This window comes from Ramlibacter tataouinensis (assembly GCF_001580455.1).
Classification (GTDB): Bacteria; Pseudomonadota; Gammaproteobacteria; order Burkholderiales; family Burkholderiaceae_C; genus Ramlibacter; species Ramlibacter tataouinensis_B.
The window spans coordinates 3,135,677-3,364,887 of the sequence record NZ_CP010951.1 but is presented as its reverse complement, the minus strand read 5'-3'; the positions used below and the strand labels follow the sequence as shown (position 1 = coordinate 3,364,887).

200 protein-coding genes, 5 tRNA genes, 2 pseudogenes and 1 riboswitch are annotated in these 229,211 nt (G+C 65.8%); of the genes and pseudogenes, 93 read left to right on the top strand and 114 right to left on the bottom strand.

The genetic code is table 11. The features are described from left to right. The first annotated feature begins 156 nt into the window (after nt 1–156). The gene (locus UC35_RS15755) at nt 157–1,062 is read left to right on the top strand and encodes a MerR family transcriptional regulator (RefSeq protein ID WP_061501328.1); all 906 of its coding nucleotides are present in this window, start codon (nt 157–159) and stop codon (nt 1,060–1,062) included. A gap of 128 nt (nt 1,063–1,190) precedes the next feature. Here UC35_RS15755 and UC35_RS15750 read toward each other — a convergent pair whose 3' ends face one another. From UC35_RS15750 to folC, 10 genes are all read right to left on the bottom strand, one after another. Further along, a complete protein-coding gene (locus UC35_RS15750) occupies nt 1,191–2,033 on the bottom strand; it encodes an SDR family oxidoreductase (RefSeq protein WP_061503865.1) in 843 nt (280 codons plus the stop codon). Between the two features lie 587 nt (nt 2,034–2,620). Continuing rightward, nucleotides 2,621–2,697 (bottom strand) — tRNA-Asp (locus UC35_RS15745). A 46-nt stretch (nt 2,698–2,743) separates the two neighbouring features. Next, nucleotides 2,744–2,819: transfer RNA gene (locus UC35_RS15740), tRNA-Glu, on the bottom strand. A gap of 30 nt (nt 2,820–2,849) precedes the next feature. Beyond that, nucleotides 2,850–2,925: transfer RNA gene (locus UC35_RS15735), tRNA-Ala, on the bottom strand. 33 nt (nt 2,926–2,958) lie between these two features. After that, complete coding sequence (gene gltX, locus UC35_RS15730; RefSeq protein ID WP_061501323.1) at nt 2,959–4,341, bottom strand: glutamate--tRNA ligase; 1,383 nt, start codon at nt 4,339–4,341, stop codon at nt 2,959–2,961. Between the two features lie 44 nt (nt 4,342–4,385). Next, a complete protein-coding gene (locus tag UC35_RS15725) occupies nt 4,386–5,597 on the bottom strand; it encodes an O-succinylhomoserine sulfhydrylase (RefSeq protein WP_061501321.1) in 1,212 nt (403 codons plus the stop codon). Continuing rightward, on the bottom strand, nt 5,594–7,102 hold the full coding sequence (gene purF / locus UC35_RS15720) for an amidophosphoribosyltransferase (RefSeq protein ID WP_061501319.1): 1,509 nt from the start codon (nt 7,100–7,102) through the stop codon (nt 5,594–5,596). Before purF ends, UC35_RS15725 begins: the two co-directional genes overlap by 4 nt. A 12-nt stretch (nt 7,103–7,114) precedes the next feature. Next, complete coding sequence (locus UC35_RS15715; RefSeq protein WP_061503864.1) at nt 7,115–7,603, bottom strand: CvpA family protein; 489 nt, start codon at nt 7,601–7,603, stop codon at nt 7,115–7,117. A gap of 8 nt (nt 7,604–7,611) precedes the next feature. After that, nucleotides 7,612–8,355 (bottom strand): SPOR domain-containing protein, encoded by a 744-nt coding sequence (locus tag UC35_RS15710; protein WP_061501317.1) that lies wholly within the window; start codon nt 8,353–8,355, stop codon nt 7,612–7,614. A gap of 26 nt (nt 8,356–8,381) precedes the next feature. Continuing rightward, nucleotides 8,382–9,665, bottom strand: coding sequence for a bifunctional tetrahydrofolate synthase/dihydrofolate synthase (folC, locus tag UC35_RS15705; protein ID WP_061501314.1), 1,284 nt, complete (start codon nt 9,663–9,665; stop codon nt 8,382–8,384). Nucleotides 9,666–9,821: 156 nt separating this feature from the next. On the opposite strand from folC, the gene UC35_RS15700 reads away from it, so the two are divergent. After that, nucleotides 9,822–10,355, top strand: a complete 534-nt coding sequence (locus UC35_RS15700) for a hypothetical protein (RefSeq protein ID WP_082793589.1) — start codon at nt 9,822–9,824, stop codon at nt 10,353–10,355. A gap of 15 nt (nt 10,356–10,370) precedes the next feature. Here the strand turns inward: UC35_RS15700 and UC35_RS15695 are convergent, their stop codons facing one another. Then, nucleotides 10,371–12,086: a tannase/feruloyl esterase family alpha/beta hydrolase gene (locus UC35_RS15695; protein ID WP_061501310.1), complete on the bottom strand. Its 1,716-nt coding sequence runs from the start codon at nt 12,084–12,086 to the stop codon at nt 10,371–10,373. Between the two features lie 225 nt (nt 12,087–12,311). On the opposite strand from UC35_RS15695, the gene UC35_RS15690 reads away from it, so the two are divergent. The 3 genes from UC35_RS15690 to UC35_RS15680 all read left to right on the top strand — a co-directional run bounded on the left by UC35_RS15690 (nt 12,312) and on the right by UC35_RS15680 (nt 14,492). After that, on the top strand, nt 12,312–12,626 hold the full coding sequence (locus UC35_RS15690; protein ID WP_061501308.1) for a pyrimidine/purine nucleoside phosphorylase: 315 nt from the start codon (nt 12,312–12,314) through the stop codon (nt 12,624–12,626). A 4-nt stretch (nt 12,627–12,630) separates the two neighbouring features. Next, entirely contained in the window at nt 12,631–13,980 is a 1,350-nt protein-coding gene (argG, locus tag UC35_RS15685; protein WP_061501306.1) for an argininosuccinate synthase, read from the top strand. A gap of 146 nt (nt 13,981–14,126) precedes the next feature. Further along, complete coding sequence (locus UC35_RS15680) at nt 14,127–14,492, top strand: SPW repeat protein (protein WP_061501305.1); 366 nt, start codon at nt 14,127–14,129, stop codon at nt 14,490–14,492. 81 nt (nt 14,493–14,573) lie between these two features. Here the strand turns inward: UC35_RS15680 and UC35_RS15675 are convergent, their stop codons facing one another. The 3 genes from UC35_RS15675 to UC35_RS15665 all read right to left on the bottom strand — a co-directional run bounded on the left by UC35_RS15675 (nt 14,574) and on the right by UC35_RS15665 (nt 15,710). Then, nucleotides 14,574–15,044, bottom strand: coding sequence for a hypothetical protein (locus UC35_RS15675; RefSeq protein ID WP_061501304.1), 471 nt, complete (start codon nt 15,042–15,044; stop codon nt 14,574–14,576). Between the two features lie 152 nt (nt 15,045–15,196). After that, entirely contained in the window at nt 15,197–15,445 is a 249-nt protein-coding gene (locus tag UC35_RS15670; protein WP_061501302.1) for a DUF3297 family protein, read from the bottom strand. 46 nt (nt 15,446–15,491) lie between these two features. Beyond that, nucleotides 15,492–15,710 carry a hypothetical protein gene (locus UC35_RS15665; protein WP_061501300.1) on the bottom strand — a complete coding sequence of 73 codons (219 nt, stop codon included), beginning with the start codon at nt 15,708–15,710 and terminating at the stop codon, nt 15,492–15,494. A gap of 64 nt (nt 15,711–15,774) precedes the next feature. On the opposite strand from UC35_RS15665, the gene UC35_RS15660 reads away from it, so the two are divergent. From UC35_RS15660 to UC35_RS15635, 6 genes are all read left to right on the top strand, one after another. Continuing rightward, nucleotides 15,775–16,569 (top strand): alpha/beta hydrolase, encoded by a 795-nt coding sequence (locus UC35_RS15660; RefSeq protein WP_061501299.1) that lies wholly within the window; start codon nt 15,775–15,777, stop codon nt 16,567–16,569. 147 nt (nt 16,570–16,716) lie between these two features. Continuing rightward, nucleotides 16,717–16,992, top strand: coding sequence for a DUF2249 domain-containing protein (locus UC35_RS15655; RefSeq protein ID WP_061501297.1), 276 nt, complete (start codon nt 16,717–16,719; stop codon nt 16,990–16,992). Nucleotides 16,993–17,027: 35 nt separating this feature from the next. Beyond that, a complete protein-coding gene (locus UC35_RS15650) occupies nt 17,028–19,298 on the top strand; it encodes a nitric-oxide reductase large subunit (protein ID WP_061501295.1) in 2,271 nt (756 codons plus the stop codon). A gap of 153 nt (nt 19,299–19,451) precedes the next feature. Further along, nucleotides 19,452–19,931 (top strand): Rrf2 family transcriptional regulator, encoded by a 480-nt coding sequence (locus UC35_RS15645; RefSeq protein WP_061501293.1) that lies wholly within the window; start codon nt 19,452–19,454, stop codon nt 19,929–19,931. 8 nt (nt 19,932–19,939) lie between these two features. Then, nucleotides 19,940–20,272 carry a metal-sulfur cluster assembly factor gene (locus UC35_RS15640; RefSeq protein WP_082793287.1) on the top strand — a complete coding sequence of 111 codons (333 nt, stop codon included), beginning with the start codon at nt 19,940–19,942 and terminating at the stop codon, nt 20,270–20,272. Further along, nucleotides 20,266–21,369 carry a hypothetical protein gene (locus UC35_RS15635; RefSeq protein ID WP_061501289.1) on the top strand — a complete coding sequence of 368 codons (1,104 nt, stop codon included), beginning with the start codon at nt 20,266–20,268 and terminating at the stop codon, nt 21,367–21,369. Before UC35_RS15640 ends, UC35_RS15635 begins: the two co-directional genes overlap by 7 nt. Here the strand turns inward: UC35_RS15635 and UC35_RS15630 are convergent. The 3 genes from UC35_RS15630 to murB all read right to left on the bottom strand — a co-directional run bounded on the left by UC35_RS15630 (nt 21,348) and on the right by murB (nt 28,081). Continuing rightward, nucleotides 21,348–25,061, bottom strand: a complete 3,714-nt coding sequence (locus UC35_RS15630) for a translocation/assembly module TamB domain-containing protein (RefSeq protein WP_061501287.1) — start codon at nt 25,059–25,061, stop codon at nt 21,348–21,350. The genes UC35_RS15635 and UC35_RS15630 overlap by 22 nt on opposite strands. Nucleotides 25,062–25,076: 15 nt before the next feature. Further along, a complete protein-coding gene (locus UC35_RS15625) occupies nt 25,077–26,906 on the bottom strand; it encodes an autotransporter assembly complex protein TamA (protein WP_061501285.1) in 1,830 nt (609 codons plus the stop codon). A 110-nt stretch (nt 26,907–27,016) separates the two neighbouring features. Beyond that, nucleotides 27,017–28,081: a UDP-N-acetylmuramate dehydrogenase gene (gene murB, locus UC35_RS15620; protein WP_061501283.1), complete on the bottom strand. Its 1,065-nt coding sequence runs from the start codon at nt 28,079–28,081 to the stop codon at nt 27,017–27,019. 45 nt (nt 28,082–28,126) lie between these two features. Here murB and UC35_RS15615 point away from each other — a divergent pair, with 45 nt between their 5' ends. The 6 genes from UC35_RS15615 (at nt 28,127) to UC35_RS15590 (ending at nt 34,506) form a co-directional block, all read left to right on the top strand. Continuing rightward, nucleotides 28,127–28,612 carry a YajQ family cyclic di-GMP-binding protein gene (locus UC35_RS15615; RefSeq protein WP_061501281.1) on the top strand — a complete coding sequence of 162 codons (486 nt, stop codon included), beginning with the start codon at nt 28,127–28,129 and terminating at the stop codon, nt 28,610–28,612. Then, complete coding sequence (locus tag UC35_RS15610; RefSeq protein ID WP_061501279.1) at nt 28,612–29,268, top strand: TIGR02281 family clan AA aspartic protease; 657 nt, start codon at nt 28,612–28,614, stop codon at nt 29,266–29,268. Before UC35_RS15615 ends, UC35_RS15610 begins: the two co-directional genes overlap by 1 nt. A gap of 267 nt (nt 29,269–29,535) precedes the next feature. After that, a complete protein-coding gene (locus UC35_RS15605) occupies nt 29,536–31,143 on the top strand; it encodes an MFS transporter (protein WP_061501278.1) in 1,608 nt (535 codons plus the stop codon). A gap of 90 nt (nt 31,144–31,233) precedes the next feature. Continuing rightward, complete coding sequence (locus tag UC35_RS15600) at nt 31,234–32,166, top strand: aldose 1-epimerase (RefSeq protein ID WP_061501275.1); 933 nt, start codon at nt 31,234–31,236, stop codon at nt 32,164–32,166. A 45-nt stretch (nt 32,167–32,211) separates the two neighbouring features. Further along, on the top strand, nt 32,212–33,192 hold the full coding sequence (locus tag UC35_RS15595) for an alpha/beta fold hydrolase (RefSeq protein ID WP_061501273.1): 981 nt from the start codon (nt 32,212–32,214) through the stop codon (nt 33,190–33,192). Between the two features lie 90 nt (nt 33,193–33,282). Beyond that, a complete protein-coding gene (locus tag UC35_RS15590; protein WP_061501271.1) occupies nt 33,283–34,506 on the top strand; it encodes an RtcB family protein in 1,224 nt (407 codons plus the stop codon). Nucleotides 34,507–34,548: 42 nt separating this feature from the next. On the opposite strand, the gene UC35_RS15585 is transcribed toward UC35_RS15590, so the two are convergent. Together UC35_RS15585 and UC35_RS23210 are read right to left on the bottom strand one after the other, a co-directional pair. Beyond that, nucleotides 34,549–35,871, bottom strand: a complete 1,323-nt coding sequence (locus UC35_RS15585) for a hypothetical protein (protein ID WP_061501269.1) — start codon at nt 35,869–35,871, stop codon at nt 34,549–34,551. Nucleotides 35,872–35,879: 8 nt separating this feature from the next. Further along, entirely contained in the window at nt 35,880–38,540 is a 2,661-nt protein-coding gene (locus UC35_RS23210; protein WP_082793285.1) for a tannase/feruloyl esterase family alpha/beta hydrolase, read from the bottom strand. Between the two features lie 135 nt (nt 38,541–38,675). Here UC35_RS23210 and UC35_RS15575 point away from each other — a divergent pair, with 135 nt between their 5' ends. Together UC35_RS15575 and UC35_RS15570 are read left to right on the top strand one after the other, a co-directional pair. After that, nucleotides 38,676–39,587, top strand: a complete 912-nt coding sequence (locus tag UC35_RS15575) for a LysR family transcriptional regulator (RefSeq protein ID WP_061501267.1) — start codon at nt 38,676–38,678, stop codon at nt 39,585–39,587. After that, a complete protein-coding gene (locus tag UC35_RS15570) occupies nt 39,587–40,519 on the top strand; it encodes a tripartite tricarboxylate transporter substrate binding protein (RefSeq protein ID WP_061501265.1) in 933 nt (310 codons plus the stop codon). The genes UC35_RS15575 and UC35_RS15570 overlap by 1 nt, the downstream gene beginning before the upstream one ends. Nucleotides 40,520–40,558: 39 nt before the next feature. Here the strand turns inward: UC35_RS15570 and plsY are convergent, their stop codons facing one another. The 5 genes from plsY to UC35_RS15545 are packed head-to-tail and all read right to left on the bottom strand — an operon-like array spanning nt 40,559 to nt 46,070. Continuing rightward, nucleotides 40,559–41,191: a glycerol-3-phosphate 1-O-acyltransferase PlsY gene (gene plsY / locus UC35_RS15565; RefSeq protein WP_061501263.1), complete on the bottom strand. Its 633-nt coding sequence runs from the start codon at nt 41,189–41,191 to the stop codon at nt 40,559–40,561. Nucleotides 41,192–41,196: 5 nt separating this feature from the next. Further along, nucleotides 41,197–41,688, bottom strand: coding sequence for an aminoacyl-tRNA deacylase (locus UC35_RS15560; RefSeq protein WP_061501261.1), 492 nt, complete (start codon nt 41,686–41,688; stop codon nt 41,197–41,199). Further along, a complete protein-coding gene (locus tag UC35_RS15555; RefSeq protein WP_061501259.1) occupies nt 41,688–42,749 on the bottom strand; it encodes an aldo/keto reductase in 1,062 nt (353 codons plus the stop codon). The genes UC35_RS15560 and UC35_RS15555 overlap by 1 nt, the downstream gene beginning before the upstream one ends. A 58-nt stretch (nt 42,750–42,807) precedes the next feature. After that, entirely contained in the window at nt 42,808–44,271 is a 1,464-nt protein-coding gene (locus UC35_RS15550; RefSeq protein ID WP_061501257.1) for an RNB domain-containing ribonuclease, read from the bottom strand. Further along, nucleotides 44,268–46,070: an acyl-CoA synthetase gene (locus tag UC35_RS15545; protein ID WP_061501255.1), complete on the bottom strand. Its 1,803-nt coding sequence runs from the start codon at nt 46,068–46,070 to the stop codon at nt 44,268–44,270. The genes UC35_RS15550 and UC35_RS15545 overlap by 4 nt, the downstream gene beginning before the upstream one ends. Nucleotides 46,071–46,096: 26 nt before the next feature. Here UC35_RS15545 and UC35_RS15540 point away from each other — a divergent pair, with 26 nt between their 5' ends. From UC35_RS15540 to UC35_RS15510, 7 genes are all read left to right on the top strand, one after another. After that, entirely contained in the window at nt 46,097–46,999 is a 903-nt protein-coding gene (locus UC35_RS15540) for an alpha/beta fold hydrolase (protein WP_061501253.1), read from the top strand. A 171-nt stretch (nt 47,000–47,170) separates the two neighbouring features. After that, nucleotides 47,171–48,067 carry a DUF2927 domain-containing protein gene (locus UC35_RS15535; protein WP_061501251.1) on the top strand — a complete coding sequence of 299 codons (897 nt, stop codon included), beginning with the start codon at nt 47,171–47,173 and terminating at the stop codon, nt 48,065–48,067. Nucleotides 48,068–48,137: 70 nt separating this feature from the next. Further along, a protein-coding gene (gene prfB, locus UC35_RS23685) for a peptide chain release factor 2 (RefSeq protein ID WP_145979494.1) occupies nt 48,138–49,242 on the top strand; the annotation gives its coding sequence in 2 pieces (ribosomal slippage) (nt 48,138–48,218 and nt 48,220–49,242; 1,104 coding nt in all). A 36-nt stretch (nt 49,243–49,278) separates the two neighbouring features. Beyond that, nucleotides 49,279–51,927 carry an aminopeptidase N gene (pepN, locus tag UC35_RS15525; RefSeq protein WP_061501248.1) on the top strand — a complete coding sequence of 883 codons (2,649 nt, stop codon included), beginning with the start codon at nt 49,279–49,281 and terminating at the stop codon, nt 51,925–51,927. A 13-nt stretch (nt 51,928–51,940) separates the two neighbouring features. Beyond that, entirely contained in the window at nt 51,941–52,945 is a 1,005-nt protein-coding gene (locus UC35_RS15520; protein ID WP_061501246.1) for a class 1 fructose-bisphosphatase, read from the top strand. Between the two features lie 33 nt (nt 52,946–52,978). Next, nucleotides 52,979–54,241 carry a 6-phosphofructokinase gene (locus UC35_RS15515; RefSeq protein WP_061501244.1) on the top strand — a complete coding sequence of 421 codons (1,263 nt, stop codon included), beginning with the start codon at nt 52,979–52,981 and terminating at the stop codon, nt 54,239–54,241. Then, nucleotides 54,238–56,184, top strand: a complete 1,947-nt coding sequence (locus UC35_RS15510; protein ID WP_082793281.1) for an alpha/beta hydrolase family protein — start codon at nt 54,238–54,240, stop codon at nt 56,182–56,184. Before UC35_RS15515 ends, UC35_RS15510 begins: the two co-directional genes overlap by 4 nt. Here UC35_RS15510 and UC35_RS23980 read toward each other — a convergent pair. From UC35_RS23980 to UC35_RS15430, 16 genes are all read right to left on the bottom strand, one after another. Continuing rightward, a complete protein-coding gene (locus UC35_RS23980; RefSeq protein WP_061501241.1) occupies nt 56,159–56,623 on the bottom strand; it encodes a chemotaxis protein CheW in 465 nt (154 codons plus the stop codon). The two genes, UC35_RS15510 and UC35_RS23980, sit on opposite strands and share 26 nt — an antisense overlap. A gap of 32 nt (nt 56,624–56,655) precedes the next feature. Further along, complete coding sequence (locus UC35_RS23975) at nt 56,656–57,111, bottom strand: hypothetical protein (RefSeq protein WP_158513914.1); 456 nt, start codon at nt 57,109–57,111, stop codon at nt 56,656–56,658. Between the two features lie 14 nt (nt 57,112–57,125). Next, nucleotides 57,126–59,927: a response regulator gene (locus tag UC35_RS15495; RefSeq protein WP_061501236.1), complete on the bottom strand. Its 2,802-nt coding sequence runs from the start codon at nt 59,925–59,927 to the stop codon at nt 57,126–57,128. A 40-nt stretch (nt 59,928–59,967) separates the two neighbouring features. Further along, nucleotides 59,968–62,256 (bottom strand): methyl-accepting chemotaxis protein, encoded by a 2,289-nt coding sequence (locus UC35_RS15490; protein ID WP_145979493.1) that lies wholly within the window; start codon nt 62,254–62,256, stop codon nt 59,968–59,970. 84 nt (nt 62,257–62,340) lie between these two features. After that, entirely contained in the window at nt 62,341–62,931 is a 591-nt protein-coding gene (locus tag UC35_RS15485; RefSeq protein WP_061501232.1) for a chemotaxis protein CheW, read from the bottom strand. Nucleotides 62,932–62,935: 4 nt separating this feature from the next. Continuing rightward, nucleotides 62,936–63,292: a response regulator gene (locus tag UC35_RS15480; RefSeq protein ID WP_061501229.1), complete on the bottom strand. Its 357-nt coding sequence runs from the start codon at nt 63,290–63,292 to the stop codon at nt 62,936–62,938. Nucleotides 63,293–63,306: 14 nt separating this feature from the next. Further along, complete coding sequence (locus UC35_RS15475) at nt 63,307–63,666, bottom strand: response regulator (protein ID WP_061501227.1); 360 nt, start codon at nt 63,664–63,666, stop codon at nt 63,307–63,309. A gap of 44 nt (nt 63,667–63,710) precedes the next feature. Continuing rightward, nucleotides 63,711–64,523: a response regulator gene (locus UC35_RS15470; protein ID WP_061501225.1), complete on the bottom strand. Its 813-nt coding sequence runs from the start codon at nt 64,521–64,523 to the stop codon at nt 63,711–63,713. A gap of 31 nt (nt 64,524–64,554) precedes the next feature. Beyond that, nucleotides 64,555–65,511: a BLUF domain-containing protein gene (locus UC35_RS15465; protein WP_158513913.1), complete on the bottom strand. Its 957-nt coding sequence runs from the start codon at nt 65,509–65,511 to the stop codon at nt 64,555–64,557. Between the two features lie 164 nt (nt 65,512–65,675). Beyond that, nucleotides 65,676–66,305: a response regulator gene (locus UC35_RS15460; protein WP_061501221.1), complete on the bottom strand. Its 630-nt coding sequence runs from the start codon at nt 66,303–66,305 to the stop codon at nt 65,676–65,678. Then, a complete protein-coding gene (locus tag UC35_RS15455; protein ID WP_061501218.1) occupies nt 66,302–67,567 on the bottom strand; it encodes a PAS domain-containing sensor histidine kinase in 1,266 nt (421 codons plus the stop codon). Before UC35_RS15455 ends, UC35_RS15460 begins: the two co-directional genes overlap by 4 nt. A gap of 180 nt (nt 67,568–67,747) precedes the next feature. Continuing rightward, nucleotides 67,748–70,417: a zinc-dependent metalloprotease gene (locus tag UC35_RS15450; protein ID WP_061501216.1), complete on the bottom strand. Its 2,670-nt coding sequence runs from the start codon at nt 70,415–70,417 to the stop codon at nt 67,748–67,750. A 116-nt stretch (nt 70,418–70,533) separates the two neighbouring features. Continuing rightward, a complete protein-coding gene (locus UC35_RS15445; RefSeq protein ID WP_061501214.1) occupies nt 70,534–70,845 on the bottom strand; it encodes a chorismate mutase in 312 nt (103 codons plus the stop codon). An 85-nt stretch (nt 70,846–70,930) separates the two neighbouring features. Then, on the bottom strand, nt 70,931–72,613 hold the full coding sequence (locus UC35_RS15440; protein WP_061501213.1) for an ABC transporter ATP-binding protein: 1,683 nt from the start codon (nt 72,611–72,613) through the stop codon (nt 70,931–70,933). A gap of 11 nt (nt 72,614–72,624) precedes the next feature. After that, nucleotides 72,625–73,728 carry an ABC transporter permease gene (locus UC35_RS15435; protein ID WP_082793275.1) on the bottom strand — a complete coding sequence of 368 codons (1,104 nt, stop codon included), beginning with the start codon at nt 73,726–73,728 and terminating at the stop codon, nt 72,625–72,627. Then, on the bottom strand, nt 73,725–74,663 hold the full coding sequence (locus UC35_RS15430) for an ABC transporter permease (protein ID WP_061501209.1): 939 nt from the start codon (nt 74,661–74,663) through the stop codon (nt 73,725–73,727). The genes UC35_RS15435 and UC35_RS15430 overlap by 4 nt, the downstream gene beginning before the upstream one ends. Nucleotides 74,664–74,784: 121 nt before the next feature. Between UC35_RS15430 and UC35_RS15425 the strand changes: the two genes are divergently transcribed. From UC35_RS15425 to UC35_RS15385, 9 genes are all read left to right on the top strand, one after another. After that, nucleotides 74,785–76,602 carry an ABC transporter substrate-binding protein gene (locus UC35_RS15425; RefSeq protein ID WP_061501207.1) on the top strand — a complete coding sequence of 606 codons (1,818 nt, stop codon included), beginning with the start codon at nt 74,785–74,787 and terminating at the stop codon, nt 76,600–76,602. A gap of 17 nt (nt 76,603–76,619) precedes the next feature. Further along, on the top strand, nt 76,620–78,434 hold the full coding sequence (locus UC35_RS15420) for an ABC transporter substrate-binding protein (protein WP_061501204.1): 1,815 nt from the start codon (nt 76,620–76,622) through the stop codon (nt 78,432–78,434). 33 nt (nt 78,435–78,467) lie between these two features. After that, nucleotides 78,468–80,081: a peptide ABC transporter substrate-binding protein gene (locus tag UC35_RS15415; protein WP_061501202.1), complete on the top strand. Its 1,614-nt coding sequence runs from the start codon at nt 78,468–78,470 to the stop codon at nt 80,079–80,081. 240 nt (nt 80,082–80,321) lie between these two features. After that, the gene (gene oppB, locus UC35_RS15410; RefSeq protein WP_061501200.1) at nt 80,322–81,245 is read left to right on the top strand and encodes an oligopeptide ABC transporter permease OppB; all 924 of its coding nucleotides are present in this window, start codon (nt 80,322–80,324) and stop codon (nt 81,243–81,245) included. A 9-nt stretch (nt 81,246–81,254) separates the two neighbouring features. Continuing rightward, on the top strand, nt 81,255–82,166 hold the full coding sequence (locus UC35_RS15405; RefSeq protein WP_082793273.1) for an ABC transporter permease subunit: 912 nt from the start codon (nt 81,255–81,257) through the stop codon (nt 82,164–82,166). After that, nucleotides 82,163–83,170, top strand: a complete 1,008-nt coding sequence (locus UC35_RS15400) for an oligopeptide/dipeptide ABC transporter ATP-binding protein (protein ID WP_061501197.1) — start codon at nt 82,163–82,165, stop codon at nt 83,168–83,170. Before UC35_RS15405 ends, UC35_RS15400 begins: the two co-directional genes overlap by 4 nt. An 8-nt stretch (nt 83,171–83,178) precedes the next feature. Continuing rightward, on the top strand, nt 83,179–84,204 hold the full coding sequence (locus UC35_RS15395; protein ID WP_061503861.1) for an oligopeptide/dipeptide ABC transporter ATP-binding protein: 1,026 nt from the start codon (nt 83,179–83,181) through the stop codon (nt 84,202–84,204). Further along, nucleotides 84,201–85,517, top strand: coding sequence for an MFS transporter (locus UC35_RS15390; protein WP_061501194.1), 1,317 nt, complete (start codon nt 84,201–84,203; stop codon nt 85,515–85,517). Before UC35_RS15395 ends, UC35_RS15390 begins: the two co-directional genes overlap by 4 nt. A gap of 153 nt (nt 85,518–85,670) precedes the next feature. Continuing rightward, nucleotides 85,671–87,731 carry an ATP-binding protein gene (locus tag UC35_RS15385; protein ID WP_061501193.1) on the top strand — a complete coding sequence of 687 codons (2,061 nt, stop codon included), beginning with the start codon at nt 85,671–85,673 and terminating at the stop codon, nt 87,729–87,731. A 97-nt stretch (nt 87,732–87,828) separates the two neighbouring features. On the opposite strand, the gene UC35_RS15380 is transcribed toward UC35_RS15385, so the two are convergent. From UC35_RS15380 to UC35_RS23200, 5 genes are all read right to left on the bottom strand, one after another. Further along, nucleotides 87,829–90,768: a TonB-dependent receptor gene (locus UC35_RS15380; RefSeq protein WP_082793271.1), complete on the bottom strand. Its 2,940-nt coding sequence runs from the start codon at nt 90,766–90,768 to the stop codon at nt 87,829–87,831. Between the two features lie 319 nt (nt 90,769–91,087). Further along, nucleotides 91,088–91,747: an energy transducer TonB gene (locus tag UC35_RS15375; RefSeq protein ID WP_145979491.1), complete on the bottom strand. Its 660-nt coding sequence runs from the start codon at nt 91,745–91,747 to the stop codon at nt 91,088–91,090. After that, the gene (locus tag UC35_RS15370) at nt 91,744–92,181 is read right to left on the bottom strand and encodes an ExbD/TolR family protein (RefSeq protein WP_061501188.1); all 438 of its coding nucleotides are present in this window, start codon (nt 92,179–92,181) and stop codon (nt 91,744–91,746) included. Before UC35_RS15370 ends, UC35_RS15375 begins: the two co-directional genes overlap by 4 nt. A gap of 11 nt (nt 92,182–92,192) precedes the next feature. Next, nucleotides 92,193–92,618 (bottom strand): ExbD/TolR family protein, encoded by a 426-nt coding sequence (locus tag UC35_RS15365; protein ID WP_061501186.1) that lies wholly within the window; start codon nt 92,616–92,618, stop codon nt 92,193–92,195. Nucleotides 92,619–92,650: 32 nt separating this feature from the next. Continuing rightward, a complete protein-coding gene (locus UC35_RS23200) occupies nt 92,651–93,472 on the bottom strand; it encodes a MotA/TolQ/ExbB proton channel family protein (RefSeq protein WP_415752708.1) in 822 nt (273 codons plus the stop codon). A gap of 386 nt (nt 93,473–93,858) precedes the next feature. Here UC35_RS23200 and UC35_RS15355 point away from each other — a divergent pair. Both UC35_RS15355 and UC35_RS15350 read left to right on the top strand, forming a co-directional pair. After that, nucleotides 93,859–93,934, top strand: a tRNA-Thr gene (locus UC35_RS15355). 243 nt (nt 93,935–94,177) lie between these two features. Then, nucleotides 94,178–94,774, top strand: a complete 597-nt coding sequence (locus tag UC35_RS15350) for a hypothetical protein (RefSeq protein WP_061501184.1) — start codon at nt 94,178–94,180, stop codon at nt 94,772–94,774. Nucleotides 94,775–95,824: 1,050 nt separating this feature from the next. Here the strand turns inward: UC35_RS15350 and UC35_RS15335 are convergent. The 3 genes from UC35_RS15335 to UC35_RS15325 all read right to left on the bottom strand — a co-directional run bounded on the left by UC35_RS15335 (nt 95,825) and on the right by UC35_RS15325 (nt 99,707). Continuing rightward, entirely contained in the window at nt 95,825–96,190 is a 366-nt protein-coding gene (locus UC35_RS15335; protein WP_145979490.1) for a hypothetical protein, read from the bottom strand. Between the two features lie 144 nt (nt 96,191–96,334). Next, the gene (locus tag UC35_RS15330) at nt 96,335–96,997 is read right to left on the bottom strand and encodes a hypothetical protein (RefSeq protein WP_061501178.1); all 663 of its coding nucleotides are present in this window, start codon (nt 96,995–96,997) and stop codon (nt 96,335–96,337) included. Nucleotides 96,998–97,118: 121 nt separating this feature from the next. After that, nucleotides 97,119–99,707, bottom strand: coding sequence for a DUF4214 domain-containing protein (locus UC35_RS15325; RefSeq protein WP_082793266.1), 2,589 nt, complete (start codon nt 99,705–99,707; stop codon nt 97,119–97,121). 1,203 nt (nt 99,708–100,910) lie between these two features. Between UC35_RS15325 and UC35_RS15315 the strand changes: the two genes are divergently transcribed. Continuing rightward, nucleotides 100,911–102,314, top strand: a complete 1,404-nt coding sequence (locus tag UC35_RS15315; protein WP_193788633.1) for an alpha/beta hydrolase — start codon at nt 100,911–100,913, stop codon at nt 102,312–102,314. A gap of 389 nt (nt 102,315–102,703) precedes the next feature. Then, nucleotides 102,704–103,732 carry a DUF2279 domain-containing protein gene (locus tag UC35_RS15310; protein ID WP_145979489.1) on the top strand — a complete coding sequence of 343 codons (1,029 nt, stop codon included), beginning with the start codon at nt 102,704–102,706 and terminating at the stop codon, nt 103,730–103,732. Nucleotides 103,733–103,765: 33 nt separating this feature from the next. Here the strand turns inward: UC35_RS15310 and paaE are convergent, their stop codons facing one another. The 6 genes from paaE to UC35_RS15280 form a co-directional block, all read right to left on the bottom strand. Beyond that, nucleotides 103,766–104,860, bottom strand: a complete 1,095-nt coding sequence (gene paaE, locus UC35_RS15305) for a 1,2-phenylacetyl-CoA epoxidase subunit PaaE (RefSeq protein WP_061501167.1) — start codon at nt 104,858–104,860, stop codon at nt 103,766–103,768. A gap of 90 nt (nt 104,861–104,950) precedes the next feature. Continuing rightward, on the bottom strand, nt 104,951–105,451 hold the full coding sequence (paaD, locus tag UC35_RS15300; protein ID WP_061501165.1) for a 1,2-phenylacetyl-CoA epoxidase subunit PaaD: 501 nt from the start codon (nt 105,449–105,451) through the stop codon (nt 104,951–104,953). Next, nucleotides 105,445–106,221 carry a 1,2-phenylacetyl-CoA epoxidase subunit PaaC gene (paaC, locus tag UC35_RS15295; RefSeq protein ID WP_061503859.1) on the bottom strand — a complete coding sequence of 259 codons (777 nt, stop codon included), beginning with the start codon at nt 106,219–106,221 and terminating at the stop codon, nt 105,445–105,447. The genes paaD and paaC overlap by 7 nt, the downstream gene beginning before the upstream one ends. 11 nt (nt 106,222–106,232) lie before the next feature. Further along, a complete protein-coding gene (gene paaB, locus UC35_RS15290; protein ID WP_061501163.1) occupies nt 106,233–106,526 on the bottom strand; it encodes a 1,2-phenylacetyl-CoA epoxidase subunit PaaB in 294 nt (97 codons plus the stop codon). A gap of 131 nt (nt 106,527–106,657) precedes the next feature. Beyond that, nucleotides 106,658–107,665: a 1,2-phenylacetyl-CoA epoxidase subunit PaaA gene (paaA, locus tag UC35_RS15285; RefSeq protein WP_061501161.1), complete on the bottom strand. Its 1,008-nt coding sequence runs from the start codon at nt 107,663–107,665 to the stop codon at nt 106,658–106,660. Nucleotides 107,666–107,718: 53 nt separating this feature from the next. After that, entirely contained in the window at nt 107,719–108,219 is a 501-nt protein-coding gene (locus UC35_RS15280) for an Lrp/AsnC family transcriptional regulator (RefSeq protein ID WP_061501159.1), read from the bottom strand. A 122-nt stretch (nt 108,220–108,341) separates the two neighbouring features. Here UC35_RS15280 and UC35_RS15275 point away from each other — a divergent pair, with 122 nt between their 5' ends. Then, the gene (locus tag UC35_RS15275; RefSeq protein ID WP_061501157.1) at nt 108,342–111,932 is read left to right on the top strand and encodes an indolepyruvate ferredoxin oxidoreductase family protein; all 3,591 of its coding nucleotides are present in this window, start codon (nt 108,342–108,344) and stop codon (nt 111,930–111,932) included. Nucleotides 111,933–112,136: 204 nt separating this feature from the next. On the opposite strand, the gene UC35_RS15270 is transcribed toward UC35_RS15275, so the two are convergent. The 3 genes from UC35_RS15270 to UC35_RS15260 all read right to left on the bottom strand — a co-directional run bounded on the left by UC35_RS15270 (nt 112,137) and on the right by UC35_RS15260 (nt 115,378). Continuing rightward, entirely contained in the window at nt 112,137–112,487 is a 351-nt protein-coding gene (locus tag UC35_RS15270) for a hypothetical protein (protein ID WP_061501155.1), read from the bottom strand. A gap of 108 nt (nt 112,488–112,595) precedes the next feature. Further along, on the bottom strand, nt 112,596–113,735 hold the full coding sequence (locus tag UC35_RS15265; RefSeq protein ID WP_061501153.1) for an FAD-dependent monooxygenase: 1,140 nt from the start codon (nt 113,733–113,735) through the stop codon (nt 112,596–112,598). Next, nucleotides 113,732–115,378 (bottom strand): (2,3-dihydroxybenzoyl)adenylate synthase, encoded by a 1,647-nt coding sequence (locus tag UC35_RS15260; protein WP_061501151.1) that lies wholly within the window; start codon nt 115,376–115,378, stop codon nt 113,732–113,734. Before UC35_RS15260 ends, UC35_RS15265 begins: the two co-directional genes overlap by 4 nt. 89 nt (nt 115,379–115,467) lie before the next feature. On the opposite strand from UC35_RS15260, the gene crcB reads away from it, so the two are divergent. Next, a complete protein-coding gene (crcB, locus tag UC35_RS15255) occupies nt 115,468–115,854 on the top strand; it encodes a fluoride efflux transporter CrcB (protein WP_061501149.1) in 387 nt (128 codons plus the stop codon). 4 nt (nt 115,855–115,858) lie between these two features. Here crcB and UC35_RS15250 read toward each other — a convergent pair whose 3' ends face one another. After that, nucleotides 115,859–116,590 carry a SapC family protein gene (locus UC35_RS15250; RefSeq protein ID WP_061501147.1) on the bottom strand — a complete coding sequence of 244 codons (732 nt, stop codon included), beginning with the start codon at nt 116,588–116,590 and terminating at the stop codon, nt 115,859–115,861. A gap of 20 nt (nt 116,591–116,610) precedes the next feature. Then, nucleotides 116,611–117,933: a hemolysin family protein gene (locus tag UC35_RS15245; protein ID WP_061501145.1), complete on the bottom strand. Its 1,323-nt coding sequence runs from the start codon at nt 117,931–117,933 to the stop codon at nt 116,611–116,613. A 67-nt stretch (nt 117,934–118,000) separates the two neighbouring features. On the opposite strand from UC35_RS15245, the gene UC35_RS15240 reads away from it, so the two are divergent. Continuing rightward, complete coding sequence (locus UC35_RS15240; RefSeq protein ID WP_061501143.1) at nt 118,001–118,831, top strand: symmetrical bis(5'-nucleosyl)-tetraphosphatase; 831 nt, start codon at nt 118,001–118,003, stop codon at nt 118,829–118,831. Nucleotides 118,832–118,842: 11 nt separating this feature from the next. Beyond that, nucleotides 118,843–119,163 (top strand): copper-binding protein, encoded by a 321-nt coding sequence (locus tag UC35_RS15235; RefSeq protein ID WP_082793586.1) that lies wholly within the window; start codon nt 118,843–118,845, stop codon nt 119,161–119,163. Nucleotides 119,164–119,197: 34 nt separating this feature from the next. Here UC35_RS15235 and UC35_RS15230 read toward each other — a convergent pair whose 3' ends face one another. Continuing rightward, entirely contained in the window at nt 119,198–119,389 is a 192-nt protein-coding gene (locus UC35_RS15230; RefSeq protein ID WP_145979488.1) for a heavy-metal-associated domain-containing protein, read from the bottom strand. A 138-nt stretch (nt 119,390–119,527) separates the two neighbouring features. Between UC35_RS15230 and UC35_RS15225 the strand changes: the two genes are divergently transcribed. Continuing rightward, the gene (locus UC35_RS15225) at nt 119,528–121,762 is read left to right on the top strand and encodes a heavy metal translocating P-type ATPase (RefSeq protein WP_061501136.1); all 2,235 of its coding nucleotides are present in this window, start codon (nt 119,528–119,530) and stop codon (nt 121,760–121,762) included. Next, nucleotides 121,759–122,148, top strand: a complete 390-nt coding sequence (gene cueR, locus UC35_RS15220) for a Cu(I)-responsive transcriptional regulator (protein ID WP_061501134.1) — start codon at nt 121,759–121,761, stop codon at nt 122,146–122,148. Before UC35_RS15225 ends, cueR begins: the two co-directional genes overlap by 4 nt. A 20-nt stretch (nt 122,149–122,168) precedes the next feature. Here cueR and UC35_RS15215 read toward each other — a convergent pair whose 3' ends face one another. The 3 genes from UC35_RS15215 to UC35_RS15205 are packed head-to-tail and all read right to left on the bottom strand — an operon-like array spanning nt 122,169 to nt 123,406. Further along, on the bottom strand, nt 122,169–122,417 hold the full coding sequence (locus tag UC35_RS15215; RefSeq protein WP_061501131.1) for a DUF1272 domain-containing protein: 249 nt from the start codon (nt 122,415–122,417) through the stop codon (nt 122,169–122,171). Nucleotides 122,418–122,433: 16 nt separating this feature from the next. After that, on the bottom strand, nt 122,434–122,982 hold the full coding sequence (locus UC35_RS15210) for a cysteine hydrolase family protein (protein WP_061501129.1): 549 nt from the start codon (nt 122,980–122,982) through the stop codon (nt 122,434–122,436). Nucleotides 122,983–122,998: 16 nt separating this feature from the next. Then, a complete protein-coding gene (locus UC35_RS15205; protein WP_061503858.1) occupies nt 122,999–123,406 on the bottom strand; it encodes a GFA family protein in 408 nt (135 codons plus the stop codon). 104 nt (nt 123,407–123,510) lie between these two features. Here UC35_RS15205 and UC35_RS24500 point away from each other — a divergent pair, with 104 nt between their 5' ends. Together UC35_RS24500 and UC35_RS24280 are read left to right on the top strand one after the other, a co-directional pair. After that, complete coding sequence (locus tag UC35_RS24500) at nt 123,511–123,729, top strand: VOC family protein (protein ID WP_227820340.1); 219 nt, start codon at nt 123,511–123,513, stop codon at nt 123,727–123,729. Continuing rightward, the gene (locus UC35_RS24280) at nt 123,705–123,959 is read left to right on the top strand and encodes a VOC family protein (protein ID WP_227820339.1); all 255 of its coding nucleotides are present in this window, start codon (nt 123,705–123,707) and stop codon (nt 123,957–123,959) included. The genes UC35_RS24500 and UC35_RS24280 overlap by 25 nt, the downstream gene beginning before the upstream one ends. A gap of 195 nt (nt 123,960–124,154) precedes the next feature. Here the strand turns inward: UC35_RS24280 and UC35_RS15195 are convergent, their stop codons facing one another. Next, nucleotides 124,155–125,582, bottom strand: coding sequence for a DEAD/DEAH box helicase (locus UC35_RS15195; RefSeq protein ID WP_061501127.1), 1,428 nt, complete (start codon nt 125,580–125,582; stop codon nt 124,155–124,157). Nucleotides 125,583–125,703: 121 nt separating this feature from the next. Here UC35_RS15195 and UC35_RS15190 point away from each other — a divergent pair, with 121 nt between their 5' ends. The 3 genes from UC35_RS15190 to UC35_RS15180 are packed head-to-tail and all read left to right on the top strand — an operon-like array spanning nt 125,704 to nt 127,753. Beyond that, nucleotides 125,704–126,846, top strand: a complete 1,143-nt coding sequence (locus UC35_RS15190; protein WP_061501121.1) for a SpoIIE family protein phosphatase — start codon at nt 125,704–125,706, stop codon at nt 126,844–126,846. 60 nt (nt 126,847–126,906) lie between these two features. Continuing rightward, on the top strand, nt 126,907–127,254 hold the full coding sequence (locus UC35_RS15185; RefSeq protein WP_145979487.1) for an STAS domain-containing protein: 348 nt from the start codon (nt 126,907–126,909) through the stop codon (nt 127,252–127,254). 1 nt (nt 127,255) lies between these two features. Further along, nucleotides 127,256–127,753: an ATP-binding protein gene (locus UC35_RS15180; protein WP_061501115.1), complete on the top strand. Its 498-nt coding sequence runs from the start codon at nt 127,256–127,258 to the stop codon at nt 127,751–127,753. A 7-nt stretch (nt 127,754–127,760) separates the two neighbouring features. On the opposite strand, the gene UC35_RS15175 is transcribed toward UC35_RS15180, so the two are convergent. Further along, entirely contained in the window at nt 127,761–128,639 is an 879-nt protein-coding gene (locus tag UC35_RS15175; protein WP_061501113.1) for a neutral zinc metallopeptidase, read from the bottom strand. Nucleotides 128,640–128,684: 45 nt separating this feature from the next. Between UC35_RS15175 and pcp the strand changes: the two genes are divergently transcribed. The 7 genes from pcp to UC35_RS15140 all read left to right on the top strand — a co-directional run bounded on the left by pcp (nt 128,685) and on the right by UC35_RS15140 (nt 134,532). After that, nucleotides 128,685–129,356 (top strand): pyroglutamyl-peptidase I, encoded by a 672-nt coding sequence (gene pcp / locus UC35_RS15170; protein ID WP_061501112.1) that lies wholly within the window; start codon nt 128,685–128,687, stop codon nt 129,354–129,356. Between the two features lie 18 nt (nt 129,357–129,374). Continuing rightward, complete coding sequence (locus tag UC35_RS15165) at nt 129,375–130,274, top strand: 3',5'-nucleoside bisphosphate phosphatase (RefSeq protein WP_061501109.1); 900 nt, start codon at nt 129,375–129,377, stop codon at nt 130,272–130,274. Further along, nucleotides 130,271–131,167, top strand: a complete 897-nt coding sequence (locus UC35_RS15160) for a DMT family transporter (RefSeq protein ID WP_227820338.1) — start codon at nt 130,271–130,273, stop codon at nt 131,165–131,167. The genes UC35_RS15165 and UC35_RS15160 overlap by 4 nt, the downstream gene beginning before the upstream one ends. A gap of 12 nt (nt 131,168–131,179) precedes the next feature. After that, nucleotides 131,180–131,815, top strand: a complete 636-nt coding sequence (locus UC35_RS15155) for an L-threonylcarbamoyladenylate synthase (protein ID WP_061501104.1) — start codon at nt 131,180–131,182, stop codon at nt 131,813–131,815. 41 nt (nt 131,816–131,856) lie between these two features. Beyond that, entirely contained in the window at nt 131,857–132,528 is a 672-nt protein-coding gene (locus UC35_RS15150) for a site-2 protease family protein (RefSeq protein ID WP_061501102.1), read from the top strand. Beyond that, on the top strand, nt 132,525–133,814 hold the full coding sequence (locus tag UC35_RS15145; RefSeq protein WP_061501100.1) for a tryptophan--tRNA ligase: 1,290 nt from the start codon (nt 132,525–132,527) through the stop codon (nt 133,812–133,814). Before UC35_RS15150 ends, UC35_RS15145 begins: the two co-directional genes overlap by 4 nt. 124 nt (nt 133,815–133,938) lie before the next feature. Continuing rightward, on the top strand, nt 133,939–134,532 hold the full coding sequence (locus tag UC35_RS15140) for a LuxR C-terminal-related transcriptional regulator (protein ID WP_061501098.1): 594 nt from the start codon (nt 133,939–133,941) through the stop codon (nt 134,530–134,532). On the opposite strand, the gene UC35_RS15135 is transcribed toward UC35_RS15140, so the two are convergent. Then, nucleotides 134,511–135,935 (bottom strand): sensor histidine kinase, encoded by a 1,425-nt coding sequence (locus tag UC35_RS15135; RefSeq protein ID WP_061501096.1) that lies wholly within the window; start codon nt 135,933–135,935, stop codon nt 134,511–134,513. The two genes, UC35_RS15140 and UC35_RS15135, sit on opposite strands and share 22 nt — an antisense overlap. 50 nt (nt 135,936–135,985) lie before the next feature. Further along, a complete protein-coding gene (gene rpoN, locus UC35_RS15130; RefSeq protein WP_061501094.1) occupies nt 135,986–137,365 on the bottom strand; it encodes an RNA polymerase factor sigma-54 in 1,380 nt (459 codons plus the stop codon). A 153-nt stretch (nt 137,366–137,518) separates the two neighbouring features. On the opposite strand from rpoN, the gene UC35_RS15125 reads away from it, so the two are divergent. The 8 genes from UC35_RS15125 to UC35_RS15090 all read left to right on the top strand — a co-directional run bounded on the left by UC35_RS15125 (nt 137,519) and on the right by UC35_RS15090 (nt 147,528). After that, a complete protein-coding gene (locus UC35_RS15125) occupies nt 137,519–140,113 on the top strand; it encodes an ATP-binding protein (RefSeq protein WP_061501092.1) in 2,595 nt (864 codons plus the stop codon). A gap of 108 nt (nt 140,114–140,221) precedes the next feature. Next, nucleotides 140,222–141,571 carry a sigma-54-dependent transcriptional regulator gene (locus UC35_RS15120; protein WP_061501090.1) on the top strand — a complete coding sequence of 450 codons (1,350 nt, stop codon included), beginning with the start codon at nt 140,222–140,224 and terminating at the stop codon, nt 141,569–141,571. Nucleotides 141,572–141,731: 160 nt separating this feature from the next. Continuing rightward, complete coding sequence (locus UC35_RS15115; RefSeq protein ID WP_082793584.1) at nt 141,732–141,956, top strand: KGG domain-containing protein; 225 nt, start codon at nt 141,732–141,734, stop codon at nt 141,954–141,956. Nucleotides 141,957–142,067: 111 nt separating this feature from the next. Continuing rightward, on the top strand, nt 142,068–142,382 hold the full coding sequence (locus UC35_RS15110; protein WP_061501088.1) for a hypothetical protein: 315 nt from the start codon (nt 142,068–142,070) through the stop codon (nt 142,380–142,382). Between the two features lie 121 nt (nt 142,383–142,503). Continuing rightward, on the top strand, nt 142,504–142,944 hold the full coding sequence (locus UC35_RS15105) for a CBS domain-containing protein (protein ID WP_061501086.1): 441 nt from the start codon (nt 142,504–142,506) through the stop codon (nt 142,942–142,944). Between the two features lie 328 nt (nt 142,945–143,272). Continuing rightward, nucleotides 143,273–144,304, top strand: coding sequence for a PAS domain-containing sensor histidine kinase (locus UC35_RS15100; RefSeq protein WP_158513912.1), 1,032 nt, complete (start codon nt 143,273–143,275; stop codon nt 144,302–144,304). Further along, nucleotides 144,301–144,930 carry a response regulator transcription factor gene (locus tag UC35_RS15095; RefSeq protein ID WP_061501082.1) on the top strand — a complete coding sequence of 210 codons (630 nt, stop codon included), beginning with the start codon at nt 144,301–144,303 and terminating at the stop codon, nt 144,928–144,930. Before UC35_RS15100 ends, UC35_RS15095 begins: the two co-directional genes overlap by 4 nt. Before the next feature lie 213 nt (nt 144,931–145,143). Beyond that, nucleotides 145,144–147,528 (top strand): DUF6351 family protein, encoded by a 2,385-nt coding sequence (locus UC35_RS15090; protein WP_145979485.1) that lies wholly within the window; start codon nt 145,144–145,146, stop codon nt 147,526–147,528. Between the two features lie 54 nt (nt 147,529–147,582). On the opposite strand, the gene UC35_RS15085 is transcribed toward UC35_RS15090, so the two are convergent. Continuing rightward, on the bottom strand, nt 147,583–149,811 hold the full coding sequence (locus UC35_RS15085) for a xanthine dehydrogenase family protein molybdopterin-binding subunit (RefSeq protein ID WP_061501080.1): 2,229 nt from the start codon (nt 149,809–149,811) through the stop codon (nt 147,583–147,585). 2 nt (nt 149,812–149,813) lie between these two features. Then, nucleotides 149,814–150,272, bottom strand: a complete 459-nt coding sequence (locus tag UC35_RS15080) for a (2Fe-2S)-binding protein (protein ID WP_061501079.1) — start codon at nt 150,270–150,272, stop codon at nt 149,814–149,816. A 128-nt stretch (nt 150,273–150,400) separates the two neighbouring features. On the opposite strand from UC35_RS15080, the gene UC35_RS15075 reads away from it, so the two are divergent. From UC35_RS15075 to UC35_RS23190, 3 genes are read left to right on the top strand one after another with little or no spacing between them, the layout of a single operon-like run. Then, complete coding sequence (locus tag UC35_RS15075; RefSeq protein ID WP_227820337.1) at nt 150,401–151,852, top strand: cytochrome ubiquinol oxidase subunit I; 1,452 nt, start codon at nt 150,401–150,403, stop codon at nt 151,850–151,852. Continuing rightward, nucleotides 151,842–152,852, top strand: a complete 1,011-nt coding sequence (cydB, locus tag UC35_RS15070; RefSeq protein WP_061501077.1) for a cytochrome d ubiquinol oxidase subunit II — start codon at nt 151,842–151,844, stop codon at nt 152,850–152,852. Before UC35_RS15075 ends, cydB begins: the two co-directional genes overlap by 11 nt. Beyond that, nucleotides 152,852–152,989 (top strand): DUF2474 family protein, encoded by a 138-nt coding sequence (locus UC35_RS23190; protein WP_082793260.1) that lies wholly within the window; start codon nt 152,852–152,854, stop codon nt 152,987–152,989. The genes cydB and UC35_RS23190 overlap by 1 nt, the downstream gene beginning before the upstream one ends. A 15-nt stretch (nt 152,990–153,004) precedes the next feature. Here the strand turns inward: UC35_RS23190 and UC35_RS15065 are convergent, their stop codons facing one another. After that, nucleotides 153,005–154,114 carry a TAXI family TRAP transporter solute-binding subunit gene (locus tag UC35_RS15065; protein ID WP_158513911.1) on the bottom strand — a complete coding sequence of 370 codons (1,110 nt, stop codon included), beginning with the start codon at nt 154,112–154,114 and terminating at the stop codon, nt 153,005–153,007. 36 nt (nt 154,115–154,150) lie between these two features. Between UC35_RS15065 and UC35_RS23680 the strand changes: the two genes are divergently transcribed. After that, on the top strand, nt 154,151–154,732 hold the full coding sequence (locus UC35_RS23680) for a hypothetical protein (RefSeq protein WP_145979484.1): 582 nt from the start codon (nt 154,151–154,153) through the stop codon (nt 154,730–154,732). 107 nt (nt 154,733–154,839) lie between these two features. On the opposite strand, the gene UC35_RS15055 is transcribed toward UC35_RS23680, so the two are convergent. Next, nucleotides 154,840–156,234 (bottom strand): hypothetical protein, encoded by a 1,395-nt coding sequence (locus tag UC35_RS15055; RefSeq protein WP_061501071.1) that lies wholly within the window; start codon nt 156,232–156,234, stop codon nt 154,840–154,842. A gap of 377 nt (nt 156,235–156,611) precedes the next feature. On the opposite strand from UC35_RS15055, the gene UC35_RS15050 reads away from it, so the two are divergent. Further along, entirely contained in the window at nt 156,612–157,529 is a 918-nt protein-coding gene (locus UC35_RS15050) for a recombination-associated protein RdgC (RefSeq protein WP_061501068.1), read from the top strand. 82 nt (nt 157,530–157,611) lie between these two features. On the opposite strand, the gene UC35_RS15045 is transcribed toward UC35_RS15050, so the two are convergent. Continuing rightward, complete coding sequence (locus tag UC35_RS15045; protein ID WP_061501066.1) at nt 157,612–158,427, bottom strand: metallophosphoesterase family protein; 816 nt, start codon at nt 158,425–158,427, stop codon at nt 157,612–157,614. A 230-nt stretch (nt 158,428–158,657) separates the two neighbouring features. Between UC35_RS15045 and nirK the strand changes: the two genes are divergently transcribed. The 9 genes from nirK to UC35_RS15000 all read left to right on the top strand — a co-directional run bounded on the left by nirK (nt 158,658) and on the right by UC35_RS15000 (nt 166,831). Continuing rightward, a complete protein-coding gene (gene nirK, locus UC35_RS15040; protein ID WP_061501064.1) occupies nt 158,658–160,151 on the top strand; it encodes a copper-containing nitrite reductase in 1,494 nt (497 codons plus the stop codon). Nucleotides 160,152–160,166: 15 nt separating this feature from the next. Then, nucleotides 160,167–160,949, top strand: a complete 783-nt coding sequence (locus UC35_RS15035) for a formylglycine-generating enzyme family protein (RefSeq protein WP_061501063.1) — start codon at nt 160,167–160,169, stop codon at nt 160,947–160,949. Next, nucleotides 160,946–161,563, top strand: coding sequence for an SCO family protein (locus UC35_RS15030; protein ID WP_061501061.1), 618 nt, complete (start codon nt 160,946–160,948; stop codon nt 161,561–161,563). The genes UC35_RS15035 and UC35_RS15030 overlap by 4 nt, the downstream gene beginning before the upstream one ends. 155 nt (nt 161,564–161,718) lie before the next feature. Then, complete coding sequence (locus UC35_RS15025; protein WP_061501059.1) at nt 161,719–162,489, top strand: ABC transporter ATP-binding protein; 771 nt, start codon at nt 161,719–161,721, stop codon at nt 162,487–162,489. After that, complete coding sequence (locus UC35_RS15020) at nt 162,486–163,202, top strand: ABC transporter ATP-binding protein (protein WP_061501057.1); 717 nt, start codon at nt 162,486–162,488, stop codon at nt 163,200–163,202. The genes UC35_RS15025 and UC35_RS15020 overlap by 4 nt, the downstream gene beginning before the upstream one ends. Before the next feature lie 10 nt (nt 163,203–163,212). Then, nucleotides 163,213–164,082 carry a branched-chain amino acid ABC transporter permease gene (locus UC35_RS15015; protein WP_061501055.1) on the top strand — a complete coding sequence of 290 codons (870 nt, stop codon included), beginning with the start codon at nt 163,213–163,215 and terminating at the stop codon, nt 164,080–164,082. A 10-nt stretch (nt 164,083–164,092) separates the two neighbouring features. Continuing rightward, nucleotides 164,093–165,136 (top strand): branched-chain amino acid ABC transporter permease, encoded by a 1,044-nt coding sequence (locus UC35_RS15010; protein WP_082793257.1) that lies wholly within the window; start codon nt 164,093–164,095, stop codon nt 165,134–165,136. Beyond that, complete coding sequence (locus UC35_RS15005) at nt 165,133–166,341, top strand: ABC transporter substrate-binding protein (protein WP_061501053.1); 1,209 nt, start codon at nt 165,133–165,135, stop codon at nt 166,339–166,341. The genes UC35_RS15010 and UC35_RS15005 overlap by 4 nt, the downstream gene beginning before the upstream one ends. Before the next feature lie 106 nt (nt 166,342–166,447). Continuing rightward, nucleotides 166,448–166,831: a nuclear transport factor 2 family protein gene (locus UC35_RS15000; RefSeq protein ID WP_061501051.1), complete on the top strand. Its 384-nt coding sequence runs from the start codon at nt 166,448–166,450 to the stop codon at nt 166,829–166,831. A 69-nt stretch (nt 166,832–166,900) separates the two neighbouring features. Here UC35_RS15000 and UC35_RS14995 read toward each other — a convergent pair whose 3' ends face one another. Next, nucleotides 166,901–168,064 (bottom strand): diguanylate cyclase domain-containing protein, encoded by a 1,164-nt coding sequence (locus tag UC35_RS14995; protein ID WP_061501049.1) that lies wholly within the window; start codon nt 168,062–168,064, stop codon nt 166,901–166,903. A gap of 301 nt (nt 168,065–168,365) precedes the next feature. Here UC35_RS14995 and UC35_RS14990 point away from each other — a divergent pair, with 301 nt between their 5' ends. The 7 genes from UC35_RS14990 to UC35_RS14970 all read left to right on the top strand — a co-directional run bounded on the left by UC35_RS14990 (nt 168,366) and on the right by UC35_RS14970 (nt 177,840). Beyond that, entirely contained in the window at nt 168,366–169,091 is a 726-nt protein-coding gene (locus UC35_RS14990) for a Crp/Fnr family transcriptional regulator (protein ID WP_061501047.1), read from the top strand. Between the two features lie 143 nt (nt 169,092–169,234). Beyond that, nucleotides 169,235–170,944, top strand: coding sequence for a hypothetical protein (locus tag UC35_RS14985; RefSeq protein ID WP_145979483.1), 1,710 nt, complete (start codon nt 169,235–169,237; stop codon nt 170,942–170,944). A gap of 27 nt (nt 170,945–170,971) precedes the next feature. Further along, the gene (locus UC35_RS14980) at nt 170,972–174,256 is read left to right on the top strand and encodes an AAA family ATPase (protein ID WP_082793255.1); all 3,285 of its coding nucleotides are present in this window, start codon (nt 170,972–170,974) and stop codon (nt 174,254–174,256) included. A gap of 612 nt (nt 174,257–174,868) precedes the next feature. Then, the gene (locus UC35_RS23675) at nt 174,869–175,822 is read left to right on the top strand and encodes a hypothetical protein (RefSeq protein WP_158513910.1); all 954 of its coding nucleotides are present in this window, start codon (nt 174,869–174,871) and stop codon (nt 175,820–175,822) included. Between the two features lie 91 nt (nt 175,823–175,913). Further along, nucleotides 175,914–176,759 carry an SHOCT domain-containing protein gene (locus UC35_RS14975; RefSeq protein WP_061501041.1) on the top strand — a complete coding sequence of 282 codons (846 nt, stop codon included), beginning with the start codon at nt 175,914–175,916 and terminating at the stop codon, nt 176,757–176,759. Nucleotides 176,760–176,936: 177 nt separating this feature from the next. Beyond that, nucleotides 176,937–177,038, top strand: a riboswitch (SAM-I-IV-variant riboswitch). Nucleotides 177,039–177,202: 164 nt separating this feature from the next. Then, on the top strand, nt 177,203–177,550 hold the full coding sequence (locus tag UC35_RS23670) for a hypothetical protein (RefSeq protein ID WP_145979481.1): 348 nt from the start codon (nt 177,203–177,205) through the stop codon (nt 177,548–177,550). Beyond that, complete coding sequence (locus UC35_RS14970; RefSeq protein ID WP_061501039.1) at nt 177,547–177,840, top strand: hypothetical protein; 294 nt, start codon at nt 177,547–177,549, stop codon at nt 177,838–177,840. Before UC35_RS23670 ends, UC35_RS14970 begins: the two co-directional genes overlap by 4 nt. Nucleotides 177,841–178,030: 190 nt before the next feature. On the opposite strand, the pseudogene UC35_RS24495 reads toward UC35_RS14970, so the two are convergent. Together UC35_RS24495 and UC35_RS24270 are read right to left on the bottom strand one after the other, a co-directional pair. Further along, a pseudogene (locus tag UC35_RS24495) lies at nt 178,031–178,084 on the bottom strand (hypothetical protein); the annotation flags it as partial. Nucleotides 178,085–178,134: 50 nt separating this feature from the next. Continuing rightward, a complete protein-coding gene (locus UC35_RS24270; protein ID WP_227820336.1) occupies nt 178,135–178,395 on the bottom strand; it encodes a thermonuclease family protein in 261 nt (86 codons plus the stop codon). A 76-nt stretch (nt 178,396–178,471) separates the two neighbouring features. On the opposite strand from UC35_RS24270, the gene UC35_RS14960 reads away from it, so the two are divergent. Both UC35_RS14960 and UC35_RS23665 read left to right on the top strand, forming a co-directional pair. Further along, complete coding sequence (locus tag UC35_RS14960) at nt 178,472–178,804, top strand: hypothetical protein (protein WP_061501037.1); 333 nt, start codon at nt 178,472–178,474, stop codon at nt 178,802–178,804. Between the two features lie 181 nt (nt 178,805–178,985). Then, complete coding sequence (locus UC35_RS23665) at nt 178,986–179,336, top strand: hypothetical protein (protein WP_145979480.1); 351 nt, start codon at nt 178,986–178,988, stop codon at nt 179,334–179,336. 430 nt (nt 179,337–179,766) lie between these two features. On the opposite strand, the gene UC35_RS14955 is transcribed toward UC35_RS23665, so the two are convergent. From UC35_RS14955 to UC35_RS23660, 4 genes and pseudogenes are all read right to left on the bottom strand, one after another. Continuing rightward, on the bottom strand, nt 179,767–180,495 hold the full coding sequence (locus tag UC35_RS14955; RefSeq protein WP_145979479.1) for a hypothetical protein: 729 nt from the start codon (nt 180,493–180,495) through the stop codon (nt 179,767–179,769). A 545-nt stretch (nt 180,496–181,040) separates the two neighbouring features. Continuing rightward, nucleotides 181,041–181,802 (bottom strand): annotated as a pseudogene (locus UC35_RS24490) (DUF6994 family protein). 58 nt (nt 181,803–181,860) lie between these two features. Continuing rightward, complete coding sequence (locus UC35_RS14945; protein WP_145979478.1) at nt 181,861–182,475, bottom strand: WYL domain-containing protein; 615 nt, start codon at nt 182,473–182,475, stop codon at nt 181,861–181,863. A 269-nt stretch (nt 182,476–182,744) separates the two neighbouring features. Next, a complete protein-coding gene (locus tag UC35_RS23660; RefSeq protein ID WP_145979477.1) occupies nt 182,745–183,365 on the bottom strand; it encodes a hypothetical protein in 621 nt (206 codons plus the stop codon). Nucleotides 183,366–183,724: 359 nt separating this feature from the next. On the opposite strand from UC35_RS23660, the gene UC35_RS23185 reads away from it, so the two are divergent. Further along, complete coding sequence (locus UC35_RS23185) at nt 183,725–184,123, top strand: HNH endonuclease (RefSeq protein ID WP_145979476.1); 399 nt, start codon at nt 183,725–183,727, stop codon at nt 184,121–184,123. A gap of 1,490 nt (nt 184,124–185,613) precedes the next feature. Here the strand turns inward: UC35_RS23185 and cdd are convergent. From cdd to UC35_RS23165, 11 genes are all read right to left on the bottom strand, one after another. Continuing rightward, nucleotides 185,614–186,036 (bottom strand): cytidine deaminase, encoded by a 423-nt coding sequence (cdd, locus tag UC35_RS23180; RefSeq protein WP_265331332.1) that lies wholly within the window; start codon nt 186,034–186,036, stop codon nt 185,614–185,616. Nucleotides 186,037–186,254: 218 nt separating this feature from the next. Beyond that, complete coding sequence (locus tag UC35_RS23655; RefSeq protein ID WP_145979475.1) at nt 186,255–187,382, bottom strand: hypothetical protein; 1,128 nt, start codon at nt 187,380–187,382, stop codon at nt 186,255–186,257. A gap of 24 nt (nt 187,383–187,406) precedes the next feature. After that, nucleotides 187,407–188,123, bottom strand: a complete 717-nt coding sequence (locus UC35_RS14925) for an HAD family hydrolase (RefSeq protein WP_061501026.1) — start codon at nt 188,121–188,123, stop codon at nt 187,407–187,409. Between the two features lie 145 nt (nt 188,124–188,268). Beyond that, a complete protein-coding gene (locus UC35_RS23175) occupies nt 188,269–188,643 on the bottom strand; it encodes a very short patch repair endonuclease (protein WP_415752676.1) in 375 nt (124 codons plus the stop codon). A gap of 67 nt (nt 188,644–188,710) precedes the next feature. Continuing rightward, entirely contained in the window at nt 188,711–190,342 is a 1,632-nt protein-coding gene (locus UC35_RS23650; RefSeq protein WP_145979473.1) for a hypothetical protein, read from the bottom strand. Next, nucleotides 190,339–191,793 (bottom strand): DUF5710 domain-containing protein, encoded by a 1,455-nt coding sequence (locus UC35_RS14915; protein WP_415752707.1) that lies wholly within the window; start codon nt 191,791–191,793, stop codon nt 190,339–190,341. Before UC35_RS14915 ends, UC35_RS23650 begins: the two co-directional genes overlap by 4 nt. 167 nt (nt 191,794–191,960) lie before the next feature. Further along, complete coding sequence (drmB, locus tag UC35_RS14910; protein ID WP_145979472.1) at nt 191,961–193,748, bottom strand: DUF1998 domain-containing protein; 1,788 nt, start codon at nt 193,746–193,748, stop codon at nt 191,961–191,963. 1 nt (nt 193,749) lies between these two features. Next, nucleotides 193,750–196,935: a helicase-related protein gene (locus tag UC35_RS14900; RefSeq protein WP_061501017.1), complete on the bottom strand. Its 3,186-nt coding sequence runs from the start codon at nt 196,933–196,935 to the stop codon at nt 193,750–193,752. Beyond that, the gene (locus tag UC35_RS14895) at nt 196,932–198,503 is read right to left on the bottom strand and encodes a nuclease-related domain-containing DEAD/DEAH box helicase (protein ID WP_061501015.1); all 1,572 of its coding nucleotides are present in this window, start codon (nt 198,501–198,503) and stop codon (nt 196,932–196,934) included. Before UC35_RS14895 ends, UC35_RS14900 begins: the two co-directional genes overlap by 4 nt. A 113-nt stretch (nt 198,504–198,616) precedes the next feature. After that, the gene (locus UC35_RS23170) at nt 198,617–198,892 is read right to left on the bottom strand and encodes a hypothetical protein (protein ID WP_082793245.1); all 276 of its coding nucleotides are present in this window, start codon (nt 198,890–198,892) and stop codon (nt 198,617–198,619) included. Nucleotides 198,893–199,207: 315 nt separating this feature from the next. Beyond that, nucleotides 199,208–203,950 (bottom strand): DEAD/DEAH box helicase, encoded by a 4,743-nt coding sequence (locus UC35_RS23165; RefSeq protein ID WP_145979471.1) that lies wholly within the window; start codon nt 203,948–203,950, stop codon nt 199,208–199,210. Between the two features lie 512 nt (nt 203,951–204,462). Here UC35_RS23165 and UC35_RS23645 point away from each other — a divergent pair. After that, a complete protein-coding gene (locus UC35_RS23645) occupies nt 204,463–204,816 on the top strand; it encodes a hypothetical protein (protein WP_145979470.1) in 354 nt (117 codons plus the stop codon). A 640-nt stretch (nt 204,817–205,456) separates the two neighbouring features. Next, nucleotides 205,457–206,338, top strand: a complete 882-nt coding sequence (locus UC35_RS14880) for a hypothetical protein (protein WP_145979469.1) — start codon at nt 205,457–205,459, stop codon at nt 206,336–206,338. A 574-nt stretch (nt 206,339–206,912) separates the two neighbouring features. Here the strand turns inward: UC35_RS14880 and UC35_RS23640 are convergent. Beyond that, nucleotides 206,913–208,382, bottom strand: coding sequence for an MvaI/BcnI family restriction endonuclease (locus UC35_RS23640; protein ID WP_145979468.1), 1,470 nt, complete (start codon nt 208,380–208,382; stop codon nt 206,913–206,915). A 248-nt stretch (nt 208,383–208,630) separates the two neighbouring features. Between UC35_RS23640 and UC35_RS23635 the strand changes: the two genes are divergently transcribed. Further along, nucleotides 208,631–209,464 (top strand): DUF2971 domain-containing protein, encoded by an 834-nt coding sequence (locus UC35_RS23635; protein ID WP_145979467.1) that lies wholly within the window; start codon nt 208,631–208,633, stop codon nt 209,462–209,464. Nucleotides 209,465–209,555: 91 nt separating this feature from the next. On the opposite strand, the gene UC35_RS23160 is transcribed toward UC35_RS23635, so the two are convergent. The 12 genes from UC35_RS23160 to serS all read right to left on the bottom strand — a co-directional run bounded on the left by UC35_RS23160 (nt 209,556) and on the right by serS (nt 223,409). Then, nucleotides 209,556–209,906, bottom strand: a complete 351-nt coding sequence (locus UC35_RS23160; protein ID WP_082793583.1) for an H-NS family nucleoid-associated regulatory protein — start codon at nt 209,904–209,906, stop codon at nt 209,556–209,558. A gap of 682 nt (nt 209,907–210,588) precedes the next feature. Beyond that, a complete protein-coding gene (locus UC35_RS23155) occupies nt 210,589–211,152 on the bottom strand; it encodes an NUDIX hydrolase (RefSeq protein WP_082793582.1) in 564 nt (187 codons plus the stop codon). Between the two features lie 162 nt (nt 211,153–211,314). After that, nucleotides 211,315–212,619 (bottom strand): McrC family protein, encoded by a 1,305-nt coding sequence (locus UC35_RS14860; protein WP_061501002.1) that lies wholly within the window; start codon nt 212,617–212,619, stop codon nt 211,315–211,317. Between the two features lie 2 nt (nt 212,620–212,621). Then, entirely contained in the window at nt 212,622–214,985 is a 2,364-nt protein-coding gene (locus UC35_RS14855) for an McrB family protein (RefSeq protein ID WP_061501000.1), read from the bottom strand. A gap of 36 nt (nt 214,986–215,021) precedes the next feature. Beyond that, on the bottom strand, nt 215,022–215,522 hold the full coding sequence (locus tag UC35_RS14850) for a hypothetical protein (RefSeq protein ID WP_061500998.1): 501 nt from the start codon (nt 215,520–215,522) through the stop codon (nt 215,022–215,024). 6 nt (nt 215,523–215,528) lie between these two features. Further along, a complete protein-coding gene (locus UC35_RS23150) occupies nt 215,529–215,981 on the bottom strand; it encodes a very short patch repair endonuclease (RefSeq protein ID WP_082793239.1) in 453 nt (150 codons plus the stop codon). Beyond that, the gene (gene dcm, locus UC35_RS14845) at nt 215,981–217,249 is read right to left on the bottom strand and encodes a DNA (cytosine-5-)-methyltransferase (RefSeq protein WP_061500996.1); all 1,269 of its coding nucleotides are present in this window, start codon (nt 217,247–217,249) and stop codon (nt 215,981–215,983) included. Before dcm ends, UC35_RS23150 begins: the two co-directional genes overlap by 1 nt. A 137-nt stretch (nt 217,250–217,386) precedes the next feature. After that, nucleotides 217,387–218,631 carry a restriction endonuclease gene (locus UC35_RS23145; RefSeq protein WP_082793237.1) on the bottom strand — a complete coding sequence of 415 codons (1,245 nt, stop codon included), beginning with the start codon at nt 218,629–218,631 and terminating at the stop codon, nt 217,387–217,389. A 984-nt stretch (nt 218,632–219,615) separates the two neighbouring features. Then, nucleotides 219,616–219,948: an AlpA family phage regulatory protein gene (locus UC35_RS24485; RefSeq protein ID WP_145979466.1), complete on the bottom strand. Its 333-nt coding sequence runs from the start codon at nt 219,946–219,948 to the stop codon at nt 219,616–219,618. 540 nt (nt 219,949–220,488) lie between these two features. Then, on the bottom strand, nt 220,489–221,796 hold the full coding sequence (locus UC35_RS14825; RefSeq protein WP_082793233.1) for a tyrosine-type recombinase/integrase: 1,308 nt from the start codon (nt 221,794–221,796) through the stop codon (nt 220,489–220,491). A 169-nt stretch (nt 221,797–221,965) separates the two neighbouring features. Then, a tRNA-Ser gene (locus tag UC35_RS14820) sits at nt 221,966–222,056 on the bottom strand. A 42-nt stretch (nt 222,057–222,098) separates the two neighbouring features. Next, nucleotides 222,099–223,409, bottom strand: a complete 1,311-nt coding sequence (gene serS, locus UC35_RS14815) for a serine--tRNA ligase (protein WP_061500987.1) — start codon at nt 223,407–223,409, stop codon at nt 222,099–222,101. A gap of 61 nt (nt 223,410–223,470) precedes the next feature. Between serS and UC35_RS14810 the strand changes: the two genes are divergently transcribed. Beyond that, nucleotides 223,471–223,884 carry a VOC family protein gene (locus UC35_RS14810; protein WP_061500985.1) on the top strand — a complete coding sequence of 138 codons (414 nt, stop codon included), beginning with the start codon at nt 223,471–223,473 and terminating at the stop codon, nt 223,882–223,884. 18 nt (nt 223,885–223,902) lie between these two features. Here the strand turns inward: UC35_RS14810 and UC35_RS14805 are convergent, their stop codons facing one another. The 11 genes from UC35_RS14805 to UC35_RS23625 all read right to left on the bottom strand — a co-directional run bounded on the left by UC35_RS14805 (nt 223,903) and on the right by UC35_RS23625 (nt 229,195). Then, nucleotides 223,903–224,316 carry a PaaI family thioesterase gene (locus UC35_RS14805; protein WP_061500983.1) on the bottom strand — a complete coding sequence of 138 codons (414 nt, stop codon included), beginning with the start codon at nt 224,314–224,316 and terminating at the stop codon, nt 223,903–223,905. Between the two features lie 15 nt (nt 224,317–224,331). Continuing rightward, the gene (gene sodC, locus UC35_RS14800; protein WP_061500981.1) at nt 224,332–224,853 is read right to left on the bottom strand and encodes a superoxide dismutase family protein; all 522 of its coding nucleotides are present in this window, start codon (nt 224,851–224,853) and stop codon (nt 224,332–224,334) included. Nucleotides 224,854–224,922: 69 nt separating this feature from the next. After that, the gene (locus tag UC35_RS14795) at nt 224,923–225,336 is read right to left on the bottom strand and encodes a DUF2784 domain-containing protein (RefSeq protein ID WP_061500979.1); all 414 of its coding nucleotides are present in this window, start codon (nt 225,334–225,336) and stop codon (nt 224,923–224,925) included. 20 nt (nt 225,337–225,356) lie between these two features. Continuing rightward, on the bottom strand, nt 225,357–225,602 hold the full coding sequence (locus UC35_RS14790; protein ID WP_061500977.1) for a DUF6868 family protein: 246 nt from the start codon (nt 225,600–225,602) through the stop codon (nt 225,357–225,359). After that, nucleotides 225,599–226,087: an AAC(3)-I family aminoglycoside N-acetyltransferase gene (locus UC35_RS14785; protein ID WP_265331343.1), complete on the bottom strand. Its 489-nt coding sequence runs from the start codon at nt 226,085–226,087 to the stop codon at nt 225,599–225,601. The genes UC35_RS14790 and UC35_RS14785 overlap by 4 nt, the downstream gene beginning before the upstream one ends. A gap of 68 nt (nt 226,088–226,155) precedes the next feature. Beyond that, nucleotides 226,156–226,605 carry a CopD family protein gene (locus tag UC35_RS14780; RefSeq protein WP_061500974.1) on the bottom strand — a complete coding sequence of 150 codons (450 nt, stop codon included), beginning with the start codon at nt 226,603–226,605 and terminating at the stop codon, nt 226,156–226,158. Between the two features lie 153 nt (nt 226,606–226,758). Next, the gene (locus UC35_RS14775; RefSeq protein WP_061500972.1) at nt 226,759–227,202 is read right to left on the bottom strand and encodes an SRPBCC family protein; all 444 of its coding nucleotides are present in this window, start codon (nt 227,200–227,202) and stop codon (nt 226,759–226,761) included. Between the two features lie 58 nt (nt 227,203–227,260). Then, nucleotides 227,261–227,749 (bottom strand): GNAT family N-acetyltransferase, encoded by a 489-nt coding sequence (locus tag UC35_RS14770; RefSeq protein WP_061500970.1) that lies wholly within the window; start codon nt 227,747–227,749, stop codon nt 227,261–227,263. A gap of 11 nt (nt 227,750–227,760) precedes the next feature. Beyond that, on the bottom strand, nt 227,761–228,276 hold the full coding sequence (locus UC35_RS14765; RefSeq protein ID WP_061500968.1) for a DUF1697 domain-containing protein: 516 nt from the start codon (nt 228,274–228,276) through the stop codon (nt 227,761–227,763). Nucleotides 228,277–228,327: 51 nt separating this feature from the next. Next, on the bottom strand, nt 228,328–228,840 hold the full coding sequence (locus tag UC35_RS14760) for a DUF1801 domain-containing protein (RefSeq protein WP_082793229.1): 513 nt from the start codon (nt 228,838–228,840) through the stop codon (nt 228,328–228,330). Further along, complete coding sequence (locus UC35_RS23625) at nt 228,815–229,195, bottom strand: hypothetical protein (RefSeq protein ID WP_145979465.1); 381 nt, start codon at nt 229,193–229,195, stop codon at nt 228,815–228,817. Before UC35_RS23625 ends, UC35_RS14760 begins: the two co-directional genes overlap by 26 nt. Between the last annotated feature and the right edge of the window lie 16 nt (nt 229,196–229,211).

Genomic DNA, 229,211 nt, shown 5'->3' with positions numbered 1-229,211 from the left:
GATGATCTAGTCGATGCGTGGCTGCCGGATGCTTGAGCCAGCGAAACATGAGAAAGACTCGTTTCTGCGCTAGAGCTAGAGTTGTCTTGGACAATGCATGCTTGCGGCCAAGGTAGTCATCGGAGCCGCATCTGTCAAATCTTTACTCAGACAAACATGAGTCAAGTTCGCCTCAGCATCGCGGCCGTCGAGCGCGACGTCGGACTGTCGAAGGACGTCCTACGGGTGTGGGAGCGTCGTTACGGCTTCCCTGTCCCGGGGCGAGATTTGCACGGCGTAAGGATCTACACAGAGGAGCAGGTGGAGCACCTGCGGCTCATCAAACGACTGATGTACTCGGGCTACCGCCCGGGGCGTCTGATAGCGATGCCGGACGAGGAATTCGCCCTGTTGTCGACCCGTGGTGGCGGGCCTTCGCTTGAGACGCCGCTCGCAGAAACGCCCGAGTCCCTGGCTCGGCTGTTCTCACTAATTCATCTGCACCAAGTGGACGCCTATACCCAGTCCATGCAACAGATCCTGGCGCGAGAGGGTTTGTCACGTTTTGTCCAGCACACAATGGCGCCGCTGACCGAGTTGATCGGACTGGGCTGGCAACAAGGTCGGCTGCAGGTGTTCGAGGAGCACCTCTTTGCAGAACTCACGGAACGGGTCATGCGACAAGCCATGGCAGTGGTGCCGCGCGGCCTCGAGCCGCGAGTTCTGCTCACCACACTGCCGAACGAACAGCACGCAATGGGTCTGCTGATGGTGGAGGCGTTGCTAGCGCTGGAAGGCGCGCAGTGCATTTCGCTTGGCACGCAGTTGCCGCTGCTGGAAGTGGCGCACGCCGCCGAGGCGCACCATGCCGACGTCGTGGGCCTGTCGTTCTCGGCAGCATTTCCGGCGCGGCAGATCCCTTCGCTGCTGCTGCAACTCCGGGCCCTACTGCCCGCCACCATCCAGCTGTGGGCCGGCGGCAGTGGGGTGCGCCGTGTCGCCGGACCCGAGGGCGTGCTCATCGCGGCCACGCTGCACGACGCCGTCGCCGCGGTGGCGAGTTGGCGCAGCGCGCGCGAGTGATGCCGACTGACAGCCTTAGATTCGCGAGTCATAGGCCCAGTGCGGCAGCGTCTGCCGCTGCCGCACTCGGCACATCAGGTCGCCGGGGCGGCAGTTCTGCTTTAGCTGCGATGTGGGCCGGGCCGGTTTCAGGACGCGGCTTCGCCGCCGGCTTGCGCCTGCAGTGCCTGCGCCGCCCCGAGATTGAAAAGCGCCGACCCGGCGAGATTCTGGCCACCATCGCACACCACGACACAGCCGGTGACGTAGGAGGCCAATGGCGAGGCCAAGAAGGTGGCGAGCTGGCCAATATCGTCCGCCGTGCCGCAACGCCGCAGCGGCACGCTGGCAATGAGTTGCTCGCGCGCTCCTGACCCGGAGAGCCGCTCCAAGCCTTCGGTGCCCTCGATCGGCCCGGGGACGATGGAGTTGCTGCGTATGCCGTGCGGGCCCCATTCGATGGCCAGGTTCTTCATCAGCATGTCGATGCCGGCCTTCGCGGCGCCGACGTGCGCCTGGAAAGCATGCGGCATGTAGGCCATGCCGGCCGAGATGAAGATCACGCTGCCGCGTGTCTGCCTGAGCTGCGCGAATGCCGCGCGGGCGGCGTTGAATGAGCCGAGCAGGTCTATGTCGACCACACTCTTGAAGCCGTTCGGCGACAGCTTTTCTGCCGGGACCAGGAAGTTGCCCGCGGCGCCGCAGACTAGCACGTCGACCGGGCCCAGCGCTTCCGCGCTGCGCGCCAGCGCGTTCTCCAGCGCCGCGCTGTCGCGCACGTCTGCTACCACCGCGCAGACTTGCGCGCCGAGCGCTCGCAGTTCTTCGGCAGCCGCATCCAGCTTCCCTTGGGTGCGCCCGCAAATCGCGACCTTGGCACCGAGCGCGGCGAAGTTTCGCGCCACGCCGAGGTTGATGCCGCTGCCACCGCCGGTGACGAACACGGTCTTGCCGCTGAAGAGGTCGCGCGGAAGCAGGCGTTGGACGAGCATGTTGTGAGTCGAGGCCATGGGCATTCCTGAAACGAATGCTCCATTGTTCTCGGCCCGGGCTGTTCCGGCAAATGCGCACCGATCCTCACGATCTCATCACTGGGCTTCTCGATATCGCCGGGCTTCCAGCTCTTGTTGATGGCCGCCTCGGGGCCGTGGCCTGGGCACCCGGGTAGGTCTTGGAGAATCTTCGGGTCTTGATAGAAGGAGCGCAGGAGCACAAAGACGATGCTGGTCGCCGAGCGGAACGCGAAGTAGCCCTTGGGGAATCGGCTTGTTGTAGCCAGGCGGCAGGATCAGGATTCAGCGCAACCCTGGCCGCAACGATGTACCTGTTCGGCACATGCACGGCCAGCGCTACGCCAAGGGGGCTGGAAGAAGAACCTGCAGTTGGAGAGGTGCGCCGACGTCGCGTGGGCGCCATGCTGCGCACGAGCGCGATGGTTCGCTGCGAGGGTACTGCGACCCTGGGACAGGGCAAGGCACCAAGCCGATCTGCTGATCCGGATACTCCGAAAATGCCGACGTATTCCAGAACGGACAAACGGGCTGCGATCTTGCGATCGCAGCCCGCTGACTCTTGTTATTGGCGGAGTGGACGGGACTCGAACCCGCGACCCCCGGCGTGACAGGCCGGTATTCTAACCGACTGAACTACCACTCCGCGTCGGTTGCTGCGTTCGCCCTTGCGGGCCAAGTGCAGCAAAACTTGGCGACCCTACGGGGATTCGAACCCCGGTACTCACCGTGAAAGGGTGATGTCCTAGGCCTCTAGACGATAGGGTCAAAACCTTGGACGTTTCCGTCTCGACGCCTTGGTGGAGGTAAGCGGGATCGAACCGCTGACCTCTTGCATGCCATGCAAGCGCTCTCCCAGCTGAGCTATACCCCCGTTGGTGTCGAGCCTCGAATTATAGCCTGATTTTCAGGCCCTTCCCAAACGCTCGATCACTTTATCGCGTTCGAACAGCGCGAGCACCGCATCCAGCGAGGGCGTCTGCGCCGTTCCCATGACGAGAACGCGCACCGGCATGGCCAACTGGGGCATCTTCAGGCCATTGGCGCGCAGCACCTCCTTGATGGCCTCGGTGATCGCCTCGCGCGTCCACGGGCAATCGCGCAGCATGCGCGAGAGCATGTCGATCGCCGGCTTGACCGCATCGGTGAGGTGCTTGGCGTGCTCCTCGGGATCGGGCTGCACCGGCTCATAGAACCTGCGCGCCCAGTCGGCCAGGGCCACGGTGGTGTCGCAGCGGTCCTTGAACAGGCCGCAGATGCCGGCAAGGCTGGCGTCGGGCTTGATGCCGTCCTTCTTCAGCCGCGCCTCGATGTGCACCGCCAGCTGCGCATCGGCGGTCATCTTCATGTGCTGGGCATTCACCCAGCGCAGCTTGGCCTCGTCGAACTGCGCGGCGCTGCGGCCCAGGTGATCCAGGTCGAACCACTGGACAAACTGCTCGCGGGTGAAGATCTCGTCGTCGCCGTGCGACCAGCCCAGGCGCGCCAGGTAGTTCATCACGCCGTCGGCCAGGAAGCCCTGGTCGCGGTACCAGGTGACCGGCTTCGCGCCGTGGCGCTTGCTCATCTTCTCGCCCTGCTCGTTCAGCACCGTGGGCAGGTGCGCGAACACCGGCGGCTCCTTGCCGAGGGCGCGGAAGATGTTGATCTGGCGCGGCGTGTTGTTCACGTGGTCATCGCCGCGGATCACGTGCGTGATCTCCATGTCGATGTCGTCGACCACCACGCAGAAGTTGTAGGTGGGCGTGCCGTCCGGCCTCGCGATCACCAGGTCGTCCAGTTCGTCGTTGCTGAATTCAACACGGCCCTTGACCTTGTCGTCCCAGGCCACGGTGCCGCCGACGGGATTGCGGAAGCGCAGCACCGGCTGCACGCCTTCGGGTACCGGCGGCAAGGTCTTGCCGGGCTCGGGTCGCCAGGTACCGTCGTAGCGCGGCTTTTCCTTGGCGGCCATCTGCCGCTCGCGCAGCGCGTCGAGCTCGGCCACGCTCATGTAGCACGGGTACACCAGCCCCTTCTCGCGCATCTGGGCCAGCACCTCCTTGTAGCGGTCCATGCGCTGCATCTGGTAGAAGGGCCCTTCGTCATGGTCCAGCCCGAGCCAGGCCATGCTCTCCAGGATCACGTCGACCGCCTCCTGCGTCGAGCGCTCCACATCGGTGTCCTCGATGCGCATGACGAACTGCCCGCCGGACGAGCGGGCAAAAGCCCAGGGATACAGGGCGGAGCGGATGTTGCCGAGGTGAATGAAGCCGGTCGGCGACGGCGCGAAGCGGGTGCGCGTGGTCATCGCGCGTATTCTCGCAGGGCTTGCAGGGCGGTCGCCCTGCTCAGTCAGAGCCTGTCCAGCCCGCGCGCCAGGTCGGCCTTGACGTCGCCCAGGTGCTCCAGGCCGACCGCCACCCGGATCAGCCCCTGCCCGATGCCTGCGGCCTGGCGCTGCTCTTCGGTCAGCCGTCCGTGCGAGGTGGTTGCCGGATGGGTGACGATGGTCTTCACGTCGCCGAGGTTGGTGGCGATGCTCAGCACCTCGGTGCTGTCGATCACCTGGAAGGCATTGCGGCGCCGCTCTTCGGGATTGGCGCCCTTGACGTCGAAGGACACCACCGCGGCGCCGCTGCCCGACTGCTGCCGCATCGCCAGCTCATGCTGCGCGTGCGAGGCCAGGCCGGGGTAGTACACGCGCGCGACCGAGGGATGCGCCTCCAGCCACTGCGCCAGCGCCAGCGCGTTCGCGCTTTGCGCCTGCATGCGGATGCCCAACGTCTCCAGGCCCTTGAGCACCACCCAGGCGTTGAACGGCGACAGCGTCATGCCGGCGGTGCGCACGATGGAGGCGAACACGTCCACGATGTACTTCGACGGCCCGCAGATCGCGCCGGCCATCACGCGGCCCTGGCCGTCCAGGTGCTTGGTGCCGGAGTGGATGATCAGGTCGGCGCCGAGCTCGGCGGGCCGCTGCAGCGCCGGCGAGCAGAAGCAGTTGTCCACCGTGAGCAGCGCGCCCGCGTTGTGCGCCAGGTCGGCCAGCGCCTGGATGTCGCACACGTCGGTGAGCGGATTGGTCGGCGTCTCGGCGAACAGCAGTTTGGTGTTGGGCCGGATCGCGCGCTTCCACTCGGACACGTCGGTCTGCGACACGAAGCTGGTTTCGACGCCGAACTTGGCGAACTCCTTGCCGAACAGGTTCAGCGTGGAGCCGAACACCGAGCGCGAGCAGATCACGTGGTCGCCGCTCTTGAGCAGGCCCAGGCACAGCATCAGGATCGCGCCCATGCCGGTCGAGGCGCCGATCGCGGCCTCGGTGCCTTCCATCGCCGCCAGGCGCTGCTCGAAGCTGGTGACGGTGGGGTTGGACGTGCGGCCGTAGGTGTAGCCTTCCTGCGGATTGGCGAAGCGGTGCGCCATGGTTTCCGAGTCGGGCTGCACGAAGCCGCTGGTGAGGAACAGTGCCTCGGAGTTCTCGCCGTATTGGCTCGGCTCCAGCGCGGCGCGCACCGCGAGGGTGTCGCGGTGCAGGCCGGGCGGCAGCTTCTTTTGCTTCATGCTTCCTCGGCGTTGGGCAGCGCCAGGCGCGAGGTGTCTTCGCCCAGCGGGTCTTCCTGGCCGATGCGCGCCTCGTTGATCTTCTCGATGTCCTCGGGATTGATGTCGCCGGTGACGTACACGCCGTCGAAGCAGGACGCATCGAAGCCGTCGAGCGTGGAATTGAGGCTGCCGATGGCGCGTTTCATGCCGTCGACGTCCTGGTAGATCAGGGCGTCGCAGCCGATGATCTCGCGCACTTCGTCCACCGTGCGGCCATGCGCCACCAGTTCGCTGCTGGTCGGCATGTCGATGCCGTACACATTGGGATAGCGCACCGGCGGTGCGGCGCTGGCCAGGTAGACCTTCTTGGCGCCGGCGTCACGCGCCATCTGCACGATCTCGCGGCTGGTGGTGCCGCGCACGATGGAGTCGTCCACCAGCAGCACGTTGCGGCCCTTGAACTCGCTGGCGATCACGTTGAGCTTCTGGCGCACCGATTTCTTGCGCACGCCCTGCCCCGGCATGATGAAGGTGCGGCCCACGTAGCGGTTCTTCACGAAGCCTTCGCGGTACGGCAGGCCCAGCAGGTGCGCCAGCTGCGTGGCGCTGGGTCGGCTCGACTCCGGGATCGGGATCACCACGTCGATCTCGTTGGGCGGCACGGTGGAGACCACGCGCTTGGCCAGCGAGGCCCCCAGGTTCAGGCGCGCCTGGTACACCGAGATGCCGTCGAGCATGGAGTCGGGCCGCGCCAAATACACGTACTCGAAGATGCAGGGATAAAGCTTGGGCGCATCGGCGCACTGCTTCGCATGGACCTTGCCGTCGAGGTCGATGAAGACCGCTTCGCCCGGCTGCACGTGGCGTTCCAGTGTGTGGCCCGTGCCTTCCAGCGTCACCGATTCGCTGGCGACCATGACCGTGCCGTCCTTGCTGCGGCCCAGCGACAGCGGACGGATGCCGAAAGGATCGCGGAAGGCCAGCACGCCGTGGCCGGCGATCAAGGCAATCACCGCGTACGAGCCGCGCACGCGCTTGTGGACGTTCGCGACGGCTCGGAACACGTCGTCCGGCTGCAGCGGCACACCGCGGGTGGCGCGCTCCAGCTCGTGCGCGAACACGTTGAGCAGCACTTCCGAATCGCTCTCGGTGTTGATGTGGCGGTGGTCGCTGGTGAAGAGTTCGGCCTTGAGCGCCTGCGCATTGGTCAGGTTGCCGTTGTGGACCAGCACGATGCCGAAGGGCGCGTTCACATAGAAGGGCTGCGCCTCTTCCTCGCTGTAGGCGTTGCCGGCTGTCGGGTAGCGCACCTGCCCCAGGCCCACGTTGCCCGGCAGCGCGCGCATGTTGCGCGTGCGGAACACGTCGCGCACCATGCCCTTGGCCTTGTGCATGTGAAACTTGCGCCCGAGCTGCGTGACGATGCCCGCGGCGTCCTGCCCGCGATGCTGCAGCAGCAGCAGCGCGTCATAAATCAACTGGTTCACTGGGGCGCCGCTGACGACGCCGACGATTCCGCACATCTTGCTATCTGCCTAACTTGGCAAGTACTGACCGAACCGCTCGGGCAGCACCGGCTTGAGCTGTTTGAGCGCCGCCGTCGAGACGGCGGCGCCCTTCGATTCCGTCCACCACTCCGCGCTGCGAAGAGGCGTCATGTTCATCACCACCGCCACGGCCACCAGCAGCACCGCGCCGCGCAGCAGCCCGAAAACGGCACCCAGCGTCCGGTCCACCGGCCGCAGGCCCACCGCCTCGACCATCTTCTTCACCAGCCAGGCCACCAGCGCCCCGGCGAAGACCACGGCGATGAAGACCAGCACGAAAGCCACCGCGTAGCGCGCCGGTTCGGGCGCATCGCCCATGGGCAGCAGCTTGACCGCGTCCGGCGCGAACCACTGCGCCAGGATGAAAGCCGCGATCCAGCTGAACACCGACAACACCTCGTACACCAATCCGCGCCAGGCGCCCAGAACGAGCGATGCGGCCATGATGCCCAGAAACACCCAGTCGAGCGGCGATATCCCCACCATCAGAGCGCCAGGATGGCGGCCTTCATGTCCAGCGCCTTGACCTTGTCGGCGGCTTTTTCCGCCTCGGCCTTGGTGCCGAACGGTCCCAGCCGCACACGAACCAGCTTGCCTTCCTTGCCCTCCGCGACATGCGTGTAGGTCTTCAGGCCGGCCTTTTCCACCTTGAGCCGCGCCTCGCGCGCCTTCACGGGGTCGGCAAAGGCCCCCACCTGGACAACGAAGCGGCCTTCGGACGCCGCCGGCGTGCTGGCCACCGGCTTGCCCTCGAGCGGGGCCAGCGCCTTGGCGCCGTCGGCGCGCGCCGGCTCGGAGCTGGCGTCGGCCCTGGCGGGCGGCTTGGTTTCCTGCCTGACCGCCGCCGGTTTGGGCTCGGCCTTGGGCTCAGGCTTGGCTTCGACCTTGGCCTCGGGCGCCACGGGCGCCTGCGTCTTCTCGGCGGATGCCGCGGTCACCGCGCCCGAGGCCGCGGAGGACTGGGCGGCCGGCGACTTGGCGGGCACGGGTGCCGGAGCCGGCAGTGGCTTGGCCTTGCTGCGGTCGGGAATCTCGATCGGGATGTCGACGGCGATCGGGCGCGGCTGCGTATCGAACAGCAGCGGGAAGCCGATGACGCCCAGGAGCACCAGCACGCCCGCGCCGATGAGGCGATGCTTCGCGCGCTTGCGCATGGCCTCGATGCTTTCGGGCTGGCGGGGGGTGGCTGCGGTCTCGTCGCCACCCTTGCGCGATTTGAATAAGGCCATGAAGCGTGCGTGTGGGCTGAGGCTCCCTACACGTGCCGGGCTTGCAGGCGGGGCACCCCGTCCTTCACAACGCCCCCTACCGTGTAGAACGATCCGAACACGACGATTCTATCAGCGGGGTCCGCAGCGGCCACCGCGGCGTGGAAGGCTTGCAACGGGTCGGCGTGGGTGCTGGCGGTCACCCCCGGCCGCGGCTGCAGGGTCTGCCATTTCTCGAGCAGCCGCTGCGCCGACTCGGCGCGTGGCGTCGGCAGGTCGCTGAAGTACCAGCGGTCGACCAGCGGCGCGATCTTGTGCAGCATCGGCGCCAGGTCCTTGTCGGCCATGGCGCCGAACACCGCGTGCGTGACCGGATAGAAGCCCATGGCGTCGAGATTGGCCGCCAGCGCCGCCACCGAGTGCGGGTTGTGCGCCACGTCCAGCACCAGCGCCGGCTGCCCCGGCACGATCTGGAATCGCCCGGGCAGTTCGACCATGGCCAGCCCGGTGCGCACCGCCTGCGCCGTCACCGGCAGGCGCTCGCGCAGCGCTTCGAAGGCGGCCAGCGCGCCGGAGGCGTTGAACAGCTGGTTGGCGCCGCGCAGCCCCGGATAGGCCAGGCCGGCGTAGCGGCGCCCACGGCCGGCCCAGGCCCACTGCAGCTTGTCGCCGGAGAAGTTGAAGTCGCGGTTGAACAGCCAGAGGTCGGCGCCGATCTCGCGCGCATGGTCGATCAGGCTTTGCGGCGGCATGGGATCGCTCACGACCACCGGGCGGCCGGTGCGCATGATGCCGGCCTTCTCGCGGCCGATGCTTTCGCGGTCGTTGCCGAGGAACTCCATGTGGTCGAGGTCGATGCTGGTGATCACCGCGCAGTCGGCATCGATGATGTTCACCGCGTCCAGCCGCCCGCCCAGCCCCACCTCGAGGATCGCCAGGTCCAGCCGCGATGCCGCCATCAGGCTCAGGATGGCCAGGGTCGTGAACTCAAAGTAGGTGAGCGTCACGCCCTCGCGGCTCGCCTCGACCCGCTCGAAGTGCGGCACCAGCTCGTCGGGCCGGACGATTTCGCCATGGATGCGACAGCGTTCCTCGAAATGCACCAGGTGGGGCGAGGTGTAGACCCCCGTGCGCCAGCCCGCCTGCAGCGCGATGGCTTCCAGCATGGCGCAGGTCGACCCCTTGCCGTTGGTGCCGGCCACGGTGATCACCGGGCATTCCAGGCCCAGGCCCATGCGCCGCGCCACGGCCTTTACACGGTCGAGCCCGAGCTCGATGGTCTTGGGATGCAGGCTTTCGCAGTAGGCCAGCCACTCTTGCAGACTTTTCATGCCCGCATTGTCCCCGGCTCGCCGGGGTCCGGCGGCGGCGGGTCGCCCGAACTGATCCGCAGCCGCGCGCCTTTACGGCCGGTTTACCCAACAGCCGCTGCGCACGGCGCAAGCATTGCCTAGAATTTGTGCATGCACCAGTGCAAGGAGTCGTCGATGAACAAAGCTGTCCTGGTTTCAGCGATGGGCCTGGCCCTGGCGGCCACGATGACCGCCGCCGGCGCCCAGGAAATGGGCCGCGTGCTGTCGAGCACGCCTGTCACCCAGGACGGGCGCGCCATCGGCTATGACGTGCAATACGAGTACGGCGGCAAGCAGTTCTCGGCGCGCCTGCCCTACGATCCCGGCCCGACGATCCAGCTGCAGGTCGCGCCGGTGGCGAACGGACCCGCGCCGGGCGGCCAGGTGCCCCCGGGCGCCGCGCCCGCCGGTCCGCCGCAGGAGCCGCAAGCCAGGATCCTGCGCGAAGTGCCACCGACGGCCAACTACCCGGCCGCCCCGGCCTACGGCTACCCTGCGTACGGCTACCCCGCGTACGGCTATCCGGCCTACGGCTACCCGGCGTACGGCTACGCCTATCCGTACTACTACCCCTATGCGGCCTACCCGCGCTACTACTGGCCGCCGGTCAGCCTGTCGCTGGGCTTCGGCTATGTCAGCGGTGGCCACGGCGGCCACCGGCACCGCTGAGCCTTCAGCGCGTCTTCAACCCGGCGCGACGCAGCTGAAGCTCGCCGCCTCTTCCAGGCTGCCGCTTCCCTTGTAGCGCGCGACCTGCGGATACGGGCACAGCGGCCGGGTCCGGTTGGCGGCCCAGGGTGCAGGCACGTCGGCGTTGACGCCGCCCGCATTGCCGGCGCCGCGCGCGCTCGCCACCACGCTGCCGGGCGCCTGCCCCCTCTCGACCCAGTTCACCAGCGGCGTCAGCATGTCGAACTGGTCGGTCGCCGGCCCCGCCGAGCAGTGGTTCATGCCGGGCACGAGGAACAGGCGGGCGAAATTCGAAGAGCCGCTGTTGCCGGTGAGACCCTGGAACCAGTTCGTCGTGTCGTCGCTCGAGAAGATCGGGTCGCTGGTGCCGTGGTAGGCCATCATCTTGGCGCCGCGGTTGCGCAGCGCCGACAGGTTGTTCGGGTTCGGCGGCGTCATGAAGGACAGCGAGTTCTCGGTGTAGGTGGCGTTGGTCGCGTTCACCTTCGTCACCATGCTGTCGATGCTGCCGGTCAGCGCGAACTGCTGGGGGTTGAAGCTGGCCGGGTCTTCCGGCGGCACCTGCCAGATGAAGCCGACCGCGCCCGGGTCCAACTGCAGCGAGAAGGTGAACTTCCACACCGCCCAGCCCGCGGTGCCCAGTCCTGCGTCGTACGGGAAGCTTGAATAGATGCGCGCGCCGGTGCTGGTGGTCGCGCCGGTGAACAGCTGCCCGATCGACAGCTTCTGCTGCGCCGTGAGGCAGCTTCCATCCCTGGCACCGGTGCAGGTGGGCACGTCGCGCGCCAGGTCGAAGGCCAGCTGGCAGGCCTGGGTGTCCTGCACCAGGCCATCGGTCGCGCCGTCGAGCGCATCGCAGCGGACCAGCACGCGGTTGGACACCAGCTGGCGCTCGGCCTGGGTGAAGCCGGTGGAAATTTCGGCCGGGTTGGTGGCGAGCTTCTGGTAGGCCTGCGCGCCGGCCATGTTGGCAATCGCGGCCAGGGGCAGCCGGAAGCCCGGGTCGCCGACCAGGTAGCCGTCGTACTGGTCGGCATAGCGCGCGGCGGCCACCATGGTGTGCCGGCCGCCGTTGGAACAGCCGCCGATGTAGGAGCGGTCGGGCGGCTTGCCATAGGCCGTCTGGATGATGCTCTTGGCCACGGGGGTGAGCTTGCCCACGGCCTGGTAGCCGTAGTCGAGCCGCGCTTGCGGATCGATGCCGAAGGTGGGGTTTTGCGCGGCCGTGTGGCCGGCGTCGGAACTGATGACCGCGAAGCCCTGCTGCAGCGCGTTGGTCAGCGGACCGCCGCCGCCGATCCCGCCGGTGGCCGCGACCACGTTGCCGTCAATCCCGCCGTTGGCCTGGTGGAAGAAGCGCCCGTTCCAGGCCAGGGGCAGCCGCATCTCGAAGCGGATCGCATACGGCTTGCCATCGATCGGGCTCACGCGCGGCTGCAGGGTGCCGGCGACCTGGCAGTGCGCGGGCACCGGCGTGCCGGCGATGGTGAGGGTGCCTGCCGCGACCGCGCTCGCCGCGGTGATGGTGGTGCCGGCCAGCGCGATCCGGCTGGCCAGGTCGGCGCAGTTGCCCACCAGCGGCGCCGGCGTCGCCGCGGACAGCTGCGGCAACGATTCCGCCACGCTGTCGCTGTCGCCGCAGGCGGCCAGCATGGCCAGCACCGAGGCGGCCAGGACGGTGTGCGGGAACGTGCGGACGATGCTGCTCATGTCGTGTCTCCCGGAAGCGGATGAAAGGGGCTGAATTGGTGATGGAATATAAGTATCTGGCGGCCCCCTGCGCCAGGGGGCGCCTGTGGCGCCGGATTGCGGAGCTTCACCGTTGCTTACTCGGCTGAGCAGTGCCGGCCGCGTGCGGATGGCGCCGAAAGGCGCCCCGCTAAAATTGCGCCTTCCTTCCCTTTCCACGGCTGTGCAGCTGGCGCAGCGCCATCCATGACGATCCAAACCCTCAGCGGCGCCGTGAACACGGCCGCCAACGTCTATTTCGGCGGCAAGTGCGTGAGCCACACCGTCACGCTTCCTGACGGCACGAAGAAGTCCGTGGGCGTCATCCTGCCGGCCGAACTCACCTTCAACACCGGCGCGCCGGAAGTCATGGAATGCGTCGGCGGCGGCTGCGAATACAAGCTCGCGGGATCGAACGAGTGGCGCAAGAGCGGCCCCGGCGAGAAGTTCTCCATCCCTGGCAACTCGAGCTTCGACATTCGCGTGGCCGAGGCCTACCACTACATCTGCCATTTCGGCTGACACGATGAGCACCATCCTCGAGCACCTGCCCACCGGCCAGAAGGTCGGCATCGCCTTCTCCGGCGGCCTGGACACCAGCGCGGCCCTGCACTGGATGCGCAAGAAGGGCGCGATCCCCTACGCCTACACGGCCAACCTGGGCCAGCCGGACGAGCCCGACTACGACGAGATCCCGCGCAAGGCCATGCAGTACGGCGCCGAGAAGGCGCGCCTGGTCGACTGCCGGCTGCAGCTGGCGCACGAGGGCATCGCGGCGCTGCAGTCGGGCGCCTTCCACATCTCGACGGGCGGCCTGACCTACTTCAACACCACGCCGCTGGGACGCGCCGTCACCGGCACCATGCTGGTGGCCGCGATGAAGGAGGACGACGTCCACATCTGGGGCGACGGCAGCACCTTCAAGGGCAACGACATCGAGCGCTTCTACCGCTACGGCCTGCTGACCAACCCCTCGCTGAAGATCTACAAGCCCTGGCTGGACCAGGCCTTCATCGACGAACTGGGTGGCCGCGCCGAGATGTCGGCGTTCATGCAGCAGGCGGGCTTCGCCTACAAGATGTCGGCGGAGAAGGCCTATTCGACCGACTCCAACATGCTGGGCGCCACTCACGAGGCCAAGGACCTGGAGCAGCTGAACTCGGGCATCAAGATCGTCAATCCGATCATGGGCGTGGCGTTCTGGAAGGACGAGGTCGCGGTGAAGGCCGAGACCGTCACCGTGCGCTTCGAGGAGGGCCAGCCCGTGGCCCTCAACGGCAAGACCTTCGCCTCGCCGGTGGAGCTGATCCTGGAAGCCAACGCCATTGGCGGCCGCCACGGCCTGGGCATGAGCGACCAGATCGAGAACCGCATCATCGAGGCCAAGAGCCGCGGCATCTACGAGGCCCCCGGCCTGGCGCTGCTGTTCATCGCCTACGAGCGCCTGGTCACCGGCATCCACAACGAGGACACCATCGAGCAGTACCGCGACCACGGCCGCCGGCTCGGGCGCCTGCTCTACCAGGGCCGCTGGTTCGATCCGCAGGCCATCATGCTGCGCGAGACGGCGCAGCGCTGGGTGGCGCGCGCGATCACCGGTGAAGTCACGCTGGAGCTGCGCCGCGGCAACGACTACTCGATCCTGAACACCGAGTCGCCCAACCTCACCTACCAGCCCGAGCGGCTGACCATGGAAAAGGGCGAGTCGATGTTCTCGCCGCGCGACCGCATCGGGCAGCTGACCATGCGCAACCTTGACATCGTCGACACGCGCGACAAGCTGGGCGTGTACTCGCGCGCTGGGCTGCTGACTTCCGGTGGCGATGCGCCGCTGCCCTCGCTGGGCGACGACGCCGGCAAGCGCCTCAAGGGCTGACCGCACCGCCCAGCTTGTCCTTGTGGCTCATCCGGGCGGGACGCGCCCGGATGGGGTGACTCCTTTGGTGCAGTCATGTCGCGGAACAAACTTTTCTCTGACGCGTCCAAAGATGTGCCGAAAGGCAATTCGCGAAAGGAAGTCACATGAAGCAGATGAAGCATTGGCAGGATCCGGTCAACGCGCTGCTTGGTGCTTGGCTGATCGCCTGTCCCTGGGTGCTGGGATTCGCCAGGGAAACCACGGCCATGAGCAACATGGTCGTGATCGGCATCGCCCTCATCGCGGTGGCGATGGGCGCGATCCTGGTGCCGCAGGCATGGGAAGAGTGGACCGAAGCCGCGCTGGGGCTGTGGCTGATGGTCTCGCCCTGGGTGTTGGGATTCACCCATGTGCAAGCGGCGCGCGACACCGCGATCCTGACCGGCGTCGTGGTTCTGGCGCTGGCGGTCTGGGTGCTGTTCAGCGACAAGGACTGGGGCCTGTTGCGCGACGGGCGCACCGCCGGTTGAGTGGCTGACGGCGGGGGCGCCTGCTCCCGTCCAGAGGTTCCCTTGTGCAAGCGCCTGGCGGCGCGCGGCCAGGGCTTGGCCCTATTTCAGCTCGGTCGGCAAGCTCCACATCGAAGTGGTCGGCTCGCTTTCCATGCGCTCGATGTCCACGACCAGGGCCCGCAGGTCCTGCATGGCGGACGAGTCCTGCAGTTGCCCGGAGGCGTGCAGCCAGACCCCGCTGAAGTGGCTCACATGCTGCATCCAGGTTCCCTTGAGCGCACGGCGAAGCCTGCTTTCGAGGATCGGAAGCCCGAGCAGCAGGCGCACGGCGGAGCTGCGATGCCACTTCACCAGGCGCATCATCCCGACAAAGACGTGACGCCCATCGCGCAGGGTGCCGGTCTGGTGCACCTCCAAGGTAACGCAGCCGGAGGAAATGCCGCCGTGCGCCAACTGCTGGAGGATGAGGGATCGCAGTTCCTCCGCGATTTCATCCACCGAGTGTCCGGAAGTGCCGATGTCGGTGGCAGCCTCGCTCGAATCAGGAGTGCTCTGGAAGAGTTTGAACATCCGCAATGAGCTCGTGTAATGCGAATGAATCCAAGTTTATCCCGATGTAACGAAACCGCCCCCGATCAGGTCATCCAAGGCGGGCCCGGGTTTGGCGCGAATGCGACACGACGAGGAGATAAGTCCTCAAAACAGCTCATCCGCAAGCGGGCCTACCGATAAAACGGCTCGACGGTGCCCTTCAGCTTGATGAGAAGCGGCTGGCCCTTGCGATCCAGCGTCTTGCCGGCGGGCACCTTGACCCAGCCTTCGCTGATGCAGTACTCCTCGACGTCGTGCCGCTCCTTGCCGTTGAAGCGGATGCCGACGTCGTGCTCGAAGACGGCGGCAACGTGGTGCGGGCTGCGCGGGTCGGCCGACAGGCGATCGGGCAGCGGGGGGTAAGAGGTGCTTGGCTCCATGGCCTGAATTCTGCCCCGACTGCCACGGGTGCCCGAGCCCTGGCCCCTAGTTCCTGGCCACCGCCGCCAGGTCCCAGGTGCCGCTGCCCTCCTCGCGGCGCAGGATGTACATGCCGTCGCCGGTTTCGAGCTTCCACCAGCGCAGGCCCGGGCCCCACCAGCGATCCTGGATCGCCAGCACCTCGACCCGGCGGGCACCGAACCACACCACGGCCGGCTCCGGGTCGCCGCCCAGCCCAGGCTCGCAATCCACGCGCAGTTCCATGCGTCCACGATAGCGCAACGTGTACGCTTGTGCCGTGGCGAAACGACCGCTTTCGGGAGCTGCCGTGACCGGAGTCCTCATCGCGCTGGCCGTGGCGATTCCCATCGCCTGGATCTGGCTGAACCAGGAGAAGCTGCTGTTCTTCCCCGAGCCGCTGCCGGCCGGCTACCGCCTGGCCAACGATCCCGACGTCGTGGAATTCGAGGTGCCGGTCGACGGGGCGCGGCTGTCGGTGCTGCACCTGCGCCTGCCCCGGCCCAAAGGCGTGGTGTTCTACCTGCACGGCAATGCAGGCAACCTGTCCGGCTGGTTCAGCAATGCGGACTTCTACCGCGAGGCGAACTACGACCTGGTGATGCCCGACTACCGGGGCTACGGCAAGAGCACCGGCCGCATCCGCAGCGAGGACCAGCTGCTGTCGGACGTGCGCGCGGTCTGGGACGAGGTGGCGCCGCGCTATGCCGGCGGCAAGGTGGTGATCTACGGGCGCTCGCTCGGGACAGCGCCGGCGGCCGAACTGTCCTCGCAGCTGAGCGCCGCCGGCCGGCCGGCCGACCTGACGGTGCTGGTCACGCCCTACACCAGCGTCCGTGAGCTGGCTTCGGAGATCTATCCGGTGGTGCCGCAATTCATGGTGCGCTACCCGCTGGAAACGGCGTCGCGGGCGCAGGGCATCCGCGGCCCGATCCTGCTCTACCACGGCGACCGCGACGAGCTGATTCCCTTGCGCCACAGCGAGCGGCTGCGCGCCGCCCTGCCCAATACGCAACTCCTGGTCGTGGCGGGCGCGCGCCACAACGACATCCACGAGTTCCCGGCCTACCGCCAGCACTTCCTGGACGCCTTGCGTTCGCTCTGAGCGGACGCCGGGCCCCGCGACCAGGCCGGCCTCGTTGCGTCGACGCGAAGCGCACCGGGGCGCTTGATCCATGTCAAGCAAACGCGAAGCCGGGCTTTCTATCATAAGGTGCATATTTAGCCCACCTTATAGCCAGAGGACTTTCGCATGACCCAAATCGCATCCCAGATCGACGTCCGCACCATTGCCCCGCGCGATCGACATCCGCTGATTTTTTCCACCTTCCGCGCGCTCGCGCCCGGCCAGGCGCTGGAACTGGTCAATGACCACGACCCGAAGCCGCTGTACTTCCAGTTCGAAGCGCAGATGACCGGCGAGTTCGCCTGGGACTACCTGGAAGAGGGGCCCGACACCTGGCGCGTCGCCATCACGCGCGTGCGCGCCGCGCACGGCGCCGGCTCGTGCTGCGGCTCCTGTGGCTAGCCGGAATCCGCCCCAATCGCATAGGAAAACACATCATGAGAAGTAACAACACGCTCTGGCGCTGGCTCGGATTGATTTTCGTGCTGTCGTTCGGCGTCCTCGGTTTCCTGGGCTGGCAGATCTACCAGTCGGCCCCGCCCATCCCCAGCGCCGTCACCACTGCGAGCGGCAAGGTGCTGTTCACCGGCGAGCAGATCCAGCGCGGCCAGCAGGTCTGGCTCGCCTCCGGCGGCCAGCAGCAAGGCAGCGTCTGGGGCCACGGCGCCTACGTCGCGCCCGATTGGTCCGCCGACTGGCTGCACCGCGAAGCGGTCGCGCTGCAGGAACTGCGCGCCAAGACCATCGCCGCCGATGCGTCCCGGCCGACCGCTGTCGAGCGCGGCGCGATCGACTCCTCGGTGCGCGAGGAAATGCGCCGCAACACCTATGACGAAAAGACCGGCAAGGTCACGGTGTCCGACCTGCGCGCGCAGGCGATCGCCTCGGTGGCCAAGCACTACGACGGCGTGTTCGGCGATGCCCCCGCGCTGGCCAAGCTGCGCGAGCAGTACGCCATGCGCGACGGCACGCTGCCGGAAGCCGCCGACCGCGAAGCGCTGGCGGCCTTCGTCTTCTGGAGTTCGTGGTCTGCCGCCACCGACCGGCCGGGCGAGACCGACCTGTCCTACACCAGCAACTGGCCGCACGAGCCGCTGGTGGGCAATACCATGACCACCTCGGCGGCCATGTGGTCCATGGTCAGCGTCATCCTGCTGCTGGCGGGCATTGCCGCCCTGCTGTGGCTGCACGGCGCCGGCAAGCACGAGGCGCCGCTGCAGCCCCTCAAGTCCGATCCGCTGCTGGGCCTGTCGGCCACGCCGTCCATGAAGGCGACTCGCAAATACTTCTTTGCGGTGATCGGCCTGGTGCTGCTGCAGATCGGCATGGGCATCGTCACCGCGCACTACGCGGTCGAAGGACAGTCCTTCTTCGGCCTGCCGATCGGCGAGCTGCTGCCCTATGTGGTGAGCCGCACCGTGCACACCCAGGTGGGTATTTTCTGGATCGCCACCGCCTGGCTGGCCACCGGCCTGTACATCGCGCCGCTGCTGGGTGGACGCGAGCCCAAGCTGCAGAAGCTCGGGGTCGACGTGCTGTTCTGGGCGCTGATCGCCATCGTGGTCGGCTCCACCGCCACCGGCTGGCTGGGTACGCTGCAGCATCGCGGCGTCGACTTCAGCTTCTGGCTGGGCAACCAGGGCCTGGAGTTCACCAGCATGGGCCGCATCTGGCAGGTGCTGCTGTTCGTCGGCCTGCTGTTCTGGGCCTTCCTGCTGGGCCGTGCACTGTGGCCGGCGCTGACCAAGCCCTCGGAAAGCCGAGGCCTGATCGCCATGGTGTTTCTGTCGGCCGTCTGCATCGGCGGCTTCTACGCCAGCTCGCTGGTCTGGGGCCAGCACACCCACTACGCGATGGTCGAATACTGGCGCTGGTGGCTGGTGCACCTGTGGGTCGAAGGCTTCTTCGAAGTGTTCGCCACCGCCGTGATCGCGTTGATCTTCACCAAGCTGGGCCTGGTGCGCGCGACCAGCGCCAACCGCGCCATCGTCGCCGAGACCATCGTGTTCCTGTTCGGCGGCATCCTGGGCACGCTGCACCACCTGTACTGGACCGGCACGCCCACTTCGATCATCGCCGTCGGCGCCGTGTTCTCCGCGCTTGAAGTGGTGCCGCTGACGCTGATCGGCCTGGAAGCGCTGCAGAACTGGCAGCGTTCGCAGGGCACGCCCTGGCTGGCGGCCTACAAGTGGCCCGTGCTGTGCTTCGTGGCCGTGGGCTTCTGGAACACGGTCGGCGCCGGCCTGCTGGGCTTCGCGATCAACCCGCCGGCTTCGCTCTACTACGTGCAGGGCCTGAACATGACGGCGGCGCACGGCCACGCGGCGCTGTTCGGGGTCTACGGCATGCTGGGCATCGGCCTGATGCTGTTCTGCCTGCGCGGCCTGTATGCGCGCCACCTGCATGCCGACGGCCTGCTCAAGCCCGCCTTCTGGAGCCTGAACATCGGCCTGGCGATGATGGTGTTCATGTCGCTGCTGCCCGCGGGCATCTACCAGGCCTGGGCCAGCATCACCAAGGGCCTGTGGTACGCGCGCTCGCCCGAGGTCATCCACTCCAAGCTCATGGAGACGCTGGTGTGGCTGCGGGTGCCCGGCGACGTCGTATTCACGATCGGCGCCCTGTTCCTGGCCTGGTACGCGTGGCGGCTGCTGCGTCCCGCCCGCAGGGAGAGCGGCATCGGCGCCGCGCTTCCGGCGCAACGCTGATGACGAAGGGCCGGCGGCAAGCCGGCCTTTTTTCCATCGCTTGCGAAAGGAATGTGATGAAAACCGCGCCAATCGCCGCTGCCTTCGCAGCTCGGCTGGCGCGGTTTTGATCGCGTTCGGATCGACAATAGTGAACAGGCCCCAGGAGAACTTTTGAAGCTCACCACATTCACCGACTACAGCCTGCGCGTGCTGATCTACCTGGCGGCGCGGCCGGAGCAGCGGGTCACGATCGCCGAGGTCGCCCAGGCCTTCGCGGTATCCGAACATCACCTGGTCAAGGTCGTTCACTTCCTGGGCCAGCAAGGCTGGCTGCTGAACGTGCGGGGCAAGGGCGGCGGCCTCGAATTGGGCATGGTGCCGGATCGCATCCGCGTCGGCCAGGTGGTGCGCCAGACCGAGGGCGAGGTGCGGGTGGCGGAATGCTTCGGCGATGGCGAAAGCGATTGCCGCATCGTGTCCTGCTGCCATTTGCGCGGCGTGCTGGGCGAAGCGGTGACGGCCTTCTACGCCGTGCTCGATCGCTACACCCTGGCCGACCTGGTCGCCAACCGCCAGCAACTCGCCCGGGTGCTGTTCATGGAACGGCCGGCGGAGCCGGCCAAGGCAAAGCGTGCAGGGAGCCGAGCATGAGCCATCCAATGAGCGAAGAACGCTTCGAATGGGAAGGCCCGGATGAGCTGCTGCCGGTGGTGACGGACGCGCTCGAGCGCGTGGTCGATCCGGAAGTGGCGCTGAACATCGTCGACGTCGGCCTGGTCTACCTGGTGACGGTGCAGGACAAGCGGCTCGACGTGCACGTCACCATGACCTCGGCCGCCTGCCCGGTGGCCGACGTGATCGTGAGCGACATCGAGACCGAACTCGACCGCGCGTTGCCCGAAGACATGCTGATCCACGTCGAACTGGTCTGGGAGCCGCCGTGGACGCCGCAGCGCATGAGCGACAAGGCACGGCTGTTCATGGGATGGTAGGCCGCAAGCCGATCGCCGTGCTGCTGGTGGCCTGCGTCGCGCTGTCGCTGCTGGCCGGCATCGCTGGCGGCCTGCTGCGCGTGGGCATCGTGCTGCCGGGCGGCGCCGATGCGGCCTGGCTGCCGCGCGCCGCACTGGCGCACGCCGCGCTGATGACCTGCGGCTTCCTGGGGACGGTGATCGGCATCGAACGGGCAACGGCCGCCAAGCACAGGCTCGCCTGGATCGCGCCCTTGGCCTCGGGGCTGGCCGGCGTTTGCCTGCTGGCCGGCGCCGGGCTGCCGGCGCGCGTCCTGCTGGTGCTGGCCGCGCTGGCCTTCACCGGCGTCAACATCGCACTGCTGCTGCGGCAGTGGGCAGGCCACACCGCGCTGCTGGTCGCCAGCGCGCTGGCCTGGCTGGCCGGCAATGTGCTGTTCGCGCTCGACACCGGCGGCGCCGCGGTGCCGGCCTGGTGGTTCGCGTTCCTGATCATGACCATCGCGGCCGAGCGGCTGGAGATGACGCGGCTGATGCGCCGGCGGTCGGCCGCGCAGCCTCTGCTGCAGGGCGTGCTGGCCGCGCTGGTGCTGGGCGCCGGGCTGAGCGCCTTGTCGCCGGCGGCCGGCGGCGTGCTGTTCGGCGCCGCGCTGGTGGCGCTGGCCGTCTGGCTGTTCAGCTTCGACATCGCGCGGCGCACGGTGCATGCCAACGGGCTTTCGCGCTACATGGCGGTATGCCTGCTCAGCGGCTACGTCTGGCTGGCGGTCGGCGGCCTCGCCTGGGCGGCCATGGCGCTGGGCGCGCCCGCGCGCGACGCCGCCCTGCATGCGCTGGGACTGGGCTTCATCGTCTCCATGATCATGGGCCACGCGCCGGTGATCCTGCCGGCCGTCGCCGGCGTCAAGCTGCGCTTCGGCGGCTTCTTCTACCTGCCGCTGGCGGCCCTGCATGCCTCCCTGCTGCTGCGGCTGGTCCCCGGTGGCCTGCCCGGCTGGCGCGCCCAGGGCGCGGTCTTCAATGCCGCCGCGATCGCGCTGTTCGCGCTGACGGTGGCGGGTGCGGCCATGGCATGGCGGCGCGTGCACGGCGCTGGTCAATCGAAGGTGAAGGTGTAGATCAGGTCCAGCGCGTTGCGCTCGCCGCTGGTCTGCGCGCGCACCGTCAGGCGCCGCGTGACGTCGTAGAAGAGCGAGAGCGTGCCCAGGGCGCCGGACAAGCTGCGCTCGTAGGAAGCGTACAGGTTGCGGCCGAAGCGTTTGCCCACCGTGACCGAGGGGCCTTCGGCGCCGGCATTGCTCACGGACAGTTGGTCCAGGCCGAACGCGCTGGCGAAACCACGCTCCGGGCCGCCCGCGCGTTTCGCCAGCATCGCCAGTGCCGCCTCCTGCAGCAGGGCCGCCTCGGCACCGCCCTCCGGCGAGGCCCGGCCGGTCACCAGCCATGAGAGCTTCTCCGCATCGGGCAGGTCGGGATCGGAATAGAGCTGCACGCGCGGCACCAGGGCCGTGCCGCTGATGCGCACGCCCACGCGCTGCTGCGGCATGTTCGGGCGAATCGCCAGGATGTCCAGCACCGGGTTGTCCACCGGTCCCGTGAAACGGATGAGGCCGCGCTCGATCTCGAGGTGCTGGCCGTAGGCCCGGTATTCACCACCGCGGGTGCGTATGGTGCCGGCCAGCCGGGGCGCCGCCAGCGACTGGCCCGACACAGTGACAGAGCCGACCAAGCGCGTGTCAATGCCCAAGCCGCGCACGCGGAAGTCCCGGCCCAGGTCCACTTCCACGGCCAGTTGCAGCCGATCGCTGCCGGTTCCGGCATCGTCGGCCCGCGCCGGGACACGCGGAGCCAGCGCCGGGGCGCCGCGCACGGTCACGTCGTCGCCGAGCTTGGGCGTGCCCTCCTCGGGCAGCACGATCAGCGCCTGGTCCACCTCCAGCTTGCCATTGACGATGGTGCCCGAAGCATCGCGTTGCGCCGTGACCGTGCCGGAGATCGTCAGCTGCCGGTCGGACCGGGTACTGGCGCGAAGCCGTTGCGCCTGCACGTTCATTCGCACCTGCGGGCCCGAGGCCGCCCAGTTCGCTTCGCCGGTGGCATTGACCGTGCCGCCATCCTCGCCGGGACCGCGCAGGCTGAATTCGTCGACCAGCAGGTGCTGTCCGTCCAGGCGCGCGCGCATGCGGCCACCCTGCATCTCGAAGCCGTCGGCCACCGAGCGCAGCGCCAGGTCGTCGGCGTTCAGGCTGCCGGACAGCTGCGGACTCGCGCGCGTGCCGGCGATGGTCACGTCGGCCGCCAGTGCGCCGCGCAGCCGCCAGCCCGGCGGCGCGAGCAGGGACCACACGCCGATGCGCGGCAAGCGCGCGCGCAGGGTCCCCGACAGGGGCGCCTCCTGCGGCCACTGCCAGCCCGCGTCGCCGCTACGCAGCAGCTTCGTCGCGATTCGGCCATCGGCGCTGCCGGCGCGCTCGCTGTCCCAGCGCAGTGTCACGGTCAAGGCATCGCCGTCGCCTTCGAGCGCCAGGCGCGCATCACGCACGCCCGCCGCCACCCGCGCGATCTGCCCCTGCCCCGACTCCGCGAGCAGCGTGAGGTCGCCGCGGCTGCGGACCAGCGATGCGCGGACGCGGGGCGAAGGGCCGAGGCGCGCGTCCCACACCGCGTCGAACAGCATGTCGCCGGTGACCACCGACCCAGGCAACTGCAAGGCACCGGCCAGCTCGATCCATGCGAGCGGCAAGCCCTGCAAACGCCCGGCCGTGTAAAGCTCGCCGCCGGCCCACCGCACGGTGTCCCAGGCCACCTGCGCCGGTGCGCCTTCGCGTGGCGCGTTCAGCAGCGCCTGCCCGGCGCCAGCCTCGAAACGCCCGGACGACCAGCGCCAGTCGAACGGCGCCTGCAACTTGAAGGTCCACGGCCCCTTGCCCACGGCCGGGTCGATGGCGGTGGCATCGAGGGCCGTGATCTGGCCCAGCCAGGGCGCATTCGCCTGCGCGCCGCGCTGCCCGCCACGTCCGGCCACGTCGATGCTGGCGCTGCGAGGACCCTGCTCGGCGCGCGCGCGCAGGCGCATCTGCGCATCGGCCAGTCGCCCTTCGACGCTGGCGTTGATGTCGCGCACCCGCCAGGGCGAAGGACCCGCCGGCACGATGACCAATGGCGCAGCCAGCCGCGCCTGCACGTTCGGGTTGCGCCACCCGCCCTGCCAGTCGAGTTGCGCCTCGGCCCGGCCCTCCGCGATGACCTGGCCAATCTCATCGGGAACGCCTGGCAGACGGGCCAGCCAGGCCAGGGCCTGCGGCAGGCTGTTGCTCACCAGCTGCGCACGGCCCGCGCCGGCCGTCTCCGACATCCGGCCGTCCACCGTCACCGTCAGGCCCGGCGCAGCCAAGGTCAGTTTGCCGCCGCCGCCAGGCCCCTGCGGCCGGAACTCCAGGTTACCGCTCAGCGTGGCGTCGGCAGTGCGCAGGTCCAGGGCGAATATCGACAACAGCCCCGCGGACCAGCGGCCGCGCGCACTCGCCGATCGCAGCTCCAGCGCGGCCAGGTCCGCACTCGCATCACGCCGGGCACCCGGCGGCATCTCACCGATGGCATTCAGGTCCGCGACGAAGTCGATGCCGCGTGCATCGCCCTTGACCTGCGCGGTGCCGCTCACAGGCAGCGGCACCAGTCCGCTGTACACGGCAGCGGGATTGACGTCGCGCAGGCTGGCATTCACGCTCCAGCTGTCGCTGCCCTGCAGTTCGCCGCTGGCGCTCAGTTCGCCGCCCCCCACGCGGGCTTGCAGCGTGCGCAGGCGGGCGATGCCGTCCTCGCGCCACTCCAGCGCCGCGCTCAGGCGCTCCAGCGGCAATTGGCTGTGGTCCCAGGGTCCGGGGACGGCGTTGCTCGCCTCCACGCCGATGGTCCAGGTCCCCGTACCGGCAGGCTGCACGCGCGCCCGTCCCGACAACGAGGTGCGCGGCGCCTGCGGCCAGAGCGCGCCGGCATCGAGCTGGCGGAACTCGGCCTGGGCCTGCGGCAGCACCGGCGCGGACCAGGGCGTGATGCGCGCCGTGGCCGTGACCCGGGTGTTCGCAGCGGACGAATCGGGCTGGCCGTTCAGTTCAACGCGCGCCTGCAGGTCGGCCAGGGGACCCTCGGCCGAGGCGTTCAGGATCAGCGGCAGGTCGGCGCCCCCGGGCACCTTCGCCGCCAGCCGCCCTTGCAGGCGCGCCTGCAGGGGCAGATTGCCGCGCGCGCCCAGGCTGACCTCGCCCGCGTAGTCGCCACCCATCCAGTGCAGGCTGGTGAGCTGCGCGCGATGCCGGGTGAGGTCGAAGTCATAGCGGCCCGCGATGTCGCTGATCTCGACGCTGCGGCCGGGCGCCACCCACTGCAGTTGGCCGATCCGCAGCTCGCCGAGCTCGATGCGCAGCGGGAGCGCCAGCGATTCCGGCAGCGAGGTGTGCTGGGGCGGCCGCTGGTCCTCGATGCGCAGGCGCGCTGCATGCAGGTGGTCCACCCGCAGCGTGGATCGCGCCAGCGCGAGCGGCTGCCACGCGAGCCGCACGCCTTCGGCTTCGACCTTCAGGCCTTCGTGCTCCCATCGCAGCTGCCGGGCCTGCAGCCCCGTGCGCAGCGAACCGGTCGCGTCCTGCACGGTGAGCGGCTGCGACTTCGCCGCCTGCGCCAGCGCCCAGTCCAGCGACGACTGGGTGCCAGTCCACCACCACAGCCCGGCGGCCGCCAGCACCAGCAGGAGCAGCGCGCCCAGCAACAGGGCGCCGAACCATTTCAATGCAGTGGCGATGGCGGCGCGCATCTCAGTCCCACGGAGTCAGAACGTGACCCCGATGTTGAAGTGCAGCCGCACCTGCTTCGGCTCGAAGCCGTACGCCAGGTCGACTTGCAGCGGTCCGAGCGGGCTCTTGTAGCGCACCCCGACGCCGGCGCCGACCTCGGGGCGCAGGTTCGAGGGGCGGTCGCTGACGGCGCCGACATCGACGAAGACGGCGCTCTCCAGGTTGGTTTCCACGCCGCCGCGCCGGATCGGCCGTTGCCACTCCAGGCTGCCCACCGTCATGAAGCGGCCGGGCGAGATCACGCCGTTCGCGTTCTGCACGCCGATGTCACGGTAGCCGTAGCCGCGCACCGAGTTATCGCCCCCGGTGCGAAACAGCTGGGCGGAAGGCACTTCGGCGTCGTCCCTGGCAAACACCGCACCGGCCTCGGCGCGAAACTGTATGCGGCCCGAAGTCAGCGGCCACAGGACCAGGCCGCGGAGCACGGTTCGCTGGAAGGGGCTCTTGCTGCCGGTCAGCGTGTAGCCGCCGCCGAGCTCGAAGCCGACGCCGTAGCCGCGCGTGGGAAAGGGCAGGCGGTCGAAGTAGCGGCCGGTCCACACGTAGTTCACGCTGAGCGAAGTGCCGTCACCCGTGTCCGGGATGCTGGCCTCGGACACGCCCTCCGCCACCGCGACGTCGGCGCGGTCGTACTGCACATAGACGTTGCGTTCGATGTGGCTGCCGGCCCAGGTGCGGCCCACGCGCAGGCGCTGGGCATCGGTGACCAGGGTTCCGTCGTCCACTCGCTCCACACGCACCAAGGTGCCCCAGCGCCAGCCTCGTTCATCCGGAATCGCCGTCCACTCGGTCTGCGCGTACGGCGACTTGCGCTCCAGCTGCAGCTTGGTCACGGCGCGCCATCGGATCCCTGGCACCTCGTTGTAGCGATGCTCCAGCGAGGCGCGTGCGCCGCTGTCGGTGGACACGCCCAGTCCCAGCACCACGCGGTTCAGCGGCGCCTCGCGCACCGACACCTGCACCGGTGCCGCCTGGGGGTCGCTCTCGGGGTCGACGACGATGAAGGCGGAATCGAAGTAGCCGCTGCCGGTCAGGCGCAGCTGGGCCTGCGTGATGTCCTCCTGGTCGTAGGTCGCGCCCACCGGCAGGCGCGCGAGCCGGGGCGCGATCACCGGGTCATAGCGGCTCACGCCACTGACCTGCGTCGGTCCGTACCGGAACACCGGGCCGGAATCCAGCCGCAGGCCCAGCGCGGCGCTGGCGGAGGGCGCATCCACGTCCGCGAGGCTGTAGCTCACTTTCCCCGCGGGGTAGCGCCGCTGGGTCAGCTGGCGCAAGGCCTGGGTCTTGGCATCCTGCCATTGCTCCTGGCTGAAGCGGCGGCCGGACGGCAGCCGCCAGCCCTTGAGGATTTCCTCGCGCTGTGCCACGGCGCCGCGGTCGGTGGTCTGCGCAATGTCGCCTTCGAAGTCGATCTTGACCTCGCCGACCTGGGTCGGCCGGTGCGGCTCCACCTCCACCACGATCACCGGCTTGCCGCCCGTGCCCTCTTCGCGGCGGATCGACACGGCCGGCTCGAAGTAGCCCTGGGTGGCCAGCAGTTCGCGCACGTTGCGCTCGGCCAGCACGATCAGGCGCGCCAGCTCGACCTCGTCCAGGTCCGGCACCTCACGGTAACGACGCAGCTCCATGTGCTGCTCCAGCAGCGCGCGCAGTTCCTTGGGGGCGCGGACATCGATGCTGAAGGACGGGCCGGTGGGCTCAGGCAGCTGTTCCTGCTGCGACTCCTGCGCCAACGCGGGCGCCGCCAGCCACAGCGCGAACGCCACGGTGGCGGCTGCGTACGCGCGGCGAAAGCAGAGCATGCGGGCGCTTGAGGACTCGTCTTTGTCCTCGACTATCGCGGCTGGCGGCCATCTGGCGCGTAGTCCTGCGCCGACAGGGAAGCAGAGCCGTCAGGGCCTTGCCAGCCGGCCTAGACCACCACCGGTTCCGGCTCGAGCCGGATGCCGAACCGTTCGTAGACGCTGGTCTGGATGGCGCGCGCCAGGGTCACCACCTCGCCGCCGGTGGCGCCGCCACGGTTGACCAGCACCAGCGCCTGTTTCTCGTAGACGCCGGCGTTGCCGACCGATTTGCCCTTCCAGCCGCAGGCATCGATCAGCCAGCCGGCCGCCAGCTTCACCGTGCCGTCGGGCATCGGGTAGTGCACGATCTTGGGCTCGCGGGCGATGATGTCCTGGCACTGCTCCGGCGTGACCGTCGGGTTCTTGAAGAAGCTGCCTGCATTGCCGAGCACGCGCGGGTCGGGCAGCTTGTGGCTGCGGACGGCGCACACCCAGTCGTAGATCTGGCGCGCCGAGGGCGAGGCGATGCCCGTCTCGTGCACCTTGCGCTGCAGGTCGAGGTAGTCGAGCACGGGTTTCCAAGGCTTGGGCAGGCGAAAGCGCACGCGCAGGATCAGCGCGCGTCCGGCCAGGCCCATGCCGCGCAGCGGCACCGCGCCGTCATGGCCGTCACGGGGCGGCGCGTGCTTGAATACCGAGTCGCGGTAGCCGAAGCCGCACTGCGCGGCTTCGAGCGTGAACAGCCGTCCGGTCGCCAGGTCGATGGCATCGAGCGAGTCGAAGCGGTCCTGCAGCTCCACGCCGTAGGCGCCCACGTTCTGCACCGGCGAGGCGCCCACGGTGCCCGGGATCAGCGCCAGGTTCTCCAGGCCCGGATGGCCCTGGTCCAGCGTCCAGGTCACGAACTCATGCCAGTTCTCGCCGGCGCCGGCCTCGATCACCACGCCCCGGGGGCCGTCTTCCAGCACCCGGCGGCCCATGATCTCGACCTTGAGCACCAGCGGCTTCACGTCGCCCGTCAGCACGATGTTGCTGCCGCCGCCTAGCACGAATTTCCCGGCGGCGCCCTGCGCGGCATCAGCCAGCACTTCGAGCACGTCGCCTTCCGAGCGCACACGCACCAGCGCGCGCGCCTTGGCCACGATGCCAAAGCTGTTGTGCGCTTGCAGGGGTACGTTTTGCTCCACGATCATGGGAGAATTGTCGCACTGGGAAACAGCAGAACCTTGGGGGAGCCCATGCCTTCTTTCGATACCGTTTGCGAGCCGAACATGGTGGAGGTGCGCAACGCCGTGGACAACGCCGCGAAGGAGATCGCGACCCGATTTGACTTCAAAGGCACGTCGGCGGCCATCGAGCTGAAGGAAAAAGAGATCACGGTGTTCGGCGACGCGGAATTCCAGCTTGTCCAGGTGGAGGACATCCTCACCGGCAAGCTGACCAAACGCAGCGTGGACGTGCGCTTCCTCGACAAGGGCGAGGTGCAGAAGATCGGCGGCGACCGCGTCAAGCAGGTCGTCAAGGTGCGCAGCGGCATCGAGTCCGACCAGGCCAAGAAGATCCAGCGCATCATCAAGGACAGCAAGCTGAAGGTGCAGGCCTCGATCCAGGGCGACGCGGTGCGCGTCACCGGCGCCAAGCGCGACGACCTGCAGGCCGCGATGGCGCTGATCCGCAAGGAAATCGCCGACGTGCCGCTGTCCTTCAACAATTTCCGCGATTGATGCCCCCGCTTGCCCGCCGCAGCACTGCGGCCGCCCTGCTGGCCCTGGCGTGCGCGGCCAGCCAGGCCCAGGTGAGCCTGCAGGGGGTGCTCGGCAACAAGGCGCTGTTGATCGTCAACGGCTCCAGCCCCAAGGCGGTGTCCACCGGTGAGAGCTTCCAGGGCGTGAAGCTGGTGTCGGTGTCGGGCGACCAGGCGGTGGTCGAGATCGAAGGCAGCCGGCGCCAGTTACGCGTCGGCGACTCCCCCGTCCGCGTGGGCGCCGGCATGGCCGCCGCTCCCGCCAGCGGCGGTGTGATCGTGCTGCATGCCAGCGACGGCGGCCACTTCATGACCGAGGGCCGCATCAATGGCGAGGCCGTGCGCTTCATGGTGGACACCGGCGCCACCCTGGTCGCGCTGAGCGAGACCCTGGCGCGCCGCATCGGCCTGGACTACAAGCGCGGCGCCGTCGGCTACGCGAGCACCGCCAACGGCGCGGTGCCGACCTGGCACCTCAAGCTGGAATCCGTGCGCGTGGGCGACATCGAACTGCGGGACGTGGAGGCCTCGGTGGTGCCGGCCAACATGCCCTTCGTGCTGCTGGGCAACAGCTTCCTCAACCGCTTCCGCATGAAGCGCGACAACGACTTGATGGTGCTGGAGCGCCGGTATTAGGGCCTTCTCACATTGTTTTTGGCTGTGCGTTGCGAGCCAACAGGGCTCAGTGCTAGGCGTGCCGGCGCCGTCGCACCAACGTGCGGCAAGCCGGCACAACAACGCAATGGGCCCTGTTGACTCGCAACCCGGAGGGAACGTGATCAAAACCGCGCCACTCGTCGTTGCACTCCTAGCCAAGGCGTCCAGCCTTGGCTTCGTCGCGCGCCTGGATTGGCGCGGTTTTGATCGCGTTCGCACTGCCAAAAACAGTGTGAGCAGGCCCTAATGCCGGAGCAGCCCCCGCCCGTGCCGCCGCAGGCGGCCATGGAGCGCCCTTCCGCGCTGGCGCCGCTGCGGGTGCCGGTGTTCCGCATGCTGTGGCTCACCTGGCTCGCGGCGAACACGACGATGTGGATGAACGACGTCGCGGCCGCCTGGCTGATGACCTCGCTCGCGCCCTCGCCGCTGTGGGTGGCACTGGTGCAGTCCGCCTCGACACTGCCGGTGTTCCTGCTCGGCCTGCCCAGCGGGGCGCTGGCCGACATCCTGGACCGCAAGCGCTATTTCATGATCACCCAGTTCTGGGTGGCCGCGATCGCCATCGTGCTGTGCGCGGTGGTGGCACTGGACTGGATCAACGCGCCGCTGCTGCTGGCGCTGACCTTCGCCAACGGCGTCGGCCTGGCGATGCGCTGGCCGGTGTTCGCGGCCATCGTGCCGGAGCTGGTGAGCCGGCAGCAGTTGCCGGCGGCGCTGGCCCTCAACGGCGTGGCCATGAACTTCTCGCGCATCCTCGGCCCGCTGGTGGCGGGGGCGCTGATCGCCAGCGCCGGCAGCGCCTGGGTGTTCCTGCTGAACGCGGTGCTGTCGCTGGCGGCGGGCTTCACCATCATGCGCTGGCGCCGCGAGCACAAGGAAAGCCCGCTCGGCCGCGAGCGCCTGGCCAGCGCCATGCGCGTTGGCGTGCAGTACGTCTGGCAATCGGGGCGCATCCGCGCCATCTTGCTGCGCATCTCGCTGTTCTTCCTGCACTCGACGGCGCTGCTGGCGCTGCTGCCGCTGGTCGCCCGCGCCCTGCCGGGCGGCGCGGCCGGCACCTTCACCGTGCTGCTGGCGTCCATGGGCGCCGGCGCGGTGTTTGCCGCATTGCAGATGCAGCGCCTTCGCCAGTTCGTGCAGCCGAGCCAGCTGGTGCTGGGCGGGACCATCGTGCAGGCCTGCGCGGCGGTGGTGGTGGCCTTCGCCACCAGCCTCTACCTCGCGGTGCCGGGGATGTTGGTGGCCGGGGCCGCCTGGATCACAGTGGCCAATTCGCTGACGGTCTCGACGCAGATGGCGCTGCCCGACTGGGTGCGGGCGCGCGGCATGTCGATCTACCAGATGGCCCTGATGGGTTCCACGGCCGCGGGCGCCGCCCTGTGGGGCCAGGTCGCGACCTGGACCGGCATCCACGACGCGCTGCTGTTGGCCTCCGTCTCCAGCATCACCCTGATGACGCTGGCGCACCGCTTCGTGGCGGACCGCGGCACCGAGGAAGACCTCACGCCGTCGAGCGCCTGGAAAGCGCCCCAGGCCGAGTCGCCGCCGCGCCAGGGGCGCATCGTGGTGAACATCGAATACCGGATCGATCCCGAGCGCGTCGAGGAATTCATGCAACTGATGCAGGAGAGCCGCCGCAGCCGCATGAGCCAGGGCGCGCTGGACTGGCAGGTGCTGCGCGATGTCTACGACCCCGGGCGCGTCATCGAGCAGATCACCGACGAATCCTGGACCGAGCACCTGCGCCGCTTCGACCGCGTCACGGCCACCGACGTGCAGTTGCGCGACCGCAGGCTGTCCTTCCACCTTGGCGACGAGCCGCCCGTGGTCACGCGCTACCTGGTCGAGAAGTAAGGCGAGCCGCAGCGCGCGCGGCAACAACTTGCGCCAATTGATGCGCGCGGCAGCACGCGCGCCGGACGGCGTCCCTACACTGGCCGGGCCATGACCGATACCCCAGGCTTGGTCGAGCTCGAGGCGGGCGCGCTGCATGCGGCGATCGCGCCTGCCGTGGGTGGCTCGCTGGCCAGCTTGCGCGCGCGCCTGCCGGACGGACGCTGGCTCGACTGGCTGCGGCCCGCCGTCCCACGGGGCCTGGCCGATCGCCATCCGCTTGCCATGGCGAGCTTTCCGCTGCTGCCTTTCTGCGGTCCCATGCGCCACGGGCGCGCCAGCTTCGAAGGCCGCGAGATCCGCTTCCCGCCCAACCATCCCGCAGAGGATTCGCCCCACCCGCTGCACGGCATCGGCTGGCAACAGGCGTGGCAGGTCGCCGACGCGCAGCGCCAGGCGGCGCGGCTGGTGCTGACGGTCCCGGCCACGGCGGCCTGGCCCTGGCGCTTTTCAGCCGTCCAGCGCTACCAGTTGAGCGAGCAGCAACTGCGGGTCTCGATCGCGGTGACCAATGAGGACGAGGCCGCGATGCCGGCCGGCATCGGCCACCACCCCTGCTTTCCGCACATCGCCGGCACGCGCCTGCGCACCGCGGCGGCCGGCATGTGGACCACCGACCATGAAGCCCTGCCGGTGGACGTGGAGGTGAACGAGGCCGTGCGCCGGCTGCGCGAAGGCGCACTGCTGGCCGACCTGCACCTGGACAACGGCTTCACCGGCTGGGAACGCGAAGCCCTGGTCGAATGGGCCGGGGACGAAGAGGGGCCGCCGCGCAGCCTGCTCATCGAAGCCGCGCCGCCGCTGGACTTCTTCATGCTTCACAGCCCTCGCGGCTACGACCACTTCTGCCTTGCGCCGGTGAGCCAGTGCGGCGACGCACTGAACCTGGCGCCGCGCTGGGGCGCCGATGCGATCGGCGGCACGCGGCTGGAGCCGGGCGCCACGCTGGAAGCGCACTTCACGCTGACGCCGCGCTGGCGCTAGTGCCAGGCGCCCAGGTACCTGGCGCGCCTCGGCTACATTGGCGCCATGAAAGTCAAGCTGCGCCACCTGGTCCTCGCCCTCCTGGCCCTGCTCGTGCTGGCCGTGGGCGCGGGCACCGCTGCCACCTGGGCACCCGACGTCCCCGTCGAGCAACTCAAGGCGCGCTGGGCGCAGGCCCCGTCGCAGTTCGTCGAGGTGGCCGGTCTGCAGGTGCATGTGCGTGACGAAGGTCCGCGCGATGACCCCGAGCCCATCGTGCTGCTGCACGGCACGTCCGCCAGCCTGCATACCTGGGAGGGCTGGGCGCGCGAGTTGCGCACGAACCGGCGGGTCGTGCGTTTCGACCTGCCCGGCTTCGCGCTGACCGGCCCCAACGCGCAGAACGACTATTCGGTGGACCGCTACGTCGCCTTCGTGGCAGCCATGCTCAACCAGCTCCAGTTGCGGCGCGTCGTGCTCGCGGGCAACTCACTGGGCGGGCAGATCGCCTGGTCGTTCGCGGGCACCCATCCCGAGCGCGTGGCCAGGCTGGTGCTGGTGGATGCCAGCGGCTACCCGCCCGAGTCTCTGAAGAACCGGCCCTCGGTGCCGATCGGCTTTCGCATCGCGAACACGCCCGGCTTGCGCTGGCTCATGCAAAACACCCTGCCGCGCGGCGTGGTCGATAGCAGCGTGCGCAATGTCTACGGCGACCCGGCCAAGGTCACGCCCGAGCTCGTCGACCTCTACGTCGCGATGACGCTGCGCGAGGGCAATCGCAAGGCGCTGGGCCGGCGCTTCGAGCAGGGCTACACCGGCCGGACCGAACTGCTGGCCAAGATCAAGTGCCCCACCCTCATCCTCTGGGGCGGCCGCGACCGCCTGGTGCCGCTGGAATCCGGCGAACGCTTCGCCCGGGACATCGCCGACGCCCGGCTGGTGGTGCTGGACACGCTGGGCCATGTGCCACACGAAGAGGACCCGGCGGCCACCCTGCGGGAGGTCCGGCCGTTCCTGTCGAGCCCGGGCCCGGCGCCGCGACCCTGAGCTCCAGCGCGGCCGGAGCCGATCGGCGCCGGAACTTGTGGCGCGCGGCGGGACCCCACCGATGACGGGGTGCCGACGAACAGGATGAGCATGGAGCGCAAGTACGAGGTGACGCAGCCCGCGGGCGGCGTGCCCATCAAGATGTGGACGCGCGGCGTGCCGGTGGAAGACGAGGCCATGCAGCAGCTGGCCAACGCCGCCCGCCTGCCGGTCGTGTTCAGGCACATCGCGGCGATGCCGGACGTGCACCTGGGCATAGGCGCGACGGTCGGCTCGGTCATCCCCACGCTCAAGGCCATCATCCCGGCCGCGGTGGGCGTGGACATCGGCTGCGGCATGATCGCCTGCAAGACCACGCTGCATGCCAACGACCTGCCCGGCAACCTGGCGCCGCTGCGCTCGGCGATCGAGCGGGCCGTGCCGCACGGCGGCGGTCCGCGCTCGCGCGGCCGCGACCCGGGCGCCTGGGACGAGCCGCCCGACCGAGTCGACCAGGCCTGGGGCGGCCTGGCCCAGGAGTTCGAAGCCTTGTGCGAGCTGCACCCGCGGCTGCGCCAGACGAACAACCGCAAGCACCTAGGCACGCTGGGCTCGGGCAACCACTTCATCGAGGTCTGCCTGGACGAAGAGGGCTTCGTCTGGTTCATGCTGCATTCGGGCTCGCGCGGCGTCGGCAACGCGATCGGCACCCACTTCATCGCGCTGGCGAAGAAGGACGCGGAGCAGCACCAGCGCAACTTGCCGGACCGGGACCTGGCTTACTTCGAGGAAGGGGCGCGCTACTTCGGCGACTACGTGCGCGCCGTGGGCTGGGCCCAGCGCTTCGCCGCGCGCAACCGCGAGGTGATGATGGCCAACCTGATCGCCGCCGTGCGCAAGGCGGTCCGCAAGCCTTTCGACACGCACGTGGAGGCAGTGAACTGCCACCACAACTACGTGCAGCAGGAACGCCACTTCGGCGAGGACGTGTTCGTCACCCGCAAGGGCGCGGTGAGCGCCCGGCGCGGCGAGATGGGGATCATCCCGGGCAGCATGGGCGCGCGCAGCTACATCGTGCGCGGCCTGGGCAACCCCGAGAGCTTCGACAGCTGCAGCCATGGCGCCGGCCGCGTGATGAGCCGCACGCAGGCGAAGAAGCGCTTCACGGTGGCCGACCAGGTCAGGGCCACCGCCGGCGTCGAGTGCCGCAAGGACGCCGCGGTGATCGACGAGATCCCGATGGCCTACAAGGACATCGACGCCGTCATGCGGGCGCAGGCCGACCTGGTGGAAGTGGTGCACACCCTCAAGCAGGTGGTGTGCGTCAAGGGTTGAGCAGGCCAGCCCGGGAAAGAGCTGGCCGGCTGGGCGCGCCGGTCAGCCGCGCGGCGCCACGCGCGTGTCCAAGGGCTGCGGCTGGTAGTCGGGCCGGAAACGGCAACCCGCTCCCCAGGCCGGCTCGAAGCCGCGGCAGTGCTCCGCGATCCCGGCAGGCGTGGGCATGGCGCCACCGCGCGCCCATCGCGAAAGCTCAGCCAGCAGGGTGACGTAGACGACGTCGCTCAGGTAGCTGTGGGTGCGGTCCTCGGTGAAGGTCTGCACCAGGTGACCCGCGGTGCCGGCGCGCGCCATCGTCGCGCGGAAGCCGTGGTCCATCTCGACGAAGGCGGTCGGGTCGCCGATGCCATGCACGGTCAGCACCGGCACCGGGATGCGGCCGTCGGGGTCCACATCGGCGGCGAAGTCGGCCACCGCGGCCGGGTCGGCACGATAGCGCGCGACCGCCGCATTGATCGCCGCGTCGTCGTCGGAGCCGCGGTAGCGCACGCCTTCATTGCCGAACACGCTGCGTCCGCCCATGCGCTGCGCGATGTCCTGGAAATGCCAGGTCGCCCAGGACAGGTGGCCGGGGATGGAGTCGGCCGGGATGTTCAGCACCCCGGTGAGCGTGCGCAGCTTTCGCTGCTGCTCGGGCGTGCGCAGCGCGGCCGCCCGGTCCAGGCCCAGGCAGGCGTCCACGCGGCGGCGCAGCTCGCCCGGCTCCAGCTTCATGCCGGGCGGAAGCCCCATCCACAGGGGATAGCTGCCCTCCTCCGGCCGCGGATGGTTGGCGCACAGCGCCTGGTACAGCACGCGCAGGTCGAGCCGGAAATCGTAGGACTGGCTGCCGGCGAGCACGCCACTGGAGAGCAGCACGGCGTTGTAAGGCCGCCGACCCTGCCCGTCGTCCGTGTACATCGAGGCGCCCACGGCGGCAACCGCAGCGCCCCACGACTGCCCGTGCAGCAGCGTGAGGCGCGGCTGCGCGACATGCAGCCGGAAGATGCGCCGCAGGCGCTCGGTGTCCTCGGCCGCCGCGCGGACGGCAACGCCGCCCTGGCGGAAGCTGGAACCCGCCCAGGCATACCCGGCCTTCACGACGACCGCCCAGCGCTTCAGGTCTTCGGCGGTGCGCTCCAGCGTGGGCGCGCCGAGCGTAGGACCGCCGTGCGCGTGCAGCACCAGCGTGCCGTTCCACTGCGCAGGGACGGCGACCAGGTAGAAGGCACCCGCCGAGTCTCGCCCCTGCAGGCAGCGGGCGTCCTGCGGGAGTTCCGCCGGACAGCTCGCGGCCCGCGGTGCGGACTCCTGCGGGTCGGCGGAGCCATGGGCGCAACCGGCCAGGGCCAGCGCGAGGGCAAAGGGAAGCAGCGAACGCATGACGGCTCTCAGTAGCGAAGGCCGAGCTCAAAACTGCCGCCGTCATCGGGAATCCAGCCCGACCAGCCCGCGCTGAACAGCAGCAGGCCGTTGCGGCCGCCGGTGGCGCGGACGACGCCGAGCACCGGGTTGTCGAAGGCGAGCGCGGACGTCGCGCTTCCTGCCGTATAGCTGCTGCCGCTCACGCTGGCACTGCCGGCGCTGCCCCCGGTGCCCAGCGTCGCATAGCTGCCGTCGGCCGTGCCCGGCAACAGGGTCTGCTGGGGCGCGTACAGGCGCATGCCGTAGCTGGTGGCCGACTCGCGCCACAGCACGAGGGGCACGTAGCTGCTGCCCACCTTGCCCGCGACGACCGAGCCCGAGAGCGTGCCACCGGTGGTGGTCGCCCCGCCGGTGGGCGAGGTGGCCCGCAGGTCGAAGGCATTGCGCGCCGCGTTCCAGGTGATGTAGCCCTTGGTGGTGTTCGTGCAGGCCGGATCGTAGGTGATGAACTGGCCGCTCGTGGGGTCCTGGCAGCTCTGGAAGGTGCCGGCGTTGCGCAGGCGCGCCGACGCCGCGTAGCTCGCGGCCGTGCCGCTGCTGCCGTACTGGACGCCGATCACGTTGTAGATGTTCGCGACGGTGTTGAACACCGTGGGGTTGGACGCGTTGTCGAAGGTGCTGGCGAAGGCCACCACCGGCAGGGCGCTGTTGCCCGAGGGCGCCGCGATGCCGGCTTGCAGCGCGCCGCCGGCGCCGAAGCTGAACACCGCCCCGTTCTCCGCGCTGGAGTAGCTGCAGTTGCCCAAGGGCAGCAGCACGCCGTTGCGCTTGGTGCCGGCCGTGCGCTGCAGGCTGGCATCGACGGTGATCGTGTACGCCGGCCCGGCCGGATCGATGCGCACAGTCAGCTCCTCGCCGAAGGCGTCGCCGCCCTTGTAGTCCGTCACTGCGCCGGGCAGGTTGGGGCAGGCCAGCGGGTCGGTCGTTTCCTGCACGCAGCTGAAGTTCACCGCGGCGTCCAGGCTGCCGCTGCCCTTGTACTTGGGCCAGCTGGGGTACTGGCACAACGGGCGCGTACGACCGAAGGTTGCAGCCACGCTGTCCGTCACGACGGGCGTGGAAGGCGCAAGGCCCCGTTCCACCCAGTTCTCCAGCGCCGCGAGCGAATCCCAGGACGGGATGAACACGCCGGTGCCGTGACCCATGCCGGGGACGGTGTAGAAGCGCACGCCTTGATTCGCCGCAGCCTGGCCGACGGTCGCGACGACGCGCTGGTAGTAGTCGATGGTGGAGTTGTTGCTGATCACCTCGTCGGCCAGCCCGTGCAGCAGGATCAGCCGGCCGCCGCGCGCGAGGAAGGGGCGCAGGTCCGGGTTCGCGGCATCGGTGAGGGCCGACACGTCCACGACGCGCTGCGTCCACGCGCCGGGGGCGAGCGGATCGAAGGTGAGCGCATCGAAGGCGGGCTGGCGCGTGACGAAGAACTTCACCCACTGGTCGCCCGTCACGTACATGTTCGCGTCGGCGGAAGTCGCCGGGTTGGCGGGCACGCGCCGCGTGCCGAGGTCGCGCGTGGTGAAGGGACCGGCGACCAGCGTGCCTTCCAGGATGTTGAGGCCACCGGCCTTGGTGACGCCATTCGCCAGCGCGTAGTTGCTGAAATTCAGCGGCGACTCGATGGTGCGCACCGTGTCGAGCTGCGCGTCGGACAGGCAGGTGTCGCCGAGGTCGGCGCCGCCCGCGCAGCGCAGCGAGGCGAGCACTTGCGTGTTCAGCTGCCGGCAGCTCTCCACGTTGCTCACGATGCCGTCGGAGGCGCCGTCGAGGCGGTCGCAGACGCCCAGCACGGTCCGTTGCACCAGCAGCGTCTTGGCCACGTTCATCCAGCCGGCGCCCCCGTTGTTGTAGAGGGCCCGCCCGACGGCCACGTTGTGCAGGCGCGTTCCGGTGTAGTTCAGCGCCGGCTCGTTGGCGACCACGCCGTCGTAGTCCGCCGGCCAGCGCTGGATCGCCGTGAGCGCGTCGCGCCCGCCGGTGGAGGTGCCGAGGAAATAGGATTTCGTCACACCCTTGCCGTAGCGCAGCGTGAGCAGGGCCATCGCCACGTCGTGCGTCTTCTTCAGCGAGTTGCCGCCGTAGTTGGCGAGCGCCTCGTCATTCGCAGCGAAGGCGCCGTCCGTGATGCTGCTGCTCTGGTGGCCGCTGTCGTCGCCGTAAGTGGCGTAGCCCAGGGCCAGCGGCGCGGGCTTGTCGGGCGGCCCGAAGCGCAGTTGCTCCGTGCCCTCGATCAGGATGCCGTCGAAGCCGCCGCCTCCGAACTGGATGGATTTGCCGTTCCACGCCTCGGGCAGGTTCACCGCGAATTTGATACGGGGAGACGCCGGATCCACCGGCGCGATGGAGCCGCGCACGCGGCAGTAGGCGCCCAGCGAGTTGCCGGCCGCGTCGGCCGCCACCGGGGTGGCGCTGTCGACCGTCGCGCCTCCTGTCGGCAGGCCGATGGCGGAGGCCGCGATCGTGCGGCCGGCGAGCGCCGCGCAGGCCACTTGCTGCACTTCGGGCGGCGGCGGCGGATCCGCCGACACGGGGCTGCTTTCGCCGCCGCCCCCGCAGGACGCGAGCAAGATGGCGATGAAAGCGAGTGCGGGCAGGCGCGGCGCTTGGCCGCGCCCCGGACGCTGGGGCATGGTTGTCTCCTGTGACTGACTTCCGGTTCAAGGGCCGGCTGGCTGCGAACGATAGGGAGGCAACTCCATAAGGTCAAATACAATGAACAGCGGATCTGCAGACGAAAATCGTATGCAGCCGCCCGCCGCCCGTTCATGGACCTCAAGCACCTTCGTTACTTCGTGGCCGTCGCCGAGACCGGGCACATCACGCGCGCCGCCCAGCGCCTCGGCATGCAGCAGCCGCCCCTGAGCCAGCAGATCCGCGCACTCGAGGAAAGCCTGGGCACCGCGCTGTTCCACCGTCATCCCAAGGGCGTGACGCTCACCGACAGCGGCCAGCTGCTGCTGGAGGACAGCCGCCGCCTGCTGCAAGAGGCGGAGGCGGTGCGCTCGCGCATGCACGCCGTCGCCGCCGGCCACGCGGGCGTCCTCGCCGTCGGCTTCACCAGCTCCGCCGCCTCGCATGCCTTCACGCCCCAGGTCCTGCGCGCCTGCCGCCGGGCCTATCCCGACATCGCGCTGCAGATCCGCGAGGATCACGCCGCCGGCCTCACCGAGGCGGTCGCTGCGGGCCGGCTGCACTGCGGTTTCCTGCGCGTGCCGGTCGAGCGGCCGCCGGGGCTGCGGTTTGAAACGCTGCTGCGCGAGCCCGTGCTCGTGGCCTTGCCGGTGGGCCACCCGCTGCTCGCGCGCAAGGGACGCGGGCTGGCGCTGCCGCTGATGCGCGATGAGGCTTTCATCCTCGTGCGGCAAAGCGGCGCGCCCGGCCTCTACGCGCAGTTGCTCGCCCTGTGCGAGGACCAGGGGTTCACGCCCTCGGTCAAGCACGAGGTCTCGCGCATGATGACGGCACTGAACCTCGTCGCTGCTGGCGAAGGCATCACGATCGTGCCGGCCTCGATGCGCGGCGCGCACCCGGATGCCATCGAGTACCGGCCGCTGGCCGGCGCGCGCAGCCTGGATGCGCCGCTCACGCTGGTCTACCGTGAGTCCGAATTGCGCGGACCCTTGCAGTCGTTCGTGAAGCTGGCGCGCGACGCCGCACCGCGCGGCGGGGCGCGCTGATGCGACGCCGGCAGGTCCTCGGCGCGGCGGCGGCCGCGGCCACCGCTCCCATCCGCAGCTGGGGCGCCGGTGTCGTGCGGCTCATGGTCGCCTATCCGCCCGGCGGCGTCAGCGACCAGGTGGCGCGGATGCTGGCCGAACGACTCGGACCCGAGCTGGGCACCACGGTGATCGTGGAAAACCGGCCCGGCGCCGGCGGCGGCGTCGCGCTGGCGCAGCTCGCGGTCGCCCGTGCCGACGGGCGCACGCTCGCGTTCTCGGCGATCAGCCCGCTGGCGCTGTCGCCGCACTTCGGCACGCCGCTGCCCCGCGTGGCGCCGGTGAGCGGCGTGATGCACACACCCTTGTTGCTGGTCGGCACGCCGGCGCTCGCGGCGAGCGGTTTCGCAGACATGGTGCGGCTGGCGCGCGGCAATGCGCCTCTGCGCTGGGCGACCTCGGGCGTGGGCACCATCGGCCACCTCGCGCTGGAGCACATGCGCAGCCGGCACCACCTGGCGCTGGTGCACATCCCCTACAGCGGGGGCGCGCCGCAGCTGCAGGATGCGCTCGCGGGACGTTTCGAGCTGCTGTCCACCAATCTCGCGCCGCTGCAGATCGAGTACGTGCGCGCCGGCCGGCTGACGCCGCTCGCACTGGGGGCGCCGCAGCGCTCGGCCCTGCTGCCGCAGGTCCCCACCTTCGCCGAGGTCGCCAGCCCGGCGGCGCATCTCACCTCGCTGTTCGGCGTGTTCGCGCCGGAAGGAACGCCGGCCGAAACGGTCGCGCTGCTCAATGCCGCCTGTGCCCGGGTGCTGGTGCAGCCCGGGTTCCAGCGCCTTCTGGCGGACGCGGGCAACCTGCCGGCCACGGGCAGCGCCCACGCGTTCGCGCGCGAGATCGAGCGGCAGTCCGCGGCGAACGCGAAGCTCGTCGAGACACTGCAGCGCTGACCGGGCTCGCCTGGCCGGCGATGGCCGGCGCCCGCGCTTTCAGTGCGCCTTCTTGGTCCCGAGCTTGGATTCCTTGCCCTGCAGCAGCCGGTAGATGTTCTCGCGGTGCCGCCAGGCCAGCAGCAGCGCCATCAGGAACAGCGCGGTGGCCACGCGGGCGTCGGCATACCAGGCGACGTGGTCGCCCAGCAGGTAGTACATGGGGGCGAACGCGGCCGCCACCAGCGAGGCCAGCGAGGAGTAGCGGAAGAAGAAGGCGATGATCAGCCAGCTGGCCGCGGTCGCCAGGCCCAGCACCCAATCGATGCCGAACACCACGCCGATGAAGGTGGCCACGCCCTTGCCGCCCTGGAAGCGGAAGAACACCGGGTACAGGTGGCCGAGGAAAGCGGCCAGGCCCACCATGGCCAGGGTGCCCTCCTGCAAGCCGTAAGGCGGGCCGAAGAACTTGACCAGCAGCACCGGCACCAGGCCCTTGAAGGCATCGAGCAGCAGCGTGACGATCGCGGCCGCCTTGCTGCCGGAGCGCAGCACGTTTGTGGCGCCCGGGTTCTTGCTGCCGAAGGTGCGGGGATCGGACAAGCCCATCACCTTGCTCACGATCACTGCGAAGGCGAGCGAGCCCAGGAGGTAGGCGGCGATGGCGGCGAGGATGGGATAGAGCGCTTGCACGGCCGCTATTCTGCCAGCGCGCAGTTCACGGCTTTGGCCTGCAGCAGTTGCACGCAGACCTGGGGCGCGATGCCCACCAGGTAGCCGCGCCGGCCGCCGTTGATCAGGATGCGCGGCAGCGCGAGGATGCTCCCCTCGATGTACACCGGCATGGGCTTGCGGGTGCCGAAGGGCGAGGTGCCGCCCACCAGGTAGCCGCTGTGGCGGTTGGCCACTTCGGGCTTGCAAGGCTCCACCGACTTGGCGCCGATCTGGCGCGCCAGGTTCTTGGTCGACACGGTGCGGTTGCCGTGCATCAGGATGACCAGCGGCCGCGCCTTCTCGTCTTCCATGATCAGCGTCTTGACCACCGCGAACGGGTCCCAGCCCAGCGCCTGCGCGCTGTGCTGGGCGCCGCCGTGCTCCAGGTACTCGTAGGGATGTTCGCTGAAGTCGACGCCGGCCGTCTTCAGCAGCGCCGTCGCCGGCGTTTCGCTGACATGGGCCTTCTTGGCCATTACGCGGCCAGGTCGCGCATGCGCCAGCGCAGCTTGTCGATCTCGGCCAGCAGCTCGGGCGGCAAGGTGGTGCCGAAGGCGTCCAGGTCTTCGTCGAGCTGCGCCAGCGAGGTCACGCCGATGATGGTGCTGGCCACCACCCACTTGGTGTAGCAGTAGGCCAGCGCCATGCGCGCCGGCGTCAGGCCGTGCTCGCGCGCGAGCTGGTTGTACTGGCGCGCCGCGGCCAGCGCGTCCTCGCGGCCCCAGCGGCCGGCCCGCACCGAGGCGAACTTGCCGATCCGCGCGTCGCGCGGCGTGGCCGGGCCGTCCAGGCCCGAGTCGTCGTACTTGCCCGTGAGCAGCCCGAAGCCGAGCGGCGAGTACGCCAGCAGGGACACGCCCAGCCGGTGCAGGCTCTCGTCCAGGCCGTTCTCCACCGAGCGGTTGATCAGGCAGTACGGGTTCTGCACCGTGGCCACGCGCGGCAGGCCATGCTGCTGCGCCAGCCGCACGAACTCGTGCAGGCCATAGGGCGTCTCGTTCGACAGGCCGATGTGGCGAATCTTGCCCTGCTTCACCAGGCGGCCCAGCGCCTCGAGCTGCTCGTGGATCGAGGTCTGCGTGCGCTCCTTGGCGGGGTCGTAGTACAGGGCGCCGAACATGGGCACGTTGCGCTCCGGCCAGTGGATCTGGTAGAGGTCGATGACCTCGGTCTGCAGGCGCCGGAGCGACTGCTCGCAGGACGCGAGGATGTCTGCGGCGGTCATCCCGGAGCCCTCGCGCACCCAGGGCATGCCGCGCGAGGGGCCGGCCACCTTGGTCGCCAGCACCACCTTGGCGCGCAGGCCGGGGTTGGCCTTGAACCAGTTGCCGATGATGGTCTCGGTGGCGCCGTAGGTCTCGGCGCGCGCCGGCACGGCATACATCTCCGCCGTGTCGAGGAAGTTGACGCCGCGTTCCACGGCGCGCGACAGGATGGCGTGGGCATCCGCCTCGCCGACCTGCTCGCCGAAGGTCATGGTGCCGAGGCAGACGGGGGTGACGTGCAGGTCGCTCTGGCCGAGCTGGATCTTGCGCATGTTGTTGACTGCAGGAAAGCCGGTGAAGGGCGCGATCTTAGCCCTGAGCCCTTATCCCTCAAGTACGCTCGAAATCGATGAACCCCTGCCGGGGATCGACGGACACCAGGCGCACCTTCAGCGCATCGCCGACGTCCGCGTCTTCGAAGCCGCGCACCAGGCGCCCTTCCACCAGGGGCCGCGTGATGCGCACGAACACGCCCTTGGGCGACGCGCCGGTGACCAGCGCCTCAAAGGTTTCGCCGATGCGGCCTTGCAGCAGCAGCGCGGCCGCCGCCTTGAGCACCGTGCGCTCCACCCGCGTCGCATTGTCCTCTTGCAAGGTGCAGTGGCGCGCGATGGCCGACAGCTGGCCGAACGAATACGGCGGCGCCTCGCCGCGCAGCGCGGCCTTCACCAGCCGCTGGGTGACCAGGTCGGGGTAGCGCCGGTTGGGCGCCGTGGAGTGCGCGTAGTCGTTGACCGCCAGGCCGAAGTGCGCCGGGCCGGCCGCGCCTGCCGGGGTGGCGCTGTACTCGCCCGAGCCGAGCATCTTGAGCACCTTGAGCGACAGGTCGGCGAAGCCCTCGGGATCGGCCTGGCGGCGCGCGCACAGGAAGCGGTCGAGCGCGACGGCGTCGGGTTCCGCCGGCAAGCTGACGCCGTGGGACGCCGCCAGCGCCTCGATGCGGTCCCAGCGCCGCGGCGCCTGCAGGAAACGGCGCAGCGAAGGGAAGCCGCTCTGCACCAGGAAGTGCGCCGTCGCCGCATTGGCCGCGATCATCAGGTCGGCGATCAGGTCCTTGGCGCGGTTCTTCTCGTCGGGCTGGATGTCCACCAGGCGGCCCGCATCGTCGAACAGCGGCCGGGCCGAAAGCGACTTCAGGTTGAGCGCGCCGCGCTCCTGGCGGCGGCGGCGCAGGCGCTGCGCGACCTCGTCGTGCAGCCGCAGCTGCTCGTCCAAGCCCGGCACGCCGGCCAGCGGCGCGGGGGCCGGGCCTTCGCCGTCGAGCCAGCGCGACACACCGCCGTAGGCCAGCTTGGCGCGATTGATCACCACCGCCCGCGCCAGCCGCGCCGACGACACGCTGCCGTCGGTTTCCACCTGCAGGTCGATGACGACCGCGAAGCGCTCCTCGCCTTCGTTCAGCGAGGTGAGGTCGGTGGACAGGCGCTCCGGCAGCATGGGGAACACGCCGGCCGCGGTGTAGACCGAGGTCGTGTTGCCGGCCGCATGCGCCTCGACGGCGCCGCTCGCGCCGACGCTGCCGGCGACGTCGGCCACGGCCACCAGCAGCCGGGTGGCGCCGCCCGGCAGCGCCTGCGCCACCGACAGCTGGTCGAGGTCACGCGTGTCGTCGTTGTCGATCGAGAACCAGGTGAGCGCGCGCAGGTCTTCCACGCCCGTTCCCGCCGCCACCGCGACATGGCGCGCCGCCTCGGCCTCCTGCAGGGCCTGCGGCGCGAAAGCCGGCTCCAGCCCGCGCTCGCGCATCGTCGCGTCGGCGAAGGTGCGGAGGTCCGGCAGGCCGTTAGGGGTCATGACCGGCGCGCCTTCTCTTCCTCGCGCAGCCGCAGCACGCGCCGCTGCACCTTGCCCGTGGTCGTCATGGGGAGCGCGTCGATGAACTCGATCTCCTTCGGGTACTCGTAGGGGGCCAGCTTGCCGCGCACATGCAGCTGCAGTTCCTCCACCAGCCTGTCGTCGCCCTGCACGCCCGGCGCCAGCACGACGAAAGCCTTGACCACCGCGCCGCGCTCCGGGTCCGGCTTGGGCACGACGGCCGCGTTCACCACCGCCGGGTGCTTGACCAGGCAGTTCTCGATCTCGCTCGGGCCGATGCGGTAGCCGGCGGCCTTGAACACGTCATCCGCGCGGCCCTGGTACCACAGGTAGCCATCCTCGTCGCGCGTGGCCAGGTCGCCGGTGCGGCACCAGTCGCCGGTGAACTTGGCGCGCGTGGCCTCGTCCTTCTTCCAGTAGCCGAGGAAGAAGATCGGGTCGGGATCGCCATGCACGTCGTAGCGGTTGACCGCGACGTCGCCTGGCACGCCGACCGGGCACTCGTTGCCCTGGTCGTCGATCACCGCGACGCGGTGGCCCGGGTAGGGCCGGCCCATGCTGCCGGGCCGCGCGGGCCAGCCGACAAGCTCCCGATGCGCCGTCAATCCGCCGCCGGGCCGCCCCAAGGCGGGTTGGGCCCCCTCGGGGGGCAGCGAACCACGCGAAGCGGGGAGCGCGGGGGTCCATTCCATGGCGTTGTTGCCGACCACGTAGTTCATCTCGGTCTGGCCGAACATCTCGTTGACGATCACGCCGAGCTGGTCGCGGCAGTAGGCGAACACCGCGTCGCCTACCGCCTCGCCCGCGCTCATCAGGCCCTGCAGCTTCAGCCGGAAGCGCCGGCGCGGCTCGGGATAGGCCTTCATCATCGCCTTGAGCGCCGTGGGAAACAGGAAGCTGTGCGTGACGCCGTGCTCCTGCATCAGCGTGAAAGCCAGCTCCGGGCTGAAGCGGCCGTTGTAGGCCACGATCGGGCGGCCGAAGTACAGCGATGGCAGCAGCGCATCCATCAAGCCGCCGGTCCAGGCCCAGTCAGCCGGGCTCCAGAAAACGGCCTGGCTGTCGGCGCGCGCGGCCTGGGGGTCGAAGCCGAACCAGTTCTGGCTGCACACGAAGCCCGGCAGGTTGCCGATCAGCGCGCGGTGCGGGATCAGGGCGCCCTTGGGCGGGCCGGTCGTGCCGCTGGTGTAGATCAGCACGGCGCCCTCGTCCGCCTTGGTCTCGACGGGGTCGAAGTGCGACCCCTGGCGCGGCAGCTCCCAGCCGAAGTTCAGGTCGGCCTGCACGGCGGCGGCGCCCACGCCGATCACGTGGCGCAGCGCCGCGCAGCGGCTTCGCACCTCGGCGATCGCCGCGAAGGCGTTCTCGTCGCAGATCGCGACCACCGCATCGCTGTCCTGCAGCCGGTATTCGAGCGCCTCGGGACCGAACAAGATCGACAGCGGCATCGCCACCGCGCCCATCTGGAACACCGCCATGTAGGCCACCGCGGTCTCGAAGCGCTGCGGCAGCACGATGGCGACGCGGTCGCCGCGTTTCACGCCCAGCGAAGTCAGCAGGTTGCTGGTGGCGTTGGCCCGCGCCTGCAACTCCGTGAAGCTCAGCGTCGAGTCGTCACCGCGCGCGCCGTGGGCATGGATGGCCACGCGACGGGCGGCGCCGGGCGCGGCGGCCCAGCGGGCGGAACACACCTGCGCGATGTTGAAGCGTTCGGGCACATGCCAGCCGAACTGGGCGTGCATGCGCGCGTGGTTGTCCCGGCCTCGACTGACGCTCATCGCTCGTCTCCCCAATAATCGCCCGAATGTACCAAGTGAAGAATGCCTGCCGCAGCGAGTTTGTCCGCATCCGCCACCTCGACTACCACGTGCTGCAGTGGGGCGTGCCGGGACCGGGCAAGACGCCGCTGGTGATGGTCCACGGCTGGATGGATGTGGCGGCTTCGTGGCAGTTCGTGGTCGACGCCTTCGCGCAGGACCACTACATCGTGGCGCCCGACTGGCGCGGCTTCGGCCTGACCGAGGCCGCGCCCTGCGACAACTACTGGTTTCCCGACTACCTGGCCGACCTCGATTGCCTGCTCGACCACTATGCGCAGGATGCCGCCGTGAACCTGGTGGGCCACAGCATGGGCGGCAACATCGCCATGCTGTACTCGGGTTCGCGGCCGGAGCGCATCCGCCGGCTGGTGAACCTGGAAGGCTTCGGCATGGCGGTGACGCGTCCGGAGCAGGCGCCGCGGCGCTACGCCAAGTGGATGGACGAACTCAAGGCGCTGCATCGCGGCGAGATGGCGCTCAAGAGCTACGACTCGGCCGCCGGCGTGGCGCGGCGCCTGATGAAGACCAATCGCCGGCTGGGCCAGGACAAGGCCGACTGGCTCGCCACACACTGGGCCCGGCCCGATGCCGACGGCACTTGGCGCATCCTGGGCGACCCGGCCCACAAGATCATCAACGCCCAGCTGTACCGCGTGGACGAGGTGCTCGAGATCTACAAGTCGATCGGCGCGCCCACCCTGGCCGTGGAAGCCAGCGACGACAGCCTGGCGCAGTGGTGGGAAGGCAAGTTCACGCTGGCCGAGTTCCATGAGCGCCTCAAGTGCGTGCCCGACTGCCGCATCACCCGGGTGGATGACGCCGGGCACATGCTGCACCACGACCAGCCGGCGCAAGTGGCCCGGCTGATCGAGGATTTCATCGGCTAGCCCCAGCTGAAGCCCAGCCTTTCCGCCTTCCTGCGGATGAGGAAAATTACCGCTGTGCCTCACCAGCTCGGCGTAGGAGGTAACAACGCTTGATGTAGGACTGCGCCGACTCTACCCTGCCGTCACTGGTTGTGATCGGGGTGACGGATGCGTAGGAAATGTTGGGGACTATTGCTGGCCTGCCTGGTGCCTTTCGCGGCATCCGCCGATGAGCTTGGCGATGGACTGGCGACCCTGTGGGAAGTGCTGTGGCACCAGAGCGGCACGCCCACGCGCATCGTCCGCTGGGAGAACGACATCCGCGTGCGCTTTTCCGGCATCAACGTCGATGCGCACCGCGAGCACACCCTGCAGGCGCTGCGCGCCGTCACCGGCGAAGCGAACGTCAAGCTGATCGACGTCACCGGCCAGCCGGATGAGAAGACTGCCAACCTGACGGTCGAGATCACGCCCGACGACCAGCTCGAAGACAACCAGCCCTGCGTCACCTACCTCAACTTCAAGGTCGAGACCCGGATCGATTCGGGCCGCGTCCAGATGCGCGACCGCGACGCCTGGCGCTGCGCCCACCACGAGGCGATGCATGTCATGGGCGTGCGCGGCCATCCCGCCGGGCAAACGGTGCTGAGCTACTTTCCATGGAAGATCGACGGACTGCTGCCCCTGGACCGGGTGATGCTGCGCGCCTGGTACTCGCCGCGCATGGCCGGCGGCATGACGCCCTTCGAGGCCCTGCCGGTGCTGGCCGACGAACTGGTCGCCACGGTGCCGGCCGAGCAGCGCCAGGCCGCGGCGCAGGCGCGCGACGCCTTCTTCGCCAACACCATCCGTCAGATGCACGCCTATGCCACCGGCCAGGGCGACGTGCCCGCGGTGGTCAAGCGCTCGGGCAAGTCCACCGGCGAAGGCATCCGCTTCGGCCGCAGCGAAATGAGTTACTTCCTCGGCATCGCCTACCTGGAAGGCGCCACCGTCACGCGTGACGCCACCGAGGCGGTGCGCTGGCTGGAACGCGCCGCCACCCTGGGCAACCGCGGCGCGCAGGCCAAGCTGGGCGCCTTCAGGTAGCCCTCTCCCGCTCGGGGCCGCGGCCAGCGCGGCGTGAGAGAATTCCCGGCTTTCCGGAAACTCTCTCACCATGGACGCAGAACACATCAACCAGATCGGCGCCAGCCTCACCGATCTTTCCGCCCGAGCCCAAGCCCTACGGGGGTATCTTTGACTTCGACGCCAAGTCGGAGCGCCTGAGAACCGTCACCGCCGCCCTGGAAGACCCGGCGGTCTGGAACGATCCCAAGAAGGCCCAGGAACTGGGCAAGGAAAAGAAGCAGCTCGATGACGTGGTGCTCACGTTGTCGAACCTCGCGCGCGATCTCGGCGACAACCTCGAGTTGTACGAGATGAGCAAGGAGGAAGGCGACCACGCCGGGCTGATCACCATCGAAACGGACGCCGCGCGCCTGGCCAAGGACGTGGAGGCGCTGGAGTTCCGGCGCATGTTCAACAACCCGGCCGACCCGCTGAACTGCTTCCTGGACATCCAGGCCGGCGCCGGCGGCACCGAAGCCTGCGACTGGGCCAGCATGCTGCTGCGCCAATACCTCAAGTACGCCGAGCGCAAGGGCTTCAAGACCAGCGTCGAGGACGAATCGCCCGGCGACACTGCCGGCATCAAGGGCGCCACGATCAAGATCGAGGGCGAGTACGCCTACGGCCTGTTGCGCACCGAAACCGGCGTGCACCGGCTGGTGCGCAAGTCCCCCTTCGACTCGGCCGGCGGTCGCCACACCAGCTTCGCCAGCGTGTTCGTCTACCCCGAGATCGACGACTCGATCGAGATCGACATCAACCCGGCGGACGTGCGGGTGGACACCTACCGCGCCTCGGGCGCGGGCGGCCAACACATCAACAAGACCGATTCGGCGGTGCGCCTGACCCACATGCCCACCGGCATCGTGGTGCAGTGCCAGGACAGCCGCAGCCAGCACTCCAACCGCGACGTCGCCTGGCGGCGCCTGCGCTCGCGCCTGTACGACCACGAGATGCGCAAGCGCATGGAAGAACAGCAGAAGCTCGAGGCCACCAAGACCGACGTCGGCTGGGGTCACCAGATCCGAAGCTACGTGCTGGACCAGAGCCGCATCAAGGACCTGCGCACCAGCGTGGAAATCTCCAACACCCAGAAGGTGCTGGACGGCGACCTCGACACCTTTATCGAGGCCTCGCTCAAACAAGGCGTCTGACCGGACCACGGGCAGGCCCATAAGGAGAACATCGCCATGCGCGAAGGACAGAACGTGATCTACCGGGCCGACTACCAGCCGCCCGCGTACTGGATCGACACCGTCGAACTCTGCTTCGACCTCGACCCGGCCAAGACCCGGGTGCTCAATCGGATGAAGCTGCGTCGCAATGCGCAGATGCCGGCGCAACCGCTGCGCCTGGACGGCGAGGAGCTGAACCTGGCGCGGGTGCTGGTCAACGGCCAGGGCACCTCGTTCAAGATGGAAAACGGCCAGCTGGTGCTGGAGAACCTGCCGGCGGGCGACGAGCCCTTTGAGCTGGAGATCTTCAGCACCTGCGCGCCCGCCAAGAACACCACGCTCTCGGGTCTGTACACCAGCGGCGACTCGTTCTTCACGCAGTGCGAAGCCGAGGGCTTCCGCCGCATCACCTACTTCCTGGACCGCCCGGACGTGATGGCCAGCTACACCGTGCTGATCCGCGCGGACAAGGCCAGGTACCCGGTGCTGCTGTCCAACGGCAACCTGGTCGATCAGGGCGAGCTGGACGACGGCCGCCACTTCGCCAAGTGGGTGGACCCGCACCGCAAGCCCAGCTACCTGTTCGCGCTGGTGGCCGGCCAGCTGGTGGCGCGCGAGCAGCGCATCACCTCGCGCGCCGGCAAGGAGCACCTGCTGCAGGTGTACGTGCGGCCCGGCGACCTCGACAAGACCGAGCACGCGATGAACTCGCTCATGGCCTCGGTCGCCTGGGACGAGGCCCGCTTCGGCCTGCCGCTGGACCTGGAGCGCTTCATGATCGTCGCCACCAGCGACTTCAACATGGGCGCCATGGAAAACAAGGGCCTGAACATCTTCAACACGAAGTACGTGCTGGCCAGCCAGGCCACCGCCACCGACACCGATTTCTTCAACATCGAATCGGTGGTCGGCCACGAGTACTTCCACAACTGGACCGGCAACCGCATCACCTGCCGCGACTGGTTCCAGCTGTCGCTCAAGGAGGGACTGACGGTCTTCCGCGACCAGGAGTTCAGCATGGACCTGGCGGGCGAGGCCTCGGCCCGCGCGGTCAAGCGCATCGAGGACGTGCGCGTGCTGCGCACCATGCAGTTTCCGGAGGACGCGGGGCCGATGGCGCACCCGGTGCGCCCCGAGCAGTACCTGGAGATCAACAACTTCTACACCGTGACGGTGTACGAGAAGGGCGCCGAGGTCGTGCGCATGATGCAGACGCTGGTCGGCCGCGAAGGCTTCCGGCGCGGCATGGACCAGTACTTCCAGCGCCACGACGGACAGGCCGTCACCTGCGACGACTTTTCGCAGGCCATCGCCGACGCCAACCCCGGGTCCCGGCTCGCGCAGACGCTGGAGCAGTTCAGGCGCTGGTACAGCCAGGCCGGAACGCCGCGGGTGAAGGCCGAGGGCCGCTGGGACGCGGACTCGGGCATCTACAGCCTGACCCTGAGCCAATCGTGCCCGCCCACCCCCGACCAGCCGGCCAAGGATCCGTTCGTCATCCCGATCGGCCTGGGCCTGATCTCGGGCGGCGTCGAAATCGCCAACGGCATGCACGTGCTCACGGAGCAGAGCGAGACGCTCACCTTCCCCGGCCTGCAGTCCGAGCCCGTGCCTTCCATCCTGCGCGGCTTCAGTGCCCCAGTGGTGCTGGAGTTCGACTACCCCGACGAACAGCTGCTGGCGCTGCTGGCGCACGACGCCGACCCGTTCAACCGCTGGGAAGCAGGCCAGCGCCTGGCGCTGGGCCGCGCCCTCGCCTACCTGCGCACGCCCGGCCTGGCGCGCAGCGACATCCGGCTCGATGCGCCCTTCGTCGAGGCCATGCGCGGCATCCTGCGCCATCCCACGCTGGATCCGGCCTTCAAGGAGCTGGTGCTCACGCTGCCCGCCGAAACCTACATCTCCGAGCAGCTGGACACGGTGGACCCGCAGCGCGTGCACATGGTGCGCGACGCCATGCGCGAGCAGCTCGCGCAGGCGCTGTTCCACGACTGGGAATGGGCCTTCGAGCAGCACCGGGAGAACGGCGCCTACCGGCCCGATCCGCGCTCGTCCGGCCGCCGCGCCCTCGCCGGCCTGTCGCTCATGCACCTGTGCATCGCCGCGCGCAAGAGCGGCGACACGGTGTGGCCGGGCAAGACCCTGCAGCGCTTCAAGGACGCGAGCAACATGACCGACCGCTTCAACGCGCTCACCGCGCTGGTGGTCAGCGGCCATGAACTCGCGGCGCCGGCGCTGGCGCGCTTCCATGCCACCTTCCAGGACGATGCGCTGGTGCTGGACAAGTGGTTCGCCCTGCAGGCGGGCGCGCCGGACCGCGGCGGCAACATCCTGCCCATCGTCAAGCAGCTGATGAACCACCCGGACTTCAACATCCGCAACCCCAACCGCGCGCGCAGCCTGATCTTCAGTTACTGCAATGCCAACCCCGGCGCCTTCCACCGCCCGGATGCCGCGGGCTACGTGTTCTGGAGCGAGCGGGTGACCGAGCTCGATGCCTTCAACCCGCAGGTGGCGGCGCGCCTGGCGCGGGCGCTGGACCGCTGGAAGAAGCTCGAGGAGCCGCTGCGCAGCGCCGCGCGCGAGGCCATCGCCCGCGTGGCCGCCAAGCCGGACCTGTCGAACGACGTGCGCGAGGTCGTGACGCGCGCGCTGGCGGACTGAGGAGAACGCGCGGATGACCCAACGCATTTCCCTCACCCGCTACCTCGTCGAGCAGCAGCGCATCCGGCACCACCTGCTGGCCGAGCTGCGCCTGCTGATCGAAGTGGTGGCCCGCGCCTGCAAGGGCATCAGCCATGCGGTGACCCAGGGCGCGCTCGGCGGCGTGCTGGGCAGCGCCGGCAGCGAGAACGTGCAGGGCGAGGTCCAGAAGAAGCTGGACATCATCGCCAACGAGGTGCTGATCGAGGCCAACGAATGGGGCGGCCACCTGGCGGCGATGGCCAGCGAGGAAATGGACGGCATCTACGCCGTGCCCAACCGCTTTCCCCAGGGCGAGTACCTGCTGCTGTTCGACCCGCTCGACGGCTCTTCCAACATCGACGTCAACGTCAGCATCGGCACCATCTTCAGCGTGCTGCAGAAACCCGAGGGCAGCACCGGGGTCACGGAGCAGGACTTCCTGCAGCCGGGCAGCCGGCAGGTGGCGGCCGGCTACTGCATCTACGGCCCGCAGACCACGCTGGTGCTCACCCTGGGCCACGGCGTCGTGATGTTCACGCTGGACCGCGAGCAGGGCTCCTTCGTTCTCACCGGCGAGGACCTGCGCGTGCCCGAGGACACCAGGGAATTCGCGATCAACATGAGCAACATGCGGCACTGGGACGCCCCGGTGAAGCGCTACGTCGACGAATGCCTGGCCGGCAAGGAAGGTCCGCGCGGCAAGGACTTCAACATGCGCTGGATCGCCTCGATGGTGGCGGACGTGCACCGCATCCTGACCCGCGGCGGCATCTTCATGTACCCCTGGGACAAGCGCGAGCCGGACAAGCCCGGCAAGCTGCGCCTGATGTACGAGGCCAACCCGATGTCCTGGATCATCGAGCAGGCGGGCGGCGCCGCCACCAACGGCCGCCAGCGCATCCTCGACATCCAGCCGAACGGCCTGCATGAGCGGGTGTCGGTGATACTGGGCTCGCGCAACGAGGTGGAGCGGGTCACCCAGTACCACTTGAACTGAACTCAGCGCGCCCGCGCCAACCGGAGGACGACCATGGCCAAGAAAAAGATGAATGCCTTCTACGCGCAATCCGGCGGCGTCACCGCCGTGATCAACGCCACCGCCTGCGGCGTGATCCAGACGGCACGCGCGAACAAGGACAAGATGGGCAAGGTGTACGCGGGGCGCAACGGCATCATCGGCGCGCTGACCGAGGACCTGATCGACACCGGCAAGGAGTCGGCCGCGGCGATCGCGGCCCTGCGCTACACGCCCTCGGGCGCCTTCGGCTCCTGCCGCTACAAGCTCAAGTCGCTGGAGGCCAACAGGCGCGAGTACGAGCGCCTGATCGAGGTCTTCCGCGCCCACGACATCGGCTACTTCTTCTACAACGGCGGCGGCGACTCGGCCGACACCTGCTTCAAGGTGAGCCAGCTGTCCGAGAGCATGGGCTATCCGATCCAGGCGATCCACGTGCCCAAGACCGTGGACAACGACCTGCCGATCACCGACTGCTGCCCCGGCTTCGGCTCGGTGGCCAAGTACGTGGCGGTGTCGGCGTTGGAAGCGTCCTTCGACGTGCGCTCCATGGCCCTGACCTCGACCAAGGTGTTCGTGCTGGAGGTGATGGGCCGGCATGCGGGCTGGATCGCAGCGGCCGGCGGCCTGATCGAGGAACACGGCATCCCGGTGGTGGTGCTGTTCCCCGAAGTCGCGTTCGACGAGGCCAAGTTCCTGGCCCGCGTCGATGCGCTGGTGAAGAAGCACGGCTACTGCACCGTGGTCGTCTCAGAAGGCGCCCACCATGCCGACGGCACCTTCCTCGCCGAGCAGGGCACCAAGGACGCCTTCGGCCACGCCCAGCTCGGCGGCGCCGCACCGGTGGTGGCCAACATGATCAAGAAGGGCCTGGGCTACAAGTTCCACTGGGCCGTGGCCGACTACCTGCAGCGCGCGGCGCGCCACATCGCCAGCAAGACCGACGTGAAGCAGGCCTACGAGCTCGGCGCGGCGGCGGTGAAGATGGCGCTGAAGGGCCACAACGCCGTGATGCCGACCATCGACCGCACCAGCGATGCGCCCTACCGCTACAAGATCGGCATGGCGCCGCTGGCCAAGGTCGCGAACGTCGAGAAGTTCATGCCGCGCGACTTCATCACCGCGGACGGGTTCGGCATCACCGCCAAGTGCAAGCGCTACCTGATGCCCCTGATCCAGGGCGAAGATTCCCCGACCTACAAGAACGGCATGCCGGTGTACGCGACCCTGAAGAACGTCGCCGTCGCCAAGAAGCTGCCGGCATTCGACCTGAAATGATTCCTCAGCGCAGCCTGCTGCTGGCGCTGTGCCTGGCGGCCGGGGCCGCGCTGGCACAGGCGCCGGCCCCTGTCGTCAAGCCCGGCGACAACCTCGTCGTCGAGGGCATCCCGCCGGTGCCGGCCGGCACCGCCGAGCGCGTCGCGCAATACACCGAGTTCCGTTCGGCGGCGCTGCGCGACTGGCACCCCAAGCGCCGCGAGATGCTGATCGGCACCCGCTTCGGCGATACGGTGCAGGTGCACGCCGTGCGCGTGCCGCAGGGCGCGCGCACGCAGCTCACCTTCTTCCCTGACCGCGTGGCCGGCGCCTCGTTCCAGCCGACCCACGGCAACTACTTTGTGTTCAGCAAGGACGTGGGCGGCGGCGAGTGGCACCAGCTCTACCGCTACGACATGGCCGACGCCCGTGTCACCCTGCTGACCGACGGCAAGTCGCGCAACACCGGCATGGTGTGGAACCGGGCCGGCGACTGCATCGCCTACATGTCCACCCGCCGCACCGGCAGGGACAGCGACCTGTACCTGATGGACCCGGCCGATCCGAAGAGCGACCGCCTGCTGCTGCCGCTGGAAGGCGGCGGCTGGGGCGCGAGCGACTGGTCGCCCGACGGCCGCCAGATCGCCCTGCTGGAATTCATCTCCATCAACGAATCGCGGCTGTGGCTTGTCGATGTGGCCGCCGGCACCAAGCGCCTGATCACGCCGCCGCAGTCCGGCGAGCAGGTCTTTCACGGCGCGGCCCAATTCAGCCGCGACGGCAAGGCGCTGTACGTCAGCACCGATCTCGGCTTCGAGTTCCGCCGCCTCGCGCACCTGGACCTGGCCACGCTGCAGTGGCAATTCCTGACCAGCGACATCCCCTGGGACGTCGAGTCCTTCCAGCTCTCGGACGACGGCCGCACGCTGGCCCTGCTCACGAACGAGGCGGGCGTGGGACGCCTGCGCTTCATGGACACGGCCACGCACCGGCATCGCCCGGGCCCGGCGCTGCCCGTGGGCGTGCCGGGCGGCATCCAGTGGCACAAGAACAACCGCGAGCTCGGCTTCACGCTGAGCGCGGCCAAATCGCCGGCCGACGTCTGGTCGGTCGATGCGCGCACCGGCAAGCTCACCCGCTGGACCACCAGCGAGACGGCGGGGCTGGACACTTCGTCCTTCGCCGATGCCAGGCCCGTCGAGTGGAAGAGCTTCGACGGCCGGGCGATCTCGGGCTTCCTCTACCTGCCGCCCGCGCGTTTCACTGGCAAGCGGCCGGTCGTGGTCGACATCCATGGCGGGCCCGAGGGCCAGTCGCGCCCGTACTTCCTCGGCCGCGAGAACTACCTGCTCAACGAACTGGGCATCGCCATCGTCTATCCGAACGTCCGCGGCTCCACCGGCTACGGCAAGACCTTCGCCAAGCTGGACAACGGCATGCTGCGCGAGGACTCGTACAAGGACATCGCCGCGCTGCTGGACTGGATCAAGGCACAGCCGCAGCTGGACGGCGAGCGCATCCTGGTGACCGGCGGCAGCTACGGCGGTCACATGACCCTGGCGGTGGCCAGCAACTACAGCGACAGGATCTGCTGCGCGATCGACGTGGTGGGCATGTCCAACCTCGTCACCTTCCTGGAGAACACCGAGAGCTACCGGCGCGACCTGCGCCGGGTCGAATACGGCGACGAGCGCGACCCGAAGATGCGCGAGTTCCTCACCCGCATCGCGCCCATGACCAAGGCAGCGCACATCCGCAAGCCGCTGTTCGTCGTCCAGGGCAAGAACGATCCGCGGGTGCCGGCCAGCGAGGCGCTGCAGATGGTCGAGACCGTGCGCAAGACCGAAACGCCGGTGTGGTTCCTGATGGCCAACGACGAAGGCCACGGCTTCGCCAAGCGCAAGAACCGCGACTTCCAGTTCTACGCCGAGCTGCTGTTCATCGAGCAGTTCCTGCTGAAGTAGCGCTGAACAGCCGCGCCGTGTCGACCACCGGCACGGCCTGGCCCTCGTGACTGAAGCAGGACAGCGCCAGCCGGGGCCACAGGCCGGAGTCACCGGGCAAGGGGCACAACTGCACGTCGCTCACCTCGGTCATTTGCGGCAGCGCATGCAGCGCCAACGCGCCGTACGACAGCGCGGCCTCGCCGGCCTCCTGCCAGGCCACGACCAGCGCGTAGCGGCAGGCGTCCGCGCGATCGGTCATCCCGCCCTGCACCAGCGCCGCGACATCGATCAGCGGGATGCGCCGGCCACGCCACGGCAGCAGGCCCAGCGCATGCGCCGCGGCGCCCGGAACCCAGGTGGGCCGGGGCGACTCCAGGATCTCGTGCGTGGTGTGCGGCGCCAGCGCGATGCTGCGGCCCTCGGCGTACGCCACGAGGCGCGCGACGGCGCGGCTCATTGGATCACCTCCGCCCTGCGGGCTGCGGTGGCTCATGGCGTCACCCCGCTGCACGCCAGCCGGGACACCTGATCCGCGCTCGCCGGAAACACGACCTCGCCGTCGATCACCGTGTAGTGGCGAAAGGGCGAATCCGCCAGCAGCAGCGTCGGCGGCAGCGGCAGGCACTGCAGCGAGACGTCCATCAGCACGCGCAGCTCGTCCCAGCACCAGGCGAGGCCGGAGGCATCGCCTGGCAGCGTCGCGGCAATGAAGCGCCCGGCAGGACACGCGGCCAGCAGCGTGCCGTCCTCGGACAGCGCGGCGTAGCGGCGTCCGTCGTCCTCCTCGCCCGCCATGACCAGCAAGCCCGGCTGCCCGGAGGCCACCGGACGGGCCGCGAGGTACTCGGCGGTGCTCACCGCCCGCTGCGGAAACAGCAGGCGCAGCGTGCCGGCGCGCAGCAGCACGAAGTTGCCCTGCAATTGCCCGGTTGGAAGTCCCGTCATCGTGCGAACTCCCGTCAGGCCGCGAGATGCTCGCGGATCGTTCGCAGCAGCTCGGCGTCGTTGTAGGGCTTGGTGAAGTAGGCATCCACGCCGGCCTGCTGCGCCATGCGGCGGTGCTTGTCCTGGGAGCGCGAGGTGATCATGATCACCGGCACTTCCTTCAGGTCGTCGCGGCCGCGGATGTGGCTGGTCAGCTCCACGCCATTCATGTTGGGCATCTCCAGGTCGGTAAGCACCAGCCGCGGGCGGAAGCCGCGCAGCGCATCGATGGCCTCGACGCCGTCGCGCGCCGCTTCCACGCGGTAGCCGGCGTCCTGCACCAGCTGGCGCAGCGAATTGCGCACCGACAGCGCATCGTCCACGATCAGCACGCCGGGCAATTCCTGCTCCACCCGCGCCGCTTCAGGCTGCCTGACGCCGGAGACGGCAGCGCGCGCTCCCTGCGACAGCAGCTGCGCCAGGTCCAGGTTGACCGCGATGCCGCCGTCGCCCAGGATCGACAGGCCGGCGACGCCGCGGACATGACGCGCGTAGCGCCCCGGGCTTTTCACCAGCAGTTCACGGGCGTCGAGCAGCCGGTCCACGGCGAGCGCAAGCACACGCTCGTCGATGCGCACGATCACCGCATCCTGGGCGTCCAGCGGACGCTCGTCGCCCGGCAGGCCGGCCAGTTCCGCCAGGCGCAGCGCCGGGTACACGCGGTCGGCATGGCGATAGGCCAGCTGCCCCGCCACCACCGAGAACTCGCCGACGCCGCGCGGCACCGCCTGCTCGACCTGCACCGAGGGCAGGCCGAAGCGCTGGCCCATGGCCTCGACCACCAGCGTCTGGACCGTCGTCAGCGAGGCGGCGAAGCGCAGTTCGATGGTGCAGCCCGCGCCGGGCCGCGAGGCGATGCGGACCGTGCCGTTCATCTGGCCGACCCACTCGCGCACCACGTCCAGCCCCACGCCGCGCCCCGAGAGCTCGCTCACGGTGTCGCGTGTGGAGAAGCCGGGCAGCAGCACCAGGCGGGCGATTTCGTCGTCCGACATCGGCCGCTCCGCCGCCAGCAGCCCGCGCTCGACCGCGCGGCGCTGGATCGCCAGCAGGTCCAGGCCGCGGCCATCGTCCTCGCAGCGCAGCACCACCTGCTGGCCTTGCCGCGCGAAGCTCAGGCGAATGCGGCCGGCCGGCGGCTTGCCCAGCCCGGGCCGCACCCGCGGCGCCTCCAGGCCGTGGTCCACCGCGTTGCGAAGCAGGTGCAGCAGGGGCTCGGCCAGCCGGTTGAGCACGTCGCTGTCGATCAGCGTCTGGCCGCCTTCGATCTCCAGCACCGCTTCCTTGCCCGTCGCCTGGCAGCTGGTGCGCACGTTGCGCTGCAGGCGCGATTCGAGCACGCCCACCTCGCTCATGCGGGTGCCGATGACCAGGTGCTGCATGTCCTTGCTCAGGCGCTGCCCGCGGGCCTGCAGGCCCGCCAGCTGTGCGATGCCCTCTTCCACCCGCAGCGCCAGCGCGCGGGCGTCGGCCGCCTCCTCCATCAGCGCATGCGAGGTGCTGTGCAGCTCGCTGTACTGGTCCATCTCCAGCGGGTCGAACGCGGCCTCGCCGGTGCGCCGATGGCGGCCGCGCATGATGCTGAGCGAGCGCACGTCGACCACCGTTTCGAGCTCGAACAGGCGCTTCTGCACGCGCAGGTTCTGCGCCAGCAGCTCGCGCGCGCTGTCGGCCAGCGCCTTGATCCGCGCCTCCATGGCGGCGGTGTGCACCGACACCTCGCCCGAAACACGGAACAGCTCGTCGATGCGGCGCACGCTGACGCGCATCGCGGCCGCGGCGGCGTCGGCTTGAAGCACCGGCGCCGGCGCGGCCTGCGCGGCCACGGCCTCGCCCATCGAGCGCACCGGCAGGTTCTCCAGCGATTCACCGCGGTCGACCAGATTGGCGAGGTCGAGCACGGACTGCAGCACGGCCTGCGCCTGCTGCGGGAATTCGTCGCTGCCCAGGACGAAGCCCACCATCTGCTCCAGGCAGTAGGCCGCGTCCAGCAGCGTGTCGGCGGCGCGGCGGCCCACCTGCGCACCCTCGCGCTCGAAGTGATCGAGGATGTCCTCCAGGTGGTGGCCGAGCGAGGCGATGCCGCGCAGGCCAATGATCGAGGCCGAGCCCTTGAGCGTGTGCACCACCCGGCGCGCCGCGACCACGTCGGAACTGTCGCCCTCGCCGCCCGCCATGTTGCGCGCCAGCGCCACGAAGTAGCGTGCCTGCTCCGGCGCTTCGTGCTGGAAGCCTTCCAGCAGCCGGGCGTCGACGTCGGCCGGCATCGCGAGCGCGACTTCCGAGGCGCTCGCCACCAGCGGGCGTGGCGGCGTGCCCTCGCCCTCGCCGGCCTGCGTGAGCTGCAGCGGCATGGCGCCCAGCATGTGCATCACTTTCAGCGACAGCTCTTCGTCCATCGCGACGGGCGCCGCGCCCATGTGGTCCAGCAGGCCGACGGCGGCCGACGGATCGCTCAGGTTCTGCAGGTAGTGGACGATCAGCGGCGGCCAGGCGCGTAGGAAAGCGATCAGGTCCTCGCGTTCCCCCGCCGGCGTGATGCTGAGCAGCAGGCAGTTCTCCACCACATGCGCGCACACCGCCTGCAGGCCCGGGAAGCCGGCCAGCTCCGACGCCTCGCCCATGCGCTGCGCCTGCCCGCTGTAGCGGTCGAACGCCTCCAGGAACACCGGGTCGTCGTTGTCGCGTCCGGACAGTTCGCGCAGGCTCTCCTCGAGCTCGCCTTGCACGAGCGCGATTTCGGCGGCCAGGGCCTCGATCAGGTCCTTGAGCTTCATGGTTGCGGTCTCCTGGTGGCGCCGCGGCGGCGCGTCGCCATCACGCGTGCGCCAGCTTGAACACGTTCACCGAATCGACCAGCCGGCGCGCGGAGTCCAGCAGCGTCTCGGTCTCGCGGTTCTGCGTCTCGATCTGCTCGGCGGTGCGTTCCGTGCTGGCGCCGATGCCCTGCACCGACTTGAGCAGCTCGGCCGAGGTCGCCTTCTGCACTTCGGACGAGGCCGCGATACGGCGCACCTGGGCCACCAGCTCGCCGGTGATTTCCTGCGTGAGGCGCATCTGCTCGCCGGCCTTCTGCGCCTGTTCCGAGCCCACCACCACCTGGCCGATGGTGCGGTTCACCGTGGAGATGGTCTCGTTGGTCTCCAGCTGGATGTTGCCCACCAGGGTGGCGATCTGCTGCGTGGCGTTGCGCGAGCTTTCCGCCAGGCGCTGCACTTCTTCCGCCACCACCGCGAAGCCGCGGCCCGCCTCGCCGGCCACCGCCGCCTGCATCGACGCGTTCAGCGCCAGCACGTGCGTGCGTTCCGAGATGGTGTTGATCAGGTTCACGATGCCGGTAATTTCCTGCGAGCGCTCGCCCAGCCGCTTGATGCGCTTTTCCGTCTCGGCGATGGTCTCGCGGATCGATTCCATGCCCTTCACGGTGCCGTTCACCGTCTCCAGCGCGCTGTCGGTCGCCTGCGTCGCGCGCTCGGCGGAGCGGTTGCTCTGCTCGGCCAGCGCCGCCACCTGGTTCATGGTCTCGGTGGCGCCGGCGAGCGACTCGATCACCTCGCCCACGCTGCGGCGCTCGTCCTCGGCGGTGCGCGACACCAGGTCGGCCTGCCCCTTCACCTTGCCCGAGGCCTGCGCCACGTTGGCGGCAATCGCGGCCACGTCGCGCAGCACGCGCGCGGTTTCCTCGGTCAGCGCGTTGATCGAGTCCGACACCGTGCCGATGATGTCCTGCGTCACCGGGGCGCGCGCCGTCAGGTCACGCTGCGACAGCTGGTTCACCGCTTCCAGGATCGAGATCACCGAGTTGTTCAACGTCTCGTTCTCGGCTTCGGCCTTGCGCGCCGCTTCTTCCGAAGCCTGCTGCGCCGCGATGCGTTCCTGCAGCAGCAGGTTCACCGTGCGCCCGAGGTCGCCGACCTCGTCGCGCGACTCGATGGATTGCAGCGCGGCGCTGTCGCCGCTGCGCACGCGCTCGACCGAGCCCTGCAGGCCGGCCACGGTGGTCGTGATGTTGCGCACGATCAGGAAGGAGATCGCGCCGGCCAGGGCCAGCAGCGCCAGCACGCCGCCGACGATCTTCAGACGGTCGCTGCGGGCCTGAGCGACGCGGCGCTCGAGCTGGCGCGACAGCAGTTCCTGCTGCGTGGCCGCCTTCTGCACCACCTCACGGGGCTTGGACACGTCCTTCAGGTAGGCGGCCGTGTCGATGGCGGGCATCTCCTTGCCCAGGATCTCGCGCCGCACCAGTTCCACCGCTTCGTTCGTCGCGCGCTGGATTTCCTCCATCTGTGCGCCGGCCGTGGCTTCGAGCTCGGGCAGTGCCTGCATCACCTTGCGCTGGTGGGCGACATAGCGCTCGGACGACTCGCGCACGTCCTTCAGCGTTTCGGCAATACGCGCGCGGTCACCCGCGCGGAACGCGTCGCGCAGCGCCGCTTCCTGCCGGGACGGGTCGCCGGCTCGCGCGGCGGCGATCTCCTGCAGGCGCGACACCACCGGGCTGCGCAGCTGGCCCAGCGCTTCGGACAGGCGGGGCAGGTCGATCAGCGTGGAGCGCGCCATGTAGTAGGTCGCCGGGTCGGCGTCCAGGTCGATCTTGTAGACCGCGGCGAACTCCTCCACCAGCCGCAGCATGCCGGCGATCGCCTCGATGTGGGCTTCGGTCACCGCGCGCTGGTCGATCCGGCGCGCCGCCACGTTCTCCTTGATCGCGGTCCATGACTTGCGGAACGCGGCGACGTTCTCCGTCACGCTCGCGTCGTTCAGCGGGCCGGTGATGGCTTCCAGCTTGGCCAGGGCCGCATCGGCCTCGGCGGCGTTCTTGGGCTGCGCGGCGCCGCGCTTCTCGTCGCCCAGCACGAAGTAGCTGGCGGAACCGCGGTGGTCCTGCAAGGTGCGTACCAGTTCCAGCGTGGCGGTGATGGCCTGCAGGCCGGACTGCTCGATCTGCGCCTGTTCGATCTGTTCCCTGGCTTCCTGCACCAGGCGCCACACCGGGAAGGCCGCCAGTGCCACGGCCACAGTGCCCAGCAGGGCGAATTTCTGCCACAGCCGCAGCGCGGTCAGGAAGTTGAGGCCGCGCGCGCGGCCGCTCAGGGAGTTGTTCACGTCGGTTTTCAATTCGAGCTCCAGGGAGATTCGCAAAGCCCGGCGGAACCACCCCCGGGGCAAGGTGTTGTTGGGGTACCGGTGTCAGCCGGCCAGGGCCTGCTCCAGCGCGTCCAGCAAGGCCGCACAGTCCAGGTCGAACCACTGGTCGCCGTCCACCAGCGCCGCGCCGCGCAGCTGCGCGGCCAGCCCCGGTGGCGCGGTTCCGGTGCCGGCGGCCTGCTCCGGTGCAAAACGCAGGCGCTGCGGCATGCCGTCGATGACGACGCCGGCGGCATCCGCGCCGTGCGCCAGCACCAGCAGCATCTGCCGCGCCGGCGTGCCGGCCGGCAGGCCCGCGAAGGCCGAGAGGTCGAACACCGGCGTGAGCGCGCCGTGCAGGTTGGCCATGCCGCGGAACCACGCGGGCGCGTTCGGCAGGCGGTACAGCGGCGGCATCTCGGTGAGCTCGCTGCCCTCCTCGAAGCGCACCATCAGGCGCAGCTCGCCCACACGGAAGCCCTGGCGCGCCCGCGCGGCCAAGCGCTCGCGCCCTTGCGGCAGCGGCGCCTCCATGCGCTCGACCGCGAGCGGCTGCGCGGCCGCAAAACCCGCCGTCAGCGCCTCGACCGGGCTCATCGCGCAGTCGAAACCGGCGGATTGCGTGGCGGCAAAGCCGTCGTCGCTGGCTGCCATGGCATCAGCCCTCGAGCTGGGCGAGGATGTCCTCGCGCGTGTAGGGCTTGGCGACATAGCCGCGCGCGCCCAGCATGCGTCCCCACGCGAGGTCGGCCTTCTGGTTCTTGCCGGTGACGAACACCACCGGGATGTCCTTGGTCGCGCCGTCGGACTTCAGGCGGCGGGTGGTGGCAAAGCCGTCGAGGTCCGGCATGTTCACGTCCATCAGGATCACGTCCGGCCGGTGGGCGCGGGCGCTCGCCAGCGCCTCCTCGCCGGACTCGGCCTGCAGCACGACATGGCCGGCGCCGGACAGGATGCGCTCCAGGTTCTGGCGGTCCACCAGCGCGTCGTCGACGATGAGGATCTTGCGCGCCATGGCGTCGGCGTTCCTCAGAGCGCCCGCACCTGGGCGAGCAGTTGGTCGTCGGTGTAGGGCTTGGTCACATAGCCCTTGGCACCCAGCATCTGGCCCCAGGCCTTGTCGGCCTTCTGGTCCTTGGCGGTGACCAGCACGACCGGGATGTCCTTGGTGCTGGCGTCGCCGCGCAGCGCGCGGGTGGCGGCGAAGCCGTCCATGCCGGGCATGTTCACGTCCATCAGGACCGCATCGGGCTTGTTGCGCTTGACCGCGGCGATCGCCTGCTCGCCGTTCTCCGCGGTGCTGACCATGTAGCCGGCGCCGGACAGCAGCTTCTCGAGCCGGGCACGGTCGACCTGGCTGTCTTCAACGATCAGGATGTTGCGGGTCATCGGTACTTCCTTTTTTCTGGTGGGTTGGGAAATGGGTCCAGGGGTCAGCCCGCCGTGGCCGTCCGGGCAGAAGCCCACGCCGACGGCGCGGGCGCAGCGGCCAGCCCCGGCAGGTGGCGCGCCAGCACGTCCTGCAGTTGCGCGGGATCGACCGGCTTGGTGAGGTAGGTGTCGCAGCCGGCCATCTTTCCGCGCACGCGGTCGAAGGGCGACGACTTGCTGGTGAGCATGACCACGGGCAGCGACTTGCCGGCGCCCGGGCGCGCCTTGAGCCGGCGGCAGGCTTCGAAGCCGTCGATGCCGGGCATCAGCACGTCGAGCAGGACGCAGGCGAAACTTCCGGCCGCCGCCGCCTCGATGGCGGCCTCGGCGTTGTCGACGGCGCTCACCTCGATGTCCATGCGTTCGAGCAGCGAGCCCAGGTAGTTGCGGACCGCCAGGCTGTCGTCCACCACCAGCACGCGGCGGGCGGCGGTGCCGCGGGTCGGGACAGGCGCGGCGACGGCGCCCTGCGCGCCGTGCTGCTCCAGCGCGCGGTACAGCAGCACCGGCAGGATCGGCCACTTGACGTGCCGCTCGATCAGGGTGTGCCCCGGCCCCGCGGCCTTACCGCCGGCCCAGATCACGGCCTTGCCCGCCAGCCAGGGCTGGGCGGCGGCCCATTGCATCGCGGCCGCGTCGGTGGCATCGACCATCACGACGTCGGCGCTGGCGGGATCGGAATCGTCGACCAGGTCGATGCGCGGGGCGCGCCGCTGCGACAGCTTCACGGTTCCTTCCAGCAGGCGGCGCTCCATGGGATTGAATCCCCGCACCAGCAGCTTGACGCGCGCGCCGTCCGGCATCTCATTCGACATCTCGGGGTCTCCTCACTCCGACGGCAGGAACTCAGGCGGCCAGCCGCTCGGCTTCCATGCGGTCCGCATGGCCGGCCGGGGGGCGGGAAACGGGAAGCGCCCAGGGCGGCTCGGCGGCGCCGGCGATGAAGCCTTCCAGCTCCGCCGGGTCCAGCCCCTCGGCGCCGGCGAGCGCCGGGATGGCGGCCTGGACCTGCGCCTGCGGCTCGCCGCACAGGTAGATGGCAGGGCGCGAAGGCAGCGTCTTCAGGCAGTCGGCCACGATGGACGCCAGGCCGGTCGAAGCGCCCGCGCGTGAACCGAGCAGCAGCACCAGCTCGTCGGCGCCGGCGAGCGAGGCCCGTACCAGTTCATTGCGCAGGGACCGGCGCGAGAGCAGTTTCACCCGCACCAGCTGGCCGCCTGCCGGGATGTCGGCGTAGGCCAGCCCGGCATCACCGCTCAGGTTGGCCGAGTCGGCATAGCGCAGGTAGGCCAGCGTGGTCCCGGCCCGGTCGCACAGGTTCTGCAGAAGATGCACGGGACCGTTGTCTTCCGCCGCCAGCAGCGCGATGGTGCGGCTCGGGCGGGACGCTGCCGCGGCCGCCGCCCCGGCGACGGGGGTGCTGAGCGCCTGCCAGATCTGCAGGGGCTGCATGGGCGCGGTCTGGTCCTTCAGGCGCTGGATGCGCCACCAGACCGGCCCCGGGCCGCCGCCGACCTGCGCCATCACCACGGTGGCCATCACCCCCAGGGTGGCCGGGCCGCGGCTGCGGTGGATCACCTGCTGGTGGATGTTGCGCGGATCCTCCGCCGCGCGCTGGCGCGCGGCCTCGACGGCCTCCTCCGGTCCTTCGAGCCACAGCACGAACCAGCCGGCGCAGTACAGCATCGCGCCCATGACCGGTGTGCCGGCCCCCTGCGCGCAGATGCGGTCGCGGACGCGGAACAGTTCCTCCATCACCGAGCCCCGCACCGTCGACACGCTGGTGCAGACGATTCTCGTCACGGGGGGCGCCATAAGGGCGGTCGGTTCGGCGGTCAAGGCGGGCTCCATCGGCGGGTTCGTTCGATGAAGCCAATCGTAGGCAGCGGTCCCGGCGCCGCCCATCCATGCGAAGCTCCCGGCGGCCTGCGGTCGGCCCCGGGGTCGCTAATACAAAGTTACCCTGATTACTTTTCGGTACCGACGAGCCCGGTACGCACGGCGTAGCGGACCAGGCCGGCGAGGTCGCGGATGTCGAGGCGGTCCATGATCTGCGTGCGGTGCGTTTCCACCGTCTTGATGGACAGGTCCAGCTCGCGGGCGATTTCCTTGGAGGACTGGCCCATGGCCACCAGCCGCAGGATCTGCGTCTGCCGGCTGGTCAGGCCGGGCGTGGCGCGCCCGCCGCTGAAGGCGAGCGCGAGCTTGCGGGAGATGGCGGGACTGAGGTAGACGTCGCCGCATTCCAGCGCCTGCAGCGCCAGCCCGAGCTCCTCGACCGCGGCGTCCTTGATCAGGTAGCCGGCGGCACCGGCGCGCACGGCTTCGGCCACGTACTCGTCGTTGTCGTACATCGACAGCAGCAGCACGCGGGTGGGAACGTCGGCGGCGGCGATCTGGTGCAGCACCGCGAGGCCACTCAGCTTGGGCATGGCGATGTCCACCAGCGCGACATCCGGCCGCAGCTCGTGCACCAGGCGCACCGCCTCCTCGCCGTCGGCGGCCTCGGCCACCACATCGACCTCCGGCATGGAATCGAGCAGGGACCGCAGCCCCGCCCGCACCAGGCGATGGTCGTCCGCGAGCAATACCTTCATGACTTCCTCCCCCCGCCCGAGGGCGGCCACGCCAGCCGCACGCGCAGGCTGGTGCCTCCGCCCCTGGTGCTGTGCACCTGCAGTTCGCCGCCCATCTCGGCCACCCGGTCACGCATCCCGGCCAGCCCCACCGAGGTGGCGGCGTGCGCCGCCTCGAAACCCACGCCGTCGTCGATGACCTCGATGGTCAACTCGCCTACGCATGACTCCAGCATCACGCCGGCACGGCTGGCATGGGCATGCCGCACCACATTGGTCAGCGCCTCCTGCACGACGCGGAACGCGACCAGCTCGGTCGGCTGCGGCCCGCGCGGCGGGTCCAGCCGGCAGCGCAGGTCGACGTTCGGCAGCGAGGGCCGGATGAAACGATCGATCAGCCAGCCGAGCGCGGACTCGAGGCCGAGGTCGTCCAGCAGGTGAGGATGAAGGGATGCGCTCAGGTTGCGAGTGTGCGCCAGCGCTTCTTCGGTCAGGTCGATGGGCGCGCTGAAGGCCACTGCGGGCGACGAGAGCTGATCGCGGCGGGCAAGCGAGGACAACTGCAGCTTGAGCGCGGTGAGGATCTGCCCCACCTGGTCGTGCAGGTCGCGCGCGATGCGGCGGCGCTCCGCCTCCTGGGCGCCGATCATCTTCATCGACAGCTGGCTCAGCCTGGCATTGCTGTCGACCAGCTGCTCTTCCTTCTCCACCAGTTCCGTCACGTCGTTCTGGATGCCGATGGTCCCGATCAGGCTGCCGTCCTCGCGCCGCAGCCCTTCGACCACGACATGGACGTGGCGCATGCCCTCGGGCGTGGGCACGTGGAAGGTGCCTTCCTGCGCTTCCAGGGCGGCAGCGGCGCGTGCATCCATCATCAGGATGCGCTCGGCCACTTCCGGCGCGAGCGCCTCGTCGACCCGCTGCCCCAACAGGCGATCGCGGGAAATGCCGACCCGGCGCTCGAAGGCGCGGTTGACCAGCATGAAGCGGCCATCGGGGGAGCGCATCGAAAGCGGCTCCGGCACGGCGTCGATCAGCTGCGCGTTGAAGCTCAGTTGCTCGGCGATGCGGGCATTCACCCGGCGCCAGCGCACGTTGTTCACCAGCCCGACGCCACAGAGCGCGACGAGCAGGAGGACCAACAGGATCCGTTCCTGCGCAGTCTGCTCCACCCGCATCGTCAGGAACAGCAGGCAGGCCAGCGAGGGATAGAACACCAGCCGCATGGCCACCTGCTCCGCGCGGGAGGGTATCAGCTGGGCGGTGGCGACTGTAAGGTGCATGTCAGGACGGTGCCTGCCCGACAGTGTCCCACGAATTGTTCAGCTGCCCGCCTCCCGGATTTCCCTGCCGGTGCAGGCCAACGGCGGCCGTGCTGGGGGACTCTCAAGCGCGTTGCATCTTCGCGACGGCTTCCATCTGCCCAGCGCCGGCGGTACGCCGGCGTTCCATCCTTGCGGCCGCTAGCTTCGCTGCATCTTCGCGTTCAGCGCCTCGGTGAGCACGCCCAGGCTTTCGGCCAGGTGGGCGCGCACCTCCACCGAGCCGCTGTGGCGGGCCACCGCCGTGCGAAGCTGCGCTTCGAGCTGGCGGGCGTTGTAGCGGATCAGGCTGACCGCGTCGGCCGGCAGACCGGAGCCGCGCGTGAGCAGGGCCTGCAGCCTGCGCATGTGCTCGCGCTGCAGGTTGCGGCGGATGCGGTCGATGTCGCCGCCGGTCGCCAGTTCGCTCCACACCGCGCGCTGCACCGTCTGGTAGACCTCGTTCAGCGAGATCAGGTCCTTGCGCTGGCTCGCCGGCACATAAGACGGCAGGTCCAGCAAGCGGCTGGCGGTGCCGGCGCTCATGAGGCGGTCCAGGGCGGTGAACTGCACGCGCCCCACCGAGCCGGCGATGTCCGGCGGGCCGGAGCGGCTCACCTCGTTGTAGTCGACGCCCAGGGTCGTGAGGAATTCCGGCCGGAAGCGGAAGCTGTCGGCGCTGAACAGGCCCTTCTCGAGGAAGCGCAGGGCTTCGCGCTGGCGCACGGGGTCCACTGGCGTGAACGCCGCGCGGCCGCTGCCGGGCAGCTCGCGGCTGGCGTGCATGCCGCCCACGTACTTGGCTGCCATTTCGGCGATGGACGTCAGCGGCCCGAAGCCGGAGGAGATGGCGCGGCGCGCGCGCAGCGGATCGTCGCCGGCGCGCGGCGGACGCTCCTGCGCCCGGGTCCAGAGCTCCTGCGACAGCGCCAGCCGTTTCCTGAACCAGGCCAGCGGGTTGTCACCGAGGTCGAAGCGGTTGGCCAGCGGGTCCGTGCCTTCGTAGCTGCCCCAGCCGGCTTCGATGTCGTCAGCATAGGCCAGTTGCGGCTCGGTGCTGCGCGCCGCGATGCGCGCCAGCTCCTGCGCTTCAGCGGCCGCGTCGAAGGGCCGGTAGGCGTACTCGATGGCCCAGTAGTCGTAGGCGCCCAGCGTGTTGCGGTGGTAGGCGCCCTGCTTCTCGCCCTTGAGCGCCAGGTTCACCGGGACGTACTCCATCACCGAGTTGCCCAGGCCGTGCTCCTGCGTGTAGGCGAGGTCCTGCAACTGCGCCGCGGTGACCGTGGTCGAGCCCTTGAAGTTGTGCTTGAGGCCCAGCACATGGCCGACCTCGTGCATGATCGTGCCCTTGATCGCGCTGAGCACGAAGGCTTGCGCCTCGGGGCTGTCCGGACCGATCTCCTCGCGCGCTTCCAGCAGATCGAGCGCGAAGGCGGTGTCCATCGCCGCCATGTGGGCGTCGTCGCACTGGAAGGCCAGGCGCCCGTTGCGCGCCGTCCATGGCAGCTCGGCGTGCGCGGGCGCGGCGGGCTTGCCGACATCCTCCACATAAGCGCGCCGCGAGATTCGCGCGAACACGTCGCTCATGCCGATGTCGGCATCCAGGATCTCGCCGCTGCGCGGGTCGGTCTGGCTGGGCCCGATCGCATAGCCCGCATCGGCGCCGACGAACCAGCGGATCGAGGCGTGGCCCGCGTCCATGTTGTCCCAGTCGGCTTCGTCGGCCTGCTGCTGGACGACGATCGCGTTCTTGAAGCCGATGCGCTCGAACGCCTTGTTCCATTCGAGCACGCCGGCGGCCACCGTCGGCCGGTACTTGGGCGGAATGTTTTTGTCGAGCCAGAAGACGATCGGCTTGACCGGTTCCGACAGCGCCGCCGCCGGATCCTTCTTTTCCAGCCGCCAGCGCGTGATGTAGTGGGTGCGCGGGTTGGCCTTGAGGTCGCCGCCGAGGTCGGTGAACGATTCGGTGAAGTGGCCCAGGCGCGGATCGGCCAGGCGCGGAGCCATGGTCTCGGCGGGCAGCGCGAGGAAGCTGTAGACGTAGTCGACGAAGAAGCTGCGCGGATCGGGCGGGGTCGCCGGCGGCGGCGGCATGGGATTGGCCGCGGGCGACATGGGCGGCGCCGGGATGCGCGGCGTGGAGAAGTGGATCCGGGCTGTGAGCGTCGACAGCTTCGCTTCGGCGCGCGCGCGCTCGAACGAGGAATTGGCGCGATCGACCGAGAACGGCAGGCGGTAGGCCTTCTCGATGGCGGTGGAGTAGCCGGGAATGTCGGCCAGCAGGAAGGACGCATCCACCAGCAGCGACTTGCGCTCGGGATGCTCGGCGCTCGCCAGGCCGGCCGATGCGATCAGGCTGGGCGAGAAAGCCTCTTCGATCGCGCGCTTGCCGCCCTGGTCGGCCACCGCGCGGTAGCCGGTGTTGATGGCCAGCAGCTGCAGCTGCCGGCCGACGATGCGGATCTGCACCAGCTGCGCCATCCCCATGTGGCTGGCGTACAGGCCACGCTCACCGACCGAGTTGGCGATGTTCGCGGTGAAGAGAAAGGGCTTGCCCACCATCTCCGGCGGGATCTCCAGCCAGGCCTTCTCGTCCTTGCGCCAGATCGGCAGCAGGCCGTCCTGGCGCGTTGCGCCCTTGAGCACTTCGTCGAAGGGCTTGGGCGCGGCCGGGTCGGCGGGCGGGCGGGCCGCTGCGGAGGCGGGCGCCGACGCCGGCGTGGCGGCAGCTTCGGCGACGCCGTCTTGCTTCCGGCCGGCCACAGGGGATTCCGCCGCGGCGGCAAAGGAGAGAAAGGCCGCGAGCGCGGCCGTGGCAAAGCTTTTCATCGGGCGGGCCTCCTGGGGGCCAGGCTGATCAGTTTAGCGCCGGGGCTGAGGATTTGGCGCCCTGTGGGCTTCATGCCGGGGCCTGCGCGAGGAGCGCCAAAGGATGAGCGCGCAGGCTAGCCGGCTTGGCTCCGGGGCTGGCCCTGGCCGTCCCGGATCTCGACGTGCCGCTTCTTCACCTGCGTGATGATGGTCCGCATGATCTCGATCAGCGCATTGCGGTCCAGCCCGTAGCTCGAGGCCAGTTCCGAGTAGTGGAGTTCCTGCATGCGCTCGCGTTCGGCATCCTCGGGCGGCAGCGACATCGACATCTTGAGGTAGCCCACTTTCTCGGTGAGCCGGAAACGCTCGGCCAGGATCGCGACGATGGCGTTGTCCAGGTTGTCGATGCTTTTTCTGATTTCGAGCAGTTCGCGGCTGACGGTCATGGGCTTTCCAAGGAAGAGCCGGATGATACTGATCCGCCGGCGGCCACCGCCGGTCCTGGGGCCCGCCGCGGCGGACCCCGGCCGGTCAGGCGGCGGGCAGGGGCGCGTGGCCGCGCGGAATGGCCGCCAGCAGCTGCTGCGTGTAGGGGTGCCGCGGGTTGGCGTACACCTCCTCGGAGGTTCCGCGCTCGACGATCTCGCCGCGGTTCATCACCAGGATGTCGTCGGCCATGTACTTCACCACCGCGAGGTCGTGGCTGATGAACACATAGGTGAGGCCGAACTCCTCCTGCAGGTCCAGCAGCAGGTTCAGCACCGTCGCCTGCACGCTGACGTCGAGCGCGCTCACGCTCTCGTCGCAGACGATGATCTCGGGGCGCATCGTCAGGCAACGCGCGATCGCGATGCGCTGGCGCTGGCCGCCGGAAAATTCATGCGGGTACTTGCCGAAGGCCGACGCCGGCAGGCCCACCTTCTCGAGCCAGCCGAGTGCGAGCCGCGCGCGCTCTTCGTCGTTGGCACCGATGCCGTGGATGCGCATCGGCTCCATCAGGATCTGGCCGACCGTGAAGCGCGGGTTCAGGCTGGCATACGGGTTCTGGAAGATGATCTGGATGCGCTTGCGATAGGGCCGCATCGCGTCGGCGCTGAGCGCCGCGAGGTCCTGGCCCTCGAACAGGATGCGGCCGGTGGTGGCCTGCGTCAGCCGGGTGAGCATCATGCCCACCGTGGTCTTGCCCGAGCCGGACTCGCCCACCACGCCCAGCGTGCGTCCCTTGTGCAGCACGAAGTCGGCGCCCTTCACCGCGTCGATGGTCTTGTGCCGGAACAGGCTTTCCTTCAGGCGGTAGGCCTTGGACAGGCCCGACACTTCGATCAGCGCGGGGCCTTCGGCCGGCACCGGTGCGCGCTGCTCGGTCACCAGCGGCCGGTTGTTCACCACGTCGTCGATCACCGGCAGGCGGCGCGGACGCGTGTCCAGGCGCGGGCGGCAGGCCAGCAGGGCGCGGGTGTAGGCGTCCTGCGGGGCGCTGAAGATCTGCCCCACCGCGCCGGCCTCGCGCACCACGCCGTGGCGCATCACCACCACCTGGCTGGCCACTTCGCCCACCAGGCCGAGGTCGTGGCTGATGAACAGCATGCTCATCCTGTGGCGCTCCTGCAGCCGCGCCAGCAGGTCGACCACCTGGCGCTGCACCGTGACGTCCAGCGCCGTGGTCGGCTCGTCGGCGATCAGCAGCTTGGGCTCGCAGGCGATCGCCATCGCGATCATCACGCGCTGCTGCTGTCCGCCCGACAGTTCGTGCGGATAGGAATCCAGCCGCGCCCGCGGCTCGGGGATGCCCACCTCGGTGAGCAGTTCCAGCGCGCGGTCGCGCGCGGCGCGGGCGCCCAGCGTGGTGTGCATGCGCAGCACCTCGGCGATCTGCTCGCCCACCGTGAGCACGGGGTTGAGCGAGCTCATGGGCTCCTGGAACACCACCGAGATCTCGCGGCCGCGCAGCCGGCGCATCTCCTCCGGCGTCGCCTGCAGCAGGTCGCGCCCCTCGAACAGCACGCGGCTGGCCGGATCGAGCAGGGCGTTGTCCGGCAGCAGCCGCACGATGCTCATCGCGCTCACGCTCTTGCCGCTGCCCGATTCGCCCACCAGGGCCACGGTGGTGTTGGCCGGGATGTCGAAACTCACGCCGCGCACGGCTTCCTGGATATCGTCCTTGCCCATGCGGAAGGACACGCGCAGATCGCGCACTTCAACTAGCTTGCTCATCGTGCGGTTTCCTAGCGCAGTTTCGGGTCGAGCGCGTCGCGCAGCGCGTCCGTCAGCAGCGCGAAGGCGGTGACGAAGGTGGCCATGAAGGCGGTCGCGGCCACCAGCTGCCACCACTTGCCCAGCACCAGTTCGGTCTGCGCCTCGGCCAGCATCGTGCCCCAGCTCACCATGTCGATGGGCACGCCCAGCCCCAGGAAGGACAGGATCACTTCCGCCTTGATGAAGGACACCACGTGCAGGCTCAGCTGCACCAGCACCACGTGGCTCACGTTCGGCAGGATGTGGCCGAACATGCGCGCCAGGTGCCCGGCGCCGATCGCTTCGGCGGCGCGCACGTACTCGCGATTGCGGTGCTTCATGTACTCGGCGCGCACCAGGCGGTAGATGCCGGTCCAGCCGACCACGCCCAGGATGATCACCACCGGCGCGATGCTGCTGGAGAACACCTTGCCCAGCGGCCCGTACTTGAACACGGCCGCCAGCGCGAAGATCAGCAGGATGTAGGGGATGGAGGTGAAGACGTTGTACAGCCACTCCAGGAAGTCGCCCGCCTTGCCGCCGAAGTAGCCGCCGATGGCGCCCAGCACCGTGCCGATCAGCGTGGCCAGGAAGGCGGCCGCGATGCCGACCAGGATGGAGACCTGCGCGCCCTTGATCGCCTTGTCCAGCACGTCGCGCCCGATGCGGTCGCCGCCGAAGGTCAGGGTCGGCGCGCGCGTCGCGTCGACGGTCTGCACCTTGGACGCGCGCTCGTTCCAGTCCTTGTAGAACGGCGTCAGCGGGTCGATGTCGGACAGGTCGATGTTGGGGATCTTCGGCCCTTCGGACTTGACGGCTTCCTTGGCTTCGGCGCCCACGAAGGTGGGCGGCGCAAAGGGTTCGCCCACTTCGCTTTGCCAGTGCGAGGCCAGCAGGCCGATTTGCGACAGGACCACCATGACCAGGAACACGGCCACGATCCACAGCGAGACCATGCCGACGCGGTCGTTCTTCAGGCGCTGCCAGGCCTGCACCCAGACACTGGGGGACTTCGGCAGGGCCTGGGCCATTGCCGCCGCGGATGCCGCAAGGTCGGCCGCGCTCGCGGCCTGGGCGGAAGGAACTGCACTCATTTCAGGACCACCCGCGGATCAACGAACTTGTAGAGGACATCGGTGACCAGGTTGATCACCATCGTGAGGGCGGCCAGATAGATCGTGACGGCCTGGATCACCGGGAAATCGCCGCGGCCGACGGCGGCATACACCTCGCGGCCGAGGCCGGGAATGGAGAAAAACACTTCGATCAGGAAGGAACCGATGAACACGCCCGGCAGCTGCGTGGCCACGTTCGTGAGGATCGGGATCATGGCGTTGCGCAGCACGTGCTTGAACAGGATGGTCTTTTCCGGCACGCCCTTGGCGCGCGCGGTGCGCACGTAGTCGTGGCCGATCTCGTCCAGGAAGAAGCTGCGGTACAGGCGGGTGTGGGGCGCCAGGCTGACCAGCACCGCCAGCAGCACCGGCAGCGGTGCGTAGACCAGGAGGTTGGTCCAGGTGCTGTTGGACCAGCCCTGCACCGGGAACCAGCCGAGCTGGAAGGCGAAGAGGTACTGGCCGATGATGATGTAGACCAGGAAGCTGATCGACAGCGCGACGGTGCTGATGATCATCACCAGCCGGTCGGTGAGGCTGCCGCGCACGTACGCCACCGCCATGCCGGCGACGATCGCCAGGCCGACTTCGAGCAGCAGGATCGGGACCATGATGGTCAGCGTGGCGGGCAGGCGGGTGGCGAAGATGTTGGCCACCGTCTCCTTGGTCGCCCAGCTCGCACCCCAGTCAAATGTCACGACCTTGAGGACGAACAGCCACAGTTGCTCGAGCACCGGCTTGTCGAGCCCGAGCTGCCTGCGAATCGAGTCGATCTGCTCCTGCGTGGCCTGAAGGCCCCCGAGGATCTCCGCGGGATCGTCGCCGAAATACTTGAACAGGAAGAAAACCAGCAGGATGACCCCGGCCAGGGTCGGAATCATCTGCAAAATTCGGCGCAGAACGTATGAAAGCATTGCTGTATTGTGCGGGCTTGCGGATCGCGCCCCCGACGGACTTCGGGAAACTGCTCGTGGCAGATGGATGGGCGCGGATTATGCTTGCGCCCCGCGTTCCCCCGTATAGGTGTTTCCAACCATGAAGTCCCGAACCTGGGCATGGGCCATCAGCCTTTGCCTGGCCCTTGGTGCCGTCCAACCCGCCGGCGCCCAGATCGCTAACAACGAAAAAGTCCTGCGCTACGCCTTTCCCGTCGCCGAGACCGGCTTCGATCCGGCGCAGATCAACGACCTGTACTCCGCGGCCGTCATCGCGCACATCCTGGAGGCGCCGTACGAGTACGACTATCTCGCGCGTCCCGCGAAGATCGTGCCGAACCTGGCCGAAGCGATGCCGGAGGTGTCGCCGGATTTCCGTACCTTCACCTTCCGCCTGCGGCAGGGTGTCTACTTCGCCGACGATCCCGCCTTCGGCGGCAAGCCGCGCGAGTTGACGGCGCAGGATTTCGTTTACACCTTCAAGCGTTTCTTCGATCCGAAGAACAAGAGCCCCAAGGCGTCCGGCTTCCTCGAAGAAAAGATGCTGGGCACGGAGGCGCTGCGCAAGCAGGCCGAGGCCACCGGCAAGTTCGACTACGACACCGAGATCGAGGGCTTGCGCGCGCTGGACCGCTACACCGTGCAGATCAAGCTGGCCGAATCGAGGCCGCGCTTCACGTACTCGCTGGCCGACCCGGCGACGCTGGGCATCGTGGCGCGCGAGGTGGTCGAGAAATACGGCGACGCGATCATGGAGCACCCGGTGGGCACCGGCCCGTTCGTGCTGAAGGACTGGCGCCGTGCCTCGAAGATCACGCTGGTGCGCAACCCCGGCTTCCGCGAAAAGCGCTTCCAGGCCGAGGCCTCCGATGCCGGCGGCGCGAAGATCCTCGGGCAGCTCAAAGGCAAGAAGCTGCCGATCGTCGACAAGGTGATCGTCTCCATCATCGACGAGCCGCAGCCGCGCTGGCTGGCGTTCCTGAACAACGAGCACGATTTCCTGGAGCGCCTGCCGCAGAATTTCGCGACGCACGCCATCCCGAACAACAAGCTCGCGCCCAACCTCGCCAAGCGCGGCATCGGCATGGAGCAGGTGCCGCTGTCGGATTTCACGCTGTCCTACATGAACATGACGGACCCCGTGATCGGCGGCTACACACCCGAGAAGGTGGCGCTGCGCCGCGCGATCGCGCTGGCAATCAACAACGACGAGGAAGTGCGGCTGCCGCGCCGCGGACAGGCCGTGGTGGCGCAGGGCTTCATCGTGCCCAACACCACCCTGTACGACCCGAACTTCCGCTCGGAGATGGGCACGCACGACCGGGCCAAGGCCATGGCCCTGCTGGACATGTTCGGCTACACCGACAAGGACGGCGACGGCTGGCGCGACCTGCCGGACGGCAAGCCGCTGGTGCTGGAGTACGACACCCTGTCGCGCGCCGACTACCGCGAGCTCGACGAGGTCGTGAAGAAGAACCTCACCGCCGTGGGCATCAAGATCAACTACCGCATCGGCCAGTGGCCCGAGCAGCTGCGCGCCGCGCGCTCCGGCAAGCTGATGATGTGGGGGCTGGGGAATTCGGCCACGACGCCCGACAGCGGCAGCATGCTCCAGTTCGGCTACAGCAAGTCGGCCGGCCAGCAGAACTTCGCCCGCTTCGCCAACAAGCGCTTCGACGAGCTCTACGAAAAGCAGTCGGTGATGCCCGACGGCCCCGAGCGCCTGGCGGTGATCAACGAGGCCCAGCGCATCCTGATCGCCTACATGCCGTACAAGCTCAAGGTCCACCGCATCGCGACCGACCTGTGGCAGCCCTGGGCCAGCGGCTACAAGCGCCACCCGTTCCGGCGCGACTTCTGGCAGTTCATCGACATCGACAACAGCAAGCTGCCCAAGGGCAGCAACGGCAACCACTGAGTCCACCGGACTAGCCCATGCGCTTCGAACCCCTACGTACCGCGCAGCGAGCTGCGCTCATGGCGCTGGCCTGCCTCGCCCTCGCCGCGCCCGCCCAGGCCGCGCCGGAAAAGGTGCTGCGCTACGCCTTCCCGGTGGCCGAGACCGGCTTCGACCCGGCGCAACTCAACGACCTGTACTCGCGCATCATCACCGCGAACATGTTCGATGCGCTGTACGGCTACGACTACCTGGCGCGGCCGGCCAGGATCAAGCCGGTGCTGGCCGACGGCATGCCGGTGATCTCGCCGGACTTCAAGACCTACACGGTGAAGATGCGCCGCGGCATCTACTTCGCGGACGACCCGGCCTTCGAGGGCCGCAGGCGCGAGGTGACCGCCGCCGACGTGGTCTTCAGCTACAAGCGGATCATGGATCCGAGGAACAAGAGTCCGCTGGTGAGCGGCCTGGAGGAAGAGAAGATCCTCGGCCTGTCCGAGCTGCGCAAGAAGGCGCTGGCGGGCGACGCCCGGTTCGACTACGACACCGAGATCGAGGGCCTGCGGGCGCTGGACCGCTACACCGTGCAGTTCAAGCTCGGCGAGCCGCGCCCGCGCTTCACGCTGACGCTGGCCGACCCGGGCATCTTCGGCGTGGTGGCGCGTGAAGTGATCGAGAAGTACGGCGACGCCATCATGGAGCACCCGGTGGGCACCGGCCCCTTCATGCTCAAGGAATGGCGGCGCTCCTCGAAGATCACGCTGGTGCGCAACCCGGGCTACCGCGAGCAGCTCTATGACGCCCAGCCGCCGGCCAACGACCCGCAGTCGCAGGCGCTCGCGGCGAAGATGAAGGGCCGGCGCCTGCCCATGATCGACCGCGTCGAGGTCTCGATCATCGACGACCCGCAGCCGCGCTGGCTCTCGTTCCTGAACAACGAGCACGACTTCATGGAGCGGCTGCCCGAGAACTTCGCCACGCACGCCATCCCGAACAACAAGCTCGCGCCCAACCTGGCCAAGCGCGGCATCCAGATGGAGCGCGTGCCGCTGTCGGACATCCGGATGGTGTACTTCAGCATGCTGAACCCGGTGGTGGGCGGCTACACGCCGGAGAAGGTGGCCTTGCGGCGCGCCATCGCGCTGGCCATGGACAGCAAGCAGGAAGCCCAGCTGGCCATGCGCGGGCAGGCGATGGTGGCGCAGGGCTTCATCATGCCCAACACCAACAGCTTCGATGCCGACTTCCGCTCGGAGATGGGTACCCACGACCGCGCCAAGGCCGTGGCGCTGCTGGACATGTTCGGCTACACCGACAAGGACGGCGACGGCTGGCGCGACCAGCCCAACGGCCAGCCGCTGGAGCTGGTCTACGACACGCTGTCGGCCGCCGACTACCGCGAGCGGGACGAGGTGATGAAGAAGAACCTCGACGCCGTGGGCATCAAGCTCCAGCTGCGCATCGGCAAATGGCCCGAGCAGTTGCGCAATTCGCGCGCCGGCAAGCTGATGATGTGGGGCTACGGCCTGTCGGCGAGCTCACCGGACAGCGCCGGCGTGCTGGCGCTCGGCTACAGCGGCTCCTTCGGCCAGCAGAACCACTCGCGCTTCAAGAACGACAAGTTCGACGAGTTGTACCGCCAGCAGGCGGTGATGGCGGACGGCCCGGAGCGCGACGCGGTGATCCGTGAAGCAGTGCGCATCATGATCGCCTACATGCCGATCAAGGTGCGCGTGCACCGCATCGGCACCGATATGATGCAGCCCTGGCTGCTGGGCTACAAACGCCACCCGAACGCGCGCGAGTTCTGGCAGTACGTCGACATCGATACCGACCGCCTTCCCCAAAAGTAGTAGGCGCTGGTCCACACCTCACAAAGGAAAGTCATGAAAAAGAACGCACGCCGGCAATTTGCCCTGCTTGCCCTGTGCGCCGCCATGGCGCTGCCCGTTGCGGCCGCCGTCGTTCCTCCGGGGGTGGAACTGCACCCCACCCAGACCCTGATCCGCAACAACGGCTCTGAGCCGGAAACGCTCGATCCGGCGTCGGCGGAAACCGTGGGCGCGAACAACATCACGCGCGACATGTTCGAGGGCCTGACGGCCAACGACGCGGCGGGCAAGATCATTCCCGGTCTGGCCGAGAGCTGGAAGCAGACCAACGCCACGACCTGGGTGTTCAAGCTGCGCCAGAACGCCAAGTGGTCCAACGGCGACCCGGTGACCGCGCAGGACGTGGTGTACGGCATCCGCCGCTTCCTCGACCCCAAGACAGCGTCTAAGTACGCCGCCACCTATGGCGTGTTCCTGCAGAACGGCAAGGAAGTCGCCATGGGCAAGAAGCCGCCGAGCGAAGTCGGCGTGAAGGCCCTGGACAAATTCACGGTGGAGATCAAGACGCCCTTCCCGGTGTCGTTCCTGCCGCAGCTGGTGTCCAACAACAACCTGGGCCCGGTGCACCAGGCCTCGATCGAGAAGTTCGGCAAGGACTGGACCAAGCCCGGCAACCTGGTGGGCAACGGCGCCTACGTGCTCAAGGAATGGCAGGTCAACAGCAAGGTCGTGCTGGAGAAGAACCCGAACTACTGGGACGCGGCCAATGTGCAGCTCACGCGCGTGACCTACCTGCCGGTGGAAGACGGCAACGCCGACGTCAAGCTGTTCGAGTCGGGCCAGAACGAGTGGGTGTACCAGCTGCCGCCCGGCACCTACGAGGATGCGAAGAAGAAGTACCCCAAGGACGTGCGCAACGCGCCCATGCTGGGCCTGCGCTACTACGACTTCCAGACCCAGAGCCCAGCGTTCAAGGACGTGCGGGTGCGCAAGGCGCTGTCGATGGTGATTGACCGCGACATCCTGGCGCAGAAGATCACGGCCGATGGCCAGTCGCCGCTGTACGGCCTGGTCGTCAAGGGCATGGATGGCGCCGAGATGTTCGAATACGACTGGGCCAAGTGGCCCATGGCGAAGAAGATCGAGGAGGCCAAGAAGCTGCTGGCCGAGGCCGGCGTGAAGCCCGGCACCAAGTACACCTTCTCGTACAACACGAGCGAATACCACAAGAAGATGGCCATCTTCGCCCAGTCGGAGTGGAAGACCAAGCTCGGGCTCACCATCGAACTCGAGGCCATGGAATTCAAGGTGCTGGTCAAGAAGCGCCATGACGGCGCCTTCCAGATGGCGCGCAACGGCTTCATCGCCGACTACAACGACGCGACCAACTTCCTGGCGCTGGTGCGCTGCGACTCGGACCAGAACACCAACTTCCACTGCAACCGCAAGGCCGAGGAGATCATCAACCAGGCTGAACAGAGCGACGAGCCGGCCAAGCGCAAGCAGCTCCTGACGCAGGCCGTCAAGATGATCATGGAGGACTACCCGATCCTGCCGATGCTGCAATACTCGCTGCCGCGCTTGGTAAAATCCTACGTTGGCGGGTATTCGCTGGAGAACGCGCAAGATCGCTTCCGCAGCAAGGACCTGTACATCATCAAGCACTGATCGCGCGACCGGCGCGGTCAGCACGGCGCCTCGCGCAGCACCCCGCGCGAGGCGTTGGTTCGCTGAAACATTGAAATGGATGCTGAGAGACGCGCAAGACGCAATGCGATGCAAGGCGTAAAGCGCAGCGATGCCGGGCGGCATCGCGAGCATTTGCAACGCAGCAGCGCGCCGCGTATTGCGCGGAAAGCAGCATCCGATTTCAGTGTTTTAGCGGACTCCCCCGTTTGAGAAGAGCCTATGTGGTCCTACACATTGCGTCGCCTGCTGGCGACCATTCCGACACTGCTGATCGTCATCACGGTCTGCTACATCCTCCTGCACGCGGCGCCCGGCGGCCCCTTCGACGCCGAGGTCAAGGTCTCCGAGGCGGTGATGGCCAACCTGCAGGCCAAGTACCACCTCGATTTGCCGCTCTGGCAGCAATACCTGCATTACCTGAACAACCTGGCGCACGGCGACCTGGGCGCCTCCTTCCGCTACGCCGACTGGTCGGTCAATGACCTGGTGGCGGCGGCCCTCCCGGTCTCGCTGGCCATCGGCGGCGGGGCGCTGCTGATCTCCTTCGTCATCGGCGTGGGCCTGGGCATCGCCGCGGGGCTGCGCCAAAACAGCATGGCCGACCACGGCGTGATGCTGATTGGCAACCTGGGCAGCGTGTTCCCCTCCTTTGTCATCGGGCCGGTGCTGGTGCTGGTCTTCGCGCTGTGGCTGCACTGGCTGCCAGCCGGCGGCTGGGACGATTTCAAGCCCGCCTTCATGGTGATGCCGATGGCCCTGCTCACCTTCATCAACGTGGCCACCATCGCGCGCGTGATGCGCGGCAGCCTGCTCGAAGTTCTGAACAGCAATTTCATCCGCACGGCCCGCGCCAAGGGCTTGCCCACGCGCCTGGTCGTCATGCGCCACGCGCTCAAGCCGGCGCTGCTGCCGGTGATTTCGGTGATGAGCCCGCTGGCGATCTCCTCGATCACCGCGGCGCTGGTGACCGAGACCGTGTTCTCCCTGCCCGGCCTGGGCAAGCTGATCGTCAATGGCGCCGGCAATCGCGACTACACGCTGGTGCTCGGCCTGGTGGTGCTGATCACGGTGATTGCGGTCACCCTGAACCTGCTGGTCGACCTGGCCTATGCCGCGCTCGATCCCAAGATCCGTTACCACTGAAGGCGCGGCATGCTGTTTCTCCTACGAAAGAAGGCGCTGGTGGACCAGCTCGCGCAAATGCCGGTCGCTGCGCCCGGGCGCAGCCCCTGGGCCGATGCGCGCGACCGCTTCATGCGCAACCGGGCGGCCGTCGCCAGCCTGGTCGTGCTGGTGCTGATCTCGCTGGCCTGCATCGTCGGGCCGTTCCTGTTGCCCTACGAATTCGACACCGCCGACTGGGACGCGATGAAAATGGCGCCGAGCTGGAAGGGCTTCCACCTCTGGGGCACCGATGAATCGGGGCGCGACCTGCTGGTGCGCTGCCTGATCGGCGGCCGCATCTCGCTGATGGTGGGACTGCTGGCGACGCTGTGCTCGGTGGCCGTGGGCATCGCCTGGGGCGCGACCGCCGGCTTCCTCGGTGGCAAGGTGGACAGCTTCATGATGCGCTTCGTCGACATGATGTATGCCATCCCCTACCTGCTGATCGCGATCCTGCTGGTCACCATCCTGGGCCGCGAGTTCTACCTGGTGGTGCTGGCGATCACCGCCTTCTCCTGGATGGACATGGCGCGCGTGGTGCGCGGGCAGACACTGTCGCTGCGCAACATGGAGTTCGTCGAGGCGGCGCGCTCGATCGGCGTGCCCACCCGGCGCATCATCTTCTCGCACATCGTGCCCAACCTGCTGGGCGTGGTCGTGATCTACACCACCGTCACCGTGCCGGGCGTGATCCTCACCGAGTCGGTGCTGTCCTTCCTCGGCCTGGGCATCCAGGAGCCGATGACCAGCTGGGGCGTGCTGATCCACGACGGCACCGGCGTGATGGAAGTGGCGCCCTGGATGCTGCTGTTCCCCTGCGCCATGCTGTCCATCACCCTGTACTGCTTCAACTTCATCGGCGACGGCCTGCGCGACGCCCTGGACCCCAAACAGCGATGAACCAGAAGCTGATCGAGATCGACGACCTCACGGTCAAGTTCAACACGCCCGACGGCGCAGTCACCGCCGTCAACGGCTTGTCGTTCGCGCTGGAGCGCGGACAGACCTTCGGAATCGTGGGCGAGAGCGGCTCGGGCAAGAGCCAGAGCATGCTGGCCCTGATGGGCCTGCTGGCCGCCAACGGCCGCGCCGGCGGGCGCGCGCTGTTCAACGGCGAAGACCTGTTGTCCATGCCGGCGTCGCGGCTCAATCGCATCCGCGGCAACCGCATCGCAATGATCTTCCAGGACCCGATGACCTCGCTGAACCCCTACCTCACGGTGGAGAGGCAGATGACCGAGGTGCTGGAACTGCACAAGGGCCTGACGCGCCGCAGCGCGCTGTCGCTGGCCATCCAGACGCTGGAGCAGGTGCGCATCCCCGACGCCGCACGCCGCATCCGCATGTACCCGCACGAATTCTCGGGCGGCATGCGCCAGCGCATCATGATCGCCATGGCCCTGCTGTGCCAGCCGGACCTGCTGATCGCCGACGAGCCCACGACGGCGCTGGACGTGACGGTGCAGGCCCAGACCATGGCGCTGCTGCGCGAACTGCAGCGCGATTTCGGCACCGCCATCATCCTGATCACGCACGACCTCGGCGTGGTCGCCGGCCTGTGCGACCAGGTCATGGTGCTCTATGGCGGCCGCATCATGGAGCAAGGCAGCGCCGAGCACGTCTTCTACCGCCCGACGCACCCCTACACGCTGGGCCTGCTGGGCGCGGTGCCCAAGCTCGATCACGAAGGCGAGCGGCTGGTGGCCATTCCCGGCGTGCCGCCCAACATGGCGCGCCTGCCCGCGGGCTGCCCCTTCAGCGAACGCTGCCCGCTGGCCAACGAGCGCTGCGTCACCGAACGGCCGCCGCTGGTGGCGGTAGCCGGGCAAGATGCGGCCGTGCTGCGCGCCTGCCACCGCGACATCGCGGAAGTGGCTCGCCAGGCCGAGGCGGTGCTGTCATGAGCGTGGTGATGGACGATACGAGAAGCGCCCCCACCCCGACCCTCCCCCGGAGGGGGAGGGAGGAGCCACTGCTGTCCGTGCGCGACCTGCATGTGCACTTCAAGGTGCGCGGCGAAGGCTTCTTTCCGGAAAAGCGCGTCCTCAAGGCGGTCAACGGCGTCAGCTTCGACCTCTATCCCGGCGAGACGCTGGGCATCGTGGGCGAGTCGGGCTGCGGCAAGTCGACGCTGGCGCGCGCGCTGCTGAATCTGATCCCGGCCACCGCCGGCCAGGTGGTGTGGCTGGGCCGTGACATGTCGGGCGCCAGCAGCGCCGACTGGCAGGCGGTGCGCAAGAACGTGCAGATGGTGTTCCAGGACCCGCTCGCCTCGCTGAACCCGCGCATGAACGTGCTCCAGATCATCGGCGAGCCGCTGCGCACGCACCGGCCCGAGCTGCCGGCCAGCGAAGTGCTGGCCCGCGTCAAGGCCATGCTGGTGCGCGTGGGCCTGAACGAGGCGCAGCTCTATCGCTACCCGCATGAATTCTCGGGCGGCCAGTGCCAGCGCATCGGCATCGCCCGGGCGCTGATCCTGGAGCCCAAGCTGATCGTCTGCGACGAGCCGGTGTCGGCGCTTGACGTGTCGATCCAGGCGCAGATCATCAACCTGCTGAAGGACCTGCAGAAGCAGCTGAACCTGGCGCTGGTCTTCATCGCGCACGACCTGGCCGTCGTCAAGCACGTGAGCCAACGCATCCTGGTGATGTACCTGGGGCGCGTGATGGAACTCGCCGACAAGCACGAGTTGTACGCGGACCCCAAGCACCCTTACACGCGCGCCCTGCTGTCGGCGGTGCCGATTCCCGATCCCAAGCTGGAGCGGGGCAAGCAGATCCAGATGCTGTCGGGCGAACTGCCCTCGCCGCTTCGCCCGCCCACGGGCTGCGTGTTCCGCACACGCTGCCCGCACGCCTTCGAGCGCTGCGCGGCCGAGGTGCCGGCGCTCGAGGCCGTCAACGAGCGCTCCCAGGCCGCCTGCTGGCTGTATCGATGAAGACCGACAGCCAGGGACCCGGCGAAGGCCCCCTGGCGGGTGGCGTTGCGCCTGCGCGTTCGTGGTGGCAGCTGCCCGCCGGCGACCTGCTGCGCGACCGCCTGTACCGGCGGCTGTGGCTGTCGATCCTGATCAGCTCCTTCGGCGGCCAGATCACCATGCTGGCCATCCCGCTGACGGCGGCCGTGCTGCTGCACGCGACGCCGACTCAGATGGGGCTGCTCACGGCCATGGAGCTCGCACCTTTCGTGCTGTTCTCCCTGCCGTCCGGCGTGTGGCTGGATCGCGTTCGCAAACTCCCGGTCTATGTCAGCGGCGAGCTCCTGATGGCGCTGGTGCTGGCGTCCGTGCCGCTGGCCTGGGCACTGGACCTGCTCACGATCCCCTATCTGTACTTCGTGGGTTTCGTGCTGGGGTCCATCCACACCACCGCCGGCACCGCCGCGCAGATCGTGCTGACGCAGGTCGTGCCGCGCGCGCGCCTGGTGGAAGCGCACGCCAAGAACGCGCTCGCCAGCTCGCTGGCGGAAGTCACCGGGCCGGGCATGGCCGGCGCGCTGATCCGCATCCTGGGCGCGCCGCTGGCGCTGCTGGCGGACGCCCTGCTGCTGCTGGTCAGCGTGTTCATTCTGCGCGGGCTGAAGATCCAGGAGTCCGTCGGCACGAAAGTTCCGGAGCATTTCTGGTCGGCGTTGAAAGAGGGCCTGCGATTCGTGGCTGGCCTGCGCCTTCTGATTGTGCTCGCGCTGCTGGTGGGCTTCTGGCAGATGTGCCACCACGCTGCGATGGTGGTGCAGATCCTGTTTGCCACGCGTGAGCTGGGCCTGGACGAAAAACAGATCGGCCTCTGTTACGTGGGTCTGGGCGCAGGCACCATTGCCGCCGGCGCGCTCGGCAACCGCATCTCCAAGCGCATCGGCGTGGGCCCCTCGCTGCTGTGGGGATTCGCCATGTGCGGCATCGGCTGGTTGCAACTGGCCATTGCGCCGGCGAATGCCTTCGGCGTGCTGTCCTTCGTGCTGATGCTGGTGTGCTTCGGCTTCGGAGCGGTGCTGATCTTCATCAACTTCCTGTCGCTGCGGCAGGCCGTCACGCCCGAGCCGCTGCTCGGCCGCATGACCAGCACCATGCGCTGGCTCATTCTGCTGCCCTCGATCCCCGGCGCCCTGCTGGGCGGCTGGCTGGGCGAACACCTGGGGCTGCGCTGGGCGCTGGCTGCCGGCGGTTGCGGCGCGCTGGCGCTGGCCATCGCCGGTTGGCGGTTCACGCAACTGCCGGCGCAGCGTTCGCTGCCGCGAATCTCCTCGCACTGAAACCGGGCTAGCCGCGTCGGTGGCGGCCCATCGTGATGCCGTGCTCGTGCCGTACAAACACGGTACAGCGAGGGAAAGCGGATCTCAGGATTCCGCCTATCATTGCGAACGGCAAGCGCCGGTGAGTTCGCTCGAGCTCGGCGCCATCTGGAAATGTCACTCGGCAATGCCCTGGAGCCGCCATCCTCGCGCGACCTGCGCGGGGTGATCGCCGATGCGATCAAGAGTTCTCCCTTCGGCGTGATCATCGTCGATTCGGATTTCAAGCTCGTCCACCTCAGCGCCCAGAGAGCCTTCAGCAACGTCCGTCCACTGTTGGGGGTCAACTTTGTCGAAGTCGCGCGGATCGTCTGGCCGCCAGGTTTTGCCGACGAGGTCATCGGCCGCTTTCGCCACTGTCTCGATTCGGGGGAAGCCTTCCACGCGTCCCACGATCCGAATCAGTCGTCCGGCCATCACTTCGACGCCTATGACTGGCAGCTCGAGCGCATCTCGCTGCCAGATGGGCGCGCGGGCGTCGCCTGCCAGTTCTACGACCTGCGGGACCGCCAGTACATGGAATCGGTCATGCGCCGCTCCGAACAGCGCTTTCGGATGGCGCTGGATGCCGCGAATGCGCTGGTCTACGAGGCGGATACGGCCGGCAAGGTCATCACCTATGGCCTCGAGCGCGTCACCGGGTACCGCCCGGAGGAGGTGCCGCTGAACCTGAAGTGGTGGTACTCGCTCATTCATCCGGACGACCTGCCCCGCCATCAGGAAAAGGTGGAGCGGCACCTTGCCACTGGAGGCTCACACACACGCACCTACCGCATTCGACGCAATGACGAGGCCTGGATCTGGGTGGAGGCGACAGCCCAAGTGCTCAGGGATGCGAGCGGCAATCCGATGAAGGTCATTGGCGCGCTGGTCGATATCACCGAGCGCAAGCTCGCCACGGACGCCATACACCAATCCAAGCAGAGATTCCGCACGTTGCACGGGCTGAGTGGCCGCTTGCTCGCTGCCCAGGAGCTGACGCCCGCGCTGGAAGACCTGCTCGATTGCGCGATGGCATCTTGCGGGGCGGTGTACGGACTCGTGCAGCAGCTGAACCCGGGCATGAAAACGCTCGAGATCGTAGCCCACCGTGGGGTGGAGCAAGCCTTCCTCGACCAATTCCGCCATGTCCGTGCGGACGACAGCACGTTCACGACCAAGTCCCTTGAGAGCGGCAAGCAAGTCATGATCGTGGACGTTTTGAGCGCCGCCGAAGCCGTGCCTCAACAAGCTGCGGTGGCGGCGACCGGATGTCGCGCGTTCCTCGCCACGCCGCTGAAGACCCATGACGGCCACGTCGTGGGGGTGCTTTCCATAGGATTTCGAGACACGTACCGCGTGCCGGAGCAGGACCAGCAATTGCTCGAGATCTACGCGCGTGATGGCGCGGACTTCATCACACGGTTGCGATTTGAACAGGCGCTTCGCGAGGCCGAGCGAAACAAGGACGAGTTCCTGGCCATGCTGGCGCACGAACTTCGCAGTCCGCTGGCTCCGCTGCGCACCGCGCTGGAACTGATCAGGCAGGCGCCAGGAAACCTGGCCATGGCCGAAAAAGCCTGCGCGACCATGGATCGTCAGCTCGGACAGCTCAAGCGCCTCGTGGACGACCTGCTCGATGTGAGCCGAATCGCCAGCCAGAAGCTGGATCTGCAGTTGCAAGACCTGGACTTGGCCGCCGTGACACATCACGCCGCCGAGGCTTCCCAGCCGATGATCGATCGCCGGAACCAGACGCTGATCATCGAGCTGCCTGAACTGCCGATGCGCCTGCACGGTGACCCCGCGCGCCTGGCCCAGGTGTTCTGGAACCTGATCACCAACGCGTCCAAGTACAGCGACGTCGGCAGCACGATCCGTGTCACCGCCGAGCGGGACGGGAACGACATCATGGTGAGCGTGCTCGATACAGGGTGCGGGATTCCGCCGGAACACCTGCCGAGGGTGTTCGATCTGTTCATGCAGATTGACCAGACTTCCAGGCGCTCAGGCCGGGGCCTGGGCATCGGCTTGTCGCTGGTGAAGCGGCTGGTCGAATTGCACAGCGGCACTGTGAGCGCGCACAGCGAAGGCGTCGGCCGGGGCAGCAGATTCGTCGTGCGTTTGCCCGCGACAGGGGCGCCGGCCGGTTCTGAACGCCCCCATGAACCCGCGTCAGGGCCAGCTCGCCTGTAGAAGCCAGGCACACGACTGGTACAAAAAAAACCACCGCACTTTCGTGCGGTGGTTCTTGTCTTCTTTCAGGCGGAAGATGCTTCCGCCTGGTCCGTCATCAGAAGCGGTGACGCACGCCCACGCGGAAGAAGCGGCCGACCGCGCCGGAGTAGTCCAGCGGGTTGTAGCCGATCGCGCCGTAGGTCATGTAGTCAAACGGCGGCTTCTTGTCGAACAGGTTCTGGATCGAGCCGAACACTTCGGTCTTGTCGCCGAACTTGTAGGCACCCGACAGATCGAACGTGGTGAACGAACCCAGCTTGCAGTCGTTCGGAACGTTGATGCCGGCCGTAGTGATGGCCACGCTGTAGCAGGGGAAGCCGGCTTCCTCGCGCATGTCCATCTTGCCACGGTAGTTCATGTTCAGACCCGCGCGCCAGCGGTTCATATCCCAGGTCATCGCCATGCTCACGCGGTCCTTCGGCGTGCCCATGCAGTTGGTGATGTGGCAATCGCCGTGCGTGCCTTCGTAGTAGTGAACCGTGCCGTTGGCGTCCTTCACGCTCTGCTCGAACAGGTGCGTCCAGGTCAGGTTCGTGGTCAGGCGGCCCCAGCCGTTGCCGAAGTCGTAGCGGTTCTTGGCTTCGAGGTCGATACCGTTCGTCCGGCTCTGCGCGGAGTTCACGAACTGCACGAAGCCGGTCAGGATGCCGCCCGGGTCGCCAGGGGCGGCCGAGGTGCCCGGGTCACGCACGAAGCGGCCGGCGTTGATCGCGGACTGCGGGTCCTCGATCACCGGCAGGCCGGTACGCTTGATCTGCCACCAGTCGAGGGTGACGCTGGTCTTGGGCGTGATGTCCCACACCGTACCCAGGGTCAAGCTCGTGGACTCCTCGTTCTCCAGGCTCGGGTTGCCGCGCTGGACGAAAGTCGGCGCAACGCCCTGGCAGTTGATGACGGGCAGCGTCGGAGCGGCCGCGCAACGCGCCGGGTCGTTCACCGTGGCGCCACCGAAGGCGGCGATCGAGTTGATGCCGTTCTCGGTGAAGGACGGTGCGCGGAAGCCCTGGGCGAACGTGGTACGCAGCGCCAGGTTGTCAGCCGCCTTGAACTTGGCGCCGATCTTCGGGGTCACGGCGCTGCCGGCGTCGGAGTAGTCGTCGTAACGCAGCGCGGCGCTCACCTCGATGCGCTTGGTCACCGGCGCCAGGATTTCGCCGTAGGTGGCGAAGATGTCGCGCTTGCCGGAGTACTTGGTGAGCGACAGGCCCAGGTAGCGGCCCAGGCCGTTGTACAGCGGCAGGTCGCTTTCCTCGTGGCGCAGTTCGGCGCCGATCGCGACGCCCATCGGGCCGCCGTCGAGCTTGCCGAATTCACGCGAGACCTTGAGGTCGGCGCCGTACTGCGTGGAATAGCCCTTGCGCGACTGGTCCGACAGCATGGCGTTGTACATGGCAGCCGAGTTCAGGCCGGCGTTCTCGCCGATGCGCCACACGGTGCCCGGGGGCAGCGCGGCGTAGGCGGGGCTGGCAGCCTGTGCGGCAGCGACGTTCGCGGCCGTCGGGTTCAGCAGCGCGTCCATGACGGCGATGTTGATGCGGCGCTCGGCGGTGTCGGTCTGGCGAGCCGTGGAGTAGGAGATCCCGCTGTCGTAGTCCCATGCACCCCAGGTGCCCTTCAGGCCCATGGCGGCGCGGTAGGAATCGCTCTCGGAGTGGCTGGTGTCAGCACCGATCGCCGGTTCCAGCGAGACGTTGTAGCCGATGCGGCGGGCGGCGCCCGGGAACGGGTTGTCCGGATGGCTGGCGCCGATCAGCGAGGTGGTGGCACGGGAGACCGCGGTGCCGTCGGGCAGGAAGTAGCCGGACGCGGTCTGCACGTTGGTACGGGCGATGTTGGATTTCGAACCGTACCAGGCGGCTTCGGCCCACAGCTCGGTGTCCGCATTGAGCTTCTTGGTGAAGCGGCCGTACAGGTTGGCCGTCTGGTGATCGGGTTGCACGATGCCCACGGAGCGCCACAGGTCCACCAGGCAGCCGCCGGCGGGGTTGTTCTGCGGCACGTTGGCCACCGCGTTGCAATACGTCTGCGCGCCCGGGAAGAAGGCGCCGCGGCTGAAGTAGTTGCCGGCGGCATCGCGCACGTTGCCGATCACCGAGCTGGTGTACTGGTTGTTCACCCGCACGCCGTTGGCGTCGACCGGGATCCAGCCCGCGCCGCCCAGGCGGCCGCTGGCGGTACCGGTGTTGTTGTTGTTGGTGCCGTTCGGGTTGAAGGGCGAACCGGGGATCTGCGCGATCGCGCCGACGCCAACCTGGTTGCGGTCCGTGCGGTCCTTGTAGTAGATGGCGTCCTTCTTGCCGGCTTCGAAGTTCACCAGGAAGTTGTAGCCGTCGTTGTCCAGGTCGCCGCGGCCATGCGTGATCGCCACGCGCGGCTCGTTGCCGTCTGCTTCCTGCGAAATGCCGTAGGTCAGCTTGGCCACCGTGCCGACGAAGCTCTTCTTCAGGATGATGTTCACCACACCGGCCACGGCGTCAGAGCCGTAGATGGCGGAGGCGCCGTCCTTCAGCACTTCGATGCGGTCGACGGCTTCCAGCGGGATCTGGTTCAGGTCAACGTAGGTGCGCTGCGCATCGTCGGCCAGCACGGCCGGCGCGACGCGGCGGCCGTTGATCAGCACCAGGGTGGCGTTGGCGCCGAGGCCGCGCAGCGAGATGCCCGCCGCGGAAGCCTGCGAGAAGCCGCGGCCGTAGGTGAACGGCACCGAACCTTGCGAGTCCGCGGTCAGCGTCTGCAGGTACTCGGCGACGGTGCCCTTGCCGGACTGGTCGATATCTTCCTTGGTGATCACCTGGACGGGCGATGCCGCTTCGGTGTCGGTGCGCCGGATGTTCGATCCGGTGACTTCAACGCGCTGCAATGACGGCGCGGCCGCTGGCGCAGCCTGTTGCGCAAGGGTGTCCTGCGCAACCATCAGCGCCCCGGTGCCGCACAGCGCCGAGAGTATGGCGCGCGAGACCACCGTCTTTTTAAACCTTTGTGTGCCGGTTCTCATGAGTTCTCCAGACTTATTCCTGCATAAAAAAAATCGGTCGGGCTAAAACCCAACCATCGCGGACGCGGCCCCTCGCAACGTCGTTTGGTACGCAATCGTCCGAAGGGAGTTTTTACACTTGTAGCTCATCCACGTCACTCGCCGAATACCCGAAATGCAGGCGTCTGTTGTCCAAATACATCGGCCCCTGCGCTGCGCGTGAAATTGCACATGCGCCAATGCAAAACACCCCTGTCGCACCGGTCGAAGAGACCGGCGTGACAGGGGTGTTCGAAGCTATGTGAGCAGAAGCGGAACCGAAGTCCCGCTTGCTAACTTTTTACTCGATACGGAAGTTGAATTCCTGCGTGGCGATGATGTCACCGGAGCCGCTGACGCAGCCGTACTGCATCATGGCGTTGCGTACGGCGTTGTGATAGACGCGCGGCCCGGCCAGGACGGCGACCTCGACCACCTTGCCGCCACGGATCGTGGCCTGCGCCTTCACCAAACCTTCGATGCCTTCCTTGATCGCCTGGCGCGGCATCTCGGGCTTGACCTGGTTCGGGCAGGCGACGCCCATCTCCTGACGGCCCACCGGGGCGGCGGGCGGCGGCGGCGGCGCGATCACCGGCGGTGCCGGCGGCGGCGTCTGCACCGAGGTGATGGCCGGCGCGGTGCTCGGCGGCGTCACTTCCGGCGGCGGCACGAAGGGCGGCGGCGGGGCCTCGACCTTCGGCGTGATCGGCTTGACGATCTCCTTCGGCGGGGGCGGCGGAGGCGGCGGCGGCGGAATGATCACTTCCTGGATCACCGCGGCTTCCATCGGCTTCTTCATGATCTTCAGCGCATCGCGCGCGGTGCCGGTGATCAGCGCCCACAGCACGAGGGCGTGCACGAGGATCACGACGGCCCAGCCGACGGCACGGCGCTTCGGATCCTTGGCGCCGTACTTGCGGTGATGCAGCGGGATGGAGTTGTCGACGGCCATGGCGCTCATTGGACGAACTGCTCGTGGCCGATCACAGCCATCTTCCCGAGCCCCTTGCGTTTGGACGACGACAGCACGTTGGCGAACACCGCGTACTGGCAGTTCTTGTTCGGCCGGATATGCACTTCCGGCTGCGGGTTCATCGTGCTGACCACGTTCATCTTCTCTTCGAGTTCAGCCGCCGACACCGGCAGGCCCTGCCAGTACACCGTGCTGTTCTCGTCGATGTCGATCTGCACCTTTTCCGGCTTGATGTTGCTGGCCGGCGGGGTGCCCACCGGCATCTCGAGATTGACCGCGTGCAGCTGGATCGGGATGGTGATGATCAGCATCACCAGGAGCACCAGCATCACGTCGATGAGCGGCGTGGTGTTGATGTCCATCATCACTTCCGGGTCGCCCGCACCGAAGCGGCGACCCTTGGTCTTCAGACTGAGTTTCATGTGACCTGTCCTCAACCACCCAGCGGCGGCGGTTCGGTGATGAAGGCCACCTTGGTGATGCCGGCGCGCTGGCAGGCCAGCAGGATCTTGCCGACGCCTTCGTAGCGCGAGCTCAGGTCACCACGGATCTGCACCTCGGGCTGGGGCGTCATCTTCGAGACGGTCTTCAGCTTGGCCACCAGAGCGTCGGTATTGGGCATCTTTTGGTCATACCAGAATATGCCGCCGCTCGTGTCCACCGAGATGATGATGTTCTCCGGCTTGGTCTCGCGCACCTCGACGCGCTCCTTGGGGAGCGTGACGGGAATCGAGGTGGTGACCACCGGAATCGTGATCAAGAAGATGATCAGCAGCACCAACATCACGTCCACGAGGGGCGTGGTGTTGATGGTGGAGATGACGTCGTCGTCCGACGCCGGTCCGACAGCCATTGCCATGGCTCAGTCTCCGATTATTCGCTGTGCGAGCTTCAGGCGGCTTTGCCGGCCGAGCCCACGATGACGGCGTTCAGCTCGTCGGCGAATTCACGCACTTCGTCCATCACGGCCTTGTTGCGGCGGGCCAGCCAGTTGTAGGCCAGCACCGCGGGGATCGCGACCGCCAGGCCGATGGCCGTCATGATCAGCGCCTCGCCCACCGGACCGGCGACCTTGTCGATCGAAGCCTGGCCGGAGATGCCGATGGCGGTGAGCGCGTGATAGATGCCCCACACCGTGCCGAACAGGCCGACGAAAGGCGAGGTCGAACCGACGGTCGCCAGGAAGGCCAGGCCGCCCTGGGTGTTGGCGTGCACGCGGTCCACGGCCGCGGTGATGCTCATGGGGATCCAGTCGCCCATGGGGATGTGGCTCTTCAGGCCGCCATGGTCGCTGGTGGCGGCGGCGCCGGCTTCGGCGATGAAGCGGTAGGCGCTGTTCTTCTCGAGGGCGGCAGCGCCGGCCGTGACCGTGTTGTGGCCCCAGAAGGCCTTGTCCACCGTGCGCGCATGGCGGTTCATCTTGGACTGCTCGAGCAGCTTGGTGATCAGGATGTACCAGCTGCCAGCGCTCATGATCGCCAGCAGGATCAGCACGAAGCGGGCAATGCTGTCGGAACCCTTCCAGAGGGCTTCCAGGCCGTAGGGGTTCTCGACCGCTTCGGTGGCGCCGTTCTTCTTGGCGGCGGATGCGGGCTGGGCAGCAGCAGCGGCGGCAGAGGCCGCGCCGGTGTCGGCTTGCGCCACGGCAGCGGGCGCGGGCGCCGGCTGTTGCGCGTGGGAAGGCGCGCTGAAGAGGATTGCAAGGGGCAGCAGTGCAGTCACTGCCGCGCGAGAAAGTAGAGCCGAGGTCCGCAAGATGAATTCCTTTGAGAGTCTTTTGTGGTTCAAAAGCGCTATGAGCCAATGGCGCCCGGTGGGATCGCAACAAGCTCGCGTGAACGTGTGGCATCCGGCAAGCCGCCACAGGCCTTCTTGAACCAGAGGCCCCCGGATAGGGCGCCCGCCTTGTCCAAGCCCATGAGTATAGTTTGTCGGTACGGGGCAAGACCAGCCAGCCCATCCGCCGCGGATCAGGATAAATACTGAGATTTCTCCTCTGAATGCGCCGGGCATGCAGCCACTGCCAACTAATCCACAAACTGGCGGCTGAGAGGGACGCCCCGGTGCTCAGGCTATAATCTGAGGCTCAAACAAGAAAAGCCGGTGTAGCTCAGTCGGTAGAGCAGCTCATTCGTAATGAGAAGGTCGGGTGTTCGATTCATCTCTCCGGCACCATCCACAAAGGAAAGCCTGCTATCAACTCGATAGCAGGCTTTTTTCTTGGACGCGATGTAAGGGCGGATGTAAGCCCCATTTCACAATGGCGTGGCGTAGCGGTCGCTGACCTCAAGCCACCTGCTGCCTCGAGTCGACCGCGCCGTGATGACAGTCCTGGCGAGCGTTGTGTTGGGGGATGATGAGCTCTCGCTTAGCGATCATGATTGACGGGCTGGCAAGAGACGCGAGGGAGGAGTATCAATGACGGCGGTTGAGAAGTTCTTGGAAGAGCAACGGGCCAAGCAGAGAGCCGAGAGGGTTAAGACGGCCCTGTTATTCGGCTTTGTTGTTCTAGGTCTCATCTTCTTTTGGTTCAGGCTCCGACCTGAGTCGGACGAAGCGCGGAATGTCCGGATCGCCAACGAACGCATCAGCTCTTGCCGGATATCGATTGACACCGGTCGCGCTTGGTATGTCCCCGAAGTAAAGGCCGCGGTGGCCGTCCTCGATTCCAAGACCGCGTCGTTGGCAGCCAAGGAGACCGCGGTTGACTCTGTGTGCGAAGGGAAATTCGTCTCACTGAAGACTGAATTTGACCGAAGGCCCCAAAGCAATGAGCCTCCACGCAAGAGCTACGAGGAGAGCGTGCGCGAAGCGTGGGAGAAAGCAGACGCGGACAACCGAAAGATTGACGAGGCGCAGGAGGCGATGATCACAGACTATCGTCGTCGTGCGAGGAGCTCCTCGACCAGCGCAACCGCCGCTGGCCGTGCGGACAGCTTTGTCATGCAAGACGGTTCTATCGTGATCTGCACAACCACATTCAGGCACGGAGCGCGGGCAACGACCTGCAATTGAACTTCACCAGGAATCGCAATCCGAAGGTATTCGATCTGCCCGAAGGTGCTGAAGATGCTCACTTTTTAAGACTGAGCACCTTCTGAGCATCTTCACCGCAGACCCTAAGTTTGCTTGTAGTCGCGCGAGGGGAGCAGTCCGTTAGAAGGGCTCCAGGGGATCACTATCGAGCTTGCAAGCTATTCCACTCGGACAACGCGAGCGCGGTCTCAAGGCAGTGGCAGGCGGTCGGAACGGCCTTGCTGGCTGCTCTTCTGTTCTACGTGTTCTACGTGGCGGTCTACTTGCTCTGGCGCTTGCTGGACTGGGTCTTGGCGTGGTTTCAGCGACAGAGCGTTCTGCAGCAGCCGTCCTAGCGTTCAAGCGGGCCAACCCCTGTCCGAGTACCGGCGAGCGCCGTGGGGCGTGCCCTGGCTGGCAGGTGGACCATGTAAAGCCACTTTGCTCTGGAGGCGAGGACACGCCGGCCAACATGCAATGGCTCAAAGTCGATGACCACCGGTTCAAGACTTTGGTGGATGTTCGGGAATGCCGAAAGATGCGAAAGGCAACTGCAGCGCCCGCCAAGAGTCCATAGCTGAGTTGAGCCGCGCCGCTAACCGCCAGATGGCCGCCGACTAGGCACTACTCCGGCCTTTCCGGAAGCCGTCGAGGACCCATCGAGTCAGCTCGACGACGAGGTACACCAGCAGCCACACAGCGGCTACGGGAACCAAAACTGCGAAAGCCAGCTGACTGCTCATTACTGTCATCCGAGGCTCTATCAACCCAGCGCCTGCGTCTCGCAAGAGCGCAGCTGCCCGCTGCTGAACCACAAAGCAGCTCACACGTTTTTCACCGTCTTCGTGAAGGGTGATCGGCTTTCCGGTTTTTGCATCCTCCCACGTCGCGAAGTGATGGGGACCTAGCCGAGGGCAGCCTTTCCACCGCTCCAGTTCCTCGTTAAACGTGCTATTTAGGTCCACCACGGTCACACCGGCCAGGAAGACAGCCCACGCTACCGAAAGGACGATGCCGATTCGCTGCCAACCGTTCAGCCGATGCATGGGACTACCACAGCGACACGACCGGAGGCTGATTCCGAAACCAGGCGTTCGACAGCGTCGCAGCACTCCATGCCCTCGCTTTGGCGCTGGCTGCCAGGTAGGCGTGACGGGGTGCAGACCGGTCGTCGTAGTACAGGAGCACCTCGCTGTGGCTCGTGTATTCCTTGCTCACCTCTCCCAAGGCCCTGCAGTTTGCCGACCTTGCGTAAGGCAGCTTGTTGTCGCGAACGTCGATCAGGCAGGAATCAGCGAGGTTGCCGAACCGAGTGGCGACTCGTTCCAGATCGCGATCGCGAAGCGTGACGTCGATGCCGTCCACGCAACCGACAAGCGCCAGAGCCACTATCGCAATCAGGAACCGAGATCCCACGGACCGTTCTCCTGCGGGCGAGAGTTCGCCGCGTGCGAACACGATAGCCCTGTGCCAAGCCAAGCGCGTAGGCAGTCAATCCCGTCGCTGGCGGGAGCTTTATCCTAGAGTGAGCGCGCAGTCGCTGTTCCCTAAGGGCAGTGATCAGCTGTCGGCTTTGAGACCGGCCTTGATTTCAGCCTTTTTCCTCGAGAACATCTCGTCGGAAATCAGGCCGTTCTGGTGAAGGGCTGCCAAGTCGCTGAAGTCGCGCACTGCTTTGCGTAGCTTGCGACCTGAGTGCCGCGCCTTCAGCGTCTTAAGTGCCCGGGGAATCCAGGACAGCTTTGCGCCAAGCCCTAGGCCAGCGAGCCATCGCACAACGCTCCACAGGCCCGACAGTACTATTGCCGCGTAGAAAAGGCCAAAGATACCGGGGAGCGCATATTCGCGGAATATGTTCACCAACGGAATCACTTCTTTGTTCTGGTAGGCCTTCTTGTGTTCGCTATGCACGTCGGACAGCGGCGGTTTTGGCGCCGCCCTGACCGCTGCCTCGGCCTGCTCGTCACAGTATTCAAGTCCCCCAAACGGATGCCGTCTGTAGCAGTCGATCTTTATCCAGATTTTTTGATCTGCCTGAACGCTTGCGACGTGCGAGGGATACCGCTCCTGCGCCTCAGCCTCGGTCAATGGAACGTACGTGGGCGCAAAAAGTTGGGCAAAGGACGTGGTGGCATAGATGTGAAGAGTGACATGGGCGGCAACCAGGCCGCCGAGGATGAGCGCAAGCTTTAGCCAGTGCACTAGCACCTCGCGGATCATCATGCCCTCTCTCCTCGAATACTGAGAACGTTCAGTGTATCTGACCGCACGTCGGCGCGCGAAACTACCATCGGAAGAAGACGGCGCCCGGGTGGCCTCGCCCCGCCGCTCTCGGCTTTCGGCTTCAGACGGTGTACGTAATTCCGTCCTGGATGACACCGATCACTGCCGCCTTGTTCTCGGGGGACTCCGAGAAACCAACGAGAACGTCGGCCCGCGACATGCCTGCGTTGAGGTTTCCAACGTGGAACGCTAGGCCGCCGGCATCGGGGGCGCGGTGCAACACGTTTTGGTAAAGCTGCGTCACGTACTGGGTGTTGGTCAGCGCGCCGTACTTTGTCTGGAACTCGGGACTGGCAATGAAGTTGGCCGCGACTTGGTTGACGGTAAGCCCACCGTCCAGCGCACCAATCTGAAAGCCCAACCCCGGCAAATCGGGAGTGCGGTCAAACGCTGCCCGGTACAGCCGGTAGGCCATGCCCCCATTGCCATTGATGTCCAGCGCGACTCGCAAGTCCGATAGAACCAGGCGCTCGACTGAATCGAGAAGGTCGATCCCCAGGCTGCCCACTTGGTCGGTGACTGTGAACTTCCCGTCGTTGGTGTGAGTGATCTTCAGGCTGGAGAAGGCGGCTGCGTACGAAGCAATGTCCAGCCCGAGTTGGCCAGAGATCGTGTCGTTGCCGGTGCCGCCTACTAGGGTGTCATTGCCATCGCCCCCAAGGAGGGTGTCGTCTCCGCCGTTGGCCGTCAGCAAATCATTGCCTGCCAAGCCATTGAGCATCTCCGCGGCGTCGGTGCCTGATAGGTTGTTGGAGCTGGCTGTCCCGGTGCGCTCGATCCCATACGAGATCCCGTTGGTGATTGTGGGCAGCAGCGCGGCCTTGTTCTCCGGGGACTCGGAGAAGCCGGTCAGCACCACGGCTCGCGACATCCCGCCGTTCAGGTGAGCTACCCAGAAGTTCAGGCCATCCGCGTCCGGAGCGCGGTGCAGCACGTTCTGGTACAGAAGCGTGACGAACTGAGTGTTGTTGAGCGCCCCGTAAGTAGCCTGGAACTCAGGGCTCGCGATGAAATTGCCGGCTACCTGAGCGAGCGATGCGCCGTTGTCGAGCTGCGCCATCTGGAAGCCCAGCCCCATGAGATCGGGCGAGCGATTGAAGGCCGCCTGGTAGAGACGGTATGCCTGGCCGGCCGAGCCGTCGAGATCGAGGGCGATGTTGGCGTTCTGGAACTGCAGACGCTCCACATTTATCAGCTGGTCTACGCCGTCGCCACTCGTGGCAACGAAGAACTGCCCGCTTCGTGTGATGCCGGTCAACCGTCGATCGAACACTGCTAGGTCGAACCCTGCACCTCCGTCAAGAGTGTCATTGCCCAGCCCCCCGTAAAGGCTGTCGTTGCCGCCGTTGGCAAAAATCGAATCTGCGCCAGCGCCTGTCCCAATTCGGTTGTTGAACTCGTTCCCGCGGAACGTCAGGTTTCCGGCGCCACTGAGCGCGCCCAATTCCTCGATGTTCGTCCCTACTAGCGAATAGCTCAGCGGGCTCCACACTCGGTCCGTGCCGCCGTTTGCTTGCTCGATGATGACGTCGCCTATCGAGTCGATGACGTAGACGTCGTCTCCGCCGCCTCCTTCCATCGTGTCAGCGCCGCCGCGGGAACCCGCGTCCCAGTCAAACACGTCGTTGCCTTCGCCGCCATCCATGTAGTCGTTGCCGGCGCCGCCTTGCAGTCGGTTGTCTAGGTCGGACCCTATGAGGGTGTCCGCATAGCTTGAGCCATTTGCGTTTTCAATGTCGCCTGCTAGCCAGTAAAACGTCGTCGGCGATGGCAGGTAGTTGTCCGCTGTTGGGAAAGCGACGCCAGCTTTGGTTGCCACCAAAGACGAAAGTTGGATGTTCGGCAGCACAATGGTCCAACCCTCTGGAGCATTCGTGACGACGACCGTGTCGTTCCCACTAGAGTCCCAAAGAGTGCCGTAGGCTCCAATGCGCGCTAGCTCCAAGACCGAATCGCCGGCATTGGTGGACATGTTCCTGCCGTAGACGTATTGCAGGGCCAGGACATCCAAGATCATCGGCGTGATCGGATCCCAAGCTCTCAGATTCCAGTTGAAGTCGTCCCGGTATGACATGACGGTCACCCAGTCAGTGTCGAAATCTCCCAGGCCAATCTGTGCCAGCGTCGGTCGCCCGGTCCCGCCATCATCGTGAGGATGCTTCAGGCCGAGGACGTGTCCCAGTTCATGCAAGAACACAAACCAACCAGCACTTCCTGGGGCGTACGTGGAAAGGAAGTTTGCTTGGCTGTTGATGTTCAGGAATACATCGCCTGGTTGGCCGGCATAGCCAGTTGCGCCATTCAGGGTCGGAAAGTAGCCGCGTGCCCAGATATTCGAGCTTGGGAAGATGGATGTGGATCCGGACAGGGTGATGGTTATCTCTGAACCTGCCAGGTAAGCCGCACTCGGAGAGCTGAAGGAGCCAACGTAGTTGAATTTGACGTCAGCGAAATACGAAATCGTATTGAGAATTCCGCCGATGGTTTGAACAAGGTCCGCTGGACGGTTCCAGATCTCGCCGGCTAGACCACCAGATATGGCCCAGTCAATCGTTCTGTCCGGGCCGAGAACCCAGTAGTAGCCGTGCGTCGTCGCATCGATGATCGAGTCACCCGTCAGCTGGAAAGTCCCCATCCCCGGATTTGCCATCCCCGTTCTCCTGTGTCTCAGCGCGGTATTGTTGAGCCATCTTCTACCCAACCGCGTGATTTGTCACTAGGAGTCGCCATGCCGCCGCCGGGCGTCGGATTGCCTGTTCGGCCGGACTAGCCTGCTCCGGGCCGTAGCACTCGTGCACCACGAAGTGCTTGTGCCCTTCCGCTTTCAAATCCGATTCGACACGGTCTTTCAGGGCCTCCACAGACTCGCCAGGTTCTCGTATCCATTCCCGGTCTCGCCCAGCGGCCCTGTACCCTGTCGCCTCGTAGTAGATGGCGCGCTCAGGGCCGATCTTGTCTGGGTCGCAACCGACAGTGCTGATGACGACAAGCATGAAGTCATCGGGGGTGCCCATAAGCTGCTCCAGTTGCTCAACTCGTCTCTCAAGGTTCTTTTGTTCCTCGCTTCCAGCGCTTGAATGCGACGCGCCAATTCGTCTGTCTCGATCACCTTTGCCAGCGAGCTGATCGCCTGCATCAGTTGCGCTGCCTGGCCCGGGTTAAGTTCCCCATCCCCAAGCCCGTTCAGGATGGCCTCCGCACGCTGCGTCAGCGTCCCCTGCGGAAGCGTGATCGGCACCGCCGGTTCGCTAGCCCGGATGGGAGGGCAGACCCGCTCGGCAACGATTCGGATGGCCGCCATGTCGCCGCCCTTAGCCTTGTCCAGAAGGACAGGCTTGATCTCCTGCCACGCTTCCGTGAGCTGCGCCCGGATGGCGTTGCCCGAGCCGATAGGCCTGCCCCCGGGGTTTCACAATAAATGCGGGCTAATGTCCTTCGAGTGCAGGTCGGCGCACATTCTTGGCATAACCGTTCTCGAATGGCGCAAGAGAATGGAAGTGGCGCAAAGAAGGTGTCGCCCCATAAAAGAGATGTCGGCACGGGAAAGCTGCGCGGCAGCAGCGTACCAAGGCAAGTGAGCTTGCCTTCACCGACACGCGGCCTTTCACTTCGACAACGCGGGCCTGCAGGAGCGATCCGTTACCTACGCCGGCAGGGCAATTTCCTGAGCTGGATCTGCGGCCTCATGTCGAATGAGGTCTCGCGGCAGTGGCCGCACCAAGGCGAGCGCTTCCGAAGCCGATCCCCTTAGCCACTGGTCCCAGTCTGCGCGCTCGATCGCGATGACGCTGCGCGTCTCCTGCTGGCCTGCGAAGCAACAATCTGTTACCTTCAGGTTGAGGAGAAAAAACAAATGACCCGAAAGGTCCGGTTGCTCGCACTGCTAGGTGGCAGCGCGGTGATTGTCGTGCTCGTCTTGCTATTTCTGGCCCTGGCGCTGTCAGGTTCCACAGTGGAGGAGTTCAGCCGTCCCCCCGGTGAGTCGCGCGCACCAGCGCTGCCTGGTTCCGATGATTCGCGCATTGAAGTCACCGGATCACCGGTGCCACGGTGGGAAGCGCCATGGCTGAAGGCGCAACGTGCCGAGGCAAGACGGGCTCAGGCGCAAGAACAAGCGGCGGCGCAGCGGGCGGTGGCAGAGCGGGCGGTGGCAGAGCGGGCGGTGGCAGAGCGGGCAGAGGCGGAGCGGGCGGAGGATGCGGAACGGGCGTTGGCGGAATTGACGCGACGGCGCTCGCCACAATTCAAGCAGGCACCGGTGGGACCGGTCCACGAGAACTTCGCGGTTGTCCGCACGCTGTTTGCCTCAGATCGAGGTCTCACTTCTCGCGCCGATGAGAAACCTGTGTTCGGCTCAACTGCCGACCGCGTTCGATACGGCTACTGCGACATCAGCATTCCGCGGGACCACCGGCTGGGCGAAATAGAGCGACCATCTCTTAGAAAGTTGCAGTTTTGGGAAGCTCCGGACAAGCATGTCTCGATTCTCGAAACTCGATTGACGTCGAAACACGAGCTGTTCGCCGAGGTCCGCAGACTGACCAACAAAGGTTCTGGCGCCTCTTTCGTGTTCGTGCACGGCTACAACGTATCGTTCGAAGATGCTGCCAGGCGCACTGCACAGATTGCATATGACCTTGGCTTCGACGGCGCTCCCATGTTCTATAGCTGGCCATCTCGGGCGTCAGAGGCCGCTTACACGATAGATGAGCAATCAATGGAGTGGGCAGAAGGGAACCTTAGAGCATTTCTGGATGACTACTTGAGCCTGCCGGATACAAGGCGCGTCTTCCTCATAGCCCACAGCATGGGCTCACGAGGGCTGGCAGGCGCGGTACTTGGGCTGCTTCGAGACAAGCCAGCGCACAAAGAAAAGCTGGCGCAGATCATCTTGGCTGCGCCTGACATAGACGCTCGTGTCTTCAAGCGTGACATCGCACCAGCGCTGAAAATGAATGGTCGACAGACAACGATCTACGCGTCCTCTGAGGACCGAGCCTTGCAGCTGTCGAAAAAGGTACACGGCTATCCCCGACTTGGCGACTCGGGGCCCGGCCTAGTTGTCTTGCCCGGGATTGAAACGGTGGACGCCACTGGGGTAGACACGTCACTGCTGGGGCACTCGTATTTCGCCGAGCGAAGGACCGTGCTGTCCGACATCTTCTACATCGTGAAGACAGGCAAGCCGGCGTCTGAACGTTTCGGGCTGCGCCAGGTGGCTAGCCCGACTGGGCCCTATTGGCAATTCGCGCAATGAACACATCTTCGGCATCTTCGTGGGCATCTTCGCTTTCTGTGTTGTGACCGCGCCTCCTTATAGGGCGGCCCCAGTAGCTGAGACTGGATCCCCACCTAGGATGTCCTTGGCATATAGCTCGGCGCTTGCAGGAGTTCATCCAGAAGTAGCTCCGCGTCGAAGGGGCGCGGCCGCTCGGCCGGCACTGGCCGGCGGCTGCTGAGAGACCCCAAACGGACCCAGCTCGCGGCACCCCCATCTCTCCAGCACCAATACGAGGCCCCTGTCCTTCGCGGTCAGGGGCCTTTCACTTTTTGGCGACTGATGCGCTGATCTCACCATCGCTGCCACACGGAATGCGGCTTTGTCGGTATAACCGATGAGCCCTTCCCTCCGCGGGAAACCCAGCCGTGGCCCTCCGCCCTTCCGAACCCCAGCCTGAACCGCTGGGCGCTGTGGCCCAGAACGTGCCCTGCGCCTTGCCGCGCTGTCGGTGGAAGCGCCTCGCGGCCGCCGGCGTGATGGGCTGCGGGCTGCTCGCCGCCGGCACGGCCGCCGCGCAGCAGGACGCCAACGAGACCGGAAAGCTCGAAATCTACGGACCACTGGCACAGGTGTCCGCACCTCCGGCGGGCGTGCCGGGCGCGCTTCCACCGCCGCCGTGGCACCAGGACCTCAGGCTGCGCAACACCGTGATCATCGGCGCCGGCGCACTCATCGTGGCGGCCTATGGCATGAGCAACTGGTGGCAGGAAGGCTTCAGCGGCGGCTTCAAGACCACCAACGAAGGTTTCTTCGGCGAGAACACGCCCCATGGCGGCATGGACAAGTTCGGCCACATGTTCGCGAACTACGCGAACGTGCGGGCGTTCACACAGGTGTTCCAGGCGGCAGGCAACAGCCGCGGCGACGCCATCTGGCTTTCGGCCTTGAGCACCGCGGCGGTCTTCACGGCGGTGGAGGTCGCGGACGGCTTTTCGAACCAGTACCGCTTCAGTCCCCAGGACGAGGCGATGAACATCGCCGGCGCCGCCCTGGGCGTGATTTTGGAAACGCACCCGGAACTGGACGAGAAGTTCGACTTCCGCCTGGGCTACAGCAAGTCGGCCGAGTCGGCCCACTGGAAGCCTTTCAGCGACTACTCCGGCCAGCGCTACCTGCTGGTGGCCAAGGCCGACGGCTTCGACGCTCTGCGCAACCGGCCGGTGCTGCGCTACCTGGAGCTCTCGCTGGGCTACCAGGCGCGCGGCTACGAGCACCCGGGCCTGGAGCACCGGCGCGACGTCTACGTCGGCCTCAGCCTGAACCTGTCGCGCGTGCTGGCCGACGGCTTCTACCAGGGGAAGAAGAGCACCACGCGGGTTCAGCGCACGGCCGAACTGGCGTTCGAGCTGTTCCAGTTCCCGACAGCCGTGTACGCGGACTTCCGGATCGACTGAGCCGAAGCTTCTGCGACCCGACGCTGCCGCGCGCTATCGCTCGTCGAACGACAGCACCACCCGTTCGGTCATCGGATGGGCCTGGCAGGTGAGCACGAAGCCGGCGGCGACCTCGTGGCGATCGAGCGCGAAGTTGCGCTCCATGCGCACGTCGCCTTCCATCACCTTGGCGCGGCAGGTGCCGCACACGCCCGAGGTGCAGGAGAACGGCACCTCGAGCCCGGCGGCCGAGGCGCAGTCGAGGATGCTGGGCTGGTCCTTGTAGAACTGGATCTCGCGCTTGAGGCCGTCGCGGATGATGGTGATGCGCGCCTGCTCGGCGTCGCCGGGCTTGGCCTCGTGCACCACCGCGCCCACCTGGCCGGCCCCCGCCGCCGGCTGGGCGATGCCGAAGCGCTCCACGTGCACCCCCTCCTCCGGCACGCCGGCGGCCAGCAGCGCCGCCTCGGCCTCGTCGTTCATCTGGAACGGGCCGCAGATGTAGGCGTGGTCGATGCCCGCAGCCGGCACGACGGTGCCCAGGAAGGCCTCGATCTTGCCGCGGTCCATCAGGCCCATGTTGATCGGCGCGTCGGTGTGCTCATCGGAGAACACATGGTGCAGCACCAGCCGCGTCATGTACCTGTCCTTCAGGTCCTCGATCTCCTCCTTGAACATGGTGGAGCGCAGGCTGCGGTTGCCGTAGATCAGGGTGAAGCGGCTGGCCGGCTCGCGCGCCAGCACGGTCTTCATGATCGAGAGGATGGGGGTGATGCCGCTGCCGCCGGCGATGCCCACGTGGTGCCGCTTCGATTCGGCTTCGATCGGCACGAAGAAGCGCCCCTGCGGCGCCATCACGTTCACCGTGTCGCCGGGCTGCAGGTGCTCGTTGATCCAGTTGGAGAACACGCCGCCCTTCACCTTGCGCACGCCCACCCGCAGCTCGCCGTCGTCGACACCGGCACAGATCGAATAGGAGCGGCGCAGGTCCTGGCCTTCGATCTCCTTGCGCAGCGTGAGGTACTGGCCCTGGGTGAAGCCGAACACCTCGCGCAGCTCCTGGGGCACCTCGAAGGACACGACCACCGCTTCGGCCGTGTCGGGCTGGATCGCCTTGACGCGCAGGGAATGAAACAGCACGCTGCTCATGTCAGGCCTCCTGCCGGGCCGCCCCAAAGGAGGCCCGGCCCCCTCGGGGGGCAGCGAATACACGCAGTGATGAGCGTGGGGGCTTCATGGTCAGATCGGCTTGAAATACTCGAACGGTTCCAGGCAGTCGAGGCAGCGGTGCATCGCCTTGCAGGCGGTGGAACCGAAGGCCGACAACTGCTCGGTGTGCATGCTGCCGCAGTGCGGACAGGCGATGGCGGCCGGCGTGCGCCGCACCATGCGGATCGGCACCGCGGCTTCGGGCATGAGGGGGCCGGGCGGCGCGATGCCGTACTCGCGCAGCTTGCGCTTGCCCTCTTCGCTGATCCACTCGGTCGTCCAGGCGGGCGCGCGCCGCAGCGTCGCGCGCGCCGGGCCCAGCCCTTCGGCTTCGATCGCCGCCAGCACGCTCTGCTCGATCACCTCGGTGGCCGGGCATCCGGAATAGGTGGGCGTGAGCACGACCTCCAGCTCGCCGCCATGGTCGATGACGTCGCGCACGATGCCGAGGTCGCGCACCGACAGCGCCGGCACCTCGGGATCGGGAACGCCGTCCAGCACGGCCCAGGCCCGTTCGGCACGCGTCACCACATGCCTCCCGGAAAGGCGCGCTGCAGGTACTGCAGGTCGGCCAGGATGAAGCCCATGTGCTCGCTGTGGATGCCCGACTTGCCGGTCGACAGGAAGGGCGTCGCCGGCGGCACGGGCAGGTCGGAGGCGCCAAGGATCTCCGTCATCTCGGCCGCCCAGGCTTCCTGCAGGTCGCCCCAGCGCGGTCCGAGCCCGACCTGCGCGGCGGCTTCGTCGACCGCGTCGGAAGCGAACAGCTCCGCCGCATAGGGCCAGAGGTCGTCCAGCGCCTTGGCCACGCGCCGTTTCGATTCGGCCGTCCCGCGGCCGAGGCGCACCAGCCAGTCGGCGGCATGGCGCTGGTGGTAGCGCGCCTCCTTGACGGCCTTGCCGGCGATCGCGGACAGCTCGGCGTCGCTGGACGCCGCGAGCCGCTCCCACAGCAGCTTGAAGAAGCTCGCCATGATGGTGTTGCGCAGCACGGTCACCGCGAAGTCGCCGCGCGGCAGCTCGACCAGCGTCACGTTGCGGTAGTCGCGCTCCTCGCGCAGGAAGGCGAGCTGGTCTTCGTCGTGGCCCGCGCCCTCGAGCACGCCCGCCTGCGTCAGCACCGCGCGCGCCTGCCCCACCAAGTCGAGCGCCATGTTGGACAGCGCGATGTCCTCCTCGACCTGCGGCGCGTGGCCGCTCCACTCGGCGAGGCGCTGCGCCTGGATCAGGGCCGTGTCGCCGATGCGCAGCAGGTACTGCACTTTCGGCTCATGGCTGACGCGGATGGGGTTGGCTTGCATGAGGCGCCCGCTCACATGTGGTCAACAGCCTGGGGCAGCTTGTAGAAGGTCGGATGCCGGTACACCTTGTCCTCGGCCGGGTCGAAGTACATGTCCTTCTCGCCCGGGTCGCTGGCGACGATATGGTCGGAGCGCACCACCCAGACGCTGGTGCCTTCCTGCCGGCGCGTGTAGACGTCGCGCGCCATCTGCACCGCCATCTTCGCGTCGCTCGCATGCAGGCTGCCGCAGTGCTTGTGGTCCAGGCCGCTCTTGCTGCGCACGAAGACTTCCCAGAGGGGCCATTCCTGCTGCACGTCGCTCATGTGTTTCTCCTTGTCTTCTTACTCCCTCCCCTCCGGGGGAGGGTTGGGGTGGGGGCGCTCCACGGCTCATCTCAAAGGGCCGAAAGCGCCCCCATCCCTGCCTTCCCCCGGAGGGGGAAGGTGAAAGTCCGTCATGCGGCCTGCGCCTGCGTTTCCTGACCACGCGCATACGCCAGCGCGGCTTCGCGCACCCAGGCGCCGTCCTCCCAGGCCTTCACGCGCGCGGCCAGGCGCTCGCGGTTGCAGGGGCCGTGGCCGGCGATCACGCGCCAGAACTCGTTCCAGTCGATGGTGCCGAAGTCGTAGTGCTGGCGCTGCTCGTTCCACTTCAGCGCGGGATCCGGCAGCGTCACGCCCAGCACCTGGGCCTGTTCGGCGGTGGCGTCGATGAAGCGCTGGCGCAGCTCGTCGTTGGACACGCGCTTGATGCCCCAACGCATCGACTGCGCGGAGTTGGGCGACTGGTCGTCGGGCGGGCCGAACATCATGATCGAGGGCCACCACCAGCGGTTGACCGCATCCTGCACCATGTCGCGCTGCGCCTGCGTGCCCTTTTCCATCATCACCACCAGGCTGTCGAAGCCCTGGCGCTGGTGGAAGCTTTCCTCGCGGCAGATGCGGATCATCGCGCGCGCATACGGCCCGTAGGAGCAGCGGCAGATCGGCACCTGGTTCATGATCGCCGCGCCGTCCACCAACCAGCCGATCACGCCGACATCGGCCCAGGTGAGCGTCGGGTAGTTGAAGATCGAGCTGTACTTGGCTTTGCCGGCGTGCAGCGCCTCCAGCATCTGGTCGCGCGAGGTGCCCAGTGTCTCGGCGGCGGAATAGAGGTACAGGCCGTGGCCGGCCTCGTCCTGGACCTTGGCCAGCAGGATGGCCTTGCGCTTGAGCGTGGGCGCCCGCGTGATCCAGTTGCCCTCGGGCAGCATGCCCACGATCTCGGAATGCGCGTGCTGGCTGATCTGCCGCACCAGCGTCTTGCGGTAGTGCTCGGGCATCCAGTCCTTGGGCTCGATGAAATCGCCGGCGTCGATGCGCGCTTCGAACTGGTCCTCGCGCTTCATCTCCTCGGCCGAACGCACGGCCTTGGGCTTGGACTCATCCTTGCCCGCGGTGTCCATGGCTTGCGTGTACATGCAGTCTCCTGTGGCGCTCGTAAGGGTAACTCCGAACGATGGCTTGTGTACGCTCAGCGCCGCCGCTTCGGCTCAGCCTTGGGCCGGGGCGAGTCGAAGGGCAGGCGCGTGTCGGACTTGATCTCCCGCAGCACGACGCTGGAGCGCACATGGGTGACGCCGGGCAGCTTGAACAGGGTCTCGTGCAGGAAGCTGTCATAGGCCTTGATGTCGCCGACCAGTACCTTGATCATGTAGTCGGCCTGGCCGGTGGTGGCGTAGCAGCTCACGATCTGCGGGCAGGCGGCCGCTTCGCGCTCGAAGCGCCGCACGTCGTCCTCGTTGTGCCGCGTCAGGTTGACTTCGGCCAGCACGCACAGCGACAGGCCCACCTTCTCGCGATCGACCAGCGCCGTGTAGCCGCGGATCACGCCGCTGGCCTCCATGTCCTTGACGCGCTTCCAGCATGGCGTGCTGGACAGGCCGGCGGCCGCGGAGAGCTGCTGCACCGTCTGGCGCGAATCGCGCTGCAGCTCGGCCAGCAGGGCCAGGTCATGGCGGTCGAGTTGATCCATTCTTGATTTCCAGCGAATCGAGGAAGGATATTCTCCGCCACATCCTTGAGCCGGAGAAAAGAGAACCAAATTTCCCCGCCAGGTGCCTAAGCTTTACCCCTTTGATTTCAGGCTGGGACACCATGGCCGAGACCCACTTTGCACCCACCCCGCTGCGACGGCCCGACTACAAGCTCAGCGACAGCCTGTGGGCGACCGGCGGCGCGATCTTCCTCACCGGCACCCAGGCGCTGGTGCGGCTCATGCTCATGCAGCGCCAGCGCGATGCGGCGGCGGGGCTGAACAGCCAGGGCTTCATCAGCGGCTACCGCGGCTCGCCGCTGGGCATGGTGGACCTCGCCGTGTGGAAAGCCGGAAGCAAGTTCGAGGCGGCAGGCATCCGCTTCCTGCCTGCCATCAACGAAGAGCTTGCCGCCACCGCCGTGCTCGGCACGCAGCGGGTGGAAGCCGACCCCGAGCGCACCTGCGAGGGCGTGTTCGCGCTCTGGTATGGCAAGGGCCCGGGCGTGGACCGCGCCGGCGATGCGCTCAAGCACGGCAATGCCTACGGCGCCTCACCCCACGGCGGCGTGCTGATGGTGGCGGGCGACGACCACGGCTGCGTGTCGTCCTCGATGCCGCACCAGAGCGACCAGGCCTTCCAGGCCTGGCACGCGCCCATCGTGTCGCCCGCCAACGTGGCCGAGTACCTGGAGTTCGGCCTGTACGGCTGGCAGCTGTCGCGCTTCTCGGGCAACTGGGTCGGCTTCACCGCCCTGTCCGAGGTGGTGGAAAGCGCCTCCACCGTGGACCTGGACCTGGTGAACGCGCGCGTGGCCGCCTGGCAGGACGCGGCCACCGTGATGCAGGCCACCGGCTACGCGCCGCCGGCCGGCGGCCTCCACTACCGCTGGCCCGACCTGCCATCGCTGGTGATCGAGCAGCGGCTGCATGCCAAGCTGGATGCGGTGCGCGCCTTCGCCCGCGTCAACAGCATCGACCGCCACATCGTCGAGAGCGCGCATGCCACCGTGGGCATCGTGACCGCCGGCAAGGCGCACTACGACTTCATGGAGGTGCTGCGCCGCCTGGACATCTCGCCCGAGACACTGGCGGCGCACGGCGTGCGCATCTACAAGCTGGGCCTGACCTACCCCCTCGAGCCGACGCGCATGCAGGAGTTCGCGCGCGGTCTCGAGGAAGTGCTGGTGATCGAGGAAAAGGGGGCGGTCGTCGAAGACCAGCTGCGCACCATGTTCTACAACCAGCCGGTGCGCCCGGCCATCGTCGGCAAGCAGGATGCGCAGGGCCGCCCGCTGGTGTCGGCGCTGGGCGAGCTGCGCCCCTCGCGCCTGATCGAGCTGGTGGCCCAGTGGCTGGCGGCGCACTACCCCGACCTGGACCGGCGCCACCTGGTGCGCGACTTCACCCTGCCCGAACTGCTGGCCAACGACAGCGACAGTGTCAAGCGCCTGCCCTACTTCTGCGCGGGCTGCCCGCACAACACCTCGACCCGGGTGCCGGAAGGCTCGCACGCGCAAGCCGGTATCGGCTGCCACTTCATGGCCAGCTGGATGAACCGCGAGACCGAAGGCCTGATCCAGATGGGCGGCGAAGGCGTGGACTGGGTCTCGCACGCCATGTTCACCAAGGTGCCGCATGTGTTCCAGAATCTGGGCGACGGCACCTACTACCACTCGGGCTATCTGGCGATCCGCCAGGCGGTCGCCGCCCGCTCGACCATCACCTACAAGATCCTGTTCAACGACGCGGTGGCCATGACCGGCGGCCAGCCGGTGGACGGCATCATCAGCGTGGACGGGATCGCGCGCCAGGTGGAAGCCGAAGGCGTGAAGCAGGTCGTGGTGCTGTCGGACGCCATCGCCAAGTACGACGCGATCAGGAACCGCTTCCCCGCCGGCACCGAGTTCCACGACCGCGATGCGCTGGACGAAGTGCAGCGGCGCCTGCGCGAAGTGCCGGGCGTGACGGTGCTGATCTACGAACAGACCTGCGCCGCCGAGAAGCGCCGCCGGCGCAAGAAGGGCGAGCTGGTCGACCCGGCGCGACGCGTGTTCATCAACGAACGCGTATGCGAGGGCTGCGGCGACTGCTCGGTGCAAAGCAATTGCGTGGCGGTGCTGCCGGCCGAGACGCCGCTGGGCCGCAAGCGCAAGATCGACCAGTCCAGCTGCAACAAGGACTACTCCTGCGTCAAGGGCTTCTGCCCCAGCTTCGTCGGCGTGGTCGGCGGCAAGTTGCGCAAGAAGGCCGGCGCGCTCGCCGGCGGCGCCGAAGACTTCACCCGCCGCGTCGATGCCCTGCCCCTGCCCGCCCCCCACACCTGGACCGCGCCCTACGACCTGCTGGTCACCGGTGTCGGCGGCACCGGCGTGGTGACCGTGGGCGCGCTCATCTCGATGGCCGCCCACCTGGAAGGCAAGAGCGCCAGCGTGCTGGACTTCATGGGCTTCGCGCAGAAGGGCGGCTCGGTCCTGAGCTTCGTGCGGCTGGCCGACCTGCCCTCGCGCCTGAACCAGGTGCGCATCGACACGCAGCAGGCCGACGCCATCCTGGCCTGCGACCTGGTGGTGGGCGCCTCGCCCGAGGCGCTGGCCACGGTGCGCCATGGCCGGACGCAGATCCTGGCGAACGTGCACGAGGTCCCGGTGGCGGAAAGCCTGCGCAATCCCGATGCCAGCCTGAAGGTGCCGCAGCTGCTGGAAAAGCTCGACTTCGCCGCGGGGCACGAGTTCGTCGAGACGCTGGATGCACAGGCTCTGGCCGAAGCCTTCCTCGGCGACTCGATCGTCTCCAACATCCTGTGCCTGGGCTATGCGTGGCAGCGCGGCCTGGTGCCGGTGAGCCTGCCGGCGCTGCTGCGGGCCATCGAACTCAATGGTGTTGCGGTGGACAACAACAAGCTGGCCCTCTCGCTCGGCCGCCTGGCGGCGGCCGATCCCGCAGCCATCCAGGCCCTGCTGGCCGACGACGAGCAGGTGGCGGTGCATCCCGAGCCGGTGCGCGAGAGCTTCGAGGCGCTGGTCGCGCGCGGCGTCGCCCACCTGACCGGCTACCAGGGCGCGGCCTACGCCAAGTCCTATTCCGAGTTCGTGCGGCGCGTGGTGGAACGCGAACGGGTCCTGGGCGCCGATGCGTCGCTGCCGCTGTCGCAGGCGGTCGCCCGCAGCCTGCTCAAGCTGATGGCCTACAAGGACGAATACGAAGTGGCGCGGCTCTACACCGACGGCGAGTTCCGGCGCGCGCTGCAGCACCAGTTCGAGGGCGAGCTGCGGCTGGAGTTCTACATGGCGCCGCCGGTGCTGAGCCGCTCGCGCCATGGGCAGGCGCCGCGCAAACTGCGCCTGGGCCCGTGGATGATGCCGGCGATGAAGCTGCTGGCATGGGGCAAGCGCCTGCGCGGCACGCCGCTGGACCTGTTCGGCCGCACGCAGGAGCGCCGCATGGAGCGCCAGCTGATCGCCAACTACCGCGACCGCATCGAGGCGCTGCTGCCGGCGCTCGACGCCTCGCGCCTCAAGGCCGCGACCGAGATTGCCGCGCTGCCGCTGGCCATGCGCGGCTTCGGCCACGTCAAGCTGGCCAACGTGGCGCTGGCACAGGTCCGTGAAGCGGAGCTGCTGTACCGCTTCGATCCGGCGACCTATCCGCGGCCCGAGCGCACGCCCCAGGCCGGGCAGATCCGCGGCATCCGCGTCACCGCGTCGGCATGAGCGCGTCGGGATTGAGCTGGCCGAACGCGCCGGGGCACGCAGCGCAGGCACGGCGCTGAAGCTCGCCTGGGCACATTGATTGCCGGGTGGCTGATGCGCCAAACGGCAGTACCGTTTGGCCCAGGTACGCTAAGGAGCTGCGATGAGGGCATTCACTTCCTCCATGGTGGCCGCCGCGCTGGCGGCCGGCGGTTTCGTTTTTGCTCAGACCTCGAGCACGGCCCCCGGCACGGCACCGGGCGCCATGCCCTGCGACCCGCAGATGGCCGGCAGCGCCAGCACGCCGGGCAGCAGCGGTGCGATGGGCGGCTCGGACCCGGGCGTAGCCGGCGCGTCGGGTTCGAGCGTCGCCACCGCGCCGGCGGGCACGACGGCTGGCAGCAGCACGATGTCGGGACCGACCACCCCGGGCAGCGTGGCCATGGGCGCGCCGTCGACGGGCTCGACCGCCATGGGCGCGAGCGGTGCCTCCGGCGGCAGCGCCCCTGGCGGCTCGACCCTGGACAGCGCCACGGCGGCGGCGCGAGGGGCGCAGGCCGGGGCGACGGGCAGCATGCCGGGCGCGACGCCGGGTTGCCGCTGAATGCGAACAAGAGGCCGCTGGCGTGCTAGCGCCGCAGTGCCCTCACCCTGACCCTCGCCCAAGGGGGATGGAACAAGACCTCAAGCGACCTCCGGGTGCAGTTGCTCGTAAGCCTGTGCCAGCCCCGGATCGCGCCGCCGGACCTCGGCGTGGTTGACCCGGCCGGTGCGGGTCATGTAGCTGTAGGCGAACTCGATCGGGGACATCGTCCTCAGGTTCTCGTCCATGCGCTCGTACCAGCGCAGGCTCACGTTGGCGGCATCCCAGATCTTCTTCATGGGCGGCATGCGCAATTCCTGGAAGCGCGCCAGTGCTGACTGCACGTCGCCGCCCTGTTCCTTGAAGGCCTTGAACAGGGCCACGGAATCTTCCATCGCCAGCCGCGTCCCGGAGCCGATGGAAAAATGCGCGGTGCGCAGCGCGTCGCCGAGCAGCACCACCTTGCCGAAACTCCAGCGCTCGTTCCAGATCGCCGGGAACTGCCGCCAGTAGGAGTTGTTGGAGATGATGGGGTGGCCCTCGAGGTCCGGCGCGAACACCGTTTCGCAGTGGCGGATCGCATCCTCCGGGCTCATCCGGTCGAAGCCGGCGCGCTTCCAGGTGCCCTCCTCCACCTCCACCAGGAAGGTGCTCATCGCAGGGCTGTAGCGGTAGTGGTGGGCGCAGAACACGCCGTGCCCGGTGGCGCGGAAGGTGAGCGACAGGCTCTCGAACACCTTGCTGGTGCCCCACCAGATGAAGCGGTTGGGTCGCCAGTCGCAGCGCGTGCCGAACCTGTCCTCGTTTTGCGCACGCACCCAGGAGAAGGCACCGTTGGCACCGACGACGAGGTCGGCGTCATCGACCCGGTCCAGTGAATCGATCTCGGTCTGGAACTCGATGCGCACGCCCAGCTTCTCCACGTAGGCGTACATCAGGTTCAGCAGCTCCAGCCGGCCGAAGGCGGCGAAGCCATTGCCGGTGATGGGGATGCAGCTGTCGTTGACCTGGATGGTCAGGTGAGGCCAGCTCTCCATGTGCGGCGTCAGGTACTGGTACAGCTCTTCGTCGTCGGCCCGCAGGAACTCCAGCGCGCGGTCCGAGAACACCACGCCGAATCCCCAGGTCGCATCGCGGCGGCTGCGCTCGTAGATGGTGATGTCGTGGCCCGGGTCGTGCCGCTTCATCAGGGCCGCGAAGTAGAGTCCGGCGGGGCCGGCCCCGATGATCTTGATCTTCATGCCTTTCCTTCGCGTTCCAGCGTGGCCGCGATCTGGTCGCGCAGCTGGCGCTTGAGGATCTTGCCCACCGGGCTCAAGGGGAACTGCCCCACCACTTCCAGCCGCTCCGGCAGCTTGAAGGCGGCGATCCGGTGCGTCTTGAGGAACGCGATCAGTTCCTCGAAACCGAGTTGCGCGCCTTCCTTCAGGATCACGAAGGCGCAGGCCTTCTCGCCGAACACCGGGTCGGGCATGGCGACCAGGCTCACCGACTTCACCGCCGGGTGCATGAGGATGTAGTTCTCCACCTCCTCGCAGCTGATCTTCTCGCCGCCGCGGTTGATCAGGTCCTTGCGCCGGCCTTCGGTGTAGATGCTGCGGCCCTGCTTGCGCACGATGTCGCCCATGCGGTAGAAGCCGTCCGCGGTGAAGGCCTCGGCGTTCTTCTCCGCAGCGAGGTAGTAGCCGCGAATGGTGTAGGGCCCGCGTGTCAGCAGCTCGCCCGCTTCGCCGTCGGGCACCTCATGGCCGGCGTCGTCCACCACCTTGATTTCGTCGGCCTCGCACACCGGCCGGCCGGAGCTGTGCAGGATCAGCTCCTGCGGGTCGTCCAGCCGCGTCATGTTGATCAGGCCCTCGGCCGTGCCGTAGATCTCCTGCGGCGTGCAGCGAAAGCGCGTCATCAGGCGCTGGCGCAGTTCCGGCGCCAGCCGCGCGCCGCCGTTCTGCACCACCTTCAGCGAAGACAGGTCGAAGCGGTCCGGCTCCGGCGAGCTGAGCCAGGCCGAAATCAGCGGCACCACGGCGGCGATCACCGAAACCCGTTCCTTTTGCACCAGCGCGAAGATGTCCGCCGTGTCCGCCGAGGGCGCCAGCACCACGGTGCCGCCGTAGTAGAAGGTGCCCAGCAGGCCCGGCGACGCCAGGTTGTAGTTGTGCCCCAGCGGCAGGATCGCCATGAGCACCGTGCGCTCGTCGAAACCGGCCACCTGGCCGCACAAGCGCGCGTTGAGTACGTAGTCCTCGTGGGTGCGGGGAATCAGCTTCGACAGCGAGGTGGTGCCGCCGGACAGCAGCATGGTGGCGACATCGACGGCCTCGAATTTCGCCGTCGCCGGGGTGGCCGCGACCGTGGCCTCGTCGGTCGCAGCCAGCAGCGCGTCATGCGCGAGCTGGCCGGCATACGGCTCGCCGACCACGATCACCGACCGCAAGCCGGCAAACGCCTGCTGCATCTCCATCGCCATGGGCCGGTAGTCGAACTTGTGCGCCACATCCGGCACCACGTAGGCCACGGCGCCGGAGGCGCGGATGAAGTGGCGCACCTCGGCGTGGCGGTGAGCCCGCAGCGCGGTCACCGGGATCGCGCCGATGCGCACCAGGGCCAGGTAGTAGTGGACGAAGGCGGGGATGTTGGGCAGCTGCAGCACCACCCGGTCCAGCGGACGGATGCCCTGCTGCAGCAGCGCGGCGCCCAGGCGCGCGGAGATGCGGTCCAGCTCTGCGTAGGTCTGCCGCTCGTCGCCGGCCACCAGCGCCACCTTGTCCGGCAGGCGCGCCACGGTGCGCGCCACCATGGCCCACAGGGTCAGGCCTTCCCAATAGCCGGCTTGCCGGTAGCGCTGCGCCAGCGGCTCAGGCCAGGGGGTGAAACCATCGAGCATCGAGGGGATCTCCTTGGGCCTACTCTAGTGGTTGCTCATGGACCGGGCAACGCCCGTGATGGCAGAGCAGCACTAGAATGCCGCTGCCCATGTTCTTCTCGGTTCTGTCAATTGCGACCGGCGCGTCGCTCGGCGCCCTGCTGCGCTGGTTCCTGGCGGGACGCTTCAACCCCCTGTTCCCCGCGGTGCCGCTAGGCACCCTGGCGGCCAACCTGGCGGGCGGCTACCTGGTGGGCGTGGCCGTGGCGGTGTTCGCCGCCTCGCCCCAGCTCTCGCCGCAGGTGCGGCTGTTCGTGATCACGGGCTTTCTGGGCGGACTCACCACCTTCTCGACCTTCTCCGCCGAAGTGGTGGTGCACCTGCAGGAAGGCCGCACGGCCTGGGCGCTGGCGACGGCCTTTGCCCACATGCTGGGCTCGTTCGCGCTGACGGCGCTGGGCATCGCCACGGTGGCGTGGGCCCGGCGCGGGGGCTGAAGGTTCAGGACGGCGCCGACGACTGGCGCTGCGCGATCCGGTCCAGCAGGCGCCGCATGTTCGACAGTGAAGCGAGGTGCATGGCGACCAGGTGCAGCTCGCCGGTGCGGAACAGCGACAGCGCCACCGCATCGGGCAGCGCCATCAGCCTGGGCTCGTCCACCACCAGCAGGCCGTTCACGGTGAAGCTGCGGCCGTCCGCGAGTTCGGCCTTGGCGTCCATCTCGCGCAGCAAGCCGGCCTGCTCCAGGCGCTGGCAGAAGGCTTCGGTGCGGGCGAACTCCTGCTGGAAGCGCTGCAGGAACTCCAGCGCATTCGCCAGCAGCGGCGTGTCGCCGCCCTGCGCGTCGAACAGCGGCTCGCCCCGGTCCTGGTGCAGGCCGGTGTGGGCCTCATCGATGCACACGGCCAGCTGCTCGCCCAGGTGCGCCAGCACGAAGGGATAGCGGCGCAGGAACGCCGGCACGTACTGCCCGGCCCAGCGGCCGTCGTCTTCCACGAACAGGTTCTCCCGGCTGCGCAGCCCGAGCATGGCCACCGGCGCGATCCGCCGGCTGGCCATCCGGGTGAACACGATGGCGTACTCCTTCATGGCCTCGCCGAATTCGACGCCGGCCAGGCAGATGGAGTTGGCCTTGCGCGCGAACGCGAAGCCGCTGCCGGCGGTGACGCGCCAGCGCCGGTGCTTGTCGCGATCGAGCAGCACCGGCCGCTCGTAGTACAGGGTCTCCGGCATCGCCGACCGTCCTCCGGCCCTCAGGTCGCCGCCGCGTCGGTGCGCGCCGCGCCCGGCTGCGGCTCGACCTGCAGGGGCTGGGCCAGCACCTTGTCGATGCGCCGGCCATCGAGGTCGACCACTTCGAACCTCCAGCCGGCGCACTCGATGCGCTCGCCGGTCGCCGGCAGGTGCCCGGACGCCCACAGCAGCAAGCCCGCCAGCGTGTTGTAGCGGCCGCGCTCTTCCTCGGGCAGTTCGCGGATTTCCAGCCGCGACTTGAGCTCGGACACCGGCATCACGCCGTCGAGCAGCCAGGAACCGTCCTCGCGCAGGGTGGCCCAGGCTTCGGCCTGCACCTCGGGCTGAAGTTCGCCGGTGATGGCTTCGAGCAGGTCGTGCGGCGTCATCATGCCCTGCACCTCGCCATACTCGTCGACGACGAACACCAGCCGGCCGGACTTCGCGCGGAACTGCTCCAGCAGTTCCATGCCGGTCAGCGTTTCGGGCACGAAGATGGCCGGTAACGCCAGCGCATCCAGCGTGGCGGCGGCCGGCGGCGGGGCCAGCAGCTGCGCCACGCTCACCACCCCCACGACCTCGTCCAGAGAACCGCGACAGGCCGGATACCAGGAGTGCGCCTCGCCTCCGGCGACCTGCCGCAGCGCCGCGGACGGCGTGAGGCCCGCATCCAGCCACTGGATGTCCGAGCGCGGCACCATCATCGAGGTCAGCGGCCGGTCGTCCAGGTGGAACACGTTCTGCACCATCTGGCGCTCGTGCCGCTCGATCACGCCGGCGTCCACGCCTTCTTCCAGGCTGTGCGCGATCTCTTCCTCGGTCATGCCGCGCCCGCGGGCGTTGTCGATCTTGAGCAGCTTGAGGATCGCCTGCGTGGTCGCGGAAAGCAGCTTCACGAACGGCCCCGCAGCCTTCGCCAGCCAGGCCATGGGCCGGGCGCAGAGGCGCGACACCCTTTCGGGATAGAGCTGGCCGATGCGCTTGGGCACCAGTTCGCCGAAGATGATGGTGATGAAGGTGATGGCGGCCACCACCACGCCGGTGGCGGCGATGCCGGCAATGCGCGGGCCCACGCCGAACCCCTGCAGCCACAAGGCCAGCTGGCCGCTGAACGCGGCTTCACCCACGATGCCGTTCAGCACGCCCGTGGCGGTGATGCCCACCTGCACCGTCGAGAGGAACTGCGTCGGGTGGTCCAGCAGCTTCAGCGCCGCCTCCGCCCCGCCGTCGCCCTCTTGCGCCATGGCCAGGAGCCGCGCCTTGCGGCTGGAAGCCAGCGCCAACTCGGACATGGCAAACACGCCGTTGAGCAACGTCAGCAGCGCGATCAGCAGGACTTCCATCTAGGGGAATCGCAGCCAGGCGACCAGAACAGCGTCATCCCTGGCATCGATGTGAGAATCGGACACCATGGCACTGTACTTGATTGGTGATGTGCAGGGCTGCGACGCCCCCCTGGGCCGCCTGCTGGAAAAGATCGGGTTCTCGGCGAGCCGCGACACGATCTTCATGCTCGGCGACCTGGTGAACCGCGGCCCGCAGTCCGACCGCGTCCTGCGCCGCCTGATGGGCTATGGCGCGGCTGCACGCTGTCTGCTGGGCAACCACGACCTGAGCCTGCTGGCGGTCGCCCATGGCGATCGTGCGCCGCACGGCAACGACACCATGGATGCCGTGCTGGCCGCACCCGACCGCGAGGCGATGCTGGACTGGCTGCGGCACCAGCGCATGGCGATCCTCGAGCACGGGTTGCTGATGGTGCACGGCGGCGTGCTGCCGCAATGGGATGCGGCCCGGACCCTGGCCCTGGCCGGCGAAGTCGAGGCCCTGCTGCGCGGGCCCGGGCTGCTGGATTTCCTGCCGCGCATGTACGGCAACCTGCCGGCGCAATGGAGCGATTCGCTGGCCGGCGCCGACCGGCTGCGGGTGATCATCAACGCGCTCACACGGCTGCGCTTCTGCACGCCGGACGGGGTGATGGACCTGAAGGTGTCGGGGAAGCCGGCCGCGGCGCCGCCCGGCATGCTGCCCTGGTTCGAGGTGCCGGGCCGCAAGACCGCCGGCCAGCCCATCGCCTTCGGGCACTGGTCCACGCTCGGCTACCTGCGGCGGCCGGACATCATTTCGCTGGACACGGGCTGCGTCTGGGGCGGCTGCCTCAGCGCGCTGCGGCTCGACCCGCAGGGCGGGCACGAGTTGATCCAGGTGGCCTGCGAGCAGGCGCAAACGCCCGGGGCATGATGGCGGCCGAAATGAAAAAAACGACGCTCCTCTTCGCCTGCCTGCTTTTCGGGGTCCTGCCCCCGCTGCAGGCGGCCACGCCTGCCAGTGCCCCGGCCTCGGTCGCCGACGAGTACACCCGGGGCGAAATCCGCAAGATCGACCTGCCGGCTGGCAAGGTCACGCTCAAGCACGAGCAGATCCGCAGCCTGGGCATGGACCCGATGACCATGGCCTTCCTGATGAAGGACCCCACCGTGTTGGGCCGCTTCCAGGTGGGCGACAAGGTGCGCTTTCGCGCGATCTACCAGGGCGGCCGGTACATCGTCACCGATCTGGAGCCGGTGCGCTGAATCCAGCGCCAGCGCCTCCCGCCGGGAGAGACATTCAAGCCGGCGCGTAGCCGGCGTCTGTCAGCGCCGCCACCAACTGCTCGCGCGGGGCCTGCGACTCGACCTTGACCTGCTTGGCGCCGAGTTCGACTTCCACCTTGGCCTGCGGATCCACGCCTTGCACCGCCTCGGTCACGGCGCGCACGCAGTGGCCGCAACTCATCGCCGGAATGTTGAACTGGATCAATCGATGCTCCTCTGGCTTCAAACACATCCAGTCTAGACCTTGCCATCATCGGAAGGTCAAGCTGCACAAGCCCCACCGGCCGGATGGGCTTGCCGGCAGGCTTGACCCTGACATCATGGGAAGCTTCAGACTCGCTGCATGAACAACGCCACCGCCACCCTGCCCGCGCAACCGGCGGGAACGATCGACTGGAGCCTGCCGGTCGAGGGCATGACCTGCGCCTCCTGCGCCGGCCGCGTCGAGCGGGCGCTGGCCAAGGTGCCGGGCGTGCGCGAGGCCAGCGTCAATCTCGCCACCGAAGTCGCCACCGTCAAGGCCGACCCCGCGCTGGACCTGCAGGCCATGCGCGCCGCCGTCGAGCAGGCCGGCTATGGCGTCGGCGGCCAGGCGCAACGGCTCGACGCGGGCGAGGCACCCGCGCCGGCCGCCCCCGCGCCCCGCGGCAAGGACTGGTGGCCGGTCGCGCTGTCGGCCCTGCTGTCGCTGCCGCTGGTGATCCCGATGTTCGGCATGCCCTTCGGCGCCGACTGGGCGCTGCCGGGTCTCTGGCAACTGGCGCTGGCCACGCCGGTGCAGTTCTGGCTGGGCGCGCGCTTCTACCGGGCCGGCTGGAAGGCGGCGCGGGCCGGCGCCGGCAACATGGACCTGCTGGTGGCGCTGGGCACCTCGGCGGGCTACGGCCTCAGCGTCTACCTGCTGTTCGCGCACCGCGGCCACGAGGGCATGCCGCACCTGTACTTCGAGGCCTCGGCCGTGGTGATCACGCTGGTGCTGCTGGGCAAGTGGCTGGAAGCACGCGCCAAGCACCAGACTACCGAGGCGATCCGCGCGCTCAACGCGCTGCGGCCCGACACCGCGCGCCTGCGCCGGGACGGCCGCGAGACCGAGGTGCCGCTGGCGCAGGTGCGCCACGGCGACGTGGTGGTGGTGCGCCCGGGCGAGCGCATGCCGGTGGACGGCCTGGTGACCGAAGGCGCCAGCCAGGTCGACGAGTCGCTGATCACCGGCGAGAGCCTGCCGGTGGCCAGGCACGAAGGCGACCGCGTCACCGGCGGCTCGGTCAATGGCGAAGGGCTGCTGGTGGTGCAGACCACGGCGGTGGGCGCCGAGACCACGCTGGCGCGCATCGTGCGCCTGGTGGAATCGGCGCAGGCGGGCAAGGCGCCGATCCAGCGCCTGGTGGACCGGGTCAGCGAGGTGTTCGTGCCGGTGGTGATCGGTGTCGCCCTGCTCACCCTGCTGGCCTGGGGCCTGCTGGGCGGCGACTGGCAGGCCGCCATCCTCAACGCGGTGGCCGTGCTGGTGATCGCCTGTCCCTGCGCGCTCGGGCTGGCGACGCCGACCGCGATCATGGCCGGCACCGGCGTGGCCGCGCGGCACGGCATCCTGATCAAGGACGCGCAGGCGCTGGAGCTGGCGCACCGGGTGCGGCGGGTGGCCTTCGACAAGACGGGCACGCTCACCGAGGGCCGGCCGCGCCTGGTCGCCGCCGAGCCGGCGCAGGGCGATCGCGCCGCGCTGCTCGCGGCCAGCGCCGCGCTGCAGGCCGGCAGCGAGCACCCGCTCGCGCGTGCCGTGGTCGAAGCCGCAGCGGCCGAAGGCATCGCCTTCGACAAGGCCACCCAGGTGCGCGCGATCGCCGGCCGCGGCGTGGCCGCCCGCGCCGGCGAGCGCGAACTGCGCCTGGGCAGCACGCGCCTGATGAACGAGCTGAAGGTGGACACGACGGCGCTGGCGGCGCGCGCGGCGCAGCTGCAGGCCGAAGGCCGCACCGTGTCGTGGGTGGCCGATGTCACGGCGCGGCCGCAGCTGCTCGGGCTGCTGGCCTTCGGCGACACCCTCAAGCCCACCGCGGCCGCCGCCATCACGGCGCTGCACGCGCAGGGCGTGCGCACGCTGCTGCTCACCGGCGACAACCCCGGCAGCGCCACCGCGGTGGCCTCGCAACTGGGGCTGGATGAATTCCGCGCCGAGGTGCTGCCCGAGGAGAAAGCGCGCATCGTGGCCGATCTGCGATTGAAGGAGCCGGTGGCCATGGTGGGCGACGGCATCAACGACGCGCCCGCACTGGCCGCCGCCGACGTCGGCATCGCCATGGCCACCGGCACCGACGTCGCCATGCATGCCGCGGGCATCACGCTGATGCGCGGCAACCCGGCACTGGTGGCCGACGCCATCGACATCTCGCGCCGCACCTACGCCAAGATCCGGCAGAACCTGTTCTGGGCCTTCGTCTACAACGTGGTGGGGATTCCGCTGGCCGCGCTCGGGCTGCTCAGCCCCGTGATCGCCGGCGCGGCCATGGCCTTCAGCAGCTTCAGCGTGGTGACCAACGCGCTGAAGCTGCGCGGCTGGAAAGGGGTCGCGCGATGAACATCGGCGAAGCGGCGCAGCGCTCGGGCGTTTCCGCCAAGATGGTGCGTCATTACGAATCGCTGGGGCTGCTGCCACGGGTGGCGCGCACCGACGCCGGCTACCGGCAGTACGGCGACAAGGAAGTGCACACCCTGCGCTTCATCCGGCGCGCCCGCGACCTGGGGTTTTCGATGTCCGAGATCGCCGAGCTGCTCAAGCTCTGGCAGAACCAGCGCCGCTCGAGCGCCAGCGTGAAGCGGATCGCCTCGGCGCATCTGGCGGCGCTGGATGCCAAGATGGCAGAGATGGCTGCGATGCGCAACGCGCTGAAGCACCTGGTGCATTGCTGCAGCGGCGACGAGCGGCCCGACTGCCCGATCCTCGACGAGCTGGCGCAGGCCTGAGGCGCCGCCCTCGCTCGCTGTCAGGGGGCCCTGGCGCAGCCGCCCGGCTTGTGCACGCGCTGCGTGGAGGCCGGGTATTTGGCGAGCTTGGCCACCGAGCGGGTGGGCCGCGCCACCAGCTCACCGCCGCAATTGGGGCACCTGCCGCCGAGGACGTCCGTGGCACAGGCCTCGCAGAAGGTGCACTCGAACGAGCAGATGCGCGCGCCGGCTTCCTGCGCCGGCAGGTCCTTGTCGCAGCATTCGCAGCTGGGCCTCATTTGCAGCATGGCGCCCTCTCCCTCGTCACAGGCCAGCGACGATGGCTTGCGCGGACTGGACCTTGGCGAACGATCCATTCAGCGCGGCCAGATAGGCCAGTTGCACCTGCGCCGCATCGACCTGCTGGCCATCGAATTGCAGCGCCCGCGTGGCACAGCCGTCCTGCGCCAGCGAACACTCGAAGCCCAGGTCGGCAGCCGCGCGCACGCTGGTGTCCACGCACATGTGGGTCATCATGCCGGCCACCACCAGCCGGGTCGCCCCGGCGCCGCGCAGGCCTTCTAGCAGCGTCGTCTCGCGGAAGCTGCTCGGGAAGTGCTTGGTGACGACGCCCTCCCCGGCCGCGGGCGCCACCGCCGCATGGATGTCGGCGCCCTTCGTGCCCGGGATGAAGAATGTGGCGCCGGCCCGCTTGGCGAGATGCTGGATATGGAACACCGGCCATCCCCGCGCGCGGAAGGCCGCCAGCAGGGTCTGCGCCTGCACGACAGCCTCCTCGGAGCCGACCAGCTCCATGGCGCCCCCGGGGAAGTAGTCGTTTTGAAGGTCAATGAGTACGAGTGCAGTGGTCATGGCACATGAAAGTACATCAACTCACGCTGTTCTTCTTTGGCAAGTCATCCTTCACCTCGAGCCAGGAAACGTGGGTTTCGTAAAACACATGGGCGGCCGGCTGCTTGTCCAGAGAATCGTCCAGCAGCGCGCGGGCAACATGCATCTCGCCGGGCCACCGGTCGGACGCGAACAGCATCGGGCTTCCGCAATTGGCGCATGAGCCTCGCTTGGCGCCCTGGCTCGATTCGTACCAGTGAAGCAAGGACTTCGGATCGTCGATCGTGACGTTTTCGGCCGGAAATCCCGCCCAGGTCACGAACGGTGCGCCGTGGGCACGCCGGCAGTACGTGCAATGGCAGTGCGCCACCCACTTGGAAGGGAGCCTCGCTTCGACTCGCACGGCGCCGCAAAGGCACGATCCGATGGTAGAGGTCGGCTTCATGCTGATCAACATCCTGTGACATCGCTTCGGTTGGAACTTGGGCGCACCGTCGTCGCACCAAATATGAGGCGGATGATCAGCCGACCATCCGCAGGGAGAGCCAGATGAATCATGCACAAAAGGCAACTTCGGCGCCAGACGCGCGCGAATCGGGCCATCCTGCACAGGAGCCGCTGGTCCTGGGCTTTCACGGCGTTCGGTACCAGGTCCAGGACGTAGCCCGGGCCGTCGAGTTCTACACCAGCCAACTCGGCTTCAAGCTCGAACGACAGCAGTTGCCGGCATTGCCAACGTGTCGATGGACGATCTTGCCTTGCTCTTGAGCGGCCCCGGTGCGTCGGGTTCGCGTCCGATGCCGGATGGCCGCCGACAGGAGCCAGGTGGATGGAATCGCGTGGTGCTGCGCGTGGCCGACCTCGAAGCCCGCATCGAGGCACTGAAAAAAGCGGGCCTTCGCTTTCGCAACGAGATGGAAACCGGCCCGGGAGGCAAGCAGATCCAGCTGGAAGATCCGGACGGCAACCCCATCGAGTTGTTCGAGCCCGTGCGTTAGAGGCGGGTCAGGATTTCCTTCGCTCGAGCGCATGCTCGATGCGACGGTCCGGGATCAACCACAGCAGCGCTGCCAAAGCAAAGATCGCCTGAGCGGGCCATTGCGCGTCCGCCCAGGCTCTGGGCTAGCCGTCTTCCCGTGGGCGCAGGACTTCCGCTGCGAGTCGTTGCGGCCGCGCCGGAACTGAAAGCCTTGTCAGCCAGCCGCCTTGAACAAGGCCGCGACTTTCCGCTTGGTCTTGATGTTGGCCGAGATGCGGCCGGCGGCGGGCTTGGTGGCCTGCTCCCAGGTGGGCGCCTGGTCGATGTTCGTGGCCTGGTAAGGCTGGTCGAAGAAGGGATCGCGCGGTGCGGGCGCGGGGCGCTGGTCGCGGCGCGGGCCCCGGTCGCGCTGGGTTTCCAGCACGTCGCGCGGGTCGCCCAATTCGCCGGCCTCGCGCCAGGCGCGGCGGCCATCGTTGATGCGGCCGCGCGGCCGGTCCTCGTCGAACTCCAGTGCCTCGAGTTCGAGCTTGCGCTTGAGGAGCTTCTCGATGTCGCCCACCAGCCGGTTGTCGTTGGACGTCACGAAGGTCACGGCCAGGCCCGAGGCGCCGGCGCGTCCGGTGCGGCCGATGCGGTGCACGTAGTCCTCGGCGTTGAAGGGCACGTCGAAGTTGAACACCGCGGGCACGTCCTTGATGTCCAGGCCGCGGGCGGCGACGTCGGTGGCCACCAGCAGGTCGACCTCGCCCGCCTTGAAGGCGGCCAGCGCCTTCAAGCGCTCGTCCTGGCTCTTGTCGCCGTGCAGCGCGGTGGTCTTCAGGCCCTCGCGCTCCAGCGAACGCGCCAGCCGCGCGCAGCCCAGCTTGCTGTTGACGAAGACGAAGGCCTGCGACAGGCCGCGCTGGCGCACGATCTGCTTGAGCGCATGGCGCTTCTCGTCGTCGGGCACGCTGTAGAAGTGCTGCTCGACGGTGGAAGCGGTTTCGTTGGGCCGCGCGACCTCGATGGTGACCGGGTCGTTCAGGTAGCTGTTGGCCAGCCGCTTGATCTCGGGCGAGAAAGTCGCCGAGAACAGCAGCGTGGTGCGCTGCTTGGGCAGGAAGGACAGGATGCGCTGCAGGTCCGGCAGGAAACCGATGTCCAGCATGCGGTCGGCCTCGTCGAGCACCACGTACTCGACCTGATTGAGCACCGCGTTCTTGGCTTCGATGTGGTCCAGCAGCCGGCCCGGCGTAGCCACCAGCACCTCCACGCCCCTCTTGAGCTCGGCCGTCTGCGGCTTCATGTCGATGCCGCCGAACACCACGGCGCTGCGCAGGTTGGTGTTCTTGGCAAACAGCTTGACCTGCTGGGCCACCTGGTCGGCGAGCTCGCGCGTCGGCAGCAGCACCAGCGCCCGCACCGGGTGGCGCGCCGGCGAGGTGGAGGCGTTTTCGTGCTTGAGCAGGCGCTGCAGCAGGGGCAGCGCGAACGCGGCCGTCTTGCCGGTGCCGGTCTGGGCCGCTCCCATGACGTCGCGCCCGGTCAGCACCACAGGAATGGCCTGGGCCTGGATCGGGGTCATGGATTCGTAGCCCATTTCGGCTACGGCGCGCGCCAGCGGCTCGGCGAGCTGGAGGTTCGAGAAGGAACTAGGCATTAACCCGCTATTGTCCCATGCCCGGCCGGGAGCCTGCCGGCACCCGCGCCGATGCCCGTCGGGCCCCCATGGCCGGGGCGGCGGGCTGTTACATCCGGTGGCGAACTGACACAATCGCCGGATGAGCGACGGATCGTCTGTGGATTCGGACCGCACCATGGTGATGACCGTGGGCATGCTGGCCGGCCAGGTGCCGCCGCCGGAGGCCCGCGAGCACTTCCTGGTGCTGGTCGAGGGCTGGCAGCCCGGCCTGCGGCTGCCACTGAAGCCGCAGGCGCTGAAGATCGGGCGACACGCCACCTGCGACCTGACCATCCCCGACAGTCAGGTGTCCGGCCAGCACTGCGAAGTGAGCGCCCCGCCGTACATGCTGGAGTTGCTGGTCGTCGACCTGAATTCGACCAACGGCACCTACATCGAAGGCCAGCGCGTGGCCGGCCGCGGCAAGCTGCCGCACGGCGGCCTGCTGCGCATCGGCGAGCAGGTCTTCCGCCACGAATACCTGCTCAAGAGCGAGGCGGACAAGGTGCGAGAGCACGAGCGCGACCTGGAAAAGGCGCGCCACTACGTCCAGGCGCTGCTGCCGCCACCCCTGCGCAGCGGCCCCTTGCACACCGACTGGCACTACCAGCCCTCGGCCCAGCTGGGGGGCGATGCCTTCGGCTACCACCAGCTCAGCGAGCACGTGTTCGCGGTCTACCTGATGGACGTGTCGGGCCACGGCGTGGGCCCGGCCATGCACAGCGTGACGGTGATGAACCTCATGCGGCAGCGTGCCCTGCCCCAGGTGGACTTCCACGAACCGGCGCAGGTGCTGCGCAGCCTGAACGAGATGTTCCAGATGGACAGCCACGACGGCATGTACTTCTCCATCTGGTACGGGGTCTACGACCTGCGCAGCCGGGTGCTGCGCTATGCCTCCGCCGGCCATCACGCGTCCTACCTGGCCGGACCCGGACGCGGCCCGCTGCAGGCGCTGAAGACGCGCAACCTGGTGATCGGGGCGATGCCGGGCGCGGCCTTCCACGGCGCCGAGGCCACCGTGCCGCCGGGCAGCATGCTCTACATCTTCAGCGACGGCGTGTTCGAGGTCGCCACCCGCAGCGGCGGCCAGTGGGCGCTGCCCGATTTCCTGCCGCTGCTCGAAGGCCCGGCGGCGCCGGCGGGCCAGGAAGCCGGCCGCCTGTACGAGGCGGTGCGGGCGGTGGCGAAGCCGGGGCCGCTGGACGACGATTTTTCACTGCTGGTGGTCACATTCCTGTAACCTGAACGTCATAACTTGGACCGGGACGCCACCCGTCAACGGCGCGAGCGGAGCCTGCACATGCAAATGCAATTCGACATCACTCCTCTGGACGAAGGCATCAGCCTGGTGCGGCTCGATGGCCGCATGGATTCGTTGGGCGTCGACCAGATCGAGACCCGCTTCACGGCCGCGGTCGTGGCCTCCAACCGGCACGCGGTGGTGGACCTGTCCGGGGTCAGCTTCCTGGCCTCGATGGGCATCCGGCTGTTCATCGCCAACGCCCGCGCCATGGACCGGAAGGGCCGCAAGATGGCGCTGTTCGGCGCGTCCGAGCTGATCCAGGGCGTGCTGGAGGCCGTGGCCATCGACCAGATCATCCCCGTCGCCAGCGATCAGCAGCAGGCGGTGCAAGCGCTCGCGGCCTGAGGTGACCGCCTCGTTCGCCCGTGTGGCCGGGACTGCCGGCGCCATCGCCGAACCGCCGCCCGTCGTGCTGGCACGGACCGCGACGCCCTCGTCCTTGCGCCTGGTCCTTGCCGCCCAGCGCGCCGCGCTGGAGCCGGCCCGGCTGGCATTGCTGGAGTTCCTGCAAGCCGCGGATCCCACGCCCGCGCTGGTCTTCCAGGCCGAGCTGGTGGTCGAGGAAGTGCTGATGAACATTGTGTGGCACGCCTACCCCGAGGGCGGCACGCGCGAGATGCGGCTGGAGGCCGAATGGCTGCCGCAGGAGCTGGTGCTCACCTTCGAGGACGACGGCGTGCCGTTCGACCCCACGCAAGCCCGGCCGGCCAGGCCGGCCGCCACCTTGGCCGAAGCCGTGCCCGGCGGGTTAGGCGTCGGGCTGGTCCGCCGCTATGCGAAGGCCATGGCCTACTGCCGGGTCGACGCCCGCAACCGCCTGGCCGTGACGCTGTCGCGCGGCTGAAGCCCTCCTAGAGCGACTGCGCGCTGAAGGTATCGCAGGCCTTCACGCTGCCGGTGCGGTAGCCGGTCTGGAACCAGTGCTGGCGCTGGGCGCTGGTGCCATGGGTGAAGCTCTCGGGCACCACCGCGCGCCCGGCGTTGCGCTGCAGTGCGTCGTCGCCGATCTTGGCCGCCGCGTTCATGGCCGATTCGATGTCGCCCGGGTCCAGCCACTGCTTGCCCTGTTGCGAATGATGAGCCCAGACGCCGGCGAAGCAATCCGCCTGCAGCTCGACGCGCACGCTGACGGCATTGCCCTGTGCCGGGCTCATGCGCTGGCGCGCCGCCTCGGCCTTGCGCGTGATGCCCAGTTCGTCCTGCACGTGGTGGCCGACCTCGTGGGCAATCACATAGGCCTGCGCGAATTCACCCGGCGCGCCCAGGCGCGAGCGCAAGGTGTCGTAGAAGCTCAGGTCGATATAGACCTTCTTGTCGGCCGGGCAGTAGAACGGCCCCATGGCCGCCTGGCCGGCACCGCAAGCGGTGGGCGTGGCGCCGCGGAAAAGCACCAGCTTGGGCTGGTTGTAGGTGGCGCCTCCGGCCTGGAACAGCCGGCCCCAGACGTCCTCCGTGTCGGCCAGCACGATCGACACGAACTGGGCGCCGCGGTCGCCGGCCGGCGGTGCGTGCCCCTGCGGCGCCTGCTGCTGCACCGGCGCCGGGCCGCCACTCAGCAGCGACAGGATGGTGAGCGGGTTGATGCCGAACACCGCGCCGCCGATCAGCGCGATGACGATCGCGCCTATGCCCAGCTTGCCGCCGCCGATGCCGAAGCCGCCGCCGCCCCCGCCGCCGCTGTCTCGCACATCCTCGACGTTGTCCGATTCCCGATGGCCTTCCCAACGCATTGCATCTCTCCTGCCGGAACCCGCGCCGACTGCTACAGTGAAACGATGGTAGCCGCGGCTGACAGCAGCGCTCGTCGCTTTCCCACCGTTCTCGTAACGGGTTTCGAGCCCTTCGGCCCGGACAAGCTCAATCCCAGCTGGATGGCGGTGCAGGCCCTGCACGGCCGCATGGTCGGCGATCACCGCATCGTCGGCGCGCAGCTGCCCACCGTGTTCGGCCGCTCGGTGCAGGTGCTGCGCGACCTGCTGCACCGGCACCATCCCGACCTCGTGGTCTGCACCGGGCAAGCCGGCGGGCGCATCGCCCTGTCGCTCGAGCGGGTGGCGATCAACGTCGAGGACGCGCGCATCCCGGACAACGCCGGCGAGCAGCCGGTGGACACGCCGGTGGTGCCCGGCGGGCCGGCTGCCTACTTCAGCACCTTGCCGATCAAGGCCATGCTGGCGGCGCTGCTGGAGCAAGGGATCAACGCGGAGGTGTCGCAGACCGCCGGCACCTTCGTGTGCAACCACGTGTTCTATGCCCTGATGCACGAGCTGGCGGCGCGCTCCGACCTGCGCCGCACGCGGGGCGGCTTCATCCACGTGCCTTGGCTGCCCGGCCAGGGCCAGCCCTCGATGCGGCTGGACGAGATCGTGGCCGGCCTCAAGATCGCCATCGAATGCGCGCTGGTCACGGTGACCGACATCCGCAAGGAGGCGGGCGCCCTGAGTTGATGGCCCGGAACGGGCTGAATGTCCCTGCGCCGGCGCAACCACGGCACGCGGCCTAAAATCACCCGAGTGTCGATTCTCAACGCCGACCTGCACTGTCACTCGATCGTCTCGGACGGCACCCTCACACCCGAAGAACTGGCTGCCCGCGCGGCCGCCAACGGCGTCGAACTCTGGTCGCTGACCGACCACGACGAGATCGGCGGCCAGCAGCGCGCGGCCGCCGCGGCGCGCGCGCACGGCATGAAGTACCTGACCGGCACGGAGATCTCCGTGTCCTTCGCCGGCCAGACGGTGCACATCGTCGGCCTGGGCTTCGATGCGGCCGATACCGCCCTGCAGGACGGCCTGGCCGCCACCCGCGGCGGGCGCGACAGCCGCGCCCAGGAAATGGCCCGGCAGCTCGCGCTGGCGGGCATCCCCGGCGCCTACGAAGGCGCGCTGAAGTACGTCGGCAACCCGGCGCTGATCTCGCGCACCCACTTCGCGCGCTTCCTGGTCGAGCAAGGCGTGTGCCGCGACACCGGCGAGGTGTTCCGGCGCTTCCTCACCGACGGCAAGCCCGGATACGTCGAGCACCGCTGGGCGGCGCTGGGCGATGCGGTGCGCTGGATCACGCAGGCCGGCGGCATCGCCGTGATCGCGCATCCGGCCCGTTACCGCTTCACCGCCAACGAGGAGTACGCGCTGTTCGTCGAGTTCAAGGCGCACGGCGGCCGCGGCGTCGAAGTCATCACCGGCAGCCACACCGCCGCCGAGTGCGTGCAGTACGCGGACACCGCCCGCGAGTTCGGCCTGGCCGCCTCGCGCGGCAGCGACTTCCACAGCCCCGACGAAAGCCACACCGAGCTGGGCCTGCTGCCCTGGCTGCCCGGCGACCTGACGCCGGTGTGGGAAGTGGTGGCCGGCCGCATCCAGTGAAACCGCACGCCCACCCCCTGGCCGGGATCGCGCTGGTGCTGGGCGCCTGCGCCTGCTTCGCCACCCTGGACACCACCACCAAATTCGTGAGCGCCTCGGTGCCGCTGCTGATGGCGCTGTGGTTCCGCTATGCCTTCCAGGCGGCGGCGACCGCGGCCGTCGTGCTGCCGGCGCGCGGCCTGCGCGCGCTGCGCACCCGGCACCTGCCGTTCCAGTGCCTGCGCGGCGTGCTGCTGCTGGGCAGCAGCCTGTTCGCCTTCGCCAGCCTGAAGTACATGCCGGTGGGCGAGTTCACCGCCATCGTGATGATCGCGCCGCTGGTGGTGACGCTGCTGGCCGCCACAGTGCTGAAGGAGCGCGTCTCGCCGATGCGCTGGCTGCTGGTGGCCGGCGGCTTCGCCGGCACGCTGGTCATCATCCGCCCCGGCGGGGACGCCTTCACCTGGGCCAGCCTGCTGCCGCTCGGGCTGGTGGTGACCAACGCCTGGTTCCAGGTGCTGACCAGCCGGCTGGCGCGCACCGAGGACCCGGTCACCATGCACCTGTACACCGGCGCGGTCGGCACCCTGATCGCCTCGCTGGCCCTGCCCTTCGTCTGGACCCCGCTGGCCAGCGCCTCGCTGTGGGCGCTGCTGTGCCTGATGGGCGCCGCGGCGACCATCGGCCACTTCCTGCTGATCCTGGCCTACCAGCGCGCGCCGGCCGCCACCCTGACGCCCTACCTGTACTCGCAGATCGCCTTCGCCATGCTGGGCGGCCTGCTGGTGTTCGATCACGTGCCCGACGGCTGGGCGCTCGCCGGCATGGCGGCCATCGCGGTGTGCGGCGCGGCTGGCGCCTGGCTCACGGTGGTCGAGAGCCGGCGCGTCGTGCTGGAACCGATGGAAGCCTAGGACGAACGCACCGTGGCCCAATACTTCGAAGTCCATCCGCAGAACCCGCAGCCCCGCCTGCTGAAGCAGGCTGTCGCCTTACTGCAGCAGGGTGGCGTGCTGGCGGTGCCGACCGACTCCAGCTACGCGCTGGCCTGCCACCTGGACGACAAGTCGGCAGCCGACCGGCTGCGCCGCATCCGCGAGCTGGACGAGAAATACCACCTGACCCTGCTGTGCCGCGACCTGTCCGAGCTGGCCAGCTATGCCCGCGTCGACAACCGCCAGTACCGGCTGCTGAAGGCGGCCACGCCGGGCGCCTACACCTTCATCCTGGAAGCCACGCGCGAGGTGCCGCGCCGCGTGAGCCACCCGACCCGCAAGACCATCGGGCTGCGCGTGCCCGACCACCACGTGCTGCAGGAGCTGCTGGCGGCGCACGGCGCGCCGCTGCTGTCGACCACCCTGATCGCGCCGGGCGAGACCGAGTCGATCAACGATGCCCAGGAGATCCGGCAGCGCTTCGAGCGCCAGCTCGCCGGCGTGGTCGACGCGGGCGCCTGCCCGGCCCAGCCGACCAGCGTGATCGACCTCACCCCCATGGGCACCGGCGGCGACGCACAGGTGGTGCGCGAGGGGCGCGGCGACCTGGCGGCACTGGGCCTGTGAGCCCTCCGGGGGTCGCAATCGCCGTCTGAGACAATCCCGCCGTGGCATTCGACAACCTCATTCAAACCGTCCTCATCTACGCGCTGCCGGTGCTGTTCGCGATCACCGTGCATGAAGCGGCGCACGGCTACGTGGCGCGCTACCTGGGGGACAACACCGCCTACATGATGGGGCGGGTGACGCTCAACCCGATAAAGCACATCGACCCGGTCGGCACCATCCTGATGCCGCTGCTGCTTTACTTCGCCACTTCGGGCGCCTTCCTCTTCGGCTATGCCAAGCCGGTGCCGGTGAACTTCGGACATCTGCGCAAGCCCAAACGCGACATGGTGTGGGTGGCACTGGCCGGCCCCATCTCGAACTTCGTCCAGGCGCTGTTGTGGGCGATCGGGCTGATCCTGCTGTCGAACATGGGCATCTCCGAGCGCTTCTTCATCGAGATGTGCCGGGCCGGCATCCTTGTCAACCTCGTCATGTGGGCCTTCAACCTGTTCCCGCTGCCGCCGCTGGACGGCGGGCGCGTGCTGGTGGGGCTGCTGCCCTACCGCCAGGCGGTGGCGGTGAGCCGCATCGAACCCTATGGCTTTTTCATCGTGATGGGCTTGGTGATCGCAGGCGTCGTCAGTTCACTGTGGCTGCGCCCGCTGATGACGATCGGCTACCTCGGCCTGGACCTGCTGCTGACGCCCCTGAAACTGATCTTCTCCCCATGAGCCCGACCGAACCCGTCCGCTTCCTCACCGGCATCACCACGACCGGCACGCCGCACCTGGGCAACTACGTGGGCGCGCTGCGTCCGGCCGTGGAGGCCAGCCGCCGCCCCGGCACCGAGAACTTCTATTTCCTGGCGGACTACCACGCGCTGATCAAGTGCGACGAGCCGGCCCGCGTGCAGCGCTCCACGCTGGAAATCGCCGCCTGCTGGCTGGCCATCGGGCTCGATCCGGAGCAGGTCTTTTTCTACCGGCAGTCCGACATCCGCGAGATCACCGAGCTCACCTGGCTGCTGACCTGCGTCACCGGCAAGGGACTGCTCAATCGCGCCCATGCCTACAAGGCCCAGGTCGACAAGAACGCCGCCGCTGCCGTCGACCCGGACTCCGAAGTGACCGCGGGCCTGTTCATGTACCCGGTGCTGATGGCCGCGGACATCCTGATGTTCAAGGCGCACAAGATCCCGGTCGGGCGCGACCAGGTGCAGCACATCGAGATGGCGCGCGACATCGCCTCCAGCTTCAACCACCTGTACGGCGAGCACCTGGTGCTGCCCGAGGCGGCCATCGATGACTCCGTGGCGCTGCTGCCCGGCACCGACGGCCGCAAGATGAGCAAGAGCTACGACAACGTGATTGCGCTGTTCGCGCCGCGCGAGCAGCTTCGGCGGCAGATCGCGGGCATCGTGACCGACTCCAGCGCGCCCGGCGAGCCCAAGCGCGTCGAGGGCTCCGCCCTGTTCCAGATCTACGAGGCTTTCGCCTCGCGCGAGGACACCGACAAGCTGCGCCATGCCTACGCCGACGGCATCTCCTGGGCCGATGCCAAGCAGATGCTGTTCGAGCACATCGACGGCGAGATCGGGCCCATGCGCGAACGCTACGACGCGCTGGTGGGCAACCCGGCCGAGATCGAGCGCATCCTGCTGCGCGGCGCCGACAAGGCTCGCGCGCTGGCGGCGCCCCTCATGGCCGAGCTCAAGGACGCCGTGGGCCTGCGCAACCTCGCGTCGCAGGCGAAAGCCGCGAAGAAGAAATCGGCGAAGGCGGCGCTCCCGTCCTTCAAGCAGTACCGCGAGAGCGACGGCCTGCACTACTTCAAGCTCGTCGATGCGGGCGGCCGGCTGCTGGCGCAGAGCGCGGGCTTTGCCTCGCCCCAGGAGGCCGGACGCGCCGTGGCCCAGCTGAAGCAGGGCGAACTGGCGGTCGGCCCGGCGCTGCAGCTGGCCGGTGGCGTGTCGCGCGAAGACCTCGAATCGGCGATCGCCGCGCTGCTCAACGCCTGAGCTCACCGCCCCGTCACGTGGGTGCCACCGGGCGGGTCAATGCCATTCCCCTTATCAAGGGATACGCCTTCGCGTTATCCTAAGTTGTATGTCCACAGAAATTAAGCCGCCTGCCACGCGGGCGATGAACCTGTTTGTCATCGACGACCATCCCCTGATGCGGGAGGCCGTGGTGATGCTGATGCGCAGGCTGCGTCCTGGCGCCAATGTGGTCGAGCTCGAACGCCTGGGCGGCGTGAACGCCGCCGTGCGCCAGCACGGCAAGCCCGACCTGATCTGCCTGGACCTCCGGTTGCCCGACACCACCGGCACCTCGGGGATCCATGAGCTCAAGAAGCTGTTCCCCGACACGCCGCTGGCGGTGCTGTCCGCTTCGCCGGCCGCTGACGCCGAGGAAGGCTGCATCGAGGCCGGCGCCGACGTCTACATCGAGAAGTCGGCGGGCGCACAGGAGATCACCAGTGCGATGCGCGCGCTGCTGGCCGCCGAGGGCGGCTTCGAAGAGCTCTCACCCACGGACAACAAGCTGTCCAAGCGGCAAAAGCAGCTGATCGTGATGCTGGACCGGGGCCTGTCCAACCGCGAGATCGCCGACGAGCTGGGCATCAGCGAACACACGGTGAAGGTCCACCTGTGGCGCCTGTTCCGGCGCCTGGGCGTCAAGAGCCGCACGCAGACCATCCACTACGCGCGCACTCACGGCATGCTGACCAGCTGACGGACAGCCGCCGCCGCGCGGTCGACCGCCTGCCGCTCGTCCGTGGGCTCCAGGATCACCCGGAACATCGTCCCCCGCCCGGGCCGGGACGCCAGCGCCAGCGGGTGGCCGAGGATGGTGGACAGGCGCGAGACGATGTACAGCCCCAGCCCGAAGCCGTCCTCCGTGCCGAGGTACCCCGGCACCTTGTAGAACTCGCGGAAGATGTCGCGCTGGTGCGCCGGATCGATGCCCGGCCCCGTATCCCACACTTCGATGCAGCCGTGCGAGCGCCCGGCGCGCGCGGCGATCAGCACGCCGCCGCTCTGCGTGTACTTGATCGCGTTGGAGATCAGGTTGCCGACGATGCGCCGCAGCAGGATGCCATCGGACATCACGCGGCCCGGCGCCGCGCGCACGCGAAAGTCCAGCCCCTTGGCCTGCGCCAACGGCCGGTACTGCAGGTCCAGCTCGCGCAGCAGCTGCTCCAGGTCCACCGGCTCGATGTTCAGCCGGATCTTGCCCGAGTCCAGCCGCACCAGGTCGAACAGCGAATCGAACAGCGCGTTCACGGCCTTGGTCGATTCGACGATCTTGGGCGCGATCTGGTGCACCATTTCCGGCTCGCTGCTGAGCCAGTCGGCGTACAGCCCGAGCGCATGCACCGGCTGGCGCAGGTCATGGGCGGCGCTGGCGAGGAAGCGGTTCTTGATGCCCACTGCGTCGAGCGCGGCCTGCGTCTGGCGCCGCAGCGACTCGATCAGCTCGTTGTTGCGGTACTTCAGCTCGAAGTTGTGCCGGTGCGTATGGTGCAGCCGGTCGCCGGTCTGCCGCAGCAGCTGCCAGAACACCACCACCAGCACGGCGACCGCATAGTGGTACAGGGGCCCCTGGAAGCGCAACTCCACGCCGGTGTGCCAGAAGATCACGGCCAGGCAGGTGAGTGACAGCGTGTCGAGCCAGCGATGGAAGGTCCGCAGGTGGCCCGACTGGCCATAAACCGAGAACATCGCCAGTCCCGCCAGCAGCAGCCAGCACACGAACTGGTCGGTCAGGCGGACGCGGCCGAAGAACAGCAGCGCGGCCAGGCCCCACACGAAGGCGCTCACCGGCCACAACTGCCCGAAGCGGCCGAAGAACTCCAGGTGCTCGCGCGCGCCCGCGCCCATGACTTCGCGCGTGTACTTGCGCATGGTCGCGAAGCGGGCCAGGGCCAGCACGATGGAGCCGCCGGTCCACAGCAGCAAGGCGGTCGGGTCCGCGTTGTCCCACAGCACGGCCACGAAGATGGGAACGAGGAACAGCCCCACCAGCTGCGTGATGCTCGAGGTGCGCAGCAGGCTGGCGACCAGCTGCGCCTCGATCCATTCGGCTTCGTCCGTCCCGGGCGCAGGTGCGGGCGCGGGCAGGGTGTCGGGCTTCATGCCCGCGAGTCTAGGGCCTCCCGGGACCAGGGCGTGTGGGGCGCCGGCCACTAGCGCGGGACCGCGTGCTCCTTGCGGCGTTCGGCCGGGTCGATCCGCAACAGCTGCCGGTACTTGGTCACCGTCCGCCGCGCCACCTTCAGGCCTTGCTGTTCCAGCTCGCGCGCGATCTCCACGTCCGACAGCGGCTGGCCGGGGCGTTCGGCCGCGATCATCTCGCGCATCAGGCCGCGGATGGCGGTCGGCGAGCACTCGCCGCCGCGCGCCGTGCCCAGGCCGCGCGAGAAAAAGAACTTCAGCTCGAACACGCCACAGGGCGTGGCCATGAACTTGTTGTTGGTCACGCGCGAAACGGTGGACTCGTGGACCCCCAGTTCCTGGGCGATCTCGCGCAGCGCCAGCGGCTTCATCGCCATCGGCCCGTAGGCCAGGAAAAGGTGCTGGCGCTGCAGGATCGCCTCGGCCACTGCCAGGATGGTCGAAAAGCGCTGCTCGACGTTGCGCACAGTCCAGCGCGCTTCCTGCAGGTGGGCGCCGAGTTCGTCGTTCTGCGCGCTGCGGTGGCGCTTGAACAGTTCCACGTAATCGCGGTTCACCTTGACGCGCGGCACCACCGCCTCGTTCAAGGTCGCGACCCAGCGGCCGCGCACCTTGCGCGCGATCACGTCCGGGGTGATGTAGGCGGTGGACGGCGGCGAGAAGCGCCAGCCCGGATGCGGATCGAGCCGGCGGATCGCGGCGCAGGCGGCTTCGACGCTGGAGCCGTCGCAGCCCAGCCGCCGCATCAGCCCGCGAAAGTCATGCGCCGCCAGCGCATCCAGGTGATCGCGCAGCATGCGCGCCGCCAGCGCGCGCTGCTGCGGATCCGATATGTTGGCGAGCTGCAGTTCCAGGCATTCGCGCAGGTCGCGTGCGGCGACGCCGGCCGGATCGAGTGCCTGCACGCGCTTGAGCGCGATCGCCAGCTCCTCGGCGTCCGGCGGCGGATCCAGGTCTGCCGCGTCGCCCGCTTCGGCAACGGGCACCCGCAGGTAACCGTCCTCGTCGAGCGACTCGACGACTGCCAGCGCCAAGGCGCGGTCCCGCTCGGACAGCTGCAGCACGTTGAGCTGGCCCAGCAGGTGGTCCGCCAGCGAAATCGGCGCCTGCAGGGTATCGAAGACCGTCAGGTCCGGTGCGCGCGCCAGGCGCCGAATGCCGTCGGCGCCCCAGGTGAGTTGCGGTTCGTCCGGTTCGTCGTTTGCCGCCTCGGCCGCGGCATCGATGAGCGCGGGTTCGTCCTGCTCGAGAAAGGGGTTGGTGTCGAGCGCGTCGCGAACGACCTGGGCGAAATCCTGGGACGACATCTGCAGCAGCCGCACGGCTTTCTGCAGGCGCGGTGACAGCGTGGCCTGCAGCGAGGCATGCGTGTGGATGCTCAGTGAACTCATCGGTTGCCCGTCTACTGTTGTGGATCGCGCTCATCATGCGCCGGCCATCCGTCTCGCCGGCTCTGCGGCCCCAGTTCCGTTACGCGAGAAGAAGGCCGTAACCTGAAGCCGTGCCCCGATACGCGAAAAGATGCTCAAATTGCCGAGCGACAGATGAAGGCTGCTCTGCAACGCGCGAAGGACCGGATCGAGAGATCGTGGCCCGTCGCGTCACTGCGAACCTACCTGGTGGCCGTGATGTTGCTGGCGATCCTGCCGATCGCGGCGTTCATGACCTGGGAGATCTACCGGGACCTGCGCGCGCAGCAGACACAGATCGACGATGAGCTCAGCCGCTCGGCCACGGCGCTGGCGCAGTCGGCCGAGCGTGAACTGGCTTCGTCGCTCGAGGCGCTCACGGTGCTGTCGCAATCGGAACTGTTCCAGCAGGGGCGAATCGCCGCCCTCGGCCGATTGCTGCAAGGCCGGCCGCGCCGCGATTGGGACAGCATCTTCCTGCTGGACCCGGAGGGGACGCCGGTGCTGGACACCGCCGCACCGGACCTGCGCGGCGCGTCGTCCCCGGGCATGCGCGAGTTGCACGCGCAGGTTCTGCGCCGCCGCCAGCCGGTGACCGGTGCGCTCGGCGGCCAAGGCGCCGGCCAACGGGGGATCGCCATCGCCATGCCGGTGATGCAGGCCGGCCATGTCCGCTACGTGCTGGGCGCGCGCATGAGCGACGGCGTCTGGCAGCGCCTGGTGACCAGCGCCAGCATGCCGCAGGGCGCGCAGGCCAGCCTGTTCGATGCGCAGCAGCTGTTGATCAGTTATTCCTACGCGGCGGTCGTTCCTGCCGGCAGCAGGCTGCTGCCCGAAATCTGGGACGAAATGGATGGCCGCGCTTCGGGCACGCACCGCTCCACCGGCCTGGACGGCCAGACGGTGTACGCCGCCTGGCGGACCATTCCGCTGGCCGGCTGGCATGCGCGCGTGTGGCTGCCGGCCGCGCCGATCGACCGCACGTATGTCCGGGAGATCGCGACTGCGCTGGCGGCGAGCGGCGGCAGCCTGCTGCTGGGCCTGCTGCTGGCCGCGCTGGTGGCACGCCGCATCGCGAGGCCGCTGCGACGCCTGGCCACGCACGGCGCGGCCGGGCTGGGCAGCCCGGTCCCGGTGCGGGAGATCGCCCGCCTGCGCGACGCGCTGGACCAGTCGCGCCAGCAGGACGCCGAATCGGCGGCAGCCCTGCGCGCGGCGGCCGAGGAGCTCCGATCGAGCCAGCACCTGGTGGAGCTTGCGCAGGAAGCCGGCCACGTCGGCTTCTTCCACTACGACTTCCGTGCCGATCGCCTGTCATGGACGCCCGGGCAATGCAAGTTGTTCGGCATCGCCTCGCTGGTTCACGGCACCTTGCAGGATTGGTTCTCCCGCATCGAGACGGAGGACCGCGCCCGCGTCGAACGCGAGTTCTGGACGGCCTGCGCGCTGCGCCGCGAAAAGGAGACGGTGCAATATTGCGTGATACGGCCCGACGGCAGCTCATGCTGGCTGTCCAGCCGCATCGTGCTGCGCTACGACGGCCAGGACCGCGCCCTGGAGTTGACCGGTGTCAGCGTCGACATGAGCGAAGAGCGGCGGGCCGAGCGCGAACGCGCCCAGCTGACCGAACACGCGCTCGCCGCGCGCCGCGACGCGGAGGCGGCCAGCCGGGCGAAGGACGAATTCCTTGCCATGCTCAGCCACGAGCTGCGCAATCCGCTCGGTGCCATCTGCGCCGCGGTGGATGTGCTCGACGCCGCGCCGGCGGACAGCCCCGGCGCCCTGGAAGCCCGCGCCATCATCGGCCGCCAGTCGCGCAACCTGGCGCACATGGTGAACGACCTGCTCGACGTCGGCCGCGTCGTCGCCGGCAAGATCGTGCTCACGCAACAGCCGGTCAATCTGGCCGGCGTAGTGCGCCGGGTGAACGAGACGCTGGCGCTCACCGGCGAGTCGAAAGACCACCGCCTGCGGCTGGAACTGCACGATGCCTGGGTGGAAGGCGATCCGGTGAGGCTGGAGCAGGTGGCGACGAACCTGCTCGTCAATGCGATCAAGTACACCCCCGCCGGGCGCGACATCCTGGTTGCGGTGCGGCGTGCCGATGACGACTGCGTGCTCGACGTGCAGGACGCAGGGATGGGCATCCCGGATGCGCTGCTGCCGCATATCTTCGACCTGTTCGTGCAGGGCCAACGCACGCTGGACCGGCGCGCGGGCGGCCTGGGCATCGGACTGACCCTGGTGCGAAGCTTGGTGCAATTGCACGGCGGCGCCGTCTCGGTGGCAAGCTCGGCCGAGGGCACCCGGTTCACGGTGCGGCTGCCGGCAATCGAAGCGCCCGCGGCCTCGCGCGAGGACATCCTGCCGCCATCGCGCCGCCGCCAGGTGCTGCTGATCGAGGACCACGAGGATGTGCTCGCGGCGCTGCGCACCAAACTCGAACTCGATGGGCACACGGTAGCCACCGCGGCCGACGGCGTCGAGGGACTCGCGCGATTGCTCAAGCTCAAACCCGAAGTCTGCATCGTCGACATCGGCTTGCCGGGGCTCACGGGGTTCGAACTGGCGCGCCGGGCCCGGGCCGCGGGCTACCCGGGACGCATGATCGCCTTGTCGGGCTACGGGCACGAGCGGGACCAGCGGGAAGCGGTCGCGGCCGGATTCGACGCCTACCTCGTCAAGCCGGTCGATCGCCACCAGCTGCGTGCCAGCCTCAGCCTGGACTGATTTCACCTCGCGTTACACATCCTGCTCGACCGGGGCGAATAATGTTTTGGTCGAGATGTACCGGCTGTCATTCAGACCATAGGCCGCGAAGTAGTACCAGTAGTACCAATGGGACACGCACTCATCGTCGAGGACGATGCCGATTCCGCGAAGATGATGGCCGCGCTGGTCGGCGCGCACGGATTCTCCGCGGCGACGGCGCGCTCGCTGCAGGATGCGCGCCGGCAGATGGCCATGCAGCAGCCCGACGTCGTCCTGCTCGACCTGATGCTGCCTGACGGCAACGGCATGGCGCTGCTGGACGAGCAGGACCTGATCGGCAACTCCGAGGTCGTTCTCGTGACTGGGCACGCCAGCCTGGAAACTTCGATCCAGGCCTTGCGCTACGGCGCGACGGATTACCTGATCAAGCCGGTCAGCGCCAAGCATCTGCAAAGCATCCTGTCGCGCGTGACGCGGCCGTCGGTGCTGCGCGCAGAGGTGGATCACCTGCTGGACGACCTGCGACAGAGTTCCTGCTTCGGCCACCTGGTCGGCACATCGGAGCCGATGCGCCGCGTCTACGAGCAGATCGCACGGGTGGCGGGCACCTCCGTCACCGTGTTGCTGGCCGGGGAGAGCGGGACCGGCAAGGAACTCGTCGCGCGCACCGTGCACGACCTCAGCCGCCGCCGGTCAAGGCCGTTCCTCGCCGTCAACTGCGGTGCGATTTCGCCGAACCTGATCGAGAGCGAGATCTTCGGCCACGAGCGCGGCAGCTTCACCGGAGCGGAGCGCCAGCACCTAGGCTTCTTCGAGCGCGCCCATGGCGGCACGCTGTTCCTCGACGAGGTGACCGAGATGTCGCCCGCGCTGCAGGTCAAGCTGCTACGGGTGCTGGAATCAGGCACCTTCATGCGCGTGGGCTCGACCACGCCGCAGGAGACCGACGTGCGGGTCGTCGCGGCCACCAACCGCGACCCGGACGAAGCGGTGTCCAGCGGCGCGCTGCGGCGCGACCTGTTCTACCGCCTGAACGTGTTTCCGATCGACATGCCGCCGCTGCGCGAGCGGCAGGAAGACCTGCCGCTGCTGGTGCAGCATTTCTTGCAGGAGATGGGCCAGCGGGAGGGTGCCCTCAAGCACGCCACGCCGGCGGCGCTCCAACGCCTGGCGCAGTACCGGTGGCCGGGTAACGTGCGTGAACTGCGAAACGCGTTGCAGCGCGCCTATGTCATGACCACCGGCGACGAGATCACCGACCAATGGCTGCCGCGCGACGTGCTCGTGGAGCCCGCGGCGGCCGCCAGCCGCCGTGAGATGCTCGAAGTCCAGGTCGGCACGCCGCTGGCGGAGGTCGAGAAGCGGGTCATCCTGGCCACGCTGGAACACTTCGGCCACCAGAAGGAACGCACCGCCGCCGCCCTGGGCGTCAGCCTGAAGACGCTCTACAACCGGCTCAAGGAGTACGGCCTCTAAGGCGTCGCCACCCTTGGGCGGTTAGGTGGCGTCCGACCGATCCAGACCAGGATTGCCGCAAGTTTTACCGCCGGGCTGCTGGCGGAACCCCAGTTGTCGGGCACGAGCCTTGCCACATGTCGAGCACCCATCCTCAACACATCCGAAAGGAATGCTCACCATGCCCCTGCAAGACCTCAACAGCGAGCGCAGCGAGCACCCGTCGGCCACGCCCCGCCGTGCGCTGCGTGGCTTTGCCGCCATGGATCCCCAGCGCCAGCGGGAGATCGCCAGCCTGGGCGGGCGCGCTGCCCACCAGAGCGGCCATGCCCACGAGTTCACCAGCGAGGAAGCGCGCGCCGCCGGGCGCAAGCGCCACGCGCGCGGCGAACGCAGCTCTGCCTGATCGCTTGAACCGCCCCGCTGCGGAAACAGCGGGATTCAATTGGAACGCGGGCTGACACAGTCCGCGTGTCGTCCTCCCTAGGATGAGGCAAGGCACCAGGGAGTGAGCGCCATGGACGACAAGGCACCTGCCGCGGCACACGGGCCGCCGGATGATCCGGCGGCCTTGTCACGCGCGAGCCATGCGCTCTGGCTCGCGACGCTGTCGCTCATGACCGCCTACATGCACAACGCGGCGCCGGCCCATCGCTACCTGCTGGCCTGGCGCATCGCGCGCAACTTCTCCACCCTGTGCGAGCAGGAATGCTTCGACGGCAACACGCGCGCGCGCTTCTCGCGGCTGGCCGCGCGCTGGCGCAGGAAGGCCGATGCCCTGTCGCCGACAGCACCCCGGCGGCGCGGGCTCCTCGAGCGCTTGCTGCACTGAGGGAACGAGGCTGGCGCGGCAGGCGCAGCCGCATCGTGAGCCAGCCTGCCGGCCTCTGTCTTTTCAGCCCGGATTCGAGAATGCAGAATGAAGGCCATCAGCGTCGAACGCGGGATGAGCCATGACGACAGTCGCCGACATCTTGAAGTCGAAGTCCATCCGGACGGTTCACACCATCGAGGCGGCGGCCTCGGCGTTGGATGCGGTCAAACGGATGACCGACGCCAATGTAGGGGCGCTGGTCGTTCTCGACCAGGGACAGGTCATCGGCATCCTTTCCGAGCGCGACTGCGCCCGCAAGGTCATCCTGTCGGCCCGCGCGGCCGCCCAGACCCCGGTGCGCGAGATCATGTCGGCACCGGTCCTGGTCGTTCAATCGAGTCGCACGAACGACGAGTGCATGGCCTTGATGACCGAGAACCGGCTGCGCCACCTGCCCGTGGTGGATGACCGCCGCTTGGTTGGCATGGTCTCGATCGGGGACCTGGTCAAGCAGGCGGTCGCCGACCAGAGGTTCGTCATCGAGCAACTGGAGCACTACATCAGCGGCGACCGCGGCTGACGGTTCGAGGCCGGACCTTCGCTGGTCGGCCGGGCGGGGCCCGAGCGGATCGGTCAGTGCCACACGTGCGCCGCTGGTGTTGAAATAAAACCAGTTGTCATCGGGCACGGCAGTCAGAACGCCGGGAATCGCGCGTCAGAAAAGGATGATGGGGAACACCCCGAGGCCTCGAATCTGGCGGTTGCGGGTATTCACTCTTGGGACTACGACGGACTTCCAGCACCATCCGCGCTCGCGAAGGATCAATGTTCGCAACTCGAACTTGTAGTAGATGGAACCGCCCTCGATACCCCTGGATCTGATTCGGTCGGTGCCCTTTCGAGGCCTGGTGGAACAGTCGGTCGCCGGCGTCTACATCATCCAGGACGAGCACTTCCAGTACGCCAACGCCACCTTCGCCGGCATGGGCGGATACAAGCCGGAGGAATTGATCGGCCGGCGCCTGAAGGATTGCGTGCCCCTGGACTTCGCCGACGAAGTCATGGACCGCTACAACAAGCGCATCACCGGCGAGGTGCCGAGCATGCGCTTCATCACCCGCGGGCTGCATGTCAACGGCGAGGTGGTCTACATCGAGGTGCACGGCCAGCAGATGGAGTTCCGCGGCCGGCCCGCGGTGGTGGGCGTGGGTGTCAACGTCACCGAACACGTGCTGCGCGACGACCAGTTGCGCCGCTCGCGGTCGGAATACCGGCAGCTCGCCGCCTACCTCGACACGGTCAGGGAGGAGCAGCGCGCCGAGTACGCCCGCGAGGTGCACGACGTGCTCGGCGGCATCCTCACCTCGATGAAGCTGGATGTGGGCCGTATCACGCGGCGCTCCGATTCGGCCGAAGTGCGCACCATCGCCGCCGACCTGAACTCGCTGGTGTCGGAAGCCATCGAAAGCGTCCGCGAGATCTCGGAGACGATGCGGCCGCAGTCGCTGGACCACCTCGGGCTGGGGGCCGCCATCGCCACGCACCTGGAGCGCTTTCGCGAGCGCTCGGGCCTGCGCACCACGCTCACGCCGCCGTCCTTCGACGTGCCGCTGTCGCGGCCCCGCGCCACCGCGGCCTTCCGCATCTTCCAGGAGGCGCTCACCAACATCGCGCGCCACGCCGGGGCCGGCCATGTGGCCGTGCGCTTCAGCTCCGACCTCGAGAGCTTCAGCCTCGAGATCATCGACGACGGCTGCGGCATGGAACTGGAGGCCGCGCCGTCGTCGCAGCGTCCGGTGCGCCACGCCCTGGGCCTCATGACCATGCGCGAGCGCGCCCACCAGATCGGCGGCACGCTCAGCATCGAGTCGACGCCGGGCAAGGGCACGCGCGTGCTGCTGCAGGCGCCCCTGATCGACAACGTGTTCCTGGTGGCATGATCAGGCTCCTCATCATCGACGACCATGCGATGTTCCGCGCCGGCCTGCGCAAGGTCTTCGGCGACGAACAGGACATCGAGGTGGTCGACGAGGCGGGCGACTGGCGCGACGGACTCGCCAAGCTCGAACGGCATGCCGTGGACGTGCTGCTGCTGGACATCAACCTGCCCGACCGCAGCGGCCTGGAGGTGCTGGACGTCCTGCGCCCGCGGTTTCCCGGCCTGCGCACCATCGTGCTCAGCATGTACTGCGAGCCCCAGTACGCGATGCGCGCCATGCGCTCGGGCGCCTGCGGCTATGTCGCCAAGGACATGGAGGTGGACGAACTGGTCGCGGCGATCCGCCACGTGGCCCGCGGCGAACGCTTCGTCACCCCTTCCATCGCGGCATCGATGCTCGACGCCATCGATGGCGAGGCCGCTTCGCCGCACAAGCGGCTGTCGCCGCGCGAGTCGCAGATCCTGCGCCTGATGGTCGCCGGCGAAGCGCTCACCGTGATCGGTTCGCAGCTGATCATCAACGTCAAGACGGTCAGCACCTACCGGCGGCGCATCCTGGCCAAGCTGGGGGTCTCCTCCAACGCCGAACTGGTGCAATACGCGATGCGGCACCGGCTGGTGGATTGATCCCGGTCAACCCGCGCACCCGGGCGCTTCGGACTGGCAGGCGGCGCAGCGACGCCTCCGTGTTTCCACCGTGAGGCTTTTCTGACAGCCTGCCCGTTCTTCCGACTTGTGCAGGAAGGTGATCCTTCCTAGCATGACTGCGACCCGTGCTCGGCGCGCGGGTCGGCGAGGACCGCAGTCAAAGCGGCCCGATTCAAACGAGGAGTCTTGCAGATGAAATCACCCCTGGGCGCGCAGCCCGCGCCTGTCCGATCCCTGTCCGCGCGCACGCGCGGCAAGCGCTGGCTGCCGCTGCTGGCCATTGGCGGCTTGAGTGCCGCGGCGCTGGTGGCCTGCGGCGGTGGCGGCAGCGACACCCCGGCGGTGGCCGTGGAGCCGCCCGTGGCCGCCACAATCAGTGTGCTGTCCGGCCCGGCGAAGTACGTCTCCGGCGGCGATGCGCGCATCGAGATCAAGCTGGCCACGGCCGACCATGCCAACCTGGAGCTGCGCCTCAACGGCGTCCCCGTGACGCCGAAACTGGTGGCGGGCGACAACCGCCTCGAGGGCGTCATCAACGGCCTGAAGAACGGCGACAACGTGCTGGAGGCCTTCCACAAGACGCGCGGCGTGATGACCGCCTTGACGCTCGCCAACTACCCGATCACCGGTCCGATCTATTCCGGACCGCAGCAGCAGCCCTTCGTCTGCACGACCACCCAGGGCGCCGTCGGCAAGCAGCCCCTGGTCGAGTCGGCGAGCGCGCCGGGCTTCCCGGTGTTCGATACCGCGGGCAACAAGATCGGCTACAGCCAGACCTGCTCGATCGAGACCTTCGTGACCTACTGGTACCGCAGCACCGCGAACTCCTGGAAGGTGCTGCCCAGCGACGGCTCGACGCCGGCCGACCTGGCCAAGACGACGATGGAAGATGGCCGCCAGGTCGACTTCATCGTCCGCCAGGAGCGCGGCTCGATCAACCGCTTCCTCTACAGCTTCGCCATGCTGGTGCCGCGCGGCGAGAACCCGGCGTCTCCCAACCTGAGCCTGTGGAACGGCAAGCTGCAGTACTGGTTCCAGGGCGGCGTGGCCATCGGCCATTCGCAAGGCTCGCTGCACAGCGGGTCCATGAACCCCGACATCCTCGGCAAGGGCCATGCCATCGTCCATTCGAGCGGCAACAACACCAGCACCCACTACAACATGCAGGTGGCTGCCGAGACGGCGATGATGACCAAGGAACGCTTCGTCGAGCGTTATGGCAGGCCGCTGTACACCTACGGCCTCGGCGGCTCGGGCGGCGCCATCCAGCAGTACCTGCTGGCGCAGAACCAGCCCGGCATCCTGGACGCGGCGCTGCCGGTGCAGTCCTACCCGGACATGGTGACGCAGACCATCCACGTCGGCGACTGCGAACTGCTCGAGCACTACATGGACGTGACGGACAAGACCAACGCCAAGTGGCGGGTCACCAAGAACCGCACCTGGCTGGTCGGCATGAACGCGGAGGACAGCGTGGTCGACCCGCTCGCCGCGGCCAAGACGCAGCTGGGCTACAGCACGGCACCGGGTTCGTCCGAATGCGTCAAGGCGTGGCGTGGCCTGACGCCGCTGGCCATGAATCCGTGGTACGGCCAGGCGTCGAACCAGCAGCTCTACGAGCCGCAGAGCGACATCGCCGCCATCCGCTGGACCCACTACGACGACCTGCGCAACATCTACGGCGTCGACGCCACCGGCGCCGCTCGCCCGACCTGGGACAACGTGGGCGTGCAGTACGGCCTGAAGTCGATGAAGGAGGGCAAGATCACGCCCGACGAATTCCTGGATGTCAACTTCCGGGTCGGCGGCTGGAAGCATCCGAGCCAGATGGTGCAGGAAGGCTTCCCGTTCCTGGGTTCGCTCAGCGCGCAGAACTTCGACCCCTGGAGCCGGCGCAACATGAACCTGAGCCCGTCGGCCGACGCGCCGGCGCCGCGCACCGCGGGCGACCCGATCGCCATGCGTGCGGCCCACACCTCGGGCATGGTGTTCAGCGGCCAGATCCCGCTGCCGACCATCGACCACCGCCAGTACATGGAGCGTGAGCTCGACATGCACAACGTGCACCAGTCGTTCGCGGTGCGCAAGCGCGTGATGCAGAAGATGGGCAACTCGGACCACCTGGTCATCTGGTTCACCGACACCGTGCCCGGCACGCCCAAGGCCAGCCAGTCGTTCGAGGCGATCGCGGTGATGGACGAGTGGATGGCCAACATCCGCGCCAATCCGACCAGGACTGTCGCCCAGAACCGGCCGGCACGGGCCGTGGACAGTTGCTTCGACGTCACCGGCAAGCTGATGCATTCCGGCCCGGACGTCTGGGACGGCATCATCAACGACAAGCCCAAGGGCGCGTGCACGCTGGCCTTCCCGATGTTCAGCACCTCGCGCGTCGTCGCCGGCGCGCCGCTCGAAGGCGGCATCTACAAGTGCGCGCTGAAGTCGGTCGACGCGGCATTGGCCGACGGCTCCTACGCGCCGTGGATGCCCAATGCCGCAGCGGTCGCCAAGCTGAAGCAGGTCTTCCCGGACGGCGTCTGCGACTACAGCAAGCCCGACCAGGCCCGCCCGTCCTGACGGCCGGCGCGTGACGTGAATAGGGCCCGCCAGCGCGGGCCCTTTTTTCTTGGCCTAGACCGTGGCGAAGGGCAACTCCCGCGGCGCGTTCTTGCCGGTGAGCCGGGCGATCGCGTTCGCATACGCCGGTGCCAGTGGCGGCAGGCCCGGTTCGCCGATGCCGGTCGGCGGCTCGGCGCTGGGCACGATGTGCACCGCGATCAGCGGCATGTCCGGCATGCGCGCGACGCGGTATTCGCCGAAGTTGTTCTGCTCGACGACGCCGTCCTTCAGCGTGATCGCGTTGCCGGGCAGGCAGGTGGACAGCCCCATCAGCGCGGCGCCCTGGATCTGCGTCTCGATGCTGAGCGGGTTCACCGGCAGGTTGCAGTGCACGCCGGCCGTCACGTGGTGCAGCTTGGGCACGCCCTTTTCGATCGACGCCTCCGCCACATAGGCCACCACGGTGTTGAACGATTCGTGCAGGGCCACGCCCCATGCATGTCCCGGCGCGAGCTTGCGCTTGCCATAGCCCGACTTCTCGACGGCGAGCTTGAGCGCCGCCGCATGGCGCGGATGCTTGCCGCCCATCAGCTTCAGGCGCAGCGCCACCGGATCCTGCTTCGAAGCGCGTGCGACCTCGTCCAGCAGCGTCTCCATCACATAGGCGGTGTGGGTGGAGCCGACGCTGCGCCACCACAGCACCGGCACGTTGACCTGCGGGTGGTGCACCGTGAGGCGCATGGGGATCGCGTAGGGCTCCCTCATGCCCTCGACGGCCGTGCTGTCGATGCCGTCCTTGACCAGGTATTCCTCGAAGGGCGTGCCCTTGAGGATGGACTGGCCGACGATGACATGGTCCCAGGCCAGGATGTTGCCCTCGACGTCGAAGCCGATCTGCGCCCGGTGTACATGCATCGGCCGGTAGTAGCCGCCCTTGATGTCGTCCTCACGGCTCCACAGCGTGCGCACCGGCGCGTTGAGCCCCGCCGCGCGCGCCGCCTTGGCGACCTGGCAGGCCTCCACCACATAGTCGCTGGTGGAAATGGCGCGCCGGCCGAAGCCGCCGCCGGCCATCTGCGTGTTCACCTTCACCGCCTCGGGCGCCACGCCCAGCGTGCTGGCGGCGGACGCGGCATCGAAGCCCGGCATCTGGGTGCCCATCCACAGCTCGGCCTTCTGGCCGTCGAAAGCCACGGTGCAGTTGAGCGGCTCCATCGGCGCATGCGCCAGGTAGGGAAAGGCGAACTCGGCCGTGATCCGGTTTGGCGCATGGTCCAGCTCGGAGAGGTCCGCGTCGAAGTGCTTCAGGCCGCCGGGCTGGCGCGCGAGCTCGCGGTACTGGACCAGCAGCTGGGCCGTGTCCACGCGCTCCACGCCGCTGGTGTCCCACTCGAGCTTGAGCGCGTCGCGGCCCTGGCGGGCCGGCCAGTAGCCGTCGGCCAGCACCGCCACCCCGACGCCGCCACGGTCGGTGGGCACGCGCAGCACGGCCTTGACGCCGCGCACGGCCTTGGCCGCGCCGTCGTCCACCGTCTTCACCTTGGCGCCGTAGACCGGCGGATGCGCCACCACGGCAGTGAGCATGCCCGGCAGGCGCACGTCGATGCCAAAGGCCTGCTGCCCGGTGGACTTGGCACGCGCGTCCAGTCGCCGCGTGGGCTTGCCGATCAGGCGGAACTGCTTGGGGTCCTTCAGCCTGATCTTCTGCGGCACCGGCTGCTTCATCGCGGCGTCGGCCAGTTCGCCGTAGGTCGCGCGCCGGCCGCCGGGGCCGGTCACGGCGCCGTTTTCGGTGCGCAGGAACCGCGGCTCCGTGTTCCACTGCTGCGCGGCCGCCGCGACCAGCATCGCGCGCATGCGCGCTCCGAGCTCGCGGTACTGCATGTACGAGTTGTGGATCGAATTGGACCCGCCCGTCAGGTGCATCCCGAACGCCGGGTCCACATAGGCCGGCGAGGCGTCGCCGTGGCGGGCCCGCACCTTGGTCCAGTCGGCGTCGAGCTCCTCGGCCAGGACCATCGCCAGCCCAGTGTGCGCGCCCTGGCCGAACTCAAGGCGGTTGACCGCCACCGTGGTGGTGCCGTCCCGCTCGATCTGCACGAAGGCGGCCGGCTGCTGCGTCGGCTTCAGGGCGTCCGCGGTCTGCGAGGAGGAGCGCAGCGGAAACACACCCAGCGCGAAGCCGGCGGCGCCCAGCTTGAGGAAGCTGCGGCGCTCCAGCGGGGCGGCGCCGTCCGCCGCAGTCACGCGGTGCGACAGAACGTGGTGCAGGTCCGCGGCGATGGCGGGATCGAAATGCATGGCTAACCCAACTGAACCGCGGCATCCCGGATCGCGGCCCGGATGCGCATGTATGTGCCGCAGCGGCAGATGTTCCCGGCCATGGCCTGGTTGATTTCCGCGTCGGTGGGGAAGCGCTTGCTCCTGAGCAGCGCGGTGGCGCTCATCACCTGGCCGCTCTGGCAGTAGCCGCACTGCGCGACGTCGTGCTTGACCCAAGCGGCCTGCACGGCCTTGCCGATGCGGTCTTCGCCGATGGCTTCGATGGTGATGAGCTTCTTGCCCGCGGCGGCCGAGACCGGTGTCACGCAGGAGCGCACCGGCGCGCCGTCGAGGTGCACAGTGCAGGCGCCGCACAGCGCCTGGCCACAGCCGAACTTGGTGCCGGTCATGCCGAGCGTGTCGCGCAGCACCCAGAGAAGCGGCATGGCCGGGTCGGCATCGACGTCGAGATCCTTGCCGTTGACTTGGAGTTTGCTCATCTCAAGAAGATGGGATGGGACAGAACGGGCCACTGTAGTGGGCGACGGCCCGATGAGGCTCAGACCAGCGGCTGCATCAGTTGAAACAAGTTTGTGCGAGTCATTGGTTCGCGGGCACACTCGGTGACATGTCGACCTCGCTGTCCATGGATGCCCTTTTCCTGGCACGGCTGCAGTTCGCTTTCACTATCTCCTTCCACATCGTCTTTCCCGCGCTGACGATCGGCCTCGCGAGCTACCTCGCGGTGCTGGAAGCCCTTTGGCTGCGCACCCACCGGCGCGTGTTCCTCGACCTGTTCCATTTCTGGGAGAAGGTGTTCGCGGTGGCTTTCGGCATGGGCGTGGTGTCCGGGCTGGTGATGGCCTACCAGTTCGGCACCAACTGGTCCGGCTTCTCCACCTTCGCCGGCGGCGTGACCGGGCCGCTGCTCACCTACGAAGTGCTCACGGCCTTCTTCCTCGAAGCGGGCTTCCTCGGCGTGATGCTGTTCGGGATGCAGCGGGTCGGGCCCGGGCTGCATTTCGTCGCCACCGTCATGGTCGCCATGGGCACGCTGATTTCCGCCACCTGGATCCTGGCCTCCAACAGCTGGATGCAGACGCCCCAGGGGCACGCGATCATCGACGGCCGCATCGTCCCCGTCGACTGGCTGCAGGTCATCTTCAACCCCTCGTTCCCCTACCGGCTGGTGCACATGGTGCTGGCCGCGTACCTCGCGACGGCGCTGCTGGTGGTCGCGAGCGCGGCCTGGCACCTGCTGCGCGGCCGCGACCACGAAGGCATCCGCACCATGCTGGCCATGGGCATCGGCATGCTGGTGCTGGTGGCACCGCTGCAGGCCTTCGTGGGCGACCTGCACGGGCTGAACACGGCGCAGCACCAGCCCGCCAAGCTGGCTGCGCTGGAAGGGCATTGGGAGAACCGCCCCGGCGAAGCCGTGCCCCTGATCCTGTTCGGGCTACCGGACATGGAGGCGGAGCAGACACGCTATGCGGTGGAGATTCCGAACCTGGGGAGCGTGCTGCTGACACACAGCTGGGACGGCCAGTTTCCCGGCCTGAAGGAATTTCCCAAGGCCGACCGGCCCAATTCGCTGGTGGTGTTCTGGAGCTTCCGGCTGATGGTCGGCCTGGGCTTCCTGATGATCTTCATGGCCGCCTGGGGCGCCTGGCTGTTTCGCGGCCGTCGCATCTACCAGGCGCGCCGCTACCTGCGCTTCGCACTGGCGATGGGGCCGGCCGGCGTGGTCGCGATGCTGGCCGGCTGGGTGACCACGGAGGTGGGGCGGCAACCCTGGGTCGTCTATGGCGTGATGCGCACCGCCGACGCGGTGTCGGCGCACAGCGCCGCCCAGGTGGGCTTCACGCTGACGGTGTTCATCGTGGTGTATGCCTTCGTGTTCGGCGCCGGCACCGTCTACCTGCTGCGCATCATCGCCCGCGGCCCGGAAGTCCAGGAGAGCGAACCGCAAGGCGGCGCCGGCCGCATGCGCCAGCCGATGCGTCCGCTGTCAGGCGCCCCCGACCGCTTCGACGAACCGGCCGCCGGCGCGCAGGAAGGAGTCCCCCATGGGCATTGACCTTCCCCTCATCTGGGCCGTGATCATCCTGTTCGGCGTGATGATGTACGTGGTCATGGACGGCTTCGACCTCGGCATCGGCCTGCTGTATCCCTTCGTGCCCGCCAAGGCCGACCGCGACGTGATGATGAACACGGTGGCGCCGGTCTGGGACGGCAACGAGACCTGGCTGGTGCTGGGCGGCGCGGGGCTGTTCGTGGCCTTCCCCATCGCCTACGCGGCGATCCTGAGCGCGTTCTACCTGCCGCTGATCTTCATGCTGGTGGGCCTGATCTTCCGCGGCGTGGCTTTCGAATTCCGGTTCAAGGCGCCGCCCGCGCGCCAGCCGTTCTGGGACCGCTCGTTCACCGGCGGTTCCTACACCGCGACGTTCTTCCAGGGCGTGACCCTGGGGGCCTTCCTCGAAGGCGTGCCGATGAGGGACGGGCAGGCCGTCGCCGGCTCCTTCAGCTGGCTGGCGCCCTTCCCGCTGTTCGTCGGCCTGGGGCTGATCGCCGCCTACGCGCTGCTCGGCGCCACCTGGCTCGTGATGAAGACGGAGTCCGATTTGCAGCAGCGGATGCGCGAGCTGGGGCTGACGCTCACCTGGGTGCTGCTGCTGGTGATCGGTGTGATCAGCATCTGGACGCCGCTGTCGCAGCCGGCGGTCGCCCACAAGTGGTTCTCCTGGCCCAACCTGCTGTACTTCTCGCCGGTGCCGCTGCTGGTGCTGGTCTCGGCCGCCTTGCTGCGACGCTCGCTCGCGCGCCGCGGGCATGACGCGGTCCCCTTCCTGCTGACGCTGGGCCTCGTGTTCCTCGGCTACTCGGGACTGGGGATCAGCCTGTGGCCCCATGTGATCCCGCCCTCGGTCACCATCTGGCAGGCGGCCGGCCCGCCGCAAAGCCTGGGCTTCACGCTGGTCGGCGCGCTGCTCATCGTTCCCATGATCTTGGGCTACACCGCCTGGAGCTACTGGGTGTTCCGCGGCAAGGTGCGCGGCGACGAGGGCTACCACTGATGGGGGAGCCCCCGCCGCGCAGCTGGTGGCGGCGCCTCGCCTGGCTGGCGCTGCTATGGCTCGCCGGCGTCGCGGGCCTGGCCGTCGTCGCCGGCCTGCTCAAGCTCTTGATGCGGGCGGCCGGAATGTCGGCGTAGCCGCGCGGCGGCGCCTCACTTGCACAGCCCGGCGAAGCGGTCCTGCGGCTTGCAGGCGCCGAGGTTGCCGGCCACGGTGCCCTGCGTCCCGCATTGGCTCAGGCGGTCCTTCACCCGGGGCGAGTACTGCCAGCCGGCGGCCAGTTCGGGCAAGGGCGACCCCGGCTTCCAGCTCAGGGCCTTCCACTTCGGATGGCCCTTGGTCTGCAGGTCGTTGAACTTCTCGCAGAACTGGCTGGCCATGGTGGAGACGAAGCGGTTGCGTTCTTCGCTCACGAAATTGGCCGTGATCAGGTAGGAGTCGACTGAAAGCGAGGGCGCGCCGGCATCGGCGATGTTCAGGGCCGCGTAGCTGGACTTCAGGATGTCGGCCTTCTTGTAGTCCTGCAGCAGCTTGGCCGCCGTGGCATGCGCCGGATCGAAACGCAGCAGCTTCAGGTTGGCGGGCACGTTGGCTTCGAGCAGCTTGAGCGGCTGGCCGCCGACCAGCACGATCACGTCGACCGCGGGGAAGCTCTTGTAGAACTCCGGGTCGCCCAGCGCCATCAGCGCCGAGCGGCGCGTGCGGGTGCCTTCATCGTCGCCGGTGACGGTGGGATTGACAAAGGGCGCGACGACCGTGGGCCGCTCGTTGAACATCTTGCTGTAGATGTTCAGCGCGGTGAGGTAGGTGCCGCTTTTCTCGGCATCCATCCAGATCCGCGCGCCACGGATCTGGTGGATGAATTCCAGCGGGCTGTCCTTGCGCACCAGGAAATGAATCTCCTCCCGGTACAGCGGCATGAACACCCGCAGGTTGGCCAGCAGCTTGGCGTATTGCTGCCGCGTTGCGGCGGGCACCTCGGGGTTGTCGCGCAGGTACACGAAGGCGGCATAGACATCCGATTGCACGATCGCCAGGCTCACGCCTTTGGTCTGGCTCAGTTCTTCCACGTTCGCCCAGGATCCCTTGGAGTCCTGCACTTCCAGCGTCGGCGAGACGAACTCCTTGAGGTTGTTGCCGATCTGGTAGTAGGTGCCGGTCTTGCCGCCGGTCACGATGACTTCGGCCGCCTGGCTGCCGGCCACGCCCAGCGCCACCGCCGCGAACGCCAGCACGGCTCTCGTCCAAACAAGTGCACGCATCGTTGTCCTCTCTTTCCAATGATTCATTGCCGCGACTTGCACAAGCCTGCTGCTTCGTCGGCGACGGAGCACAGCGAGCGGGACGGGTTCGGCGGGCCCGGCGCGGCGGCGCGCGGCGGCGCGGATGGCGCCGGCGCCGCGACTGCGGCCGGTGTCCGCGGTGTCGCAAGCGGCGCCAGTGGCGCTGGCGCCGCGGTGGCCCCGTCCTGCCCCGCATTCCCCATGACGGCGGTTGGCGGCACCGGCGGCGGCAGCGATGCCTCCTCCCCCGCCCTGGGCGCAAGCACCTTGACCGCCCAGAACAGCAACAAGGCGCTCACGCCGGCGATTGCGGTCTTGAAGCCCAGCGTCACGGCGGAGGATCGGCGCCACCGGGACGGCGCCGATGCGTCCTGCCCGAACGGCAGCGCAGGGCCGGATGGCGCCGCGCGGCTCGCCTCGAGCGAAGCGCCGGCGTCCTGGACACGCAGCGCGTCCGCCGACATCCACCAGGCCGCCTGCCCGCTGGCTGCCGCGGCTTCGCCGGGCTGGACTTCACCGGTCTGGACTTCGCCGGGCTGGACTTCGCCGGGCTGCTGGCTGACCGCCTTGGCCAAGGAGGCCCGGCGCCCGCAATAAGGACAGTAGGCCACGGAGCCGAACCACGGCCGGCGGCAGAACGCGCATTGGCTCCCACTTCGCGCCGATGGAGCCAATTTGTTCATCTGAGGCGTACCTGCGGCGGCTCAGTCGAACAACTTCCACCCCAGCGCCTGCGGGAGTTCCGGGTGATGCACCCACAAATGGGCGTCGTAGACGAACACCGAAGCCAGCCACGGCCTGGCCACCTCCAGGGTGCCGAACGGCCGGTCGATGCGGTCTTCCGCCTGCAGCTGCAGGGTCGCGCGCTGTTTCTCTTCAGATGCCAACAGCGCGACCAGCCCTTGCGGCGCCTCGATCCGCAGGCCGACGACCGCGCGCTCAAGTTCGGACTCGAGCAGCGGCACGACGAGCTCGGCGGACGCCGCGTCGACGCCCGGTCCGGGCTCCCGCCAGGGATCGCCGGCGATCCGCCGCGCCTGGGCATAGCTGATGTGCCCTGTGCCGAATCGCGGCACATCGATGGCGGCGCGCTCGGGCCGGGACTTGCCCATCTCCACGTACTCGAGCGATGCGGACGGGCTCTTCCAGCAGGCCTGCCAGAAAGTGCCCTCCAACGAGAGGTAGGGGCAGCCCAGGGAGAACGCCGGCGCCAGCCCCTCGGGCCAGGCGATCCATTCCGTCTTGTGCTTGCCGTTGGGATCGAGGTGAACGACCAGTTGTCCTTGCTCGCTGGGCCAGATCACGTGATGGGCATCGAACACCGGCGCCTCGAAGCCGTGTTCCGGGGCGACGGCGCCGGTCTTCAGGATCACGGGCTCGGCGGCTCCCGGCGGCTTGCCGACGAGATGGACCACGCCTAGCTTGCCCAGCACCGGCAGCCAGACTTCGCCGGCCCAGGCCACCGGGCCGCCGAGCGCAGGCCCTCGTCCAAAGTACTCGACGGCATACGACAAGCCGACCAGGGTCGGCGTCACCGCCGCCAGGCCGCCAGCCGTCGGAAGGTACAGGGTGGCGACGTGGCTTCCTGTCACCGCCTCCATGCGCCAGCCGCGGCCATTCTTCGGGCCCGGGGCCAGGGCAGGCCACCCGTTCGCGGTGCCCCCGGACGCCTCGCTGCGTCCGGCAGCCGGGCCCTGTCCGGTGGCGCTCTCGAGCGGGATCCAGGCGTTCGATTCGGGCAGCAGCACGAGCAGCTGGCCGCGCGCCGGCTCGATGGCCATCAAGGTGGGCGCGGCCACATCGAAGGTGTGGACCAGGAATCGGTAGTCGCCCGGCGGCAGCGCGGGCAAGGTCCTGTCGGCCTCAGCGCCCGGATCCAGGCGTCCCTTGGTGCGCATCAGCGCCAGCGGCGCAGGCGTCTGCCGCAATCCCCGCGTCACGGGTCGGGCCAGGTCGGCGAGCGCCGGCGCGCCGAAGGGCGGCACCCACGGCGGGTCCAGCGACGAGATCGTGATCTGCAGCGTCGAGCCGGTCTGCGGCGAGTAAGTGAAATCGGGGGGAAACCACTGGCCGCTCGCGTCCCTGCTGGCCCCGATCATGCGGCCGAGGTCTGCCGCTGCAAGCTTTTGATGGACGAGTTTTCCATCGGCGGTCGCTGCAAGGCGCCACCTTTCGGATTCAGGATCGCGCAACCAAACACCCGAGCGGAGTGGCCACCGCTCGGCTTGCTCTTCCACCATCAGCCCCTCGTGCCAAATAGCTCACCATTTGGCGGGAAATGCCGGCACCCGTACAGGAAGCAACACGCTTTGAAACTTCGGTCACCGAGACCTCGGGAATGTTGCCGCGATGCGTGAACTCCTGAGCTCTAAGCGTGCTTGCGCGCCACAGTGCGCAAATGCAACGACCTGACGCGCGGCCGCGGAATGGCCGCGCCATCGGCGAGAATTCGTGCCCCTGACTCATCCGTTTTTGCATGCCGCTTTTCAAGAACATCGTCGTCTACCGCATCGGCCCTGACTGGACGCCGCCGCCCCTGGAGCGCCTGGATGCGGAACTGCAGCGCCTGGCCTTCCAGCCGTGCGAACCCACGCAGGAACTGTCGGCCGGATGGGTGCCGCCGCGCGGCCAGGAGCACGGCGCGATGGTGGAAAGCGTCGCCGGCCAATGGATCCTGAAGCTCGCGGTGGAACGCAAGAACGTGCCCGGTGGCGCGGTGCGCGCGGAACTCGAGGCGCGCTGCAAGGCGATCGAGGCCGAACGCGGGCGCAAGCCCGGACGCAAGGAGAAGACGGAGATCAAAGACGAGATCGTCCACGCCTTCCTGCCGCGCGCCTTCAGCAAGCGCTCGTCGCAAATCATCTGGATCGACCTGCAGCAACGCTCGCTGGTGGTCGCCGCGGGCAGCATGAAGGCGGCCGAGCCGGCGATCAAGCAGCTGGTCGACGTCATGGCCGAACTCGGCCACGTGTTGCCGCTGTCGCCGCTGTCGACCTCGCTCGCACCGGCCACGGCCATGGCCGAATGGCTCACGGCCAAGCAGGCGCCCGAAGGCTTCGCCATCGACCGCGACCTGGAGCTGAAGCACTCCGGCGAAGACAAGTCGGTGGTGCGCTATGCGCGCCACAACCTCGAACTGGAGGAGATCGGCCAGCACATCCAGGAAGGCAAGCTGCCGGCGCAACTTGCGCTCACCTGGAACGACAAGGTGTCCTTCGTGCTCACCGAGCATCTGGCAATCCGCAAGATCGACATCCGCGGCGTCGAGGAGGCGCCCAAGGGCGAAGACGGTTTCGATGCCGACGCCGCGATCGCGACCGCGGAGCTGTCGGGGCTGCTGCCGCAGTTGCTTGCCTCGCTGGGCGGCGAGCTCGTGCCGCAGGCCGCCGCTTAGGCTTCGTTCACGCGCCGACTACGCACCGACGACGCGGCGCCGGCGCGGCTGGCCGGGATGACACCCCGGGGCGACGCTGCCCTCAGTGCTTGCGGGGCAGCGTGCGATAGCACGCCAGTCCGGGCAACTCATGCCGCCGCATCAGCGGCGCCTGGACGCGTTCGTACGCGAGCTGGTCGCCGTGCAGGACCAGCAGGCCGATGCCGACTTCCTTTTCCCCGACGGCCGGCTGCATGGCATCGGGAATGACGAAGGCGCTGGACGGCACCCACAGGTGCCGCAGGCCATCGGCCGTGAAGTCCAGCGCCTGGTGCGTGTGCCCGCTCACCACCAGCGCGAGGGCATGCCGCAGCGGACCGGCCCTCAGGCTGTGCGCCGGCGCGGCATCGACGTAGCGGCCGGTGGGCATGCCGCGGTCGCCGGGCGCGCGCACCAGCGGCCGGTGCAGGAACAGGATGGCGCGGTCGTTCGCCGCCAGGCCGGCGGCGATGTCCTCCAGCCAGTCCCATTGCTCCGCTTCGTCGCGGGTGGCCGTGCCCAAAAGCTGCGCATTCAAGCCGATCAGCACCCAGTTGCCGTGCTGCATCGTCCAGCGGTCGGCGCCGAAGGCGCGCCGGTAGTGCGGCAGCAGATGCGCGGGCAGCGGCTGCTCGCCGCTGCCCGTGCCGATGTCGTGGTTGCCCGGCACGCAGCGCATCGGTGTCGGCCAGTCCCTGACCAGGCCGGCGGCGTAGTCGAGTTCCGTCGGCATGTGCTCGCCGTCGAAGCTGATGTCGCCCAGGTGCACCGTCAGCTGCGCGCCGCGGGCCGCGGCGGCGCTGCCCGCAGCGCGCCAGTTGTGCACGCACTCGGGCGCGCGCGGCGAGAGGTGGCTGTCGGCGATCAGCGCGATCCGCATGCGCCCACCCTAGCGCAGGGCCGTGACAGTCTCGTGTCGCAGGCGCACGGTGGTCCCGTCGGGCGCGTGATCGCCTTGATCCAGCGCAATACAGCTTGCGCGCACACCACCTTGCTTCACTTGATCTATCGCAATCCGGGCAAACCCTGTGCGGCTTGATCCAGTTCAAGTTGCTGTCGAGTTGGCAGGACTAACGTAGCTGCATCGATAGGTAGCTTGAGGAAAAAAAGATGGTTTCACTGAACTTCTCTTCGCTGTTGCGCGCGACGCGGACGCTCGCCATCGTGGCGAGCGTGTGTGCGCCGCTGATCTCGCTGGCGGGACCCAAGGTCCCGGGTGACTTCGGCCCGCCCAAAGGCAAGCCGATCCAGGCGGTGCTCACCAGCCCGCCGCACGTGCCGCCGCCGGTGAACCGCAACTATCCCGCCAAGGTCATCGTCAACCTGGAGGTCGTCGAGAAGACGATGCAGATCTCCGAGGGCGTGAACTACACCTTCTGGACCTTCGGCGGCACGGTACCGGGCAGCTTCATCCGCGTGCGCCAGGGCGACACGGTGGAGTTCCACCTGAAGAACCATCCGGGCAGCAAGATGCCGCACAACATCGACCTGCACGGCGTCACCGGCCCGGGCGGCGGCGCGGCCTCCAGCTTCACCGCGCCCGGCCACGAGTCGCAGTTCACCTTCAAGGCGCTGAACGAGGGCATCTATGTCTACCACTGCGCCACCGCGCCGGTGGGCATGCACGTGGCCAACGGCATGTACGGGCTGATCCTGGTCGAGCCGCCCAACGGGATGCCCAAGGTCGACCGCGAGTACTACGTGATGCAGGGCGACTTCTACACCACGGGCAAGTACCGCGAGAAGGGCCACCAGCCGTTCGACATGGAGAAGGCCATCGACGAGAAGCCGACCTACGTGCTGTTCAACGGCGCCGAGGGCGCGCTCACCGGCGACAAGGCCCTGACCGCCAAGGTCGGCGAGAAAGTGCGGCTCTACATCGGCAACGGCGGGCCCAACCTGGTGTCCAGCTTCCACGTCATCGGCGCCATCTTCGACCAGGTGCGCTTCGAAGGCGGCAGCAACGTGCAGAAGAACGTGCAGACCACGCTGATCCCCGCCGGCGGCGCCGCCATCGCGACCTTCCAGGCGACGGTACCGGGCAGCTACGTGATGGTGGATCACTCGATCTTCCGCGCCTTCAACAAGGGTGCGCTGGCAATCATGAAGATCGACGGCAAGGAGGACAAGAGCATCTATTCGGGCAAGGAACTCGACGCGGTGTACCTGGGCGATCGCGCCGGCCCCAACCTCGCCGCCGTCGCGCAGGCCGCCGAGAACTCTGCGGCCGGCAAGCTGACGCCCGAGGATCAGATCAAGGCCGGCCAGGCCCTGTTCGCCGGCACCTGCTCGGTCTGCCACCAGTCCAACGGCGCGGGCATGCCCGGCGTGTTCCCGCCGCTGGCCAAGGCCGACTACCTGACTGCCGACATCAAGCGCGCCATCGGCGTCGTGCTGAACGGCCTCAGTGGCAAGGTCACGGTCAACGGCCAGGAATACAACTCGGTGATGCCGCCGATGAACCAGCTGAACGACGACGAGGTGGCCAACATCCTCACCTACGTGATGAACAGCTGGGGCAATCCGGGCGGAACCGTGAGCAAGGAAGACGTCAAGAAGGTCCGCTCGGCCAAGCCGGCGGCCAAGGGCCAGGCGGAGCACTGACCGGGAGCCACTGCGATGAAACGCCTGGCCATTCTCCTGCTCGCCGCCGCGGCGTGCGCGGCCGGGCACGCCGCGGACTACGTCAGCCTGCCGGGCGGCCGCTTCGAAAGCGTGCTGCCCCAAGGCCCGGTGTCCACCGTGTCGGCGCCCGTCGAGGTGAAGCCGTTCGCGATGCGCCGCACACCGGTGACCGTCGCCGAGTTCGCGGCCTTCGTTCGGGCCCATCCCGAGTGGCAACGCGGCCGCGCCCCGGCGGTGCTGGCCGACAAGCGCTACCTGCGGCAGTGGTCCACCCCCGTGGCGCCCGGCAACGGCTTGCATGCTTCGGCCCCTGTCACCGAGGTCAGCTGGTTTGCCGCCAAGGCCTTCTGCGAGGCCGAAGGTGCCCGGCTGCCGACCTGGCTGGAATGGGAGTACGCCGCCGCCGCCGACGCGAGCCGTGCCGATGCCCGCAGCGACCCCGCCTGGCGGCGGGCGATCCTGGCCTGGTACGAGAAGCCCGCTGGCCCGGCCCTGGAGGCCGTCGGTGGCCCGTCCAATGCGTACGGCGTGAGCGACATGCACGGCCTGGTGTGGGAATGGGTCGACGACTTCAACGCGCTGTTCATCGCCGGCGACAGCCGCACCCAGGGTGACCCGGACAAGCTGAAGTTCTGCGGCTCGGGCGCCCTCAACATCATTGACCGCGACAGCTATGCGGTGCTCATGCGCATCGCACTGCTGTCGTCGCTGAACGCCGCGGACACCACCGGCACCCTGGGGTTCCGCTGCGCGCAGCCCCTGGAAAGATCCCTATGAGCCTGATTCAACTGCGTCGTCGCGACGCCCTGCTGTCCCTGGCCGCGCTCGGTGCGATGCCCGTGCTGGCCCACACGGCGGCCCACCCTCCCCTGGCCGCGCCGGCGCCCCCGCCCGGCGATTCGGTGTACCAGCTGGAAGCCACCCTGGAGGACCAGGACGGACGTCCCTTCGCCTTGTCCTCGCTGCAGGGCGTGCCGGTGCTTGCCACCATGTTCTATAGCTCGTGCGACATGGTGTGTCCCATGATCTTCGAGACGGTGCACGCCACCTTGCGCGCGCTGCCGGCTGCCGAGCGCGCGCAGCTGCGCGTGCTGATGGTCAGCGTCGACCCCGCGCACGATTCGCCGGCGGTGCTGAAGAAGACCGCGCAGGCGCACGGCTGCAATGGCCAATGGGTGCTGGCCCGGGCCGACGACGCCACCACCCGCAAGGTGGCGGCCGTGCTCGGCATCCAGTACCGTCAGCTCGCCAACGGCGAGTACAACCACTCCAGCGCCATCGACCTGCTCGATCGCCAGGGCCGCATCACTGCCCGCAGCGGCAAGCTGGGCCCGGCGGACCCCGCCCTGGTGGCGGCGGTGCGCAAGCTGCAGGCCAAGCGCGTGACCTAGTGTCCCGAGGTCACCGTCTCCTCCTTTTCAGCCGCCTCAATGTCACCGACGTGACACGCAGCCGATAAGGAAGAGGTGGCCCGGCCGGCCACCGGCGCACCGGGAAGGGTTTCCACTCTTGGTGCGAGCGCCGCGCGCGTCACATAAAGTTGTGCATGTCGGCAGCGCTGCTCGAAGTCTCTGACGTCACGGTCCGCTTCGGCGGCATCACGGCACTCGATCGCGTGTCCTTCGCGGTCCAGCCCGGCACCATCGCCGGCCTCATCGGGCCGAACGGCGCGGGCAAGACCACGCTCTTCAATTGCCTGTCGCGCCTCTATTCGTTCAGCGACGGCTTCATCCATTTCGAGGGCCGGCCACTGTCCGGCTTCGCGGCGCACAAGATCGCCGCGCTGGGCATCGGCCGCACCTTCCAGAACCTGGCGCTGTTCCGCACGATGAGCGTGCAGGACAACGTGATGATCGGCGGGCACTGCAACACGCGCAGCGGCTTCCTGTCGAATGCCCTGCGCCTGCCCTGGGTGCGCCGCGAGGAGCGCGAGCTGCGCGGGCGCGCGGCCGATGCGATCGCCCTGCTCGGGTTGCAGGATGTCGCCCACCGGCCGGTGTCGGACCTGCCCTTCGGCACGCAAAAGCGCGTCGAGCTGGCGCGCGCGCTGCTGTCCCGGCCGAAGCTGCTGCTGCTCGACGAGCCGGCCGCCGGCCTGAACCACGAGGAGGTGGACGCGCTGCGGCACCTGCTGCGGCGCATCCAGCAGGAACTGAAGCTCACCATCCTGCTGGTCGAGCACCACATGAACCTCGTCATGCGCGTGTCGGACCAGGTCGTGGTGCTGGACTTCGGCCGCAAGATCGCCGACGGCACGCCGGCCGAAGTGCAGGGCGACCCCAACGTCATCCGCGCCTACCTCGGGGAGGAGAAATGACGGCCCCCATCCTGCAGGTGCGCAAGCTGCAGGCGCAGTACGGCGCGACGCGGGTGCTCCACGGGATCGACTTCGACGTCAAGCCGCGCGGCATCACCACCGTCCTCGGCGCCAACGGCGCGGGCAAGACGACCACCCTGCGCGCGGTCTGCGGAATGATCCGCGTGCAGGGGGAAGTGCTGCTCGGCGGCGAACGCATCGACGGCAAGGCCACCGAAGAGATCGTGCGCCGCGGCGTGGCGCACGTGCCCGACGGCCGCGGCACCTTCGTGCATTTGACGGTGGAAGAGAACCTGCGCATGGGCGCGTACACGCGGCGCGACAAGGACCAGGTGCAGGCCGACTTCGAGCGCATGTACACCCATTTCCCGCGCCTGCGCGAGCGCCGCAAGCAGCAGGCCGGACTGCTGTCGGGCGGCGAGCAGCAGATGCTGGCCATCTCGCGCGCGCTGATGCTGCGTCCCAAGCTGCTGCTGCTGGACGAGCCGTCCTTCGGCCTGGCGCCGCGGATCGTGCGCGAGCTGTTCGACATCCTCGGCGAGATCAACCAGGCCGAGGGCACCAGCATGCTGCTGGTCGAGCAGAACGCATCGATGGCGCTGCAACTGGCCGACCAGGCCTACCTGCTCGAGACGGGGCGCGTCGTGATCGCGGGCTCGGCCGAGTCGATCCGCAACGACGAGGGCGTACGCCGCTCGTACCTGGGCTACTGAGGCACAAAGAATGGACCTGCTCTTCCACCAGATCCTCTCCGGCCTCGCGACGGGCGGCATCTACGCCAGCGTGGCGCTGGCGCTGGTGATGATCTACCAGGCCACCCACCTGGTGAACTTCGCGCAGGGCGAGATCGCGATGTTCGCCACCTACATCTGCTGGGCGCTGATCCAGGCGGGACTGCCCTACTGGGTGGCGTTCTTCCTCACCATCGTCATTGCCTTCATCGGCGGCGTGCTGATCGAGCGCGTGATCATCCGCCCCGTCGAGAACGCGCCGGTGCTCTCGGTGGTCATCGTCTTCATCGGCCTGCTGGTCATCTTCAACAGCATCGCGGGCTGGATCTACACCTACACGATCAAGCCGTTCCCGAGCCCCTTCCCGGACAAGCCGCTTTTCGACAACACCTACATCGGCGCCCACGAGCTCGGATCGATGTGTGTCACGCTGGTCGTGCTCGCCCTGGTGTTCGCCTTCTTCCGCTTCACCCCGCTGGGGCTGGCGATGCGCGCAGCGGCGCAGAACCCGGAGTCGAGCCGGCTGGTGGGCGTGCGCGTCGGCTGGATGCTGGCGCTGGGCTGGGGCCTGGCGGCCGCGATCGGCGCGATCGCCGGCATGATGGTCGCGCCCATCGTCTACCTCGAGCCGAACATGATGGGCGGCATCCTGCTCTACGCCTTCGCCGGCGCGCTGCTCGGCGGTATCGACAATCCTTGGGGCGCCGTCGTCGGCGGCTTCCTGGTCGGCATGGTCGAGAACGTGATCGGCATGTACCTCGGCACCGAACTGAAGCTCTCGTTCGCACTCGTCATCATCGTGGCGGTGCTGGTGCTCAACCCGTCGGGCCTGTTCGGCCGCCCGCACGTCGCCCGGGTATAGGGACGCCTAGATGGTCAAGCCCACCCTGACCCCCACGCAGATCGGCGGCATGCTCTTGCTGGCCGCGCTTGCCTGCATCCTGCCCTTCGTCCTGAGCAACTACCAGGTGTTCCAGCTCACGATGGCGCTGAGCTATGCGATTGCGCTGCTGGGGCTGAACATGCTGACCGGCTACAACGGGCAGATCTCGCTGGGGCACGGCGCCTTCTTCGCCATCGGCGCCTACACCGCCGCCATCCTGATGGACAAGGCGAATTGGCCGTACTGGGCGACCATTCCGGTGGCCGGCCTGGTGTGCCTGCTGGCGGGATTCCTGTTCGGCCTGCCGGCGCTGCGGCTGGAGGGTCTGTACCTGGCGCTCGCCACCTTCGCTCTCGGCGTCGCCATGCCGCAGATCCTCAAGTACAAGGGCATCGAGCACTGGACGGGCGGCTCCATGGGCGTGGTCATCCTCAAGCCCGAGCCGCCCGCGGGCCTGCCGCTCAACCAGGACCAGTGGCTGTACTTCTTCACCCTGTTCTGGGTGGTGGTGCTGTTCGTCGCCGCCTGGAACATCCTGCGCGGCCGCGTGGGCCGGGCGCTGGTGGCGATCCGCGACCACCCGATCGCCGCCGAGACCATGGGCATCAACACCGCGATCTACAAATCGCTGACCTTCGGCGTTTCCGCGCTCTACACCGGCATCGCCGGCGCGCTGGCGGCCATCGGTGTGCAGTTCGCCTCGCCCGATTCGTTCAACGTGTTCCTGTCGCTGTCGCTGCTGGTGGGCGTCGTGGTGGGCGGGCTCGCCTCGATCTCCGGCGCGTTCTACGGAGCGCTGTTCATCCAGTTCGTGCCCAACGTCGCCGACCATATCTCCAAGGCTGCGCCCTGGGCCATCTACGGCGTGATCCTCATCGCCATCATGTACCTCATGCCTTCGGGCGTGGCCGGCCTGCTGCGCAGGGCCCGGGCGCGCTTCGCGGGCAAAGCGGGGAATCGGGTTGTCGCACCGGCTGCACCAGCAGCGCGCGACGATGTGCAACTGCCTATCAGTGGAAAGGAAGCAGGATGAACACGAATCGACGCAAGACGCTCGTGATCGGCGCGGCAGCGCTCACCGGGCCCTTCTTCATCGGCAGCGCCCGTGCGCAGGGCAAGAAGGAGATCAAGCTCGGGCAGACCATGCCTTACAGCGGCCCGGCGTCGGCCTACGGCACGATCGGCAAGCTGCACCAGGCCTACTTCAAGAAAATCAACGACGAGGGCGGCATCAACGGGACCAAGGTCAACCTGATCTCCCTGGACGACGGCTACAGTCCGCCCAAGACCGTGGAGCAGGTGCGCAAGCTGGTCGAGCAGGACGAGGTCGACGCCCTGTTCCAGACGCTCGGCACCCCCAGCAACACGGCTATCCACAAGTACGTCAACGCCAAGAAGGTGCCGCACCTGTTCGTGGCCACGGGCGCGACCAAGTGGAACGACCCGAAGAACTATCCGTGGACCTTCGGCTTCAACCTCGCCTACCAGACCGAAGGCGAGATCTACGCCAAGTACATCCTCAAGAACCGCCCCAACGCGAAGATCGCCGTTCTCTACCAGAACGACGACTACGGCAAGGACGTGCTCGCCGGCCTGGAGAACGTGCTCAAGGGCGACAAGGCCAAGATGATCGTCGCCAAGGCCACCTACGAGGTGACCGACGCCACGGTGGATTCGCAGATCCTCACGCTCAAGGCGTCGGGCGCCGACACCATGTTCAACATCTGCACGCCGAAGTTCAGCGCGCAGGCGATCCGCCGCGTGTACGACTCCGGCTGGCGCCCGCCGCTGCACATCGTGAACAACGTGGGCGCCTCGGTGGGCAGCGTGCTCATCCCCGCCGGCCTGGAAAAGAGCGAAGGCATCATCACGGTGCAGTACTACAAGGACGAATCCGACCCCGTCTGGAAGGACGATCGGGCGATGCTGGAGTGGCGCGGTTTCATGGGCAAGTTCTATCCCGACGGCAACGTGAACGACGCCAGCAATGTGTATGGCTATATCACGGCGCAGGTCATGACGCAGGTGCTCAGGCAATGCAACGGCAACTTCAGCCGGGACAACATCAAGAAGCAGGCCGAGAGCCTGAAGGACTGGAAGTCGGGCCTGCTGCTGCCCGGCATCACTGTCAACACCTCGGCGACCGACCACGGCCCGATCGACCAGGCGCAGCTGTCCAAGTGGGACGGCAAGAAGTGGGTGCTGTTCGGCGACGTTCTGGGCGGCGGGGCGGCCTAGGACCTTGTCAGCCTGGGGCGCCGGCGCTCCAGGCTGCTGCGCGGTGGAAGCCACGCGCCTCGCGATCACTGCAACAATCGGGCTCCGCACCTCACCGGAGGCCGATATGGGCGTGACTGTTGAAGACCTGCAGGCGTTCGCCGACGCCTGGAATCGGCATGATGTCGAAGCGCTCATGAGCTTCATGACCGAGGACTGCGCGTTCGAAGCCTCTGCCGGCCCGGACACCTGCGGAACGCGCTACGTCGGCCGCGGCGCCGTCCGGGCCGCTTTCTCCGACGTCTGGGCGGCCTTTCCCGACGCGCAGTGGCGCTCGGCACGTCACTTCGTTGCCGGCGAGCGCGGCGTGTCCGAGTGGACGTTCACCGGCACACGAACCGACGGCTCCCGGGTCGAGGTCCACGGATGCGACCTGTTCACCTTCCGGGGCGGCCAGATCGCGGTCAAGAACTCCTATCGCAAGAACCGCCCGCCGCTTCCGGCCAGATAGTCCGGCTCCGGCAGCCGCGCGCCTGCCAGTGCGAGCGCGGCCGTATTCGACAGCATCCTGCCCATGCAGCTATGGCTTCCGGCCGGCGACGGCCAGCGCCTCGCCGTAGGTCATTGGCAACGTCGGTCGCGCGTCCTGCGGCATGGGCGGGTCGGGTTCGATCAGCCCCTGCAAGGTGCTGGGGGGCTCGGCCGGTTGGGACGAGGCGGCTTCATTGGCGCGGTGGCGGAGCCGAACGCGCATGCGGTCGTACAAATCTTCCAGCGACATGACCTCGGGCGAAATCTCTCCGACCACCGAATCGAGCATCACGGTGACGCGGTTGTCCTTGAGGGTCACCTCCAGTTTCGAAGGCTGTCCGAACTGCTGGTGCATCACGGCCGCGGCCTTGGCGGCCGTGAGCCCCGGCAGCGCCATGGCAAATTCCACCGAATCGGTGCGGGCGGCGATGCCGCCGGTCGGCGTCGCTCCGGCGATCTTCTTCACGAGCTGCTCGAAGAGCTGGGTGGCTGCGCGGCGGCCGGCGAGTTCGGCCGCCGCGCGCAGGTCAGCGCTGTTCAGCAGCACGAGGGCAAATGGGCGCTTGCGCCAGCGGCATTCGTCGAACAGCTCGCCGCCATTTGCAAAGAAACCGGTGTCGTTGTACAGCAGGCTCTGGCGATCGCGTTTCACGACTTCGGCCTGTTGCTCCACAGTCGCGGCGGCGCGACCAGCGGCCCCGCAAACGAAGCAGAAAGACGCAAGCACAGCCGCCTCTCCCAGCACCGCTTGCCAGGCAAAGGCCGTGGGAATGGCGAGCCGGACCGCAACAAACTCCAGTGCGGCAAGCGTCCACAGCCATGGCACGGTGCTGCTTGGCAGCAGCAGCGAATACACAGCGGTCACCATCACCGGCCAGAGGAAAAACGGGCCGGCCAGGTCGGCCGCGACAGCCTCGCATTCAAGGAAGAAACCGCCGGTCAGAAGCAGCGCAGCCCGCAGGAGCATGGCGCCGGCGCGGCCCGCAGGGTACTTCAGGCACCAGACACCCATGGCTGCCGTGGCGCCCGCGATGCCCCATGGCGTCCACTCGCCCGCGCCTAAAACGATGGCCGTCCACACGCCGAAGGCGGCAAGGCCCGCGAGAAGGCGCGGCTCGAGCCGCTGCGTTCGAAAAGTGATCTCCTGCGCAGTGGCGACGACTGGACGGGCCAGCGCCAGCGCGGGCCGCGAGGGGCGGCGGCGTCCGGACATGGATGCTTTCTTAGAGTCAAATCTGAATGGCGAGTATGCATGAGCTATGCGAAGCTAGCTCGCGAAAGCTGCGAGAGCCGAAAACGCCCGGCCACCCCCCGCCACCTTCGATCCATCTTCAACCGATGCGCGACTGCCCGGCACGCGACGCCCCGCTCCAATCCCGATTGCCCCGCGGCCCTCGCCATTGCGCGGCGCAGCAAGCCCGAGAGTTGCAATCCCGAGGTAGGGCTGCGAGACTCATGCGTGCCATTCCACGCCCCTGCGGGACCTCACCTGGTGGTTCACTCACCTTCCTGACATGATCGACCTGTTCAAAGAAGCGGCCGGCACCCTGGTTTCTTCCCTAGGCACACCGAAGGGGATCGGCATCGCCGTCCTCAGCTTTTTCGGGCTCAGCCTGGTGATCACGGGGACCTTCGTGCGCTCGATGATCCGCCTTCGGACACTCGCGCTTGCCAGCAACTTCTGCCTGGGTGCGTCGGCGCTGCTGGCATCGAACGTCGTTTCCGTCCTTCTGTTCGTGGTCCTGATCCTGCTCAACGCCTATCGCCTGCAGGAAATCCGGCGGCTGACGGTGAAGGTCCAGAAGGCGGCGAGCGACCGCGATCTCTCGGGCATCTGGCTGCGCCCGTATATGAAGCAGCATCGCATCGCCGCAGGCACGACGCTTTTCAGCAAAGGGGACCCGGCCGGCGAGATCTATCTCCTCGTGGAAGGCGAAGTCGAGCTGGTCGAAATCGCCAAGATCCAGCCTGTCGGCGAGATCTTTGGAGAGATCTCGTTCTTCTCTCCGCAGCAAAAAAGGACGCTGACGGTGCGCTGCAACACGAATTGCGTCTTGCTGAGCATGGACGAGCCGTCCTTGAAGCAGCTTTACTTCCAGAACCCTAGGTTCGCATTCGAAGTCACCCGGCTGATCGCCACACGGCTCAGCGCCGACGTGATGCGGCTCAGTACACCAGCGCCTGCCCGTGCGCAGGCAGCGGAAGGCGAAGAAGCCTTTGTGGCCGGGACGCATCGGTAAAAGCGTCCTTGCTCAAGCACTGGACCAGGCGCCAGCAAGCCTCTACCATTGGCGACTGATCTCCCGTAGTTGGGGAGAGGCCGATCTACAGATTCGATGGCCCACCCGACTGCGGTGTGTGGCCCCTCGAAAAGGAGAGCCACATGACCCAACTCACCGAACCCGGCGCGTCCAGCGACGCTCAATCGATTTGCCAACCGGGGCTCCCATTTCAACTACCCCCAGGTTTCAAGCCTGGCGATTTTCTCTATGGGGAAAACGGGCCGTGGCCCTGCCAGCCGAGGGATGGGAATGCCTGCAAAGTTGCACCCGAGGTATTGCGTGAAGGTCCGCACTGTATTCCCGGGACAGAAGAGGAAGAGTACGAGAAGGAACTAGGCGATTACTACACCGACAACTCTCTGATCTTCGTTCAATCCGCAATTGAATACTCCGCGGCGTTATTGAATATACCTCTAAGTACAGAGTACGAAATTGAGCTTGCGGCCGATATCGCGCTTTGGTATTTGCTTGAAATGCCAGTGGATATTGATGACACGACGGGCCAATACCCAGCACTGAGCGATTCAACATTCACAGACATGATCGCCCACGGCTTGCTGAGCAAGCTGATGTCCAGGGTGGACTCATCGGATAAATCCCAATCTCCGGGTTTTCTGAACGACGAGGCCCTGGAATACTGGAAATCTGATCTAACGCAAATGCGGGTCGTGCGCAATCCGTTGGAGGGCGAGTATGTGGCCCCCTCAATCGTGTACATGTCCCGCCCCCTCAGTCCCGCGCCCGGCCAGGAATACGATTTCCGTGTCGAAGCCATCAGGATCTTTGTTCAAACACAAGCCGGTGGCCCCTATGACTATGGGGTACTGCTCGGACCCGGGGACGGCAAGGCATGGCAGTTGGCGAAGTACTTTGCCTTGCAGGCCGCGCTGGTGCGGGTCAATCTGATCGATCACCCCATGGTGCATTTTCCGTTTGATGCCATTAATGCCATTACCAAATCCGTATTGCCGACAAGCAATGTCGTGCTGCAACTTCTGCTTCCGCACCTCTTGCTGAGCCTGCCCGTCGACAACCGCGTCCTGGAGGGGAAATATTCGCTGCTGAACCGAACCGCCAATTTCCCCTACAGCCCCTATCCCGCAAAAGGCGAGGAGATTCGCAAAGTCTTTCCGTTTTATTGGGTGGGATCTGCACCACCGAGCAACGCTTTTCCGCCATACCAATTCGCCACCGAGCCGCGTCATATCCCGTCCAAATACGGAACGTTTCTCAATGGCTATTTCAAACCGATCCTGAACTTTGCGAGAGGTGTCGTTGCATCCATTCCGGACGACGGCAAAAATTGGGAGGCAATCCGTTTTTGGGCGGACCATGTCGCCTCGTGGATCCCGGGCTTTCCTGATGGCCAGGCGATCTACAAAAACAACGAACTGCTGGCCAGAACCTGTGCCTCCATCATCTGGAACGGCGCCATCGTTCATACGGCTGACCACTGGCTCATGCACCAGATGTTCGAGCAGAAACGCCCCACCCCATACATCCTGCGTGATAAACCGCCGGTGTCGCCCAGCCCGGGCGTCGACCCTGGCTATCGACCTTCGGTGCGACTGATTCGCGACGTCATTCCGGCCCGCTTGTGCGATGAGATGTTCTTCCAGCCGCACAGCACGACTCAGCTGAATGCATTCAAGTACGAATTTGCCAACGACCTGGGTCCCCTCATCGCGAGGTTCAAAAAAGAGATGATTGCGACCGACGAACAGCTGCACCAGCAATTTCCGGAGTTTGGGATCAGCTTGTATGCCGCTGATCCCGCCAAGGACTGTTTTGCGGCGGGCGTGCAGTTCTGAGGTCGGGTTCCGATAAGAAGGAACGATATGCAATGCAACCAGTGCGGCAGTGCAAATAGCGACGGCCATCGTTTCTGCTTTAACTGCGGCGCGGCGCTGACGGTCAACCACCAGGCATCAACCGCGCCTGGGCGCGGCGGCTCGCCCGGTGAAGGGGAACGCCGGCACCTGACCGTGATGTTCTGCGACGTCGTCGATTCAACCGCGCTGTCCATGCAGTACGACCCCGAGGATTTGCGGGAAATCATTCGCTCATTCCAGGATGCCTGCGTTGGCGTGGTGGAACGCTATGAGGGCTTTGTCGCGCAACACCTCGGCGATGGCCTGTTGATTTATTTCGGCTACCCCATTGCGCACGAAGAAAACAGCGAACGCGCCGTGCATGCCGGCCTCGGGATTGTCGAAGCGCTTGACACCCTCCAACCGAGGCCGGGTCTACGGCTGCAAGTGAGGATCGGCATCGCCACCGGCCCCATTGTGATTGGCGACCTGGTCAGTGCCGGCGCCAACGTCGAGAAAGTCGCCGTTGGCCAGACACCGAACCTCGCGGCGCGTTTGCAAGGCTTGGCCGCACCGAACAAGGTTGTCATTTCACCCCACACCTATCGAATGCTGGGACAGCGCTTCGAGTGCAGGGAAATCGGCGTTCACACGCTGAAAGGCATTCCCGAGCCAGTTCTGGTTCGTGAAGTCATCCGGCAACGCGTCCGCCAGAGTCGCTTTGCAGCGGCGCACGGGATGTCCGTCATGCCGCTGGTCGGTCGGCGCGAGGAGATGGCGCTGCTGGAGGAGCGCACGCAGCAGGCAGCGGCCGGCCATGGCCAGGTCGTGCTCCTGAGGGGCGAGGCGGGAATCGGAAAATCGCGCATCACCCGGGCGCTGGTCGAACGCGCAGGCGCGCAGCACGCCGTCGTGCCGATCGAGTTGCAGTGCTCCCCCTACTACAACCAGAGTGCGCTGTTTCCCGTCATCGAATGGCTGCAGGAGGAAATTTTCTCGTCTGCCGACGCGGTTGAGGCCGGACAAAAATGGGCATTGCTTGACCGCTTCCTGGATCGCACCACGCTCGACAAGACGCAGGCCGCACCGCTCTTGGCGATGCTCCTGTCCGTCCCCGTGCCGACCGATCATCGGGCGCTCAACCTGACACCGGAGCGCCAGAAGCAACTCACCCTGCAATATCTCGCAAACCTGTTCCGGCAGCTGAGCCCATCGCCACTGACATTGACATTGATGGTGGTAGAAGACCTGCACTGGGCAGACCCCTCGACCCTGGAATTGATCCGCGTATGGATGGAAGAAGGCGCCGAGAGCCAATCCTTGATGTTGCTGACCAGTCGTCCAGAATTTTCCCCTCCTTGGCCGACACAGAATCATTTCACAAGCCTGGATATCGGTCGTCTTCCTGACGCGCAGTCGATGGAATTGGTGAGGCTCGCGGCCGGCGACGCCAATCTCTCCGAGAGCATGCTGCAGCAGCTGATGAAAAAATCGGACAACGTGCCGCTGTATCTCGAGGTGTTGACGAAGGAAATCGTCCTCACCAACCAGGAGGGTGCCAGCAAAGGGCTGTCGCCCGACCGGCCGGAATTTTTGGATAGCGCGATTCCAGAGAGTTTGCAGGATGCCTTGATGGCGCGGCTCGATCGCATGAACGACACGAAATCCGTCGCTCAGGTTGCTGCCATCCTGGGCCGTGACTTCGACCGCAATATGCTCGAGGCTGTCTGGTCCGGCACGCGAGAAGCTCTGCATTACGGTCTGGAGCAACTGTGCAAGGCAGAGTTGTTGCAGGTGCGCGGAGATGTCGCGAAAGGGCTCTACCAATTCAAGCACGCCCTGATTCGCGATGCGGCTTACGACTCGATGTTGAAACGCAACTGCGAGACGCTGCATCGGCAGGTCGCGGAGGTCATGGAACGGGTGTTTCCCGACATCGCGGTTCGGCAACCCGATGTGCTGGCGCATCACTACACAGCCGCCAAGGATGTGGACCAGGCCGTGCGTTATTGGCTGATGGCGGGCCAGCTGGCGCTAAAGGGATTCGCGACCCAGGAGTCCGTCGCCCATCTCAACCAGGGACTGGCGCTGCTGGCGAATCTTCCGGCCACACCGGAACGCGACGTGAGGGAACTCGAGTTCCGTATCCTGCTTGGCCACTGCCTGATGACGTGGAAAGGCTATGCGGCGGACGACGTCCGCGTCACCTGCGCCCGCGCGCATGAACTGTGTGGACTGGTCGGGAATGCGCCTCAGCTCCCCATCGCCTTGTACCAGCTGGTGGCCTACAACATCGTCAGCGGCAATCTCGAAACAGCACTGGGACTGGCGAAGCAGCTCTATGCGATTGCAGCCCACATCAACAATGAGGACCTCCTGCTGGAGGCCTACTTGACCCTGGGCGTCATCTATTTCCACCTCGGCGAACTCTCCCAAGCGAAGACCAACCTGGAGAAATGCGTAGAAACCTACGACCCGCAGCGCCATGCGGCCCACATGTTCCAGTTTGGCCAGGATCCGGCGGTGGTCGCCCAAAACTTCCTGGTCTGGACCCATTGGTTGATGGGCCGGCAGGATCAGGCCCTGCGAACTGCCGAGGCGGCCCTATCCCTGGCACGGCGCCTGAACCATCCGCTGTCGCTCGCCTTCGCATTGGCGTTTGCCGGATGGCATCGCATTTTTTGCCGGGACTACACCGCCGCCGCGCCGTTCAGCGAGGAGCTCGTCCAGTTCTGCGGCGTCCAGAACATCCTGATCTTCCTCGCGCACGGTCACATGATGGCGTCATGGCAAGCCTTCGATCAAGGGAACACGGCATCAGGCTTGCCGGGAATGCGCGGTGCAATCGATCTGTTTCGCATGACGGGCGCGAAGCATTTTCTGCCTTGGTGGGAAGGTCACTACGCCACGACAAGCGCGACGGCCGACGGGATGTCCCAGGCCGATGCATCGTTGACGGAGTGGCTCGAAACAACGGAGCGAACAGGGGAGCGCTGGAGCGCGGCGGAATTGCATCGCAATCGCGGCGTGCTGTTGGAAAAATCCGGCAAGCCTCTTGTCGAGGCGCAAGCCTGCTACCGCCAGGCCATCGCTGTCGCCCAGCAACAGGGGGCCCTGGCGTGGGAGTTGCGTGCAACGATGAATCTCGCGAGTTCCCTCATTGCGCAGGATGCAAAGGACCAGGCACGAAGACTCGTTGAATCCCTGCTGACAAGGGTTTCTCTTGACCTGGACCAGGAAAGCGAAGCTCAAATCGATTCCTTGCTGGCTGCGTGCGGCGAGGCGCAAGGGGCACGACCTGCCCCTGTGTAGCCAGAAGAAACCAGGTTGGAACTTCGACTTGCCAGTTCGCGTTGCGAGCCAGTTCGCGTTGCGAGCATCAGGAATCAAGAAGCTGAGCCTCCACGGTTTGGAAGCTGCTCGCAGCGAGTCGGGTTGGAAGGGCGTTGCAGTCCCTAGTCAGCACCCACAGTCAAGAATTCCCACCATAGGCCCAAAAAACAAAGGGTTTGCGCTACAGATCTTGTAGCAACAAACCCTTGCTTTCACTGGCGGAGCAGGAGTCTGTCAAGAGGCGCTCCAATGGCGGCTTTATCGTAGATTGACCAGTGAATCCCCGTTAAATCCCCGGCCCTTGCGCCCGCGCTACCCGCCAAGTCGTCCCTCGTCGTGTCCTTACTATGCCGTGGTAGCCAACGTCAGGGCGGTGGAGCGCTCGCCTTCGCAGGCGCTTGGCCCACTCTTATGGCTGACGCCGGTTGATCAGCGGCTCTCGGGATCGTGACGGCGCGATCAATCCGTAGCGCCGGTGTCCGAATCCGGTCGGTTTCGAACCCCGACGGGGGTTGTATGAGCACCACGATGGTTTTGCCCGATTTGCGTGCTGGGGATCCCCTGTAGCCTTGAACCCGATAAGGATGAGCTATGAGACATCTCCGATTGGCACTGACGGCGCTAGTGGCCTTATTCCCAGTGCTTGCGGCCAGTGCGGGCTTCTACGCGGTTCGAATTGAGCCATTCGACTCCGACTACGTCCCACAGAAATTGATCGGGGCTATTCCGCTTGTTCTCCATGGAAACGTCGTTTCGGGTCCAATGGGTGGGGTGGCGTATTGGCTACAAACGGACGGTGGGAGTCGGGTACTGATCGGGCACGGACGCTATTTTCCGCGCCAAGTCGAATCCGTCCTGGAACAACTCGTCAAAGAGCGCGAACCGGTCGAAATGCATGCCACAGTCGCCAACGTCTGCACCAAGTGGGAAGCAGAGAGGATGTTGTGTTTTTACGCAGACAACAAGAAGCCGATGTTGATCCGTTCGGCGGAAAGCCCTGCCACCAGCAATCCACGCATGCCGCCGCCCATTCAGAAGGTAAAAGAGCCTGAGCAACCTATCGACCTGAATCCGCAGCACGCGAGGGCTGCGGAAGCTCAGGTGATCGAGGCACTACGCTTGCGCAATGCTGATGCCGAGAACGTGGCTCAGACGAAGCGGGCACTGCTCGCATATGCGAGGATCGGTGCCATCGGAAGGGATCCAGATGTCCAAGGGGACTATGCGCACTACTACCTTGCGAAGCGACCAACCCAACTGATGGGGCATCGCTTGTTCTTGCTCAATAGCGAGCACATGGACGCCTACTACGGCTGCTGCGTTTCCCCCCGAGTGGAGGCAACTTTCGCCTTGGACAAGTCGCAATCCGGAGACTCACTGCGCACATGGGCGAACGCTAACGGATGCGAGTTCAGCTACGACAACGATCTGGCTGAGACGTGGCCCAAAATTAACTATGCTCGAACGGTGCCAGCGCCTCGCGGTGTCTTCGCAGTCGTGAGTTGCAAGCGAGATTCGGTGCAACCCAGCAAAGTTCGAAGATAGCGTCAATCGTTGACTGTCCTGCTCCAAGGGTCGTCACGGCTTGTTCTTTCGCCCTAGGCCACTCAGAATTTGGCTTGAGAAGGAGCGACAGATGGATGGATTCACTTTTTCGCGCTCGACGCGCAGGGACGAAGCACCCCTGAAATTCCGTAGCGGCGGTCACAAGGTGCTTGTCTACTCGGACCGCGTGGAGGAAGGTGTCTTGTTTTTCACGAGCACCCACTACTGGGATGAAATTCAGGCAGCTGAGAGCGGTGGATTTTTCACTAATTTTCGATTGCGGCTGCACGACGGGACTACGACGCAGGGGCTGAACATCGGTGGTGACAGCGCGAGGTGCGCGCTAGAGATCAATAAGCGCATCAATCACTTTCGCAAGTCTATGACTCTAGCTCAGACCGAGGTGCTTATTCGGTGTACGGCGTTGGGAGGAAGTGGAACTGTTCTGGAGCCTGGTTTGGCGTGCACGATCGCGTTCGGTGAGCACAGCATCCGGGTATTTTCGAAGTCACAACTTCAGACCGTGCTTCGGATCGACGAAGTAACGAGCCTGGAACTGGGCGGCACAGGTAGGACCGAGTCCGGCGGGGGTTTTGTCGGCGGCGGTTTCGGGCTGGAAGGAGCAGCTATTGGTATGGCCGCGGCATCGATCCTCAATGCTCTGACTACGAAATCGGAAATCAACACGGTCGTCCGAGTCGCTTGGGACCGCGGAGAGGCGTTCTTCCACACGTCGGCCTTCACGCCCTCGGATGGCCGCATCAAGCTCTCGAAGACTTTCACCAACGTGGCGAATGCCAATCCCAAAGCTGCCGATCCGGTCCAGGCCAACGAGACCCTCACGGCGCAACTTGAGAAACTCGCCGCATTGCGGGCCCAAGGCGTGCTTACAGAGGAAGAATTTGTGCGTGCAAAAGAACGTCTCCTCGCGTCATAGCATCCACAGCCAACGCAAGACGTTCCTGGTCGGCGATGACTGGAGCAGGCGGCCGAGAGAGGGTTGGGCTTTTCGCGGCCTTGGCGGCGTTTTCGGCGGCGGCGCAAGCCACCACCCATTAGCGGCGGTCTGTTCGCGCCTGGGGCTTGTGCGCCCGCAGCCGGGGGCTTAAACTGGAAACTGTATGAAGAGTCGGGCATCGTCCCGAGCCAACCTGCCTACGGGGCAAGGTGGATCGCGAAAGCGGATGCGGCCAACAAGGCAACCAAGCCGGTCATGCCCGCAGCGCGGGCTTTTTCATGCCCGTGAGCCTGCACGACAACGGGCGTCGCCGAGTTCTGACACTTGCAGGGCGACTCATAAGTGCTTGCTAAACCGTCGCCATGCGCTCCGCCCTGCGCCCTGGCCGACGCCAGCATAGAGGGCATCGAAGGAGCTTACGTATGGGTACTCGTTGCAGGCCGGGCGACCTCGCCATCATCATCAAGGACGAGCCGGGCCTTGAAATGAACATCGGTCGTTTCGTGAACGTTCACGGGCCTCGTCTAAACGATCCAGACCAGGGCATCATGTGGATCACCACGCCGACTACGGCAACACCGCTGCCGTACATAGACCCTTCCACGGGCGTCGTTTCAACGGATAGACGCGGCCTTGTGATCTACCACCAAGATGACTGGCTGCTGCCAATTCGGCCGCGCAGGAAAGCCCACAAGAACCCCACAAGAACGGTCAAACCCGCCAGCACCAGCAACGCGGAGGTCGGCCTTCCCACATCGAGCAGCCAATGAACTGCCGTCCAGGCGACCTCGCCGTCGTCATCAGCGCAAAGAACAAGTCCAACATTGGAAAGATCGTGCGCGTGGGTGTCCTGTACGACGGCAAATTCGTACTCGAAGGGAGCGGAAGCGGACCTGTTTGGTGGATTTATGCCACCACACGTATCACCTGGAGCAACAGCAAGCGCAAGTGGCGGCGGGTGCGCGGCCCGGCCTTCGACTCACAGCTCCGGCCGATCCGTCCGGCCAAGCCAAAGTCCCAGGCTGTGAAAGGCAAACGCCTCGATACGGTGGCCGGGTAGCTGATCGCTCAGAACTGCTTATCCGCGTCCAGGCCGCTTTGCTGGCCTGCGCGGAGCCGCCTGAACTCCCACAGTGGCTGCGCCCCCGGCATGGCCCACAAGCCCATTCTTGAAGCCCTGGCCGCGTTTTCGCGGCGGCGTAAGCCACCGTGTCAGCGCGGGGCTGCTCGCGCTCATACGTCCTGTAGTGCCATGCCAGCCCCAACTCGATCTGGCGAAGGTTCACATCGACACCGCCGACCATCACCTTGCCCACCAGCCTGCTGTACCTGTCCATCTTGTTGCCCTCCACGGTCACCGGCCTACCGAAGTGGCCGACAGGTTCTGCTTCGCTAGCTGGCCGAAGTCCTGCTTCTTCTCGGGTGCGTCGATCCCGGCAAGCCGCACCTTGTGCTGGATGCGCTGGGCGTCCAGGACCGTGATCGTGTCGCCGTCGGCCACGGCAATCACGATGCTATTGAGCGTCTCGGCCCAGGCCGCGTTGAAGGCGGTGACCCAGGAGGCGACCAAGGCGACCAAGGCGACCAAGAAGGTGATGAAGGTCCGCCTTTTCACAGTACGTCAACGTATTGGCGGTGAGCCGGGATGACTGTACGATGAACCGCACAATCCCCATCCGAAGGAAGCCACGGTGGCGAGCAGCAAGAAACGCTCCACAGACGACCCGCCTCGGGTGATCGATCCCAACGCGCCTCACTTCCAGCCCCTGGCCGAGCTGACGGTGGGTATGACGCCGCAGCAGCGGGCCAAGTACAAGATCGAGTTCGTGCGAAAACTCGGGGCCGCACCGAGCGCCGTGATCAGCGAAGCCATGCGGCTCAATGCACAGCCGCCAACGTCGGAGAGCACATCTGACGAGGCGATGGCGATCTTCAGGAAGATGGCGAAGCTGCCCACGCCGATGGCCGCCGATCCTGATCTCGATCAAGATCGCGATCAGCCGCCCGACGAAGGAGTCGAGTAGCCGGCCTACCTGACGGAAGCCGCCATCCTCGGTGTCGTTACTTACAACCATCGGGCAGGGGACATTGCTCCCATCACGGTCGGGACAATTCTGCGATGCGTCACTTCAATCCTTGCAGCAAAACACGGTAGTGAAGAGCAAAGCTTCACCCGAATCAACAGCACGCTCAGGGAGTACGCCCATGAAAATCTACAGAGGCCCTAGGACGGATTTCTACCGAGACCGCAAGCTGGTTAAAAAAATCAAGGCAACCGAGTTCGCATCAGCAATAGCTGGCGGGCAGGAACTTAGATTTGAAATCTCGAAAGATGCGAAGGAACGACATTCTGATTGTCGAATTCGTTTCGATTCCGATGAATGGCTCCCAACGATGATCGAACTTCTGAAGGCCGTCCATCAGGAACTAGAGCGACATCGCGCCTATCAAAGCGAGCTCTATGAGATTGCCACCGACTTCGTCACTAGCGATACGCAGTTGATAAAGAAGCTGAGGCATCGTATGTATCGGCATCGATATGGCAGTCGGTACTAGTGGTGGACGGCCGAAAATGTTCGGCGGCCGGCACGGAAGTCCCATGGGGGGGGGCGCGGCGCGGCTTGAATGCGGCGACCATGAGTGATCCCGTGAAGTCGGCCCTGATTCTGGCCGCGACGGTCCTTCTCACCGTCATCCTCAATATCTACTTCTCCCCATATCGCAGTTGTATGCGCGAGGTTGTCGATGGGAAGCACGACAGGCTCATCGCAGCAGTGTTGCGCCCACGGCCATGGGGGCAGTTAAGTCGAAGGATTGGCCGGCGAAGCGCAGAAGGAGTCGGCAGGCCGTTGGAACTTGATCTGGCCCCCGTGCCGGGAGTTCGAACAAAAGGCGGCGTGCGAGGCGGCGGACGACATCAGCCTGGCCGCCTACCGTAGGCAGGGCTAGAGGGAGGTCGCCAGGCCGCCACACCGCCGCTATCCGCTCACGCCACCTCCCTGACAATCTGCACGGGCGGGCTGAGGCCAGCGGCCCGATACACATGCTCATCGACAAGCTGCCGGGTCAGCAGGGCAGCTTGCCGGATCACCACCAAATGCACTGGATCGTAAGGGTCGGTCAGATGCGCGACTCCCTTGTTCGCGGATACGAGCGCGCCCACCAGTAAGTCCTCGACCCCCGCCGGGTCCTCCGTTACCGAGCCGGGGAACTCATACAGGACTTTCAGCACCGAGACCATCTTTAGCCTCACGCCAGCCACCACAAGCCGTTCGATGCCTGCATCGTCGGCCGCCCTTCTCTTTTTCACTTCAGCCAGCCTCATACGCTTGGTCACGCGGAGCCCAAGAAATTCCAGCAGCGCACGGGTGTGAAGAATGCCGGCCTCGATAACGGGGTTGATCAGGAAGTTGGTGTTGCCCGTGAACTTCAGCTTTCCGTTAACGTGAACTTCCATCGGCCTTTCCCCACCCCATGCCGCCGCATGGTTGAGAACGAGGACCATGATGTCCAGCGCGTTCAGCCTGTACGGCAGCACTCGCAAGAGGAGGTCATCGGAGCTGAGGGTGTGGAACTGGGGTGTAAGCATCATTTCAGTATCGCTGAGTTCCGGCGGCCCGATGCTGGCGGCCGCCAGACAGCCTGCGGCGGCCGAGCGAGAGGAATCCTGCGTATGAGACTCTAGGCTGCCGGGGGTCTGCGCCGTGGTCCACATGGGGGTGGGCGTGGCACCGCGCCCATGGACCCGGTCAGGAATGCGCTGGGATACTGCTTGCACTCATCGGTGCGCCTGAGTAGCATCCGGCGGTGTATCACCAACTGTGTCACCTGACGGTGGCCGGCAGGGGAAGCTGACGATGAAGCGGAGCGCGTGAGCGCCAGGCGCGGAGCGCCTTCCAACCGGGTCAGGCGGGGAACCAAGCAGCCCTAACTGTGGAGCCAGTGCCGAAGGTAAGGCTCGTCAAATCCAAAAATCGCATTCGCCTTGATGGACGCCGTCTCGGCCTCCGAGGAGGAACAGACCACCTTCGCATAACTGGGCCATCGCCAGGTGAAAGCAGGCCATCCCTCGGCTTGGCTCCTAGCAGATGGCGGAGGAGCAGTCTGCCAAGAGCGGCACCAAACCTTGCTCGGGCTGGCAAGTGTCGCCCTACCCCCGGCAAATCCCCGACCGAGTGGCCGCGCCGCCAAAAGGCGCAAGCACCCCTATCACCGGCCCGCGGCGCCGAGAGAAGAACTCCGTTTGCGCGCTGCGGCGTTCTAGCCGTCACCGTGAAGGTGGCGACTGCAAAATACCTTCGGATCACGAGAAGCTTGCGGCTCCGCGGATGCGAGGATCCTAACATTGCGTGCAGTGATGAAGTCCGTAGCCGACCGCCGATAGTGCGAATAGGATTCGAAGCTTTGCGGGAGCGGAGATGTCCGAAAGTCATTGAATGGAGTGAAGAATCTCACCGTAGCGCAATCCTCCGAGACAAGATCCTCTAGCAGAAAATGCTTCACGTATCCCTGAAACGTTCCGAATATCGCAAAGAAGTCTGTGTACCGCAGGAGCACGGCGCGCAAGGGGCTGTCTTCATCGCGATAGTGCCGACGGATGCACTCCAGGGTCAGATCGAAGCGGTCCTTTATCTTCGGATGAAATCCCCGAGCGCCATTGATGGTCATCTTCTGCGCGACACGATTCGCCGGAAATACCATCATGCCACCGATGGTATAGGTCATGCGGCGGAACGTGTCGAGCTCCTCAATTGGAAGGTGACTCAGAGTACCTGCAAGCCGTGACTCCCTCCAAAAGGTTGGAATGGCGCTATCGCTGGCGAGAAAGAACTAGCCGAGTGTGGAGCGATGATGGAGATACGCCGAAGGAGTGGAGTCATGGAGATCGAAATCCATTCCATTCGGCAACGGCTTACTCCATAGTAGCTTGTGATACCTGCGAAGCGTTGGGCTGAAAGCGTCGGGATCTCTGCCGTTGGGCGTGTCGGACCGAAAGTCGAACGCGATGTCGATAGTGTTCATCTTTGGGGAAATGCCAGACGTGGCTGCACAGAACCAGGCACGCGACAAAAGGCGACTTCTATTTGTGCGGGCTCGACGCGGAGATCTCGGTCGTGAAGTACTCGATCGCCTTGTGAAGTTCGGAGAAAGACCTGCACCGCGGCTGCCGGTCGCTTTGAACGCACCAAGGTCGTTCGCGACCGGTCAGAGCTCTCTTTTCTGTAACCAACTCGCCCGTTTCGAAGTCAAGCGTCTCGACCTCAGTGCGGTCCATGAATTCAACGCTGATGCACGGGTACTTTCGCGGCTTTCCGCTCTTCAGGAAGCGGCCGACGCCGAAAAGCTGTTCGGCCTCAAAGACATTCCACCCAGCAGCGACGTACTGCGTCTTGAGCATTGCTACATATTCGGCGAGAGAAGCGAGAAGCGGCGTTGCAGACGTCTCAATCTTGATCGACTCTGCTCCATCATTTTCGACGGTGCGGCCGTCAGGATGGATCACGGAAGCAATCCTCATGAGCTTGAAGGCCTTCTCACGAGAGATACCCGGTTCGCGAGCAAGCAGCGAATCGCCAATGATGCCCAAGGGAACCACTGGACGTTTTGAACCGGGGTTGCTTCCACCGTTATAGATGATTGTCACGGCCGTATGGCTCGCAACAGCCTCTGTGAGTAGTTCGACTACCGGTTTCACGATCACTCCTCCGTTTATCTGGGTACCAGTTTCCGCTCTCGCGCCGGGAGGCCTTAGGCAGACGTCGGATGGGGGCCAATACTGTGTCAGCGCAGCCGAATGCCAGCCGCGAACACCTTTATCTCGAAACGCATCAGGGCATCGCCCGACTTGCCTCATGAACCATCCGAGTAGCCCATCCCATTCGCCGCTCCCAGCAGGGCGCAGATTGTCGCGATCGCATCAGTTTTTTCCATGGAAGTATTGGGCAGCGTGAGAGTTACTCGCTGCTAGAGGTACTCTGGCTTACCCGTTGGGAAGGACTCCATTGGCAACTGGAATGCTTGCTGGTGTGTGGGCTCGACGTCAAGAGTTGGTAGTTGTCCAGTGCGCAGAAACGCAGCAAACGCGGCCTGATAGAGGACCGTCTTATGCTTTTGCGTGAGCTCGCCATCCTGGTAGTCCCAAACTTCGATTTCAACCCAACCGCTGTTCGTTCGGTTGTCTGATTCAGCGACAGTGGAGTCTTCCTCGTCATCTGCACTTCGCAATACTTCGATCAGTGCACCTGGATCCGGTCTGGAGTCAAGTACTACGACCGTGCGACGCAGAATCTTCGTGGCCTCATCCCATGGCAGCTTGTGCACGTCAGGCGGGCAATGGAAGATGTGACCGCGGGCGAATGAGTAGGCGGGCGGGGCGCCCCGAGTCCAGACTCGTCGCACTATTTTTTCATTGGGCTTCAGCTTGCGCCCGAGCTTTTGCTCCTTGAGTTTGCTGGCGTCTGAATCAATACGCTGATCCAGTCGAATGTCTAGATTCAGCTTGAATGCGTCGACGACACCAAATGCCCAGCCTTTCACCACTCCGTCCGAAAACTCGAGACCAAGCTGCTCGGACCTACGTCGCATCTTCTTCCACCTCCTCGACCTATTATGGCTGAGCCTCGTCGCAGCCGCCAGCGCGGCGTGGTCGGGGACACACGCCCCGCGCTCTGCACACCCGGTCGTCCTCAGTCAGGATGAATTCCCGTTGTGACGCGACGTCCGCTTTGCCTGAATGCAGGCTGCTATGCACACGCTTCCCGAACTTGGCCCCATCTCTTGCTCGCCGCCGCATTTTTCGGTACATTGCGTCCGCTCAGGTTTGCAGACCCTGACCGCACTGGATGCGACGTCCGTGCACAGCCGAATCGCATAAGCGCCGGCGCCCAGCAGCAACGCGTTAGCGGTCCTGGGGACTTCCTTGCTTACACCAAGTGGAGGCCCTCATGGCCAAGAATCTCAAAAAACATCGTCGCTGCGCGTTTCACGCGCAAAGTGGTCGTTGCTTCTATTGCGCACTGCCTGTATGGGAAGAACATCCGGAGCGGTTTGCCCAAGATCAGAAAGTGCCTACGCGCCTGCTTGGATTCCTTCGCAACACCGCTGAGCACGTTGTTCCGCGGCAGGACGCCGGCAAGGACATCCGCAACAACATCGTGGCTGCCTGCTGGTGGTGCAACAGTCAGCGGCACAGGGGGCGCCAGCACCGTGCGCCTGACTATCTGAACTACCGCTCATGGGTCCAGGAGATGGTGACCGCGGGTAAGTGGCATCCAGTAGTGGCACACCGGATCGCTAACCAAGGTCAATCGCCTTCCGCTGACCGAAAGCCGAAAGTGGCTTGACCGGTCCGAGGCGCTGGATTGCCGAAGGCGAGTTTTTCGGCAGAATCACCGCAAGCTGCAACCCCCAAGGGACTGTGCAAGGCGGCTTGGGGTTCTCGAAGAACTTGACCGCTGCTCAGCCATTCATTCAGCGACGGACACATGTCTAACTAAGTGGAGGTAGGTACAGTGCCGACGCCGAATGAGGTTACTGCCAAGATGACAGCCGCCGAGAGCCGCCGGGGGGATACCTTGGGCGGTGTCCCGGTATACATGACCTACCTCGGTTCCGCCGAAGCCTTTCTTCGGGGCGCGGATGTGCTGGCCGAGAAGCATGCCCAAACCGCGATTCCTCACGCTTTTCTGGTCGCACATACGTTGGAGTGCCTCCTCAAGGCATATGTGGCGAAACGACTTGGCGGTGACAAGGAGCTCCGCAAGGATGCGAAGCTCCGCCACAACTTACAGGCACTGTGGGCGAGAGCTCACGCCGAGGGACTTGACGTGGCGCCAATTCCGCCCGGCTGGGTGTCGCAGTTATCGCAGCTCCACAGCGATCCGTATTACCTCCGCTACTCAACGGGCGTCAACGCCATAGTGTCCCCTGGGTTGCAACCTATGATGTCAGAGCTCCAACAGCTGGCGGTCTTAGTAAGAAGCGTCGTGACAGGCGTATAGCTCCCATCGAGCGGACATGGCATCAAACCATGAGAAGGGCGCCACGTGACAAGCTCTATGACGAAAAAGGTGAGCGAGTTTCATGACGATCTCGCCAAAGCTGTCTCCGCCTATCGGGGAGAGGAGCTAACGCAGGCCCAGATATTGAAGGCGTATACGCACACCTTTCCTGATCGGCCCGACGATCTTCCGTGGCTCCAAGCAGCAGATCATTCGAGAAATCACACAAACCGCGCCCCATGTATATGTTCGCGCACGCCATCAGCGCTTTTTCAGCGCGTTGGTTGGGGTAGGTATCTCGTGCTGTAAGCATGCGACAACTACGGCCTAACGCGTCAGCGGGGAGCGGAGTGGACGTTCGGTATTTTCTCGAGCAGCGGCTGGCGTTCGCAGGCCAAGGGCCCGCCAGAGCGAACGCCTCGGCCATGTAGTGCTCGTCCACCTCGACTCGGGCGCCTGTATCAGCCGAGCCGACGCCGCGCCGCAGTAGACGGGCCAATGAATCGGGGCCTCGTCCAGCAAAGCCGCAGTGTTCTGGTGAGGGTTCGAGATGAAGACTCCCGCCACAGGCGCGACAAGGTCAAGCGTAGATGAAAGCAAGCCCGTGGCGTTCCTGGACGCGTCCAGCGGACGCCCCATGTCAACGACGATGCGCCAGCCCGAACCTCGCGATGATCTCGAGACAACTGTCCCCAATCTGCCCGATGACCGACCGGGATTGGCCTTTGTCGTCGCGGGCAGTCTTGAGCAGGAGTCTGTCAAGCCCCGCGCCAAGTCAGGGCTGGCTCAGAAGCCGGGAATGGTTCCCCGCTTATTCCTCATGTCTTGAACCATCAGGAAGACTCGCCTGGCAGATCGGACGGCACAAAAGCTAGCGGGAGAAGCTCACCTACGGTCACCATCTTTGTCTGGCCGCCTTCCCCATCCAGTAGCACGCTCGCATCAAGGGGAAGATGCTCGGCCATAACTTGCCTGCAGGCACCGCATGGAGACACCAGACGGGAACCACCCGACGTGATAGCAATCGCCTTCAAATTAGTTGCCCCAGCGGCTATCGCAGTGAAGATCGCTACCCTCTCTGCGCACATGGTGAGGCCATAGGAGGCGTTCTCCACGTTAGTGCCGCTGAATACAAGTCCATCAGCCGTTCTCACCGCTGCGCCAACAGAGAAACTCGAATACGGCGCGTAGGCGTTCTTACGTGCAGCCCGAGCCGCCGTCATCAAAGTCTGAGACCAATCGCCAGGATCGCTCACTTGAGCTTGAGACGTCGCTCAACGCCTGCGTCGAAAAAACGGAGCGCCGCTGGTGATGCAGTTGCAGCGAGAAGTTCGCGAGCCCGTACGAGTGTTGTGTCGTCAGGGGCAGATGGAGCGGAAAAGCTGACCTGCACCAACTTCGGACCGTTTTGGCCTCCGCGGAGCCCAGCGGTCATAAATGAAACTTTAGTTTCTACCTTCATGCGACCTCCAGTTTAGCCCTTTGCCCAATATGCTGCTTGTAGGTCAGGTTGGATACTGCCGTCGATGATGTTCTTCAGAATGACCATCGTGAGCTCAAACTGTTCGGAATTCTCGTCCTGCAAGACGGGGGGAAGAGCTCCCAGTCCGTCGACGTTCACGACGCCAAGCGGAGGCCCCCCGCCCTCACTTTCGACTGGCAGAGAGATGACCCACCCCAGAGCTGGGTGAACCTTGGTCAGCTCGTCGGTAGGTAAGTTGTTCCCTGACCAAGTCGCGCCCGTCTTGCTCAGGACGCACACCTCGCCAGACTCATACGCAGTACCGGTACCCCCTTGGCCGCGGCGAATCTCCATGGTCAACTCTGGAGCATAAGTCATGTTATCGCTCAGGCCGGCCAGGGGCCTGAGAACACCTTCTTCGAGTCCGAAGAAGTTCACTCGTACGTTGTCTACGTTATAGGAGAGGATTCTTGCTGCGTCCTGTCGCAGCGCCTGCAACTTCGAGCCAACCTGCTTTTCCTCGTTACCGCTGAGACGCGGGTAGGCCAAAAAGCGGCTCCACTTGGCATGCTCAAGTGGATTGTGGACCTCACTGTGCCCGCCCACAATTTTCTCGTTCAACACGTTCGGCGTCTCACCAGAGAAGCCATCACGACCCGAAGCACCCGCTTTTAGCCATGTACCCCATCTGAAAGGCCAACGGGACGCCCATTTTGCAAGCGTTGCCACTCTGTCCTTTGTTGCGCACTGATTTCGAACGGCAACGACCATGTCGCTGGCAACGAGTGAGTTCCAATCGAAGTCGTTTGGAAGAATGCTTCCGGTAAGAACAATGCGATCGAATCGCAGATTGCCGTTCTCTCTGCGCAACGCCTCCATCGCGATGTAGGTGCCGAAGCTATGCGCGACGACGCTCAGACGTCGCGCCCCCACCTGTTGCATGAGGTCGCGCAACTCACTTCTCACGCCCTCGATCTGCTTCTCGCGAGTCCAAGGCAGTAAAAAGCGAAGCAAACCGAACCGCCCATAGTCAATGTGGTAAGGAATCAGGCCGCATCGCGCAAGGTGAGGGGTGATCCGTTTTTGCCACAGACCGACTGTCCGTATCCCGTGAATTGTGGCGACCAGCTTCGTTGACATCCTTTCTCCTCCCTCTGCTGTCGGTTACCTTTTAAGCAATCTGAGAATCTCAGTCAGATCCTCCCGCCCGACTTCCTGCCTTACGCACACTGAGGCGACTTCCTCTAGCTCGCGCTGGGCATTGAATGCGACTGAGAATCCGACTTCTCGCGCCATATGCACGTCGTTCATCCCGTCCCCGATGAACGCACAGTGCTCAGGAGCAGTCTTGTACTCCCGGCAAATCAACTGCATGAAATCGACCTTTCCGGCTTCATCTGCCGGGAGCAGGTTCCAGTGATCCAACCTCCCTACGGCGTCAAAAAAGTAATCGCATGCCGCGAAAGAATGCCGCAGGCGCAATGCTTGTTGGACCTTGTCTGCTAAAGCCTTGAACCCGCCAGTGATAAGCACCGTGACCACACCTGCCCTATCCAGCTCGCTCACCAGCTCAGTAGCGCCTGGCATCAGTTCGGCCGAATCAATAAGCTGCTGGAAAACGTCCTTCGTGAGACCGAAACGCCGATGAATATCTATGGTGGCGATCATCCAGTCGATGTAGGTAGGGTATCCACCGGCCTTCCAAACCTTCTTGGACTCATTCTCCGCGGCTAAGCATTCAGGCCCTAACTTCTCTGCGAGCAAGGTCCATGCGCTCGGCGCCACAAGTCCGTCGTCAAGGTGATAGTGCTTCTTCAGCAGAGTCCCTTCGAGATCAAAAAAAACGATCCTCGGCAGATTCGATGGCTGGTTCATGGACATGCGCTGGTTCTGCTCGCTCGCCGCTAGGCAGGCGCCCCTTCCTCTTACCGAACTCGGTAGACCGAGCATTTTACGTATATCGCAGAGAACGAAGTGGGCTGTTCTACGAATATCGATGAGTGCCCCGGAGCATGCCCCAGCCAACCTATTCGGTCGTCGCTTGCGCGAAGCCCGGGGGCCCGGATTGGTGATTGACCGGCCGTTTCGCACTCCCAAATTGCGAGGACCGACCACCCAGCGCCGTGAGCTGTTCAACGCACTGCTCGTCCCAGACGCGATTCGATGCAACCATCGGCCCCCAAAAATCGACCCTGCACGTGGGCATCGCAGCTTCCTTGCATCCAGGATGTTGATGCCAGAAACAGCCGCGGACGAAAACTGCCGTTCTGGAGCGAGGCAGGACAACGTCCGGGGTGCAGGTCAACTTGCGATCGTGAAGCCTGAACCGAAACCCAACCGCATGCAGAGCCTTGCGGACGGTAATCTCCGACTTCGTGTTTTTCCCGCGGATGCGGGACATGACGCGGCTCCGAGTGGCCGGATCCACGTCGGCCATACTCCCTGTCCTACGCAGCCACCTCGCCACCTCATGCCAGCCGTGGCGCGGGGTCTCCCGATCTGCCTTTCGGCGCCCGCTTTGCTGGGCTGCGCTTCTGCTTCTCCGGGGTGAGAAATGCATCCAGGGCGGCCTTGAGCTTGGACGCGAGCACGGGACCGTCGGGTGAGCGCGGCAGGCTCACCAGATCGCAGAAAAGGAACTTCTCTTCGGCATCGAGAGGCCCCGGGTACCACAGCATCCCCCCCGCGCTGAAAGCTTCAACGATGTCGGACTTCTTGCGGATCTTTCGGACGGGGTCTAGATACACCTTCAGAGTGCAGAATCCGTCGCCGTCTTCAACGGGCAGCTGCAGTTCCACGGACGTTCCGCTCAATGAAAGCAGCACACTCTTTGGCATCCTTCCCATACCGAGCACCTGGTACCCTTCCCTCTCGAGTGCTTCTGCGATATGCGGCGATGTGGTCGCTACCGGCAGCTCGGGCAGCGACCACTCCGCCAGCTGGATACCACTCACTGTGATCCTCACACGGCGGTTTTCACTCGGATCAGCCTGAGCGGCAGCGCAGAAACTGAGATCGGCAGGTTTCTCGACAGCTTTCAACAGGAAAGCTGTGGTAAGTCTCGATAGCTGCGGCGCCTGTTGCTTTTCGGCCCAAGACAGATTCAGCACTCCCTTTCTCAATCCGGCGAGAAATGCTGCGAACATTGACACATGGGGACCCGCAGGTCGGTCCGACTCAAGAAATTTTCCGACGGCGTCGGGCGTTTCGGCTGTGAGGCCGAGGAGAGCGCCACGAAGAACAATTGATCCTTCGTCGGAGAGTTGATCGCGCGACAGCTCGACGCGACTCTGAAGCACCCCCTGCGCCACCTCGCTCCAGCGACGGAAGGCACGATCCTCTGAAGGGGTGGAGGCAATTGCCTTAATGATCTCTGCCGCGCTATCGCCCGACGTAAACGCGATCAGAACATGGTGCAGCACATCCGATGCTGCTGCCGGGCTAAGCAAAGATACGCAGGAGCTCTGAAATGTGGGCCGATCCTGTCCCTTTGCTGAACCCGATACGTCACTGAAAAAATCGATAGCGGCCTGACGGGTGCCGGAATGCACTTCCGCCAATCGGATTGCGTAGTGGACCCCCGCTGCGATTCGGTCCGCGAGAACCGTTGCTCGCGTCGGCTTTGTCCTTTGAACCGAGAATCGTGCACCTCCAGGAAGACCAAACAGCCGGGGTTTGATTTCGTAGTCCAGTGATTCCGTATTCACTTCATCGACTGCACGGTATCGGAAATCATCCGCCTCCTTCTGACTTGCAAACAGCACTCGCTGGAGTTCGCAAGTCGGAATCAACCATGTGCCTGAACTCGTCTTTTCAATGGCGCCAGACGGAAACTGGAGCAGTACGGAAAAACGCCTCGGATCGCCCGCAGCCAAGGCCTGCGCCTCTTCCTCCCGCAGCCCATCTGATACGACGGCGATGCGCCCCTGATCAATTGGCAGATCCGTTTCGGCAGATATGGCGTCACTCGCACAGAGTGATCCCAGAACGAGCAGAGCAGATTCACGGTTGCACGGGAGAAGCACGCTTGCGGCAGGCACGCTGTCAAACAGGTCCCCGTCGGAACTTCCCGCCCCTGCCTTTGCTGCCGTCTTAGTCATTTCCTCCACCATGCTGATTGCTTTGCAGAATACTGGAACCCCAGAGGCCGGACGAGATCCTCAACGCCTCTTTCATCTTCAACCCATAGTACCCCGCCTTTCGGTCTCTTATCCTGCAACTTCAGCTTGCCGGATTTCGCGAACTGCTTTAACCGAGTCTCCCAACCTTCGTCCTTACGGACGGCAAGAGTTTCCTTCGGCTCCGACAAAAGGGTTGCATCGCCGGCGGATTGCGCTGCGCGCTCAAGCTGGGATTCACGCTCAAGATACCTCTCATCCGGCAGCAGCTCCACATACGGCGCCGAGGCCGCCCCCTTTCCTGAGTCCAGCAGACCAACCCACTCGCGGCTCCTGGACACCGCGACGAACATCTGCATCTTGAACCGGTCGGGTCCGATCCGGCTGATCTGCGCATGAGACAGGTCTAGGATGAACACCGCGTCAAACTCGAGCCCCTTGCAGCTTTGCATATTCAGCACGGTTACCACATCAGGGGTGTCAAAAACCAGGTCTTTTGCTGGATTGATGCGGCGGGAATTCCAAGAATACGTCTGAACCGTTACATGTCGACCTTTCAGGTTTTCGCATTTTTCGCGGATCAGAGTCACAAGTGAGTCCCTATCCTCCTCACTGAACACCAGAACCCCAGCCTCCTTGCCGGGGTTGTTCACGAGCCATGTCCTGATCCTGTTGACGATTTCGCTTCGCCCAAGAAGAGCGAAGGTGGGCTTCGGACCCGAGCGCGTTGGAAGATGCGGAAGCACCCCAACGTCTGCGAAGAACCGCCGCGCAAGTTCCGCCACCTCCTTGGTGTTCCTGAAGTTGTCAAGAAGCAGAAATCGATCGCCCTCGGCGATCCTCAGCTCGCGGGCGATCTCCTCAAGAGTTGAGTTCTCCTCAGTAAGCTTTTGATTTTCGTCTGCGAGCACAAGGCATTTGAGTGGGTGCTCTACCGGCCGTGCCGACCCGACAGCCGATATGAAACGGAGCGTCCTATAGAACGCGGGTGGGAAGTCCTGTCCTTCATCGATCAGAAGCGACCCGACATTCAGGGCATCCGCGTCAAGGTCCGCCTCGTGTTCCAGCAGATGCACGGACACTGCCTCCCAATCCAGCGAATCTGGCTTTTCAGGCAAGGATGGGGGCGCATGCCAGATGCGCCAGTCGCCGAATCTCGCCGGGTTCGCGAAATACAGGTCAGGGTCGACCATCCACACCCCTCGCCTGCGCCCCCATGGGCGGAATTCATTCGGATACCAGCGGGCGCCCGCGGCTTTCGCCCGGTCCTTTTGTTCAAACGGCACCTCGATACACAACTTGCCGCTGTGAGGATGAGGCGGAATTCGGCTTGCGTTCCACCAGTCACGGAACCAGCTCAGGACCGTCTGACTGGGCAGCGAGGACCCGTCTGACGCATTCGACGAGTACTTGGCAAGGACCTGATTGAACATGCCAAGCACCACCGGCACATTCTTTTTCTGGAGTTCAATGGCCCGCAAGCATGCGATCAGTGTCTTGCCTGTCCCTGGCGGTCCATGGACCAGGACGTGCCTATCCGTCGGCGCATAGAGATATACGTCCTTTTGCGCTGCCGTCAGCTGCCTGAGCTTGGGAAGCCTCACAACTCAGCTCCGAGGCGTGGCAGAAGCCCCCATGCGGGGTCGATGAGCATCCGTCGATCGAGCAGCGTATTTGCATGTGTGCAACTCGTCTCAGACACAAGGCAGCAGGCATGGCAGGCCGCATGATTAAATCCTCCCAGCCCTTGGCCCGCGGTTTCGGAGCACACCGGATCTGAGGAGCACCAGCGGCCCTGCTCGACTGCAGCAATGATCGATCGCGCAAGCCGGTCGCTTCGTCCCTGCCTCACCAGACCACCGAGGGAACCCTCAGAATCAGCGTCAGCTGTATAGATCATCAGCCCGGCATACTGATTAATCCGGTCGAAATAGATCCGTTCGCGAAGGGATGAGGAGGAATAGCCGCAGTCGAACGTCACTTGCCGAAGCAGGAGATGGGAGAGTGTATGAATAGCCAAAAAAGCCGGGTCTACCTTGGGAAGAAACCAGAAATTCTCGTCCAGTCGCTTTTTTTCAAGGTCTGCAATCGCATTGAGTTCGCTCGCGGGAAGCGACTTGCTCCAGCGCTCAAGTGCTGCGAAGTTGAGCGCGAGCACGAATCCCTCGCCGAACACCTCGGTTGCCGCCAGCCAGTTCTCCGGATGCCCGACGTCAGGAGATACCCTTCTTTCGGCAGGACCTGGCTTGACACGCTGGAAGCCCAGATACGCACGGACCTCCCTGAGCCGTCGGATTAGCAGGACCCTCTCCACCAGACTTCTTAGCCACTGAGGAGCCGCGCCATCGAGTTCCTCTGCGACAGCGGCAAAGGTGCCACTGATCATCTCGCCTGCGTTCAGAGCGGCGCGCATAGTGCGCCACTCCTCCTCGAGAAAAACACCCTGCTCCACCGGACCGGTCAACTGCGACTTCATTTTTCCACCAGTCACCGCACGGCCCTCGACTTCGGCAGTGGCGATTTCCAGGACCACAGCCTCATCGCAGCCGACCTGCTGCGCAATCACAGTGACAAAGCCGTCGATCAGGTCCTTCGTGTTGCCAGTCCCCCGAATGAAAGTGAGGAGTTTCTGAAACAGCCCGTGCGCTTTTACCTGCTCCGCGAACTGGGAGACTGGGCTCTCCTCGATGTCCACGGGAATGTCGAGCGCGGAGATCGTATCCGGGTAGTGGAGGTTTGTGGCGCCTCTCTGGAGAACGACCACTGCAGCCGGGCAGGTTTCGGCAGAACCCACTATCCAAGGATGCGTACCGGAGCAGCAAGGGAACACCTCCTTGACGATCGCCTTGTTGGCAATCTCCTCCAGGCTCCGCCAACTGCCGCATTCACACTCCACCTTCAAAGATGCCAGCCCCCCTGTCGATGCCGTTGGGTCGACTACGAACTTCAGCTTTCCATAGTGCCGGCATCCAGGTTTGGCATGCGCGCCGGAGTGGGCCCACCTCCGCCAATCCACATCGTCCAAATGGCCTCGTTCACAGGCTGCCACGAAACGCATGGGAACCAGTGGGCCGGCGCAGCCTTCATGCGGGCACTTCGGCTCCTCGCCTTCCTTCTCCAGTTCGGTCTTCCACATTGTTATGCGTCTGCATTTTTCGCAGAACATGGCACGAGGAAAGCGCCGGACAAGCAGGCTCGGGTTCCCTTCCCGCGGTGCCTTGAGCACCTTCTTGAGTCTGTCGGAGAGTCGACGCAGCTGGATGACGCGGAGCTGCTCCTGCTTCCATCTGTCGAGACCGGGGATGACGAATGACTCCTGGCCGACATCAATAACTGCCCCCACGCCGGCAGTTCCTGCGATCGACGACGACCTGATTTCGCGTTTCATTTCAGCCGCCCTCCTTCCCCGTACTGAGCATAGGTACCACCAGCTTCAAGGGCGTGTCCACATTCCGCAAGGATTGAAGCGTTTCCCGCCCCTCACCTCTTTGCCGGAACGGGCGCATGAGGCTCGCGTACTGCTTACCGCCGCTGCCCTGAAAGCGCAGATTGGCCCCTTTCTCCTTTGCCCGCTGCATCCAGAAGCCGAGAAACTCATTCAGTCGCTCTGAACTTTCCTGAAGCTTTCCGTCACGGGCGGCAGCGATCCGATTCAGCAATTTCTCTGCAAGGTCTCGGATTTGCGCCTCCTGCTGAAGAATGCGGGCAGCGGCATTGTTTGCGTGGACCTCCGAGACCATTCGCACCAGGGCGACGAACGCGCCGTGCAGGGCACGATCCTGCGAGGGCAGCGCAAACGGCGTCACACTTGTCGGTTCCACATGGCGGTAGAACCCCTTGTGAAACGCACTGAAGAATTCGTAGTGCGAGCGATCGCGTGGCTTCGAAGGCGAGAACAGAGCGAAAACAAGTCCGGGAAGCCGCTTTTCATCGCGACCCACACGGCTCGACGCCTGGATGTACTCGGCCACGGTCTTGGGCTGACCGTTGACAATCATCAGCCCGAGCCGCTGAACGTCGATGCCAACCGAAAGCATGTTCGTGCATGCGACAAAATCTAGAACTCCAGGTTTTGGCAATTCGATGTTCAGCTGATGGAGCGCCTCCGGGATCTGACTGTCCTTGAGATTTGCCGATAGTTCGCGGACTCCTGATCCACTCAGGGAACGCTGCTCTCCAAGGGCCCTCAGACGGGCGGGAATGTCATCACGCGCAAGAGACAGCGTCTTGCCCAGCTCACGCTTGCTGTTGTGATAGGACACAACCGTCCACCAGGTATCAGCCATGTCGCCAAGCGTTGCGCGGATATCTGCACCAGCCGCCAAAACGGCCGAACTTGCGATAACGTTCGAGAAGGTCGGTGTGTGACCCTGCCCCATCAGACCGACATACAGTCTTCCCGCATGTTCGTTCTGCGCCCGGGAGAAGAATGAGTCAGATGCATCGAGCCCAGGCGGAGGAAAGAGCATGCTCTTTCGGCCGTACAGCTTCTCGATCTGCTCATCCGACCGACGGATGGTTGCAGTCGCACAGATATATTTCGCGGGCGGTCCAAGCTGGCATATCGCCGTATCGATGGCTGCTTCGTACACGCCCGCCAATGTGCCAAGTGGTCCAGAGATCAGGTGGAGTTCATCCTGGATGATCAGTGAGGGAGGCAGCCTCGACTCTCCGTCACCAAAAAAAGCTCGCGCCTCGTCGCGCCACGCAAGCATCGCGAACTTGTCGATGGTGCCCAGCAGCATGGTAGGCGGCTCATCGTACAGATCGTCATCGACGAACCGTATCGGCAGCAGCTCGTGGAATCCACATTCGGGACGAGGGCAGAAGACATCGATGCGCCCGCCGACATCCCGCAACCCGACGTTCTGATCGCCTTCCACCTTTTCGGCCGGCAGGATCGGATGACCGCAGCACGGGCAGTGCTTCAGCGGAACCTTCACACCTTCGACCTTGCCTATCGTATTCAGGATCTTCTTGAGGTCCCCTGCGGCATCGGTGTAGTCGTTTGGGGCTGACTCCTTGCCCACCCAGAGACCGAGGCTGAACGGCGCGCCACTGATTTCGCCGTCCTTGCGCAACGTCTCCAATGCACAAATGAGACTGCCGGCACGCTCGAACTGCTGAATCGTGAGAAGACGAAGGGTATATCGCTTTATGACTGCTGTTCCATTGCCCGTCGCACCATGGACGGAACGACGCCGGAGCATCTCGAATGCGGCAATGGCAAGATAGGCTTCTGTCTTGCCGCCCCCGGTTGGGAACCAGATCAGGTCGACGATGGAGCGGTCAGGGTGCGCGCTGTCCCAAAGTCCTTGGAGGGACAGGAGAAAGAACGCCAGTTGAAATGGTCTCCACTTGAAAGCGTCGTCCGGTAGCAGGTCCAGATCGACATCCTTGAACTTGTCCCCGGCTTTTCGTCCCCTGTTGGCTGATGCTCTGCTCACACTGAGCAGCATCGCTCTGTTCGCCTTGCGAAACAGACGCATGACTTCGGGCTGGTCCTCAAGCAGTTGAATACCGCCTCGCATGCGACTGATGGTTTTCTCGATCCGTACGAGCACGGCAGCACGAGAATCGCAGTACGAGGGCCCGACCGGCACCGTGCGGAGTGTTCGCAACCAGTCGTCGTACTGTTGGACGAACAGTCGGAACGCTGGAAGTGGATCGAAATCCACACGCTGGAGACGCGCCATCGACAGGGCCTCCGTCACCGCGGGAGGCAGGCTGGCTATTTCCGTCGTCACCGGCGGGACTTCGACAGCGGGCATGAAGGAGGCGTGCACTTCGACTGGAACTGTCCCGCCCGCAGTGGTCCATTCGGCAGCGCAGCCATGGCCGACTGCGTAAGTGGGCAGACTTCGGTACTGGAGTGCCAGCTCGCGAGCCTCGGGATCGTCGGCCAATGCAGTTGGATCCGGGTATTCGGCTACTCCGAGACTGGGACGACACGCGATCTCCACCTGGAAGAGCAAGTCCTCTACGTTGATTGGCTTGTCCGGATCGGCTTCCGCGGCATTGACCAGGGAAACCGTCGCCATCCCGACTCCGTGGACCGTGCGGATGAAGATGTGCACGGCCGCTCTGCCCTGAAGGACCGCCTGATTTTGATGGCCGCTTCTGGCCTCAAACACAACCTTCTCGGGGCCCCCGGGCACCAAAGGGTGTCGCTTCCAGACGTGGCCGACCTTGCCGCCGTGAGCCGGTGATGCGAGCACGTCTGCCTTTGTGCGCTCGTATCGGGCCGCGTTGACCTCTACCGACACGCTCTTTTCATCCCGCTCGAGCGCAAACGTCATCCCGGTCGATGCGGGCAGCTTCTGAAACAAGAGATCCGTCGGCGATTCGAGCTCTTGATTCTCACTCTCGTCCACGCTGGATTGATCATCCGCGAGCTCCTCCTCATCAGCCGACGCAGCTGCTGTTCCGGCACCCTTGGGAAACAGCATGCCGCAGAGATACCTCTTGTTCGGCTTTTCGCGCAACTCCTCGAATTCAGATTCCGGCCCGATCAGTCGAAGGCGGACGGCACGGAGGAACTCGCCGCGAATGAGTTCAACATCGTCTTTCTTCATGTCCCCTTCCCGATATAACCAGCACGGCTGATTTCGCCCAGATATGACCTCACCGCCTGCGAAACGAGCAGATGCAGCGCTGCTGACGCCCGCGACATTCCGATGTACAGCTCGGCATCGCCCCTCGTATTGGTGCACAGCCTGTCGAGATCGACAAGCACCACGACTTTTGCCTCCAGCCCGCGAAACGCGTTGATTGCAGAGACAACCCCATAGCCTGACCATTCGGCGCTGGGCGAAGCTCTCTTGAGAACTGTACGCAATGACGAGAGAAGCGCCCGGCACACGGGCCCTTCACCATCGCCCGCGCCGAGAACCGCGATATCCCGCGGAGGAACCCCCTCCTCCACGAAACTCATGATCAGGCGCCTGGCTGTTTCAGCTTCGTCTTCGGCAGTGACGTCATGAAACTCCACCCTTATTCCGAATCCGTCGATCTGGGAAATTCCGACGTCCGCATCCAGAATGGCCTGGATGGTACTCACGATCTCTTTCGTGGATCTCACATTTCTATTGAGAATGAACGAAGTGGAATTGGCAGTCAGCGCCGCAAGGCATTGGGAATCAGGTGGGGTGCCGACGAACTGAAGATTCGGATCCATAAACCACCTCCACCGCCCACCGGACAGCCCTCCCGGAAGCTGATCGAATAGCGCCGTCATCGCAGCGGGATTTGCGTAGTCCTGGCCTTCATCGACGATCAGCGTATCAGTGCCGACCGGAAGGCTTCGGCTTACCACCGGAACGCCGAATTCCTTCATTTTCCGTGTCAGAGCAGCAGACAGGGGCGACTCGGGCGTTACGATCGCAGGCTTCCTGCCTGCCGCCTTCTCGGCGCGTGCACACAGCGCGGCAAGTTCCGTCTTTCCCGTTCCGGCACCGCCTGACAAGGTCAACCGCGGATTGCTCTGCAGGCATTCAAGCACCGCGAACTGCTGCGAGGTAAGACTGACAATCTGTTGCTCTGCAGACCTTACTGCCAGACCCAGCGTCGCCGTCGCACTGAACTCGGGCACCAGGATGCTCCGAATCGCATCGACGTCCTCGTCCGAGAGAGAGAACTCGTCCGGCGGGTGCCGATCAAATGGAATCCGCCGCAGCCACTCACTGAACTGCGCGGGGTCATTGCATATGCTGTCGTCAGCAAGACGCGAAGGTGGGAGTTCGGCGATTGCCTTGCTGAATCGGCAGAGCGGAAAGACGACGCCCCACCTGCATCTCACCTTGCGTCCGAGGTGGGATCCGAGCATCTTTTCAAGGGCCACCGCCGCCGTTATCGCCTGTTTGGCGGGCCCCTCCGACGAGACAATCGCCTGGCCACGGGCATTCTCGTAGCGCCATTCACGTCCAGCCAAGGTGACAGTCCCTCCCTTCACCTCCAAGAGGATCAGTCCATCGCGACGTACAAGGACAAAGTCTGCCTCTGCCCATCGCTTGTATTCATGTTCAGGCAGGTTCACTGAGTGCACGGCAAAGCCTGAGTCGTCGCCTATGCGGCTGAGCAGGTCATAGACGGCACCTTCGCCCCGAAGTTGCGGTCGCAGCAGGTAATGCGGATAGACCTTCATCAGGGTGGGCGACTTTGCAAGCGCTCTACGTCACCGGCTCGAATATCAGCAGAAGGCGCTTCGTGGAATCGAGTGCTTCTGCTTCCATCCGCCCGGTGGATTGAGGGAGCGGGCTAGGCAGCCTTTTTCTGTACTGATGCGCTTTTGGTAGCTGCCGCTGGCTTTTTTGGTTTTGCGCGAGCAGGCCTACCCTGGTCCTGCATAAGTTGCGCGAACTTCGCCCAGGAAAGGCGATGCTTCTTGACGGACTTGGGGGAGGGAAGCCACTCAATGTTGCCCTTGCTGACCAGCAGGGTACCGAGCTTTCCGTTGCTCCCGCTCACCTCGATCGACACATCCTTGTGATTCACGACGTTCGTATTGAGGTTTAGCTTTACCGTGTGTGCCACAGACTTCTCCTGACTGGGCGCGAGCCCGTTCCCTCGTCATCAGCGCAAGAGCGCTGAGTCGCGGAACATCCTAACGATGGTCGCCGGAATAGGCAATTGGTGAAAGCCGTCTAAGAGGAGGCCCAGGTGTTGACGAGAGGGTGGACGGCGCCGCCAGAACGTGCTCCGCCTGCCTAAAAAAGGCTGCTTCCTTTTTCCTGAGGCCGCACCTCGCTCTAGCTGCCGATGCGATGGGATTCCGCCTGATCAAGTGGCATTGCCGCGGAAATCAACGCCGTGGCCTGAAAGGAGGTTCAAATCCGAAGCATGGCGTCGTCAAGGTGTCGCTTCAAAGTATCGCTTGCAGAAATCATAGGGGTGCTTATCCTGGAATCGGCCCAGGTTGTCTAGCACCGTGACCAGCCGACACTCGGCGGTCCCCCCATTCTTTTCACCCCGCAGTCCTCGGCCCACCATCTGCATGAAGCGGACTGGACTGAACACCTGGCGCGCAATCAGAACCATATCCGTTCGAGGTGCATCAAAGCCTGTGGCCAGCACGCTCTGATTGCAAAGCACGCGGATTTCGCCCGATTGGAACCGTTCAAGAAAGTAGCGGCGGGCGGCCGCCGGAGTGCGTCCACTGACGGCTGCGGCTCGAATCCCAAGAAGACTCAATCGAATTGCCATCTCTTCGGCGTGGTGCACGGAGTTCGCGAAGAACAGGATGGCGGTGGCGTGACAGTCTTTCACGAAATTGAGCAGCGTTTCATTTCTGCTCTTGTCCAACCCCAAGCGCTGATTGATCTGTTCGAGGATGTTTTCAAACTCGAGACCCTCCCACGGCTCCCGAATGCGGGATAGTTTTTCGAGCTCCTCTTGAGACAGGGATGCACCGGACTTCAGCGGCTCGTAGACAATTCTGGCAAGTACGCCCTGCATCTGTAGCCTGGCATGCAGATCCTCCTGATCCTGAGGAAGCCAACGACTCTCGAAGCGACGTGCAAGTCGGGCACTTTCGTCATCATCAGTCCGGAATGGGGTTGCACTCAGTCCTATCACCACAGGTTCCTGTTGGATGATCTGGTCTGACCGCTGCATCACTTCCAGCCATCTGAGCACATTGGTATAGGACGCTGTGATGGCGTGATGACATTCATCCATGACGACCAGCGCGCAGGCCTTCAACCAATCAAGCCTGTCTGTGGCAAGCCTCGTGTTCAAGGTCTGAATGGAGCTCACCACGGCCACCGGACGGTCAAGCTCCTGCAGGAAAGGCGTGGGATTTCCGCCCCATAGGCGAATTAGTCGAAGCGGCGTGTTTTCGGCACCTGCATTCCTCCACACCTGCCTGAAGGCCTGAAATGCCTGCTCGCAGAGCTCGTCGGTCTGGGCGATCCAGATTACACATCGGGCGTGACCTGGGGGCGCCAGCACGAGGCGGACGGCAGCCTCCACTGTCACGCGGGTTTTGCCGCCCCCGGTAGGGAGGCTCACTACTGCGCGCCGCCGCATCGATTTGCTGCCGCAGAGCTCCTGCAGCCCCTCGAAGACCTCCTGCTGGAAGTCATGCAGCGGCGCGAGATCGAACGGGCCGACCACAATCTCCTCCGGATCCCGCCTTGCGTTCGGAGAGGCAGCGAACTCCGGCGGAAAGCCGATCGACTCGACGAATGCTCGTGCTTCAGCCGAACTCCACCTTCTTGGCGGATCCAACCCCTCAGCGTCAAGGGCTGCTGATAGCGCGGACAGGACCGAGGGGCCGTGAAAGGCTATGGTCGCTTCGGCAAGCTCGAGGTTGGTAGCCTGGCTGAATGCTGGAAGCGAAGCGTGCTCGCCAAGCGCCTCCAGCAGGCGTTCCCTCCGATCTCCAACCAGAGCAACAAGCTTCTCCGCCAGGCTGCTGCACTCTGCAACCCTGTTCCGGGTCTGCTGCACTCTCTCAAGGTTTGCTCGCCGCACCGCCTCGTCCGCTGTTATCGACAGCCAGCCAGCCTGATAGATCTCATTGATGACGGCAGCCAGTCGCGCCCCGTGTGACAGGACTCGCAACTGCTCTCCATCGAAAAGGAACTCGCCATCCCAATAGATGCACGGGATTGGCACATGAGTGCCTCTGACTTCAAGCAGCAGTTCCGATACCGTGCGACACCGGGCAACCTGCCCGGCCTCCACTGTCAGAAATGCGGCGAGCTCAGGGAAAACAGTGGCCACCGGCACATCTGGGCCGCTCGTCATCGTCCAGTGAGGCCGAATTGTGGCGCTCAGGTCTTGTGCGCCCGCAATCAACCAGAGCTTCAGCACCCCTTCCGGAACAACGATGGTCAGGTGATCGTCGGCGCGGGCGTGCCGTGCGAGGTCCCGAGATGATGTGACGAACACCTCGGAGATCGAAAACACCCGCCCGTGGACAACGAACTGCCCGGGGACAAAGCCGTCCGCTGCCGCAGCCACCCAAAGCTCGGTGGTCCCATCTGCGCTCTGTTCAAGCTCGTTCCAGAGTTCGGCGATGGCAGCTGCCCAAAGAGCGTGCAGCTCCCCCGGCTCCGGGATACGGGTTTCGGGAACTGCCCCTGTCACGTGCAGCAGAAATGGCCCGGCAGCTCGCCAACACTCCAATTTCGCCAAGACACTCACGCCCCGCCTTGAGAGCAACGCAGCCAGAGAGACAATTCGTCCTCCAAATTCCACGTGCCCGTATGTGGCCAGGATATGCAATACCGGGTGCGGCAGCTCCATGGTCGGATATTTTTTGCCGGCGGTCCGATGGCCGAACGTCACCATAGTCAGCGCCGGATCGGAAAGCCTTCGGAGCAGAAGATCTGTCAGGCGCACATTCGCCCGCCCTTGCAGGTGCTGCAGCAACTGCATTCCCGCAGGCAGCTTCGGCTGTAACGGCTGCAGGTATTCTCGCAGTGCGGCGTTCTGCTGCCTCTTCTTGTACTCATCGCGGCACCAGTTCAGCCATTCAGTGGGAAGCACCGTCTTGATCTGCTGCCCTTCGATCTCGCCCGACGGTTGATCAGAGATCTTGAGTATCTCGAGCAGCACTCCGTCGGCGGCATGGAATTCAGAATCCAGCAAAAGTCGCCTATTGCTGTCTTCTTCATCGACGCGGATGATGGCGCCAGGCAGAAGTACCGACGTGGGTAGTACCCAGGCTCCATCAGACCTGAGAACGCATATCGGGTTGGTGATCAGGAAGTCGCGGGCGACACTCTTGGGAACATGCCTGAGTCGTTCCCAGAAAGTACGCCATGCCCTGTCGGCTGTGGGGCCTCCCCATCGGGTCTGATTCAATGACTCGAAGAGAGTCTGCCGCCAGAGGTCATCCGACGGCCCTCCGACAAGCATTACATTTTTCAGGATGTCATGCAGCTTTGTGTCCTGTGCAATGTCCTGCGAAACCACCTTCCTGCCCGGCACGGCTGCACCAGGCGGACAGAGCAGGGCTATGGCGGGGCGCACCGTGCCGCCACCTTCAACAGGAATGATGTCCAGATTTGGACGGACAGCTTCCCATTCCTGCGGCCTGCAATCCCTAGCGTAGTCTTCGGCCAGCAGCAGAACGCCTCTTGCAGCTTCTCCCCCCTCAGACCGGACGCTGCGGAACCAGTCACTCGCATCGCGTTGCTGCAGTTTTGGCCCTGTGCCCGTGTTCCAGTCCGCCCCGCTTTGAAGTCTGTCCGCCAGCACAGCGAGTCTGCTCGCCCTCGGTCTTTCCAGGCACTTGAAATGGCAGTAGTCAGCCCTCTGGCCGACTGGTGCGAGTTCACTCCAGCGTTCGGCCAAGGGCAACGAATCACGAGGAGGGCGCCAGAGCTCCATGGCTCGGCGTAATGTCCCGTTGCCGTCTGGAATGATCGGAGCCTGGCTGATTGCGCGCCAGACCGCTTCGACGAGCGGCGCCGCGTCCTCGTCCCTTCTTTCCAGCTGGCGCGGAAAGGCATCCAGATGTTGAGCGGGATCCTCGCTGCTCCTGAAAGACGGTAGGACTGCGGCAACAAGAGTTGCAGCCTCTCTCATCAGGGCCGAATTCCATTCGCCGCCGATGATCGCATTCCTGTCGCTATTGAGTTTCCACGGTGCATTGAGAATGCCAGGCAGATATGTGGGTGTTCGTGTAGGGAAAAACGCCCAGAATCTGCCGCTCTCCTCCCTCCGCACACTCACGGGCACAGCCCAGGCGACCGGCACTCTCTCCCGCATGTGGATGTGCGTCGCGTCCATACGGGCTGCGGGATCGGTGATATGAACCTCATCGCGCAAGACACGCCACCGCGTCGCTTCGGCGCCGTCCCAAAGCACCTGCTCCGGCCCATCCTTGGACACCCGAAGCACCCGGATCGCTCCATCTATGTCGAGTTCCAAGTCAGTAGCTACAGGGAAGAACAGCAGGAACTCCGCCGGAAATTCGGCTATCTCCTTCCGCAGGTGTTGAACGATAAGAGGATCCTTGACCGGCGCCCGGATGATCGTTTCAGCCCAGTCAAGTTCGCTGCTTACTACTTCATCTTCGGCTTTCGCCTGTGAGGGAAGTGCCCACGCCAAGCGAAGCCCGGGAGCCTCCTCAACTCCGAATCTTTGAATAAGCTCCGACCGGCATCTCGCGGGGTCAAACCGGATTGCGTCCCCGGAACGCATGAAGATGTCAATTTGCCCTTCGAGGCGAAGAAGGGACTTGAACCCGAGACCAAATCTGCCGATCTGAATGCCACGCTTCGGCGAGGAGTGCGATCGGAGCAACGCGTCCAGCCCGTCGTGACTGAGTGGCGCACCAGTGTTCGCCACGTACAGAGTCTGATTTCGAAGGAGGACGCGAACCCTGTTTCCTTCTGATAGTGGCGATCCGTTCTCGTAAGCCTCCAGAATTGCGTCGGCTCCGTTCTGCACAAGCTCTAGGACTTGCCTATACCCGTACCCACCCGCCAACACGCTCTGCTCGATTCCGTAATGCTCCCGCAAAAGGCCCGGTTCTGCCGCATAGGACCTTAGGCGGTTCTGAACAAGCTGTTCAAGGAATGCCGTGACTGTTGCCATCATGGGATACAGCGAAGATGACGATTGGGTTCGCTTCAAGCGTTAGAGGTGAGGACTGCCTTTTTGGTTTTTGATCATTGGATGATCGAGGCCTGCTTCCGGGATAGATTGAATCGAGTATCGGCGCGCCGCGGCTGTCCGGTCAATGGTGGCAAAGCGTTGTTCCGCTTTTGGATTCCGGGGACTGTTTCATGGGTCTCAGGCTCCTCTCTCCTGCATGGCGCACCGGACTACCCGACACCCTGCGCTATGGATCACTGCTCTGCAATATTGCGCCCAAAACTGAGTTGTGAGGCACGTCGCGCTGGTTGAACGCGGAGGCTAGGCCTGCCAGGTCGCCGCGGCCCTCTTCAAATTCTGCTCTTCCAAGAAACATGCATGGCAGCGGCACTGAAGCTCAACGGCAGGTCAACTTCGAGCTGCACCCAACAGAGCTGATCATTGCGGGCGTTGTGTGGACGATTGACCTTGACACGTTCTACACTTGATAGCCCATCATCATGGGGCCTCCTCCTCCGCCGTCATGAGACTCGCATCAATTTGGAGTGACCATGGCCAAGAAAAAGCGTGGAAAGCGTGAATCACAACGCTGGTATCAGTGGCACAAAGCTAAGGCTGGCGAAACGGCTGTGCGGGCGTCCTCTGAAGTGGCAAACATCTCCGCCGAAGTCAGCGAACTTGAGCAGAGACTCAAAACGCTGCGCATGAGGTCCGGGCTTTTCTCGGGTTTGCGCATCCTTCTGTTCGGCCGCAACGAGAATGACAGGGAGCTAAAACGCGTTGAAACTTTGCTTTACGAGGCTCAATGGCGCTTGAACGATGCTACCCGTCGTGCGTATGCTGCCGGAGCTTATTCCTACGGAGTTGACTGGGCCGCGAGAAACCCTGAGAAGGCGCGCTTCTAGTTTAGATCGGTGGAAGCAAGTTGAGCGCCATCAGCATGATCTGAGCCCAGTGCGTTCGCACGCTGCACAATTCGCTGCCGGCCTCTTGATCCAACCCCAAATCGCAGCTGAGGCTCAACATGATGAGATAAGCTGATGATCTCATTTCACTGGGTCGAGAGACCCCGGATTATCAAAGCCAGAGGCGCCAATGGAGCTGGGCGGCCGACGACGGAGAAAATTGATCCTGCAGTTTCCACCGGCTGAGGGCGCCGGACTTGGCTGCGCCGAAGCACGCGACCCATAATCGCCGGGCATTCAGGAGCGCCTCGGCAGGATTTCCGAGAAGAACAAGATGATTGAGTGCTGCCAAAGGTACATAGACTGGATACACAAAGCCGAGTGGGTGATCGCTGGCGAGTCCAAGGACACGAAGACCGATCAATTCTCTCAGCGACTGCCAAGCCTCGCGACGGACCTCCACTTCGAATGCGTTCTTCGGTTCTCGCCGTGCTTAGGCTTGCCTCGCCCCATGTCGTTTGGCTGGATGAGAGCCTGGGATCAAGAAAGCCACAGACATTTTTGGTTCAAGGTTTCGGATGCTCGACAGACCACCGATCAGTCGAGTGAAGCAGCTGAACGTTCCAGGCGTTGGACGAACGTGAAGTTCGTCCTTGGTCTGTCCAAACACACCAACTCCAAGTTTTTCTTGCTTCGGCCGTCTCTGACTTGGGACTCCGACGCTCTACCAGTCACCACCTGGCGAGTCCAGGAGCTAGTCAGTTGTGGCACGCGGCTCGGGACGCGAAGTGACACTGACGATGCGCGCTCCATAAACATCCAGATTGAGAAAGCCATCAATCAGCGCCTCTCAAATCGAGCCGCGTTGGATATTCCCTCCCCCCTGTCAGATCTTCTCGGCAACGTTCCGTGCGCCGACTTGCGAAGGCTCTTTCTCACGCGGTGCTTCATGAATTTCAGCGGCTTCAAGCTCACCGATCTAGATGGGGTATGTGAATTCCCCGCCGGGCTTGCAGTCGTCGAGTTCAAGCGCAAGGACATGACCTCAGGCAATGATGCGTGGGAACACATTCGAATCAGCAAAAATCAATCAATAATCAAGCAGTACAAGAAGCTGTGGGAGAAACTGCCGCAGGAGGCGAATTCGCGGGACGACGTCAGGAACGCGTTCAGGAGTGACTCAGATTGGCGCCGGCTTCCCGGCCGCGGGATTGGTCTGGATGGCTCACACTTAACGACCGTACGGCTCTGCAATGAGGCGGGCATCAAATACCACTACGTTGTCTGGCTCCATGGCAAAACGCAGCCTCAAGATCTCCTAGATGAACATCTGCAGGCCAGGCACGCTCAAACGCTGCTGCTGCTCACTGTGAACGGAGACGACGACTTCGACCGGACCACTTTCACAAACGCTGACGATTCGGGCGCATGGGACAAGAACGTCCGCTATCAACTGGTGATTCCGGAAGGCAGATTTGAGCGCCTGGAGCTGCCCCTGTTTCCCGAGTCGGCTGGAACGTGAGGAGCGGCGCCATCGCTGGCTGACCCCCACGGCGGAGTCCGCCTCCGCCAAACCGGTCCTGACTTCCCCGTCCCCGGGGGTTTAAGCGCCAAAACCCTCGTTGAACCCCCGGTTAAAGGTCATGCCCTTGAAGTGGGCGCCGACGAGGAGGGCTGGAGATGAGCAAGGAGACGGAGTTCGAGCATTTCGCAGAGAGTCTCGATGACATCCGCGGGATGCTAAGCGCACTTGCGTCGGAGGCAAAAAGCAAGGACCCCAAGTCGACTGGCAGATCCTTCACCTGCACTTGTGGCGCAGCTGGAGGCACTCCCGGCGCTTGAGCGGTCCGAGCCTTACCTCTAGCTGACCACCTCCATGTGACTATGACCGCCGCATGAACGGCCCGAGTGCCTACAACCGCTGCGTGGCCACCAAACTCGAGATCCTGCACCGCGCTAAGCTGGAAGCGCGAAGGCGCGTTGGTGACCCAACCCGAGAAATCAACGGACTGAGCCACTTCGACAGCAGCGTGACGGCTCGCACTTCCACTGTCGGCCGGGCCGCTCGAAAGGCTCTCCCCGAGTTCTCAAATGACTCACCTCAGTGCCAGTTTGAAGCTGGACTCTGAAAGGTCGATGTCCATGACTTTGTCGTAGAGCTGGCTAAGTCCCTTCTTCAGATTTCCCATTCTCCATTGGCTGCGCCGCCTTGCAGGCTGACCTTCCACAAACTTGGAGCCAGGGTCAAGAAAGATCACCCCGTCGCTTATCGCATTTAACAGACGACGCGCAGACGATTTCCGGCACCAGCTCACTTTGGGTTTGAACTTCACCTCGTAGACGAAGCCTTGTGCCCACTGAACTTCATCATCATTGTCGCGTCGCTCTGCGGGTATGTAGACAGCCTCGTTGTGTTTTGCCCCCCAGTTGTTCATGAGCCGACCAAGGCTCCAACCGGCAGCAACCTGACCAGAAGTATCCTCCAATATCACCTCGATCGAGTCGATGTCGACAATCGGTTCCCCAGACCTTGTGTACTCAAACCGCTTCCGCTGGCCATCACTTCCCAAGATCCACTCTTTTCCTTTCGCGCCAGATTTCAGACGGTATTCAACAATTCTGAGAGTGAGACCCGTACTCGAGTTCTTCCTATTGCACTTGTGCTGCCCCCCCGACAATCGGTACTCACCATCCGTCTTTTGACTTCCATACTTCTTCATGAATGTTTTGAAGCTCTCGGCATAGATGCCGAAGTCAGGCTCTGCAGTCATCAGGGAAACTTTTGACTTTGTATGAGTCTTTAGCTCAATACCCATTAAATCGCCGCTTTTGTCAGCGTTTGACACAATCCCAAGAGCGTGTTCAAGCGTGTATCCGCAGACCTGTGTCCCTGAAAATGGGACCGTCTTGCCAACAGCCTTTAGTCGGCATCCTGGCAACCATCTACCCATCACAGCAGCGAGCTGCACCCCAACGCCAACGCTCACCGAGTGCTCTACTTCAAGCAGCTTCGTAGCGCGTGCGGCGCCCAAAGGCGGTAGCCTTCGTACTTCTTGCAACAGGGCCGGCGTCGGATCCAGGACAACAAGCGCTAAGCATGCGCCGTCTGGCCTCCTTCCCAGAATGAGGAGTCGCTTCCTACTTGAGTCTGATTTCACAAACTCTCGAGAAAGAGAATTGGGAAACTCTCGGCCACTAGTGCACAAAGCCGAGAGTCGCACCTCCGGGTATTGCGGGTAGTAGATAGCCTTGACGCTATCGACCGCGACTAACGTCAAGTCTGCCTTGACCCAATAAAAGTGTTTGAACTTCGCCTCCCTGATCCTCTCGCCACTGGCTTTCCTCTTCCGACTTTCGCTGGCGTTTCTTGTTGCTATTTCCAGTTCGAATAGTTGGTTCAGCGAGTCGTAGTCTCGAGACAGTCGAATTTGATTCTTTTCATTTGCATTTGGTGTTAGCTCCTTTATCGCTGCTGCATCTACATTCAGCACGGTCAGTTTTTCGCGAATTGAATTCAGATTGCCTGCGATGTGCTCGAAGCCAATTCTTTTCTTTCTAGTATCCAAAACCCCTCCGTAAGTTCATCAACATCTAGCAAGCGAGGGATCCCCTCGGTTTTGACCACCAACCAGCGGCCATCAAATGCCGCGAAGGACAGCCAAAGACCCCAGTAGCGTACCGCAGAGCTATTGCTTAAGCGGAAAGGCCGGTTTGGCGGCCGGGGCAGCAGTGATTCCATAGCGACACTAGCGAAAGTACGCACTGGGCCCTGGCCATCGTTGAGCTTAGACTCCGGAGAATTGGAGGACAAGAGTTGGTCAAGTACTTTGCTGTGACTAAGGAAAGCTTGGCCCGTCTTCGGGCGTTGCAGCTCACTTGGGAGCCGCTGCAGACGTCAATAGACGGTTGGCATGAGGAGGTATCCGGGTATCCAGACCGCATAAAGGAGCCGGCCCGGCACTTGCGTGCGACGTTGGCTTATGGGATCGACATTGATGGGAATTTTCCCTATTTTGAGGATGACGAACAGAACCTCGCGTCCCTCGCACCCGACGATCGCACATGGAAATGCAGGTTCTTCAAATCACCGACGAATCTTCCGCTCTGGGCTAGCGAGGGAGACGGACTGACCGGGTACTGCATCGAATTTGACCAGGAAAAACTTCAAGCTGCAGAGGGGATGTCATTTGAGATCTATGAAGTCTCCTATGCGGATAGGCCACCTCTTTGGGACAGGTTCCTGCATCTGCTCCTGGAACAACAGGAACAGTGCTGCCGAGAGCAGATTTGTGACTTTCCGGAGGATGAACGTCAGGCGATCCAAGATCATGGAGAAGAGTGCCTCGGCGATCTTGACGCCATGCGCCAAGACATGATCGCAACACGACCCCGGCACTTTCAACATGAAGAGGAGATTCGACTCGTAGGAAGCACCCGCGCCACAACAGTCGAGCCGCCGCTGCTCAGCTATCCGGCCGCAGCAGTGAAATCCGTGATCATCGGGGAGAGGATGCCTCGGGAAAAGCGAAGGGAACTCCAAAAAGCACTTGCCGTTGCGGGAATAGCTGTCCCGGTCTATCGGGCAGTGAGGGTGCGCGATGCGTACGCCATCGATCTAATCGCAGATGACTTAGCAGCCGCCCTTTGACTATTCCTCTAGCCGGAGCCTGGGATCAGCGGCGGACGCGATCGATCTCCCGGCTGACCGGCGGCGCTGCGCGCACCTGACGGGGGACGGACTACTTCTTAGAGGCCGTGAAGTCCTCCAACTTCGCCCCATTCGCAAGAGCTTCCCTCAGCCAATTGGGCCGCTTTCCTCGCCCTCCCCACGTGTTCCCATTGGAATCGGCATAGGCCACGCTGTTTCCGTTCCGCTTGACGGAAGTGCGCCCCGCTCTGGACTTGCGACTGGGGGTCGCAGCCTTCCTGGCGCGGGCAGAAATAAGGCCTAGCTCGGCCGCCGTAATTCCATATGCGGCGATGGCCTCTTTCATCCGTGCAATGACGCCTTTGCGCTCTTTGGCTTTCAGCGCATCTGCCTCCCGCTGGAGTTCCACAATTTGCTTTTGAAGTTCAAGATAAGTTGCCATGGACTCTCCCATTCAATGGCTGCCATTAGACCACCACTTGTCCGACGCAGCAGCCCATCAATTCGGCTCTGACCGATCGAATGCGTTAAGCGCCAATTCTTGTCCCTTGCCGGCAGAGGCGTTCTAGTCGGCATCATTTCGACCTTTTGGCCGATGCAAGCGCATCGAGGCAACGGTTGGGACGCGGGGCCAGCCTCGTGGAGCGCGTCATCCGCGAGTATGGGCGGCTCATAGACAAGCGTCCTTGGCGGCCGCGCATCTTCTCCAATTGCATGAGAAACGGCGCCCCATTCACAGTTCTTCTCCAACGGGCTTCAGGCGCACTCGATGCGTCTGTTCGCTAGCTGCCGTCAAAGGATCCTTGGCTTCGGTACATCACATCCCATACGTCCATATATACGTCGTGGCGGGCACGGTTCTTCACTGCCCCCTTGAAGTTGGGCCAGTCTAGCTTCATGGCCTGGTCGTATAGCGCCTGCGCAACCAGAGTCCGCGAAACCTTGGCCCGGTATCTGTAGTCGGTCCCCCTGTTCTCCTCCACTTTCGCGTTGGGGAACACCGCCTCGATGTCGCCCTTGATCCGGGCTCGCACAGTTAGTGTGTCCGTGTCGTCCGGCTTACAAACTACGCTTAGAAAGCTACGGGGAAGAAAAATCCACATTGTTGTACTTGCCTGTACTTGTCAGCCCATTTGGAAGGACGAAATCGCCACCAATATGAGCTTGTCATTCGAATTGGCCGCCATTTGTGGAAGCAACGGTCGCGGTACCAAGTGCACAGCCTGCGTCTCCCAACCCATGTCCGCCGGATTACCACCAACACGCCGCGCAGCGAAGTAGCGTGTGTGCGTTGTCGAGCGCGGCACATCGCACAAAAATCCGGTAAGTTCGACCTTGAGCCCGGTTTCTTCAGCCGCTTCCTTGATGGCTGACGCCTTCATCGACAGGCCTTGTTCTACCCGTCCTTTGGGAAATGTGTTCGTGTAACCGCCAAAGCCGTTGGACGGCGAGACCATCCAAACCCTACCGTCCGTCTCGAGAATCACCGCGCCCGCGGCCGGATGTTTTCCCTGAGGAACGTTAAATGGGGGCTCCGAAAAAGGGTTCGATGCAGCCAGTGCCTCCCAGCCGAGGGAACTGGCCGGCTGATCCTGCCAGCTGGTGATCTGCAGGCCTGAAACAGCAACTGGCATTGGCCCGCCCGGGGTCACGGTGGCGGTCGTCCCATGATCGCTCCATGCGGTCATGCTTGACGGCTGGGACGGTTCATGAAGGAAAACCAGCTGGCCCTCGTCGTCTCTCTTTGGGTGTACCTGTGTCTTCAAGACTCCTACTCCATCACGAATTCGTCCAAGTGCTCGCCCCGGTATTCTCACAGCTGAAACAGAGTATGGCCGCCAGGCAAGACGTCAGCCCACCGGCTGGGCAACAACGCCGAGCATTTCTAGTGCAGCAGCGACCTGCGTCTCAAGCTCGGCGACCCATGCAGTTGGGGGAAGGTCGACGCCCAGATCAATCCAGTCCACTCGAAGGCACGCGCCTGTTGGGCTTTTTCCAAGGCGCAGAAAGTTGTATGTGGGGCGATCAACCCCCTCCAGCTTTGAGCTGAATGGGTACCAGAGTCCAACGTGTAGGCTGGCGTATGCCTGCGAGTAGGTGTGGAGCTGATAAACGTCGCTCTGCTGAATGCCACGCCGCCGGCCTTTGCCGTCAAGTTGCTTCCACTTCGTGTCTGCGAGACAGACGACCTCTGATGCTCGAAGCACAGTGAAGTCAGGCTTCATGAGAAACGCCGGGGTTTGCTCTTGGTCTGTTGCGAGATAGAGCTGTGGAGCTTCTTGCCTGAGGCGGAGACCTGCCGGCAGCACTTTTCTCAGCAGCCTCCCGACGAATGCCTGGAAGAGCAAGTTCATCTCGAAGACAAGCGCGAATCCCCTAGTATTGCCGCTACGGAGTCCGGGAGAGTCACTCCCCAAGATCCATCGCGCAATCATGAGGGAGGGCCCAAAGTGGGCAGTGAGACGATTCACTTCTAGCTTCTGAAGCGCCGCCGCTCGCCGGTCCAGGTGCCCCACGTCCGTGAACACTGCGAGAAGCGAAGCGACGTCCCGCGAGAGCTCTTTGCTCAAGGGCAGTCGGCTGGCCACAGCAAGCGCTGCCTTAAGAATCCGGTTCAAGCGGTTGTCGACTGTCAGGTCGTCGAATTGGCAGTCAAAGCGTGCGTCCACCATGAAAGTGCGCAAGGCGTCACGTTCCGGCCGCCATTTGCCTCGGATGGTCGGGATAAGTTCGGAAATCTCGACGTACTGGCGGAGTATCCCGCGATGGAGCTGCTCAAAGAGCTCATCGCAAAACCACCGGACTACCCATTGCAGGAGCGTGTGCCGCTGCTGATCCAGCTTCGCCTGTTCGAGCCGCTGCAAAGGGAAGTCGTGCGCGACAGCTAACATTCGCAGCAGCGTGCCGCGGTCATACGCATCGTCCTCTGCTATCTTGGGCAGCACTTCAATGGTCAAACCGCCGGCCTGAACGACTCCACACCAGTTCGCAAAGACAAGCCGCCGGTGCCCCCTCAGCGCAATCGGCTTCCCTGCATCTCGGCAGATTCGCAGGATGGTCTCCGCCTCTGCCGCCGTGATCTGAGAGGCTCCGGGCACCTCGCCGATGGCGATGTGTCCATACTCCCTCACCACGATCACTCTGCCACGATCCATGGCTACGCTTCTGCAGCAGCCAGGTCAGCCTCTGAGATGCCCTCATAGAGGTCTCGAAAATCCTGAGCAGAAAGACTGCTGATATCGGCAGTCCGGTACAGGACTATTTCTTCGCCGTTCTCAGTCACCTCCGACTTCGGGCCAAATAGCTTCTGGATATCGGGGGCGGCTCGGATGACGAACTTTGACGTCCCGTCTTTCGCACTCAGAATCGCCGCGATGCCCGTCCAATCCTCATAAAAGTGCTCCTGCAGAAGCGGCACGATTCGATCTCTGAATACCGCCCGCAGGCCTTCGAAGTCGGCGATCGGGGTGAAGTAAGCATGGCCTATGGCGGCGTCGCGTCCGCGGAGAACGCAAAGCCGCGCATTGATGACGCGCATGAGTCTGCGAAGGTCGATGTTGTCGCCACCGTCATCAGCCTCAATCCGACCATCGCCGTTTTGCCCGGCGATAGCGGACGCTGTCGGGCCGATCTCACGGAAAATGAATCGTCTGCGAAGGGCGATATCGACCAGCGCAATCGACCGATCGGACGTGTTCATCGTCCCGTAGATGTCGAGGTTTGAGGGCACTCCGAAGGGATCTCTTGAATATGGCAAGCGCACCTCGACTCCTCCGATGCGGCGACCACTTTCGTCAAACTGAAGCCGTTTGTCCGGCTCGATGAGCGTGATGAGCTCGCCGAAAACCTTTGCAATGTTTCCGCGATTGATCTCATCGATCACAAGCGCATAGCGGTTGACAGGATCATCTTTCGCCCGCTCGCAGATCCGCTTGAGCGGTCCGTCTTGCGGCCTTACCTCCAGCCGACCACCTCCCGTTAGGCTCGCATCCTCACTCCGCACCTGAACTGGTCGGAAGCCCTCGATGAAGTCTTCGTAAGAGAGACTAGGATGAAAGGTGACCAATTCGTAGCGCCGACCGTCCGGCTCGTCGGTATAGACGGGCAGGATGGACTGAAGAAGAGTCCACGTCTTGCCCGTGCCAGGTGGCCCGTAGAAGATGACATTCCTCGGCCCTGGACCAAAGCTGGCCGCCAGTTCATCGGTCACACTCTCGCCGCCCAGCACTCCAAGGTTTGGCTGATCGACGTCTTGAAAGACCCACGACACAACCTGCGGATACTTGTCGTCATCAATTCTGCTGATCGTATTCCGGTAGGTGTAGTGGTAGATCACCTTCGGCGTGAATCCGGATTCCCAATCGACCTTCAGATTGCGCCCGTCCTCCGCGTTTTCAGTGACGACTCCCCTCGCCTTGATCAGCATGCAGGAGACAGGCTTACCGCCGTTTGGGAATGGCAGCCCGTTCTTTTGCACGTATGCGCTCTTTATGGCAATGCGATCACCTGCTCGGACAGACTTGACCTGCTCTAACATCCGGTCCCTGTAGCCGTTTTCCCACCGGCCTTCACTGACGAACGCATCCGTCATGTCGGTGCCGTCCCAATAAGCGCCAACCAGCCAATGTGACGGCGTCTCTGCGAGGCTCATTGTGTTCACGGGTGTCGTTGTGGTGACGGTCTCCTGCTCCTCACCCGTTTGCCAGAGTGACTTCACGGGATCTAGATAGAAGTCGATCGGATGCCCGAACTTCTTTTCGAGCTCAGCGCGAATCCGTGCCAGCTCCTTGTCCACAGTGGCGGCGGACGACAGATCCGGATTGAGCCCCAGAGTGGGTGCGATGGAATTCACGACGTCCTTCTTCTGCTGCGTCGAGCTAATCCGTTCGTACCGATCTGGCTGTAGCAGATACAGGAAGACGTGCCGGAACTGCCGGTTCTGCGCGTTGAGAGCCGGCCCACCAGGTAGCTTTGCGATCAGTTGAAGCGAATCCAGCCAACCCTCAAAGTCAGCGCCAGGCTGCATGAGAGTTTCGCGTTCCCCTCGGGGAAGGTTCACCAGTTCGAGCAGGAAAAGGATCGCGTACGAGAACTCAATCCAGAACCCGGTACTGTAGAAAGCGCCAGTACTTCCAATCCCGGTCAGCACTGGTGTCTGAAGGGCCCAATGGCTCGCGGGCAATTTAATCGCCCCGATGTCTGCGATCGTCTGAAGATTCGCCAGTTTGCCTTTGGGCGACATGGTCTTTCTGGGGAACAGGTACATGAGCCATGCGATCTCAGTAGCCAAAAGCGGGATCTCCGGCTTGGCACCTTCCAGTTGGTTGCCCAGCTTCTTCAGGAACCCGTCCTTACCGAAATCCGGATGATCAATGAACAGGTCTTTGAGGATCCCGAAATTTGCAGGAGTCCACAGCTCACCGTCCTGCAGAAGAGCCTGCTGTTCGACGATGCATCGCACCTTCCAGCGGTCCACGGCGTCAAGAATCGGCTCGATCTGCAGGTCGGTGTATCGGCTCATATTGCCCTCTCCTCTCTCTCAGCTGTGTACAAGAACTCAGCGCCCGTAGTTCAGAATCACACGATCGTCGTCACAAAGCTCCGCCCGAAGCTCGCAACCAGCATTGCTCATGGCCTCTTGGAGCTCCAGGAACCGGGCTTTGGGAAACACGCCGACCTTGATTCCGTACTCTGTTCGGATCTCAGAGGACTTGAGCTCGAGTGGCAAACGAGATCCGAAGCAGGTGTAGCTCTCTTCGGCGCATTGGGTGGCGGGAAACTCCGGGGTACTAAAGATGTAGGCATGCTCTAGCGCCTCTCCCATGGAATCCGAGCGCACTAGCTTCACCTCGTCGTTCTCCAAGAAGCTCTCGACATAAGCGGCAATCTCCGCTCCGACTAAGTCCAAGAACTCACCCCACGTCCCTGCTTCATCCTTTGCGCTCTCAAACCTGGTCAGGAGCCAGTAGTACTGCTCGGCGAGGATGAAGCCACCTGTGGTGTCGCGCCACCACAGAAAAACAAATCGAGTTGGCGGCTTGATGAACGGTTGGATCATGTTTCTTCAAGTGAGCTCGCCCAAGTAGGGAGGGTGACGCCTCGATTGAGGTAGCTTACGGATCATCGCCAGAAGCTTGGCCAGCATTTCGGGGTCTCGTGTCTGGCATTCCCAAACAATGTCACACCGCCACCCCATGCTCGCCAAGCGAGCGACAACTCGTTCGTCTCTGCCGATGTTCGCCGCAAACTTGGCTTCCCAGAATACAAAGTTGCTTTTCGGGACGTAAGCCAGTCGACAGCCCTCATGGCGGTGCCAGAAGCACCCGTGCACGAATAGAACCAGGCCACGGCTTGGAAACACTAAGTCCGGACAGCCGGGGAGTTCCCTCACGTGCAGCTTGTACCTCAGCCCCGCCGCATGCAGGTATCGGCGGACTCGGAGCTCAGGCTCTGTGTCCCGACTCCGAATGCGAGACATATTGCGGCTGCGCTCCAGCCGCGAGAGGCGATCCGTCATCAGGCAGCGCGCACCCGCTTCCGCTCTGACTCCTTCTTCAGCTCCAGTATTCCAGGCTTCATGATTCGCGCAATCTCAGCGATCACTGGCACGACGACAGAGTTTCCGAACTGCTTGTAGGCTGGTGTATCCGCAACCGGAATCTCGAAACGTCTGCCTGGTGCGTCAAAGCCCATGAGCCGAGCGCATTCACGTGGAGTAAGGCGCCGAGGATTCTTGCGCTTGCCCTGACTGACCAGGATCTCCGATCCATCCTTGTAGTAGCGAGCAGATAACGTCCGCGCCGTGTCGTCCTTGCCTACCAGTCCAAAGCCGAATCCGTTACCTTGCTCTTGGTGCTTCTTAGCGTAGCCCTGCAAGTAATTCCAGAGCTTGGGGCTGAGTGTGTACTTCGCGTTCACCTTCGCCATGGGCCCAGTTGTGTAAGGATCTTCAGCGGTTTCAGTACCGTCCTCCGGGTGAAGTATGTCGCGCATCACCTTTTCATCTGGAGCCGGCGCATTGAACGCGTCCCAGCTGAAGCCGACATCGCGCCGGAAACCCACGATGTAGAACCTCTCGCGGTGCTGGGGAACAAACCCTTTTGCGTCCTTCACTTCGGGGTAGATCTCATAATTGAGCTCCTCCCTGAGAACCTTCTCGATCACGCGGAAGGTATTGCCCTTGTCATGCCCTCGAAGGTTCTTCACGTTCTCGAGCAGGAACGCGGCGGGCCGTCGCTTTTCCAGAATGTTTGCGATGTCAAAAAACAGGGTTCCCTGTGCCTCACAGGCAAAGCCATGTGCCCGTCCGAGCGAGTTCTTTTTGCTTACGCCGGCAATAGAAAACGGCTGGCAAGGAAACCCTGCCACTAGCACGTCGAAGTGTTCGGGTAGGAGGTCCCAGCCGCCAGGCTTCTGAGTCAATTCGTGGATGTCGCCTACGATGGGGTGATCATCGTGTGGATTGTTCATCCTGTATGTGCGTTGAGCGGAAGAGTCCCACTCGGAGGTGAAAACGCACTCTCCGCCTACCTGCTCGAAGCCGCGTCGCGTGCCACCGATGCCCGCAAAAAGGTCGATGAAGGTGAAATCCCCAGGCGGCCTCTTTTCCTTCTCACCCCTGAGCATGAAAAGTATGGCTAGGCGGAACGCAGGCTCAAGACGGCCGCTCTTCTCCCAACGTGAAAGCGTCTTAACGTCGCGCCCAAGCCTCAGTGCAAGTTCGGCCCTTCCATAGCGTGCGGAAGCCTCCGCGAGAAGAACGCTATCAGGTGCTTGGATGTCCATACTGTTTTTTCTCACAGGGGGAAGATTTTGCGACATTATGACCATTTGGGAACCCAGGTCAACAGTGACGTGGAACCGCGAACCCGTTGGCGGAGAGTCCCTCCGCCATGCGCGCTCGTACGGCTGGATCTAAATGCTCATGCGGCCTCTTTCCACCCACCCGCCCCCTGCGCCGCCTCGATTCCGCCTGCATTGCCGGCTGAATGCTTGACTCCTGCAAGCCATGACTCCAGCTGGTCACCGCTCGCAAGATCACGAGAAATCAGAAGCTTCGCGATGTCACCGCCACTCACGAGGAGAACGGGATGGCCGTCATCGATCAATTCCTGCTGTACTTGGGTGTCAAAGACCCCGGTGGTCACGAATACGCCCAAGTCTCGATGCTTGATGCGCGAGATGAGTCGCATCATCGGCCGCGTGCCTACTGCGGACTCAAGGTCCCACCGCTTTGCTTCGACCAGAACGTTTAGCCCAACGCGATGCATCTTGTGCCCGATGACGTACTTGCCGACTACGTCTCGGCCGCCGTCACGCGATGGGCGCGTGACCTGCAGGTCCACGAAGCGTGAATCCAGCAGTTTGGTCAACTCAAGTGCCGCAAACTCGAATTCACGTGGGCTCAACGCCTGGTGGACGCGTCGAAGCACAGCCCATTCTGCAGCACTTGCAGGCAGTTGCTCCAGCTTTCGGCGGGGCTGCTGTTCAGGCTCGCAGGTCAAATTTCGGTACGCGCCCGTCTTAACCCAATTTCGCCATACCTTTGGGCAGTGCTTGGAATCTGCAGGAGACTGGCCGTTCACCAAATCCTCAAGCCACGCCTTTGGAATCGAGTCTGCGTTCAGGATTGAGAACAGCGCACGATAGTTCTGGAAGCGGCGCCCCCCTGTAACACGCCAGACCCCGACCAAGTCCTCCGTGGCCGATATGCCGGCACCTCCGGGGCATGCCAGCCCAAGGAACCGCATGTGGCTCGGACCGGGGGCCTTCACGCTTTCGAAGCAGAGAAAAGGCACGACTTCATCACGCTTGCCTTCGTGAAGTTTGCTGAACACAGCGGCGAGTAGGCGATTGCCACCGAGCGCGGTGTCCTCAATGGAATGGCCGGGACTTCGGTTGTCCCCGTAATACGTGAAAACCCCGGACTCGCGATCCAGATCATCGGGCCACTCGAGTTCGCCGAGATTGGTTACGAGAACGCAGAAAGCACAGTTAAGAATGTTCGTGGACCCGGCCTTGCTTTTCGCACGAAATCCTGCGACGTTGTTGATGCCTGAAGTACGCCCTTTGGCATCCGTGAAGCGGAAGAACTTGTTGAACTGGTCGGCTTCCTGCTTCCAGTCCTGAGTGTTCCTGTACAAGCCTTCAACTCTCAATACATCCATCGGAGCTTCCTGTGTTGGAAATGAAGATGACCTGTGACTGTCGCATAACTTGTACTTTATGTCGCGTCACCGGTAAGCGACGTTTGGGCTATTCAGCACCACCGCCGGCTGCGCTCTCTAGGCGCTCTATTCGGGCTTCCAGTTCGCTCGTTTCGATGAGACGAGACAGGATGAAGAGGACATTCGCCAGTCGGCTCACGTCTGAGACATTGCGTTCACCTGCTCGACCCTCGCGATAAAGTCGTGCAAGTTCGCGGCGCACGTCTGATGCCGTGGCGAGCGGAAGTCGCAGGCGACGAGGGGGAGGGGGGAGGGGCTTGTCAGAGGAACGTCCTTCGGAGTGGTTTGACTTGGTCATACTGCAAAACTCTGCCAGTTAACTTAGGCCGAAAGCGCTGCAGCTGGTCAGCTCCTGCTGTTGCTTCGGTGCGATCCGGTTCCATTCGTCAGATGTCATCGCGGCGGGCACCAGGAGGTATCCGCCAGGGTCGAGCCCCCCTTCTACCGCCAGACGGAATGCGTCCTCAGGACTCTGCCCGCTCTGATAGGTGACGACCGCGCAGCGGCGCCTTCCGCTGAGGGCCGCCCTGCGCCTGGTAACGACCTCGTCAAGGCGCTTCAGCCGTTGCTTTAGCGATGAGATACCCATCAGCGCCGCTCGAATGCGCCCGCGGCCCGTTGTTGCACGTGTTTTGCTTTCAAACCTCAACCTTCATTGATACATCACTCCAACCAGTAGCCCCCCTACCCCCAAGGGGTGGAAGGCCTCTCCAACTGATACCCACGTGTTCCGCCCGCGCTCGCTGCCGACGTGGACGGTCCCCAGGTCACGCGGCCTCTCACGAGTCAGCCAGCACCTGCCTACTTCCATCGGATTTGCACCGGGGTAGGTAGCGTTTGTTGCGGGGAGCGCTGCCCCGGTGTTTCTTGTCCTGTCAGCCCATGCAGGCCCAGTTGCCTTTGCGCGGGACCCACGCATCGGAACTAGCCCACGGCGGCGTCCCCGCGCTTCAAAGCCTTGCCCCGTGCCAACTGCACTGGCTCTTCGCGGCGCTCTTCTGTCGGGAGGGCGGCCACCCATTCTTCCAGGTCGGAACGTCGCCAGCGCACGTGGCGCGGCCCGAGCACCACGGGTTTCGGAAGCTGAGCCCGGAGGTGATGAAGCTTCCGCAGCGAGACACCCAAAAGGGCAGCGCTTTCTTGCGCGCTCAAAAGGATCTTCCCGGAAGCGGAAACCTGTCGTTGCTGAAAGGTTCTATGAGCGGCTAGGCCGTCTGCTGATCCTGAAATGCAGCTTGGCAGTCGTTCTTGCACCATGTCTGGCCTCGATGAACATGGGCTCCGGCCTTGGAAACACCTGACAGCCGAAGCCAATCACTGGCAGCAATGCCAGCGGCTTGGTACCGGCTTCCTCCCGGCTTGTCAGGGTGCTTTGCAGGGGGCAGTGCCATAAAGGTTACCCCCGCACGTGGTGCGCACTTAACGCCTGTGAATCACGCTCAGTGTCTACAGTAGTAGGAGACTGGCGATCATCGCTCCGGCGCAGAGAGTTTCATCGTACGATCAAAATCAGCGCAGGGGCAACTGTTCCGTGCAGCTGTTCGACTGTTATGTGCAGCTGTTGGAGTGTGCGAGGCGATCGGAGAGGCAACAGGTGTGTGCACCATAGTGTCCAACGAACGCTGGCGGCTGCCCCACATCTGTGCTCGTGTCGCGATGCGCCATGAACGTTGAAGCGTCAGTTTCTCCCAACGGTCCACGTCGGGCGCACCTCGGCTCACTGGCGAAGAACAAACAATTGTGAGGGAGGCGCTGCCCCCGTTGCGGCCCTTTGCGCCTCAGCAACTCGACATCTGATTACGCCCTAGCCTCCGAATTGCCACGTGCAGGCGGGAATTGGAAAAGGTTCTTCGACCTCTGCAGTGCAACAGGCTGTACCTGCGTGGCGTCGTCGCAGTAGTCGGCCCACGCTGCAAGTAGGTCGCGCCGTTCCAAATCGAAGCTGGCGGAGTTGTACGCGGCGCGCACTTTGTCCTCCTCCCGGTGCGCGAGTGCGGCCTCAATCACATCGGACCGAGCAATGGCGCACTCATTGGCCCAGGTTGAAAACGACGCTCGGCAGACGCCATGAACGGTAGTTTCCGCCGAAAGATTCATGCGGCGCAGCACGGTAAGCATGGCCATGTTCGACATCGGCTTGCTAATGTCTGCTGGAGACGGGAATACGTAAACACTTCCGCTGAGACGCTGCGCGTTCGCGATTTCCAATGCACGATGCGACAGGAAAACTGTGTGCGCCTTGCCACCCTTCATCCGCTGGGCCGGAATTCGCCAAATCCGACTCTCCATGTCGATCTCATCGAACCGACAGCCCAGAATCTCACCCGTTCTCGCGGCACACAGTAATCCAAACTCGAGCGCACGAGCGGCCGTCCCAGGCTGCAGCCGCAACTTCGCAATGAACTCAGGCACCTTCGAGTAGTGCAGGGAGGCGAAGTTGCCCTTTTTCCGCGCCACCGGACGCTCGGCCAACTTGCGTCGGACGAGCTTTGCCGGGTTTGTAATGCACAGTTCGTGGAACTGTGCATCATCGAATATGACTTCCAGACGCTGGCGCACACGGGCAGCCGTCTCGGGAATGCGCATTTGCAGCGCGGCGAGCGACTCCAGCAGCTCCGCGGCCTTAATGCTGTCAATCGGCGCGTGCCAAAGATCTGCCGGAACGTTCTGCTCCAAGCTCGCAATCCATTGCGCCGCGTGCTTACGCGTTCGCTGAGGCTCGATCACCTCCGCGTGATATCGACGGGCAACGCGGGCCAGTGTGTCGCGCTCGCGCTTGGCCGTGGCCTTTGCCGCCGCACTTGCAGCAATCGCGGCACTTCGGTCTGACTGGCGCTTTGAGATCGGGTCGACACCTTGAGCGAGTAGCAGGCGATGGCGTTGAGCGTCTGCTCGCGCCTGCTCCAGCGCTGAACCGCAGCTTGCCAGGGAGTGTCGGGCGGCCGACCCCAGACCCATTTCGCGGCGGCGCCCGTCGGGGGCCGTGTATCGCAGCACCCAAGACGAACCCGACACTGTCACCCGGAGGAACAACCCCCCGCCATCCGAATGGTTGCCGGGAACGGCGACCTGAATCGATCGAGCAGAAAGAAGATGTATTGGCATAGACCCATTCCAAATCCCCGGCCAGTCCCCGAAATTCGGCTGCGTCGGGGTGCGCGCAGCCGCATCGGCCGTGCACACAGTGGAGTATGAGAATGGGAAAAACCTCGGTCAAATCAAGAGCTTAGGTGCTCTTTGGTGCACTGTGCTGCACGATCGACGCTGAGGTTACTGGCGGAGCAGGAGGGATTCGAACCCTCGATACGGTATAACCGTATACCGGATTTCGAGTCCGGCGCATTCGACCACTCTGCCACCGCTCCTGTTTCGGTTTCGCGTGGTGCGAAGCCCGCTATTCTAACTGATCACGCGGAGAGGATTTCCAGGCCGCCCATGTAGGGGCGAAGCGCGGCAGGAACCTCGACCGAGCCGTCCTCGCGCTGGTAGTTCTCCAGCACCGCCACCAGCGTGCGGCCCACCGCCAGGCCGGAGCCGTTGAGGGTATGCACCAGCTCGTTCTTGCCCTGGGCGCTCTTGTAGCGCGCCTGCAGGCGGCGGGCCTGGAAGGCCTCGCAGTTCGACACCGAGCTGATCTCGCGGTAGGTGTTCTGCGCCGGCAGCCACACTTCCAGGTCATAGGTCTTGGCGGCGCCGAAGCCCATGTCGCCGCTGCACAGCAGCATCACGCGGTACGGCAGGCCGAGCCTCTGCAGGATGGCCTCGGCGTGGCGGGCCATTTCCTCCAGCGCCTCGTAGCTCTTCTCGGGATGCACGATCTGCACCATCTCGACCTTGTCGAACTGGTGCTGGCGGATCATGCCGCGCGTGTCGCGGCCGGCGCTGCCTGCCTCCGAGCGGAAGCAGGGCGTGTGCGCCGTCAGGCGGATCGGCAGCTGCGACTCCGCCACGATCTCGTCGCGCACGAAGTTGGTCAGCGACACCTCGCTGGTCGGGATCAGGTAGAGCTCGTGCGCGTGGCCGCCCTCGAAGCCCTCCTGCCCGCCCTTGGTGACGGCGAACAAGTCGGACTCGAACTTCGGCAGCTGGCCGGTGCCGCGCAGCGTGTCGGCATTGACGATGTAGGGCGTGTAGCACTCGGTGTAGCCGTGCTCGCCGGTCTGCACGTCCAGCATGAACTGCGCGAGCGCGCGATGCAGCCGCGCGATCTGGCCCTTCATCACACTGAAGCGCGAGCCGCTGAGCTTGACCGCTGTCTCGAAGTCCAGCCCCAGCTTCTCGCCGATGTCCACGTGGTCCTTCACCGCGAAGTTGAACTCGCGCGGGGTGCCCCAGCGGCGCACTTCGGCATTGGCGGTCTCGTCATCGCCCACCGGCACGCTGTCGTGCGGCAGGTTGGGCACGGCCAGCAGCAGCGCCTGCATCTCGGGCTGGATTTGTTCCAGCCGCGCGGCAGAGCTCTCCAGCTCGGACTTGATCGAAGCCACCTGGGCCATCACCGCATCGGCGCTTTCGCCCTTGGCCTTCAGTTGCCCGATCTGCTTGGAAAGCTGGTTGCGCTGCGCCTGCAGCTCCTCCGTGCGGGTCTGGATGGTCTTGCGCTCGGCTTCGAGCGCGGTGAACGCAGCAACGTCGAGGAAATCCTGCGGCTTCTTGCGCTTTTCCAGACGCGCCACCACCGCGGGCAGGTCTTTGCGTAACAGCGTGATATCGAGCATGGGTCGATTTTACCGACCGGCTGTACGATGGCCGATCCACAAGCCCAAGGGAGCCCCGCCCATGCAAGTCGAAGCCTATCTGACCTTCGCCGGCAATTGCGAAGAGGCCCTGAAGTTCTACGAGCGCTGCCTCGACGGCCGGATCGTCGCGCTGTTCCGCTACGAAGGCTCGCCGATGGACAACGAGCAGCTGCCTCCCGACTGGAAGAGCCGGGTCATGCACGCGACCTTCGACGCCGGCGGCACCCGCTTCATGGCCAGCGACGGCATGCCGGGCCAGCCCGCGCCGCACTACGCGGGCTTTGCGATGTCGGTGAACATTCCTAGGGACAAGACCCTCGCCAAGCAGGCGTTCAATGCCCTGGCCGAGGGCGGCCAGGTGGCCGTGCCGTTCGAGAAGGCGTTCTGGGGCGCGCACTTCGGCATGCTGACCGACAAGTTCGGCGTGCCCTGGATGGTCAACAGCGAGGACTGAGACCTGTCTCTCTCGCCTTCAACGCTCGGGGATGACCAGCTGCGTCTGGGTGACGACCGCGCAAAGCTTGCCGTCCTCGCTGCGAACCGACGTCTGCCACACCTGTGTGGTGCGACCCCGGTGCAGCGCCACGCATTCGGCGCTAACGGTGGAACCCAGCTTGGCCGCGCCGATGAACTTGGTGCTGGAATCGGTCGTGGTAGTGCGGCTGCCCGCGGGCAGGTTGACGAAGGTGCCGACCGCGCCCAGCGTGTCGGCCAGCGCCATGTAGGCGCCGCCATGCAGCATCTGGTGGGTGGTGCACAGATCGGCACGCACCTTCATCTCGGCCACCACGCGATCGGGCGCCACCGACAGCAGCTTTACACCCAGCAGCCCGGGTAGCAGCGGATCGAGAATGGCCTGGATGGCGGCGACGTCGGGAGCGGGCATGCGACTGACTGCGGATTAACTGCCGATCACGCCGCAGGCGATGCGCGCGCCACCGCCGCCCAGGGGCGCCGGATGGTCCGCATGGTTGTCGCCGCCGGCGTGCACCATGAGGGCCCGGTTCTGCACGTCGGCCATCTTCAGGCGCGGGGCCAGCACCGGCTGGCCGGCGGTGCCGTCGGCTGCGACCAGCAGCGGCGGCAGGTCGCCCAGGTGGCCGTCGCCCCAGGGCTCGCCGTGCTTCTTGGTGCCGCGCGGGTCGTAGTGGCCGCCGGCACCCAGCGCCGCGACCGTGTTGCCGCCCTGCTCGCCCGGCGCGCACGACGCGTTCTCGTGGACGTGGAAGCCATGCAGGCCGGCGGGCAGTCCCGTCAGCTTGGGATAGAAAGCCAGGCCGTACGGCGTCTCGACGATGCGGACGGTGCCCACTGCGGCGCCGGTGCCCTTGGCGTCGGCCATGTTGAGCGTGACGCTCGTTTCAGCGGCGTAGCTGGACGCGGCCAAGGCGGCCAGGCCAACGATCAGGAGCTTGGGTTTCATGTTCTTCCCCCGATGAAGATGGCCTATTGTGCATGGCTCGCGTGAACTGTGCAGCAGAAGGTTCCGAGCTCAACCGTTAGCAACCCCTGGCCGAACGGGTGGAAAGCGCCACCAGGTGAGGGCGACGGCCAGGGCGAACACCGTATACGCCAGCGCGAACACCCAGTCGGGCGCCTGCCAGTACAGAAGCGCCTGCAGCCAGTGCTCGATGAAGCTGCCCGAGTAGGTGGGCGCTTGCGCCCGGGCCCGCAGCCACATCTCCAGCGTGGTGAGCGGACACACGACGCCCAGCCAGGCCTGCGCGGCCACGATGACGATGGTGGCCAGGTGCAGCAGCCGAAACCAAAGCGCGTTCACCCAGCGCCAGCCGCGCATATTGCCCAGCACGATGAGCAGCAGGCCCGCCACCACGAAGACGACGATGGCCACGTGCAGGGACAGCACGGCATCGGCCAGCAGCTGGTAGGGCGAGGATGCGAACATGGCGATCGTTGCCCCCGAGGTCAACGCATCGTCAGGCTGATGGCGATGAGGGGCACCAGGTTGAGAAGCATGATGCCGATCTTGTAGGCCGCGACGCCGGCGTAGTTGAGCGTATCGAAGCGCTCGGGGGAGAGTTTGAACCAGCGCGTGTGCATCCGGTACACCCAGTCATGCGCCCAGACGAACACACCGAACCACAGGATCAGGATCGCGTAGTTGATCGCGGCGCACCACAGAAGGAAATCCCTGATCTCAATCGGCGTCATGTCCCTCCCGGCGATTGTTGTTGACCCGGCGGTCCGTTCGGGCCGCCGGGCTCGATATCGAAGTGCAGCACATTCTCCCTCGTCCCCAGCTTGGAGTACAAGGCAATTGCCGGCTCGTCACCCTGATCCGCCTGGACGAAGATCACGTAGATGCCTCGCTCGGCGGCCAGCTCTTTCAGCTTGCCGATCATCGCGGTGGCGACGCCGTGCCGCCTGAAGGGCTCGCTGACGGCCAGATCGTAGATGTACAGCTCGGACCGGGGCTGCTCGAACTTCGGCAGCACATAGGCCGCCAATCCTCCGATCACCTGCGGGCCGGCCAGGGCGGCGACGGCGATGAAGGTCGGGCTGGCAAGCAGGCATTGCAGGTACTGCTCTTCGGGTTGCCTTGCTGTGTAGTTCGCCAGGTCGTCGAAGGCATGGCCGAACATCGTGAGCATCTGCCGGAGCACCGGCGCGTCCCGGCTGCCCAACACGCGCACCAGGTACGGGAGGGTCGCTGGGTCCGTCGCCTGTTCACGCACGATGGGCACCTGCGCGCGAAGTCGAAGACCTACCTCGCCGAAGCAGCGGCCACCACGACCACCAGGCCTAATACCAGATTGGTGACCACCAGTTGCCGGATGCGATTGAGCACCTGGGCCGCCTCTGCCCAGGCGCCGGCTTCGCAACGGGCGCGCAGGCGTGGGTAGTGCACACCGTACACATAGCCAAACACCGCCGCCATGGCGAGCCCCACGACCAGCATCACCTGCCATCCGAGCGGGGCGCGTGCCCAACCGGAGTCCATGAACATCGCGAGCCCGGTCAGGACCAGGACGGTCACCGCAACGGCCATGTAGCGCAGGAACGAGCCGAGGGCCGCCGTCATCAGCGGCAGCCGCTGCGGCGGCGCCAGCAGCTTGACGGCGGCGGGACGCAGGCAGAAGTGCGCGAAGAACATTCCGCCCAGCCAGGCGATGGCGGACAGCAGGTGCAGCAGAAGCAAGCCGTTTCGGACCATGGCGGAAAGTGAGGTCGGTTGCGCAGTGCCCGCCCAGCGCTCACAAGAACCAGCGGGGGACGCGGTGAGCATACTCGCGCCACCGTTCACCGTGCGCGACGCCGGGCAGCGCAAGGACTGCCAGCAGCGCGCGCAGGAACATGGTCCGGTGGGCTAGCCGGGAACGTCGGGCTCCACCAGGGCCGCCAGCTGCAGCAGCGACTCCTGCCATCCGAGATAGCACATCTCCAGCGGGATGGCCTCGGGAATGCCTTCTTGCGCCACCGAAAGCTCGGTGCCGCAGATGACCGGCTTCAGGTTGACGGTGACCTGCATGACACCCGGCAGGTTGGGATCGTCGAACTTGTCGGTGTAGCGGATCAGTTCGTTGGGAACCAGCTCCAGGTATTCACCGCCGAACGAGTGCCCGTTGCCGGTGGAGAAATTGTGGAACGACATCCTGAACGTGCCGCCGGCGCGGGCCTCCATGTGCAGCACTTTGCAGGTGAACCCGTAGGGCGGGAGCCATTTGGCCAGGGCATCGGCCTCCAGGAACGCGCGATAGACCTTCTCCGGCTTGGTGCGCAGCACTCTGTGCAGGCGAACAGTACGGGACATGAAAGACTCCTTTCATTCGACGATGGCGAGACAAAGGATGCGGGCCGGCAACCCCGACTCACAGCGGCAGTTGCATGGCCTGGAACCCGGGCGGCAACGCTTGCACCGTCTGCCTGGGAAGAAACCCGAGCCTGGCATAGAAAGATACTGCATTGGCGGCCGCATTCAGCCAGAGCGCATTTCGCTCGTGCCGGCCGCGGCATTTCTCGACGGCGGCAAGGACCAGGGCCCGCCCGACACCTCGGCCTTGGTACCCAGGTTCGACGAACAGGCTGCAAAGGTTCCAGAAGTCCTTCACCAGGACAACGCCGACGATCCGATCCCCGGCGACGCACTTCAGGTGGCAGCACTTGTCCGGGTTGGCGATTGACCAGTCGAGGTTGGCGCGGGTGTTGGCGACCGTCTCGGCCAGGACATCCGCCTCAGCCGACACCGATGCATGGATGACATGACGCATCAGCTGTTCGATCTCGGCCGCGTCTGCCGGCGCCACCTCGATCACGGTTGCGTCGGACGGAAGAGCTGGGGGCAGCGTGATGTCAACCATGGATTCCGATCTCAGGCAGCCGAACACTTCCTGACGGTGTCCAGGGTTCGCGTCGTGACTTCCGCGCCGAAGGTGCGTTCCAGCAAGGTCATGAACACCGGTCCCTTGTCACTCGGAACGTAAGCCGAAAACACCTCGGTGCCCTGGAGCTTGAGGATGGAGGCCTGGTCCCGCTCGATGGGAAGCTGCACCGACCCTTCGTGCGGCCGGCGCAAGAAGGTGACGATGCGCTTGGCGCCTGCCGGCAAGGCGAACTCGGCAAAGGGATCCGATTCGAGCAGCGACTGAAGAAAATCGGACGGCCGGACGATCGTCTGGAAGACGCGGTGCAGGTGCTGCTGCATCGCAGCTTCCGCCTTCTGCTCCAGCACGGGAACGATCGCCGGCTGGGCGGAGAACGCGACGTTGCCGCTCGAAAGGATGGTCTTGACGTCCGTGAACCCTGCGGCCTCGAAGCATCGCTTGAGCTCCGGCATCTTGCAGTTCATCGGACTGACTCCGCGAAGGAAGGCAACGTAGCGCGTCATGGATGCGTAGTTTGAATGGATTCAATACGAGCGCAGGGTTCTGGTCCCGCCCTAGGGAGACCAGCCCGGCAGGGCGGCCGCCTGCCGGATCCACGATGCCAGCTGCGCCTCGTCGAGCGGGTCATCCTCGTGGATGTCGAGGTAGCGCACCTCCTTGTGCCTGGACTCGCCGGGCGGAACCGGTCGCAGCGACGCGCCGCGAAAGAACGCCACCTTGACGTACTTCGTGAAGCAATGGAAGTTGAGGAACCAGCCCTGCCCCTCGACGCCGTAGAAGGGCGAGTTCCACTTAACCGCCTTGCGCACGCCGGGCACGGTGCGCACGATCAGCGCGTCGAGGTGGTTTCCGACTTCGCTTTTCCATCCCGGCATGGCGGCGATGTAGGCCTGCACGGGAGCGTCGCCGTCGGCCTTGGCGATCTGGGGGTTGCCGCCGGCCAGCAGGGTTGGCTGCTGGGCCGCCGTGGGGCGCTTGCTTTTGCTTGCGCTGGCCTTGGGCGCGGCACGCTCCGCTGGCAGGTCCTTGGCCGCGGTCTTTTTATGGCTCATCGCGCAGGAAGGCATATTCCTCGGATTTGATCTGCTTGTAGACGCAGCCCTTGCGCGAATGACAGGCGATGACCGAGGTTTCGACAAAGTGCAGCCGAAGCTCGCCGGCGGAGACCCGAATGCCATGGCCCGGCGGCGTGGCCCAATAGCTTGACCAGCCGGTTGGGTTGCGCGTCAACCAGGCGCGCAGCCTGACGCTTCGCGTGTCTTCCGGCCCAAGGACCAGCGCGCGCGGTGCGCCGCTGCCGGAACTCATCACAAGTGCCAACGACGCACCGGCCGGGAATGAATATTCAGCCACAGCGTCTTTGCCGAGCAGCGCGAGCGGAAGCGCAAACGCCATGACGAAGGCAGCGCTCCGGGGATTCATGAATCCTGGCCGCTCG

Bases quoted from the DNA above. Each gene is read 5' to 3' on its own strand.
- UC35_RS15520 (WP_061501246.1), top strand. From the start codon at position 51,941: ATGACCCAACGCATTTCCCTCACCCGCTACCTCGTCGAGCAGCAGCGC.
- oppB (WP_061501200.1), top strand. From the start codon at position 80,322: ATGTGGTCCTACACATTGCGTCGCCTGCTGGCGACCATTCCGACACTG.
- UC35_RS14900 (WP_061501017.1), bottom strand. From the start codon at position 196,935: ATGAAGAAAGACGATGTTGAACTCATTCGCGGCGAGTTCCTCCGTGCC.
- UC35_RS15125 (WP_061501092.1), top strand. From the start codon at position 137,519: ATGAAGGCTGCTCTGCAACGCGCGAAGGACCGGATCGAGAGATCGTGG.
- UC35_RS14855 (WP_061501000.1), bottom strand. From the start codon at position 214,985: ATGAGCCGATACACCGACCTGCAGATCGAGCCGATTCTTGACGCCGTG.
- pcp (WP_061501112.1), top strand. From the start codon at position 128,685: ATGGTAGCCGCGGCTGACAGCAGCGCTCGTCGCTTTCCCACCGTTCTC.
- UC35_RS15725 (WP_061501321.1), bottom strand. From the start codon at position 5,597: ATGAAGCAAAAGAAGCTGCCGCCCGGCCTGCACCGCGACACCCTCGCG.
- UC35_RS14895 (WP_061501015.1), bottom strand. From the start codon at position 198,503: ATGAAGGTCTATCCGCATTACCTGCTGCGACCGCAACTTCGGGGCGAA.
- UC35_RS15690 (WP_061501308.1), top strand. From the start codon at position 12,312: ATGACGATCCAAACCCTCAGCGGCGCCGTGAACACGGCCGCCAACGTC.
- UC35_RS24280 (WP_227820339.1), top strand. From the start codon at position 123,705: ATGGACGATCTTGCCTTGCTCTTGAGCGGCCCCGGTGCGTCGGGTTCG.
- UC35_RS14810 (WP_061500985.1), top strand. From the start codon at position 223,471: ATGCAAGTCGAAGCCTATCTGACCTTCGCCGGCAATTGCGAAGAGGCC.
- UC35_RS15440 (WP_061501213.1), bottom strand. From the start codon at position 72,613: ATGAGCAAGCTAGTTGAAGTGCGCGATCTGCGCGTGTCCTTCCGCATG.
- UC35_RS15205 (WP_061503858.1), bottom strand. From the start codon at position 123,406: ATGAAGCCGACCTCTACCATCGGATCGTGCCTTTGCGGCGCCGTGCGA.
- UC35_RS15005 (WP_061501053.1), top strand. From the start codon at position 165,133: ATGAACACGAATCGACGCAAGACGCTCGTGATCGGCGCGGCAGCGCTC.
- serS (WP_061500987.1), bottom strand. From the start codon at position 223,409: ATGCTCGATATCACGCTGTTACGCAAAGACCTGCCCGCGGTGGTGGCG.
- UC35_RS15250 (WP_061501147.1), bottom strand. From the start codon at position 116,590: ATGCCGGAGACCCTGTACTACGAGCGGCCGGTGCTGCTCGATCGCGAC.
- UC35_RS14970 (WP_061501039.1), top strand. From the start codon at position 177,547: ATGAACTGCCGTCCAGGCGACCTCGCCGTCGTCATCAGCGCAAAGAAC.
- UC35_RS23655 (WP_145979475.1), bottom strand. From the start codon at position 187,382: ATGTCAACGAAGCTGGTCGCCACAATTCACGGGATACGGACAGTCGGT.
- UC35_RS15625 (WP_061501285.1), bottom strand. From the start codon at position 26,906: ATGCTCTGCTTTCGCCGCGCGTACGCAGCCGCCACCGTGGCGTTCGCG.
- UC35_RS23660 (WP_145979477.1), bottom strand. From the start codon at position 183,365: ATGCGACGTAGGTCCGAGCAGCTTGGTCTCGAGTTTTCGGACGGAGTG.
- UC35_RS15050 (WP_061501068.1), top strand. From the start codon at position 156,612: ATGCCGCTTTTCAAGAACATCGTCGTCTACCGCATCGGCCCTGACTGG.
- UC35_RS15330 (WP_061501178.1), bottom strand. From the start codon at position 96,997: ATGATGATCCGCGAGGTGCTAGTGCACTGGCTAAAGCTTGCGCTCATC.
- UC35_RS15480 (WP_061501229.1), bottom strand. From the start codon at position 63,292: ATGGCGCGCAAGATCCTCATCGTCGACGACGCGCTGGTGGACCGCCAG.
- UC35_RS14780 (WP_061500974.1), bottom strand. From the start codon at position 226,605: ATGGTCCGAAACGGCTTGCTTCTGCTGCACCTGCTGTCCGCCATCGCC.
- UC35_RS15405 (WP_082793273.1), top strand. From the start codon at position 81,255: ATGCTGTTTCTCCTACGAAAGAAGGCGCTGGTGGACCAGCTCGCGCAA.
- UC35_RS15495 (WP_061501236.1), bottom strand. From the start codon at position 59,927: ATGAAGCTCAAGGACCTGATCGAGGCCCTGGCCGCCGAAATCGCGCTC.
- UC35_RS23975 (WP_158513914.1), bottom strand. From the start codon at position 57,111: ATGACGGGACTTCCAACCGGGCAATTGCAGGGCAACTTCGTGCTGCTG.
- nirK (WP_061501064.1), top strand. From the start codon at position 158,658: ATGGTTTCACTGAACTTCTCTTCGCTGTTGCGCGCGACGCGGACGCTC.
- UC35_RS15710 (WP_061501317.1), bottom strand. From the start codon at position 8,355: ATGGCCTTATTCAAATCGCGCAAGGGTGGCGACGAGACCGCAGCCACC.
- gltX (WP_061501323.1), bottom strand. From the start codon at position 4,341: ATGACCACGCGCACCCGCTTCGCGCCGTCGCCGACCGGCTTCATTCAC.
- paaC (WP_061503859.1), bottom strand. From the start codon at position 106,221: ATGCAAGCCAACCCCATCCGCGTCAGCCATGAGCCGAAAGTGCAGTAC.
- UC35_RS15225 (WP_061501136.1), top strand. From the start codon at position 119,528: ATGAACAACGCCACCGCCACCCTGCCCGCGCAACCGGCGGGAACGATC.
- UC35_RS15240 (WP_061501143.1), top strand. From the start codon at position 118,001: ATGGCACTGTACTTGATTGGTGATGTGCAGGGCTGCGACGCCCCCCTG.
- UC35_RS15020 (WP_061501057.1), top strand. From the start codon at position 162,486: ATGACGGCCCCCATCCTGCAGGTGCGCAAGCTGCAGGCGCAGTACGGC.
- sodC (WP_061500981.1), bottom strand. From the start codon at position 224,853: ATGAAACCCAAGCTCCTGATCGTTGGCCTGGCCGCCTTGGCCGCGTCC.
- cueR (WP_061501134.1), top strand. From the start codon at position 121,759: ATGAACATCGGCGAAGCGGCGCAGCGCTCGGGCGTTTCCGCCAAGATG.
- paaB (WP_061501163.1), bottom strand. From the start codon at position 106,526: ATGAGCGACGTGCAGCAGGAATGGCCCCTCTGGGAAGTCTTCGTGCGC.
- UC35_RS15015 (WP_061501055.1), top strand. From the start codon at position 163,213: ATGGACCTGCTCTTCCACCAGATCCTCTCCGGCCTCGCGACGGGCGGC.
- UC35_RS23645 (WP_145979470.1), top strand. From the start codon at position 204,463: ATGGCCAAGAAAAAGCGTGGAAAGCGTGAATCACAACGCTGGTATCAG.
- folC (WP_061501314.1), bottom strand. From the start codon at position 9,665: ATGAAAAGTCTGCAAGAGTGGCTGGCCTACTGCGAAAGCCTGCATCCC.
- UC35_RS14980 (WP_082793255.1), top strand. From the start codon at position 170,972: ATGCAATGCAACCAGTGCGGCAGTGCAAATAGCGACGGCCATCGTTTC.
- UC35_RS23210 (WP_082793285.1), bottom strand. From the start codon at position 38,540: ATGCCCCAGCGTCCGGGGCGCGGCCAAGCGCCGCGCCTGCCCGCACTC.
- UC35_RS15450 (WP_061501216.1), bottom strand. From the start codon at position 70,417: ATGAAAAGCTTTGCCACGGCCGCGCTCGCGGCCTTTCTCTCCTTTGCC.
- murB (WP_061501283.1), bottom strand. From the start codon at position 28,081: ATGATCGTGGAGCAAAACGTACCCCTGCAAGCGCACAACAGCTTTGGC.
- UC35_RS15210 (WP_061501129.1), bottom strand. From the start codon at position 122,982: ATGACCACTGCACTCGTACTCATTGACCTTCAAAACGACTACTTCCCC.
- UC35_RS15395 (WP_061503861.1), top strand. From the start codon at position 83,179: ATGGACGATACGAGAAGCGCCCCCACCCCGACCCTCCCCCGGAGGGGG.
- UC35_RS15325 (WP_082793266.1), bottom strand. From the start codon at position 99,707: ATGGCAAATCCGGGGATGGGGACTTTCCAGCTGACGGGTGACTCGATC.
- drmB (WP_145979472.1), bottom strand. From the start codon at position 193,748: ATGAAACGCGAAATCAGGTCGTCGTCGATCGCAGGAACTGCCGGCGTG.
- UC35_RS14990 (WP_061501047.1), top strand. From the start codon at position 168,366: ATGATCGACCTGTTCAAAGAAGCGGCCGGCACCCTGGTTTCTTCCCTA.
- UC35_RS15460 (WP_061501221.1), bottom strand. From the start codon at position 66,305: ATGAAGGTATTGCTCGCGGACGACCATCGCCTGGTGCGGGCGGGGCTG.
- rpoN (WP_061501094.1), bottom strand. From the start codon at position 137,365: ATGAGTTCACTGAGCATCCACACGCATGCCTCGCTGCAGGCCACGCTG.
- UC35_RS15315 (WP_193788633.1), top strand. From the start codon at position 100,911: ATGACCCGAAAGGTCCGGTTGCTCGCACTGCTAGGTGGCAGCGCGGTG.
- UC35_RS14770 (WP_061500970.1), bottom strand. From the start codon at position 227,749: ATGGTTGACATCACGCTGCCCCCAGCTCTTCCGTCCGACGCAACCGTG.
- UC35_RS15610 (WP_061501279.1), top strand. From the start codon at position 28,612: ATGCCCCCGCTTGCCCGCCGCAGCACTGCGGCCGCCCTGCTGGCCCTG.
- pepN (WP_061501248.1), top strand. From the start codon at position 49,279: ATGCGCGAAGGACAGAACGTGATCTACCGGGCCGACTACCAGCCGCCC.
- UC35_RS15055 (WP_061501071.1), bottom strand. From the start codon at position 156,234: ATGATCGGGGCCAGCAGGGACGCGAGCGGCCAGTGGTTTCCCCCCGAT.
- UC35_RS15675 (WP_061501304.1), bottom strand. From the start codon at position 15,044: ATGTTCAAACTCTTCCAGAGCACTCCTGATTCGAGCGAGGCTGCCACC.
- UC35_RS15550 (WP_061501257.1), bottom strand. From the start codon at position 44,271: ATGACCCCTAACGGCCTGCCGGACCTCCGCACCTTCGCCGACGCGACG.
- UC35_RS23150 (WP_082793239.1), bottom strand. From the start codon at position 215,981: ATGACGGATCGCCTCTCGCGGCTGGAGCGCAGCCGCAATATGTCTCGC.
- UC35_RS15425 (WP_061501207.1), top strand. From the start codon at position 74,785: ATGAAGTCCCGAACCTGGGCATGGGCCATCAGCCTTTGCCTGGCCCTT.
- UC35_RS15615 (WP_061501281.1), top strand. From the start codon at position 28,127: ATGCCTTCTTTCGATACCGTTTGCGAGCCGAACATGGTGGAGGTGCGC.
- UC35_RS15510 (WP_082793281.1), top strand. From the start codon at position 54,238: ATGATTCCTCAGCGCAGCCTGCTGCTGGCGCTGTGCCTGGCGGCCGGG.
- UC35_RS14925 (WP_061501026.1), bottom strand. From the start codon at position 188,123: ATGTCCATGAACCAGCCATCGAATCTGCCGAGGATCGTTTTTTTTGAT.
- UC35_RS15185 (WP_145979487.1), top strand. From the start codon at position 126,907: ATGCAAATGCAATTCGACATCACTCCTCTGGACGAAGGCATCAGCCTG.
- UC35_RS15650 (WP_061501295.1), top strand. From the start codon at position 17,028: ATGAGAAGTAACAACACGCTCTGGCGCTGGCTCGGATTGATTTTCGTG.
- UC35_RS15090 (WP_145979485.1), top strand. From the start codon at position 145,144: ATGAAATCACCCCTGGGCGCGCAGCCCGCGCCTGTCCGATCCCTGTCC.
- UC35_RS14760 (WP_082793229.1), bottom strand. From the start codon at position 228,840: ATGCCTTCCTGCGCGATGAGCCATAAAAAGACCGCGGCCAAGGACCTG.
- crcB (WP_061501149.1), top strand. From the start codon at position 115,468: ATGTTCTTCTCGGTTCTGTCAATTGCGACCGGCGCGTCGCTCGGCGCC.
- UC35_RS15370 (WP_061501188.1), bottom strand. From the start codon at position 92,181: ATGAAACTCAGTCTGAAGACCAAGGGTCGCCGCTTCGGTGCGGGCGAC.
- UC35_RS15065 (WP_158513911.1), bottom strand. From the start codon at position 154,114: ATGCGTGCACTTGTTTGGACGAGAGCCGTGCTGGCGTTCGCGGCGGTG.
- UC35_RS15365 (WP_061501186.1), bottom strand. From the start codon at position 92,618: ATGGCAATGGCTGTCGGACCGGCGTCGGACGACGACGTCATCTCCACC.
- UC35_RS15635 (WP_061501289.1), top strand. From the start codon at position 20,266: ATGGTAGGCCGCAAGCCGATCGCCGTGCTGCTGGTGGCCTGCGTCGCG.
- UC35_RS15640 (WP_082793287.1), top strand. From the start codon at position 19,940: ATGAGCGAAGAACGCTTCGAATGGGAAGGCCCGGATGAGCTGCTGCCG.
- UC35_RS14975 (WP_061501041.1), top strand. From the start codon at position 175,914: ATGGATGGATTCACTTTTTCGCGCTCGACGCGCAGGGACGAAGCACCC.
- UC35_RS15030 (WP_061501061.1), top strand. From the start codon at position 160,946: ATGAGCCTGATTCAACTGCGTCGTCGCGACGCCCTGCTGTCCCTGGCC.
- UC35_RS15445 (WP_061501214.1), bottom strand. From the start codon at position 70,845: ATGACCGTCAGCCGCGAACTGCTCGAAATCAGAAAAAGCATCGACAAC.
- UC35_RS15415 (WP_061501202.1), top strand. From the start codon at position 78,468: ATGAAAAAGAACGCACGCCGGCAATTTGCCCTGCTTGCCCTGTGCGCC.
- UC35_RS15275 (WP_061501157.1), top strand. From the start codon at position 108,342: ATGGCCGAGACCCACTTTGCACCCACCCCGCTGCGACGGCCCGACTAC.
- UC35_RS14955 (WP_145979479.1), bottom strand. From the start codon at position 180,495: ATGTGGACCACGGCGCAGACCCCCGGCAGCCTAGAGTCTCATACGCAG.
- UC35_RS15585 (WP_061501269.1), bottom strand. From the start codon at position 35,871: ATGCGTTCGCTGCTTCCCTTTGCCCTCGCGCTGGCCCTGGCCGGTTGC.
- UC35_RS15190 (WP_061501121.1), top strand. From the start codon at position 125,704: ATGAGCGACGGATCGTCTGTGGATTCGGACCGCACCATGGTGATGACC.
- UC35_RS15590 (WP_061501271.1), top strand. From the start codon at position 33,283: ATGGAGCGCAAGTACGAGGTGACGCAGCCCGCGGGCGGCGTGCCCATC.
- UC35_RS14805 (WP_061500983.1), bottom strand. From the start codon at position 224,316: ATGCCCGCTCCCGACGTCGCCGCCATCCAGGCCATTCTCGATCCGCTG.
- UC35_RS15000 (WP_061501051.1), top strand. From the start codon at position 166,448: ATGGGCGTGACTGTTGAAGACCTGCAGGCGTTCGCCGACGCCTGGAAT.
- UC35_RS14915 (WP_415752707.1), bottom strand. From the start codon at position 191,793: ATGTTCAATCAGGTCCTTGCCAAGTACTCGTCGAATGCGTCAGACGGG.
- UC35_RS15605 (WP_061501278.1), top strand. From the start codon at position 29,536: ATGCCGGAGCAGCCCCCGCCCGTGCCGCCGCAGGCGGCCATGGAGCGC.
- argG (WP_061501306.1), top strand. From the start codon at position 12,631: ATGAGCACCATCCTCGAGCACCTGCCCACCGGCCAGAAGGTCGGCATC.
- UC35_RS15475 (WP_061501227.1), bottom strand. From the start codon at position 63,666: ATGACCCGCAACATCCTGATCGTTGAAGACAGCCAGGTCGACCGTGCC.
- UC35_RS23675 (WP_158513910.1), top strand. From the start codon at position 174,869: ATGAGACATCTCCGATTGGCACTGACGGCGCTAGTGGCCTTATTCCCA.
- UC35_RS15555 (WP_061501259.1), bottom strand. From the start codon at position 42,749: ATGCGCAAGATCCAGCTCGGCCAGAGCGACCTGCACGTCACCCCCGTC.
- paaA (WP_061501161.1), bottom strand. From the start codon at position 107,665: ATGTACACGCAAGCCATGGACACCGCGGGCAAGGATGAGTCCAAGCCC.
- UC35_RS23980 (WP_061501241.1), bottom strand. From the start codon at position 56,623: ATGAGCCGCGCCGTCGCGCGCCTCGTGGCGTACGCCGAGGGCCGCAGC.
- UC35_RS15595 (WP_061501273.1), top strand. From the start codon at position 32,212: ATGAAAGTCAAGCTGCGCCACCTGGTCCTCGCCCTCCTGGCCCTGCTC.
- UC35_RS15390 (WP_061501194.1), top strand. From the start codon at position 84,201: ATGAAGACCGACAGCCAGGGACCCGGCGAAGGCCCCCTGGCGGGTGGC.
- UC35_RS15135 (WP_061501096.1), bottom strand. From the start codon at position 135,935: ATGAAGCCCGACACCCTGCCCGCGCCCGCACCTGCGCCCGGGACGGAC.
- UC35_RS23190 (WP_082793260.1), top strand. From the start codon at position 152,852: ATGGGGGAGCCCCCGCCGCGCAGCTGGTGGCGGCGCCTCGCCTGGCTG.
- UC35_RS15570 (WP_061501265.1), top strand. From the start codon at position 39,587: ATGCGACGCCGGCAGGTCCTCGGCGCGGCGGCGGCCGCGGCCACCGCT.
- UC35_RS23160 (WP_082793583.1), bottom strand. From the start codon at position 209,906: ATGGCAACTTATCTTGAACTTCAAAAGCAAATTGTGGAACTCCAGCGG.
- UC35_RS15700 (WP_082793589.1), top strand. From the start codon at position 9,822: ATGAACAAAGCTGTCCTGGTTTCAGCGATGGGCCTGGCCCTGGCGGCC.
- UC35_RS15575 (WP_061501267.1), top strand. From the start codon at position 38,676: ATGGACCTCAAGCACCTTCGTTACTTCGTGGCCGTCGCCGAGACCGGG.
- UC35_RS15265 (WP_061501153.1), bottom strand. From the start codon at position 113,735: ATGAAGATCAAGATCATCGGGGCCGGCCCCGCCGGACTCTACTTCGCG.
- UC35_RS15035 (WP_061501063.1), top strand. From the start codon at position 160,167: ATGAAACGCCTGGCCATTCTCCTGCTCGCCGCCGCGGCGTGCGCGGCC.
- UC35_RS15545 (WP_061501255.1), bottom strand. From the start codon at position 46,070: ATGAGCGTCAGTCGAGGCCGGGACAACCACGCGCGCATGCACGCCCAG.
- UC35_RS15045 (WP_061501066.1), bottom strand. From the start codon at position 158,427: ATGCGGATCGCGCTGATCGCCGACAGCCACCTCTCGCCGCGCGCGCCC.
- UC35_RS15380 (WP_082793271.1), bottom strand. From the start codon at position 90,768: ATGAGAACCGGCACACAAAGGTTTAAAAAGACGGTGGTCTCGCGCGCC.
- UC35_RS15600 (WP_061501275.1), top strand. From the start codon at position 31,234: ATGACCGATACCCCAGGCTTGGTCGAGCTCGAGGCGGGCGCGCTGCAT.
- UC35_RS15540 (WP_061501253.1), top strand. From the start codon at position 46,097: ATGTACCAAGTGAAGAATGCCTGCCGCAGCGAGTTTGTCCGCATCCGC.
- UC35_RS15175 (WP_061501113.1), bottom strand. From the start codon at position 128,639: ATGCGTTGGGAAGGCCATCGGGAATCGGACAACGTCGAGGATGTGCGA.
- UC35_RS14860 (WP_061501002.1), bottom strand. From the start codon at position 212,619: ATGGATCGTGGCAGAGTGATCGTGGTGAGGGAGTATGGACACATCGCC.
- UC35_RS14775 (WP_061500972.1), bottom strand. From the start codon at position 227,202: ATGTCCCGTACTGTTCGCCTGCACAGAGTGCTGCGCACCAAGCCGGAG.
- UC35_RS15195 (WP_061501127.1), bottom strand. From the start codon at position 125,582: ATGCCTAGTTCCTTCTCGAACCTCCAGCTCGCCGAGCCGCTGGCGCGC.
- UC35_RS15400 (WP_061501197.1), top strand. From the start codon at position 82,163: ATGAACCAGAAGCTGATCGAGATCGACGACCTCACGGTCAAGTTCAAC.
- UC35_RS23145 (WP_082793237.1), bottom strand. From the start codon at position 218,631: ATGGATGTATTGAGAGTTGAAGGCTTGTACAGGAACACTCAGGACTGG.
- UC35_RS15105 (WP_061501086.1), top strand. From the start codon at position 142,504: ATGACGACAGTCGCCGACATCTTGAAGTCGAAGTCCATCCGGACGGTT.
- UC35_RS15385 (WP_061501193.1), top strand. From the start codon at position 85,671: ATGTCACTCGGCAATGCCCTGGAGCCGCCATCCTCGCGCGACCTGCGC.
- UC35_RS15455 (WP_061501218.1), bottom strand. From the start codon at position 67,567: ATGCACCTTACAGTCGCCACCGCCCAGCTGATACCCTCCCGCGCGGAG.
- UC35_RS24485 (WP_145979466.1), bottom strand. From the start codon at position 219,948: ATGGTGCAAGAACGACTGCCAAGCTGCATTTCAGGATCAGCAGACGGC.
- UC35_RS15075 (WP_227820337.1), top strand. From the start codon at position 150,401: ATGTCGACCTCGCTGTCCATGGATGCCCTTTTCCTGGCACGGCTGCAG.
- UC35_RS15430 (WP_061501209.1), bottom strand. From the start codon at position 74,663: ATGCTTTCATACGTTCTGCGCCGAATTTTGCAGATGATTCCGACCCTG.
- UC35_RS15085 (WP_061501080.1), bottom strand. From the start codon at position 149,811: ATGCATTTCGATCCCGCCATCGCCGCGGACCTGCACCACGTTCTGTCG.
- UC35_RS23665 (WP_145979480.1), top strand. From the start codon at position 178,986: ATGAAAATCTACAGAGGCCCTAGGACGGATTTCTACCGAGACCGCAAG.
- UC35_RS15025 (WP_061501059.1), top strand. From the start codon at position 161,719: ATGTCGGCAGCGCTGCTCGAAGTCTCTGACGTCACGGTCCGCTTCGGC.
- UC35_RS15375 (WP_145979491.1), bottom strand. From the start codon at position 91,747: ATGAGCGCCATGGCCGTCGACAACTCCATCCCGCTGCATCACCGCAAG.
- UC35_RS14825 (WP_082793233.1), bottom strand. From the start codon at position 221,796: ATGCCAATACATCTTCTTTCTGCTCGATCGATTCAGGTCGCCGTTCCC.
- UC35_RS24500 (WP_227820340.1), top strand. From the start codon at position 123,511: ATGAATCATGCACAAAAGGCAACTTCGGCGCCAGACGCGCGCGAATCG.
- UC35_RS15095 (WP_061501082.1), top strand. From the start codon at position 144,301: ATGATCAGGCTCCTCATCATCGACGACCATGCGATGTTCCGCGCCGGC.
- UC35_RS23185 (WP_145979476.1), top strand. From the start codon at position 183,725: ATGGCCAAGAATCTCAAAAAACATCGTCGCTGCGCGTTTCACGCGCAA.
- UC35_RS15215 (WP_061501131.1), bottom strand. From the start codon at position 122,417: ATGCTGCAAATGAGGCCCAGCTGCGAATGCTGCGACAAGGACCTGCCG.
- UC35_RS23155 (WP_082793582.1), bottom strand. From the start codon at position 211,152: ATGACCGCATGGAGCGATCATGGGACGACCGCCACCGTGACCCCGGGC.
- UC35_RS15755 (WP_061501328.1), top strand. From the start codon at position 157: ATGAGTCAAGTTCGCCTCAGCATCGCGGCCGTCGAGCGCGACGTCGGA.
- UC35_RS23650 (WP_145979473.1), bottom strand. From the start codon at position 190,342: ATGACTAAGACGGCAGCAAAGGCAGGGGCGGGAAGTTCCGACGGGGAC.
- UC35_RS14790 (WP_061500977.1), bottom strand. From the start codon at position 225,602: ATGACGCCGATTGAGATCAGGGATTTCCTTCTGTGGTGCGCCGCGATC.
- UC35_RS15655 (WP_061501297.1), top strand. From the start codon at position 16,717: ATGACCCAAATCGCATCCCAGATCGACGTCCGCACCATTGCCCCGCGC.
- UC35_RS15245 (WP_061501145.1), bottom strand. From the start codon at position 117,933: ATGGAAGTCCTGCTGATCGCGCTGCTGACGTTGCTCAACGGCGTGTTT.
- UC35_RS23625 (WP_145979465.1), bottom strand. From the start codon at position 229,195: ATGAATCCCCGGAGCGCTGCCTTCGTCATGGCGTTTGCGCTTCCGCTC.
- UC35_RS15145 (WP_061501100.1), top strand. From the start codon at position 132,525: ATGAGCCCGACCGAACCCGTCCGCTTCCTCACCGGCATCACCACGACC.
- UC35_RS14995 (WP_061501049.1), bottom strand. From the start codon at position 168,064: ATGTCCGGACGCCGCCGCCCCTCGCGGCCCGCGCTGGCGCTGGCCCGT.
- UC35_RS14985 (WP_145979483.1), top strand. From the start codon at position 169,235: ATGACCCAACTCACCGAACCCGGCGCGTCCAGCGACGCTCAATCGATT.
- purF (WP_061501319.1), bottom strand. From the start codon at position 7,102: ATGTGCGGAATCGTCGGCGTCGTCAGCGGCGCCCCAGTGAACCAGTTG.
- UC35_RS15695 (WP_061501310.1), bottom strand. From the start codon at position 12,086: ATGAGCAGCATCGTCCGCACGTTCCCGCACACCGTCCTGGCCGCCTCG.
- UC35_RS15665 (WP_061501300.1), bottom strand. From the start codon at position 15,710: ATGGAACTGCGCGTGGATTGCGAGCCTGGGCTGGGCGGCGACCCGGAG.
- UC35_RS15120 (WP_061501090.1), top strand. From the start codon at position 140,222: ATGGGACACGCACTCATCGTCGAGGACGATGCCGATTCCGCGAAGATG.
- UC35_RS15630 (WP_061501287.1), bottom strand. From the start codon at position 25,061: ATGCGCGCCGCCATCGCCACTGCATTGAAATGGTTCGGCGCCCTGTTG.
- UC35_RS15680 (WP_061501305.1), top strand. From the start codon at position 14,127: ATGAAGCAGATGAAGCATTGGCAGGATCCGGTCAACGCGCTGCTTGGT.
- UC35_RS15470 (WP_061501225.1), bottom strand. From the start codon at position 64,523: ATGTCGAATGAGATGCCGGACGGCGCGCGCGTCAAGCTGCTGGTGCGG.
- UC35_RS14765 (WP_061500968.1), bottom strand. From the start codon at position 228,276: ATGACGCGCTACGTTGCCTTCCTTCGCGGAGTCAGTCCGATGAACTGC.
- UC35_RS15420 (WP_061501204.1), top strand. From the start codon at position 76,620: ATGCGCTTCGAACCCCTACGTACCGCGCAGCGAGCTGCGCTCATGGCG.
- UC35_RS15350 (WP_061501184.1), top strand. From the start codon at position 94,178: ATGACGGCGGTTGAGAAGTTCTTGGAAGAGCAACGGGCCAAGCAGAGA.
- UC35_RS15435 (WP_082793275.1), bottom strand. From the start codon at position 73,728: ATGAGTGCAGTTCCTTCCGCCCAGGCCGCGAGCGCGGCCGACCTTGCG.
- UC35_RS23670 (WP_145979481.1), top strand. From the start codon at position 177,203: ATGGGTACTCGTTGCAGGCCGGGCGACCTCGCCATCATCATCAAGGAC.
- UC35_RS15010 (WP_082793257.1), top strand. From the start codon at position 164,093: ATGGTCAAGCCCACCCTGACCCCCACGCAGATCGGCGGCATGCTCTTG.
- UC35_RS15560 (WP_061501261.1), bottom strand. From the start codon at position 41,688: ATGGCCAAGAAGGCCCATGTCAGCGAAACGCCGGCGACGGCGCTGCTG.
- UC35_RS14795 (WP_061500979.1), bottom strand. From the start codon at position 225,336: ATGTTCGCATCCTCGCCCTACCAGCTGCTGGCCGATGCCGTGCTGTCC.
- UC35_RS15110 (WP_061501088.1), top strand. From the start codon at position 142,068: ATGGACGACAAGGCACCTGCCGCGGCACACGGGCCGCCGGATGATCCG.
- UC35_RS15165 (WP_061501109.1), top strand. From the start codon at position 129,375: ATGTCCCTGCGCCGGCGCAACCACGGCACGCGGCCTAAAATCACCCGA.
- UC35_RS15270 (WP_061501155.1), bottom strand. From the start codon at position 112,487: ATGCTGCCCGTCGCCCCGGCCTGCGCCCCTCGCGCCGCCGCCGTGGCG.
- dcm (WP_061500996.1), bottom strand. From the start codon at position 217,249: ATGGACATCCAAGCACCTGATAGCGTTCTTCTCGCGGAGGCTTCCGCA.
- UC35_RS15140 (WP_061501098.1), top strand. From the start codon at position 133,939: ATGAACCTGTTTGTCATCGACGACCATCCCCTGATGCGGGAGGCCGTG.
- paaE (WP_061501167.1), bottom strand. From the start codon at position 104,860: ATGAGCAGCGTGCTGTTTCATTCCCTGCGCGTCAAGGCGATCCAGCCC.
- UC35_RS15235 (WP_082793586.1), top strand. From the start codon at position 118,843: ATGAAAAAAACGACGCTCCTCTTCGCCTGCCTGCTTTTCGGGGTCCTG.
- UC35_RS15515 (WP_061501244.1), top strand. From the start codon at position 52,979: ATGGCCAAGAAAAAGATGAATGCCTTCTACGCGCAATCCGGCGGCGTC.
- UC35_RS15080 (WP_061501079.1), bottom strand. From the start codon at position 150,272: ATGAGCAAACTCCAAGTCAACGGCAAGGATCTCGACGTCGATGCCGAC.
- UC35_RS15485 (WP_061501232.1), bottom strand. From the start codon at position 62,931: ATGGCAGCCAGCGACGACGGCTTTGCCGCCACGCAATCCGCCGGTTTC.
- UC35_RS15280 (WP_061501159.1), bottom strand. From the start codon at position 108,219: ATGGATCAACTCGACCGCCATGACCTGGCCCTGCTGGCCGAGCTGCAG.
- UC35_RS14850 (WP_061500998.1), bottom strand. From the start codon at position 215,522: ATGATCCAACCGTTCATCAAGCCGCCAACTCGATTTGTTTTTCTGTGG.
- UC35_RS15670 (WP_061501302.1), bottom strand. From the start codon at position 15,445: ATGGAGCCAAGCACCTCTTACCCCCCGCTGCCCGATCGCCTGTCGGCC.
- UC35_RS23175 (WP_415752676.1), bottom strand. From the start codon at position 188,643: ATGTCCCGCATCCGCGGGAAAAACACGAAGTCGGAGATTACCGTCCGC.
- UC35_RS15750 (WP_061503865.1), bottom strand. From the start codon at position 2,033: ATGCTCGTCCAACGCCTGCTTCCGCGCGACCTCTTCAGCGGCAAGACC.
- UC35_RS15115 (WP_082793584.1), top strand. From the start codon at position 141,732: ATGCCCCTGCAAGACCTCAACAGCGAGCGCAGCGAGCACCCGTCGGCC.
- cydB (WP_061501077.1), top strand. From the start codon at position 151,842: ATGGGCATTGACCTTCCCCTCATCTGGGCCGTGATCATCCTGTTCGGC.
- UC35_RS15260 (WP_061501151.1), bottom strand. From the start codon at position 115,378: ATGCTCGATGGTTTCACCCCCTGGCCTGAGCCGCTGGCGCAGCGCTAC.